The sequence below is a fragment of the Amycolatopsis sp. GM8 genome, from assembly GCF_021653975.1.
Classification (GTDB): domain Bacteria; phylum Actinomycetota; class Actinomycetes; order Mycobacteriales; family Pseudonocardiaceae; genus Amycolatopsis_E.
Genome location: NZ_JAJKFK010000002.1, coordinates 113,159 through 338,889 on the forward strand (window position 1 = coordinate 113,159; position 225,731 = coordinate 338,889).

Annotated in this window: 220 protein-coding genes, 1 tRNA gene and 1 pseudogene (2 of these 222 running past the window's edge); 78 read left to right on the forward strand and 144 right to left on the reverse strand. The window is 68.1% G+C overall.

Features of this window, described 5'->3' with window-relative positions; genetic code table 11:
* A protein-coding gene (locus LOZ83_RS07750; protein ID WP_236789566.1) for an NADP-dependent oxidoreductase crosses the window boundary here: on the reverse strand, positions 1-710 show its 5' portion. It extends 241 nt beyond the left edge of the window; only the first 710 of its 951 coding nucleotides appear in the window; the start codon lies at positions 708-710; the stop codon falls past the left edge of the window.
* An 83-nt stretch (positions 711-793) separates the two neighbouring features.
* Between LOZ83_RS07750 and LOZ83_RS07755 the strand changes: the two genes are divergently transcribed.
* On the forward strand, positions 794-1,363 hold the full coding sequence (locus tag LOZ83_RS07755; RefSeq protein WP_236789567.1) for a TetR/AcrR family transcriptional regulator: 570 nt from the start codon (positions 794-796) through the stop codon (positions 1,361-1,363).
* A gap of 10 nt (positions 1,364-1,373) precedes the next feature.
* On the opposite strand, the gene ligD is transcribed toward LOZ83_RS07755, so the two are convergent.
* Entirely contained in the window at positions 1,374-2,348 is a 975-nt protein-coding gene (gene ligD / locus LOZ83_RS07760) for a non-homologous end-joining DNA ligase (protein ID WP_236789568.1), read from the reverse strand.
* Positions 2,345-3,421: an ATP-dependent DNA ligase gene (locus tag LOZ83_RS07765; RefSeq protein ID WP_236789569.1), complete on the reverse strand. Its 1,077-nt coding sequence runs from the start codon at positions 3,419-3,421 to the stop codon at positions 2,345-2,347. The genes ligD and LOZ83_RS07765 overlap by 4 nt, the downstream gene beginning before the upstream one ends.
* A gap of 123 nt (positions 3,422-3,544) precedes the next feature.
* Here LOZ83_RS07765 and LOZ83_RS07770 point away from each other — a divergent pair, with 123 nt between their 5' ends.
* Entirely contained in the window at positions 3,545-4,333 is a 789-nt protein-coding gene (locus LOZ83_RS07770) for a hypothetical protein (RefSeq protein WP_236789570.1), read from the forward strand.
* On the opposite strand, the gene LOZ83_RS07775 is transcribed toward LOZ83_RS07770, so the two are convergent.
* A complete protein-coding gene (locus LOZ83_RS07775; protein WP_236789571.1) occupies positions 4,324-4,665 on the reverse strand; it encodes a DUF6401 family natural product biosynthesis protein in 342 nt (113 codons plus the stop codon). The genes LOZ83_RS07770 and LOZ83_RS07775 overlap by 10 nt on opposite strands.
* Positions 4,666-5,671: 1,006 nt before the next feature.
* Between LOZ83_RS07775 and LOZ83_RS07780 the strand changes: the two genes are divergently transcribed.
* Positions 5,672-6,349 (forward strand): DUF429 domain-containing protein, encoded by a 678-nt coding sequence (locus LOZ83_RS07780; protein ID WP_236789572.1) that lies wholly within the window; start codon positions 5,672-5,674, stop codon positions 6,347-6,349.
* A gap of 30 nt (positions 6,350-6,379) precedes the next feature.
* A complete protein-coding gene (locus LOZ83_RS07785; RefSeq protein WP_236789573.1) occupies positions 6,380-6,736 on the forward strand; it encodes a VOC family protein in 357 nt (118 codons plus the stop codon).
* Positions 6,737-6,738: 2 nt separating this feature from the next.
* Here the strand turns inward: LOZ83_RS07785 and LOZ83_RS07790 are convergent, their stop codons facing one another.
* Positions 6,739-7,509 (reverse strand): glucose 1-dehydrogenase, encoded by a 771-nt coding sequence (locus tag LOZ83_RS07790; protein ID WP_236789574.1) that lies wholly within the window; start codon positions 7,507-7,509, stop codon positions 6,739-6,741.
* 175 nt (positions 7,510-7,684) lie between these two features.
* On the opposite strand from LOZ83_RS07790, the gene LOZ83_RS07795 reads away from it, so the two are divergent.
* Positions 7,685-8,059, forward strand: coding sequence for a VOC family protein (locus tag LOZ83_RS07795; RefSeq protein ID WP_236790732.1), 375 nt, complete (start codon positions 7,685-7,687; stop codon positions 8,057-8,059).
* Between the two features lie 7 nt (positions 8,060-8,066).
* On the opposite strand, the gene LOZ83_RS07800 is transcribed toward LOZ83_RS07795, so the two are convergent.
* Positions 8,067-9,299 carry a pyridoxal phosphate-dependent aminotransferase family protein gene (locus tag LOZ83_RS07800; RefSeq protein WP_236789575.1) on the reverse strand — a complete coding sequence of 411 codons (1,233 nt, stop codon included), beginning with the start codon at positions 9,297-9,299 and terminating at the stop codon, positions 8,067-8,069.
* Positions 9,300-9,313: 14 nt separating this feature from the next.
* Entirely contained in the window at positions 9,314-10,441 is a 1,128-nt protein-coding gene (locus tag LOZ83_RS07805) for a sulfotransferase (protein ID WP_236789576.1), read from the reverse strand.
* Between the two features lie 179 nt (positions 10,442-10,620).
* On the opposite strand from LOZ83_RS07805, the gene car reads away from it, so the two are divergent.
* On the forward strand, positions 10,621-14,100 hold the full coding sequence (gene car, locus LOZ83_RS07810; RefSeq protein ID WP_236789577.1) for a carboxylic acid reductase: 3,480 nt from the start codon (positions 10,621-10,623) through the stop codon (positions 14,098-14,100).
* Here the strand turns inward: car and LOZ83_RS07815 are convergent.
* The gene (locus LOZ83_RS07815) at positions 14,075-14,668 is read right to left on the reverse strand and encodes a TetR/AcrR family transcriptional regulator (protein WP_236789578.1); all 594 of its coding nucleotides are present in this window, start codon (positions 14,666-14,668) and stop codon (positions 14,075-14,077) included. The two genes, car and LOZ83_RS07815, sit on opposite strands and share 26 nt — an antisense overlap.
* 61 nt (positions 14,669-14,729) lie before the next feature.
* Here LOZ83_RS07815 and LOZ83_RS07820 point away from each other — a divergent pair, with 61 nt between their 5' ends.
* From LOZ83_RS07820 to LOZ83_RS07830, 3 genes are read left to right on the forward strand one after another with little or no spacing between them, the layout of a single operon-like run.
* Positions 14,730-15,593 carry an oxidoreductase gene (locus LOZ83_RS07820; RefSeq protein WP_236789579.1) on the forward strand — a complete coding sequence of 288 codons (864 nt, stop codon included), beginning with the start codon at positions 14,730-14,732 and terminating at the stop codon, positions 15,591-15,593.
* Positions 15,594-15,653: 60 nt separating this feature from the next.
* Positions 15,654-16,337 carry a response regulator transcription factor gene (locus LOZ83_RS07825; RefSeq protein ID WP_236789580.1) on the forward strand — a complete coding sequence of 228 codons (684 nt, stop codon included), beginning with the start codon at positions 15,654-15,656 and terminating at the stop codon, positions 16,335-16,337.
* A 10-nt stretch (positions 16,338-16,347) separates the two neighbouring features.
* A complete protein-coding gene (locus LOZ83_RS07830) occupies positions 16,348-17,466 on the forward strand; it encodes a HAMP domain-containing sensor histidine kinase (protein WP_255823436.1) in 1,119 nt (372 codons plus the stop codon).
* On the opposite strand, the gene vanX is transcribed toward LOZ83_RS07830, so the two are convergent.
* The 4 genes and pseudogenes from vanX to LOZ83_RS07850 all read right to left on the reverse strand — a co-directional run bounded on the left by vanX (position 17,406) and on the right by LOZ83_RS07850 (position 20,743).
* Positions 17,406-18,038: a D-Ala-D-Ala dipeptidase VanX gene (vanX, locus tag LOZ83_RS07835; RefSeq protein ID WP_236789582.1), complete on the reverse strand. Its 633-nt coding sequence runs from the start codon at positions 18,036-18,038 to the stop codon at positions 17,406-17,408. The two genes, LOZ83_RS07830 and vanX, sit on opposite strands and share 61 nt — an antisense overlap.
* A complete protein-coding gene (gene vanA, locus LOZ83_RS07840) occupies positions 18,035-19,069 on the reverse strand; it encodes a D-alanine--(R)-lactate ligase (RefSeq protein ID WP_236790733.1) in 1,035 nt (344 codons plus the stop codon). Before vanA ends, vanX begins: the two co-directional genes overlap by 4 nt.
* 12 nt (positions 19,070-19,081) lie before the next feature.
* Positions 19,082-20,074: pseudogene (gene vanH, locus LOZ83_RS07845) on the reverse strand (D-lactate dehydrogenase VanH); the annotation flags it as partial.
* A 66-nt stretch (positions 20,075-20,140) separates the two neighbouring features.
* A complete protein-coding gene (locus LOZ83_RS07850; protein ID WP_236789583.1) occupies positions 20,141-20,743 on the reverse strand; it encodes a TetR/AcrR family transcriptional regulator in 603 nt (200 codons plus the stop codon).
* A gap of 92 nt (positions 20,744-20,835) precedes the next feature.
* On the opposite strand from LOZ83_RS07850, the gene LOZ83_RS07855 reads away from it, so the two are divergent.
* On the forward strand, positions 20,836-21,801 hold the full coding sequence (locus tag LOZ83_RS07855; RefSeq protein WP_236789584.1) for an NADP-dependent oxidoreductase: 966 nt from the start codon (positions 20,836-20,838) through the stop codon (positions 21,799-21,801).
* Positions 21,802-21,807: 6 nt separating this feature from the next.
* Here LOZ83_RS07855 and LOZ83_RS07860 read toward each other — a convergent pair whose 3' ends face one another.
* Together LOZ83_RS07860 and LOZ83_RS07865 are read right to left on the reverse strand one after the other, a co-directional pair.
* Positions 21,808-22,797 (reverse strand): amidohydrolase family protein, encoded by a 990-nt coding sequence (locus tag LOZ83_RS07860; protein WP_236789585.1) that lies wholly within the window; start codon positions 22,795-22,797, stop codon positions 21,808-21,810.
* Between the two features lie 5 nt (positions 22,798-22,802).
* On the reverse strand, positions 22,803-24,026 hold the full coding sequence (locus LOZ83_RS07865) for a multidrug effflux MFS transporter (RefSeq protein ID WP_236789586.1): 1,224 nt from the start codon (positions 24,024-24,026) through the stop codon (positions 22,803-22,805).
* A gap of 54 nt (positions 24,027-24,080) precedes the next feature.
* Here LOZ83_RS07865 and LOZ83_RS07870 point away from each other — a divergent pair, with 54 nt between their 5' ends.
* A complete protein-coding gene (locus LOZ83_RS07870) occupies positions 24,081-24,611 on the forward strand; it encodes a MarR family winged helix-turn-helix transcriptional regulator (RefSeq protein ID WP_236789587.1) in 531 nt (176 codons plus the stop codon).
* On the opposite strand, the gene LOZ83_RS07875 is transcribed toward LOZ83_RS07870, so the two are convergent.
* The 9 genes from LOZ83_RS07875 to LOZ83_RS07915 all read right to left on the reverse strand — a co-directional run bounded on the left by LOZ83_RS07875 (position 24,529) and on the right by LOZ83_RS07915 (position 33,836).
* Positions 24,529-25,773, reverse strand: coding sequence for a cytochrome P450 (locus LOZ83_RS07875; protein WP_236789588.1), 1,245 nt, complete (start codon positions 25,771-25,773; stop codon positions 24,529-24,531). The genes LOZ83_RS07870 and LOZ83_RS07875 overlap by 83 nt on opposite strands.
* A gap of 25 nt (positions 25,774-25,798) precedes the next feature.
* Entirely contained in the window at positions 25,799-26,743 is a 945-nt protein-coding gene (locus LOZ83_RS07880; protein ID WP_236789589.1) for a PDR/VanB family oxidoreductase, read from the reverse strand.
* A 56-nt stretch (positions 26,744-26,799) separates the two neighbouring features.
* Positions 26,800-28,047, reverse strand: coding sequence for an alpha/beta hydrolase (locus LOZ83_RS07885; protein WP_236789590.1), 1,248 nt, complete (start codon positions 28,045-28,047; stop codon positions 26,800-26,802).
* Positions 28,044-28,292, reverse strand: a complete 249-nt coding sequence (locus tag LOZ83_RS07890; protein WP_236789591.1) for a hypothetical protein — start codon at positions 28,290-28,292, stop codon at positions 28,044-28,046. The genes LOZ83_RS07885 and LOZ83_RS07890 overlap by 4 nt, the downstream gene beginning before the upstream one ends.
* Positions 28,289-28,939: a VOC family protein gene (locus tag LOZ83_RS07895; protein ID WP_236789592.1), complete on the reverse strand. Its 651-nt coding sequence runs from the start codon at positions 28,937-28,939 to the stop codon at positions 28,289-28,291. Before LOZ83_RS07895 ends, LOZ83_RS07890 begins: the two co-directional genes overlap by 4 nt.
* Before the next feature lie 143 nt (positions 28,940-29,082).
* On the reverse strand, positions 29,083-29,820 hold the full coding sequence (locus LOZ83_RS07900; RefSeq protein ID WP_236789593.1) for a TetR/AcrR family transcriptional regulator: 738 nt from the start codon (positions 29,818-29,820) through the stop codon (positions 29,083-29,085).
* Between the two features lie 37 nt (positions 29,821-29,857).
* Positions 29,858-30,616, reverse strand: coding sequence for a maleate cis-trans isomerase (locus tag LOZ83_RS07905; protein ID WP_236789594.1), 759 nt, complete (start codon positions 30,614-30,616; stop codon positions 29,858-29,860).
* A complete protein-coding gene (locus LOZ83_RS07910) occupies positions 30,613-32,301 on the reverse strand; it encodes a (2,3-dihydroxybenzoyl)adenylate synthase (RefSeq protein ID WP_236789595.1) in 1,689 nt (562 codons plus the stop codon). The genes LOZ83_RS07905 and LOZ83_RS07910 overlap by 4 nt, the downstream gene beginning before the upstream one ends.
* Positions 32,298-33,836: an FAD-dependent monooxygenase gene (locus tag LOZ83_RS07915; protein ID WP_236789596.1), complete on the reverse strand. Its 1,539-nt coding sequence runs from the start codon at positions 33,834-33,836 to the stop codon at positions 32,298-32,300. The genes LOZ83_RS07910 and LOZ83_RS07915 overlap by 4 nt, the downstream gene beginning before the upstream one ends.
* Positions 33,837-34,026: 190 nt before the next feature.
* Between LOZ83_RS07915 and LOZ83_RS07920 the strand changes: the two genes are divergently transcribed.
* Together LOZ83_RS07920 and LOZ83_RS07925 are read left to right on the forward strand one after the other, a co-directional pair.
* Complete coding sequence (locus tag LOZ83_RS07920) at positions 34,027-36,138, forward strand: hydantoinase/oxoprolinase family protein (protein WP_236789597.1); 2,112 nt, start codon at positions 34,027-34,029, stop codon at positions 36,136-36,138.
* Positions 36,135-38,450, forward strand: a complete 2,316-nt coding sequence (locus LOZ83_RS07925; RefSeq protein ID WP_236789598.1) for a hydantoinase B/oxoprolinase family protein — start codon at positions 36,135-36,137, stop codon at positions 38,448-38,450. The genes LOZ83_RS07920 and LOZ83_RS07925 overlap by 4 nt, the downstream gene beginning before the upstream one ends.
* Before the next feature lie 52 nt (positions 38,451-38,502).
* On the opposite strand, the gene LOZ83_RS07930 is transcribed toward LOZ83_RS07925, so the two are convergent.
* Genes LOZ83_RS07930 through LOZ83_RS07945 form a run of 4 tightly spaced genes read right to left on the reverse strand, consistent with a single transcriptional unit; the run spans position 38,503 to position 40,601 of the window.
* On the reverse strand, positions 38,503-38,988 hold the full coding sequence (locus LOZ83_RS07930) for a MarR family winged helix-turn-helix transcriptional regulator (RefSeq protein ID WP_236789599.1): 486 nt from the start codon (positions 38,986-38,988) through the stop codon (positions 38,503-38,505).
* A 50-nt stretch (positions 38,989-39,038) separates the two neighbouring features.
* Positions 39,039-39,536 (reverse strand): class I SAM-dependent methyltransferase, encoded by a 498-nt coding sequence (locus LOZ83_RS07935; protein ID WP_236789600.1) that lies wholly within the window; start codon positions 39,534-39,536, stop codon positions 39,039-39,041.
* Between the two features lie 22 nt (positions 39,537-39,558).
* Positions 39,559-39,864 carry a putative quinol monooxygenase gene (locus tag LOZ83_RS07940; RefSeq protein ID WP_236789601.1) on the reverse strand — a complete coding sequence of 102 codons (306 nt, stop codon included), beginning with the start codon at positions 39,862-39,864 and terminating at the stop codon, positions 39,559-39,561.
* A complete protein-coding gene (locus LOZ83_RS07945; RefSeq protein ID WP_236789602.1) occupies positions 39,864-40,601 on the reverse strand; it encodes a hypothetical protein in 738 nt (245 codons plus the stop codon). Before LOZ83_RS07945 ends, LOZ83_RS07940 begins: the two co-directional genes overlap by 1 nt.
* Before the next feature lie 314 nt (positions 40,602-40,915).
* Between LOZ83_RS07945 and LOZ83_RS07950 the strand changes: the two genes are divergently transcribed.
* The 4 genes from LOZ83_RS07950 (at position 40,916) to LOZ83_RS07965 (ending at position 45,244) form a co-directional block, all read left to right on the forward strand.
* Positions 40,916-41,887, forward strand: coding sequence for a helix-turn-helix domain-containing protein (locus LOZ83_RS07950; protein ID WP_236789603.1), 972 nt, complete (start codon positions 40,916-40,918; stop codon positions 41,885-41,887).
* Positions 41,880-42,542 (forward strand): HD family hydrolase, encoded by a 663-nt coding sequence (locus LOZ83_RS07955; protein ID WP_236789604.1) that lies wholly within the window; start codon positions 41,880-41,882, stop codon positions 42,540-42,542. Before LOZ83_RS07950 ends, LOZ83_RS07955 begins: the two co-directional genes overlap by 8 nt.
* 72 nt (positions 42,543-42,614) lie before the next feature.
* Positions 42,615-43,556 (forward strand): VOC family protein, encoded by a 942-nt coding sequence (locus LOZ83_RS07960; protein WP_236789605.1) that lies wholly within the window; start codon positions 42,615-42,617, stop codon positions 43,554-43,556.
* Positions 43,557-43,558: 2 nt separating this feature from the next.
* Entirely contained in the window at positions 43,559-45,244 is a 1,686-nt protein-coding gene (locus LOZ83_RS07965) for an FAD-dependent oxidoreductase (RefSeq protein WP_236789606.1), read from the forward strand.
* Positions 45,245-45,253: 9 nt separating this feature from the next.
* On the opposite strand, the gene LOZ83_RS07970 is transcribed toward LOZ83_RS07965, so the two are convergent.
* Complete coding sequence (locus LOZ83_RS07970; protein ID WP_236789607.1) at positions 45,254-45,817, reverse strand: TetR/AcrR family transcriptional regulator; 564 nt, start codon at positions 45,815-45,817, stop codon at positions 45,254-45,256.
* A complete protein-coding gene (locus LOZ83_RS07975; protein ID WP_236789608.1) occupies positions 45,814-47,013 on the reverse strand; it encodes an MFS transporter in 1,200 nt (399 codons plus the stop codon). Before LOZ83_RS07975 ends, LOZ83_RS07970 begins: the two co-directional genes overlap by 4 nt.
* An 85-nt stretch (positions 47,014-47,098) precedes the next feature.
* Between LOZ83_RS07975 and LOZ83_RS07980 the strand changes: the two genes are divergently transcribed.
* Positions 47,099-47,779 carry a nitroreductase family protein gene (locus LOZ83_RS07980; protein WP_236789609.1) on the forward strand — a complete coding sequence of 227 codons (681 nt, stop codon included), beginning with the start codon at positions 47,099-47,101 and terminating at the stop codon, positions 47,777-47,779.
* Positions 47,780-47,788: 9 nt separating this feature from the next.
* On the opposite strand, the gene LOZ83_RS07985 is transcribed toward LOZ83_RS07980, so the two are convergent.
* Together LOZ83_RS07985 and LOZ83_RS07990 are read right to left on the reverse strand one after the other, a co-directional pair.
* Positions 47,789-48,178 (reverse strand): NIPSNAP family protein, encoded by a 390-nt coding sequence (locus LOZ83_RS07985; protein WP_236789610.1) that lies wholly within the window; start codon positions 48,176-48,178, stop codon positions 47,789-47,791.
* A gap of 17 nt (positions 48,179-48,195) precedes the next feature.
* Positions 48,196-49,692, reverse strand: a complete 1,497-nt coding sequence (locus LOZ83_RS07990) for an aldehyde dehydrogenase (RefSeq protein ID WP_236789611.1) — start codon at positions 49,690-49,692, stop codon at positions 48,196-48,198.
* Between the two features lie 195 nt (positions 49,693-49,887).
* Between LOZ83_RS07990 and LOZ83_RS07995 the strand changes: the two genes are divergently transcribed.
* The 3 genes from LOZ83_RS07995 to LOZ83_RS08005 are packed head-to-tail and all read left to right on the forward strand — an operon-like array spanning position 49,888 to position 53,853.
* Positions 49,888-51,123: an amidohydrolase family protein gene (locus LOZ83_RS07995; protein ID WP_236789612.1), complete on the forward strand. Its 1,236-nt coding sequence runs from the start codon at positions 49,888-49,890 to the stop codon at positions 51,121-51,123.
* 4 nt (positions 51,124-51,127) lie between these two features.
* Complete coding sequence (locus LOZ83_RS08000) at positions 51,128-52,183, forward strand: NAD(P)-dependent alcohol dehydrogenase (protein ID WP_236789613.1); 1,056 nt, start codon at positions 51,128-51,130, stop codon at positions 52,181-52,183.
* Positions 52,180-53,853: a thiamine pyrophosphate-binding protein gene (locus LOZ83_RS08005; RefSeq protein ID WP_236789614.1), complete on the forward strand. Its 1,674-nt coding sequence runs from the start codon at positions 52,180-52,182 to the stop codon at positions 53,851-53,853. Before LOZ83_RS08000 ends, LOZ83_RS08005 begins: the two co-directional genes overlap by 4 nt.
* On the opposite strand, the gene LOZ83_RS08010 is transcribed toward LOZ83_RS08005, so the two are convergent.
* The 9 genes from LOZ83_RS08010 to LOZ83_RS08050 form a co-directional block, all read right to left on the reverse strand.
* Positions 53,844-54,656: an IclR family transcriptional regulator gene (locus tag LOZ83_RS08010; protein ID WP_236789615.1), complete on the reverse strand. Its 813-nt coding sequence runs from the start codon at positions 54,654-54,656 to the stop codon at positions 53,844-53,846. The genes LOZ83_RS08005 and LOZ83_RS08010 overlap by 10 nt on opposite strands.
* Positions 54,657-54,722: 66 nt before the next feature.
* Complete coding sequence (locus tag LOZ83_RS08015; RefSeq protein ID WP_236789616.1) at positions 54,723-55,235, reverse strand: hypothetical protein; 513 nt, start codon at positions 55,233-55,235, stop codon at positions 54,723-54,725.
* Positions 55,222-56,490 carry an aconitase family protein gene (locus LOZ83_RS08020; protein ID WP_236789617.1) on the reverse strand — a complete coding sequence of 423 codons (1,269 nt, stop codon included), beginning with the start codon at positions 56,488-56,490 and terminating at the stop codon, positions 55,222-55,224. The genes LOZ83_RS08015 and LOZ83_RS08020 overlap by 14 nt, the downstream gene beginning before the upstream one ends.
* A complete protein-coding gene (locus LOZ83_RS08025) occupies positions 56,487-57,338 on the reverse strand; it encodes an oxaloacetate decarboxylase (protein ID WP_236789618.1) in 852 nt (283 codons plus the stop codon). Before LOZ83_RS08025 ends, LOZ83_RS08020 begins: the two co-directional genes overlap by 4 nt.
* Before the next feature lie 7 nt (positions 57,339-57,345).
* The gene (locus LOZ83_RS08030; RefSeq protein ID WP_236789619.1) at positions 57,346-58,215 is read right to left on the reverse strand and encodes an alpha/beta fold hydrolase; all 870 of its coding nucleotides are present in this window, start codon (positions 58,213-58,215) and stop codon (positions 57,346-57,348) included.
* Positions 58,215-59,390 (reverse strand): acyl-CoA dehydrogenase family protein, encoded by a 1,176-nt coding sequence (locus LOZ83_RS08035; protein WP_236789620.1) that lies wholly within the window; start codon positions 59,388-59,390, stop codon positions 58,215-58,217. Before LOZ83_RS08035 ends, LOZ83_RS08030 begins: the two co-directional genes overlap by 1 nt.
* 102 nt (positions 59,391-59,492) lie before the next feature.
* The gene (locus tag LOZ83_RS08040; protein WP_236789621.1) at positions 59,493-60,218 is read right to left on the reverse strand and encodes an ABC transporter ATP-binding protein; all 726 of its coding nucleotides are present in this window, start codon (positions 60,216-60,218) and stop codon (positions 59,493-59,495) included.
* Positions 60,215-62,953 (reverse strand): branched-chain amino acid ABC transporter permease/ATP-binding protein, encoded by a 2,739-nt coding sequence (locus tag LOZ83_RS08045; RefSeq protein ID WP_236789622.1) that lies wholly within the window; start codon positions 62,951-62,953, stop codon positions 60,215-60,217. The genes LOZ83_RS08040 and LOZ83_RS08045 overlap by 4 nt, the downstream gene beginning before the upstream one ends.
* Before the next feature lie 6 nt (positions 62,954-62,959).
* Positions 62,960-64,126 (reverse strand): ABC transporter substrate-binding protein, encoded by a 1,167-nt coding sequence (locus LOZ83_RS08050; protein WP_236789623.1) that lies wholly within the window; start codon positions 64,124-64,126, stop codon positions 62,960-62,962.
* Positions 64,127-64,433: 307 nt separating this feature from the next.
* On the opposite strand from LOZ83_RS08050, the gene LOZ83_RS08055 reads away from it, so the two are divergent.
* Positions 64,434-65,165 carry a FadR/GntR family transcriptional regulator gene (locus LOZ83_RS08055; protein WP_236789624.1) on the forward strand — a complete coding sequence of 244 codons (732 nt, stop codon included), beginning with the start codon at positions 64,434-64,436 and terminating at the stop codon, positions 65,163-65,165.
* Positions 65,166-65,192: 27 nt separating this feature from the next.
* Here the strand turns inward: LOZ83_RS08055 and LOZ83_RS08060 are convergent, their stop codons facing one another.
* The 9 genes from LOZ83_RS08060 to LOZ83_RS08100 all read right to left on the reverse strand — a co-directional run bounded on the left by LOZ83_RS08060 (position 65,193) and on the right by LOZ83_RS08100 (position 73,746).
* Positions 65,193-66,104 carry a ribokinase gene (locus LOZ83_RS08060; RefSeq protein ID WP_236789625.1) on the reverse strand — a complete coding sequence of 304 codons (912 nt, stop codon included), beginning with the start codon at positions 66,102-66,104 and terminating at the stop codon, positions 65,193-65,195.
* A complete protein-coding gene (locus LOZ83_RS08065) occupies positions 66,101-67,081 on the reverse strand; it encodes a nucleoside hydrolase (RefSeq protein ID WP_236789626.1) in 981 nt (326 codons plus the stop codon). The genes LOZ83_RS08060 and LOZ83_RS08065 overlap by 4 nt, the downstream gene beginning before the upstream one ends.
* 48 nt (positions 67,082-67,129) lie before the next feature.
* The gene (locus tag LOZ83_RS08070; RefSeq protein ID WP_236789627.1) at positions 67,130-68,050 is read right to left on the reverse strand and encodes a carbohydrate ABC transporter permease; all 921 of its coding nucleotides are present in this window, start codon (positions 68,048-68,050) and stop codon (positions 67,130-67,132) included.
* A gap of 1 nt (position 68,051) precedes the next feature.
* The gene (locus tag LOZ83_RS08075; protein WP_236789628.1) at positions 68,052-68,996 is read right to left on the reverse strand and encodes a carbohydrate ABC transporter permease; all 945 of its coding nucleotides are present in this window, start codon (positions 68,994-68,996) and stop codon (positions 68,052-68,054) included.
* 17 nt (positions 68,997-69,013) lie between these two features.
* A complete protein-coding gene (locus tag LOZ83_RS08080; RefSeq protein ID WP_236789629.1) occupies positions 69,014-70,384 on the reverse strand; it encodes an ABC transporter substrate-binding protein in 1,371 nt (456 codons plus the stop codon).
* 96 nt (positions 70,385-70,480) lie between these two features.
* Positions 70,481-71,437, reverse strand: a complete 957-nt coding sequence (locus LOZ83_RS08085; RefSeq protein ID WP_236789630.1) for a nucleoside hydrolase — start codon at positions 71,435-71,437, stop codon at positions 70,481-70,483.
* A complete protein-coding gene (locus LOZ83_RS08090) occupies positions 71,434-72,174 on the reverse strand; it encodes a FadR/GntR family transcriptional regulator (RefSeq protein WP_236789631.1) in 741 nt (246 codons plus the stop codon). The genes LOZ83_RS08085 and LOZ83_RS08090 overlap by 4 nt, the downstream gene beginning before the upstream one ends.
* A 116-nt stretch (positions 72,175-72,290) precedes the next feature.
* Positions 72,291-73,019: a septum formation family protein gene (locus LOZ83_RS08095; RefSeq protein WP_236789632.1), complete on the reverse strand. Its 729-nt coding sequence runs from the start codon at positions 73,017-73,019 to the stop codon at positions 72,291-72,293.
* A 268-nt stretch (positions 73,020-73,287) separates the two neighbouring features.
* Complete coding sequence (locus LOZ83_RS08100) at positions 73,288-73,746, reverse strand: hypothetical protein (RefSeq protein WP_236789633.1); 459 nt, start codon at positions 73,744-73,746, stop codon at positions 73,288-73,290.
* 854 nt (positions 73,747-74,600) lie between these two features.
* On the opposite strand from LOZ83_RS08100, the gene LOZ83_RS08105 reads away from it, so the two are divergent.
* The 9 genes from LOZ83_RS08105 (at position 74,601) to LOZ83_RS08145 (ending at position 81,138) form a co-directional block, all read left to right on the forward strand.
* A complete protein-coding gene (locus LOZ83_RS08105; protein WP_236789634.1) occupies positions 74,601-74,804 on the forward strand; it encodes a hypothetical protein in 204 nt (67 codons plus the stop codon).
* Entirely contained in the window at positions 74,804-76,102 is a 1,299-nt protein-coding gene (locus LOZ83_RS08110; RefSeq protein WP_236789635.1) for a tyrosine-type recombinase/integrase, read from the forward strand. Before LOZ83_RS08105 ends, LOZ83_RS08110 begins: the two co-directional genes overlap by 1 nt.
* A complete protein-coding gene (locus LOZ83_RS08115; protein WP_236789636.1) occupies positions 76,095-76,277 on the forward strand; it encodes a hypothetical protein in 183 nt (60 codons plus the stop codon). The genes LOZ83_RS08110 and LOZ83_RS08115 overlap by 8 nt, the downstream gene beginning before the upstream one ends.
* A 93-nt stretch (positions 76,278-76,370) precedes the next feature.
* The gene (locus LOZ83_RS08120) at positions 76,371-76,547 is read left to right on the forward strand and encodes a hypothetical protein (protein ID WP_236789637.1); all 177 of its coding nucleotides are present in this window, start codon (positions 76,371-76,373) and stop codon (positions 76,545-76,547) included.
* A gap of 90 nt (positions 76,548-76,637) precedes the next feature.
* Complete coding sequence (locus tag LOZ83_RS08125; protein ID WP_236789638.1) at positions 76,638-77,540, forward strand: hypothetical protein; 903 nt, start codon at positions 76,638-76,640, stop codon at positions 77,538-77,540.
* A complete protein-coding gene (locus LOZ83_RS08130) occupies positions 77,540-77,782 on the forward strand; it encodes a hypothetical protein (protein WP_236789639.1) in 243 nt (80 codons plus the stop codon). Before LOZ83_RS08125 ends, LOZ83_RS08130 begins: the two co-directional genes overlap by 1 nt.
* Entirely contained in the window at positions 77,769-78,044 is a 276-nt protein-coding gene (locus LOZ83_RS08135) for a hypothetical protein (protein ID WP_236789640.1), read from the forward strand. Before LOZ83_RS08130 ends, LOZ83_RS08135 begins: the two co-directional genes overlap by 14 nt.
* On the forward strand, positions 78,041-80,200 hold the full coding sequence (locus tag LOZ83_RS08140) for an FtsK/SpoIIIE domain-containing protein (protein WP_236789641.1): 2,160 nt from the start codon (positions 78,041-78,043) through the stop codon (positions 80,198-80,200). Before LOZ83_RS08135 ends, LOZ83_RS08140 begins: the two co-directional genes overlap by 4 nt.
* 569 nt (positions 80,201-80,769) lie before the next feature.
* Complete coding sequence (locus LOZ83_RS08145) at positions 80,770-81,138, forward strand: hypothetical protein (RefSeq protein ID WP_236789642.1); 369 nt, start codon at positions 80,770-80,772, stop codon at positions 81,136-81,138.
* 52 nt (positions 81,139-81,190) lie between these two features.
* On the opposite strand, the gene LOZ83_RS08150 is transcribed toward LOZ83_RS08145, so the two are convergent.
* The 3 genes from LOZ83_RS08150 to tgmA are packed head-to-tail and all read right to left on the reverse strand — an operon-like array spanning position 81,191 to position 83,643.
* Positions 81,191-82,354 (reverse strand): methyltransferase domain-containing protein, encoded by a 1,164-nt coding sequence (locus LOZ83_RS08150; protein ID WP_236789643.1) that lies wholly within the window; start codon positions 82,352-82,354, stop codon positions 81,191-81,193.
* Positions 82,351-83,304, reverse strand: a complete 954-nt coding sequence (gene tgmB, locus LOZ83_RS08155) for an ATP-grasp ribosomal peptide maturase (protein WP_236789644.1) — start codon at positions 83,302-83,304, stop codon at positions 82,351-82,353. Before tgmB ends, LOZ83_RS08150 begins: the two co-directional genes overlap by 4 nt.
* A 6-nt stretch (positions 83,305-83,310) precedes the next feature.
* Positions 83,311-83,643, reverse strand: a complete 333-nt coding sequence (gene tgmA, locus LOZ83_RS08160) for a putative ATP-grasp-modified RiPP (RefSeq protein WP_236789645.1) — start codon at positions 83,641-83,643, stop codon at positions 83,311-83,313.
* Between the two features lie 483 nt (positions 83,644-84,126).
* On the opposite strand from tgmA, the gene LOZ83_RS08165 reads away from it, so the two are divergent.
* The 4 genes from LOZ83_RS08165 (at position 84,127) to LOZ83_RS08180 (ending at position 86,903) form a co-directional block, all read left to right on the forward strand.
* Positions 84,127-84,966, forward strand: coding sequence for a helix-turn-helix transcriptional regulator (locus LOZ83_RS08165; protein ID WP_236789646.1), 840 nt, complete (start codon positions 84,127-84,129; stop codon positions 84,964-84,966).
* A gap of 14 nt (positions 84,967-84,980) precedes the next feature.
* Entirely contained in the window at positions 84,981-85,541 is a 561-nt protein-coding gene (locus LOZ83_RS08170) for a class IV adenylate cyclase (RefSeq protein WP_236789647.1), read from the forward strand.
* Positions 85,542-86,099: 558 nt separating this feature from the next.
* On the forward strand, positions 86,100-86,543 hold the full coding sequence (locus LOZ83_RS08175; RefSeq protein WP_236789648.1) for a hypothetical protein: 444 nt from the start codon (positions 86,100-86,102) through the stop codon (positions 86,541-86,543).
* An 81-nt stretch (positions 86,544-86,624) separates the two neighbouring features.
* On the forward strand, positions 86,625-86,903 hold the full coding sequence (locus LOZ83_RS08180) for a hypothetical protein (protein ID WP_236789649.1): 279 nt from the start codon (positions 86,625-86,627) through the stop codon (positions 86,901-86,903).
* Between the two features lie 284 nt (positions 86,904-87,187).
* Here the strand turns inward: LOZ83_RS08180 and LOZ83_RS08185 are convergent, their stop codons facing one another.
* The 5 genes from LOZ83_RS08185 to LOZ83_RS08205 all read right to left on the reverse strand — a co-directional run bounded on the left by LOZ83_RS08185 (position 87,188) and on the right by LOZ83_RS08205 (position 89,296).
* Positions 87,188-87,505: a HigA family addiction module antitoxin gene (locus tag LOZ83_RS08185; RefSeq protein ID WP_236789650.1), complete on the reverse strand. Its 318-nt coding sequence runs from the start codon at positions 87,503-87,505 to the stop codon at positions 87,188-87,190.
* A gap of 8 nt (positions 87,506-87,513) precedes the next feature.
* Positions 87,514-87,834, reverse strand: coding sequence for a type II toxin-antitoxin system RelE/ParE family toxin (locus LOZ83_RS08190; RefSeq protein WP_236789651.1), 321 nt, complete (start codon positions 87,832-87,834; stop codon positions 87,514-87,516).
* Between the two features lie 156 nt (positions 87,835-87,990).
* Complete coding sequence (locus tag LOZ83_RS08195; RefSeq protein WP_236789652.1) at positions 87,991-88,305, reverse strand: hypothetical protein; 315 nt, start codon at positions 88,303-88,305, stop codon at positions 87,991-87,993.
* Positions 88,302-88,841, reverse strand: coding sequence for a hypothetical protein (locus tag LOZ83_RS08200; protein ID WP_236789653.1), 540 nt, complete (start codon positions 88,839-88,841; stop codon positions 88,302-88,304). Before LOZ83_RS08200 ends, LOZ83_RS08195 begins: the two co-directional genes overlap by 4 nt.
* Positions 88,842-88,903: 62 nt before the next feature.
* Positions 88,904-89,296 carry a hypothetical protein gene (locus LOZ83_RS08205; RefSeq protein WP_236789654.1) on the reverse strand — a complete coding sequence of 131 codons (393 nt, stop codon included), beginning with the start codon at positions 89,294-89,296 and terminating at the stop codon, positions 88,904-88,906.
* 117 nt (positions 89,297-89,413) lie between these two features.
* Here LOZ83_RS08205 and LOZ83_RS08210 point away from each other — a divergent pair, with 117 nt between their 5' ends.
* Positions 89,414-89,746 (forward strand): helix-turn-helix domain-containing protein, encoded by a 333-nt coding sequence (locus tag LOZ83_RS08210; RefSeq protein ID WP_236789655.1) that lies wholly within the window; start codon positions 89,414-89,416, stop codon positions 89,744-89,746.
* Positions 89,747-89,778: 32 nt separating this feature from the next.
* Here the strand turns inward: LOZ83_RS08210 and LOZ83_RS08215 are convergent, their stop codons facing one another.
* The 8 genes from LOZ83_RS08215 to LOZ83_RS08250 all read right to left on the reverse strand — a co-directional run bounded on the left by LOZ83_RS08215 (position 89,779) and on the right by LOZ83_RS08250 (position 97,846).
* Positions 89,779-94,179 carry a transglycosylase SLT domain-containing protein gene (locus LOZ83_RS08215; protein WP_236789656.1) on the reverse strand — a complete coding sequence of 1,467 codons (4,401 nt, stop codon included), beginning with the start codon at positions 94,177-94,179 and terminating at the stop codon, positions 89,779-89,781.
* On the reverse strand, positions 94,172-94,579 hold the full coding sequence (locus LOZ83_RS08220) for a hypothetical protein (protein ID WP_236789657.1): 408 nt from the start codon (positions 94,577-94,579) through the stop codon (positions 94,172-94,174). The genes LOZ83_RS08215 and LOZ83_RS08220 overlap by 8 nt, the downstream gene beginning before the upstream one ends.
* A 15-nt stretch (positions 94,580-94,594) precedes the next feature.
* Positions 94,595-94,918: a helix-turn-helix transcriptional regulator gene (locus LOZ83_RS08225; RefSeq protein ID WP_236789658.1), complete on the reverse strand. Its 324-nt coding sequence runs from the start codon at positions 94,916-94,918 to the stop codon at positions 94,595-94,597.
* A gap of 337 nt (positions 94,919-95,255) precedes the next feature.
* Positions 95,256-95,567 (reverse strand): hypothetical protein, encoded by a 312-nt coding sequence (locus tag LOZ83_RS08230; RefSeq protein WP_236789659.1) that lies wholly within the window; start codon positions 95,565-95,567, stop codon positions 95,256-95,258.
* 41 nt (positions 95,568-95,608) lie between these two features.
* Positions 95,609-96,484 carry a hypothetical protein gene (locus tag LOZ83_RS08235; RefSeq protein WP_236789660.1) on the reverse strand — a complete coding sequence of 292 codons (876 nt, stop codon included), beginning with the start codon at positions 96,482-96,484 and terminating at the stop codon, positions 95,609-95,611.
* A gap of 97 nt (positions 96,485-96,581) precedes the next feature.
* Positions 96,582-97,085: a hypothetical protein gene (locus LOZ83_RS08240; RefSeq protein WP_236789661.1), complete on the reverse strand. Its 504-nt coding sequence runs from the start codon at positions 97,083-97,085 to the stop codon at positions 96,582-96,584.
* A 143-nt stretch (positions 97,086-97,228) separates the two neighbouring features.
* On the reverse strand, positions 97,229-97,510 hold the full coding sequence (locus LOZ83_RS08245) for a hypothetical protein (protein ID WP_236789662.1): 282 nt from the start codon (positions 97,508-97,510) through the stop codon (positions 97,229-97,231).
* A gap of 84 nt (positions 97,511-97,594) precedes the next feature.
* Positions 97,595-97,846, reverse strand: a complete 252-nt coding sequence (locus LOZ83_RS08250) for a hypothetical protein (RefSeq protein ID WP_236789663.1) — start codon at positions 97,844-97,846, stop codon at positions 97,595-97,597.
* A gap of 185 nt (positions 97,847-98,031) precedes the next feature.
* Between LOZ83_RS08250 and LOZ83_RS08255 the strand changes: the two genes are divergently transcribed.
* Both LOZ83_RS08255 and xerC read left to right on the forward strand, forming a co-directional pair.
* Positions 98,032-98,592, forward strand: a complete 561-nt coding sequence (locus LOZ83_RS08255; RefSeq protein WP_236789664.1) for a helix-turn-helix domain-containing protein — start codon at positions 98,032-98,034, stop codon at positions 98,590-98,592.
* 32 nt (positions 98,593-98,624) lie between these two features.
* Positions 98,625-100,154: a tyrosine recombinase XerC gene (gene xerC, locus LOZ83_RS08260; RefSeq protein WP_236789665.1), complete on the forward strand. Its 1,530-nt coding sequence runs from the start codon at positions 98,625-98,627 to the stop codon at positions 100,152-100,154.
* 112 nt (positions 100,155-100,266) lie between these two features.
* Here the strand turns inward: xerC and LOZ83_RS08265 are convergent.
* Positions 100,267-100,348 (reverse strand) — tRNA-Tyr (locus LOZ83_RS08265).
* 127 nt (positions 100,349-100,475) lie between these two features.
* On the opposite strand from LOZ83_RS08265, the gene LOZ83_RS08270 reads away from it, so the two are divergent.
* Both LOZ83_RS08270 and LOZ83_RS08275 read left to right on the forward strand, forming a co-directional pair.
* Complete coding sequence (locus LOZ83_RS08270) at positions 100,476-100,967, forward strand: YajQ family cyclic di-GMP-binding protein (protein WP_236789666.1); 492 nt, start codon at positions 100,476-100,478, stop codon at positions 100,965-100,967.
* A 58-nt stretch (positions 100,968-101,025) separates the two neighbouring features.
* Positions 101,026-102,156: a sialidase family protein gene (locus tag LOZ83_RS08275; RefSeq protein ID WP_236789667.1), complete on the forward strand. Its 1,131-nt coding sequence runs from the start codon at positions 101,026-101,028 to the stop codon at positions 102,154-102,156.
* On the opposite strand, the gene LOZ83_RS08280 is transcribed toward LOZ83_RS08275, so the two are convergent.
* The 3 genes from LOZ83_RS08280 to LOZ83_RS08290 form a co-directional block, all read right to left on the reverse strand.
* Positions 102,153-102,785, reverse strand: a complete 633-nt coding sequence (locus LOZ83_RS08280; protein ID WP_236789668.1) for a DsbA family oxidoreductase — start codon at positions 102,783-102,785, stop codon at positions 102,153-102,155. The genes LOZ83_RS08275 and LOZ83_RS08280 overlap by 4 nt on opposite strands.
* A gap of 28 nt (positions 102,786-102,813) precedes the next feature.
* A complete protein-coding gene (locus LOZ83_RS08285) occupies positions 102,814-103,410 on the reverse strand; it encodes a TetR/AcrR family transcriptional regulator (RefSeq protein ID WP_236789669.1) in 597 nt (198 codons plus the stop codon).
* Between the two features lie 87 nt (positions 103,411-103,497).
* Positions 103,498-104,358, reverse strand: a complete 861-nt coding sequence (locus LOZ83_RS08290) for an alpha/beta fold hydrolase (RefSeq protein ID WP_236789670.1) — start codon at positions 104,356-104,358, stop codon at positions 103,498-103,500.
* Positions 104,359-104,445: 87 nt separating this feature from the next.
* Here LOZ83_RS08290 and rfbA (LOZ83_RS08295) point away from each other — a divergent pair, with 87 nt between their 5' ends.
* Entirely contained in the window at positions 104,446-105,327 is an 882-nt protein-coding gene (gene rfbA, locus LOZ83_RS08295) for a glucose-1-phosphate thymidylyltransferase RfbA (protein ID WP_236789671.1), read from the forward strand.
* A 233-nt stretch (positions 105,328-105,560) separates the two neighbouring features.
* Here the strand turns inward: rfbA (LOZ83_RS08295) and htpX are convergent, their stop codons facing one another.
* Positions 105,561-106,430, reverse strand: a complete 870-nt coding sequence (htpX, locus tag LOZ83_RS08300; protein ID WP_236789672.1) for a zinc metalloprotease HtpX — start codon at positions 106,428-106,430, stop codon at positions 105,561-105,563.
* A 161-nt stretch (positions 106,431-106,591) separates the two neighbouring features.
* Between htpX and LOZ83_RS08305 the strand changes: the two genes are divergently transcribed.
* The 12 genes from LOZ83_RS08305 to LOZ83_RS08360 all read left to right on the forward strand — a co-directional run bounded on the left by LOZ83_RS08305 (position 106,592) and on the right by LOZ83_RS08360 (position 123,798).
* Positions 106,592-107,494, forward strand: coding sequence for a YncE family protein (locus LOZ83_RS08305; protein ID WP_236789674.1), 903 nt, complete (start codon positions 106,592-106,594; stop codon positions 107,492-107,494).
* A gap of 46 nt (positions 107,495-107,540) precedes the next feature.
* Positions 107,541-108,413, forward strand: coding sequence for an LLM class F420-dependent oxidoreductase (locus LOZ83_RS08310; protein ID WP_236789675.1), 873 nt, complete (start codon positions 107,541-107,543; stop codon positions 108,411-108,413).
* Positions 108,414-108,515: 102 nt separating this feature from the next.
* On the forward strand, positions 108,516-109,832 hold the full coding sequence (locus tag LOZ83_RS08315; protein ID WP_236789676.1) for a nucleotide sugar dehydrogenase: 1,317 nt from the start codon (positions 108,516-108,518) through the stop codon (positions 109,830-109,832).
* Entirely contained in the window at positions 109,822-111,015 is a 1,194-nt protein-coding gene (locus tag LOZ83_RS08320; RefSeq protein ID WP_236789677.1) for a glycosyltransferase family 4 protein, read from the forward strand. Before LOZ83_RS08315 ends, LOZ83_RS08320 begins: the two co-directional genes overlap by 11 nt.
* A 122-nt stretch (positions 111,016-111,137) precedes the next feature.
* A complete protein-coding gene (locus LOZ83_RS08325; protein WP_236789678.1) occupies positions 111,138-112,463 on the forward strand; it encodes an exopolysaccharide biosynthesis protein in 1,326 nt (441 codons plus the stop codon).
* Positions 112,460-113,971, forward strand: a complete 1,512-nt coding sequence (locus LOZ83_RS08330; protein WP_236789679.1) for a Wzz/FepE/Etk N-terminal domain-containing protein — start codon at positions 112,460-112,462, stop codon at positions 113,969-113,971. Before LOZ83_RS08325 ends, LOZ83_RS08330 begins: the two co-directional genes overlap by 4 nt.
* A 5-nt stretch (positions 113,972-113,976) precedes the next feature.
* Positions 113,977-115,869, forward strand: a complete 1,893-nt coding sequence (asnB, locus tag LOZ83_RS08335) for an asparagine synthase (glutamine-hydrolyzing) (protein ID WP_236789680.1) — start codon at positions 113,977-113,979, stop codon at positions 115,867-115,869.
* The gene (locus tag LOZ83_RS08340; RefSeq protein ID WP_236789681.1) at positions 115,866-118,025 is read left to right on the forward strand and encodes a bi-domain-containing oxidoreductase; all 2,160 of its coding nucleotides are present in this window, start codon (positions 115,866-115,868) and stop codon (positions 118,023-118,025) included. The genes asnB and LOZ83_RS08340 overlap by 4 nt, the downstream gene beginning before the upstream one ends.
* A complete protein-coding gene (locus tag LOZ83_RS08345; RefSeq protein ID WP_236790734.1) occupies positions 118,025-119,944 on the forward strand; it encodes an alginate lyase family protein in 1,920 nt (639 codons plus the stop codon). The genes LOZ83_RS08340 and LOZ83_RS08345 overlap by 1 nt, the downstream gene beginning before the upstream one ends.
* Positions 119,941-121,431 carry a right-handed parallel beta-helix repeat-containing protein gene (locus LOZ83_RS08350; RefSeq protein WP_236789682.1) on the forward strand — a complete coding sequence of 497 codons (1,491 nt, stop codon included), beginning with the start codon at positions 119,941-119,943 and terminating at the stop codon, positions 121,429-121,431. The genes LOZ83_RS08345 and LOZ83_RS08350 overlap by 4 nt, the downstream gene beginning before the upstream one ends.
* Before the next feature lies 1 nt (position 121,432).
* Complete coding sequence (locus tag LOZ83_RS08355; protein WP_236789684.1) at positions 121,433-122,638, forward strand: O-antigen ligase; 1,206 nt, start codon at positions 121,433-121,435, stop codon at positions 122,636-122,638.
* Positions 122,635-123,798 (forward strand): glycosyltransferase, encoded by a 1,164-nt coding sequence (locus LOZ83_RS08360; protein ID WP_236789685.1) that lies wholly within the window; start codon positions 122,635-122,637, stop codon positions 123,796-123,798. Before LOZ83_RS08355 ends, LOZ83_RS08360 begins: the two co-directional genes overlap by 4 nt.
* 36 nt (positions 123,799-123,834) lie before the next feature.
* Here LOZ83_RS08360 and LOZ83_RS08365 read toward each other — a convergent pair whose 3' ends face one another.
* Positions 123,835-125,037 (reverse strand): hypothetical protein, encoded by a 1,203-nt coding sequence (locus LOZ83_RS08365; RefSeq protein ID WP_236789686.1) that lies wholly within the window; start codon positions 125,035-125,037, stop codon positions 123,835-123,837.
* A gap of 458 nt (positions 125,038-125,495) precedes the next feature.
* Between LOZ83_RS08365 and LOZ83_RS08370 the strand changes: the two genes are divergently transcribed.
* Together LOZ83_RS08370 and LOZ83_RS08375 are read left to right on the forward strand one after the other, a co-directional pair.
* On the forward strand, positions 125,496-127,040 hold the full coding sequence (locus LOZ83_RS08370; protein ID WP_236789687.1) for an MFS transporter: 1,545 nt from the start codon (positions 125,496-125,498) through the stop codon (positions 127,038-127,040).
* Between the two features lie 134 nt (positions 127,041-127,174).
* On the forward strand, positions 127,175-127,804 hold the full coding sequence (locus tag LOZ83_RS08375) for a phosphatase PAP2 family protein (RefSeq protein WP_236789688.1): 630 nt from the start codon (positions 127,175-127,177) through the stop codon (positions 127,802-127,804).
* Between the two features lie 22 nt (positions 127,805-127,826).
* Here the strand turns inward: LOZ83_RS08375 and LOZ83_RS08380 are convergent, their stop codons facing one another.
* The 11 genes from LOZ83_RS08380 to ddaH all read right to left on the reverse strand — a co-directional run bounded on the left by LOZ83_RS08380 (position 127,827) and on the right by ddaH (position 139,055).
* A complete protein-coding gene (locus tag LOZ83_RS08380) occupies positions 127,827-129,137 on the reverse strand; it encodes a glutamate-1-semialdehyde 2,1-aminomutase (protein ID WP_236789689.1) in 1,311 nt (436 codons plus the stop codon).
* A 5-nt stretch (positions 129,138-129,142) separates the two neighbouring features.
* Positions 129,143-129,691: a dTDP-4-dehydrorhamnose 3,5-epimerase family protein gene (locus LOZ83_RS08385; RefSeq protein ID WP_236789690.1), complete on the reverse strand. Its 549-nt coding sequence runs from the start codon at positions 129,689-129,691 to the stop codon at positions 129,143-129,145.
* Positions 129,688-130,860 carry a polysaccharide pyruvyl transferase family protein gene (locus LOZ83_RS08390; protein ID WP_236789692.1) on the reverse strand — a complete coding sequence of 391 codons (1,173 nt, stop codon included), beginning with the start codon at positions 130,858-130,860 and terminating at the stop codon, positions 129,688-129,690. Before LOZ83_RS08390 ends, LOZ83_RS08385 begins: the two co-directional genes overlap by 4 nt.
* Positions 130,857-131,795 (reverse strand): glycosyltransferase family 2 protein, encoded by a 939-nt coding sequence (locus LOZ83_RS08395; protein WP_236789694.1) that lies wholly within the window; start codon positions 131,793-131,795, stop codon positions 130,857-130,859. Before LOZ83_RS08395 ends, LOZ83_RS08390 begins: the two co-directional genes overlap by 4 nt.
* Positions 131,792-133,099, reverse strand: coding sequence for a hypothetical protein (locus LOZ83_RS08400; protein WP_236789696.1), 1,308 nt, complete (start codon positions 133,097-133,099; stop codon positions 131,792-131,794). Before LOZ83_RS08400 ends, LOZ83_RS08395 begins: the two co-directional genes overlap by 4 nt.
* A 1-nt stretch (position 133,100) precedes the next feature.
* Positions 133,101-134,360, reverse strand: a complete 1,260-nt coding sequence (locus tag LOZ83_RS08405; RefSeq protein ID WP_236789697.1) for a DUF4910 domain-containing protein — start codon at positions 134,358-134,360, stop codon at positions 133,101-133,103.
* Positions 134,357-135,370: an NAD(P)-dependent oxidoreductase gene (locus tag LOZ83_RS08410; protein ID WP_236789698.1), complete on the reverse strand. Its 1,014-nt coding sequence runs from the start codon at positions 135,368-135,370 to the stop codon at positions 134,357-134,359. The genes LOZ83_RS08405 and LOZ83_RS08410 overlap by 4 nt, the downstream gene beginning before the upstream one ends.
* 2 nt (positions 135,371-135,372) lie before the next feature.
* On the reverse strand, positions 135,373-136,020 hold the full coding sequence (locus LOZ83_RS08415) for a PIG-L deacetylase family protein (protein WP_236789699.1): 648 nt from the start codon (positions 136,018-136,020) through the stop codon (positions 135,373-135,375).
* Positions 136,017-136,802, reverse strand: coding sequence for a glucose-1-phosphate cytidylyltransferase (locus tag LOZ83_RS08420; protein WP_236789700.1), 786 nt, complete (start codon positions 136,800-136,802; stop codon positions 136,017-136,019). The genes LOZ83_RS08415 and LOZ83_RS08420 overlap by 4 nt, the downstream gene beginning before the upstream one ends.
* Positions 136,799-138,037, reverse strand: coding sequence for a class I SAM-dependent methyltransferase (locus LOZ83_RS08425; RefSeq protein ID WP_236789701.1), 1,239 nt, complete (start codon positions 138,035-138,037; stop codon positions 136,799-136,801). The genes LOZ83_RS08420 and LOZ83_RS08425 overlap by 4 nt, the downstream gene beginning before the upstream one ends.
* Before the next feature lie 187 nt (positions 138,038-138,224).
* Positions 138,225-139,055, reverse strand: a complete 831-nt coding sequence (gene ddaH, locus LOZ83_RS08430) for a dimethylargininase (RefSeq protein WP_236789703.1) — start codon at positions 139,053-139,055, stop codon at positions 138,225-138,227.
* A 73-nt stretch (positions 139,056-139,128) separates the two neighbouring features.
* Here ddaH and LOZ83_RS08435 point away from each other — a divergent pair, with 73 nt between their 5' ends.
* From LOZ83_RS08435 to LOZ83_RS08450, 4 genes are all read left to right on the forward strand, one after another.
* Positions 139,129-139,575 carry an Lrp/AsnC family transcriptional regulator gene (locus tag LOZ83_RS08435; RefSeq protein WP_236789705.1) on the forward strand — a complete coding sequence of 149 codons (447 nt, stop codon included), beginning with the start codon at positions 139,129-139,131 and terminating at the stop codon, positions 139,573-139,575.
* Positions 139,576-139,583: 8 nt separating this feature from the next.
* Positions 139,584-140,348: an enoyl-CoA hydratase gene (locus LOZ83_RS08440; RefSeq protein ID WP_236789706.1), complete on the forward strand. Its 765-nt coding sequence runs from the start codon at positions 139,584-139,586 to the stop codon at positions 140,346-140,348.
* A 151-nt stretch (positions 140,349-140,499) separates the two neighbouring features.
* Complete coding sequence (locus tag LOZ83_RS08445; protein ID WP_236789708.1) at positions 140,500-142,404, forward strand: 2-oxoacid:acceptor oxidoreductase subunit alpha; 1,905 nt, start codon at positions 140,500-140,502, stop codon at positions 142,402-142,404.
* Positions 142,401-143,468 (forward strand): 2-oxoacid:ferredoxin oxidoreductase subunit beta, encoded by a 1,068-nt coding sequence (locus LOZ83_RS08450; protein WP_236789709.1) that lies wholly within the window; start codon positions 142,401-142,403, stop codon positions 143,466-143,468. Before LOZ83_RS08445 ends, LOZ83_RS08450 begins: the two co-directional genes overlap by 4 nt.
* Before the next feature lie 49 nt (positions 143,469-143,517).
* On the opposite strand, the gene LOZ83_RS08455 is transcribed toward LOZ83_RS08450, so the two are convergent.
* The 3 genes from LOZ83_RS08455 to LOZ83_RS08465 form a co-directional block, all read right to left on the reverse strand.
* Positions 143,518-144,345, reverse strand: coding sequence for a CoA ester lyase (locus LOZ83_RS08455; protein WP_236789711.1), 828 nt, complete (start codon positions 144,343-144,345; stop codon positions 143,518-143,520).
* 169 nt (positions 144,346-144,514) lie between these two features.
* Entirely contained in the window at positions 144,515-145,651 is a 1,137-nt protein-coding gene (locus LOZ83_RS08460; protein ID WP_236789712.1) for a hypothetical protein, read from the reverse strand.
* 85 nt (positions 145,652-145,736) lie between these two features.
* Entirely contained in the window at positions 145,737-146,756 is a 1,020-nt protein-coding gene (locus LOZ83_RS08465; RefSeq protein ID WP_236789714.1) for a polyprenyl synthetase family protein, read from the reverse strand.
* Between the two features lie 211 nt (positions 146,757-146,967).
* Between LOZ83_RS08465 and LOZ83_RS08470 the strand changes: the two genes are divergently transcribed.
* From LOZ83_RS08470 to LOZ83_RS08480, 3 genes are all read left to right on the forward strand, one after another.
* Positions 146,968-148,842, forward strand: a complete 1,875-nt coding sequence (locus LOZ83_RS08470) for an MDR family MFS transporter (RefSeq protein ID WP_236790735.1) — start codon at positions 146,968-146,970, stop codon at positions 148,840-148,842.
* Between the two features lie 9 nt (positions 148,843-148,851).
* Positions 148,852-149,727, forward strand: a complete 876-nt coding sequence (locus tag LOZ83_RS08475; RefSeq protein ID WP_236789716.1) for an aminoglycoside phosphotransferase family protein — start codon at positions 148,852-148,854, stop codon at positions 149,725-149,727.
* Positions 149,728-149,856: 129 nt separating this feature from the next.
* The gene (locus tag LOZ83_RS08480) at positions 149,857-150,090 is read left to right on the forward strand and encodes a hypothetical protein (protein ID WP_236789718.1); all 234 of its coding nucleotides are present in this window, start codon (positions 149,857-149,859) and stop codon (positions 150,088-150,090) included.
* A gap of 63 nt (positions 150,091-150,153) precedes the next feature.
* On the opposite strand, the gene nuoN is transcribed toward LOZ83_RS08480, so the two are convergent.
* The 16 genes from nuoN to LOZ83_RS08560 all read right to left on the reverse strand — a co-directional run bounded on the left by nuoN (position 150,154) and on the right by LOZ83_RS08560 (position 168,118).
* Positions 150,154-151,716 (reverse strand): NADH-quinone oxidoreductase subunit NuoN, encoded by a 1,563-nt coding sequence (gene nuoN, locus LOZ83_RS08485; protein ID WP_236789719.1) that lies wholly within the window; start codon positions 151,714-151,716, stop codon positions 150,154-150,156.
* Positions 151,717-151,718: 2 nt separating this feature from the next.
* Positions 151,719-153,269, reverse strand: coding sequence for an NADH-quinone oxidoreductase subunit M (locus LOZ83_RS08490; protein ID WP_236789720.1), 1,551 nt, complete (start codon positions 153,267-153,269; stop codon positions 151,719-151,721).
* Entirely contained in the window at positions 153,266-155,161 is a 1,896-nt protein-coding gene (gene nuoL, locus LOZ83_RS08495; RefSeq protein WP_236789721.1) for an NADH-quinone oxidoreductase subunit L, read from the reverse strand. The genes LOZ83_RS08490 and nuoL overlap by 4 nt, the downstream gene beginning before the upstream one ends.
* 14 nt (positions 155,162-155,175) lie before the next feature.
* Positions 155,176-155,475, reverse strand: a complete 300-nt coding sequence (gene nuoK, locus LOZ83_RS08500; protein ID WP_236789722.1) for an NADH-quinone oxidoreductase subunit NuoK — start codon at positions 155,473-155,475, stop codon at positions 155,176-155,178.
* Complete coding sequence (locus LOZ83_RS08505) at positions 155,472-156,284, reverse strand: NADH-quinone oxidoreductase subunit J (RefSeq protein ID WP_236789723.1); 813 nt, start codon at positions 156,282-156,284, stop codon at positions 155,472-155,474. The genes nuoK and LOZ83_RS08505 overlap by 4 nt, the downstream gene beginning before the upstream one ends.
* A gap of 274 nt (positions 156,285-156,558) precedes the next feature.
* Positions 156,559-157,125, reverse strand: a complete 567-nt coding sequence (gene nuoI, locus LOZ83_RS08510) for an NADH-quinone oxidoreductase subunit NuoI (RefSeq protein ID WP_236789725.1) — start codon at positions 157,123-157,125, stop codon at positions 156,559-156,561.
* Complete coding sequence (gene nuoH / locus LOZ83_RS08515) at positions 157,112-158,434, reverse strand: NADH-quinone oxidoreductase subunit NuoH (protein WP_236789726.1); 1,323 nt, start codon at positions 158,432-158,434, stop codon at positions 157,112-157,114. The genes nuoI and nuoH overlap by 14 nt, the downstream gene beginning before the upstream one ends.
* The gene (locus tag LOZ83_RS08520; RefSeq protein ID WP_236789727.1) at positions 158,431-160,878 is read right to left on the reverse strand and encodes an NADH-quinone oxidoreductase subunit G; all 2,448 of its coding nucleotides are present in this window, start codon (positions 160,876-160,878) and stop codon (positions 158,431-158,433) included. Before LOZ83_RS08520 ends, nuoH begins: the two co-directional genes overlap by 4 nt.
* Positions 160,875-162,155: an NADH-quinone oxidoreductase subunit NuoF gene (gene nuoF / locus LOZ83_RS08525; protein WP_236789728.1), complete on the reverse strand. Its 1,281-nt coding sequence runs from the start codon at positions 162,153-162,155 to the stop codon at positions 160,875-160,877. Before nuoF ends, LOZ83_RS08520 begins: the two co-directional genes overlap by 4 nt.
* Complete coding sequence (gene nuoE / locus LOZ83_RS08530) at positions 162,152-162,868, reverse strand: NADH-quinone oxidoreductase subunit NuoE (RefSeq protein WP_236789729.1); 717 nt, start codon at positions 162,866-162,868, stop codon at positions 162,152-162,154. Before nuoE ends, nuoF begins: the two co-directional genes overlap by 4 nt.
* Positions 162,868-164,187 (reverse strand): NADH-quinone oxidoreductase subunit D, encoded by a 1,320-nt coding sequence (locus LOZ83_RS08535; protein WP_236789730.1) that lies wholly within the window; start codon positions 164,185-164,187, stop codon positions 162,868-162,870. The genes nuoE and LOZ83_RS08535 overlap by 1 nt, the downstream gene beginning before the upstream one ends.
* Positions 164,184-164,936, reverse strand: a complete 753-nt coding sequence (locus tag LOZ83_RS08540; protein WP_236789731.1) for an NADH-quinone oxidoreductase subunit C — start codon at positions 164,934-164,936, stop codon at positions 164,184-164,186. Before LOZ83_RS08540 ends, LOZ83_RS08535 begins: the two co-directional genes overlap by 4 nt.
* Before the next feature lie 6 nt (positions 164,937-164,942).
* A complete protein-coding gene (locus LOZ83_RS08545) occupies positions 164,943-165,485 on the reverse strand; it encodes an NADH-quinone oxidoreductase subunit B family protein (protein ID WP_236789732.1) in 543 nt (180 codons plus the stop codon).
* Between the two features lie 2 nt (positions 165,486-165,487).
* On the reverse strand, positions 165,488-165,844 hold the full coding sequence (locus LOZ83_RS08550; protein ID WP_236790736.1) for an NADH-quinone oxidoreductase subunit A: 357 nt from the start codon (positions 165,842-165,844) through the stop codon (positions 165,488-165,490).
* A gap of 301 nt (positions 165,845-166,145) precedes the next feature.
* On the reverse strand, positions 166,146-167,417 hold the full coding sequence (locus tag LOZ83_RS08555; protein WP_236789733.1) for an NAD(P)/FAD-dependent oxidoreductase: 1,272 nt from the start codon (positions 167,415-167,417) through the stop codon (positions 166,146-166,148).
* Positions 167,414-168,118, reverse strand: coding sequence for a class I SAM-dependent methyltransferase (locus tag LOZ83_RS08560; RefSeq protein WP_236789734.1), 705 nt, complete (start codon positions 168,116-168,118; stop codon positions 167,414-167,416). Before LOZ83_RS08560 ends, LOZ83_RS08555 begins: the two co-directional genes overlap by 4 nt.
* Positions 168,119-168,383: 265 nt before the next feature.
* Here LOZ83_RS08560 and LOZ83_RS08565 point away from each other — a divergent pair, with 265 nt between their 5' ends.
* Positions 168,384-169,163, forward strand: a complete 780-nt coding sequence (locus tag LOZ83_RS08565; protein ID WP_236789735.1) for a hypothetical protein — start codon at positions 168,384-168,386, stop codon at positions 169,161-169,163.
* A gap of 6 nt (positions 169,164-169,169) precedes the next feature.
* Here LOZ83_RS08565 and LOZ83_RS08570 read toward each other — a convergent pair whose 3' ends face one another.
* Entirely contained in the window at positions 169,170-170,276 is a 1,107-nt protein-coding gene (locus tag LOZ83_RS08570) for a glycosyltransferase (RefSeq protein ID WP_236789736.1), read from the reverse strand.
* Positions 170,277-170,278: 2 nt separating this feature from the next.
* Positions 170,279-171,352, reverse strand: coding sequence for a glycosyltransferase family 1 protein (locus tag LOZ83_RS40360; RefSeq protein ID WP_308190199.1), 1,074 nt, complete (start codon positions 171,350-171,352; stop codon positions 170,279-170,281).
* A 203-nt stretch (positions 171,353-171,555) separates the two neighbouring features.
* Here LOZ83_RS40360 and LOZ83_RS08580 point away from each other — a divergent pair, with 203 nt between their 5' ends.
* Positions 171,556-172,392, forward strand: coding sequence for an inositol monophosphatase (locus tag LOZ83_RS08580; RefSeq protein WP_236789739.1), 837 nt, complete (start codon positions 171,556-171,558; stop codon positions 172,390-172,392).
* Here LOZ83_RS08580 and LOZ83_RS08585 read toward each other — a convergent pair.
* Both LOZ83_RS08585 and LOZ83_RS08590 read right to left on the reverse strand, forming a co-directional pair.
* Complete coding sequence (locus tag LOZ83_RS08585; protein ID WP_236789740.1) at positions 172,389-172,865, reverse strand: DUF3592 domain-containing protein; 477 nt, start codon at positions 172,863-172,865, stop codon at positions 172,389-172,391. The two genes, LOZ83_RS08580 and LOZ83_RS08585, sit on opposite strands and share 4 nt — an antisense overlap.
* A 21-nt stretch (positions 172,866-172,886) precedes the next feature.
* Positions 172,887-174,401, reverse strand: a complete 1,515-nt coding sequence (locus LOZ83_RS08590) for a M1 family metallopeptidase (protein WP_236789742.1) — start codon at positions 174,399-174,401, stop codon at positions 172,887-172,889.
* Positions 174,402-174,565: 164 nt separating this feature from the next.
* On the opposite strand from LOZ83_RS08590, the gene LOZ83_RS08595 reads away from it, so the two are divergent.
* Positions 174,566-176,488 carry an MFS transporter gene (locus LOZ83_RS08595; protein WP_236789744.1) on the forward strand — a complete coding sequence of 641 codons (1,923 nt, stop codon included), beginning with the start codon at positions 174,566-174,568 and terminating at the stop codon, positions 176,486-176,488.
* On the opposite strand, the gene menD is transcribed toward LOZ83_RS08595, so the two are convergent.
* On the reverse strand, positions 176,485-178,143 hold the full coding sequence (gene menD / locus LOZ83_RS08600) for a 2-succinyl-5-enolpyruvyl-6-hydroxy-3-cyclohexene-1-carboxylic-acid synthase (RefSeq protein ID WP_236789745.1): 1,659 nt from the start codon (positions 178,141-178,143) through the stop codon (positions 176,485-176,487). The genes LOZ83_RS08595 and menD overlap by 4 nt on opposite strands.
* A 57-nt stretch (positions 178,144-178,200) precedes the next feature.
* Between menD and LOZ83_RS08605 the strand changes: the two genes are divergently transcribed.
* The 4 genes from LOZ83_RS08605 to LOZ83_RS08620 are packed head-to-tail and all read left to right on the forward strand — an operon-like array spanning position 178,201 to position 181,330.
* Positions 178,201-179,124, forward strand: a complete 924-nt coding sequence (locus LOZ83_RS08605) for a 1,4-dihydroxy-2-naphthoyl-CoA synthase (RefSeq protein ID WP_236789746.1) — start codon at positions 178,201-178,203, stop codon at positions 179,122-179,124.
* An 8-nt stretch (positions 179,125-179,132) separates the two neighbouring features.
* Positions 179,133-180,260 carry an o-succinylbenzoate--CoA ligase gene (menE, locus tag LOZ83_RS08610; protein WP_236789748.1) on the forward strand — a complete coding sequence of 376 codons (1,128 nt, stop codon included), beginning with the start codon at positions 179,133-179,135 and terminating at the stop codon, positions 180,258-180,260.
* Positions 180,261-180,292: 32 nt separating this feature from the next.
* Entirely contained in the window at positions 180,293-180,430 is a 138-nt protein-coding gene (locus LOZ83_RS08615) for a hypothetical protein (protein WP_236789749.1), read from the forward strand.
* A 27-nt stretch (positions 180,431-180,457) separates the two neighbouring features.
* Positions 180,458-181,330, forward strand: coding sequence for a 1,4-dihydroxy-2-naphthoate polyprenyltransferase (locus LOZ83_RS08620; RefSeq protein WP_236789751.1), 873 nt, complete (start codon positions 180,458-180,460; stop codon positions 181,328-181,330).
* A gap of 32 nt (positions 181,331-181,362) precedes the next feature.
* On the opposite strand, the gene LOZ83_RS08625 is transcribed toward LOZ83_RS08620, so the two are convergent.
* From LOZ83_RS08625 to LOZ83_RS08640, 4 genes are read right to left on the reverse strand one after another with little or no spacing between them, the layout of a single operon-like run.
* Entirely contained in the window at positions 181,363-182,229 is an 867-nt protein-coding gene (locus tag LOZ83_RS08625; RefSeq protein ID WP_236789752.1) for an ABC transporter ATP-binding protein, read from the reverse strand.
* A 2-nt stretch (positions 182,230-182,231) separates the two neighbouring features.
* A complete protein-coding gene (locus tag LOZ83_RS08630; RefSeq protein WP_236789754.1) occupies positions 182,232-183,203 on the reverse strand; it encodes an ABC transporter ATP-binding protein in 972 nt (323 codons plus the stop codon).
* Positions 183,200-184,084 (reverse strand): ABC transporter permease, encoded by an 885-nt coding sequence (locus tag LOZ83_RS08635; protein ID WP_236789755.1) that lies wholly within the window; start codon positions 184,082-184,084, stop codon positions 183,200-183,202. The genes LOZ83_RS08630 and LOZ83_RS08635 overlap by 4 nt, the downstream gene beginning before the upstream one ends.
* On the reverse strand, positions 184,081-184,965 hold the full coding sequence (locus tag LOZ83_RS08640) for an ABC transporter permease (protein WP_236789756.1): 885 nt from the start codon (positions 184,963-184,965) through the stop codon (positions 184,081-184,083). The genes LOZ83_RS08635 and LOZ83_RS08640 overlap by 4 nt, the downstream gene beginning before the upstream one ends.
* 768 nt (positions 184,966-185,733) lie before the next feature.
* Here LOZ83_RS08640 and LOZ83_RS08645 point away from each other — a divergent pair.
* On the forward strand, positions 185,734-187,320 hold the full coding sequence (locus LOZ83_RS08645; protein ID WP_236789757.1) for an ABC transporter substrate-binding protein: 1,587 nt from the start codon (positions 185,734-185,736) through the stop codon (positions 187,318-187,320).
* Between the two features lie 114 nt (positions 187,321-187,434).
* Here LOZ83_RS08645 and LOZ83_RS08650 read toward each other — a convergent pair whose 3' ends face one another.
* The 3 genes from LOZ83_RS08650 to LOZ83_RS08660 are packed head-to-tail and all read right to left on the reverse strand — an operon-like array spanning position 187,435 to position 189,235.
* Entirely contained in the window at positions 187,435-188,502 is a 1,068-nt protein-coding gene (locus tag LOZ83_RS08650; RefSeq protein WP_236789758.1) for a PLP-dependent cysteine synthase family protein, read from the reverse strand.
* Positions 188,499-188,765 carry a DUF4229 domain-containing protein gene (locus LOZ83_RS08655; RefSeq protein ID WP_236789759.1) on the reverse strand — a complete coding sequence of 89 codons (267 nt, stop codon included), beginning with the start codon at positions 188,763-188,765 and terminating at the stop codon, positions 188,499-188,501. The genes LOZ83_RS08650 and LOZ83_RS08655 overlap by 4 nt, the downstream gene beginning before the upstream one ends.
* Before the next feature lie 11 nt (positions 188,766-188,776).
* Complete coding sequence (locus LOZ83_RS08660) at positions 188,777-189,235, reverse strand: Lrp/AsnC family transcriptional regulator (RefSeq protein ID WP_236789761.1); 459 nt, start codon at positions 189,233-189,235, stop codon at positions 188,777-188,779.
* Between the two features lie 169 nt (positions 189,236-189,404).
* On the opposite strand from LOZ83_RS08660, the gene LOZ83_RS08665 reads away from it, so the two are divergent.
* Positions 189,405-189,614 (forward strand): BldC family transcriptional regulator, encoded by a 210-nt coding sequence (locus tag LOZ83_RS08665; protein ID WP_236789762.1) that lies wholly within the window; start codon positions 189,405-189,407, stop codon positions 189,612-189,614.
* A gap of 131 nt (positions 189,615-189,745) precedes the next feature.
* A complete protein-coding gene (locus LOZ83_RS08670; RefSeq protein ID WP_236789765.1) occupies positions 189,746-189,922 on the forward strand; it encodes a hypothetical protein in 177 nt (58 codons plus the stop codon).
* Positions 189,923-189,929: 7 nt separating this feature from the next.
* Here LOZ83_RS08670 and LOZ83_RS08675 read toward each other — a convergent pair whose 3' ends face one another.
* Genes LOZ83_RS08675 through rfbA (LOZ83_RS08730) form a run of 12 tightly spaced genes read right to left on the reverse strand, consistent with a single transcriptional unit; the run spans position 189,930 to position 200,140 of the window.
* Positions 189,930-191,012, reverse strand: coding sequence for a MinD/ParA family protein (locus tag LOZ83_RS08675; protein WP_236789766.1), 1,083 nt, complete (start codon positions 191,010-191,012; stop codon positions 189,930-189,932).
* Positions 191,012-191,986: a c-type cytochrome biogenesis protein CcsB gene (gene ccsB / locus LOZ83_RS08680; protein WP_236789767.1), complete on the reverse strand. Its 975-nt coding sequence runs from the start codon at positions 191,984-191,986 to the stop codon at positions 191,012-191,014. Before ccsB ends, LOZ83_RS08675 begins: the two co-directional genes overlap by 1 nt.
* A gap of 2 nt (positions 191,987-191,988) precedes the next feature.
* The gene (locus tag LOZ83_RS08685; RefSeq protein ID WP_236789768.1) at positions 191,989-193,599 is read right to left on the reverse strand and encodes a cytochrome c biogenesis protein ResB; all 1,611 of its coding nucleotides are present in this window, start codon (positions 193,597-193,599) and stop codon (positions 191,989-191,991) included.
* Positions 193,596-194,369: a cytochrome c biogenesis CcdA family protein gene (locus LOZ83_RS08690; protein WP_236789769.1), complete on the reverse strand. Its 774-nt coding sequence runs from the start codon at positions 194,367-194,369 to the stop codon at positions 193,596-193,598. The genes LOZ83_RS08685 and LOZ83_RS08690 overlap by 4 nt, the downstream gene beginning before the upstream one ends.
* A 47-nt stretch (positions 194,370-194,416) precedes the next feature.
* Positions 194,417-195,010: a TlpA disulfide reductase family protein gene (locus tag LOZ83_RS08695; protein ID WP_236789770.1), complete on the reverse strand. Its 594-nt coding sequence runs from the start codon at positions 195,008-195,010 to the stop codon at positions 194,417-194,419.
* A complete protein-coding gene (locus LOZ83_RS08700) occupies positions 195,007-195,633 on the reverse strand; it encodes a histidine phosphatase family protein (protein ID WP_236789771.1) in 627 nt (208 codons plus the stop codon). The genes LOZ83_RS08695 and LOZ83_RS08700 overlap by 4 nt, the downstream gene beginning before the upstream one ends.
* Positions 195,630-196,931: a glutamate-1-semialdehyde 2,1-aminomutase gene (gene hemL, locus LOZ83_RS08705; RefSeq protein ID WP_236789772.1), complete on the reverse strand. Its 1,302-nt coding sequence runs from the start codon at positions 196,929-196,931 to the stop codon at positions 195,630-195,632. The genes LOZ83_RS08700 and hemL overlap by 4 nt, the downstream gene beginning before the upstream one ends.
* A 24-nt stretch (positions 196,932-196,955) precedes the next feature.
* Positions 196,956-197,288, reverse strand: a complete 333-nt coding sequence (locus LOZ83_RS08710) for a hypothetical protein (protein ID WP_236789773.1) — start codon at positions 197,286-197,288, stop codon at positions 196,956-196,958.
* A 13-nt stretch (positions 197,289-197,301) separates the two neighbouring features.
* Entirely contained in the window at positions 197,302-197,721 is a 420-nt protein-coding gene (locus LOZ83_RS08715) for a hypothetical protein (RefSeq protein ID WP_236789774.1), read from the reverse strand.
* Positions 197,718-198,236: a hypothetical protein gene (locus LOZ83_RS08720; RefSeq protein WP_236789775.1), complete on the reverse strand. Its 519-nt coding sequence runs from the start codon at positions 198,234-198,236 to the stop codon at positions 197,718-197,720. The genes LOZ83_RS08715 and LOZ83_RS08720 overlap by 4 nt, the downstream gene beginning before the upstream one ends.
* Positions 198,237-198,257: 21 nt before the next feature.
* Complete coding sequence (hemB, locus tag LOZ83_RS08725; RefSeq protein ID WP_236789777.1) at positions 198,258-199,229, reverse strand: porphobilinogen synthase; 972 nt, start codon at positions 199,227-199,229, stop codon at positions 198,258-198,260.
* A gap of 23 nt (positions 199,230-199,252) precedes the next feature.
* Positions 199,253-200,140: a glucose-1-phosphate thymidylyltransferase RfbA gene (gene rfbA, locus LOZ83_RS08730; protein WP_236789779.1), complete on the reverse strand. Its 888-nt coding sequence runs from the start codon at positions 200,138-200,140 to the stop codon at positions 199,253-199,255.
* 150 nt (positions 200,141-200,290) lie between these two features.
* Between rfbA (LOZ83_RS08730) and LOZ83_RS08735 the strand changes: the two genes are divergently transcribed.
* A complete protein-coding gene (locus tag LOZ83_RS08735; protein ID WP_236789780.1) occupies positions 200,291-203,077 on the forward strand; it encodes a family 78 glycoside hydrolase catalytic domain in 2,787 nt (928 codons plus the stop codon).
* A 64-nt stretch (positions 203,078-203,141) separates the two neighbouring features.
* Here LOZ83_RS08735 and LOZ83_RS08740 read toward each other — a convergent pair whose 3' ends face one another.
* The 7 genes from LOZ83_RS08740 to LOZ83_RS08770 form a co-directional block, all read right to left on the reverse strand.
* Positions 203,142-204,674, reverse strand: a complete 1,533-nt coding sequence (locus LOZ83_RS08740) for a bifunctional uroporphyrinogen-III C-methyltransferase/uroporphyrinogen-III synthase (RefSeq protein ID WP_236789782.1) — start codon at positions 204,672-204,674, stop codon at positions 203,142-203,144.
* Positions 204,675-204,706: 32 nt separating this feature from the next.
* Positions 204,707-205,663, reverse strand: a complete 957-nt coding sequence (gene hemC, locus LOZ83_RS08745; protein ID WP_236789784.1) for a hydroxymethylbilane synthase — start codon at positions 205,661-205,663, stop codon at positions 204,707-204,709.
* Positions 205,660-206,979 (reverse strand): glutamyl-tRNA reductase, encoded by a 1,320-nt coding sequence (locus LOZ83_RS08750; protein ID WP_236789786.1) that lies wholly within the window; start codon positions 206,977-206,979, stop codon positions 205,660-205,662. The genes hemC and LOZ83_RS08750 overlap by 4 nt, the downstream gene beginning before the upstream one ends.
* On the reverse strand, positions 206,980-207,774 hold the full coding sequence (locus LOZ83_RS08755; RefSeq protein WP_236789787.1) for a redox-sensing transcriptional repressor Rex: 795 nt from the start codon (positions 207,772-207,774) through the stop codon (positions 206,980-206,982).
* A 172-nt stretch (positions 207,775-207,946) separates the two neighbouring features.
* Entirely contained in the window at positions 207,947-209,476 is a 1,530-nt protein-coding gene (locus tag LOZ83_RS08760) for a molybdopterin-dependent oxidoreductase (RefSeq protein WP_236789788.1), read from the reverse strand.
* A 30-nt stretch (positions 209,477-209,506) separates the two neighbouring features.
* Positions 209,507-209,752, reverse strand: coding sequence for a glutaredoxin family protein (locus tag LOZ83_RS08765; RefSeq protein ID WP_236789789.1), 246 nt, complete (start codon positions 209,750-209,752; stop codon positions 209,507-209,509).
* Positions 209,749-211,281 carry an AMP-binding protein gene (locus tag LOZ83_RS08770; RefSeq protein WP_236789790.1) on the reverse strand — a complete coding sequence of 511 codons (1,533 nt, stop codon included), beginning with the start codon at positions 211,279-211,281 and terminating at the stop codon, positions 209,749-209,751. The genes LOZ83_RS08765 and LOZ83_RS08770 overlap by 4 nt, the downstream gene beginning before the upstream one ends.
* A gap of 180 nt (positions 211,282-211,461) precedes the next feature.
* On the opposite strand from LOZ83_RS08770, the gene LOZ83_RS08775 reads away from it, so the two are divergent.
* From LOZ83_RS08775 to LOZ83_RS08790, 4 genes are read left to right on the forward strand one after another with little or no spacing between them, the layout of a single operon-like run.
* Positions 211,462-212,070, forward strand: coding sequence for a sigma-70 family RNA polymerase sigma factor (locus LOZ83_RS08775; protein ID WP_236790737.1), 609 nt, complete (start codon positions 211,462-211,464; stop codon positions 212,068-212,070).
* A gap of 39 nt (positions 212,071-212,109) precedes the next feature.
* Positions 212,110-213,117 carry a DUF5667 domain-containing protein gene (locus LOZ83_RS08780; RefSeq protein WP_236789791.1) on the forward strand — a complete coding sequence of 336 codons (1,008 nt, stop codon included), beginning with the start codon at positions 212,110-212,112 and terminating at the stop codon, positions 213,115-213,117.
* Between the two features lie 49 nt (positions 213,118-213,166).
* Positions 213,167-214,069, forward strand: a complete 903-nt coding sequence (locus tag LOZ83_RS08785; RefSeq protein ID WP_236789792.1) for an HAD family phosphatase — start codon at positions 213,167-213,169, stop codon at positions 214,067-214,069.
* A gap of 7 nt (positions 214,070-214,076) precedes the next feature.
* On the forward strand, positions 214,077-214,580 hold the full coding sequence (locus LOZ83_RS08790) for a polyketide cyclase (protein WP_236789793.1): 504 nt from the start codon (positions 214,077-214,079) through the stop codon (positions 214,578-214,580).
* Here the strand turns inward: LOZ83_RS08790 and LOZ83_RS08795 are convergent.
* From LOZ83_RS08795 to LOZ83_RS08850, 12 genes are all read right to left on the reverse strand, one after another.
* Positions 214,570-215,511 (reverse strand): lysophospholipid acyltransferase family protein, encoded by a 942-nt coding sequence (locus LOZ83_RS08795; protein WP_374202643.1) that lies wholly within the window; start codon positions 215,509-215,511, stop codon positions 214,570-214,572. The two genes, LOZ83_RS08790 and LOZ83_RS08795, sit on opposite strands and share 11 nt — an antisense overlap.
* Entirely contained in the window at positions 215,508-216,551 is a 1,044-nt protein-coding gene (locus LOZ83_RS08800) for an NAD-dependent epimerase/dehydratase family protein (RefSeq protein WP_236789794.1), read from the reverse strand. Before LOZ83_RS08800 ends, LOZ83_RS08795 begins: the two co-directional genes overlap by 4 nt.
* A gap of 175 nt (positions 216,552-216,726) precedes the next feature.
* Entirely contained in the window at positions 216,727-216,828 is a 102-nt protein-coding gene (locus tag LOZ83_RS08805) for a 30S ribosomal protein bS22 (RefSeq protein WP_017986394.1), read from the reverse strand.
* Between the two features lie 124 nt (positions 216,829-216,952).
* A complete protein-coding gene (locus tag LOZ83_RS08810) occupies positions 216,953-217,165 on the reverse strand; it encodes a helix-turn-helix domain-containing protein (protein ID WP_236789795.1) in 213 nt (70 codons plus the stop codon).
* A 190-nt stretch (positions 217,166-217,355) separates the two neighbouring features.
* The gene (gene proC / locus LOZ83_RS08815) at positions 217,356-218,153 is read right to left on the reverse strand and encodes a pyrroline-5-carboxylate reductase (RefSeq protein ID WP_236789796.1); all 798 of its coding nucleotides are present in this window, start codon (positions 218,151-218,153) and stop codon (positions 217,356-217,358) included.
* A 9-nt stretch (positions 218,154-218,162) separates the two neighbouring features.
* Positions 218,163-218,990 (reverse strand): thioesterase family protein, encoded by an 828-nt coding sequence (locus LOZ83_RS08820; RefSeq protein WP_236789797.1) that lies wholly within the window; start codon positions 218,988-218,990, stop codon positions 218,163-218,165.
* Positions 218,991-219,137: 147 nt separating this feature from the next.
* Complete coding sequence (locus LOZ83_RS08825; RefSeq protein WP_236789799.1) at positions 219,138-219,926, reverse strand: sugar phosphate isomerase/epimerase; 789 nt, start codon at positions 219,924-219,926, stop codon at positions 219,138-219,140.
* Positions 219,923-221,422 (reverse strand): hypothetical protein, encoded by a 1,500-nt coding sequence (locus tag LOZ83_RS08830; protein WP_236789800.1) that lies wholly within the window; start codon positions 221,420-221,422, stop codon positions 219,923-219,925. Before LOZ83_RS08830 ends, LOZ83_RS08825 begins: the two co-directional genes overlap by 4 nt.
* A 78-nt stretch (positions 221,423-221,500) precedes the next feature.
* Positions 221,501-222,547, reverse strand: a complete 1,047-nt coding sequence (locus LOZ83_RS08835; RefSeq protein ID WP_236789801.1) for a Ppx/GppA phosphatase family protein — start codon at positions 222,545-222,547, stop codon at positions 221,501-221,503.
* Between the two features lie 27 nt (positions 222,548-222,574).
* Positions 222,575-223,264, reverse strand: a complete 690-nt coding sequence (locus tag LOZ83_RS08840) for a response regulator transcription factor (protein WP_236789802.1) — start codon at positions 223,262-223,264, stop codon at positions 222,575-222,577.
* Positions 223,261-224,469 carry a cell wall metabolism sensor histidine kinase WalK gene (locus LOZ83_RS08845; RefSeq protein WP_236789803.1) on the reverse strand — a complete coding sequence of 403 codons (1,209 nt, stop codon included), beginning with the start codon at positions 224,467-224,469 and terminating at the stop codon, positions 223,261-223,263. Before LOZ83_RS08845 ends, LOZ83_RS08840 begins: the two co-directional genes overlap by 4 nt.
* A 141-nt stretch (positions 224,470-224,610) precedes the next feature.
* Complete coding sequence (locus LOZ83_RS08850; RefSeq protein ID WP_236789804.1) at positions 224,611-225,462, reverse strand: oxidoreductase; 852 nt, start codon at positions 225,460-225,462, stop codon at positions 224,611-224,613.
* Positions 225,463-225,528: 66 nt separating this feature from the next.
* On the opposite strand from LOZ83_RS08850, the gene LOZ83_RS08855 reads away from it, so the two are divergent.
* A protein-coding gene (locus tag LOZ83_RS08855; protein ID WP_236789805.1) for a DNA-binding response regulator crosses the window boundary here: on the forward strand, positions 225,529-225,731 show its beginning. Its footprint extends 439 nt past the window's final position; only the first 203 of its 642 coding nucleotides appear in the window; it begins with the start codon at positions 225,529-225,531; its stop codon lies beyond the right edge, outside the window.

Here is a 225,731-nt window from a genome sequence, read left to right on the forward strand (position 1 = left end):
GGATCACCATTCGCGACCTGAAGGAGGCCGGGCAGTGCGCCACTGGGCGGCGCGACGTCCAGGACCAGATCCACCGGCCCGTCGGCCACTTCCTTGACCCGCGCGGCCAATCCGTCGCCATAGGAGGTCACCGTCGCGCCCAGGGCACGCAGGCGTTCGGCGTAGGTGTCGCCGGCGGTGGCAAGCACCCGCGTGCCCCGCATCAGGGCGATCTGCACGGCGGCGAACCCGACCATGGTCCCGGCGCCGTTGACCAGCAGCCTGTGCTCCGCCGTGACGCCAAGGCTTTCGACGCTTCGGTACGCCGTCTCGACCGCCAACGGCAGCGCGGCCGCCTGGACGAGGTCGAGTCCCGAAGGAACGCGAGCCCAATGGTTCAAGATCGCGAAGTCCGCCGCGCCGGCGCTGTGCCCACCGGCGTAGTCGGCCGCGCCCAGGACGGCATCGCCGACGGCGACGCCGGTGACCCCTTCGCCGACCGCGTCGACGGTCCCGGACACGTCGAGGCCGATGCCGCGAGGCAGCTTGCCGGGGAACAAGCCACCGCACAGGGCCCAGTCGGCCGGGTTCAGCCCGCACGCGTGCACAGCCACGCGAATCCGATCGGGGCCTGGGCTCGGCACTTCGGCCCGCTCCAGCCGCAGCACGTCGGCCGGCTCGCCGTACTCGTGGAAGCGGACCGCGTTCATGGTGGAGGCGTGATCAGTCATGGTTTTCCCCGCATAATGTCAGAGTCTGTCGCTACCACCGCAGGCTAGCACGTGACGTCAGAGCCTGTCGCTACACTGGGGACATGCCCCGCGACGGAGGACCCGCCCGCCTGCGCCTTCAGCAGGCGGCGCTGGAGCTGTACCAGGAACACGGCTACGACCAGGTCACCACGGCCGAGATCGCGGCACGGGCGGGCGTCACCGAGCGCACCTTCTACCGGCATTTCGCCGACAAGCGCGAAGTCCTTTTCGACGGCGAGAAAGTCCTGCGCGACGCACTGGTCACCGTCGTGGCCGGCGCGCCCGAATCCCTTGCGCCGCTTCCGGTCCTGCTGAGGGCCTTTCGTGCGGTGATACCCATGCTGGAGCGCAACCGCCCCTTCTCCGAACCGAGGCGGCACGTCATCGCCGCCACCCCGGCTCTCCGCGAGCGGGCACAGGCGAAAACGACCATCCTGACCGAGGCCCTCGCGACCGCGTTACGCGAGCGCGGTGTCTCCCAATCCGTGGCCTCACTGGCCGCCCAGATCGGGATGGCCGCCTTCGGCCAGGCCGCCGCCGTCTGGTTCAACCATCCTGACCGAGACCCCGACAAGCTCCTGTCTGCCGCCTTCGAGGACATCCGCGCCCTCGGCGCGCCCCTGGCACCGTGAGAATGTCCTTTTAGGACTTCTTAGCCCGGCTCGGTGCGACGCGCGGTGGTTCGTTCGGCATCTTGGGGTAGACCGGCGGCCACGGCGCGTCCATCAGCCCGTTTTCCATGTCCCGGCGCGACATCTCCAGCAGCGGCTCGAGCGACTGCGGCGTCATGCCGGCCCACGGATCTCCGCGCTCGGCGACGAGTGCCGGGACGGTGACGATGGTCAATCCGGCCGGCTCGACGGCGGCCAGTTCGTCCCAGCCGATGGGTGCCGAGACCTGCGCGCCGACGCGCGGGCGCACACACCAGGCACCGAAAACCGTTTTGTGCGGGGCATTCTGGTTGAAGTCGACGAACACGCGGGCCCCGCGTTCTTCCTTCCACCACTGCGCGGTGATCAGGTCCGGATGCCGCCGTTCCAGCTCGCGGGCGAGCGCGACGGCCGCCGCGCGCACCTGGTGGCCGTCCCAGTTCGGGTGCAGCGCAACGTAAACGTGCAAGCCACGCGAGCCCGTCGTCTTGAGGTGCGCTTCGATACCCAGTTCCCGCAGCAGCGCGCGGGTGATTCCGGCGGCCTGGCGCACCTGGTCGAACACGACGCCCGGCGACGGATCGAGGTCGATGCGCAGCTCGTCGGTCACCTCCGGCGTCGCCGCGTGCACCGGCCAGACGTGGAAGCCGATGCAGCCGAGGTTGACCGCCCACAGGATGTGCGCGAGATCCGCCGCCACCAGCGCGTCGCTGGTCGTGCCGTTCGGCGTCGAGACCACCGTCGTGGTGACCCAGTCCGGTGTGGACTTCGGAACCCGCTTCTGGAACCACGATTTCCCGCTCGCCCCGTCGGGATACCGTTCGAGCAGCAACGGCCGCCCGCCCAGCCGGGCGAGCAGCGGCCCGGCCACCGCCTCGTAGTACCGGACGAGATCGAGCTTCGTCTCGCCGCGCTCGGTGAAGTACACCTTCTCCGGGTGCGAGATCTCCACGCCGCCGACGTTCACGACCGTACCTCACCGAACAAAGTGGACAGTTCCGCCGGTGCGATCTCCTCCAGCTGCCCGTAGGTGCACGACTCGGGTTCCCGGTCCCCGCGGAACCGGACGAGTCGCGTGCCGTGCCGGAACCGCCCGCCCTGCACGTGCTCGTACCGCACCTCGGCGACCAGCTCGGGCCGGATCGGCTCCCACGCGAGGTCTTTGCCTACGCTCCAACGACTTTGCGCACCTGGCATCCGCCCACCCCATTCGGACTGCGCCTCCGCCCAGCGGCGCCACGGATGCTCGTCGAGCGCGTTCTCGCGCAACGGCGCCAGCTCGTCGACGAGCTCCTTGCGCCGGGCCACGGTGAAACTGCTCGCCACACCGACGTGATGCAGCGTGCCGTCGTCGTCGAACAGTCCTAACAGGAGCGAGCCGACGCCTTTTCCGTCTTTGTGCCAGCGAAAACCAGCGACCACACAGTCGGCCGTGCGCTCGTGCTTGACCTTCCACATGACACGCTTGTCCTGCTCGTACGCCTGGTCCGCGGGTTTCGCCATCACGCCGTCGAATCCGGCGCCCTCGAACCGGTTGAACCAATCCTGTGCCACGTCGGGATCCCCGGTCATCGGCGTCAGGTGCACGCGCGCGAACTCGCGGCTGACCATGCCCTCCAGCAGCCGGCGCCGCTCCGCGAACGGCTCGGCCATCAAATCGCGGTCGTCGAGGGAAAGCAGATCGAAGACGACGAAACTCGCCGGGGTTTCCGCGGCGAGTTTGCGCACCCGGGACGCGGCGGGATGCAACCGCAGTTGGAGGGTCTCGAAATCGAGCCCGTGCTCGGTGACGATCACGATCTCGCCGTCCACCACGCAGCGTGCCGGAAGCGCTTCCTTGAGTAGCTCGACCAGTTCGGGGAAATAGCGTGTCAGCGGCCGGTCATTGCGCGACCCGAGCTCCACCTCGTCGCCGTCGCGGAACACGATGCATCGGAACCCGTCCCATTTCGGTTCGTAACACAGGCCGGATGCGCGCGGGACCTCGTGCACGGCCTTGGCCAGCATCGGCCGGACCGGCGGCATCACGGGAAGGTCCACGGGACCGATGCTAGGCCATCCGCGCCGCGCAAGCGTCCCACTCGACCGAGTGACTCAGCTTTTGCGGAACTTCGCAGGCCGACCCACTATTTCGTCATTGATTTTCCAGGAAGGAGAAACCCAGTGGCCACAAGTTATTTGGCAGCTGTCGACTTCGGACAGGGCGTGTCGAACGCCTGGAGCGCGGTTGCCACCTTCGTCCCCAAGTTAGCCGCGTTCCTGGTGATCATGCTGATCGGCTGGATCGTGGCGAAGGTGCTCGCGAAGGTCGTGAGCACGATCCTCGGCAAGGTCGGTTTTGACCGGGTGGTCGAACGTGGTGGCATCAAACAGATGCTGGCGAACAGCAAGTACGACGCCACGGGCATCATCAGCAAGCTCGTGTACTACGCGATCTTGCTGATTTTCTTGCAGATCGCACTCGGCGCGTTCGGGCCGAACCCCGTGAGCTCGATGGTGACGAGCATCGTCGCGTGGCTGCCGAAGGCGGTGGTCGCGATCATCATCGTGGTGATCGCCGGTGCCATCGCCCGGGCGGTGCGGGATCTCGTGGGCAGCGCGCTCGGCGGGTTGTCCTACGGGAAGGTGCTCGCGACCGTGGCCGCGGTGTTCATCTGGGGCCTGGGCATCATCGCCGCGCTGAACCAGATCGGCGTCGCGACGACGGTGACCACGCCGGTGCTGGTCACCGTGCTCGCCATCGTGGCCGGCGTGATCGTCGTCGGGGTGGGCGGTGGTCTGGTTCGGCCGATGCAGCAGCGGTGGGAGAACTGGCTGGGCCGGGCGGAAAGCGAGTTGCCCGCGGCCAAGGCGCATGCGGAGGCTTATCAGCGTGGCCGCGAGGATGCGGCCCGGCATGCCGAACCGGCGACCGAGGAGATACCGGCTTCCGCGCCGCAGCGTCAAGAATGAGCGTCGAACCGCCTGGCGAGCGAGCAGATCGCGAGCAGGCGGGCGGTGAACCAGTCGGCGCGGGTCCAGTCCGCGGGTGAGGTGAAGCGCCAGCCGTGCTCCTTGGCCTGGTCAAGGAGCCCGCTGGCGTACCCCGCGAGCAACACGACCCCGGCGATGGCCGCTGAGCCCTCCACGCCGTACGTCACAATGTCGCGAACCGCGGCGGCGTGCTGGTCGATCGCCGCGAGCAACCCCGGCGTCGCCGCAGCCGCCAACAGACCGGCGCTCAACTGCGTGTGCAACCGGTCCAGCGTCCTGCGCGCCGAGAACTCGGCCACCCAACCTGCCATAGCGCCCACGGTAACCCGAACGGGTGTATTCGAGGGTCGGGATTGTGACCGATCCGGCGCGGCCGATCGCGCCAAAACCACAGCTTGACGCGCTGTGGTGCTGACGTTTCAGGTGGGGTGGCAACCACCCCCGCACTGCGAGCCACCACACCCGCACGAACAGCGAACTCGCGCACGTGAGGGGCAAACTCACGCGCACAGCGAGCAAACACGCGGACGCGACGAGCAAACACGCGGACGCGACGAGCTAACACACCCGCGCGGCGGGCAAACACGGCCACGCGAACGGCAAACGAGGCGCGCGGCGGGCCTGCTCACCCCGCGAACGGCAAACTCATGCGCACAGCGAGCAAACACGCGCGCGCAGCGGGCAAACTCACGCGCGCAAGCGGCAAACACGCCCGCGCGGCGGGCAAACACGCGCGGGGCCTAGGCCCGGCAAAGAATGGTGACAACAAGGCCGGCGCCACGGGACCTGGGAACGGAAGGGAACGGAGCGGGACGGAACGGGACAGCGAGAAGCAGCCCATCCACACCTCCCCCAACCCCGATAGAAAGCCGCCCTAGCGGTTGGCACGTCGTGTCAAGGGTGACCGCGCCAGCGGTCATCGCGATAGCGACGCCGAAGGCGCCCTTGATACGACGTGCCAACCGTTAGACGATCAGGCGATCGGGGTGGGCGAAGCCCCGGACCCGGCGCGAAGCGCCGGGACCCTCGCGCGGAGCGCGAGGGAAAAGAAAAAGATGTCCTCGCCGGACGGGCAGGCTCCAGGATGAGGGGGCCCAGGGGATCTCACCTTTTCGAGGTGGCTGAGTTGGGTGGTCATCCCGTCGCCTGCGGTTTTCGAATATCACTTTTCGCCAGAGCCGCAAGCTTTGTGTTCTCGGCCGCCGGACCCAGCCAAGGTTGCGGCCCTGACGAAAAGTGATCGTTCCTGTGTCAGGCGACGGGATGACCACCCAACTCGGCCCGTGGCCTCACGCCCCGCCCTGCGAAAATCTCCCCGTGTCTCGGGTACTGGGTGTGGATGCCTGTAAAGCCGGGTGGTTCGGCGTGGCGCTCGGCGATGGGTGCGCTTACGTCGCCGGGACCATCGCGGAGTTGGTCGGGCGGGCTGAAGCCGATGGGCCCGTCGACGTCGTCGGTATCGATATCCCGATCGGGTTGCCCGACACCACGCGGCGGCAGGCCGATGTGCTGGCCCGCCAGGCTATCGGCCGACTCCGCGCCTCCGTGTTCATCACACCGGTCCGGCCCGCGCTTTCGGCGCCTGATCACCGGACCGCGAGTGAGCTGAACCGGAAGCTCGCCGGCGAGGGCATCTCCATGCAGGCCTTCCGCTTGACACCGAAGCTCTTGCAGGTCGAGGCGTGGGCGCGCGTGACACACCATCGGGTCGTCGAGGTGCATCCCGAGGTTAGCTTCGCCACGTTGGCGGGCGAGCCGCTCACCGCGAGTAAGCACACGTGGGCGGGGGCCGAACTGCGCCGTGGCCTGCTCGGCAACGCCGGAATCGACCTCCACGACCTGGGCTCGCCCGGCCGATTCGCCGGGGTCGACGACGTGCTCGACGCGGCGGTCGTCGCCTGGACCGCGCGCCGGGTCGCGGCGGGCGAGGCCCGCGCGATGCCCGATCCGCCGGAGGCGTTCAGCGACGGGTGGCCGAGCGCGATCTGGCGATGAGTTTCGCCGCCGTCGCCGGTCTCTTCGCGTATGACACAGATCAACGGGATGGCGACGGTGGCAATCCCCGTCGCCGATCAGGAACGGGCGTTCGAGTTCTACGTGGGCACGCTCGGGTTCGAGAAGCGCCGCGATCTCCCGGGCGGGGGCACGCGCTGGCTGGAGGTGGCGCCGCCGGGGTCACCGACCTCGGTCGCGCTCGTCGTGGGCGAAGGCGGGGTGGACACCGGCATCCGCTTCACCACCACGGACGCCACCGCCGATCATGAGACCCTGCGCGCCGCCGGGGTGGACGTGGACGCGGAAGTCCTTCGCTGGCAAGGAGTTCCGCCGATGTTCACGTTCCGCGACCCCGACGGGAACAGGCTCGTCATCGTGGAGGTCTGACCTCAGCCGCAGCCGACGACACCGCCGTCGACGGGGATGGTCGCGCCGGTGAGGTACGCGCCCGCGGTCGAGGACAGGAAAATCACCGTGCCCGCGATATCCGCCGGCTGCCCGAACCGTCCGAGCGGGATCCCGTTCTGGATCATCTCGTTCATGCTGGGGTCGTCCAGCATGAATTTCGTCATCTCGGTGAGGAAGAAGCCGGGCGCGATCGCGTTGACCGTGATCGCCTCGCCCGCCAGCCGCTGCGCGAGATGCCGGGTCAGCATGTGCACCGCGGCCTTGCTGGCCGAGTACGAGTAGTTCTCCGTGAACGGCACGCGCAGCCCGTCGATCGACCCGATGTTGATCACGCGGGCGGGCCGGTCCTCGGCCGCGCGCAACGCCGGCAGCAGCGCGGTGGTCAGCTCGAACAACCCGGTCACGTTGGTGGACAGCACCTTCTCCCAGCCCTTGGTCGGGAAGTCCTCCAGCGGCGAGCCCCACGCGGCGCCCGCGTTGTTCACCAGCACGTCGAGCTTGCCGCCGAAATGCTCGCCGACGGCCGCCACGAGCCGCTCGATGTCCTCGCAGGAGGTCAGGTCCGCCTGCAGCGCGTGGCATTCACCAGTCTGCGAGAGTTCGGCGGCCAGTGCCCGGGCGGCGTCGGGCTTGCGGGCACAGATGATCACGCGCGCGCCCGCGTCCACCATGCCGCGGGCGATCATCTCGCCGATACCCCGCGAGCCGCCGGTGATCAGCACGGTCTTGCCTGACACGGAGAAAAGGTTCATGGCCGTAGCCTAGAGGCTTGTCCTCGCCCGGGCTCCTGGGTTAGGTTTCGCGACGTGAATACTGGGACGGCTCACAGCCACGCACGGATTGGCGACCCGGTAGCTCCTTGAGCGCCCGCGCGGGCTCTGGCCCGCCCGCCGCGTCCCCGTTTTCACATGCCAAGGAGCAGAAACCATTTCCGCGAAATTCAATCACACCATTATCGCTTCCCATGACCGGCACGAATCGGCCCGGTTCTTCCGGGAACTGTTCGAGGCGGAGGAAGCGCCGTCTTGGGGCGTGTTCACCAATGTCCTGTTCGACGACGGGGTCCTGCTGCAGTTCGCCGAGCCACCGGTGGAAATCCAGATGCAGCACTACGCGTTCCTGGTCGACGACGAACTGTTCGACCGCGCGTACGCCCGCCTTCGCGAGCGCGGTATCGAGCACTGGGCCGATCCGTTTCGGAAACGGCCCGGTGAGACCAATACCGAGCACGGTGGCCGCGGTGTGTACTTCCTGGACCCGTCCGGGCACGGTATCGAGATGATCACCCGGCCGTACCTGTGAACCGCGCTCAGAAGCCGTACTTCTGCTTCAGCTCGGCGAGTGTGTCGACGAACCCGTCCACATGTTCGTCGGAGAGCCGGTTGTTCATCATCAACCGGATCACGGCACGGTTCTTCGGCACGGCCGGGTAGCCGAACATCGGCACCAGGTACCCGCGTTCGATGAACTCCGCGCGCACGCGCACGGCGATGTCGTTGGCGCCCACCAGAATCGACGTGATGTACGTCGGTGTGGGGTTGATGGTGCACCCGATCCGCAGCAGCCGCTCCCGCACCCGGTCGACCCGGTCGAGATAGTGCTCCATCACCGACGGGTCGCGGCGCATCCGGCGCAGCACGTGCACGATGGCGCCGGCGGTCGGCGGCTGGATGTTGGTGGTGAAAACCGTTGTGCCGGAAAGGAAACGGAACGCGTCGAGCGCGTCGGCCGGTCCCGCGAGGGCGCCGCCGCTCAGGCCGACCCCCTTGCCGAACGACACCATCTGGAAGGTCACCCGGCGCAGCGCCTCGTACTGGGCGGCGAACCGGCGCCCGCCGTTGCCGTACACCATGAAACCGTTGGCGTCGTCGACGAAGCTGACCGCGCCGAACTCCTCGCACAGGTCGAGGATTTCGCCGACCGGAGCCAGCGAGCCGTCCGCGGAGTAGACGGTCTCGAAGCCGACGACGATCTTGCGCCCTTCCAGCCTTTCCAGCTCGCTCCGGAGGCTGGTCATGTCGTTGTGGTCGAACATGATCAGGTTGCGGCCGAACTTGAATCGCTCCGCGGCCTTCCACATGCTCCAATGGCATTCGCGGTCGAGCACGAGCACCGTGTCGGTGTTGTCCACACCATCGTCGTTGTTGAACGAGAACCGGGCGCTCATCGCGTTCACGAAGCCGATGTTCGCGAGCATCCCGGTGGCGAAGGTGAGCGCCCGCTCCTTGCCGGTGATCTCGGCGACGAGCGCCTCCAGTTCCAGGTGCGGCCGGGAGACGCCCTGGATGATCCGGGAGCCGCCGACGACCAGGCCGTAGTTCGCCGCCGTCTCGGCGAACACGGTGCGCACGTCCGGATCGTGCTGCCAGCCCAGGATGCCGATACCGCAGAAGTTGACCATCTTCTTGCCGTCCATGCTGACGATCGCGTCGTTGACGTCGTCGAGCTCGGGCAGCTTGATGAATTCGCCGGTTCCTCGCGCGCCGTCGAGCCAGGTGGAGAAACCCCAGCGGGCCAGTGCCGGGTCCGCGGACCGCGTCATGATCGTTCCTCGTTTCAGAGCAGGGCGCCGAGTCGGGAGTCGACCTCGTCGGCGGTGATGCCGTAGTCGGTCAGGTCGTACTGGTGCGAGCGGAGCCGGTCGTCCTCGGCGACCACGTCGCGCATGGCGGCGCGGACGTCGTCGGTGAGGTCCAGCCCGAGGTGCTGGTAGATGCCGGCGAGGACGGCCACCGGGTCGGCGGTGAACTCGTCGAACTCGACGTCGTAGAACCTGGCCGGGTCGTGCTTGGCCCGGTCCGCGGCGTACCGCTCGAGCGTGCGGGCGCCGAATTCGAGTAGGACGGGGCCGATGGCCTCGCCGCGGAAGGTGGCGGACCGGCCCTCGGTCATCTTGCTCACCATGCTGCACGCCGATCCGAGCACCGTGCTCGCCGGCCTGCGGTGGGTCTGGATCACCAGGGCGTCCGGGAAGGTCGCGAGCAGCGCGTCCAGGCACACCAGGTGACTGGAAGACTTGAGTACCCAACGCTTTCCGGGGTCGTTGAGGCCGATCAGCTGCAGGCTGCGGCGATATCGCCGGTAGGTTTCGGTGAAGTCCTGGTCCGCCAGCCAGGACGAGTACGTCGGCAGGTTCCCGGTGAACTCGAAGTAGGCCGAGAGCATCGACTGGCGGGTCAGCAGCCAGCACTCCTCGACTTCGCCGGCCTTGCGGTTGTGGATGCCCAGGTAGCCCGGAACCTGCTCGACGAACCCGTCGATGCCGCTCTGCACCATCTGGAAGATCGGGTTGGCGGCCCAGGTCGAGCGCTCCGGCCGCGGCTGCGGCGCGTAGCCCAGCCACATCTCCAGGCCCTGGTGCGCCGGGTCGGCGGTGAGCATCCGGTGCAGCGTGGTCGTGCCGGTGCGCGGCATGCCGACGATGAAAACGGGCTTCTCGATCGGGACCTGGGCGTGTTCGGGGTACTGCTGCCACTGGGCCTCGCTGAACAGGCGGGCCATCAGGATGCCGCGCAGCTCGTCCCGGACCAGCTGGAAACCCTCGGGCGTCAGGTCGGCCTCTTCCTGGTAGGAAGCGAGCAGGACCTCGAGCCCTTTCCGGTAGTCCGGCGAACCGAAGTCGGTGAGCCCGGTGAGATCGGAGGCTGCGGTCTCCAGTTCCTCAACTGTTCCGATCTTGTCCACTGAGTATTCTCCTCTGATCCGCCGGCGGCGTTGTCCGACAATTCTCGTGACATGACGAGCATATGAAGACAATTAATTTTCCAGCCAACTGATTCCGTGGCTTTATCAAGCCATGAAGGGCCGCGATCAATGCCCTCGAAGCCGAATTCTGGGCAGTATCGCCCCCATAATGCGTAGTCATGATTGACGGAGGTTCGAAGGCCCGGCGGGCGCGCCGCGTCGCCGAGTTGCACGCCACCGACGCTCAGTTCCGCGACACCAGGCCACTCGAGTCGGTCACCGCGGCGATCCGGCAGCCAGGACTGCCGCTCGGGCGGGTCGTGGCCACCGTCATGGCGGGCTACGCCGACCGGCCCGCCCTCGGTGAACGCGCGAAGGAACTGGTCACCGATGCGGCGACCGGCCGTAGGACACTTCGCCTGCTGCCCCGGTTCGACACGATCAGCTACCGTGAACTGTGGTCACGGGCCGGCGCGATCGCGACCGAATGGCACCACGATCCGCGGTCTCCGTTGCGGGCGGGCGAGTTCGTCGCCACCTTCGGGTTCGCCAGCACCGACTACGCCACGCTCGAACTGGCCTGCGTCCGGCTCGGCGCGGTGCCGGTGCCATTGCACTCCAGCGTGTCCGCCGGCCACCTGAAGCCGATCATCGGCGAGACCGAGCCACGCATCCTCGCCACCAGCCTCGAACTGCTGGACACCGCTGTCGAGTGCGCGCTGGGCGGCACATCGTTGCGCCGCCTGGTGGTCTTCGACTACCACCCGGACGTCGACGAGCAGCGCGAGAAGTTCGAGGCCGCGCACCGGCGCCTGGCCGGCAGCCCGATCGTGCTGGACTCGCTGACCGGCGTCATCGCGCGGGGCAGGGCCCTGCCCTCGCTGCCGTTGTTCGAAGCCGACCCGGCGAGCAACCGGCTGGCGATGCTCATCTACACGTCCGGCAGCACCGGGACACCCAAGGGCGCCATGTACACCGACCGCATGGTCATCCCGGCGTGGCGCGGGTTCTGGCCCCGGGTCGACGATCTGCCGATCATCGGCGTGCACTGCATGCCGATGAGCCACGTGTCGGCGCGCGCCGCCTTTTCCGGCACGCTCGCGGCCGGTGGCATCGGGTACTTCACGGCGAAGAGCGACTTGTCCACGCTGTTCGAGGACATCGGACTGGTCCGGCCGACGGCGCTGCGGCTGGTGCCGCGCATCTGCGACATGCTTTTCCAGCGGTACCAAAGCGAACTGGACCGGCGGGCGCCCGGCGAAGGGGTCGCGGCGGCGGTGCGCAAGGAGCTGCACGAGCGGTTCCTCGGCGGCCGGGTTGTGTGGGCGGGCAGCGGGTCCGCGCCGATGACGGCCGAGATGTCCGCTTTCGTCGAGTCCTGTGTGGACGTTCCGTTGCAGGACGGCTTCGGCTCGACCGAAGCGGGCCGGATCCTGATCAACGGGAAGGTGTGCCGGCCGCCGGTGCGCGACTACAAGCTCGCCGACGTGCCGGAACTGGGCTACTTCCGCACTGATTCGCCCCATCCGCGCGGTGAGCTGCTGGTCAAGACGGACGCCATCATTCCCGGCTACTACAAGCGTCCCGACGCGACGGCGGAGATCTTCGACGCCGACGGCTACTACAAGACCGGCGACATCATGGCCGAGACCGGGCCGGACGAGCTGGCCTACGTCGACCGCCGGACGAACGTGCTGAAGCTGTCCAACGGTGAGTTCGTGGCGGTCTCACGGCTGGAGTCGGTGTTCGTCACCAGTCCCCTGGTCCGGCAGATCTTCGTCTACGGCAACAGCGAGCGCGCCTCCCTGCTCGCAGTGGTGGTGCCCACGGCCGACGCGCTCGAACGCGGTGAGGATGCGAAATCTCTGATCAGCGAGTCGCTGCGGCAGACGGCGAAGGATGCGGGCCTGCGGCTTTTCGAGCTCCCACGCGACTTCCTGGTCGAGACCGAACCGTTCAGCACCCGGAACGGCCTGCTGTCCGACGTCCGGAAACTGGTGCGCCCCAAGCTGAAGGAGCACTACGGCGAGCGCCTCGAAGGGCTGTACGCCGAGCTCGCCGAGCGGGAGGCCGACGAGCTGAGCGCGCTGCGCCGAACCGGGCGGCAGCAACCGGTGCTCGACACCGTGTTGCGGGCGGCCCAGGCGATGCTCGGGTGTGCGAGCACCGAGTTGAGCGGCGAGGCGCACTTCACCGATCTCGGCGGCGATTCCCTGTCGGCGCTGTCTTTTTCCTCCCTGCTCAAGGAAATCTTCGGGATTGACGTTCCGGTGGGCGTCATCGTCAGCCCCGCCAACGACCTGCGGCAGCTGGCGAACCACATCGAGACGGCACTGGAGCCCGGGCCGGACCGGCCGACGTACGCGAGCGTGCACCGGTCCGGGAGTGTGCGGGCCAGTGAGCTGACGCTGGAGAAGTTCATGGACGTCACCGCACTCACCAGAACGCCACCGGACAGCTCCGTCCACACTGTCCTGTTGACCGGCGCGAACGGTTACCTCGGCCGGTTCCTGTGCCTGGAATGGCTGGAACGACTGGCGCCTCGGGGTGGCCGGCTGATCTGCCTCGTCCGGGGCAGCAGCACCCCCGCCGCGCACCGGCGGCTCGCCGGCGCGTTCGACAGCGGGGACCCGGAGTTGTTGCGCCGCTTCGAGAAACTGGCCGCGGAGCAGCTGGAGGTGCTCGCGGGTGACGTCAGCGAACCTGCCCTCGGCCTCGACGAGGAGACGTGGCAGCGGCTGGCCCGCACGGTCGACCTGATCGTGCACCCGGCCGCGCTGGTCAATCACGTGCTGCCGTACGAGCAGCTGTTCGGTCCCAACGTGGTGGGCACGGCGGAGTTGATCCGGATGGCGCTGACGACGCGGATCAAACCGTTCACCTTCGTGTCGACGATGGGGGTGATCTCCGCGCAGACTTCGACCACCTACGAGGATGCCGACATCCGGCGCGCCAGCCCGGTTCGCGAACTCGACCAGAGCTACGCAAACGGTTACTCGACGAGTAAATGGGCGGGCGAGGTGCTGCTTCGGGAGGCGCACGAGCGGTTCGGCCTGCCGGTGGCGGTGTTCCGGTCGGACATGATCCTCGCGCACAGCCGGTATTCCGGACAGGTGAACGTTCCCGATGTCTTCACCCGCTTGCTGTTCAGCCTCATCGCGACCGGCGTCGCGCCGCGGTCCTTCTACCTGGGTGACAGCGAGCGCGCACACCACGGCGGGCTGCCGGTCGACTTCACCGCGGAGGCCGTCACGGTGCTCGGCGAGCAGGCCACGGAGGGCTACCGCACCTTCAATGTCATCGACCCGCGCGGCGGTGTCTCACTCGACGTGGTCGTGGACTGGCTCATCGACGCCGGCCACGCCATCGTGCGGATCGACGACTACGACGAGTGGTACGCGCGCTTCGAGACCGCGATCCGGGCGTTGCCGGAAAGGCAGCGAAGGCACTCGTTGCTGCCGCTGCTGCACGCGTTCCGCGATTCCCGCGCCGCCATCGGCCGCACCAGGTTCCCCGCCGACCGGTTCCGCGCGGCTGTCCAGGCGGCCAAAATCGGCGCAGAGCAGGATATTCCGCACGTATCGGCTTCGCTCATCCGCAAGTACGGCACAGACCTGCGAGGGCTGGGCACGCTCAGCCAGCGGCGTTCCCGCGGATGAACGTCGACACCGCGTCGGATACCAGTGAGTCCGCCACCTCGGGTTCGAGGCCGCCGCTGGCGATCAGGCTCGCGAGGCCGTGCGCCCATGAGTACAGCAGCAGCCCGTAACGCTCGGGATCGCCTGGGGCGAGCGCGCCCTCGGCCACGCCGTCGCCGAGCAGGTCGTATACCACCGCCAGGGCTTCCGCCGCCGCCGGCAGCTGCGTCTTGTCCCCGTACGGTTTCGCGGAGAACATCAGGTCCAGCAGCACGGGCCTGCTGTTCGCGAAGGCGATGACCTCGGCTATCACCGCCCGCAACCGCTCGCCGAAACCCGGACCGGCACCGTCGCGGGCCACCTTCAACTGCGCGCCCAAGCGGTCGAAACCCCGCTCCGCCAACGCGGTCAGCAACGCCTGGCGATCGGCGAAGTGCGCGCGCGGCGCCGCGTGGCTGACCCCGACGACCCGCGCCAGCTCCCGCAGCGACAGCTGCTCCATCCCGGACTTCTCGACGCTGCGCTCGGCCGCGTCGAGCAGCGCGGCGCGCAGGTTGCCGTGGTGGTACGGGCGGGCTTCAGCAGACACAAGTCGATCGTACCTCGATCTTGTCGTTGCCAAGATTCTTGTCAGTGCCTATATTGACGGCATGAGTGAATCCCCACTTCCCGATCTCTCCGGCAGAACCGCGATCGTCACCGGGGCGAGCGGCGGCCTCGGGCGCGAGACCGCGCGAGCGCTCGCCGCCGCCGGGGCCCGCGTCCTGCTCGCGGTGCGCAATGTGGACAAAGGCCGAGCCGTCGCCGCGGAGCTGCCCGGACGGACCGAGGTTCGCGCGCTCGATCTCGCCGACCTCGCTTCCGTCCGGCGCTTCGCCGACGACTGGCAGGGCGAAATCTCCTTGCTGGTCAACAATGCCGCCACCATCTACCCGCCCGAGCTGACCCGCACCAAGGACGGGTTCGAGGCGCAGTTCGGGGTCAACCACCTCGGTCACTTCGCCCTGACGCAGCTCCTGCGCGAGCACCTCACCGGCCGCGTCGTCTCGATTTCGTCCGCCTTCCAGGCGACCCGCCTCGATCTCGACGATCCGAACTGGGAACGCAGGCGCTACAACGCTTCCCGCGCCTACAACGAGTCAAAGCTCGCCGTGCTGCTGTTCACCTTCGAACTGCAGCGACGGCTTACGGCGGCAGGCTCGCCGGTCCTCGCCACCGCCGCACACCCTGGTTGGGCGGCGACCGGCGCGCTGTCGGACACCCGCGGCTTCATGCACACGCTGATGCGGCTGAGCACTCCCCTGCTCGCGTCGTCGGCGGCGGCCGGCGCGCGCCCGACCCTGTACGCCGCCACCGGCGACATCCCCGGCGGCACCTACGTGGGGCCCGGCATCCTGCAGATGTACGGCTCACCCAAACCGGTGCAGGCCTCGAAAGCGGCCCGCGACCCCGAGCTGGCGCGCCGGCTCTGGAAGGTCTCCGAGCAGCTCACCAAGGTGTCGGTGCCCGGCTGAGGCTCGCCGCGGCCCCGGCTCGATATGCCGCCGATATACCGCGGCTCATAGCATCGAAGGATGCGTGTGCTGATCGTCGAGGACGAGCCCTACCTGGCCGAAGCCATCCGCGACGGGCTCCGCCTGGAGGCGATCGCCGCCGACATCGCGGGCGACGGCGACACCGCGCTGGAGCTGCTGGGGGTCAACGCGTACGACTTCGCCGTGCTCGACCGCGACATCCCCGGGCCCTCCGGCGACGAGATCGCCAAACACATCATCGCCTCCGGCAGCGGGATGCCGATCATCATGCTCACCGCCGCCGACCGGCTCGACGACAAGGCGTCCGGGTTCGAGCTCGGCGCCGACGACTACCTCACGAAACCGTTCGAACTCCGAGAGCTGGTGCTCCGGCTCAGGGCACTCGACCGCAGGCGCGCGTACAGCAGGCCGCCGGTGCGGGAGATCGCGGGCCTGCGGCTGGATCCGTTCCGCCGCGAGGTCTACCGCGACGGGCGTTACGTCGCGCTCACCCGGAAACAGTTCGCCGTGCTCGAAGTTCTGGTCGCCGCCGAAGGCGGTGTCGTCAGCGCCGAAGAACTCCTGGAGCGGGCATGGGACGAGAACGCGGACCCGTTCACCAACGCCGTGCGCATCACCGTCTCGGCCCTGCGCAAACGGCTCGGCGAACCGTGGATCATCGCCACCGTGGCCGGCGTCGGCTACCGCATCGACACCGGACACGCGGGAGTGGACCGTGGATAGGCAGCCCGGTTTGAGCATTCGCCTCAAGCTCACCTTCAGCTACGCGGCGTTCGTCATGGTCGCCGGCGCCTTGCTCCTCGCCGCCGTGTGGGTGTTCCTGCTGCGCTACGTGCCCGAAGTGATCCGCCTGCCCGAAGGGTTCCCCATCCCCCGCGGGCCGAACGTGCCCAACCGGTCCGATCTCGTGCGCGCCTTCGTCCCGCGAGCGGGCGTAGTGCTGGCGTTCCTGCTGGTGTTCGGTCTCGTGGGCGGGTGGCTGCTCGCCGGTGGCATGCTCGCGCCGCTGACCCGCATCACCCATGCCACCCGCCTGGCCGCGAACGGGTCACTGTCGCACCGGATCCAGCTGGAAGGGCAGCAGGACGAGTTCCGCGAACTCGCCGACGCCTTCGACACCATGCTCGCCCGGCTCGAAGCGCACGTCGCCGAACAGCAGCGGTTCGCCGCCAACGCCTCCCACGAACTGCGCACCCCACTGGCGATCACGCAGGCACTGCTCGACGTCGCCCGCAACGATCCGAACCGCGACACCGGCGAACTCATCCAACGCCTCCAGTTCGTCAACACGCGCGCGATCGACCTCACCGAAGCGATGCTCCTGCTCAGCCGCGCCGACCAGCGGTCCTTCACCCCGGAACACGTCGACCTGTCCCTGATCGCCGAAGAAGCCACCGAAACGCTCCTCCCCCTCGCGGAAAAACGCGGCCTCACCATCGAGACCTCCGGCGAGATCGCCCACGCCATCGGCTCGCACGCGCTGTTGCTGCAGATGACGACGAACCTCGTGCACAACGCGATCGTGCACAACCTGCCCGAACACGGCGCGGTGTGGGTCGCGACCAGCGTTCATCCCGGAACCGTGGTGCTCACCGTCGAAAACACCGGCGAGCAGCTTTCCCAGCACGTGGTTTCCACGCTCGTCGAGCCGTTCCAGCGCGGCACCAAACGCATCCGCACCGACCACGCCGGTGTCGGCCTGGGCCTGGCGATCATCAAGAGCATCACCCAGGCCCATGACGGCACGCTCACCCTCACGCCCCGCCCCGACGGCGGGCTCCGGGTCACCGTTCACCTGCCCGCCGCTCCCTGCGATCCCGTGATGGGGAAATCGAAATACGTGTCCGGATAAGGCTCGTCCCGCAGCGTGTAATGCCACCACTCCCACGGGTATGACCGGAAGCCGCAGGCCTCCATGATGGCGCACAGGGCTTGCCGGTTCCTCGCTTCGACCTGCGTGATCCCCGCCGCGCCGTGATGAGAGATCGGATCCATCAGGTCATGGTCACCGCCCATGGGCGAAAGCTCGCCGGTGGCCAGTTGATACAGCGTCAAATCGACCGTGCCGCCCCGGCTGTGGCCCGATTTGGCGGCTACATATCCTTTCTCGAACATCGCCGATCGGTCGATATTCGGATAGTGCCGCGGCTTCGTCCGGCCGTCCTCCGGCTGTTTCGACCAGCGCAGGAAGTGGTCGACGGCGCGTTGCGGGCGGTAGCCATCCCAAAGCAGCAGGCCGAAGCCGAGGGATTCGGCCTTTTCCCGCGCCCTTTCCAAGGCCGCGCACAACGCCCTGGTACCGACGATGCGATTCGCCAGGTAGCCGTCCACCGGTTTGCCGGTGAAGTTGTCCCACGTGGTGTACTTGGCGTCCCAGCGCACTCCGGGCACGAACTCGTCCACGAAGACGAAGTCGTCTTTCATCGCATTTTTCCCATCAGCGCCAACGAAACCATCCGGTCGAGCACGTCGGCGAGCGACAGCCCCGCGGCCGCCATCATTCTGGGATAACGGCTGTACGAGGTCATCCCGGGCAACGTGTTGACCTCGTTGAGGACGACCTGACCATCCTCTTTCAGGAACATGTCCACCCGCGCCAGTCCCCGGCAGCCGAGGGCTCGGTAGATGGTCTTTGCTGTTTCCTGGACCAGCGAGCGGGACTCGGCCGAAATGTCCGCCGGAACGATCGGTGTCGAGTTCTCGGAACCGGTTTCGGGCGTACTCTCCTGATGGATTCGGAAAAAGCCATGAGACAGCGCGATCCGGTCCACCTCGCCGGCGATCAAGTCCAGATCGTTCCCCAAGATGGCGCAGCCGACCTCGCTGCCGGCGACGGCTTCCTCGATCAGCACCTTCGAGTCGTACTGCCGTGCGGTCTCCACCGCGCTCGGCAGTTCTTCTTTCCGCGACACCTTGCTGACGCCGAACGACGACCCCGAACGGGCCGGCTTGACGAAGACGGGATAGGTGAGCCGCTCGGGATCGATGTTCTCGTTCGCGGCGACGGTCCAGAAATTCGGCGTCGCGATTCCCGCGCTGCGCGCGACCAGGTAGGCGAGGGATTTGTCCATGCACAGGGCGGAACTTTGGATATCGCAGCCCGCGTAGGGGATGCCGGAGAGTTCCAGCAAACCCTGGATCGCCCCGTCCTCGCCGAGTTTGCCGTGCAGGACGGGCAGCACCAGGTCCAGCTCGATCGTTTCGTATTTTCCCTGGTCCAGCACCAGTAATCCGCGCGTGCTCCGGTCCGGCGACAGCACGACCGGACGGCCGTTTTGCCACTGGTCGTCCACGCCGTCACAGAGCTTCCACGCGCCGTCCTGCGTGATCCCGATGTAGTACGGTTCGTATTTTCCGACATCGAGGTTTTTGGCGACCTCGCGCGCGGACTTGACGGAGACAGGGTGCTCCTCGGAGCAGCCCCCGAACATGATGCCGATTTTCACCCTAGTCACACTGACCCCATTTTCGAATTTCAGGCAGTTGATGATCGAGTTCTCGACGGTGTCCCGCAGCGCGTGATCCGTGTAGTAGGCGGTGTGCGGACTGATGATCACGTTGGGCAATTCCTGCAGCCGCACCAGCGCTTTGCTTTCAATGGCCTTGTTTCCACGGTCGGCGTAGAAGATTCCTTCCTCGCCTTCGAGGACGTCCAACGCCGCACCGCCCAATCGGCCGCTTTCCAGTGCCGCAAGAAGGGCCTCGGTATCGAGAAGTGAGCCGCGCCCGGTATTGACGATGAACGCGCCGCGCTTCATCTGCTCGATACGTCGCCGATTCAGGAGATGGTGCGTGTCCGCGGTGAGCGGCGTGTGGAGCGTGACGATGTCGCTCTGCCGCAACAGTTCGTCGAGAGGAACGTAGTCGGCAGAGGTACTCGGACGGGTGTCATGGGCGACTATCCGGCAGCCGAAGCCCCGCAGCCTGTCCATGACCGCCGCGCCGATGCGTCCAGTTCCGACGACCCCGATGGTCAGATCACGCAGTTCTCTCCCGCGTACATCGTGCAATCGGTAATCATGAACATCCGCACGGCGAATGGTGGATTTCGCCTGGCGCACCGCCATCAACATCAGCATCAGCGTGTAATCGGCCACACTGTCCGGCGAATAGACGACATTCCCGACAGAAATGCCGACACTCACCGCGTACGTCACGCTGAGATGGTTATAGCCGATGCTTCTGGTGGAGATGTACCGCACACCGGCCTGGCTGAGCGCACGAAGTGTGGCGTCCGTGATCCGGGTCTTGTGCCCCACACTGATACACCGGTTTCCGGCCGCCAGTTCGGTATTGGCTTCGGAGACCGCTTCCTCGGTGATGGTCGGCAGCACGCCGAAGCGCGGCGCCATCTCCCGGAACAAAACGGCCTCGTCCTGCCCGCAGCCATAAATCGTGATCCCCGAGGACGCCAGCGACACGGCGCGGCCCGCCGTTCGCGCGGGTTCGCTGTAGGTCATGCCCCCAGTCAAGGCAGCACGGCGTTGCCGGGCCGTATCCGGTTTTCGATATGCCGGCGATACGCGTCAGGAAAACTCCGGCGCCGGCGGGCCCAGCGGATGGGCGCCCTCCGGGCGCAGCCCGTCGAAGATGAGGGCCAGGTAGCGCCGCCACAGGTCAGGCGGCGGGTCCGGCAGGTAGCTGACCACGTGGCTCGGCGCGCACATCAGGAGCACGACGTCGGCTCCGGTGACGTCCGCCCGGACGGCCCCGGCCTCGCGAGCCCGGTCGACGAGGCTGGTGATCGTCCGGTTCAGCTGCTCGCGCAAGGCGATCACCTCCGGCCCCGCGTCGACAGCGTTCAGGAGGAACGACAGGTCGCGCTGCTCCCGCCGGCCCGCCGCCTCGGTGAGGAACTCCAGCAAGGCGGCGCCGGGATCGTCCGCCTCGAGCAGGCGCTGCCCGGCGTCGTCCAGGACGCCGACGTGCTCGCGGACGATCGCGACGATCAGGTCGTCCTTCGTCGCGAAATGGCGGAACACCGTGCCCTTGCCCACCCCGGCTCGGCGCGCAATGTCCGCGACCGACGCGTCGAGGCCGCGATCGGCGAACTCCTCTTCGGCCGCGGCCAGCAGCAGTTCGCGGTTGCGGGCGGCATCGGCGCGCAGCGCCCGGGACGGCGTGGTCACCGGGCCAGTCTACAAGTTGACCGCTCGGTCCGTTTACGTGTACCGTCGCGTCCGCCAACCTGACCACTCGGTCCGTTTATTGGAGGACGCCCATGAAAGCCCTTGTCGCGACAGCGTATGGACCACCCGAGCAGCTCTCGATCGCCGAGCTCGCGGTGCCGAGGCCGGGTCCGGGACAGATCCAGGTGAAGATCGCCGCCTCCGCGATCAACCCGACCGACGTCCGCGTCGTCGCCGGGGACTACCGCGCCCTCACCGAGCTCGAATTCCCTTACGTGCCAGGCAACGAGTTCGCCGGTACGGTCACCGAGACCGGGCCCGGTGTGACGGGGTACCAGGCGGGCGACGAGGTGTTCGGCCAGGCGATGCCCCGGCAGCTGAGCTTCGTCGCCGGGACGAACCGGCCGTCGCTCAGCACCGGCGCGCTCGCCGAATACGCGGTTTTCGAAGCCGACACGCCACATCTGGCCCACCGGCCCGCGAATGTCCCCGTCGAGCAAGCCGCCGCGCTGCCCATCGCGGGCACGGCCGCGTACAAGGCCGCAGCCGTCGCCGGGATCCGGCCCGGGGAAACGGTCCTGGTCATCGGCGCCACCGGCGGGGTCGGCACCGCACTGCTCCCGCTGCTCGCCGTCACGCAGGCCAAGATCATCGCGACCGCCGCCACCGCGGCCGACGGCGAGATCCTGCGCGGGCTCGGCGCCGACGAGATCGTCGGCTACGACGACTACCCCTCGGACGTCGACGTGGTCCTCAACCTGGTCCTGCACCACGACCGCCTGCCCGTCGCGGCCCGCGCGCTACGGCCGGGCGGACGCCTGGTCACGATCATCTTCCCGGAACCGACCCAGGATCAGCTCGGCCGCGACGACGTGGAACTGCACTACTTACTGGACGCGGAGGGCAAGCTCGGCGGCATGCGCGAGATCGCCGAGGCAGCGGCGAGCGGCCGGCTGAAAGTAAGGATCACCGGCAGCTACCGCCTTGACGACGCGGTCCAGGCAGCCGTCGACTACATGCGCGAGCACACGGTGGGAAAGATCGTCGTCACCATGTGAACCGCCTTAGTCACCGCTGAGGTCGATGCCGTACAGCGCCGCCGCGTTGGCCGAGGAGAACCGCTGACGTTCCTCGTCGGAGGCGAAGTGGCCGAGGAACGCATGAATGTCCTCTTTGGACGGATGTTGAAAGGGGTAGTCGGTGGAGAAGATCAGCCGGTCGACCGTGGTCACCGACAGGGCGTGGTGCAGCAGCGCGGGATTGAGCATGCCGGACGTGGTGATGAAGAAGTTCGACCGGATGTAGTCCGACACCGATCGTGGCAGGCCGGCGACGCGGGCCAGGCCGTCGGCCCGGTCCAGCCAGAACAGCAGCATCTCGCCCCAGTGGCCGAGCACGATCTGGAGGTCCGGATGCCGGTCGAAGGTGCCGCGCAGGATCAGCCGCAGCGCCGCGGTCGCGGCGTCCAGATGCCAGCCCCAGCCGAAGGTGGCGAGGGCGAGCTCCGTCGTCGGGGCGAAGCCGCGATAGGAGGCGTCGCGCAGCGCCGGCGAGGGAATTTGTGGGTGGATGAACACAGGTTGCCCGAGTGCGGCCGCGGCGGCGAAGAAGTCGTCGTAGACCGGGTCGTCGAGAAAGGTGTCGCCGGACCGGCCGTAGACCATGGTCCCCACATGGCCGAGGCCCGCGGCGCGTTCCAGTTCGCCGGCCACGTCCTGGGGTGACGACATGGGCAGCGTCGACAGCGACCGGAACCGGGTCGGATGGCGGCGGACGGCCTCGGCGGCGAGGTCGTTCGCCGCGCGGCTGAGGCGCACCGCCTCCGCGGCGGGCAGCGGCTGGGTTCCCGGCGGGGTCAGGGCGAGCACGGACACGTCGATGCCCTGGGCGTCCATGGCCGCGATCCGGCCCGCGCCGAGGTCTTCCAGCCGCTGCCGGTGGTCGCCCATCTCGTTGAAGGCCAGACTTTCGTCGCGCAGGGGCTCCGGCATGGCGGTGAGCGCGGCAGTCAGCTCAGGCAGGATCCAGTGTTCTTCGATGGCGATGAGCGTCATGGTGGTCATCCTTCTGTGGTGTTGGCGGTCGCGAGGGTCTGGCCGCGGTGGACTGCGGGGTCGGTGGATGCGATCGCGCGGGTGAGCACCGCGAGCACGGCCAGGATGGCCATGGTGATCGCCATCGGAATCGCGGAACGGCCGTTGCCGAGGCTGACGACCGGCGTGATGAGCGCGGCGAGCCCGAACTGGGCCGCGCCGAGGACGGCCGAGCCCGCGCCGACGGCGTGCGGCACCGCGTCCAGGGCGATCGCGGTGGCTGGGCCGAGGATGAACCCCAGCGACGAGACCACGAAGAAGATCGGCACGGGCAGCCAGGCGACACTGATCGGCAGCAGTGCGACGGCGAGGACGGCGAGCGAGGCGATGACCAGCCAGGCGACGCCGATGGTGAGAATCCGCTGCGGGTCGCTGCGGCGTAGCAGCCGGGACGCGGCCGCGCTGCCGGCCACCAGGCCGAGCGCGTTGAGTGCGAACAACAGCCCGTAGCCGACGGCGCTGACGCCGATGACCGTCTGGTACAGGAACGGCGACGCCGAGATGTAGGCCATCATCACCGAGAACGAGAAGACGAAGGTGGCGGTGGCCGCCAGGTAGGTGCGGCGGCCCAGCCTGCGAAATCCGCCGCCACGAACGGTTTTCCGGCGCTCGCGCGGCAAGCTCTCCCGCACGATCCCGGCCGACCCGGCGAGCATGGCGACGGCCAGGCCGGCCAGCACGGCGAGCACCCCGCGCCACTGGATGTGATCGACCAGCAGGCTGCCCAGCAGTGGGGCGACCACCGGGGCGAGCCCGCCGACGATCATCATCAGGCTGAACGCGCGGGCGGCGGCGCGGCCGGTGAGCAGGTCGGCGATGATCGCGCGGCCGATGACCATGCCGGCCGCGGCGCTCAGCCCCTGCACGAGGCGGGCGCCCAGCAGGACGGCGATCGTGGGTGCGAACGCGGCGAGGACGCTCGCGGCGACGAAGGCCACCGCACCGACCAGTAATGGTCCGCGCCGCCCGTAGCGGTCGGACACCGGTCCGAAGACGAGCTGCCCGGCGGCGAGCCCGAGCAGGAACGTCGTGAGGGTCAACTCGATGGCCGTGTCGCTGGTGCGGAGGTCGACGGCCATCCGCGGAAAGGCCGACAGATAGAGGTCGATGCCGAACGGCGCGACGCTGGCCAGCAGGGCGAGCATGAGCAGCAGCGGAACGGCGATGGTGTCGCGGGGCGGAGCGTTCACCACATCTCCTGTCAACTGATAACTATCAATTGACAGCTACGATAGCATCGCAGGGTGGACGAAGCGCAACAGTCGGAGTTGTTCGAGCTGGCCGACCTGATCCTCGCGGTCAGCCGGCTCATCCACGCGTCCAAACAGGACGCTTCCGCCGGCGAATCGTGGACACCTCTGGAAAGCGCGGTGATGCGGTTCATCGACCGGAACCCGGGCACGTCGGCCAGCGCGGCGGCGGAGTCGACCCAGCTGATCTCCAGCAACTTCAGCCGCGCGGTGCGGGGGCTGGAGAAGAAGGGCCTGGTGCGCCGCGAGGTCGACGCCCACGACGCGCGACGGGTACGCCTCTATCCGACCGAACGGGCCCAGGAGAACCTGAACTGGCTCAAGGATGTGTGGAGCCGCTTGCTCGACGGGATCGTGACCGATCCCGAGGAGATCCAGACGATGACCTCGAACCTGCGCCGCATCGAGACCGAACTGGTCGCGCGAACCCGGCGGGGCGGTCTCAACGCAGGAGCGCGTGAAGCTCCCGCGCACCCCGGAACAGCCACCCGGCCGGGTTCGGGGGCTGTTCCGGGTCCAGCCTGATGTCGGGGAACGCCTGGAAGAGCTCATCGAGGGCGATCCGGGCCACCTGCGGCGCGTACGCGCTGCCGACGCAGCTGTGCCTGCCGATACCGAAAGCCAGGTTCGGGTGCCGCTCCCGGTCGAGGTCGTACAGACCACCGTCGTCGAATTCCGACTCGTCGACGTTCGCCGAGCCGTAGATCAGCCAGAGGTGGTCGCCGGCCTTCACATCCTGTCCACCGACCGACAGGTCGCGCGCGGCGGTCCGGGAGGCCCCGCCGTACAGCGGGCTCATCCACCGCAAGCCCTCGGCGATCGCCTTCTGGAGCAGCCCGGGATTCTCGATGACGCGCCGCATCTGCTCCGGGCGGGTGGTCAGGCCGAGGAAGGTCGTCCCGCACGCGTGTCCCGGTTCCTGCAGGCCGCCCAGGAACAGCACCAAAGTGGAAGGCAGGAGGTACTCGACGTCCCGCATCTCGCCCTCGGGCAGGCCGGCCCGGAAGAACTGACCGACGGGGCCGTCGGTCGGGTTTTCCCGTTCTCCGGCGTGCAGTTCGGTGAGGTAGGCACGAACCTCCTCGCGCACGACGTCTGCGTCGTCGAAACCGTGCGGATCGAGGAATTCCCCGTTCTCGTCGGTGATGTTGGCGGACCCGAGCGCCAGGGTGTGGAACCACCGCTGGAGCGTGTCGGCGGTCAGGTCACGGAACCCGAGCGCGTCGGCGACACTGAGCACGCTGACCGGTTCGAAGTAGTCGTGCATGAGTTCGCAGCCGCGCGCCGCGTCGAGCTTCGCGCACTGCTCGCGCGCCAACGGCCTGATCCGCTCTTCCAGCCGGTGTTTGAAGGACTTCGCCTGGAACTGCCCGCCCACCGCGAGGCGGAGGTCGGCGTGGGTGGCGCCCTCGGCCCCCAGGATGAGCGGCGTGCCGAACAGGCGTGCCTCCATCACATTGGTGCCGCCCGGGAAGTCCTCGGCATTGGTGGCGACCTCCCGGCAGAGCTCCCAGTTGCTGACGAACCACGCGCCGAGCGCCGGGACCCAGGCGACGGGCTGCTCTTTGCGGAGGCGCGTGAAGATCTCGTCGGTCTGCGCGTCGAGTTCCGGGACCGTGAGACCGCTCAGCCACTCGCCGTGCGGAGTTCCCTGGAGCCGGTGATCGTCGTTGATCTGGTGGGTCATCTGCCTGCCTTCCTAGGGGGATCGGTCAGAGATCTAGATCGAGCTGTGCGGTCGCGGCCCGCGAGACGCAGGGGAACATGACGCGCCCCTCGTCTCGCTCGGTGTCGTCGAGGATGCTGTCCTGGTGATCGGGCGTTCCCGCCAGGACATCCACTTCGCAGGTGCCGCAGATGCCGCTGCGGCAGGAGGAAAGAATGTCGATTCCGTGGTCTTCGAGGACGTCGAGGAGTGACGACTCCGGCGGGACCCGCAGCGACAGCCCACTGCGGATCAGGTTGACGGTGAACTCGGTCGCCGCGGTGCCCGGGCTCGCGCCCACGAACCTCTCCAGGTTCAGGTCGACACCCCCGGTGGTGTCCGCGAGTGACCGGAGCCGGTCCAGCATCGGGGACGGCCCGCAGGCGTAGAGCGACGCGCCGTCGGTGGCGGCGCGCTCGACGATCGCGGGAAGGGGCAAGAGGCCAGCCTCGTCCTGCGGGTACAGCACGACGCGGTCCCCGATGCCGGCCAACTCGTCCGCGAACGGCATCAGCTCCCGGGACCGCCCGCCGTAGTGGAGAACCCAGTCCGCGTCCCGTCGCCGCAGGGTACGGATCATGGCCAGGATCGGGGTGATCCCGATACCTCCCGCGAGCAGCACATAACGGGACGCGGAGTCCGCCAGGCAGAAGGTGTTGCGGAGGCCCACAAGCCGGACGCGGTCACCCTTCCGCAGGTTGTCATGCAGGTACCGTGAACCGCCCCGGCCTTCGCGCTCCCGTAGCACCGCGATGCGGTAGCTCTCCCGGTCCCCCGGGGTTCCGCACAGCGAGTACTGCCGCACCATGCCATTGCCGAGCTCGATGTCGACGTGGCTGCCCGCCGTCCAGTCCGGCAACGCGGACCCGGCCGGCTCGACCAATTCCAGTTCGACGACGCCGTCGGTCAGCCGACGGCGCGCGGAGACATCGAGATCGATGGGCAAGGACATGGCAACGTTGCCTTTCCACTCATCGTCAGTGGGTGGTTCGACCCGAGGCCGCAGGTTCAGGATCGTGGCGCGAGTTCGTACCGTTTGGTCAGCCAGGCCGCGATTTCCGCGGCGGCCAGTTCGTTGGCGGTGGGTTCGCCCTCGGCGATGGGCCCGCCGAAATGCAGACCGCGGACCTGGGTGGTGCTGAGGTCTTCCGCGCCGAGCGCGTCGATCATCCGGCGGGAATCATCGGGGAACGCGGCCTGGTCACCGGTGAGCCCCACAAACAAGGTCGGGACGGTGACGCCGGGCGCGCAGCGGACGAAATCGGCGTTGGAGCTGAGCCCGGACCAGGTCGACAGCCATGCTTCCGGGGTGGTGAGCCGCCCGAATCCGACCTGCCCGTAGTTGATCAGGTCGGGCCGCTTGCCGAACAACGATCCGTACGGGCGGTCGCTGGGATCCAGTGACAGATCGACGTTCCGGGGATCGGCGTCGGTCCGGTACACGGTGATGATCCGCGGCGCCAATGAGCGGCGCCGGTGGACCGCGTCACCGCTTTTCTTGAACGCGGCGCGAGCCTCGGCGGCGCGGGCCAGATGGTCGCGTGCGACGGCGTCAATGCGCGCGACACGATCGCGTTGCGCGGCGCGATACCGCGCCAGGAACTCAGACTCGTAGGAGGAACTCGCCGGGGGCTCGGCGAACCCGTTCGCCGGGTCGAACAGGTCGAGTTCTCCCACCACGGACATCGGGTCGCGCTCGTCGGCCACCGAGGGGTCGATGCACCCGAGCAGCAACCGCCCCTGGCCTGGATGTGGGGCGAGGAAGATCGCGCCGTCGGCGACAGGCAGGTCGGCGTCGGCAAGCGCGACGGGACGACCGCCGGGCGTGGTGCCAATGCGCTCAGCCGCAGGCAATCCCGCCTGTTCGAGATAGAAGGCGTACAGCGTGCCCCCGCCCGAATGGCCCAGGGTGACGATCGACGTGAAGCCGTTGTCCCGCAAGAACACCATGCCCGCGGCGACATCGAGCAGCGCCTGCTCGTGGACCAGCGTGAGGTCGTTGTTCACCGACCGCGTCTGCTGGGTCCACACCGCGGCGCCGGCGTCGAGGAGCAGCGGGACGAGCGGGTGATGCGTGACGTCCTGACGCGGATGCATCAGGCAGACGACCGTTGTCGCGCCGGGCACGGTGGTGAGCACACCGCGGACGGTCGCACCGTCCACAGTGGTCAGTCCGTGCACCGACGTAATGGCGTTGTCAGGGCGATCACCGGCGGCGAGGTACCGGCCGGCGCCGAGCCGTTCGGCGCTCGTCACGCTCGCTCCACGCGCAGGGCGTCCTTGTCGTGCTGGGTGATCCGGCTGTCCCTGGCGACCCCGGCGACGGCGCTGTACCAGACGGCGTGGCGGCATCCGGTGGCGCGGCGGTCGATCACGATGGGGCCCGGTGCGCTGATCTCGAAGTACGGACCGATCCGCCCGACAGTCACCGCCGGATCCTCGCCCGCGACCTTGGCGACGGGGGTGTTCTCCGGGACGTCGAGGACGTACAGGGTGGTCACCGCCCGGCCTCCTGGCGGCTGCGCGCCGACTCCCACTTCGCGGCCCGTTCCACGATCAGTTCCGCCTTGCGTGCCAAGAGCTTGCCGAACGCCGGTTCCGGCTCGGCCATGATGTCGAGCAGTGCGTCGATGGTCAGGTTCGCGTCCAGGTCCTCCTGCGGGGTGACCGGGCGCATGGCGCGGGTGATCTCGAACATGTAGCCGTTCGGGTCATGCGTGTAGATCGATTCGATGGTCTCGTGCTTGATCTGCATTTCGACCGGCCAGTCGCTGGCGTCGAGCCGGCGCCGGTACTCCAGCAGGTCGTCCTCGTTCTCGACGTGGATCGCCAGGTGGCGCGATCGCACGAAGAATTCGGGCACCTCCGCGCCGAAACGCGCGTAGACATCGCCCTTCGCCCCGTCAGCGCCACCGATCCCCTTGTCGGTGCCGAAGTAGTAGAAGAACGCGATCCGGTCACCGTTGCCGATGTCGAAGAAGAAATGGATGAAATCCGGGTGGTCCTCCGGGCCCCAGCCCGCGGCGCAGATCGAATGCACGACCGGGAAACCCAGCACGTCCCGGTAGAACCGCACCGTCGCGACCGGATCGAAGGTCGGGAACGCCACGTGGTCGACGCCCCGCACCCGATGGTCCAACTCGGTCATGGCCAACCTCCTGCAGTGCTCGTATGCGCCCGTGTCCCGAACGGTACGCGCGATCAACGATTGAGTCAACAGTTTGACGCTTGAGACGATTCAATGGGCAGCAACGACCGTTCAATGGTGCGTGCGGGAAAACCGCTGGGAGATCAGGACTTGAGGATGCGCTCGAGGTGATCGATGTCCTGGCGGAGCATCTTCAGCGCGGCCTCTGGCCCCTCGCCGTCGAGCGTGTGCTGATCGGCCCGCCGCAGCGCGGCGATCGCCATTTCGGTCAGCTGTTCGGTCACGGCCTCGACGTTGTCGCGGCCGTCGGGGTTGAACCACCAGGCCACCCAGTTGCACATGCCCAGCACGCCCAGCGCCGCCACCCGCGCGTCGACGGGACGGAACTGCCCTGCCGTGATGCCGGCCTCGATGACCTCGGCGATCGTCCGCAGCACGGCGCGGCGGCTGTCGTCGTAGGCGGAGGTCAGCTCGGCCGGCAGCTCGGCCTCCGAGCGGATGAGCAGCCGGAACCTCGCCGGCTGGGTCGCCCGGCGGTGCACGATGATCTCGACCAGGGCCCGGAGCTGCCCGACCGCGTCGAGCTCCGTCGTCGCGACCAGTTCCCGCAGCTCGTTCAGCGGGCCGTTGGTCACTTCCGTGACCAGCTTCGCGAGCAGCTCGTCCTTGCTCTTGACGTAGTAGTACAGGGCCGGGCGGGTGATCCCGATCGCGTCCGCGATGTCCTGCAGGCTGGTCCCGGCGAACCCGCGCTCCGCGAAGAGCCGGGTCGCCTGCTCGTACATCTCGTTCTCGACGAGCTCGCGGCGGGCGGTCGTGGCACGCGCCGGGGCCGATTCCGCCTTCCGCCGAGCGGGCGTGCGCCGCGAACTGGTCGTCATGTCCACCATCGTAGGGGAGTCACGGCAGGCGGCCGGTTCATCGTGCCGCCGACACCGTTCGATCGGCTGCCAGGAGGTTGCCCGCGCCGGGGAGCACCGTCGGCAGCCCGAGGTGGCGCAACAGCGCGAACGCGCCCGCCGTCGCGGCCGAGAGGACGGGGAGCCCGAACTCCGCCTCGGCCGGTGCGACCAGGTCGAGCGACGGCATCTGCACGCAGGCGGAGATGACGAGCGCGTCGGCACCGGCGAGGTCCAGACCACGCGCGGCGGTCATGACCCGGTCCCCCGGGATGCAGCCGACCTCGGCGTTGTCGCCCACTTCGAGCGCGGCCCAGTCGAGCACCTCGAAGCCCTCGGACTCGAGATAGCCGACGACCTGTTCGGCCAGCGGGCGAAGATAGGGCGTGACCAGCGCGATCCGGCGGGCACCGAGCGCGGCGAGCCCTTCGACGAGGGCGCCGGCGCTGGAGAGCACGGCGGGACGGCGGCCGGTCTTGGCGAACTGCTCGGTGACGGCGGCCTCGGTGCGCTGATGCTCGCCGGGGCCCTGTGCCATGAGTGCGACGAGGCACGCGTACAACACCGCGTCCACGTCCGCGTCGGCCAGTTCGTCGATGCACCGCTCGCGTTGGGCGTTCATCGCCCGCAGTTCCTCCGGGGACACCTTGTGCATCCGCATCCGGCTGGAATGGAAGGAAAAACGCGCGTCGGCGTGCCGGGAGAGCAGCGCCGGAATCTCCGTTTCGACAGTGACGTTCGAACTGGGGACGACGAGTCCGATCCGGTGGGTGGTCACGAAATTCCTCCTGGACTGATCGCGCCGTGTTCGGCGGCGAGCTTTTCGACGATGTCGGCCTGCAGGCGCTTCTTGTCCATCTTCCCGACGAGAGTCCGGGGAATCTCGTCGATCAACTCGATGCGTTCGGGCCATTTGAACTTCGCGACCTGCAGGGTGGCGAAGTGCTCCTGGACATCGGCCAGGGTGATCGGCTCGCCGCGCACCACGACGTACGCGCAGGAGCGCTCGCCGAGCCGCCGGTCCGGCATGGCGACGACGGCCGCGCCCACGACCCGCGGATGGCGCAGCAACAGGGATTCCACCTCTTCGGCGTTGATCTTCTCGCCGCCCCGGTTGATCAGGTCCTTGAGCCGGCCTTCGATCGAGACGTAACGCTCGCCCTCGATCTTTCGGAGCGAAGCCAGGTCCCCGGTGCGGTAGAAGCCGTCGGAAGTGAACGCGTTCGCGTTGTGCGCCGCGGCGTCGAAGTACCCGCGCAACGTGTACGGGCCGCGGCAGCAGAGTTCACCCGTGTCCCCGTCGGGTACTTCGATCTCCGTGCCCGGTTCGAGAACGCGGATTTCGTCCAAAGGAGACAGTGGGGTGCCGACGGTCGTCGCGCGGGCTTCGCGCGGGGTGCCCGGGCGGGTCGAGATGAACATGCCTTCGCCCATACCGAACAGCTGCCCGGACCACAGTCCACGACGTTCGAGTTCGTCGAAGAGCGCGCCAGGCACCTTCGTCCCGGACAGCACCACCCCGCGTGCCGAACTCGTCGCGGCTTCGAACCCCGGCAGGCCGACGGCACCGAAGTGCCCGTGGCCGAGCAGGACGTGCGTGGCACGCTCCCGCGCCATCAAGGGCAACGACTTTTCCAGGTCCACGTTCCCGAGGACCAGGCACGCGCCGGCACTGTGCGGGCCGTGCACCGCGCACACGATCCCCGCGTTGTGGATGACCGGGATCAGGTGCGCCACCCGGCTTTCGGCGGTCCAGCCCCAGGATCGTGCGTACGCCACCGCGTTGTACCAGTACTCGGCGTGCAGCCGCGGGATCACCTTCGGCACCCCGGTCGTGCCGCCCGAGAGCTGGAAGACGGCGACGTCGTCGGGATCGATGCCGCGCTGGATCTCCTCCACGGTCTTCCGCGCGGCCAGCGGGTCGAGGTCTGCGCCCAGCGACTCGATCGCGACGCCATTGGCCTCCGTGGTCGCGCCGACCACCAGCACGTGCCGCAGCGTCGGATGATCCCGTTGCTGTTCGGCCGCGAACGCGACCAGGTCGAACCCCCGCGAATCCGCCTCGACCAGGTGCGCGACGGCGCCGACCCGGCGGCTGATCTCGCCGATCTCGTGGCCACGATGGGCGGCCAGCGTGCACACCGGCACCAACCCGGCCTTGAGCACCCCGTACCAGGCCAGGATCGCGCCCAGCCGGTTCGTCACCTGGAACAGCACGGGGTCACCGGGTTCGAGGCCCAATCCGGCCAGGCCCGCCGCGATGAGGTCCGTGCGCTCGTCCAGCTCGCGGAAGATGACCCGGCCGTCGAGCGCGACGACGGCATCGCGATCCGGATGGATCGCCGACACCGCATGGAGTTCGTCGGCGATCGTGCGCGTGCCCCACAGGCCCGCCTCGCGGTAGCGGGCCGCCAGGTCACCCGGGTACGGGACGACCCGGCCGGCCCATCGAGATGTGTTCATGCCTGCTCCTCGTTGAACGACACCAAATCACAGCGTCCGCTCACCAGCCCCGCGGCGAGATCGGCACGCAGCGCGGCCGGACCGTCGACGACGACGAGTCCGCCGACCTCGATCCGGACCCGCTCGGCCAGGTCCAGCCTGCTCAGCAGCGCGGCACGGTCCGCCGGACCGGTGAAACGGAAGCCATCGGTGCCATTCTCACGGGCTTGCCGTGCCCGGTCGACGACGGCGTCCCCGGGTTCGCCCCAGGGATCGGTGACGGCGACGGCGAGCGTCGTGCAGGTCGGTCCGCCCTCCCCGGGCTCGAGAACTCGTTGGGGGAACTCGGTTTCTCCGGACCGCAAGGGTTGTGCCAGCACCCAGTCGACGACGTCCTGCGACGGGGGTTCGGCGCCGGCGTAATGCTCCAGAGCCGCCGTGACGACATCCGGGCTGGTGGCGGCGAAGCGTTCCAGGGGAACATTTCCGGCCCTCGTCATGTAGGCGACCATCAGGCGCTCGGCGGGGAGGTGAAGCCGCGACGGGAACGACTCCCACCACAACTGGCTGCGCCGGGCCAGTTCCTGCAACCGTTCCACGGCCGGGCGGCGCACGGCCTCGTACCGGGCGAAAGCGGATTGCGCATCCGGTTCCTCGGCCAGCCCCTCGACCAGGGCGATCGCGTCCTCCATCGCCAGCTTCGTACCCGACCCGATGGAGAAATGGGCGGTGTGCGCCGCGTCGCCGAGCAGCACGGTCCGGCCATCGGACCACGTCTCGCACCGCACGGTGCGGAACCGCGTCCACCGCGTCCGGTTGCCGATGAGTGAATGCCCGCGCAGGCGTTCGGCGAACGCACCCTCCAGGTAGCGCAACGAGACCTCGTCGGAAGCGTCGGGCGGCGTCGCGTCCGTCGACCGGTCGAAGCCGGCGTGCCGCCACGTCTCTTCGTCCGTTTCGATCAGGAACGTGCTGCGCCCGTCGGAATAGGGATAGGCGTGTGTCACGAACACCCCGTGCTCGGTGCCGACCGGCGCGAAAACGGCGTCCGGCAAGGCGAAATCGGCACCGCACCACACGTAGAGTCCGCGTCCGACCTCGACGCTCTCACCGAATTGACCGGCGCTCCGGGTGGCGCTGTTGACTCCGTCGGCGGCGATCACGATGTCCGCGTCGAATTCGCCGGCCGTGCGGCGAGTTCCGTATTCGATCTGGACGCCCGCCTTTTCGGCGTGCCGCTGCAGGATGGCGAGCAGTTCGGTCCGCGCGATCCCGATCAACCGGTCGTTGTGCACGCGCGCGTCGCGGCCGCCGACCGCCATCGTCATGTCGTGCCGCCAGCCGGCCGCCACGATGTCGCGAAGGGTGTCGGCGTCGGCCGCTTCGAGGTTGCGCTGGGTCCCGGCCGCCAGCCCGACGCCGAAGCCGAACGTCTTGTCCGGCTCGCCCTGCTCGTAGACGACCACCTCACACGAGGGCTGAGTCAGCTTCAGCAGACGCGCGACGTAGAGGCCGCCAGGGCCCCCGCCGAGCACCACGGCACGGCGTACTCGCATCCCGACCTCCAGGTTCGACTATTGACTGTCACGTAGACTATTCAACGATGACGACAACAGTCAAGAGTGTGGCCTACTTGACTCCAAACGCAGACGTTTAATAGTCTACGTTCCCGTAATCAATCGTCGATCCTGGGCGTGCCCGTCGTGGTGCCCCGGCGATTGCTCTCCACGCGAAGGAGCGTGAGCCATGGCGTATGTCATCGGCGTGGACGTGGGAGGCACGTTCACCGACGCCGTTCTGGACGACGATGCGGGGACCGTGCTCGCCGCGAAGTCGCCCTCGACGCCGCCGGACTATTCGAAGGGTGTGCTCGACGTCCTGGAACTCTTGGCCGAGCAATTGGGCAGGACGCTGCCGGAAATGCTGGCGGAGACCCACCACATCGCGCACGGCACCACCTCGTCGCTGAACGCCCTCGTGACCGGGAACGTGCCGCCGGTCGGGTTCCTCACCACCAAGGGGCACCGCGACTCGATCTTCATCATGAACGTGGAGGGCCGCTACCTCGGCCGTTCCCCGCACGAGCTGCAGAACGTGCTCGGCCAGGCCAAGGACCACACGCTGCTGCCGAAACGCCACGCGCTCGAGGTCACCGAGCGGATCGACCGCGACGGCCAGGTCGTGGTCACACTCGACGAAGACGAGGCGCGGGCCGCCATTCGCACACTGCTCGACGACGGCGTGCGCGCGATCGCGGTTTCGCTGTTGTGGTCGTTCCGGAACCCGCAGCACGAGCGGCGGCTGCGCGAACTGGTCGCCGAACAGGACCCGGATGTCTTCGTCGCACTGTCGAGCGAGGTCAGCCCGCGTATCCGGGAATTCGCCCGCAACGCCACCACGATCATGAGCACCCAGATCGGACCGGGCCTGCGCGACTACCTCACCACCCTGGAGAACTCGCTCCGCGAGAACCGGCTCTCCGGCCCGTTGCTGGTCATGCAGAGCAACGGCGGCGCCGTCGCGGCACCCGAGGCGCCGGCCACCGCGATCAGCACCATCGGTTCCGTCCTCACCGGTGGCGTCGTCGGATCGGTGGCGCTGGGCCGCCAACTGGGCCACCGCAACATCATCTCCACCGATGTCGGCGGCACCACGTTCCTCGCCGGGCTCGTCGTCGATGGCGAACCCGTGCGCGACACCACAACGGTGATCAACCACCATCCGATCAACGTGCCGACCTTGCGGGTCGACGCCATCGGTTCGGGCGGCGGCGCGATCGCCTGGCTCGACGCCGGCGGGAACCTGCGTATCGGGCCGCACAGCGCGCAAGCGGTTCCCGGGCCCGCGTGTTACGGCAACGGCGGCACCGAACCGACCAACACCGACGCCAATCTCGTGCTCGGCATCCTGCCGGAGCGAGGCCTGCTCGGCGGACGCAAGCCGCTGTCGCTGGAACTGGCCCGCCAGGCCATCGAAACCCGGATCGCCAAACCGATCGGCCTCAGTGTCGAAGAAGCGGCCGCCGCGATCTACACCGTCCAAAATGCACAGACCGGCGACCTGCTGCGCAAGACGGTCGTCGAAGCGGGTCACGACCCGCGCAACTTCGTGGTCTATGCCTTCGGCGGCGCGGGTCCGGCCCACTGCGCCCGCTATGCCGCCGAAGTCGGCGTCGACGAGGTCGTCGTCCCGCTCGGACCGGTTGCCTCCGCGTTCTCCGCCTACGGCCTCGCATCCTCGAACATCGCGCTGGCCGCGGAACTGTCCGACCCCACCGTCGTGCCGTTCGACCCGGCCCGCGCGGAACAGAACTTCCACGATCTCGAAAAGCAGGTCCGGGAAGGGCTCGACCGGCAGGGCGTCCGGTTCGCCACCGTCGAGCTGTACCGCGAGATCGACATGCGCTACTCCATGCAGCTCGCGGAAGTCACCACTCCGGTCGCGGACGGTCCGCTCGACATGGCTTCCATCGAGAACGCCGCCGCCGCGTTCGAGGACTCCTACGCCGCCCTCTACGGAAAGGACGCCGGTTTCCGCGAAGCCGGCATCCAGGCCATCACCTTCCGCGTCCGCGGAATCGGTGTGTTGCCGTTCAACCCCGAACTCCCGGCGATCCCGGCCGCCGCCACATCCGACCCCGTCGCAGCGCACCGCCGCCCGGTCTGCCTCGACGCCGCCACCGGCTACGTCGACACGCCTGTCTACGACTACCGCGAGCTGCGCGCCGGACACCGGCTCGAGGGCCCCGCCATCGTCGAGGTCCCGACCACCACCGTCGTGGTCCCGGGTGGCACCACCGGCACGGTCGACTCGCTCGGCAACCTGATCATCCGCACCTCCGCCAGGAGCGCCTCATGAGCATGCCCATCTTCGGTTCGGAGAACTTCTCGAGCCGCCCGATCGATCCGGACGAGCTGCGCCGGTCGCTGCCCTCGAAACTGCGCACGCACACGGTCACCCAGGACCAGATCGACACGCTCGACCCGCTCACCTACGAGGTCGTGCGCCACCGGCTGTGGTCGGTCACCGACGAGATGGGCGAAGCGCTCAAGCGGATGTCCGGCTCGCCGATCGTGACCGACGCGAACGACTTCGACTTCGCCATCTCCGACGAGCTGGGTCAGGAGGTGCAGGTCGGGCTCTACAACACCATGCTGGTCGGCGCGGTCGACCTGGCCATCTACTGGACGCTGCGCAACCGGGCCACGAACCCCGGGATCACCGAGGGGGACATGTTCCTCACCAACGACCCGTGGGTCGGCGGCGGTCTGCACCAGAACGACGTGATGGTCTACCAGCCGGTCTTCCACAACGGCGAGCTGTTCGCCTGGACCAGCGCGATCTGCCACGAGCCGGACCTCGGTGGCGTCGGGCTGGGCTCCTTCGCCCCCGCCGCCGAAGACGTGTTCTCCGAGTCCCTGCCCACGCCGCCGGTCAAGGTGGTGCGGGACTTCCAGTTGCAGGGCGACGTCTCCGACCTGTGGGTGCGGCGATCCCGGGTGCCGATGCTCGTCGCGCTCGACCTGCGCGCCAAGATCGGTGCGAACAACGTCGGCCGGGAACGGCTGCACGCGTTGATCGAGCAGTACGGGGCGGACACGGTCAAGGCCGTCATGAAGCGCATGATGTCGGACGCCGAAACGCGGCTGCGCGGCAAGCTCGCCGATCTGCCGGACGGCAGCTGGAGCGCCACCGGGTACCAGGACCAGTCCCACGAAGGCGACCGTGGCCTACACAAGATCACCGTCACCACCACCAAAACCGGCGATCACCTGACGTTCGACTTCACCGGCACCGATCCCCAATCCGGCGTCGTCAACTGCACCTACGCCGGCATGCGTGGGGGTGTCATGCTGGCGCTGCTGCCGATCCTCGCCGGTGACATCCCGTGGTCCGCGGGCGGACTCATGCGCTGCTTCGACCTGGTGTCCGAGGAAGGCACGCTCAACAACGCGACCTACCCCGCCGCCGTCGGCCGAGGCCCGATCGGGCCCGCCTGGCTGACCGGCAACCTCGTCGCCGAGTGCCTGTCGCAGATGCTCGACCGCGACCTCGAACTGGGCAAGAACGTCCAGGCAACCTGTTGCGGCACCTGGGACACCGCGGTGATCGCGGGGCTCGACGAGCGCGGAGAGCAGCCCGTACCGTTTCTCAACATCGTCATGGAGCCCATGTCCGGCGGCTACGGCGCGCGGCCGCACGCGGACGGCATCGACACCGGTGGCCTGTTCTGCATCCCGATGGGCCGCATTCCCGATGTCGAGATGACCGAGTTCCTCTACCCCGTGCTCACCCTGTGGCGGCGTGAGGTCCCGGATTCGGGCGGGCCGGGACGGCACCGTGGCGGTGTCGGGGCGTCGGTCGCGATCACTCCGCACGGCACCAGCATCCCGATGGGCCTCGTGCTCGCCTCCAACGGCAAGGCGGTCTCGCAGAACGGCGGGCTGTCCGGTGGACACCCCGGCAACACCGGACTCGACATCGTGGCCCGGCAGAGCCGGATCACGGACCTGCTCTCCGGCGGCCGGCTGCCCAGCGAACTCGCGGAGGTCAGCGACACCTTGGAGCCGGCACAGAACTACGCGTCGAGCTACCTCGCGCCCGGTGAAGTGTTCGCGATGACCTGGCAGGGCGGCGGAGGCTACGGCGACCCGCTGACCCGGGACCCGGAGGCGGTCGCCCGGGACCTCCGGGAACAGAAGATCACCGCTGCCGCCGCCCGGACGGTCTACGGCGTCGTCATCGAATCCGGTGTCGTCGACGAAACCGCGACCGCCGCCGAACGTGAACAGCAGCGGTCGGCACGCCGGCAACGCTCACGAGTCACCCAGGCGCCCGCGGGCGGAAAGACCGAACTGGCCTCGGCGAAACGCCTCGACGACAACCTAGTCACGGCGTCGGACGGGGCGCGGACGGTCGTGGTGTGCCGCCACTGCAACGAAACCCTGAGCGGCGATGGCGACGAGCTTGCCCTGGCGGTTTACGAAGGCCCGGCGACCGATGCGGGGCCGCAGATCATCGCGACCGCCGCCGACTACGTCGACGCCCCGGTGGTGTTCCGGCAGTACTGCTGCCCATCGTGCTGGACGGCGCTCTATTCGGCGGTCGTACCGGCCGACCACGTCGACGCGATGAGCACCCTCGTGCCGGCCGCCGCGGGAACCGCCTGAGACGCCCTGGGCGGGCAGTCGTGATCACTGTGCATCGCGGCTGCCCGCTCGGTCAGCTGCCGTCGCCACCGGAAATGGCGGTGAGGGCGGCGATGAAATGGGCCCGCTCTTCCGCGGGGATGTGGGCCAGGACGTGCTCGCGTGCCAGCCGGGAGTGGTGTGGTTTGGCCGTCTCGGCTTTGGTGTTTCCCTCCTCGGTCAGTACGGCGAGGGCGGCACGCCGGTCGGTGGTGTCCGGTTCGCGCCGGCACCAGCCCCGAGTCGCCAGGCTGTCGACGACCCGGCTGACCCGGCTACTCGACAGGCCCGTATTGGCGGCCACTTCGCTGATGCGGAGGGTGCGATGTTCCGCCTCCTGCAACGTGTCGAGCACCGCGAACTCGGTCATCGTCAGCCCGGTGGTCCGCATCATGGCTTCGTCGACGATCCGAGGCAGGCGCAGCACGGCCCGCCCCAGGGAACGCCAGACCAACTGTTCCTCGGCGGTGAGACGGTCCGGTGGTGTCGTGACGCCGCCACGCTCCTTCGCGGGGTCCATGCTGCCTCCCTTGTCCGCACTCGCCGCCGAGCCCAAGTATGCCGCACCTATCAGGCGCTCCGTTCAATGCTGGCCAGCCAGGCCGGGGCATCGTGCAGTTGCCCGGGACTCCGGCCGGACCACAATGATGACGCGAAGGCACTGCGCACATCGCCTTCGCTGATGGCCAGCCCGGCGACATACCTGGCGCGGGTTTCGGCATCGAAGATGTGGAAAAGCGCGCTGTCGAGCACATTGTCCACGCCATACCCGCGGTCACTTTCCTGCAGAGCGTCGCCCACCGCGAACCGCACAGCCACGCCGGCGGACAACGCGTTGTCCTGAGCGCGCCGCACCGCGGCAGGAGACACATCGATGCCGAGCACGTCATGGCCCCGGCGCGCGAGCATGATCGCGTTGGCGCCGTCACCACAGCCGATGTCGAGCACGCGGCCGGTGAACCAGCCCTCGCCTTCCGCGGCGATGATCGCGGGCTGCGGCTGCCCGATGACCCATGGCGTGGCACCGGTGAGGTACGCCTTGTCGTAATAGTCGGGCGACAGTGACATCGATGGTCTCCTGGATTCCGGCCTATTGTGCAACACCGCGCTGGATGACCACACTGTTGGTGATGGCCGGCGGACCGGTGAAGATGGTGCCGACGAGATCGGCCACCGCTTGTTTGCCCGACAGCCCGGCAATGTGTTCCTGTAAACCGTTTTCGTCGGTGAACGTGTCGAAGATGCCGTAGGTATCGGCGTCTATCTTCACCACGAAAAAGCTGGTCGTCCCAGATTCCGAATCAATGACCTTCCGGGAGTACGCGAAGAATTTCTCCGCATTCTCCTGTTGGCCGGGCAGCACCTTGATGGTCGCCCACACAGCAACTTCCGGCATCACGCCTCCTCCGCGGTGACGACGGCCACGACGTCGAAGAAATGCGGCCGGAATGTCGCCACCCCGGTCCAGTACTCGCCGCCCTGGTCGAAGCCGGGACGGGTGAACAGATTGTCGAATTCGCCGAAACCGTGCCAGAGCCCGAGATTGATCACCCGCTCGCCGTCGAGGCTGCGATGGAAGTTGATCGCCGCCAACCCCGGCGTTCCCATGGAGCCCGGCGCATAGCGGCGGGCGAGTTCGAGCATCGGCTCCTGGTTCGCCGGGTCGACGGTGAACACCCCGAAGTGGGCATGCGGAGTGGCCGAGAGCGAAGCCTCGCTCACCACGTCCGGCGCGGTGAAATCCACGACATAAGTGCGGGCGTCGACCCGGTCCAGGCCGGGCACCGCCGGAGCGAGAGACCATTCTTCAGGCGCCTTGACCGGCGCGGCCTCCTCAGACCTCCACTGGCTGTACAGCACCAATTCGCCACTCTGGCCGGCCAGGAGCAAGGCGGCGTGAAAACCGGCGGTCGCCTTCAGGTTGTCCTTCAGGTAGGCCGCGGCGCGCTCGATCTGCACCTGGAGAACACGTTCGCCGGATGACGGGCCCTTGGGCTTGCGGGTGAGGCCGGCCGCGCTCGTCCCCGGCGACCGGTCGCTCCCGGGGATGCTGAACTGCTCGATCGACGTGACAACGCCGGTTCCGACCCCGACGCGCAGGGTCGCCCTTTCCTGAGATGTCGTCGCTGACATGGAACTCCTCCTGGAGCCTTTTCCCGCGAGCCGTTCCCGCGAGATCTGACTCGAGCCTAGCTTTAAGTGCGTGCGCACGCAACTTTATCTCCGAGGTGCACGTAGGCGTAGCGCCACTCGACCGATCCGTCGTGACGCGCCCCGTGGATGTGGGCGAGCTCGAGGGCCGGTTCGTCCGGACCGATGACTCCCCAGCAACGTTCACAGACCCTGGTTTTCGACGAGTTGCCCATACCAAAACCTTATGAACGGCGCCGCGGCAGCGCCGCTGGTCAACCGTCAACGACCGTCGATATCCCGCCTATGCTGACGGGATGCTGAAGCGGGTCGCGGCGCTGGTGGTCGACCAGCTCTTCGAGTTCGAGTTCGGGATGCTCTGCGAAGTCTTCGGCCGGGACCGGCGTGCCGAAGGTCTGGACCTGATCGACTTCCGGGTGTGCGGTGTGCACGCGGACCGGCCGGTGTCGACGAACGTGGGCCAGCGCCTGCTGCCCGCGCACGGCCTCGACGCCATCGACGGGGTCGACCTGCTGGCCGTGCCGGCAACCGGCCTGCGCGAGTTCCCCGAGGCCGCCCTCGCCGCGGTGCGTGCGGCCCATGCGGCCGGGGCCACCGTGCTGACCATCTGCTCGGGGGTGTTCCTCGCCGGGGCGGCCGGGCTGCTCGACGGGCGCCGGTGCACCGCACACTGGCAGAACATCGACGAGTTGCGGCAACGACATCCGACCGCGCGGGTCGACCCGGACGTGCTGTTCGTTGACGAAGGGTCGCTGGTGACCAGTGCGGGCACCGCGGCGGGCATCGACGCGTGCCTGCACATCGTGCGCCGCGAACTCGGCGGTGAAGCCGCGAACACGTTGGCGCGCCTCATGGTCGCCGCACCACAACGCGAAGGCGGTCAGCGGCAGTTCATCAACCGCCCGCTGCCGCGCTGTGCCGACGACACACTCGCCCCGTTGCAGCAGTGGATGATCGGTCACCTCACCGAAGACATCCCGGTCGCGACCCTCGCCGCGCGGGTGCATCTCTCGGAGCGCACGTTCACCCGCCGGTTCGTCGCGGAGACCGGCACGACCCCGCACCGGTGGCTGACTCATCAGCGGGTCGCCCACGCCCAGCGGCTGCTCGAAGAGACGCGGCTGACCACCCTTGACGTGGCACTCGGCAGCGGCTTCAGCTCGGAAGCCATGTTGCGCCATCACTTCCGGCAATCCCTCGGTCTGTCCCCCAGCGCCTACCGGCGAGCGTTCCACACCGGCACCGGCCATCATCAAGACCATGGATGACGCCGACGCGCGGCTGCTGGCCGGCACGAACCCGTTCCCCGAGACCATCGACGAGCGGCTACGGCAGCAGCTCACGTTCCTCATCGAAGTCGACCGGCTCAAGACAATCCTCCGGCAGTCCCCCTTGGCGGCCGTGGACCGGCGGGAGAACGACGCCGAGCACTCGTGGCATCTGGCCTTGATGGTCACGATCCTGGCCGGGCACGCGGACGAGAAGATCGACGTCGGGCACACCGTCGAACTGGTCCTGGTGCACGACCTGGTCGAGATCTACGCCGGCGACACTCCGCTCTACGACGCCGAAATGACCCTCGACCAGGCCGAACGTGAGACGGACGCGGCCGCGGCGCTGTTCGGGCTCCTGCCGGCCGACCAGGCGAACCGGATCCGGGCGCTGTGGGACGAGTTCGAAGCGCGGCAGACCCCGGAGGCCCGCTTCGCGAAGGCCATGGACCGGCTCCAGCCGCTGCTGCTGAACTGGATGGCACGCGGCGGGACGTGGCGGACCCCGGGCGTGACCGCCGACGACATCCGGGCCCGCAAGGCCGTGATCGGGGACGCGTCGGCGTCGTTGTGGGCGGCCGGCCGGGAGCTGATCGACGAGGGCGAACGCCGGGGCTGGGCACGGCCGGGCGCGACCCGGTCAGTGGGATGACGCGGTTGGTCGCGCTCATTGCCCGGCCTAACGTTCCCGGGAAAGACAGATCCTCGGCGAAAGGCGGGTCCCGTGCTCGTTCGGTCACTCGGTTACCTCCGCTGGCGCAGCCCGGACGTCTCGGCCTGGGCGACGTTCGCGACGCAGATCCTGGGCATGATGCACGCCCGGACGGACGCCGGCGGCGGCCTGTACTTCCGCATGGACGACGAGCCCTACCGGCTGGCGGTCGTGCCGGGCGCCGAGCCCGGGATCGACGCGCTCGGTTTCCAGGTCAGTGACTCCGCGAAGCTCGACGAGATCACCGTCATGCTCGACCGCGTCGGCATCGCGTGGTCCGGTGGCACCGAGGCCGAGTGCGCGGACCGGCGGGTCGGCGAGCTGGTCCGCTGCGATGACCCGGCCGGCGTGCCGATCGAGTTCTACTGCGCGCCGATCACCGACCACACGCGGCTGGTGACGCCGTACGTCGACGGGTTCATCGCCGGCGCGCTGGGGTTCGGGCACGTCGTGCTCACCACCACCGACATGGCCGCCTCGGCCGGGTTCTACCGCGACGTCCTCGGCTTCCAGCTGCGCAACACCGCGACGCTGCCCAGCCCCAATGGCGCGCCGTCGCGCACGGTGCAGTTCTACGGGTGCAACCCGCGCCACCACAGTGTCGCACTGGTCGAATTCAAGGATCCGGGCATCCTGCGGCATTTCATGGTGGAGATGACGACGCTCGACGACGTCGGCGCCGCCATCGACCGCTGCCAGGACAACGGTGTGACGATCCGTGAAACCCTCGGCCGCCATACGAACGACCTCATGGCGTCGTTCTACGTGGCGGCCCCGGACGGCACGAACGTCGAGATCGGTTTCGGCGCCCAGCAGGTCGATTCGAGCACCTGGGCCGTGCATGAGATCACCGCGCCGAGCCTGTGGGGGCACCGGCCGGTTCCCGCGCCGCCGCCCGTCCCGGAGGTCGCCGCCGAGCCGCACCGCGACCCGGCTACCGCGGTCCGGAGCTGACCATGGCAGATGACGACATCTGGGACGTCGACGCCGACGTCGTAGTGGTCGGCTCGGGCGCGGCCGGGTTCGCCGCCGCCTTCGCGGCCCGGCACGAGGGTGCTTCGGTCGTGATGGTGGAGAAGGCCGGGTTCCTCGGCGGCACCACCGCGAAGTCCGGCGCGTACTTCTGGATCCCGAACAACCACCTGCTGCGCGAGCGTGGCCTCGTCGACGACCGGGATCAGGCGCTCCGGCTGCTGGCCCGGCTGTCCTATCCACAGTCGTACGTACCGGAAGACGAGCGGCTGGGCCTGAGCCGGCTCGAATACGACCTATTGGCCGCCTTCTTCGACAACGCGGCCCCGGCGCTGCAGGCGATGACCGACTGCGGGGCCTTCAAGCCCGGCCTCGACATGGCCATGCCGGACTACTGCGCCGACCTGCCCGAGGACACCGTCCCCTATGGCCGGCACATCTTCCCGGACGGCTGGCGGTCGCAGCAGGACATCATCGCCGGCCTCGGCGTCACCGACGGCAGCACCCGCGGCGAGTTCATGATCGCCGAATTCGAGCGCCAGGCCCGGTTGCTCGACATCGATATCCGCACCAGTCACGAGGCCGTCCGGCTGATCACCGACGACTCGGACGACTCCGACGACGGCGGCGTGCGCGTCGTCGGGCTCGAACTGCACCATCGCACGCGCACCGTGCTGGCCCGCGCCCGCAAGGCGGTGGTGTTCGCGTCCGGCGGGTTCGCGCACAACGCGGACATGCGGCGCCAGTTCCTGCGCGGGCCTGTCTTCGGTGGCTGCGCGGCCGAGTCGGCGACCGGGGACTTCGTCACGATCGCCGGAGAGGTCGGCGCGCAGCTCGGCAACATGAGCCACGCGTGGTGGTCGCAGATCGCGCTCGAGATGGCCCTGGCGCAGCCGTCCACCATCCGCGACGTCTTCATGCCCTTCGGCGACAGCATGGTGCTGGTCAACCGCTTCGGCAAGCGTGTCGTCAACGAGAAGATGGTCTACAACGAGCGCTCGCAGGTGCACTTCGAGTGGGACGCGACGCACCGCGAGTACTCGAACCTGTTGCTGTTCCAGGTTTACGACGACGCGGTCGCGAACAACGACTTCGACAACCCGTACCGCGTGCCGGTGCCGATGCCCGGCGAATCGGTGGGTTACGTGCTCTCCGGTGACACCATCGAGGAACTCGCCGCCGCTCTGGACGCCAGGCTCGCCGAGCTGTCCGATCGCACCGGCGGGGTCCGGCTCGACGACGGTTTCGCCGCGCGGCTGCGGGCGACGATCACCCGTTTCGACAGGCTCGCCGAGTCCGATGTGGACGAAGACTTCGGCCGGGGCGAGTCACCGATCCAGCGGGCGTGGATCGGGCCGCCGCGCCATCACGGCATGGCGAACCCGACGATGCACCCGTTCGCGGGCACCGGTCCGTACCACGCGATCATCCTGGGCGCCGGGATGCTCGACACCAAGGGCGGTCCGCGCATCGACGCGCAGGGCCGCGTCCTCGATGTGCGTGGCGAGCCCATTCGCGGCCTGTACGGGGCGGGCAACTGCGTCGCCTCACCGGCCGCTCAGGCCTACTGGTCGGCCGGCGCCACTCTCGGCGTCGCGCTCACGTTCGGCTACATCGCCGGACGCGGCGCGGCTGCCGAACAGGTCAGTGACTTCGACGGCGCGTTCTGAGGGGAAAAGTCAGAGCGTGAGCGCCCCGTCGAGCAGAGTGGCGGCGGCGGCCTTGGCCGCCCTCGCGCCGTGCCGGCCGCGATCCATCCGCGTCGATTGTGCGGCGCCGTCCCAGAGCAAATGCAGCTGACGTCCGAGGGTTGCCGGATCCGCGGCGCCGGCCTGCGACACGAGCGCCGTCAAGACCTCCCGCAGCCACGCCCGGTACGCGTCGGCCGCCGCGTCCGCGCTCGGGGCATGGGCCTCGGCGGTCGCGTTGGCGAACGGGCAGCCCCGGTACTCGGGATCGCCGGCGAGCTTGATCTGGATGTCGAACACCGCGAGCAGTTGGTCGCGCGGCGAGCGACGGCGGTCGATCGCCCGCTCGACGCGCTCGCGCATCTCACGGTGGCGGACCGCCAGATAGGCGGCGATCAACGCGTCCTTGGAGCCGAAGGTGCTGTAGAGGGTCGCCTTGGCGACTCCGGCCTCGGCGATGACCCGATCGATCCCGACCGTGTGCACGCCCTCCCGGTAGAAGAGCTCGGTCGCGGCGGCCAGCAGCCGTTCATGCGGGGTCGCGGGGGCGGTCACGGATGCACCCTAACGCCGGCTCGCAGCGTCGCGCCGAGAGCGATCGAGCTGAGGACGGCGAGCGCGATGGCCAGTTCGACGGTGACCGCGGTCAGCGAGGCGCCAGCGCTCAGCAGCGCTCCCGGGATGACCGCGGTCCCCAAGCCGCCGTAGGCGACCACGAACACCGCGGACAGCAGAGCCGGCCGCTCGTCGTCGGTCGCGAGCGGCGCCAGGCTGCGGATCGGCCCCTGGAACCCCGCGCCGAAGCCGATGCCGGCGACCGCGCTGGCCACCAGATAGAGCCCGGCGCTGCCGAGTTCGATCGCCACGATGGTCGCGCCGAGGCCGGCGAGCGTGCTCACCGCGCCCGTGATCGTGAGCGCGCGACCGGAGGCGCCCCGCACTACGACCGTGGTGAGCGTGCCGGACCACAGGAGGACGAAGATCGGCAGCGCCGTCGGCCAGACGGCGCCGCTGCCCGACAGGGTCGTGTACAGAGCCGGACTGAGCGCGGCATAGAAGCCCGAGAGCGCCCACACCGCGAACACGACGGGCGCGGTGGCGAGGAACACCGCACGCGCGTTGGCGGGGATCGCGACCCGAACCCTGGGCCGCAGCGCGTCCTGTGAGGCCTGCCGCGTGCCGGCGGGGATGAGCCGCAGGACGATCAGGGCCTGCCCGGCCAGGACGGCGGCGAGGATCAGGTAGATGGTGTGCGTCGGGCCGGGAAGGAACTGGACGACGAGCCCGCTCAGCAGCGCGCCCAGTCCGCTGCCCGTCCCGGGCGAGGCCGCGCTCGCGATCGCTCCCCGCTCCGCGTCGGCTTCGATCATCGTCGCCGACAGCACGCCGAATGCGGCGCCGGAGGCGAGCCCCTGCACGACCCGGCCGACCACGATGAGCGTGAACGAGCCGGCGACGGCGAACAGCAGCAGGGCGATGATCTGCGCGCAGATCGCCGTGAACAACACCGGCCGGCGCCCGAACACGTCCGGCAGTTGGCTGAGCCACAGGAGCCCGGCGAGTACGGCCACCGCGTAGGTCGCGAACGCGATCGTGCCGGTCAGCGGGCTCGTGTGCCAGGTGGCCGCATAGCGCTGGTAGAGCGGGCTGCTGGCATTGGCCGCGGCGAGGAACGCGACGACCACCGAGCTGGTGAGAGCCAGGGTGGCCAGGCGCCTGCTCGGCGCGACCATACAGACCTGTCTGTCCATTCCTCGGACATTAACAGTATCGTTGCGACCTGAACAGACAGGTCTGTCTGATCAACGCCCACTGATTCCGACGGGGAGCAAAGCAGTGCCCGACAGCAGCCCGACGTCCTCGGCTCTCGGCCTCACCGCCGACCAGGTACTCACCACCACGCGCGCGGTTCGCAGACGTCTCGACCTGACCCGGCCCGTTCCGCGTGAGCTGATCCAGGAAGCCGTGACAGTCGCCACCCAGGCTCCGTCCGGCCGTAACCAGCAGCAATGGGACTTCGTTTTCGTCGAAGACGCCGCGACGAAGGTGGAAATGGCCAACCTCTGGCGCGCCGGGCTCGCGCATGGCAGTCCCGACGAGCACCACGGCCTGCCACTCCCCACCAGGGGCAGCTTCGCCTCTGCGGAGTGGGGGAGGATCCGGGGCAGCCTCGGCTACCTGGTCGAGCATCTGCACGAGGTGCCAGTGCTGATGATCCCCGTGGTGCGGGTCGCCAGCCGCGCGGAACTCCGCACGGTGCACGGGCAGGCGCACAACTGGGGCTCGGTGCTTCCCGCGACCTGGAGCTTCATGCTCGCCGCGCGGCAACGCGGTCTCGGCACGTGCTGGACCATCGGTCACCTCGCCTATGAACGCGAGATGGCCGACCTGCTCGGCCTCCCGTTCGACACCACCGTCCAGGTGGCGCTGACCCCCGTCGCCTACACGATCGGCACCGACTTCAAACCGGCCCAGCGGGCCGACAGCAGGACGTTCACGCACTGGAACCGTTGGTAGAGGCGGTGATCAGAGCGTGAGGCGGCCGGGGTGGGCCAGCTCGGCGGTGGTGATGTGCACCCGGGCCGTGAAGCCCGGGTGCTCCCCCACCAGCGCCGTCACCTCGGCGCTGTCGGCCGGTTTGCCGGTCGTGCGAACGGCATGCGCGACCGCCCAGGTCCGGGATTCCCCGGCGAGCCGGCGACGTTCCGGATCGCCGTAGTACCGGCGTTCGAGCTCGGCGAGGTCCCCGTCGTAGCGCCATGCCGAGACGAACTCGTTCTGCTCGTGGAGCGCGAACGCACACAACAGCGCGAACCCGGTCCGTTCCCGGATGGGCACGATTTGGTGCCACCAAACGAGGAAATCGTCCATCGAGTCCGGTTTGAGTTCGTAGCGGCGGAACTGCACTCGCGGCATCCGGGGATCAGCTCCGTTCACGACAGTTCGACGACCACACTCTTCGACTCGGTGTAGGCGTCGAGCACCTCGGTGCCGTGCTCGCGCCCGATGCCGGACTGCTTGTGGCCGCCGAACGGCAGCGGGCCGGCGCTCATCTGGCTGCCGCGGTTGATCCAGACTGAGCCGGCGTCGAGGCGCGCCGCGGCGCGATGCGCCGTGCCGATGTCGCGGGTCCACACCGAGGCGGCCAGCCCGAAGATGGTGTCGTTGCCGAGTCGCACCACCTCGTCCAGCTCGGTGAACGGCATGATCATCGAGACCGGCCCGAAGATCTCCTCCTGCGCGACACGGGACTTGTTGTCCAGCCCGTCGATCAGCGTCGGCGCGACGTACAGGCCGCCGCCGTCGATCGGCTCGGCGCCGGTCACCAGCGTGCCGCCGGCGTCGGTCGCCAGCTCGATGTAGTTCGTGACGCGCTCGAAGTGCCCGCGGAAGGCGAGCGGCCCCATCTTGGTCCCGGGGTGGAACGGGTCGCCGAGACCTGCCTTGTACGGCTCGGTCGCCTGGGCCAGCAGTTCGACGAACTTGTCCCGGACCGGTTCCTGGACGAAGATTCGCGACCCGGCGACGCACGCCTGACCGGAGCCCGCGCAGAAGGCCAGCGCGCAGATCTCGGCCGCCTTCTCCAGGTCGGCGTCCGCGAACACGATGTACGGCGTCTTCCCGCCCAGTTCCAGCGTGACCCGCTTGAGGTTGCTCGCCGACGTCGCCAGGATGTGCTTGCCGGTGGCGGTCGATCCGGTGAAGGCGACCTTGTTCACGCCGTCATGGGACATCAGCCGCTCGCCGGTGACCTTGCCGTCGCCGGTGATGACGTTGACGACTCCCGCGGGCAGGTCGGTCTGGCGCAACAGGTCCGCGAAGCGCAGCGTGCTCAGCGAGGTGTGCTCGGAGGGCTTGCACACAACCGTGTTGCCGGTCGCGAGCGCGGGCGCGAGCTTGTACGACATCTGCAGCAGCGGGCCGTTCCACCCGGCGATGGCGCCGGCGACACCGAGCGGCTGGCGCAGCGTGTACTGCAGCTGCGTGCTCGGTGCCGGCGCGGTCTGGCCGTAGAGCTTCGTCGGCCAGCCGGCGTGGTTGCGGAACACCTCGACGCAGTGGTTGATCATCCACTGGGTCTGCGTGTACGCGCTGCCCATCTCGAGTGACTCGAGGGCGGCCAGCTCGTCGACGTTCGCCTCGATGATGTCCGCGACCTGCAGCAGCAGCTGGGTGCGCCGGTAGGGCGCGATACCGGCCCAAGCGGGATCCTCGAACGCGCGCCGCGCGGCGGCCACGGCGGCGTCGACGTCGTCGGCCCCGGCGAAGCTGATCGTGGCGATCGGCTGCTCGGTGACCGGGTCGATGGTCTCGAAGGTCTGCCCGCTGCGCGCGGCGACCTCGGTGCCGCCGATGTAGAGGCCCTTGGTGCCGGTGAGAAAGTCCGGTCGCGGGCGGGCGTCGGCACGGACGAGCAGCGGTTCGATCATGTGGTCCTCCATCAGGGCGCGGTCGGGTTCGACTCAACAACAGTGCTCGACCGGCGGCCATCGGGGCATACCACCTGATGGGATGGTCGTCCGCGCGTCACCCGTCCCGTTGACCGGGATCAGCGGCGATCCGGGCCGCCACGGATCACAAATAATGTGCCGAGCACACATCTCAAGGCGGAGGTTGAGTGGCCCATGGCTGACCAGGACAAATCATCCGATCGGATCGTCGTCATCTCGGCGGACACCCACGGTGGCGCCGAACTTCGCGAGTACAAGGAGTACCTGCCGAAGGCGTGGCACGAGCAGTTCGACGCCTGGGCCGAGGCCTACGAGTCGCCCTGGGACGATCTGGTCAACGACACCAAGTTCAAGAACTGGGACAGCGACCTGCGGATCAAGCATCTCGAGGCCGACGGGATCGCCGCCGAAGTGCTGATCCCGAACACCATTCCGCCGTTCTTCCCGACCATCCAGAACATCGTCAGCCTGCCCACGACGCGCGAGGAGTACGAGCGCCGGATGGCCGGGCTGCGGGCGCACAACCGGTGGGCCGAGGCGTTCTGCAAGAAGCAGCCCGGACGCCGCCGCGCGTTGTTCCAGATCTTCCCCAACGACGTCGACGACGCCATCGCCGAGGTCGAGTGGGCCGTCGGGACCGGGGTCGCCGCGGGCATCCTGATGCCGGGCATCCCGCCGAACCACCCGGCCGGGGCGCTGTACGACTCGCGGCTGGACCCGCTGTGGGAACGGTGCGCGGCGCTGGACATCCCGGTGTGCCAGCACGAGGGCACCGGCATCCCCGACTACCCGGACCACCCGGCGAGCGCCGGCATCTCGTCGTACGAGCAGAGCTACTTCGCGCAGCGCAGCCTGTGGACGCTGATCCTCGGCGGCGTTTTCGAGCGTCACCCCGGCCTGAGGTACACCTTCACCGAGCAGGGCGTGAACTGGATCCCGCAGGCGCTCAACCGGTTGGACAACACGATCACCGCCGCGAAGAAGCGGCCGTGGGCCGACATGTTCTTCCGCGGCGCGTACGAGGCGCTCAGCATGACGGCGTGGGAGTACTGGAAGCGCAACTGCTACATCGCGCACCCGCTGCGGCCGGTCGAGGTCGAGGACTTCGCCGAACTCGGTATCGACCACATCATGTGGGGCTCGGACTACCCGCACACCGACGCGACCTCGCCGTACTCGCGCGAGGCGATCCGGCTGACCCTGGCCGGGGTCGGCGAGGCGGATGCCCGCAAGCTGCTCGGCGGCAACGCGGCGAAGGTCTTCGGCTTCGACCTCGAAGCGCTGCGGCCGGTCGCCGAGCGGGTCGGGCCGACCCTCGACGAGGTTCGCAAGCCGTTGGCGCGCAAGGACTACCCGGACGCCGAGTGGTTCGAGATCCGGGCCGGGGTCCGCTCCACGATCCTCGGCTGAGCTGATGCGTCCCACGGTTGGTCTCGCCGTCCACACCGCCGGCGGCCCGGTGCTGCCCTGGTCGTTCGAGCGCCGCGACCCGCGTCCCCACGACGTCGCCGTCGCGATCACGTATTGCGGCGTCTGCTACAGCGACGTCGAAGCGGTCCGCGGCGCCCGGGAGCCGAACCTGCCGCTCGTGCCGGGCCACGAGTTCGTCGGCCGGGTCAGCGCCGTCGGCGACTTGGTCACAAGCTTCCGGGTCGGCGACTCGGTGGCGGTCGGCAACTGCGTCGACTCGTGCGGAGCGTGCGAGGAATGCCTCGCCGGCCAGCAGAACCACTGCACCGACGGCGGTCCCACGCTGACCTACCTGGGCGTGGACCGGCACGACGGGCGGCGCACCCAGGGCGGTTGGAGCACCGAGTACGTCGCCGACGAGGCCTGGGTCTACCGGCTCCCGGACGGGCTCGACCCGGCACCGGCGGCGCCGCTGCTGTGTGCCGGGATCACGTCGTGGGAAGCGTTGCGGCACTGGGAGATCGGGCCGGGATCGACCATCGGGATCGTCGGTATCGGTGGGCTCGGGCACCTCGGTGTGAAGTTCGCGAAGGCACTCGGGGCGGAGGTCGTGGCGTTCACGCTCACGCCGGAGAACGTCGCCGACATCAAGGCGCTGGGTGCCGACGACGTCGTCGTGTCGTCCGACCCCGATGCCCTCGCGGCACAGGCCCGCCGTTTCGACTTCATCCTCGACACGGCGTCCCGCGCGCACGATCTGTCGCCGTACCTGCGGGCCCTCCGGCTGCACGGCACGATGTGTCTGCTGGGCATCCCGCCGACCGTCGAGGTCGAGACCCGCGCGCTGCGGGTGGGGCGGCACAGCCTGGCCGGTTCGGGGACGGGCAGCCCGGCGCGGGTGCGGGAAATGCTCGACTTCTGCGCCGAGCACGGCATCGTCGCCGACGTCGACGTCCTGCCTTCGACTCAGCTCGCGACAGCACTGGACCGGCTGGAACGGGGCGATGTGAAGTACCGCCTCGTGCTCGATCTCGCCGACCTCACGGAGAGGGCATCATGACCGAAACCGGCGGCGAGCTGCTGGTGAACGCTCTGGTCGGACACGGCGTCGACCGGGTCTTCTGCGTACCGGGCGAGAGTTATCTCGCGGTGCTCGACGCGCTCTACGACGTGCGCGACTCCGTGCAGGTCATCACCTGCCGCCAGGAGGGCGGCGCCGCGATGATGGCCGAGGCCGACGGCAAGCTCACCGGACGGCCGGGGATCTGCTTCGTCACCCGCGGGCCCGGCGCGACCAACGCCAGCGCCGGAGTGCACATCGCCGCGCAGGACTCGACTCCGATGATCCTGTTCATCGGCCAGGTCGGCCGTGGGGACACTGAGCGGGAGGCATTCCAGGAGATCGATTACCGGCGCATGTTCGGCTCGATCGCGAAGTGGGTCGGACAGATCGACAGCGCGGACCGGGTACCCGAGTACGTGGCGCGCGCCTTCGCGGTCGCGCAGTCCGGGCGCCCGGGGCCGGTCGTGCTCGCCCTGCCCGAGGACATGCTGACGGACACCGTCGAGATGGCCGCGCCCCGTGCGCCGGTGGCGGCCCCGGTCGAGACCTACCCGTCGGCCGACCAGATGCAGGCGATCGGTGACGCGCTGGCCGCGGCGCAACGTCCGCTGGTCATTGTCGGCGGATCCCGCTGGGATGTCGGTTCTATCAAGGCGTTCGAGCGTTTCGTCGCGGCGTGGGACCTGCCGGTCGCCGCCGCGTTCCGCCAGCAGGACCGCCTGGACAACGCCCACCCCTGTTACGTCGGCAGCTTCGGCGTCGGCGGCGACCCCGCGCTGGCCGAGCGGGTCGCCACCGCCGATGTCGTGCTCGTGGCCGGTGCGCGCCTCGATGAAATGAGCACGAACGGGTACCGCCTGCTGGACGCGCCGGTGCCGCGCCAGCAACTGATCCACGTGCACGCCGGTGCGGAGGAACTCGGCAAGGTCTATGTGTCCTCGCTCGCCGTCAACGCGTCGCCCAACGGGTTCGCGAGCCTGCTGCACCTCGTCGAGCCGGACGCGCCGGTGCCGTGGTCGGCGTGGCGGGCCGAGAGCCGGGCGGACTTCGAGCGTTGGCAACAGCCGCCGGCGAGCACCGAACGCCTCGACCTGGCGCGCGTCGTGCGCTGGTTGTCCGGGCGGTTGCCCGGCGACGCCGTGATCACCAACGGCGCGGGCAACTACACCGGCTGGGTGCACCGCTTCCACACCCACCGCCTGCCCGGCACGCAGTTGGCCCCGGTCAGCGGTTCGATGGGTTACGGGCTGCCCGCGGCGGTGGCCGCCAAGCTGCGTCACCCGGAGCGGATCGTGGTGTGCTTCGCCGGCGACGGTGACTTCCTGATGCACGGTCAGGAAATCGCGACCGCCGCTCAGTACGGCGCGAACCTCGTCGTGGTCGTCGTGGACAACGCCATGTACGGCACGATCCGCATGCATCAGGAAACGCACCATCCGGGCCGGGTCATCGGGACGGATCTGAAGAGTCCCGATTTCGTCGCACTCGCCCACGCCTTCGACTGCTACGCGGAGCGCGTGGAGACCACCGAACAGTTCGAGGACGCCTTCAACCGCGCCGTCGCGGCCGGTCGCCCGGCGCTGCTGCACCTGCCCGTTTCACGCGAAGCGCTTTCGCACACCCGGACATTGAGCCAAGTGCGCGCGGCCGGGAACGCTCACCGGTAGCCGTGGTACCGCGAGATACCGAGGGCCGCGGCACGCACGGCGGCGGCGAAGTTCGGGCCGTCGAACTTCGCGCGCATCGCGGTGATCGAGATCGCCGCGATGCTCTCACCGTTCGCGTCGAGAATCGGCGCGGCGACACAACGCACGCCCACGGTTCCTTCTTCGCGGTCGAAAGCCACCCCGAGGCGGCCGATCTCGGCCAGTTGCTCACGCAGCAGCTGCGGCGACGTGATGGTGCGGCCGGTGGCCGCGGGCAGGCCGGTCGCGATGATGCGTTCGACGGTCTCCTCCGGCGCGAACGCGAGGATCGCCTTCCCGAGTGAGCACTGGTGGGCCGCGATGCGGACACCCATCTGAGAGGCCGCGCTGGCCGTCTGGTGACCGGCGAGCTTCGCCGCGCACACGATGTCGGTGCCGTCGAGCACGCCTAGGTGGATCGTCTGATGCGTGGTGCTGTACAGCTCGGCCATGTACGGCGTCGCCTCACGCCGCAGCCGGGTCTGGGCCGGTACGAGGCCACCGAGTTCGAACAGGCGCATGCCCAGCTGCAGGCCGGAGTTCGTGCGGACCAGCGCGCCGAGGTCCACGAGCGTGCGGGAGATCCGGTGGACCGTCGAGCGCGGCAGTCGCGTGCTGGCACTGAGGTCGCTGATCGTGGCCCCGGCCCGCGACGACGCGACGGCGTCCAGGATCCGGAAGGCCTTGCTGACCAGGGACGAGTCGTCGGCGGTGGAGCCATCCAGCACCAGCTGGTCTTCGCCGGGGTGAGCTGTGAGCGTCGCTTTGCTGCCGTGCACGTCCATGTGCTTTCCCGCTTCCGTCCACCCGGCAATGAGAATTCCAGTTTCGCACGCGAACGTGATCTTCGGCTATTTCGTGAGCCGGGCCAGGGTCGACGCTTCGAGCCCGCCGGCGTCGAGGATCTCGCGGACGACCTCGGCGACCGGTGACAGTTTTCGCTCTTGGCCAGTGCTGAGGTTGCGGGCGAGGCCGGTGTCCAGGTCGACGTCGAGTTCGTGGCCGGTCACGGTGAGTTCGGCCAGCGCGGAACCGTAGGCCCACGCCGGAAAGCCCTCGTTGATAGCGGTGCGCTGGAAGATGGCGTTGAAGCTGACCGCGAACACCGCGCCGACACCTCGTCGTTGCAGGGCCTTGATCGCCTGCAGGTGGTAGTGCGCGTGGCCACGCCCGAACGAGGTGCCGGCGACGAGGAGGTCACCGTCGCCGATCTCGCCGGCGAAGCTGAGACCCGACTCCTCGAACAGGTGCTCCTCGGCCGCGGCCCAGTCCGCGGTGCGACGGAAGTCGAACCGGTTCGGCACGATCTGGTGGCAGCTGAACCCGTCCCCGAGCTGCCAGACCCGGCCCCTAAGCGATGGCATCGGCGTGCTCCTGCAGGTAAGGCTCCGGATCGGTGATGCGACCCGCCAGCGCCGAAGCCGCGACGACGGCCGGGTCGGTGATGTAGATGTCGGCTTCGTCGCTGCCCATCCGTCCGCGGTTGTTCTCCACGGAAGTCGTGACGCAGCGCTCGCCGGCTTCCAGCAGCAGCGGCGACTGGTTGCCCGAGAAGCAGGCGCCGCAGCCAGGGGTGGTGACGGTGACACCCGCGGCCAGCATCGTTTCGAGGTACCCACGGCGGGCCGCCTCGGCCGCGACGAGTGACGAGATCGGGGTGACCACGAAGCGCACCGACGGATGCACTGTCCGGTCACGGACGATCCGCGCGACGAGCGCCAGGTCGTCGATGCGGGCCGAGGAGCACGACCCCACGTAGGCGGCGGTGATGCCCAGCCCGTCGAGTTCGGCGACCGGGCGTGCCGACGCGGTGTTGTCCGGGCCGCGGACCTGGCGCCGGATCTGGCCGAGGTCCACGACGACCTCCGCGGCGTACTCGGCGTCCGGCAGTGGGTGCACCGGCTCGTAGTCGTACTTCGCGCGGCCCTCGATGTAGTCGAGCAGCGCGCGATCCGGCGGGAAGATCATCGAAAGCGCGCCGATGTTGTTGGCAACATTGGCGATCCCGAGCCGGGTGTCGATCGACAGATCCTGCACGGCCGGCCCGCTGAACTCGACGATCGTGCCTTCGGCGACGCCGGCGAGCACCTGCTGCAGGTGCTCGCTCACGTCCTTGGCCACGAAGCCCGGCGGCAGCTCCCCCTCCAGCCGCACCGACACACAGTCCGGCACGATCAGCCACACGTCGCCGGTCGCGAGCGTGTTGTAGGTGCTCTCGTTGGTGGCGAGCGCCAGGCAGTTCAGCGCGCCCATGGTCGCGGCCTGCGTGTCACCGCCCGCGAACACGGCGCCCGGCAGGGCCCACCCGTGCTCGGCGGGGATCTGGTGCGAGATCCCGTGGCGCCCGATGCCGAAGAAGTTCTCCGGCGGGATTCCCTGCGCGTCGAGGAACGCGCGCTTGCCCTGGTGCAGCGCGGGCATCCGGACGCGGTCCAGGTGGTCGAAGGTCATGATGACGCGCGCCGGGTCCCAGACCTTGTACTCCCCCTCGGCGAGGAAACCCAGCGGAGTCCCGTCGGTTATACACACGACGTCGACCGGCACCCGCACCGCCTCACCGGGCGTCACTTCACGGCCACAGCGGCGGGCCAGGATCTGCCCGGCCATCGTTCCGGTCACGGCAAGTACCTCCGCCAGGCCCGGGCGTCGATCGTTTCGTCGATCTGAGCGCGAACCTCGTCCCAGTGGGCGAGCGAACGGTCGGTGCGATCGGTCTTGAGTTCGACGAGCATGCCGCGAACTGCCTCGTAGGCGACCCGGAACGCGCTGCTGGAGTGCACCACGATCTTGACCCCGTCGCGTTCAGAGGTGTCGAGCTGGTCCGGCGCCGCGCGGTCGGGGATGAACGTGTTCAGCAGTGGCCGGTCGATCGCCGCCCGGACCCGGGCGACGTCGGACGGGTGCAGGGTGGCGGCGAACACGAGGTCGGCACCGGCGTCGGCATACGCGCCGAGCCGGTCGATCGCCTCGTCCAGGCTGCCACCGGCGGACAGCGCGTCGGTCCGGCCGATCACCAGCAGGTCGTCGTCGGAGCGGGCCTCCACCGCGGCCTCGATGTTCGCGACGGCGGCTTCGATCGGGCGCAGCCGCTCGCTGGTGCCGAGATGCTTGCCGCCGCCGAGGTCCAGATCCTCGAGGTGGAAGGCCGCGACGCCGGCCTTTTCGAGCAGCCGCACATTGCGGCGGATCCGCAGCGGGATGCCGCCCCCGTCATCGAGATCCGCGATGACGGGCAGAGCGACGGCGTCGGCGATCGTGCCGGCGTGCGCGACGAGTTCGGGGATGGCGACCAGCCCGGTGTCGGGCAGCCCGTAGGCCACCGACGCGATGCCATACCCGCCCACATACACCGCTTCGAAGCCGAGCTGCTCGACCAGTTTCGCGGTGAGCACGTCCGCGGCTCCGGGCGCGATGATCAACCCGGGCTCGCCTATTCGCGCCCGGAACTTCTCCCGTATCGCGGTCATGCCGATCTCAACCCTCTCGATCGCGGGTGAGAAATTCCAGCACCACCCGCTCGAAGTCCGCCTTGCGTTCGATCATCGCCCAGTGTCCACATCGGGCGAAGACGTGCAATTCGACGTCCGGGAGGAGCCGGGTCGGCACGATCGCGTTGTCCAGCGGCAGTACCCGGTCGTCGCGTCCCCACGTGATCAGTGTCGGCGCGGCGATGCGTCCGCTCTGCGCCCACAGCGGGGTCGGCGGGTTCGCCGGTTTGCGGCGGTACAGGGCGTCGTAGGTGCGCCTGCTCCAGTCGATGGCGCCGGGCCGTTGCGACTGCTCCCAGCGCCGTTCGAGAAGCTCCTCGGTGAGGATGGACTGGTCGAAGACCATCGTCTCCAGCCACGCCTTCAACGTGTCGCGGTTGGGATTGTCGTTGAAGTCCATCAGCCGCTTGATGCCCTCACTCGGGCTCGGGGCGAACACGCTGAGCCCCACCCCGCCCGGCCCCATCAGCACCAGCCGGTCGACCCGTTCGGGAGCCAGCAGCGCCAATTGAGCGACGACCCCGGCACCCATGGAGTTACCCAGGAAGTGCGCCTTCTCGACCCCGAGCTCGTCGAGCAGCCCGAGCACAGCGGGCGCGGCGAGCGCGGGATAGGGGCGATCCAGTTCGTCCGGGATGTAACTGTCGCCGTAGCCGGGCATATCCACCACGAGGCACCGGAAACGTGCGCCGAAGATCGCCAGGTTGTCGGCGAAATTGGTCCAGCCGCTGACGCCCGGCCCCGAGCCGTGCAGCAGGACCAGGGGCGGCCCGTCGCCGAACTCGTGGAAATGCAGCCCCGCCGACGACTTCCGGCTGGTCTGCTCGAAGGTCGGGTTCTCCTGGAGCGCGGTCATCAGATCAGGGCCTCCGCTAGGGGACGATTCATGGCGTAGTTGGCGAAGCTGGCCATCGTCGGGCCCGGCACGTTGATGGCGTGCACGAGCCCGGCATGCGCGTCGCGCCACAGGCGCTGCAACGGGTTGTTGTCGGTGCGCAGCGCACCGCCGCCGGATCGGGCGAACAGTTCGTCGAGTGCCTGCACGGCACGCCAGCTGCCGCGCACCTGGTCGCGGCGCGAGCGCACCCGCAGCTCCATCGGAATCGGCTGGCCGGCCTCGATCAGCGCGCCGACCTCGGCGAGGTTACTGAACAACTGCGCCCGGCTGGCCGCGATGTCGGCCGCGGCATTTCCGATCGCGGCGTTGGAGTGCGGGTCGTCGGCGTACGGTTTGCCGCCGCGCGGCTGTGCCCGCTCACGCTGGCGGTCCAGCACGTGGCCCAGCGCGCCCTCGGAGATGCCGATGATCGAAGCCGTGATCGCGTTCGGGAACACCGACGAGAACGGGTACCGGAACGTCGGCGGCAGGTGCTCCCGCCCGCTCGGGTCGACCACCTCGGCGCTGTCCATCGCCCGGTAGGCCGGGACGAACGCGTCCCGCACCACGATGTCGTTGCTGCCGGTACCGCTCAATCCGACGACATGCCAGCTGTCCTCGATGACCTGATAATCCTTGCGCGGCAACAACATGTGCAGGATCACCGGCGGGTCGGCGCGGTTGCCCTCAGCGTCGCCGAGGAAACCGCCGAGGAAGATCCAGTCACAGTGATCGCTGCCGGAGGAGAACTGCCACCGTCCATTGAGGATGTAGCCGCCGTCGACGGGCTTGGCGATGCCGCCGGGCATGTAGGTGGAGCTGATCCAGGTGTCCGGGTCGTCGCCCCACACCTCTTCCTGCGCCTTGTCCGGCAGCAGGCCGAGCTCCCACGGGTGCACCCCGACGATGCCGCTGACCCAGCCCGAGGCGCCGCAGCAGGACGCGATCTCCATGACCGCCCGGAAGAACACCTGTGGATCGACCTCGTAGCCGCCATACCGCTTGGGCTGCAACAGCCGGATGACCCCGGTGTCCTTGAGCGCCTTCGCCGTCGCGTCGGGCAGCCGGCACAGGCGCTCGGCGTCGTCGGCCTGCTTGGTCAGCATCTCTTTGCTCGCGGCGATCCTGTCCAGCACCTCGTGCTGCTGATTCATCTGTTCTCCTTCACGACGACTGTGGTCAGGATGGCCGAGGCACACCCCCCGGCGGGGCCGCGCGTTCCGATCACTGGTATGGCGCCGACCCGTCGCGGGCGGTCACGGCACTCCGGCCGGGGATTCGCCGAAGTACCCGGCGGTGAGCCGCTCCTCGTCCACGCCCGAGGCCGGCCCCGAGTAGGTGGCCGCGCCGTGGTCGAGCAGGAACACGACGTCGGCCAGGCCGAGGACCCGGCCGACGTACTGCTCGACGATCAGCAGCGCCACATCACTGCCGGCCAGGCCGCGGACAGCGTCGTAGATCTCGTCAACGATGCGCGGCGCGAGCCCGATCGAGACCTCGTCGAGCAGGACCACCTTCCAATCGGCCATGAACGCGCGCGCCATCGCGAGCATCTGCTGCTCCCCGCCGGAGAGGCTGCCGGCCGCCTGCCGGCCACGCCTGCCCAGCACCGGGAAGGCCTTGATCGCCTTCTCGACAGCATCTGCTTCGGGCACCCACGGCGGCGCCTGGATGCGCAGGTTCTCCTGCACGCTCAGGTTCCGGAAGATGCCGCGCCCCTCCGGCACCATGCACAAACCGTGCTGGGCCCGCTTGTGTGGCGAGGCGCGGGTGACGTCCGTGCCGGCCAGCGTGACGCTGCCGGCGCTCGGCCGGAGCAGCCCCGCGATGGTGCGCATCAGCGTCGTCTTGCCGGCCCCGTTCGGACCCAGCAGCGCGGCGATCGAACCCGTTGGCACATCGAGAGTGAGGTCCCAGAGCACCGTGGCCTTGTCGTACCCGGCCCGCAGGTCCCGCAGTTCCAGCGCGTTCACGGCGGTCATGACACTCCCCAAGCGGTTGCGTCGGCGGATTGCCCGGCCGGTGCGGGCGCGGCGGGAGGGTGCCCCTCGACTTCGGCGTCGCCGAGGTACGCGGCGCGCACAGTGGACGACGTGAGGATCTCGGCCGGTGGCCCTTCGGCGATCAGACAGCCGAAGTCGAGCACATAGAGGTAGGAGCACAGCCTGCTGACCAGCGAAATGTCGTGCTCCACCAGCAAAACCGCCACCTCGCGTTCGCGGACGACCCGTTCGATGACGTCGCCGAACCGTGCCGTCTCCACCCGGTCCAGCCCGGCCGACGGCTCGTCGAGCAGCAGCACGTGGAAGGGCCCCGCCAGGCAACGGGCCAGTTCGACCAGCCGTCGCTGCCCGGTGGACAGCGACCCGACGACACGGTCCGCGATCTCACCGAGGTCGCACAACGCGATCGCGTCTTCGGCCTCGGCGGCGATGCGGGTCTTGTCGGCCCGCGTGCTCCACACATGGCGCAATGGGTTGTTCCCCGCGATGGCTCCCTCCACGCCGAGCGCGACGTTTTCGCGCACCGTGCGGGACTCGAACAGCGCCATCTGCTGGAACGTGCGGCCGAGTCCCCGACGCGCCCGGGGGCCCAGACCGGCACGGCCGAGATCGCGGCCGTCGAGCAGTACGCGCCCGGACGACGGCCGGATGATCCCGCAGGTGGCGTTGAAGGTCGTGGTCTTACCGGCGCCGTTGGGCCCGATGAGCCCGGTGATGCGATTCGCGGGAACGGCGAGCGAGACCCCGTCGACGGCCTTGAGGCCGCCGAAGCGGACGCGCACATCCACGACCTCGACGGGGGTCGCGGCCGCCGGGCCGCCGGGACGGCGTGGTCGTGCGGCCACGGGTTTGGTTGCCGCACGGGTCTTGGCGGGCCGGGCGCGCTGGAAACGCCGGACCCACTTCGGCGCTTCGCTGTGCCCTTGGCGCGCGTAGACGAGGGCGAAGGTCGCCGCCCCCAACCCGAACAACAGGTTGAGGTAGTCGGTGGTCGCGGCAGCATCCAAATAGGACGGTACGAGGCCGATCCCGGCGGCGGCGATCACCGCGTACCACGGAGAACTGCCCGGGTTGATCACGACGAGCACGAAAATCGTGAGCGACAGGAGCGGCCCATAGGACGCCGCGGTCACGGCCTGCTGCCCCGCGCCACCCAGCACACCGGCGAACGCGGCGAGGAAAGCCGACAGGCAGAACACCAGTACCCGGGCGATGTTCACCGACACGCCGGTCGCCTCGAGCCCGTGCACACTGTCGTTCAACGCGCCCAGCAACCGGCCGAGGCGGCTGCGAGTGACCGCGGTGACGAGCAGCGCGACGAGCACCACGAGCCCGAGCACGAGGTAGAAGTACCCCTCGTCCGAGGCCAGCCAGCCGTCACCCGGGCGCTCCACGAAAATCGTGGCCCCCTCGTTGCCGAACATCCACGGCAGCGGGAAGAACAGGTAGGTCACGACGACGGCGAACCCGAAAGTCGCCAGCGCCAGATACAGCCCGGAGAGCCGGATCGCCGGCACGGCCAGCAATGCGCCGACCGGTATGGCCACAATGGACGCGAGCACGAGCGTCACGCCCCACGGCAGGTGGAACAGGTTGGTGAACTGCGTGAAGGCGCACACCCCGATCGCCATGAACGTCACATGGCCCAGTGAGACCTGACCGGACAGCCGGGTGAGCAGACCCAACGCCAGGAACAGGATCACGTACGCCAGGCTCAGCGTGTAGTCGGCCAGGTGGAACCCCGCGTAGAGCGGCGCCAGCGCGACGAGCACGACAAGCGCGAGACCGCCGGTGGCCTGAACGGGACCGGGCATCCGCCAGGCGGGTGCGCGAGGCGGGACGAGCCGGGTGCGATGTCCGAGCACCCGCTTCGGCGAGAGCAGCAGGACGAGGAACAACACGACGAACGGCAACGCGCTCGGCAGGCCGCTGAGCGGCCCGTCCGGGAAGAACATCGTGCACAGTGACGACGCGACGCCGATCGCCAGGCCGCCGAGATAGGTGCGCGGCAGACTGGTGAACGAACCCACCGCGGCCGCGCCGAAGGCCTGGACGACGAGCAGGGTGAGGGTCTGGCCGTCGAGCGGGACCAGCGGTGCGATCGCGACCCCGGACGCCGCCGCGAACGTCACGCCGATGCTCCAGCCCCACCGCCGGGCCCTGGCCGGGCTGCGCCCGGCCAGGTCGAGCAGCCCCGGGTCGTCGACGACCGCCCGCATGGCGAGGCCGGTCCGGGTCAGGGTGAACAGCAGGAACAGACCGATGCTCGCGAGCAGCACGAACACCACCATGATCAGCTGCGCGGTGGTGACGACCGTCGAGCCGATGTCGATGCGCTGCTCGGGCAGGAACTGCGGCACGGTCCGGATCTCCGCGGTCCCGTAGATCAGCGAGACCGACGCCTCGACGATCAGCACGATGCCGACGGTGGTGGTGACCTGGACCGCGAGCGGCGCGCTCGGCAGGCTCCGGGTGAGCAGTTCGAGCACGTAGCCCATCACCGGTCCGGCCACCAGGATCGCCACCGCGGCCGCCAGTGGCCACGCGAGGTGGTGACTGACATGCAGCGTGTAGAAGACGAACGCGGCGACCGTGGCGAGTGAGCCGTGCGCGAAGTTGAAGACCCCGGAGGTCCGGTGCGTCAGCACCAGACCGATACCGGCCAGGCTGTAGACCGACCCGAGGACTATGCCGATGACGATGTAGGACAGCATCCGCGGCTACTTCTGCTTGGCCAGGCTCGTCACGAGGTCCTGGGGCGCGCACACCTTCAGCTGGTCACTCGGCGCCCACTTCCCGTTTTCGATCTGGGTCAGGAACGCGCAGTTGGTCACGGTCGGTTGGCCCTTCGTGATGTTCAGCGGCGGGGTGAACCCGCCGAGGTCGAAACCCTGGGGCAGCGCGTAAAGGCCGGCGAGGACCGATTCGGAGGTGACGTTGTCGGAGTTGGACGCCTCGACCGCGGCCTTGAACAACATCCCGTCGATGTAGGCGGCGGAGAAGAACGGCTGGACGTTGCCCTTCACGCTCGGGGCGAACTTCGTCACGGCGTCCTCGAAGGCTTGGCCGGCCGGTGTCCGCTGCGCGATCGCGTCGACGTACAGCGGGTACCGGTTGTCGACGTTCTTCAGGCCCTGCCCGGCCGGGCTCTGCAGCACGTCGGCGGTGACGTTGCCGCCGCCGGAGACGTAACCGATCGGCATGCCGAGGGTGCGGCACTGTTCGGCGACCGGGCGCACCGGCACCTTGATGATCATCGACTGGGCGCCCGCGTCCTTGGCCGCCTGGCACTGCGGCACGTAACTGGGCGCGGTGGACGACACCTTCTGGTTGATGACCAGATCGACCCCGACATCGTGCGCGACCTCGTCCTGCTGTGCGCTGAGTGCCGCGCAATTGGGGCTCTCGGCGCAGACATAGGACGCGACCTTCGGGCCGAAGGATTTCGCGACCTGGAGCTCGACATAGGTCTGTGCGGCGGTGCTGGCGCCGGTCGGGAAGAACATCGGGGACGTGTAGAACGGTGGCGTCAGTGAGAACCCGCCGATGACGGGGATCTGCTTCTGCTCCACGTACTGCGACCACGTCGGGCTCGGCACGCTGTTGTCCGAGACGATCGCGCTGACGTGGTCCTTTTCGACGAGTTCCTTGACCTTGGCCAGCGCGGTGGTCGCGTTGCCGGCGTCGTCCTCGATGAAGAGCTTGACCTTCTTTCCCTTGATACCGCCCGCGGCGTTCACCGAGTCCGCCCACATCTGGATGCCGTCCTTGGCCGGGCCGATCGTCGACGCGGTTCGGCCGGTGTAGCTGCCGATCGCGCCGATCACGATCTCGTCCGGGCTCGCGGACCCACTGGAGCCGCATGCCGCCGCGGCGGTCAGGGTCATCGCGGCGGCGACGGTGACGCCTGCGAATCGGCTTGCCTTTGTCAACCTCGCTGTCAACATGTTTGGCGCGCGCACCTGGTCTCCACTTCTCCGACGGTCCGATCTTGCCAACCGGCGGGCTGCCGGGGCCTTGCGTGCAGAAACCGTAAGCGCGGTGGCGCGGCCTGCCCGGGGCGTCATCCCGGTCACTGGTACGTCGCTGGTTCGCCGCTGCCGGGCGATGGCGCGGCGGGCCGGACGGTGTTCCTGCCCACTGTGGAGGTGGCCGCCGTGTGCGCCCGCACGGCAACCGGACTACCTTTTTGTTGTGAAGACAGCTGAGGGGGGTTCGGGTAGCCGTCGCCGGTATCTGGACATCGCACAGAACTTGCTCACCGCCTTCAACAACGGTGAGTACAGCCCGGGAGACCGGCTGCCGGCGCACTCCGAAATCGCGACGCAGGCCAACGTGTCACGCGCTACGGCTCGCGAGGCGTTCCTGGCCCTGGAACTCATCGGGGCGATCGAAGTACGCCATGGTGACGGCACTTTCTTACGCGGCTCCGCGGCGAAAGTGGGTGGTGCGCACAGCTCCCCGCTCGACGTCCCGCCCCGTGAGCTGATCGAGTGCCGCCTGCACATCGAGCCGATCGTGGCGGGTCTGGCCGCCGCCCGTATCCCGGACGAGCAGTTCGCTGTGCTGGAGGGCATCCTCGACGAGCAACAGGACCTGGTCGACAAGGGTGAGAAGGTCGCCCGCTTCGTCGCACTCGGCCTCGACTTCCACACCACCCTGGCGCCGGGCTGCGGCAACTCCCAACTGGCGGACATCGTCCGGCAGCTGGTCAACTTCGAGCACCACCCGCTGTGGGCTTTGGTCAATCAGCAGGGCATGCCGGACGCCCGCTCCCGCCAGTCCCAGGTCGACGAACACCGCGCCGTTTTCGACGGCCTGCGCTCGCGCCACCCGGAAACCGCGAGCGGCGCGATGAGCCGCCACCTGGGCCACCTCGAGCGAACCTTGTTCCCCAGCGCCGAAAACGCGCGTTCGGCGGAATGACCTAGCCCGTGTTTCGGCGCGGCAGGTCTACCGGCCGTCGTCGGCAATGAGGTCGTCGAGGCTCGGCATGGCGGACTGCGCACCCGGCGCCGTACAGGCCAGGGCGGCGGCGTGGTTGGCCAGCCCCAGAGCTTTGCGTGGGTCACCACCGGCAGCGAGCGCGGCGGCGAAGGCGCCGACGAAGGTGTCCCCCGCCCCCGTGGTGTCGGTGACCTCGATCGCGCGCCCGGGGACGTGACACGCCGCATCGCCGCCCGGGCCCGCCATGACCACCCCATTCGCGCCGAGGGTCGTCACGACCTCGACGTCCAGCCGGCGCGCAAGCTCAGTGGCCGTCGTCCGCGGGTCCGCCGCGGCAAGACCGTACCGGCCGGCCAGCACCTCGGCCTCCGTCTCATTGATGACCAGGATGTCGACGGCTCCGACCAGGTCCGAGACGTCAGAAATGGGCGCTGCGTTGAGGATGGTGCGCGCTCCGCGACCGCGCGCGACACGCAGCGCCGCGGCGACGACGGGCAGCGGAAGCTCCAGCTGAGCGACCAGGATGTCGCCCTGGCGCAGCAGGGAACGAAGAGCTTCCACATGGTGACCCGCCACGTCGCCATTGGCACCGGGAACGACCACGATCGAGTTCTCGCCGGAATCGGTCACGGTGACCACCGCCAGCCCGGTGCTGCGCTGCACCCGGGTCACGGCGGTGGCCTCGACACCATTGGCCTTCAGGTTTCCGATCTGGCGCGCCCCGCTGTCGTCCACGCCGACGGCGCCGACCATGGCGACCTTCGCGCCGAACCGGGCCGCCGCGACGGCCTGGTTGGCGCCCTTACCTCCGGGCAGGCGTGACGCGCTCGTTCCCAACAGCGTTTCGCCCGGTCGCGGGGTCCGGGCGACTCTCAGGACGAGGTCCTCATTGATCGAACCGAAGACCGCGACACTCAACTTTGGACACTGCTCAACTGCGACTGCTGTGCGCTGATGGTGGTGATCGCGTCGATGATCAGGTTCCAGAACGCGTCGAAGTCCAGCTTCGTCGCGACGAGGGTGTTGAACGGCTCGCCGAAGGCCCCGAGAAAATCGGTGACCGTGTCGCCGTAGGTCCACTGACCCCGCGTTTCGACGGCGACGAACGCGTCCTCGACGTGGAGGATGTCCGGGTTGATCACCCGCGCCACCGCGCAGGCGTCATGGATCGGCGGGTGCGGCAGCTTGTACACCGAGTCGTAGGTGCCGCCGAAATAGTCGAGCCACGCCACGACCGTCTGGGCCAGTGGAGAGCCGATGGCGCGGATCCGCTCCTTGATCTCGGGCGTGGCAACGGCCTGGTGCGTCAGGTCCAGGCCCACCATCGTGACCTGCCAGTCGGCCGAGAACACGGCCGAGGCGGCCTCGGGGTCGGCGTAGATGTTGAACTCCGCGGCAGGTGTCGCATTGCCCTGCGTATAGGCACCGCCCATCAGCACGACTTCCCGGACCCGCCCGATGATCTTCGGCTCCAGCCGCATCGCCAGCGCGATATTGGTCAGCGGGCCGACGGGCACGAGTGTGATCTCCTGCGGCTCGGCCGCCATGACGGTGTCCACGATCAACTGCGCGGCCGGGCGCGGGTCGAGTTCCATAGTCGGCTCGGGCAGGGCCGGACCGTCCAAACCGGACGTGCCGTGCACACTGCCCACAGTGAGTTCGCCGTCGGTGGTCTGCTTGCGCACGAGCGGGAACTCGGCGCCCCTGGCGATCGGGACGTCGGCACCGACCAGGGTGGCGACCCGCATCGCGTTGTACGTGACCTTGGGCAGGATCTGATTGCCGGCGACGGTCGTGACCGCGACGAGATCGATCTCCGGGTTGCCATGGGCGAGCAGGATCGCGATGGCGTCGTCGTGGCCGGGATCGACGTCGAGAATGATCTTGCGGGGCATGGTGGTGGATTTCCTTCCTAGGGTGGAATCTGTGCGTGGCAGGCCGGCTCACTTCATGCCGGACCGGGCCAGACCGGGGATGAGTTGCCGCTGCAGGAAGATGAACAACACCAGCAGCGGGATGGTGGCGATGGACGCGCCCGCGAAACTCAGCCCCCAATTGGGCAGCTCGCCGGGCGCGACGGATTGCGCGATGGCGACCTGGACGAGCTGTTTCTCCGGGCTCTGGATGGCGATGAGCGGCCAGAGAAAAGCGTTCCACGAGAACAGGAAAATCGTCAAGACGAAGGTCACGAGATCGGCGCGGACATTGGGCAGGACGACCGACCAGAAGATGCGGAAGTGACCGGCGCCGTCCAGCCGCGCCGCCTCGTCCAGTTCGACCGGGACGGCCTCGAACGCCTGACGGAGCAGGAACAGTCCGAACGCGTTGGCGATCCACGGAATGCCCACCCCGACCAGGGTGTCTTCGATACCGAGCTTGCCGATCAACTCGAACATCGGCAGCGCCAATGCCTCCGCGGGAAGCATGAACGTGGCCAGGATGAGCGCGAAAATGATGTTGCGCCCGGGAAACTTGATCCGGGTCAGCGCGTAGGCGGCCGGGCAGCAGACCACCAGTGCCCCGAGGACCTGTCCACCGGCGACCAGACCGGAATTGACCAGCGCCTGCCCGATATCGCGCTCGGTGAACAGCTCCACGACGTTTTCGATCGTGGCGTGCAGCGGGATGAACGTCTTCCAGCTCACCGGGAACACGTCGGTGAAGATGGAGTTCTGGGTCTTCAGGCCGGACGCGAACATCCAGATATAGGGGCCCAGGAAGGCAACGATGATCACCAGCACGATGACGATCGTGGCCAGGACGCGCCCACCGCTGCGCACGATTCGCCGCGGCTGCGTGGTTGTGGGGCGCTGCTGCCCGCCGGCCGCCCGGGTGGACGGCGGGCCGGTCGTGGTCAGAGTCATCTCAGTAGTCCCATCGTGTCCGCAGCAACCGCATCTGCACGAGACTGATCGCCAGGGCGATGACGAGCAGCAGCACCGAAATCGCCGAGGCATATCCGGGCTGTTGCAGGGTGAACGCCGTCCGGTAAATGAGATAGACGAGCGTGTTCGTGGTTCCGTTGGGCGCACCGCCGGTCATGATGTAAGCCGGGGCGAAGGACTGCAGGGCGAACACGGTGATCACCACCACGACCAGCACCGTCGTCCGGGACATCATCGGGATCGTGATGTGCACGAATCGCTGGAACCCGTTCGCCCCGTCGATCCTGGCCGCTTCCATCAGATCCTTGGGCAGCGCCTGCAATCCGCCGAGATAGAGCACGGTCGCCATGCCCAATTGCTGCCACACGGTCAGCGCGATGATCGCCGGCAGCGCCTGTGAGCCGCTGGTCAGAAACGGTTGCGGACTGATCCCCACCGCGCCGAGCGCGGAATTGACCAGACCGTTCGCGTTGAGCAGGAACGTCCACAAGGTCGCGATCACCACGGACGAGGTGATCACCGGCAGGAAGATCATCGTGCGCACAGCGCCACGGGCCGGGAGCTTTCCGTTGAGGAAAACGGCCAGCAGGAACGCGAGCGGAATCGTCACGACAACGACGCCGACGGCGAGCAGCAGCGTCACGACGAGCGACTGCACGGTCCCGCTGTCGGTGAAAATCCGCACGAAATTGTCGAAGCCGACGAAGGTGGACAGGTCGGGATTGATCAGGGTGTAGTCGAAAAAGCTGTTCCTGATCATCAGAACCAACGGCCCGTACTGGAAGATCAGGGCCAGGATGACGAAGGGCGCCAGGAAGAGGGCTGCCGCCGCGTAATCCCTCCGGGCACGGCCTCCCCCGGCCGGGGCGAACCGCTTGGCGATTCGCCCCAGCGCGGATTTCTTGTTCGCTGAAATCGTGGCCATCGTGGGTCCTGTTTCCGTCAGCGTCCGCTGCTCAGAATGGGCTGAAGCTGCGAGACCGCCTGGTTGAGTCGCTGTTGCGGGTCGGAGCCGTAGGCGATGTCCTTGAGCGCCTTGGCCACGATGTCGTTGTACTGGCTGAACGACGAGGTCACCGGTCGCGGCTGCCCCCACTGGAGCAGTTCGTTGTACTCCATGTCGAACGGCGGCTCGTGGAACATGGGCAGCGAGTTGTACACCGACTGCAGGGTGGGCATCCGGATCGCGTCCTGGTTGTACTTGGTGACCGCGGGCGCCGTGGACATGGCGGCGACGGCCTTGGCGGCGGCGTCGGCGTGCTTCGACTTGGCCATGACGCCGACCGTGAGAGCGCCGGTCTGGACGATCGGCGTCTTGATGTACGGCATCGGCGCGTTGCCCCACTTGAACGGGACGTTGGCCTTCTTCAGGTTCAGCGCCTGCTCCCCGACGTAGATGTCGAAGCACGCTTTACCGTCGATGAAGGCGTTGGGGCGCCCGGTTTTTGACGACACCGCGGTCGGGCCGTTGAACAACGACTGGTAGAACTTCGCCGCGTCCACGGCTTCAGGGGTATTGAGCCATCCGTCGGCGGACTTGCCGTCGGGGGAAAGGGCGTAGAAAGTCTTGTAGGCGCTCGAATCCTGCGGCGCCTTGGGGTCTCCGGCGCTGCGCATCATGACGAGGTCGCCGTAAACCGTGCCCGGGGTGCCGTCGCCGAGCTGGGTCGGCGCGAGCCCGTAGATGTCGGGCGTTCCCGGCGTTCCCTTCTGGCACTTGGCCATCGCGTCGCGCGCCTGGGCCCAGGTCCACGCCTTGTCGATGGTCGTCGGCACGGTGATGCCCGCCGCGTCAGTGAGGTCCTTGTTGTAGTAGATGGTGAGCACGTCCTGCTGCACGCCCATCGAATAGACCTTGCCCTGGTACGACTGTTCTTTCAGAGTGGCGGGAAGTACGTCCTCCTTCCAGCCGGCGGGCAGGTATTTGTCCAGCGGCAGCAGAATGCCCTTGGACGCGTAGTCGGTGGTGTTCGGGCTGTCATAGCCGACGATGTCGGGAGCGTTGCCGGTCGGCGCGAGCACGCTGATCTTGTCGGCCAGCTGCGAGAACGGCACGTCCTGGGTCTTGAACTTGACGCAACCCTTGACCGAGTTGGAATAGTCGTTCAACTCCGCGTCATTGGGCACGTTGTTTTCGGCACGCAGGACGCTGAGAGTGATGACACCGTCCGGGCAGTCAGCCGTCTTGGGGCCGACGTCTTCACCGCTGCTGCACCCGGCCAGAACCAGCGTTACCGCGGCGCCGAGCGCTACGCCTGAAGCCATCATCAGTTTCGGGCGCGTCCCGCGCCGGACGGTTCGGACCGTGTTCATAACTGACTCCTTCGGGAGGTGTGCTGCGGGCGCGCAGCGCGGACAACTCGGGGAGGCGACGTCGTTGTCCCTGAGGCCAATGAGCCTGAGGACTGGTTATTCGGCCTGTGCCAGCGATCTGCTCAGGATCGTGTTGAACAGTTCCGCGTCGGCGTCGAGGGCTACGAATGCGTTAGCTGTTTCGCCGCTGCGGCGGGCGGTGTCGATGATGGTCCGGCCATAGGACGCGAAGCCGGTGGTCTCGACCTGTACGTGCAGCGGGGTCAGGTCCAGCACGTCGGGGTCGAGCAGATAGGCCACACACAACGCGTCGTGTACGGGGGCGGCGTCGGGCGTTTCTTGTTGCTGTGTCTTGGTGTAGCCATCGATTCGCTGCCGGATGAGGGCGGCGGCTGCGGTAGCGGCCGGCGTGCCAATTCTCCGGATCGCATCGTTCTGAGCACCGGTGACGGTCGCGCGGTGTGTGGCGTCGAGGGGGACGAGCACCAGGCGTTCGAACCCGGCCCGGAAGACGACGTCGGCGGCGACCGGGTCGTGCCAGATGTTGGCCTCGGCCGACGGGGTGACGTTGCCCAGCGCGTGGCTGCCGCCCATGATGACGATCTCCTCGACCGCGTCGACGATCGTCGGATCGAGGGTGACGGCGGTCGCGATGTTCGTCAGCGGCGCGACCGGGACGAGGGTGATGCGCCGCGTTGTGGAGCGGAGGGTTTCGACCAGCCACTCGACAGCGTGCTGCCCGCTGGCGCCGCGCGTCGTCGCCGGCACCGGGAAGTCGGCGGGGTGGATGATCTCCCGTGCACTGTCGATGTGACCGGGGAACTGGAACGGGATCGGCGCGAACGGCTTTCCCAGTCCTTTGTGGACCGGAACGTCGGGCCGCTCGATGAGGTCGAGCACCCGTAGTGTGTTGTCGGTGCACCGGTCCACCGCGTGATTGCCCCAGACGGTGGTGCAGCCGACGAGGTCGATCTCGGTGGACAGGCCGGCGATCATGATCGCGATCGCGTCGTCCGTCCCGGTGTCCACATCGAGGATGATCGGTCTGGTCACCGCGCCCTCCGCTGCTCCGGATCGTCGAAAATGTCCAGGGTCGTCCGGTCGATCGTGTCCAGGTGCTCGTGCATGTGTGCGGCGGCCGCGCTGGCATTGCCGTTCTCGATGGCGTCCAGGATCGCGCGGTGCTCGTCGATGTGACTCTGGCGCGAGGCCGGGTTCGGTAGCCCCTGCTGATTGACCAGCGCCCACAGTGGATGCCGCTCGATGTTGACCAGCTGGGAGACGATGTCCGCCAGCAGGTGGTTCCCGCAGTAGGTCGCGAGGTCGGCGTGGAACTCCAGACCCAGCGCCACGAACCGCGCCACATGCTCGGCGTCGTTGACGAGCTCCGCCTGCTCGTCGGTGTGCCGGCGCAAGATCGCGATCTGCTCGTCACTCATCCGCGCCGCGGCCAGCGTCGCCACCACCGGCTCGATGTGCAGGCGGGTCTCGATCAGCTCCCTCGGCGGCAGGTCGAACGGTGATCCGGTGGTACCGGCCGCACGAGCCGCCGGCCCGCGCACGAACGTGCCATCGCCGTGGCGCACCTCGATGGCGCCGATCAGTTCCAGCGCCAAGAACGCCTCGCGCGCGGTAGCCCGCGACACACCGGCCCGCGCCGCGATCTCCGTATGGGCAGGTAGCCGCGCCCCCACCTCGTAGCGACCACTCGCGATCGCGGTCAGCAGATCCTGGGCGACCGCCAGATACCGGCGCCGCCCACCATTCCGCGAGTGGTCAGACTTCTGCACGGCTTGAAGTTAGACGTCCGCTCCCTGACGCGTCAAGACTCGCGTCGTCGCTGGACTGGGCCATATCTACCGCTTGGTTTGAAAATCTCTGAGCGCGCAGCAGGTGGCTTGTTCTGTCAGGCGCCTGCGTGTCGCAGCGTTCCCGTGAACGGGTTGCGTCCGCCGAGCATCACGGTGCATGCAAATGAGCGGACGAGATTCCCGGGGCCAGTGTTCTCGTACTGCCAGCTGTACCCGGACGTGTACCGGCTATCGGTGCCGCCGGTCCACGCCTGCGCGGCGGACGGGCAGAGTTGGTCGTCGAGCGCCCGAATCTGCTCGATCGTCGGCGTGGTCGCGAACAGATCCGTCAAGCCGCGCACGAGGGTGACCTCGGCCGAGTGCGGACCTGAGCACGGCACGATGATGATCGAGCGCAGATTCGGTGTCACGGCCAGGCATGTCCCGACCTTGACCGTGGCGAACACGTCGGCACTGGTGGCGTCAGGACCAGCGGATGGCAGCGTTGCGGCCGCTGCCCACGGCAGCCGCTTTACCGCCGAGGTGATCGGGGCAGGTGCGATCGGGGCAGGTGCAATCGGCCGCGGGGCGGACGTGATCGGGGGCGGTGCGGCGGGCGCGTTGCCGCCACTCGGGGGCGCGATCGGAGCGCTCGCGATGGGAGTCTTCACGTCGTTGGCGCCATCGCCCGCCGTTGAGATCTGCGGTACCAACACACGGATCGCGGTCACAGCCAAGGCAAGAATGAGAACGCCACCCAGACCCGACGCGGCCTGCGCCGCGGCGGCAGCGAATACCGGCCGGCAGCGGGTTCTTCCTGCTCCGGTGGCGCCCAGGTCCGCCACGCCGTAGGGCCATTCTCCGCCGGCGGCGTCTTGTAGCGCCGCGTGTTGCGCTCGGAGCGCTTCGCAGCCTCCACCCAAGCGTCGTCGAAGTTCGGCAACGCAGGGCCTTCGTTGTCGTCCCGCCCCGCAGATTTCCCCATACTCAAACAGTAAACACAGGCCCATCACGGACATACCCCCTCGCGACCCCCAGGACCGATCGCTAACCAGATCGTCATGCGGCGTTCAACAGCCACTCCCCCAGACCTGTCGCGGCGCCAGGCGTAAATTATGAGGGGTAGTCGCCGGGAGCCGCCAGAACGCGGTAGTGGTAGCTATCGCCTTCGTCATGGTCTTTCGTTATGGCGAACCCTGCCGTGAGCAGAATGTCGAACACGGCTTGCTTCATGACGGTCTTGATGTCGACGCGATAGCGAAGAGCGACCATTCGTCTTTCTTCGGTGGCGTCTTCAGGTATGTATGCGCTATCAAAATCGATGCCAACCGCCCAGCCGATAGTTACTCCAAACGGATTGTCTGTATTGATCATTATCAGCACGCCAGGGATGCCCCATGGCGGATCTTGAGGAGCGAGGATGCGACTGGGAATCCCTGCATTGGTTAGCGCAGAATTCACCCGGCCCGCAAGTTGGCGCCATTGGTCCACAATTTCGCCGTAACCATCCGGGAGCGGCAAATGTTGAGAAACGACGGTCCAGTATATCTTTCGGGGGTCGACAACCTTCATAGTGATCATACTACTGTGCGATCTCTACAGGATGCCGAGAGCCATTTGACCCAGAATTGGACGGCTACATCTACTCAAAGCTTGCCCCGAAGGAGAAGTTGACAGATGGCCGCCGAGCATTTCGGCGCCGAAGGTGATCCCGCGTCCGGCGGCGCTGGCTGGGCCTGCTCGCCGTGCGCTGACACTTGCGGCACGCACGCGTCTCGGCGTGGCTGCGCGGCGACGGGTGGCCAAGTGGGCGAAATGCCGGTCAGCCACGAATCGCCCCAGACAAAATCACCCCCGTGGCCTGTCTTCGCAGGTCACGGGGGCGTTTGCCCTGGTGTGGCGGGTGAGGGATTCGAACCCCCGTAGGCTGAGCCGTCTGATTTACAGTTCCACCAAGTTAGGGACGACTCAGGCTCATTCGGTACAGCCAAGTTCAAAATGGCTGGCCAGCTAGCTTCTGCACGGGTCTCGTTGGATAGCTCGGTATACCCCGGGATAGACCGGGTGGCACCGAACATGGCACCGAAGTACCCCACCCCGACGAACACCCGCGTACTCATCCGAGACGCGGGAATCAGCCGTGCCCGCATACAGGACCCGGCATAACAAGGCGGCCCTGACGCGGCGACTGCAACGCCGGCCAGGGCCTTGATCGACTGAGAAGGAGTCGACCCGATGAGCATCATTCCATCCCTGAAGGTCCGGAGAGAGGTTCGTGAGTTGCGGACCCGTGTGCGCACCCTCGAGCTGTCGCTCGACATCCTCGAGGCCGAGACACGCCCCGCCCGCGCGACCGCGGCTGCCGCGCCGTGGCCGACCCGCCCAGACGGCCGACCGGCGCTTCACGTTCTGCGGGGAGGCACCCGATGAACTCCGAGACCCGTCACAACGACCGCGCAGAAGCACGGCGGGCCCGAGCGAAGTTCGAGACGTTGCTCGAGGCGTGCTGCGCCCTGTACGGCGAGCTGAAGCGCGAGGAGATCGTCGACGGGCGCGAGGACCTCGGGGCCATCGCCGACCGTCTGCTGACAGCCATGCAGTTCGCACTCGGAGCGGAGGTCGCTGCCTGATGGGACGCCCACCGACGCCGATCGGGCACTACGGCAACATTCACACGAAGAAGGTCACGCGCGCGAAGGCGGACGACACCGAGTACGTGGTGTGGGAGGCGCGCGCGGCCTTCCGAATGAACGACGGCGCGTCGAAAGACGTGATGCGCAGCGCCGCCACGAAGACGGCTGCCGTCAACCGGCTCAAGGAGCGCCTGACGCTACTCGCGGATGAGTGCAGCGGCGGCGACATCACCGGCGACACGCGGCTCGCGCGGATCTGCGACCTGTGGCTGGCCGAGTTCACCCACGAGCACAAGCTCGCGGGGAAGTCGCCGACGACTCCCGAGACCTACGGGGGTTACGTCCGCAACTGGATCAAGCCGGCGCTCGGTGAACTGCAGGCGCGGGAGGTCAACGCGGGTGCCTGCGACCGGTTGCTGCAGAAGGCGCGCGGCAAGTCGTACGACACGGCGGCGAGCGTGCGCACGGTGCTGCTCAACGTGTGCGGCTACGCGGTGCGTATGGGGGCGATGCCGGTCAACCCGGCGAAGTCGGCGAGGCGGCTGACCCGGGACTCGCCCCGGAAGGTCAAGGGGATGACGCTGCCACAGCGTCGCGACCTGATGGCGAAGCTCGTGGTCTATGTGCGCGAGAAGCAGGTCGACACGATGGGCCGGTCGCTCGGTGCCCGCGCCCAGGTGTGGCTGCAACTGCCCGACGTCATGGAGGCCATGCTCTCGACGGGTGCGCGGCTCGGTGAACTGCTCGCGCTCACGGGTGACGACGTCGACACGGCAGGCCCGACGGTCCACATCGGACATCATCTGGTCCGTGAGAAGGGTGTTGGGCTCGTCCGGTTGGAAGGGCGCAAGGGAAACGGGAAGGGCTCGGACGAGCTGCTGCTGATCGTTCCGCAGTGGTCTGTACCGATGTGGCGTCGGAGGAAACTCGCCTCCGGTGGCGGCCCGCTCTTCCCGTCTGTCAACGGCGGGTGGTTGGACCCGTCGAACATGTTCAAGAAGATCCGGGCCGGGCTGAACGATTCCGGCTTCGAGCGGGTCACCTCGCACGTGTGGCGCAAGACCGTAGGCCAAGTGCTCGACGAGGCGGGTCTGTCCAACAACGAGATCGCCGACCAGCTCGGCAACACCCCGGATGTGGTGGAGTTCCACTACCGCGGCCGGCGGGCGTCGAACACAAAGTCGGTGAGTGCGCTGGAGGGCATGTTCGGCGGGCCGGGCGACTTCCCCGCCGGCGATCTCGTCGCGATACAGCCGCCTGGGCCCGCACAGGAGGAGGTGGCTTCCCGTGCCTGAACTCCCGCAGTGGCAGAAGGACCGGTACGCGACGCTGCTCGACGCGTGCGGCGGCCTGGCGCTGTCGGACACCGAGCGGCGGGCCCTGATGTGGCTAGCGGGCTGGGAACCGCACATCGTCGAGGCGATCGCCGACCTGATCCGGCGCAGCCGCTCCGCAGCCGACGGCACCTGACCGGCCGACCTCCGAGCACCCGGCCACCGACCCGCGTGACCGGGTGTTGGGGGAGCCGACCGGCTCGCCACACAACAAAGGAGCGGGAGCAACGTGACCAAGAAACGAGACAACAGCAAGGACCGGAACCAGGATCTCGACAAAGGCCTGGGTAAGCGCATGTTCTCCGGGATCGTGACCGCCGCACAGGATCGCGCCCGCGAGGAGCAGAGCGCCTACTACCAGGTGCGAGGCATGGAGCCGCCCAACCAGAACGACAACAACCGGTAGCTCAACCGCGCTCACAGCAACACACAGACGGCCCCCGGCTGGCGACCCTACCGCCAGCCGGGAGCCTTGATCCACCACAGGAGTGGACCCATGCAGGACCGTAGCGCCGCTGAGCGCTCACACCAGCCGACAACGCGCACCGAACCCATCGGCGGTCGGATCGTCGCGTGGCTGGGATTCATCTTCGGCAGCCTCGTCTCCGTCGACGGTAACTGGCTGGCCTCTCGCATCCCGCCGCCCGGCGCGCCAGTCGACTGGACCCCGTCGGGGTGGGCCCAGGTGTGGGCGGCCGCGTGGCCCATCGCGCTGCTGCTCGCCGTCGAGGCCCTCGCCCGCATCCAGTGGCCCAGCGGGGTTGGTTGGGTCATCGCGCGGTACGGCGGCGTCGGAGCCGTCGCCCTCTTCTCCGCGGTGATCTCCTATGGGCACATCCGGTCGATCCTGGTGTCCTGGGGCTACAGTCCGCTCGGTGCCGCTGTCGGGCCGCTGGCGATCGACGGCCTGATGGTGGTGACCGGGTTCGCCCTGCTCGCCCATGAGCGCGCCGCTCGATCATCGACGCCGCCCTCGCCGACCGCCGAACCCGGTTCACAGGAGTCCATCTCGCCCCGCCCGGACGACGCGGACTCGGCCCGCAGCGAGGGCACGGAGCGTTGGGCGGAGGAGCCGACCGCGGCTCGTCCGGACGCCCCTGTCGAGGCCCGACCGGTTGTGGCCGCGAAGCCCCGACCGCAGCGACGGACCACGACCGCCCGGTCGGGCCCGGTGAAGCCGACCGGGCAGCCCGACCGGACCGATGACGAGCTCATGTCGCAGCTGCGCGCGATGCCCGTCGCGGAGGGTGCGGACTTGCCGTCCCGGACGGCGGTGCAGAACGCGCTCGGAGTCGGCTCCGGACGGGCCAGCCGTCTGCTCGAACGGCTCGCCGGCGAGGAGCGGCGGCCGGTCACCGCGGGCAGCGCGACCGGGCCCACCGAAGGAGGAGAGCGGTGATGTCCATATTCGACGTCGTCAACCGGCTCGGCACGCTGGCGCTGATCAGGTTCGCCCTGGTCATCGGCCTGTTTCTGCTGCTGCACCTGGTGCGGATCCCGCTGGTGCTGTTGGCGCGGGTGATCGAGGTGTTCCTGCGCCGGCTCGACCGGTACGCGACCCGCCAGGCGAGTCCGCCGGCCTCGCCCGTCAACAACTTCTACGCCTCATGTGGGGAGGAGAACCACCGTGTCCACGGCTGACCGCGACGTCCCGCCGCAGGAGCCCGACCGGTACGAACAGCCTGACCGGGCGTCCGTGCCGACCGTCCGTCCGGACCGCCAGGTGGTGACCCGGACCAGCCGGGCGACCACCTGGGTCGGATGGCATCTCGCCGAAGTGGTCGGCGTGCTGGCACCCCTAGTGCTGGCGCTGACGGTCTGGGTCGGTTTCGCCAGTTTGTCCCTGCTGGTGGCCATCGTCTGGGCGGTGCACGAGTACCGGACCCGAGGCGGTGCCCGATGACCGAGGAGCGCCGTCCGGACGAGCTGGCCCGGGTGCACTATCTGCCCGCCCGGACCGACACCGAGGTCGTCGACGCCGAGGTCGTCACCGATGAGGAGTACGCGGCGCTCCAGCGGGCCAAGGCGGCGGCCCGGTTCACCGGATACCGGGCGGACGCCGTGCGGGTCTACCGCGGTGTGAAGACCGTCGCCGGCCACGACCGCACGAAGACGGCGGGTCGCGTACTGGGCCGCGAGGTGTACTACCTGGGCCGGGGCGCGGTTGTAGCGGTGAGCCGGGTGTGGCAGGCCAAGACGAACGCCGGACTCCAGCGGGACATGAGGGAGGCTCGCGCCGCCGGAGACACCGCCCTCTATCTGGAGATTCAGGCACGCGCCGAGCAGGCGCGTGAGCACCGGCACCGCCGGCGCATGGAACTGCTGACGAAAGGCCCAAAAGCCCTGGTCACGACACTGGCGGTCAGTGTCGCTGTCGTGGCCGGCCTTCTGCTCGTGCTCGGCTTGGTCCTCGCGGTGGCCCAAGGCGACGTGGACATAGTCCTGGCCCCGATCAAGGGCGCGATCGACGCGATCACCTGGACGTACTGGCTCGTGGTCACCTGGGGTTTCCTGCTGCTCACCGCCGCCGGGGTCATCTCAATCGCGGCCCTGCGGTGGCTGGGCAAGCACCACTCGACGCTCCCGGCCTGGGCGGCACCGGCCGACACCGAACCAGGCCGGGGCCGCGATGTCGTGCCGGACGAGGGCGCGATCGTGGCCGCGCTGCGGGCGCTGGGGTACGGGCCACTGAACAATGCCTTCAAGGAAGGGTGGAGTCCGCGGTGGGTGTCGGCGACAACCCGGGTGGGGCGCGGCTATCACACACAGCTGCTGCTGCCCCGTGCCGTGCCGGTGGAGGAGATCGCCAAGCGCAAGAACGTGCTCGCCCATAACCTGCTGCGCAAGCCCGTCGAAGTCTGGCCGACCGAGCCCAAGGAACAGCCCGGCGTGCTGGACCTTTGGGTCGCTGACCAGGGCATTCTCACCGAGCAGGTCGCGCCGTGGCCGTTGCTGACCGAGGGCGAGTGCGACTACTTCAAGGGCGTCCCGGTCGCGGTCGACGCGCGTGGCGACCAGATCATCGGACGGCTCATGGCCGCGAACTACCTGATCGCCGGAATCATGGGCTCGGGCAAGTCCTCTCTGGTCATCTGCTTGCTGCTGGGCGCGATGCTGGACCCGCTGGTCGACATCGCGGTGCACGTGCTGGCCTACAACGTCGACTACGACGCGATGCGGCCGCGACTGTCGAGCCTGGTCAAGGGTGACGAGGAGGAACACATCGAGGCCGCTATGGAGACGCTGCGCGGCCTGGTCAGCGAGGTGTCCGAGCGCGGCCGGATCCTCGAAGAGCTGGGCGGTGAGGAAGCCAAGCTCACCCGTGAGATCGCCGCGCGGGACCCGCGGATGCGCCCGCGCGTCGTGGTGTTCGACGAGGTGCACGAGCTGTTCACGCACAAGAAGCATGGCGAGGAAGCCAAGGAACTTGCGCTCAAGGTGACCAAGAAGGCGCGCAAGACCGGGATCACGCTGCTGTGGATCACTCCGGACGCCGACGCCGCGAGCCTGCCGCGCGGGATCTCCAAGACCGCCTCGCACCGGGTCGCGTTCGCGATCAACGACCACCAGGGCAACGACGCGATCCTGGGCACCGGGATGCACAAGCGCGGCTACTCCGCGACGACGCTGGTCGCGGGCGAGGACGTCGGCACCGCGATGGCCGCCGGGTTCGCCAAGACGCCCGGCCTGATCCGGGCGTTCTACGTGCGGAAAGAGAAGGGCGTCGACGAAATCACGCCCGTCGTCGAGCGCGCCCTCGCGCTGGGGGAAGACGCGGGCATCAGCGCCACCGCGGCACCGGCGGCGGTCACACGGGACCTACTCGCCGACGTGGCCGCGGCGCTCGGCGGCGACGACGCACCCCGAGCGACCGATGTGGCGGCCCGGCTGCGCGAGCTGGCGCCTCGCTGGCAGGGCTATCAGTCGCTCACCGGCGAGCGACTCGCCGGGCAACTGGAGGGCCTCGGCGTGAAGCGCGGGGCGAAGGACGGCTACACGGTCGTGCGCGCCGCACGAGTCCGCCACGCCCTCGCCGAGCGCGAAGTGGACGACCAGTAGGAACCCTGGAACACCGCCCGCAGATGGTGTTCCGGGGCCCGCCCGTTCGACTTGCTTGACCCACTTTCTGGTGTTTTCGCAGGTCAAACCGAGTGGATCGGACGAGTGAGCCGCCGAGTGGATTTCCACTCCCCACCCGGCGGGTCACTCGCCGAATCACTCGGCCCCAGCACGGCCAGCCGCACCCTTCCCAACCCCTGGAGCACCCCATAACCTCGCTCGTGCTCATCGCCCTGGCCGCGCTCGCGGCTTACACCGTCGCCTGCATCATGTGGCCACTCCGCTCGTGCTCGAGCTGCCGCGGCAGCGGACAGCAGGCGCTCGCCGCCGGGCGCGCGTGGCGGCGGTGCGGGCGCTGCGGCGGCACCCGTGAACGGGTCCTGTTTGGCTGTCTCCTGTAAAGCGCGATCTCCAGCGGCGCTGGCCGCGTGACGGAGTTGCAACGCAGCTCCACACGACCCGGTGATCAGCCGCCACCAGCGTTAACGGACCGCGCGTGACCTGCGACGGCGCAACTGTCCGGTGGTCGTCCAGGCCACAGTCGTCCCCCTCACTGTGGAGGTTCCGTCATGGCACTCAGTCGTCTCGCCCCGCAGTTCGCCGCCGAGATCCATCAGCACGACTGGTCGGATGCGCCCTACCGCCTCGACCGCGCGGGCCACCAGCGCGAGCACGACCTGCCCAACGATGTCCCGCAGATGTCGCCAGAGGAGACCGACAGGATTCGCACGAACGTCATGTGGGTCGTCGCGCAGGTGCTCGGCTACCAGGATCCGAACTTCGACCCGTACGAGTTCGCCGACGCTGCCGGTGTCCGGACCAAGACCCGCTCGGGCCACAAGGACGGCTACATCATGGCCGGTCTCCGGATCGCTCACGAGCCCGAACTGAAGGGACATTATGCCCGGCCGGGCACGTGGGACACCTACGACGAGTGATCGTCCGGCTGCCGCGCGCCCTACCCAGCATGGTCGCGCAGCAGCCGATCAATCAGTGCCTACCGCTACGGCTCCAGGGCCACGCATGGCCAATAGCCGGGTCGTCGAGCCACACCCGGTTGACGCCATCAGAAGCAACGGTGACGCCGAGCCGATCCCATCCCGGGCGGCCGGCGTCGACCCACCGCGCGTAGGCGGCCTCGACCGGCTCCCAGAGGGCAGTGCCTCCGGTCTCGGTCACCGTGTTGTTGGCGAGGTCGATCCGCGCCCGGGAGCCGTCCGGGGCGCTCAGCGTGGCCGCGACGGGCTGCCGGGTGCCCGGGTCCAGGATCGCGCCGTGCCGCACACCCTCGGGCAGGCCGTGCAGTTGCGCGAGGAACCACACCACCGGCTCGGTTTGCCACGGCATCGCGGGCGCGATCGTGGTGCGCTCCCGCCGAGCACCGACTACGGCCGCGGCGGCCTGCGGTGCGGCGGTCGCGTGCAGATGGCGCATGAGCATGAATGTCGCCATGCGGGGAAGGAACCGGCCCTCAAGGCCGCCGTCGGCGGTGCGATGCAGGTGCACAAGGTTGCCCGCGCTGGTCGCGAGTTTCAGGTCGACGAGCACCTCGCCACCAGGCGCGAGCTGGTCGGCCCACGCACGCGGAACCGATGGGACCGCGCACGTGGCGATGATGCGGTCGTACGGGCCATGCTCGGACAGCCCGTCCTCGCCATCGACCGCGACCACGGTGGGTGTGTAGCCGGCCTCGGCGAGCCGATCACGCGCCAGCTCAACCAGGCGGTCATCGACATCGACAGAGTAGACATTCCGGTCGCCGAGGCGGTGCGACATCAGCGCGGCGTTGTAGCCGGTGCCGGTGCCGATCTCCAGCACGCGGTGCCCGTCGCGGACGTCGAGGGTTTCGAGCATCCGCGCCATGAGTTCGGGGTTCGTGCTCGACGACACCGGTTCGGGGTAGCCGCCCCCGTCGCCGAGGGCGGTCACCAGCGTGCGCGTGGAATACACCCGCTCCCAGTCGTCTGCCGCGGCCCACTCGCGCCACACCCCGCCTGCGTCCTGCTCGAACACGGTCGGCACGAACACATGCCGCGGCACTGCGGCGAAGGCGTCGACCCACTCGGGCGAGACGAGATCGCCACGGTCGCGCAGCAGCGCTGCGAGGTCTCGTGCGTGGTGCGCCCAGCCGGGTTGCGTGGTCGTAGTGTTCACAGGACACCTTTCGCAAGAAGGTCGGCGAGTTGGTCGGTGATCGGTGCGCCGGTGGCGTCCTCGATCCAGCCGTACTGCCCGCCTGCATTGATCTCCAGGAAGGTCCACGTGCCGTCCGGGCCGACGACGAAATCCAGCGCGCCGAACGCCAGGTGCAGCTCGCCCATCAGGCGCAGCACGCCGTCGATGACCGGCGTGGGCGCGGTGATGAGGTCGTAGGAATTCGTGCCGTACCCGTGCCGCCAGTCGACGTAGGCCGCGTCGGTGTGCGCGTGGATCGCCGCGGTCGTGATCTGCCTGCCGACGACGAACATGCGCGCCTCGTATGCCTTGCTCGCCCAGTGCTGGAACTGGTGTGTCGTCATTTCGACACCGCGCAGGTCGGCCAGGTCGTCAGCGTCGACCCGCTGCGTGTGCGCGAATAGCCGCTGGCCTTCCTCGATGATGGAGATCGCGCCGAGCATTTTCGTGACCGTCGCCTGCTGCGAGGCGAATTCGCGCACCGCGGACGTTGAGTTCGTGATGAGGGTGTTGGCCACGGCGAGCCCGCAGCGCGCGGCGACCGCGAGTTGATACGGCTTGTAGGCCGACTCCGCGAGCCGGCTGGGATGGTTCACCCACAGCACCGGCAGCGACATCAGCACGCCGCCCAAGCCGTAGCGCGCTTCGACCTTCGCGTGCTCTGCCTCGGCGGCATTCAGTGCAGCAGAGAACTGGTAGGCGCGCGGCGACCGATACCACACGGAGTGGATCTCTTCGAGTTCGACCGTCCGATGTGGAGTCTCAAGGTGCCCGGCCCAGCAGTCCCCGCGCAGCTGAGCGGAGATGCTCAGCTGCGCGGGGAACCAACCGGTATCGATCCGGTGCACCTCAGCCCCGCGCTCCTCGAGCGCCACCACCATGCGATCGGCGCTCGTGTCGCGCTCGTCGGCCAAGATGAGTACGGACATGCGCCCTCAGTCGTTGTGGTAGTCCTCCGACGGATCTCCATCGGACCCGTCGGTGCTGCCGGTCGTCACGGCGGTCGGGTCGCCCATCTCGATGAGCGGCCGTCCCATCACATCGACACGCATCTGCCGCAGGTGGTCGTACTCCGCCGCGAGCGGCGCGGGAACACGGCTCGACTTCGACGGAGCCGCCATCCGGCGCAGCCCCCACGGACGCAACCCCGCCGGTGACGCGGATTCATCGGACGCCGTTGCCCCGCGGGAGAGCGGGAACTGTGCGCTCTCGCCCGCGATCGGTTCGGCGATGAACCGGTACCCCTGGTTGGCTTCTGTAGTAACCATTTCCATTCCCATCATCTCGGTGAACCCCTCTCAGTGGAACCCGGCTGACGCACGAGCTGCTGGACGGCCGCGCGTCAAACGGACGTTGGGTGGTCCTGCGCTCAGCCCCCGCGCGGTGCGGGAGGCGAGGGGCGTACGGGACCGTCCGATCCCGCGTCAGACCTGGGGGTCGCGGGCTCGGGGGCGATAGGGCTGCGGCAGACGTGGTTACCGCGGAGACATTCGTTCACCGGGCACACGAGCGCAGGCTCTCCGCCGCGTGGCCACCGGCGCGTCATGGCACTCGCCACGCCGGGCAGGACGCGCACGTGTCGTCGTGCCGGTCATGCCTCTCGATGATCTCGAACGGCGCGCCGTAGTCGTCGAAGTTCTCAGTTCGGCCGCGGTGATCGATTCGCCAACCCACGAGACTGAGCATCGGCCATGGCGGGGTGCGGGCCCATATCATCGCGGGTATCTCACCTTGAGATGTAGCCTGACCGGGTGCCCGAGACCACGGCGGTCCCGCTGCCTCTGCCGACGCGAGCGTGGCAGCGCTCTGAGGTGCGCCAGGCCCTGCAGAGCAGAGACGTCGGCGCTCTGCTGCGCGCTGCGCAGCAGCACACCGGAGCGAGCCAGAACAAGCTCGCCGTGGCGCTCGGTATGACGCAAGGCCGGGTCTCGGAGATCATGCGCGGTACGCGCACCGTGACCGCGCTGGACAGTTTCGAGCGGATCGCTGACGGGCTCGCAATGCCTGATGACGCGCGGATGTTGCTCGGCCTCGCGCCGGTGCATCCCGCCGGCCTGGACCACCTGAGCGCGTCCGGGCGCGCCGAGATTCTCGCCGTGTACCCGTCGCAGTCGGCCGCGCGGCCCGAGATCGAGCAGCTGGCGGGCGAGGCCGAACTGGTCGAGGTACTCGCGGTCCGCGGGCTGGGAATCATCGGGCTGAACGACTCGCTGCTACGTCGTCGAGTCCAGGCGAGGCAGGTACACGTGCGCGTGCTGCTGCTCGATCCCGACGGCGAGGCCGCGCGCCGGCGAGCTGTCGAGATCGGCGAGACGACCGGCGTATTTCAAGCGGGTGTCCGGCTGTCGATCGAGCTACTCGCGGACCTCGCGGCGAGCGGGGCGACGGTAGAGGGGTACCTGTACGACCTCCTGCCGACGTGGCGGCTGATCACGCTGGACTCGACGCTGTTCCTCTCGGCATTCGGTGAGCAGAACGAGGGCCACACGTCGCCGATGTACAAGCTCACCGGCTCACCGCATGGCGCGCTACACCGTGGGTTCCGTAGGTTTTCCGACGAGCTGCGGCGTACCGCACGCCGCGTGATCTGACCGGAGGAACGCCCGTGGCCGTCGAAGCTGAGCTGACCGCGACGCTGCGCGACCCCAACCATGTCCGCGCCAAGCTGGCACAGCGCGCCGATGTCCAGCGGGCGACCTACTCGGACACCTACTTCGACCGGCCCGACCACGGGATGGACGCCGACGGGTACGAACTGCGGGTACGCGTCGTGACGACCGACGACGACCGACACGTGCTCCTCACGTACAAGGAGCCGCCGGTCGACGGCGGGCAAGGCTCCAAGCCCGAGCACGAGACAACCGCAGCCGATCCCGATGTGCTGCGCACGATCTTCGAGGGCCTCGGCCTGGTCGAGCTGATCGCGTTCGAGAAGCACTGCGAGAACTACGCCTTCACCGAGCAGGGGCGCGACCTGCTCGCCACCGTCGTCGAAATCCCAGAGCTGGACGGGCAGACATTCCTCGAGCTAGAGACCCAGGCCGAGCCAGAGGACGTCGAGGCCGCGCTCCAGCTGATCCGGTTGCTGCTCGCCGAGTTCGGGGTCACGGACGACGACCTCACGAGCGAGTCCTACACCGATCGAGTCGCCGCCACCCGCCGGTAGACACGACGGCGGCCTTTCGCGCCTCAAGTGGTCGAACAGGGCTGAGCCTCCGTGAATGGCACATGCGCGCCGCCGAGGGACTTTCGCTGCCAGCAACGGTCGATGCCGTCACCAGCGGAGAGAAGGGTCACCGTTCACGGCCGCACCGGCGTGGCAGGAGCTGCAGCAGGTTCGGCGACGGGCGTCGTCCACGACGAGGCCACCAACACGCCGGCGAGCCATATACACACGGCCGACGAGGTCGCCCACTTCGATCTTGCTGCCGCAGGCGGCGCACACGCCTTCGTAGCGTGCCGGGAACTGGCCAGGCGTCGCTTGGGGTTGCGGCTCGGGTTTCTGCTTGCGCCATCTCATCATCGGGCCATCCTGCCCGACTCGGCATGCACTGGCGGCGGCCACCGAACCACACCCATCGGAGCGAACCCCACCGCCGGCCGGTAACGCGCAGCCGCACTTCGGCGACTATCGGCGAGCAATCCGCCTCCACTCCACCACCAACAGACAGGCGTCCACATGCTCTACCGACTCCAGCCCCCTGCCACCCTGACATGGTGCGACATGCCCCGCAGCATCCTGGAACCTGAAGCCCTGCAGCACGCTGATCTCGATCGGCTCCCCTGGCAGCCGACGGAGAGCCGGCAGTTCAGCAACGACCTGCTGCAGATCGCGCTCCGGTATGGCGTTGCGGCGAGTACGAGCATCGTGCTGGACGCGGTCCGCGCTGCCGATCTCGGCCGAGCAGACGAGATCCGACTTGCTCACCAAGCCTCCAATGACGCGCACGCCAAATTGCGAGCTTCGCAGGGCGACCTCATGGAGCACCTCCTTCCGGGCTCGACGGCTGCTGGCGAGGAGATCGATCGACGCGTTCGAGAGAGCACCGACCGGGCGATCGAAGAGGCTCTGCAGGACCACGCGGAGGATCTCAAGGCTCCGGTGCTACCCGAGCTCGCTGAACTCTGGACCCGTCTCGGCGGTGTCTTGCCCGTCGCTGATCGCTGACCCACGATCACTCCAGTCTGGTTGCGGGCCATGCCTCGGATGGCGGCTGAGTCACCCCCGTCGTTCGATCATGCTTGGCCAATGGCTACCCCGATCAACCCTCATCACGAGTCCGACGAGCACGCTGCCAATGCCAAGCAACTCCGGGACGAGGCAAAGGCTTCACCCGGCCTGGCTGAGTCAGCACTGTGGAGTGAAGCACTCCTGGAGGCGCTGCTGTCGATCCGCGCGGAGATCCGCATCGCGTCCGACGAGCAGGCTGCGCTTTGGCATGCGATAACGCGACACAGCAACCGATTGGAGGACGCAGTGAACGCGCTGGTCCGGGTAGCCGGCTCGGGCGGCAACCGGGGATTCTGAGGGTCGATATCGACATCGGCGTCCCAACCCCGAGTTTCAGTTGTGGCCGGATTCGGCCACGATCAGCGTCCCGTTACGTCGACCCGCTGATCGACAATCAGATGACCGGACGATCCGCGCTGGTCAGGTGGTGTTCGGTGCCGTGCCGGTGCCGTCGCACGGATCGGTACGACGAGGCCAATCAGCCCCCGGTCCACGGGGCCCGGGGGCTGATTCGTCAGCGTTCCTGATCTCCGAGGTCGTGTCGGCGCGCACGCCTCGCCTTGCACAACAACCTCCATGGCTCACGTCTTGACGAGACGGGTTTCGTCCAGCGGGTGGATGTCGGCTAGCTCGGGGCCGAGCTTGTCGCGTTCCAGTTCAAGGTCGTAGCGGGCCTGCAACGTCACCCAGAACTGATCCGAGGTGCCGAAGAACCGCGACAGACGCAAGGCGGTGTCTGCGGTAATGGCGCGCTTACCGTGCACGATCTCGTTGATCCGACGCGGCGGCACGTGGATCGATACGGCCAGTTTGTGCTGGGTGACCCGCAGCGGGTCCAGGAATTCCTCCTGAAGGATCTCCCCGGGGTGGATCGGTGCAAGCTTGTCAGTAGTGGCCATTTCCCTCCTTAGTGGTAGTCGCAGATCTCGATGTCTTCAGGTCCGGCCTCGGTCCATCGGAAGCAGATGCGGTATTGGTCGTTGATGCGGATGGAGTGCTGCCCGGTCCGGTCCCCGCGCAACAGTTCGAGTCGGTTGCCGGGTGGCACGGTCAGGTCGGTCAGGGTGGCTGCGGCGTTGATCATCTCCAGCTTGCGGCGGGCGATGCGCTCGAACGCTTGGAACTGCTTGACGCGGGTGCGGTTCCACAGCCTCTCGGTGTCTTTGTCCGCGAACGACCTGATCACCCACCCATCATAACGCGACGCGTTAATAACGTCCAGCGTCATGCAACCCGAGTGTCATCGATCTTGATCGCGCCTTGTAGCCGGCCACCCTTTCGGGAGCCTCGTTCGACAGGCGGTCAGCGGGTCCGTCGTCGTACGAGCGGTACACCCCCGTGTGCCGCGGCACCGAGCACGCACCGAACATGCCCTGAACTGGTCTTACGTGTCATCGGTCTGATGAACAATCAGACGGCGTAGGCCCAGACCAGCGAAATCGCCTGCCTTGATCCGCGCCTCGTCGGCCTGCGTCCGAGCGCGCGCCTCGGCCAGCAGCGCGGCCATCTCCTCAGGCTCCGGTAGGGGTCGGACGGCTTCCGCCTCGACCGCCTCGCTGACCGACAGCTCCCGCTCACCGCGGGCGCGGCGAATGAGATTCATCAGCGGCAGCAGAGCGGCGACACTTTCGGCCGTCATCCGCCGCGGCGGCGGCTGCAGGCGTTCGACGACGCCAGCGATCCATCGCGGTCCCGTCATGCTGGCTGTCCTCCCATCACCAGTTCGAGGTGCCGGGCCGTCGCCGAGCGGGCGCGGTGCCGGGCGATGTCGGTGACCTCCGCCGCGTCGAGACCGGCCTCGAGCGCCGCCAGCACGAGCGCGGTCTGCTGCTCGCCGATCGCGACGAGCCGGCTGTCGATGTTCAGCTTCGCAATCGCGGTCAGCACCACCGTCAGCTGCTTGACCGCGTCGGAGTAGAGCGCGACCTGGTGCCTGATCTGCTCAGTCATGCCACGGTAGCCGAGCGAAGTCAGGTCGCCGACCATGCCCTTGAGTAGTTCCTTCCACTCGCGCACCTCGCCGGCGAGCGCCGCGAGTTCCGTAAGCGGATCGTTGACGGGCGCGTGCGTCGTCGCCGCCCACACCTGGCGGGCTTCCTGCTCAAGCACCGCCCGAGCGGCGGCGTCCCGCACTTGAGGAGCGCCGCCGCCGTGGACTTTGCAGACCCGCGCACCGGCCAGGGCGTGCCGGCCACACTGCTCACCGGTCGACTTCGCGGTCGCCGTGCACTTCATCTTCGGCCGCCTTCCATGAGGTCCGGTCTAACCGGCTGGCTTCATGAGGTCCGAGTGGACGGTCAGTGCCCGCGCCGGGTGGCGGCGATGATCTCGCCGGGGGTCGCGTACGGCGAGAGGTCGCCGCGCGGGATCGCCCGCTGTCCGCCAGCGCGGCGGGCTGCGCGTTCGCCGGCACGCTGCACGAGGTGTTCGCCAGCGGTCTTGGCGCGCCCCTCCCGCTCGGGGTCGTCGCGGACCTGGTTCGACAGCCACTCCGCGATGGCGGGGTTCTCCGCACCGGCGATGACCTCGGCGAGCTTCTTCTTAGCGGCCGTCACGTTGTTGAGCGCCTCCTCCCGGCGGTCATCGGTGACGCTCGGGGCCTGCGCGGCGCGCCAGGCGAGGGTCGTGGCGTCGATGTCGCCGTGCAAACGCTCAAGCTGTGCGCGGTCGGGTTGTTGGGTCTGGGACATGGTTACTCCTGTCTGGTGGTGGTGGCCGGAGGCAATGTGCCGTTCGTGTGAGCGGCGTGTGGTGATAGTCGTCGCCCCCGTAGAAAACGGCGTCGCATGTTCATTCGACCTGGTCGAGTGTCGCGACTGGTGTCGCCGCAAGACGTTCACGTGGTGATGCTTGTGGGCGTGGAAGACGATGATCGTTTGGAACAGGAATCGTCGGGCGACGACACGGTTGAGGACCGCCCCGCTGCGGCTGCGCCGCCGGGGATTCCGCCCTTGGCGTACGACGCCGAGACTGCCGCCGAGCAGCTCGGGAACGTCCCCACGAAGGCGATCTATCGCTTGATCGAGTCCGGGCGGCTGAAGTTTATCCAGATTGGCCGCAAATACATCATCCCGCGCTGCGAACTCGTGCGCCTTCTTGAGGAGGCCGAGTTCAAGTGCCGCGCAGAGGAGGCCCGCTGAGGGCCACGTCTCAACGGGTTCGCTCGGAACGGTCACCGGTTCCGGATTGCCCACGCTAGCTCTCCGACGACCTTGTGAGCGATCTCGTATGGGTCCGACTGGGCATACACGGTGATTGGTGCCGAGACTCCACCACCCTGCTTCCCTGGCGTTGCACCGGATTGGACCATGTCGTGCAACGCCATGAGGGTTTCCGTCAAGTTCGGCGGAAGCACCATCTCCGGTTTCCCGGTGGAGTTGAGCGCCAGGTTGTCGAGCATGAACCCACCGGTGTCGTAGCCGCCCGGCTTGTTCATCGCGTACAGCACGCCACCCGCGTAGCCGCCATGCGCGGGCCCGTACCGGTTCCCGGCATAGTTGACACCCGCGTAGGTGTTGGCCATCGGGTCGACCGACACGCCGTACTTGAACGGGCCGGTGTTGCGGTACGGGCCGGCGTAGGAAGCGAACGTTGAGGCGATCGTTTGCATGAGGCCAACCGAGGGATGTCCCTGCTGCCAGTTGATGTCCCAGTCGTTGACGATCGCCGGGTTGCCACCCGATTCCTGCTGCATGCGGCGTTGCACAGCCGGCAGGAAGGCCTGCGGTAGCCCGAGTTGGGCCAGCACGGACTGGATGACCCCGGTCCACTGTGCGACACCCGCACCCGGGCGGTAGCCCGGGACTCCGCCGGCAAACCCTGCGTCGGCGGCCGGTGGCACGTACGCCGGCAGCCCGGGCGGATGCGGTAGGCCCATCACGTCGAGGGCGTTGACCTTCGCCTGGTAGGCGGCCCCGATGACCGACAGCGACGTGGTTTGGTCGACGAGACCACCGGCCGCGTACCCGGGGAGCGCTGCGCCATCCCCACCGCGGATCTTGCCGGCGTTGATGCCCTGTAGGAGCGGCATCGTGGCGGCGTTGACCTGTTCCTGGGGAACCACCCACTCGCCGCGGTGCACGACCCCTGCCGGCTCATACTTGCCACCATCGCCGGTGTAGCCGCCCGACGAGAACGACCAGCCTTTCGACTTCGCGACACTCGCGACCGCGGAACCGATCGCGGACAGGTCCACACCACCGACCGCGGTGACGTTGTAGCGGAAATCCTTCGGGATCAGCCCCAACTGCGCCAGGTAGCCCTGGGCCTGCTCTTTGGACCATCCGAACGCCGCCGCGGTGTCGTCGATCAGGGTCTTGTACTGCTGCTGGACTGGGCCGCCCTGCTTCTGGATCGCATCCCACAGGTTCAGGAGGGCACCGAGGTTTTGCCGGCCCGCGTTGCTGTTCATGTCCAGCGACCGTGATGTGGCGTCGTGGGCGTCACGCAACTGCATCTGGGCGTTGCGTAGCTGCACCGCGGCCTGGGTTTGGGACCACTGTGCGTCCCGCACACCCAACTGGGCCTGCTGCAGCGACCACGCGGCGTCCCGCACGCCCTGGTGGGCGTTGCGGAGCCCGATGTCGGCCTGCTGGAGGTTCCAGTTCGCGTCCGTCACCTGCTGCTGCGCTTGCCGCACGGCGTCGGCCGACGACGCGACCTGATCCTCCGCCGACGCCAACGCTTTCTTCGCCGCGACGACCGCCGAGGAGCCCTCCACCCCGGCCGCATCCGCGTCCGCGACCTGCTTTTGGAGTTTCGTGTTCTGGTTCTGGGCATCGTTCAACTGGTTCTGTGCCGACAGCAGGTCGAGCGCCGCCTTGATCCGGGACTCGTTCGCGGCCGTGACCTGCAGCTGCGAAACCGCCTCAGCATTGGCGAGCGTGATCCCCAGGCCCGCTGCGGTTTGCTGCTGGTCGAACAGATTCACCTGCGCCTGCCCGACCGACACAACCTGGTCCGCCAACTGCAGATGCAGATCCTTGAGATCCTGAACGGCCTGCTCGCGGGCCTGGTTGAGGCTCACTTGCGCCGTCCGCGCGTCCTCTTGGGCCTGCGTGTATGCCCGCTCCGCCGAGGTGACACCCTGCAACGCCTGCTGATACGAGCGTTGCGCCTGTTCCACCGAATGCTGGGCGTTCGCCACGGCCTCGTTCGCCGACACCACGCCCAGTTGCGCCTGCTCGACCGAGTGCTGGGCGTTGACGACACCCTGCCCGGACTGGGCCAGCGAATGCTGCGCCGACGTGACCGACTGGGCGGCTTGCACTTCCTGCTGGTGGGCCTGCGTCAACCGGTCGCAGACCGCGGCCGCGGCGTTCGATACCGCAAGCTGCGCACTGATCGCCTTCGCGCCGGTCACCGACTCAGCAGCAGCACCGATGTTCGCGGCGGAGACGCTGTTGACCGCCAACGCGAGCAGGTTCCCGTTCGCTGCCGCCTGCTGGAATGTGCCGCCCTCGGAGCCGATGATGTCGATCACCTGTTGTCCAGACAACGCGACATCGTCATACCTATAAATCACACCGTCGAGCATCTTCAGGTGGTCATCCCACGGCAGCCGGGTCGCATTCAGGATGTTCACCTGCTGCCGGTGACCATCGATGGTGTTCTGGATCATCCCGACGAGCTTCGACTGCGCGTCCGTGTTCCCCAGGTAGGCCTGGGTCAGCAACGGGACACCCTGCGGGCCGACGAGGTTGTTCACGTCGGCGAGTAGGTTCCGCTTCCCATCACCTGCGTCGAAGTCCTGCAGGCTCATGGCCGCGGTCTTCGACACATTCGCGTCGATCGCCCCGTTGGACGCCACCAGCGCCTGGGTGAGGTCCTGTACCCGCGACGTGTGCGCCGCGGCGCGGGCGGCAGCGTCCTGCTCGTGCTGGCCGAGCAGCATCATCACCGCGGACAGACCGGCCACGGCGAGTGTCGCCGGGTTCACCGCACCCTGCACGAGACCCGACACGCCGGCCCGGAACTTCGCACCAGCCCCGTCGGCTTCTTCGATCTTGGTCTTCACGCCGGAGAACGCGTTCCCCACGTCGAGCCCGAACTTGGAGGCGATAGTGGCTGTGGCGGCGAAGGAGCCTGCGAACCCGGTCACCTGGTCCGGCAGTAGTGACAGCACCCCTGCGGCGGCGCGGACCACGGTGAGCATCCCGGACACACCGGAGGTGAAGCCGGTGAAGAAGCTGTAGACCGCCGAACCGTTCGAGGTGAGCGTCAGGAGGGTCTGCTCCACCTCCGACAGTGCGCCCCGGAACGCGTTCAGGGATGGGCCGCCATTGTTGGTCAGGTTCGCGAACAACGCCCCGGCGAACGCTTCGAAGTCCCGAACGATCCCACCCGTGGTGGCCAGGACCGCCTGCGACGACTGGGCCCCCTGGGACAGGTTCAGGAAGAACTCGGTCACACCGGACCCGGCTTCCCGGGCCGCAGACCGCACACCAAGTAGTGGCGCGGTCGAGCTGGACGCGGCGATCACCATGCCGGGCAGAGCCCGGCTGGCCAGGTCATCAACCGTGTCCGTCAAGATCGCGACACCGGGGGCGGCGGCGGAGAACCCGGCTCGGATGATCGGGTCGAGTTCGCTGACTGTGGCCTGGATCTTCGACTCCGAGTCCAGGAATGGCTGGACCAGCGGAGCGGCCCACGACGCGGCTTCACTCTTGAGGTTCGCGCCAAGACCGCGCCACGATTCCGACACCTGCGCGTTCGATCGCAACGCGGTGGCGGAGATGCCGAGCAGGACCGCGTCCACACCACCCAACGCCGCGACAGTCGCCGCGGTCGCGACGACAGCGGCGGCGGGCATGCCGGCGAACATCGCCGCGAACGCGATCGCCGCGCCACGCGACATCGCATTCACCGAAGCCGACGTGCGCTGTGTCTCCTCCTCAGCGACATCGCCGAGCTCGGCGAGATTCTTCACCGCAGTCGTCGTGTCCACGTCCACCGGGATGCGGAGCTTGACGGTTTCCTCGGTGAACTTGACCAAGGCTTCGACGGTGGCCTTGAACTTGTCGGCCTCCGCCAGGTCGGCAGGGATTTCCTGCTTGAGCTGTTGCTCCAACGACGCGATCGTCGACACGATCTGGGAGCGGTACTCGGCCGTTTCCGGTGTCGTCGGGATCTTCAGCGCATCGCCGGACAACGCTTTCAGCGAAGCCTGCATCTGTGCTTTCCACGCCGCGTCGATCGGGTTTTTCGCCGTAACTGGCACGTCGACCGGTCGGGCGGCCTGGACCTGTTCCCGGATCGCGGCGAGCGGGTCCCGCGTCAGGTTCAACTGGGCGCCGATGTCGACCGCGCCGAACGCGTTGACGTCGTCCTGGATACGGGTGAAGTCCCCAGCGTTCGGGAGCTTCAGGGTCGTCGCGATCCCCAACGCCGCGCGCCCCTCGACATCCGCGCGGATCGCGTCGAAGTCCCCGTCCGCGGGACGGTCGAGGGAGGTTTTGAGCTTGACCGGAGGTTTCGCAGCGAGGGATTTCTGGATCCCCTGGTAGTCGGCGTCCGTCTGGTCGTCCAGGTTGACCGTGACGTAAGCCTTGCCAATCTCCACTCCCTCAGGCATCGGATACCCCCGCTGCGCTCCGCAACTCCTGGAGATACCGAGTCCGCTTCCGGGCGGTGTCGGTGCCGTCGCGGGTGTCCTGGAACATGCGCTCCGCGATCATTAGGTTCCGCTGGGCGGTCCCGATGTCGAGATGCCGGTTGTTGATCTTTTCGGCGAGGGCTTGGAACGCCGGGTCAGGGGTCCCAGTTCCGGTTATCCGGCGGAGGGTGCGCTCCTCATCCGCAGCCCGCTGCGCTTCTGCACGCTCCTGCGCTTCCCGCTGCTGCCACTCCTGGATCTCTTTGTCGATGCCCCTGGTGATCCGATCCGCGAGGCTGTTTTGGCCTCGGAGGGAAGCGCGATACGCGTCGGTGTGCATATCTTGGATGTATTGGGGAAGTTGCTCGAAGGGGATCATTTGGGTATTCCTGACTCAGGCGACTAGTTGGGCTGGTTGGGGTTCGTCAGCGAACAGGTCGTCGACTGAGCAGTTCAAGGCGTCCGCGAGCGCCGCGAGAACAGTGACGCTGGGGAGGAAGTAACCCTTTTCCAGCGCGTACACGCTGGCCGCAGTGCGGCCGATGCGGAGCGCGAGTTCTTCCGTCTTCAGGCTGGCGGCAGTGCGGCGTTCGCGTAGGCACTGGCTTGAGAATCGGCGAGCCACGGCCAGGTTTCCTTTCGCTGAGATGGGTCGAACAAGCACGACAAAGTCGACCCCGCGGTGGAGTGTTTTTGTTTGCTCACTCGGTACAGCCATCTCGGCGTCCCCTGTTTACCGTCCCTCACGGGTCGTGTAGCGGGGTGCCCCGTTCGCCTATGCCGCTGTTCGCGCCCTCACGGGCCCTTGATCGACAGTCTGGAATCACTCCGGATGTCGTTTCGATCAGCACAACTCGGCTAGCTCGCTCATTCAATTTTCTATCCGACATCTTACTCCGGATCGCGGCTTACCCGACACATCTCAGAACTTCGTGTCGCGAGCATCACCGTCGCCAATGACGCTGACGGGAATCTTCGCCCGCGTTACGAGGGTGCGTTACGGATTTCGTAACGCACCCTCGTAACGCACTGTCCGATGTGGATTTCGCGGTCAGCTAGGCACTGAGCTGTCGCAACTCTTCCTTCAAATTCGAATTGATCGACCTGCCGATCTCTGACCGGTCGCGGAGTGCCTTCAAAGCATCAAGGCAAACGGCTATCTCCTGGTCGTGCGTCTCCAACGCAAACTTTGCTTCGTCGGCGGCGAGTTCGGCCTTGAGCTTCCGGGACTCAACTGTTCCTTCATTACTCAGGAACGCACGGGCGTAGGCGAGCCGGCGGTCTCGGTCGAGCTGCGGCCGCTTGCGCCGCAGCTCAATCAGGTCCGTGGTCTTCTGGTCGATCTCCACACCGATCAGCCACAGCACGCGGGCTGCTTCTGCTGGGGTGAGCGGCGGCCCTGAGGTCATCATCCGTCTCCAAATCTCCCGTGGTTGGTGTAGTCGTGGTCTTCGTTGCGGAAGGGCCGATGACCGTTGCTGGGGGCGGGTTTGACGACGGCGGATTCCCAGCAGTCGCCCTTGAGCCACCGCTCGAAGTCCTTGCGGTACCGCAGTTCTGGGGTGGAGGCGACGTACGCGGGGATCGCGGTGGAGATCGTCGCGATGGTGGTTCGGCGCAGCGCGCGCTGCCACTCGGCGAACGCAGTCTTCTTCGCGCCCTTGCGACCGTACGCGACCCAAGCGGTCTCGAACTCGGGCGTGTAGTCGTGCCGACGTCGGCGTTGGCCAGACCGCGCGCCGTTCGACGCGTCAGCGTCGAACGGAAGATTTTGGGGCTGGTCTTCTTGAGGGCTGGTAGAAGGGATGGTCTTCAAGGGATGGTTGTCGGGTCCTGACCCGGTCTTAAGACTGGGTTCAGGGGGTCGTAAGACCGGGTCGACTTGGTCGTAAGACCCGGTGGACCGGGTCTTAGGTTCAGACCGCGTTGACTCGGTCTTACGCTTTTCGTAGTGGCGAGCGTTGATCTTCGACCGACGGGTGCGCTGATGCTCCGCACGCTCCTGTTCGGCCTTCTCGAGCCGTTCGATCACCGCGTCGTCGTCTACGGCCAACGCCCACACGGTGGTCATCCAGTCGGATGCCTCATCCTCCGCCCACCACAGGCCGAGTTCACGGCCGCGCTCAAGCAGGTCACGGATCGTTCGCTCGTCAACGCAGACCTCGCGCGCGAGCCGACGTTGACCGACCTTGATGTTCCTTCCAGTGTCGCCGTCAGCGTGGACGGCCATCACCATCGCCAAAAGCTTCAGCCGGTGATCGACGTGGCCCTTCTGGGTTCGCACACTCGGCAGGTCACGCGCCCACCGGATCACCCGGAATGGGTCCCGATCGACAGGCATGCTGCCGCCCTCTCCCATCCGTTGGTCCTCCAGCTTCCGCTCATGCCGCAACTCGTGGCGCGAGCGGCCGGTGACGACGCGCCCACGCGACACCCTCGGCGGTGGCCGCCCACAGGGTGTGGTCGCGGCCGCCGAACTTCCGGGTTTCGCCGGTAGCGCGGACGTGTCCTGATTCGACGAGCTCGGCGCGGCGCGATCGCGGCCCGCTTCCGTTGGACCGCAGCGCATGCGTGATCTCGCGGTCAGTTACGGGCCCGCACTCAACGATGTGGACGAGCACGGCGGCGCGAACGCTGCCGGTGGCGATGTCCGCCGCGGCGGCGTGCGACGTGAGCCGGTCGCCAGTGCGAGCACGGCCTGGGGTGTTCACGGTGACCTGCTGGTCGCGCGCCTCCTGGATGCGGCCGGCGAGCTCCCGGTAGCGGTCAAGCTCGGCAAGCGCGCGCTTGATAGCGGTCACGGGCGAGACGATGCCCTGCAGCCCCTGCTGCAGCAGTTGTTGCACGAGGTACAGCGACCCCGCGGGTTCGGGTGTCTCGGTCATATCGTTCTCCTCGCGATCAAAGGAATGGGGTTCGATCGCGCGTGCGTGCGTGAATCAGAAGAATGACGGGGCGACGTCGGGCTCGAGGTGGGGCTGGGAGACTCGAAGCCGGCGACGGCGGAAGCCGCGGTTGCGGACCCTGGCTATGGCGTGCTGTCGATGTCGAACGCGCACTCGAGAACCGCGCGCTCTGCAGCCCGCTGGGCAGTGACCGTCGCGAGGAGCTCGAGCGCTTGGGCGAAGTCGGGGCCACCTTCTGTGCGCGTGTCGACATAGAGCGCCTCGTCGAACCAGGCGCCCGCCGCGGGCCGCTCCGGGTCCGCCTTGTAGCGGTCAAGAAAACCCAGGTCCCGGACGACGATCCGGACCCCACCGAACTCGTCGGTGGCGGCTTTCAGGATTGCTGCAGCTACAATGGAGTCCATTGATCGCTCTCCTTTGTGATGGGTGTGGGGTTTTCGGAGGGCCGTCCTCGGGGCTGGGGGCGGCCTTCTCCATGTGCTGCTTGATCAAGCTGCGGCGGGCTCGTCGTTCTCCACGCCGAGTGCCCGCAGCAGCGCAGCCGTGGGAGTGACCCGCTTGCGGCCAAGCTGGAAGACCGGAAAAGGGAGCTTGTCGGCTTCCTCACGTGCTACTCGCTTCGCGGTGGCCGGACCCACGCCCATGAACGCCTGAATCGCGTCCACCGTGTTGATCCGCGGCCCCTGAGCCTTGATGTCGTCGATGGACCACTTCCGAGGATCCAACTTCGCCTGCTTCATCCGCTCTCCTGCTAGCTCGTTTTGCTCTTGCAGAAGAACATAGCGTCTGGTCTACTAGAGCACAAGCAGGGACACGCCGAACGTTTCCGGGCGGTGCCGAGGTCAACAGCGGAGGGCTTGTGAGGATTCGCCTGGTGAGATGGGGCATCGACCGATCGGCGATCGACGCTGTAGCGTGTTCTCCCATGAGCACAGAAGACACCAGCCCGGTAGGCATCATGGGCAAGCGGGTGCGCACTATGCGCAAAGAACGCGGGTTCACTGCCGAACAACTCGCGGCGGAGGTCACCAGACTAGGTGTGAAGTGGGACCGATCTGCCGTCGCGAAGCTGGAATCCGGGCGTCGCGCAACCGTGACGATCGCTGATGTCTACGTGTTCGCGTTAGCTCTGAACTGCGCGCCGCTCACCTTGCTTGTGCCTGAATCCGACGGTGACGAGGTTCTGGTGGCTCCGGGCAACACTGCCGAGGACGCGGTCATCGCCACCGGAAAAGACCTCGGGATGTGGATCGCGGGAGACAAGCAGCTCGCCCCGGCTCGGGGTGTGCCCGGTTGGTTCAAGTTCGTCGGCGCGCTCCCAGAGTGGAAGGTCACCGACGCCGCGAACTCCCTTGCTCGGGTGCGGAATGCCCTGGGTGCCGCGGACGAGCGCCTGTTCCGCGAGATGGTGGAGAACCAGCCCAACGAGGTGCAGCGGCAACTACTCAGTCTGATTAGGGCTGCCGAGGAACCAAAAGAGTCATGATCGCGGTTACTCCAGTCTAGCAAGGGGACGTGATGCGCAAAGACGACGAGATCGACAGACGAGCACTGAAGCTCGCGCCGAAAGATCCGGGGCTCTACAAGCGCTGTGGCTGCACCGAGATCGGCGCGAACGGCCGCCGTCGTGAGTTGGGGATGCGCTGCCCGAAGCTGGTCAAACTCCAGTTCGACGCCGCCGGCCAGTTGAAGATGGACGACAAGGGTCGCGCCCTGTGGGATTGGGACGGCAAGCACGGCTTGTGGGCGTTCCAGATCGACGTTGCTGCGCCCCGCGGTTCGGGTAAGGATCGGCAGCGGATCCGCAAGGGCGGCTTCGCGAGCAAGACCGAGGCGAAGAACGAGCGCGCCAAGATCGAGGCGCAAGGTTCGTCCGCGAAGACGCGGCGCGTCGGTGCCACGACGTTGACGACCGAGGACGCGTTGACCGCCTGGCTGAAGACCCGGAAGGTCCGCAAGAACACGCTCGTGTCGTACACCGGACACGTCGACAACTACCTGATTCCTCACCTCGGGAAGATCAAATGGCGCGAGTTGTCCGTGGATGACGTGGCCGAGATGTTCCGGGCGATCGAGGAACGCAACGAGGAGATCCAGGCAAGCCTGAAGATCAACCCGCGTGGCAAGCGCCACGGCAACTTGACCAAGGCGCAGAAGGCTGCCGGTGCGACTCGGGAGCTGCGGCGGATCGCGGGCGCTCCGACGTTGCAGCGCATCCGCGCCACCGCCCGCAAGGCGTACAACGATGCGATGCGGGCAGGGACCGTGCCCGGGCCGAACCCGTTCGCGCTGGTCGAACTCGCGTCGGGTGCGGCACCGCGGCCAAAGTTGTGGACCCCGGATCTCGAGGCGAAGTGGCGGAAGACCGGCGAGGTCCCGCAGAGCAACATGATCTGGCGTCCCGATCATGTTGGTGCCTACCTCGACTTTGTTGCCGAGGAAGTCGCCGGCGAGCACGAGGAACCGGTCTACTACGACATCCTCGACCTGGCCAGCTTCACCGGCCTGCGGCGTGGCGAGCTGTGCGGGTTGCGCTGGGACGAGGACGTGAACGTGGACGAGGGGTACTTGGACGTGCAGGTGCAGCTGACGTACACCCTTGGCGTAGTCGAGGAAGGCCCGGTCAAGTCCGACGCCGGCCAGCGCCGCGTACCGCTCGACCCGGAAGCCGTGGCGTCCCTGCGGCGGCTGCGGAAGCGGCAGAGCGAGGCGCGGTTGGCGTTCGGGGCTGGCTGGGTCAACAGCGGGCGCGTGTTCTGTCGGGTCGATGGGAGCTGGGTCAACCCTGATCGGTTCTATGACGCGCATGTGCGGATGGTGCGGAAGGCTGGGCTGCCGCCTGTCAGCATCCACGGCCTGCGACGTGGCGCGGGTTCGATGGCCATCGCGTCGGGCAAGTCCGTGAAGGCTGCCTCGTCGCTGCTTGGGCACGCGAACGAGAAGGTCACCGAGGACCACTACGTCGCCCTGGCGGACGAGATGCTGCGGGAAGTCACATCTGCGGTGCGCGCAACGATCCCGCGCAGGGGCACCGGACAGGTCATGTGAGCGGAGATGGCACCGAAATGGCACCGATCGGCCCCACGGACATGGATTGGACACGACTTGTCTAGACCTAGAAACGAACAAAACCCCCGGATGACCAGGGGTTTTGTTCGGGTGGCGGGTAGAGGATTCGAACCTCTGAAGGCTGAGCCGTCTGATTTACAGTCAGATCCCTTTGGCCGCTCGGGCAACCCGCCGTCGTCCGGGGTGAACCGGCCGAGGTACAGCGTACCCAAGGGGCCGGTGCCGGGGGCAACCGGGGTGAGGCGACGGCGGCTATGGTGTGGCCTAGCCAACAAACGCGAGGGTACGAGGTAGGGACACGTGGCGGATCCGTCTTTCGACGTCGTGAGCAAGGTCGATCGCCAGGAGGTGGACAACGCGCTGAACCAGGCATCGCGCGAGTTGTCCACCCGGTTCGACTTCCGGGGCGTCAACGCGAAGGTCGCCTGGTCCGGCGAAGAGGCGATCACCGTCGAGGCCGAGACCGAGGAGCGCGCGCTCGCGGCGGTCGAGGTGTTCAGGGAGAAGCTGATCAAGCGCGGTATCTCACTGAAGGCGTTCGACGCGGGTGAGCCCGCCGTGTCCGGCAAGATCTACAAGGTCAACGGCAAGATCATCCAGGGCATCGACTCCGACAAGGCCAAGCAGATCGCCAAGTTCATCCGCGACGAGGGCCCCAAGGGCGTCCAGGCCCAGATCCAGGGCGACCAGCTCCGCGTGTCCGGCAAGAAGAAGGACCACCTCCAGGACGTCATCGCGCTGCTCAAGGGCAAGGAATTCGACATCGCCCTCCAGTTCACCAACTATCGCTGACGCGCCCAGCTGATCACAGCGTGGTGTAATTCCCGCACTCAGCGTGAGAGGGGCGGGAATGCGCAAGGTCGCCGTGATGCTCGCGGCCGTGTTGCTGGTGGTGGGCCTGACGCCGCCGGCGCAGGCGGTGGAACGGCAGCGGCTCGCGGTCGGGTCGTATCCCCGGCTCGTGCGGCTCGCGCACGGTGTCTACAAAGGACATATCGTCGCCGCGGTCAGCGGGTGGGACGGCGGGGGGCCGTTCGCGCCGGTGTTCGAGAGCACCGACGAGGGTGCGAGCTTCCACCAGATCGGTGAGATCCGCGATCCCGAGGACGCGCAGGGCGAATGCTGCGGCACCCTGTTCGAACTCCCGCGCAAAGTCGGCAAGCTCCGCGCGGGCACGCTCCTCTGGGCGGCGAGCTACGGGCAGGGCGGCGGCGCGGAACGGCGCATGGCGATCAAGATCTGGGCCAGCCGCGACGGCGGGCGGCACTGGTCGTTCCTGTCGGAGGCCGCCCGCTCCCACAACCATGACGGCGTCTGGGAACCAGAGCTCAACGTCGACGCGGGCGGCACGTTGTGGCTGCACTTCGCCGACGAGACCGAAGCGCCCCGCTACGCGCAGGTGCTCAACCGCGTCGGCTCGACCGACGGGATCACCTGGGGCACCAAACAACGCACCCTCGCGATCTCGCCCGACCCGGTGCGCCCCGGGATGCCCCAAGTCCGGCAACTGCCCGACGGGAGCTACTACTTCGGTTACGAGATCTGCAACTACGGCTCGCTGTACTGCAACCCGTACTTCAAGATCTCGCCCGACGGCGCGAACTTCGGAGATCCGTCCGCACCCGGCACGCCCGTCAGCGGGCCGAACGGCGACTATTTCCAGCACGCGAACACGGTGACGCTCTTCCCCGGCGGGCCGAACGGCACGCGCGTCCTCATGGTCGGCCAGATCTACACCAGCACCAAGGGAAAACCGCTCGCAACGAACGGCCAGGTGCTGCTCGCCAACGACGATTTCGGCACCGGCCCGTGGTACGAACTTCCCGCGCCGGTGCGGGTTCCGGCCGCGTACAACAACTTCTGCCCGAACTACAGCTCGACCCTGCTGCCGGTGGACGACGGGCGGGGCGTGCTGGAGATCGCCGCCGACTACGACAACGGCGTGTGCACGACCTACTTCGCCAAAGGCCCGGCGAGCTAGCCCTCGAAGGCCTTGGCCAACGCCGTCGTGAAGGTCTCCGTCGGCTGGGCGCCCGATACGCCGTACCGGTTGTCCAGCACGAAGAACGGCACGCCGTTCGCACCCAATGCGCGCGCCTCCGCGACGTCCGCACGCACGTCGTCGGCGTAGGCGTCGTCCTTCAGCACGTTCAGGACCTCGTCCCGGGACAGGCCCGCGTCGGCGGCGACATCGGCCAGGGAGTCCTCGTCGAACAGGGAACGCTGGTCGGTGAAGTAAGCCTGGAAGAACTGCTCGGTGGCCGCCGCCTGGACGCCACGCTCCTTCGCCAGGTGCAGCACGCGATGCGCGTCGAACGTGTTGCCGATCAGACCGTCGACCAGGTGGTACTCCAGGCCGTCAGCCGCGGCGAGTTGTTCCATCTGCGCGTCCATCTCGCGCACCTCGGCTTCGCTGCGGCCGAACTTCGCGGCCAGCAGCGGTACTTTCCGCTGGGCCTCGCCGCGCGGCAACCGCGGGTCGAGTTCGAACGAGCGGTACACGACCTCGACCTCGTCCCGCCGGTCGAAGCCGGCGAGCGCGCGCTCGAAGCGCCGCTTGCCGAGGTAGCACCAGGGGCAGATCACATCGGACCAGATGTCAACGCGCACGATCAGGCGAACATGCCGTCAGGGCGAGCTATTCCCTTTTCAGCAATCCCGCGAACCACAACCCCAGTACCTGCTGGACCTCGGCGCGCGTCGGCTCGGGGTGCTCGGACGCGGCGATCATCCGGGCCGCCTCCATGATCGCGCTGAGCACGAGCTGCGCGAGCGCCCGCACGGGCTGCGCCACGATCAGGCCGTCCCGCATCGCCTGCGCCAGCATCCGCTCCATCATGCCAAGCGCGTAGTTCTCCTCCAGCGCCCGCCAGACGTTCCACCCGAGCACCGCGGGCCCGTCGGTGAGCGAAATTTGCCGCACATCCTGGCGCAGGCACGCGGTGAGGAACACGTCGAGCCCGTTCATCATGGCACTCAACGGATCCGAGGCGACCAAGAAGCCCTTCTCCTCGATCTCGCGCATGAGCTCCAGCTCCAGCTCTTCCACCACGGCTCGGAACAGGCCCTTCTTGTCCCCGTAGTGATGGTGGAGCGCGCCTCTCGTGACCCCGGCAGCGCGCACGATCTCGTCGGCGGGCACGTCCTGGTAGCCACGAGTGGCGAACAGCTCGCGCGCGGCCGCCGTCAGCGCGGCTTTGGTGCTGTTGGAGCGGTCTTCCTGGGAGCGTCGCACAGCCCTACGGTAACGATTGTTACCAATCCGACCGGCAGCCACGGCGACCGGATCAGCGTACGTCGGCCGCCGGTTGATCGGGTCGGCCTACTTTCGGTCGGATTGGTAACGTGCCATGAACTCCAGAATGTGCCGGACCAGCACTTCTGGCTGGTCTTCGGAAATGAACGTGTACGTGTCGGGCACCGTGACGAGCCGGGCGTTCGGCAGCACGTCGGCCAGCCGGCGCGCCAGATCAACCGGGAAGAGCTTCTCCTCGCTCCCCCACACCAGCAGCACCGGGCGGTCGAACGCCCGCAGCTTTTCCGCGGCTGCCAGCGTGTGCCGCGGGTGCACGTCACGCAACAGCTTCCGCAGGTCACGACGGACGCCGGCGGACCGCCCGACCGGCCACAGATACGACTCGACGATCTCGCGGGGTAACGGCCGTTTGGCCACCCAGCCGAACAGGAACGGCAGCGGCCACAATGCCGGGACCCGTAGCAGCGCTGCGAGCACGAGCATCGCACCGGGGACGCGGGCCAACGTCGGCAGTGGTTTGAAAATCGGTGGGAAGAAGTACTCGAAGCTGTCCGACGGGGTCAGCACGACCTGGGCGACCCGGTCCGGACGGCGCGAAAGCATGATCTGGGTCAGCGCGCCACCGGTGTCGTTCGCCACGAGCGTCACGTCCCGCAGGTCGAGCGCGTCGAGGAAGTCGGCGATCAGCTCGGCCTGACCGACCGGGGTGAGGTCCGCGTCGCGTTTCATCGGCAGCTCGTGCGAACCGAGCGGCCAGTCCGGGGTGATGCATCGAAAGCCCGCTTCGGCCAGGCCGGGCACGACTTTTCGCCACAGTTTCGCGTTGGTCAGCACCCCGTGCACGAAGACGACGGGCGGGCCGGCGCCCTGTTCGTAGTAGCGCAGTTCGCCCTGCGGCAGGGTGACGCGGCGTTCTGGTGTGGTCATGGCTCCGAATTTACATACAAACCGTATGTATGTAAACTGGGTCGCTAGGGTGTCCACGAAAGGCTGAAACTCGACAAGGGGGACGTGATGAAGGGCATCGTGCTGGCCGGCGGCAGTGGCACCCGGCTGCACCCGATCACCCAGGCGGTGTCCAAACAGCTGCTGCCGGTCTACGACAAGCCGATGATCTACTACCCGATCTCGGTGCTCATGCTCGCCGGCATCCGCGAGATCCTGATCATCTCGACCCCCGCGGACCTGCCGAACTTCCAGCGCCTGCTGGGCGGCGGGGACCAGTTCGGCCTGCGGCTGAGCTACGCCGAACAGGCCGCGCCCAACGGGCTCGCCGAGGCGTTCGTCATCGGCGCGGACTTCATCGGCGACGACAACGTGGCGCTCGTGCTGGGTGACAACATCTTCTACGGACGGGGTTTCTCGGGCCGCATGCAGCAGGAAGTGTCCTCATTGGACGGTTGTGTGCTGTTCGGCTACCAGGTGAAGGATCCGCGGCGCTACGGCGTCGGCGAGACCGACGAGACCGGCCGGCTGATCTCGATCGAGGAGAAGCCGAGCGAACCGAAGTCGGACAAGGCCATCACCGGGCTGTACTTCTACGACAACGACGTGGTCGAGATCTCACGCGGCCTCAAGCCGTCGGCGCGCGGCGAGCTGGAGATCACCGACGTCAACCTGACCTACCTGCGGCAGGGCCGCGCGAAACTGATCGACCTCGGGCGCGGTTTCGCGTGGCTCGACACGGGTACGCACGACTCGCTGCTCGAGGCCGGGCAGTTCGTGCAGGTGCTGGAGCACCGGACCGGGGTGCGCATCGCATGCCTGGAGGAAGTGGCGCTGCGCATGGGTTTCATCGACGCGGACGAGTGCCTGGCGCTGGGGCGGAAGCTGTCGAAGTCCGGGTACGGGGACTACGTGGTGGAGGTGGCGCGCGCCGCCGGGGGCGGGCAGTAGCTCGCGAGTGTCGGACTCGCCATCCTGGGTGTCGGACTCGGCGTCCCAAACGTCGAACTCGCAGTCCCGAGCGTCGGACTCGCAGTCGTGGGTGTCGGACTCGCCGTCTGGAGCGTCGGACTCACGGTCCTGGGTGTCGGACTCGCCGTCTGGAGTGTCCGACTCACGGTCGGGAACGTCGGACTCGGCGTCCTGAAAGTCGGACTCGGCGTCGCGAGTGTCGGACTCGCGGGTTAGAAGCGGCCTCGGCGGGCCATTTCTTCCAGGCGGGCGATGCGCTCGGCCATCGGTGGGTGGGTCGAGAACAGGCGCGAGAACGACTCGCCGGGGCGGAACGGGTTCGCGATCATCAGGTGCGACTGCGACACCAGCTGCGGCTCCGGGACGAGCGGCGCACGCCGGGTGCCCACCTCGAGTTTCCGCAGCGCCGAAGCCAGCGCCAGCGGATCCCCCGTCAGCGCGGCGCCCGACGCGTCGGCCTGGTACTCGCGCGAGCGGCTCACCGCCAGCCGGATCACCGCGGCCGCGATCGGGCCGACCAGGATCAGTAGCAGCGCGACCAGCGGATTCCCGTCCTCGCGGTCGTTGCCGCCACCGAAAACACCCGCGAACATCGCCAGGTTCGCCAGCACGCTCACCATGCTGGCCAGCGCCCCCGCCACGCACGAGATCAGGATGTCCCGGTTGTACACATGCGACAGCTCGTGCCCCAGCACGGCGCGCAACTCGCGCTCGTTCAGCAGACCGAGGATCCCCGTCGTGCAGCACACCGCGGCGTGGCGCGGGCTGCGGCCGGTCGCGAACGCGTTCGGCGCGGCCGTCGGGCTCACATACAGGCTCGGCATCGGCTGGCGCGCGGACGTCGCCAGCTCGCGCACGATCCGGTACATCGCGGGCTGCTCGGCTTCCGAGACCGGGCGCGCCCGCATGGCCCGCAGCGCCAGTTTGTCGGAGTTGAAGTAGGCGTAGGCATTCATCCCCAGCGCCAGCACGAGCCCGATGAACAACGCGGTCCGCCCGAACAACGAACTGATGCCGACGATGATGGCGCTCAGCAGGCCCAGCAACAGCGCTGTCTTCACCCCGTTCTGATGCCCGTGCACTGCCGTTCCGCCTCCTTCCGTCCGACAGATGAACGCGTGAGCGGGCTGTGAAAGTTCCACCGTAACGGTGTTCGCGCCCCCGGTCGGACCGACATCACACCGCGTTCAGGTTAAGGTCTGACAAGGGAGGGCAGGTGTTTGGCAGGCGTGCACTTTTCACCATGATCGCCGGTCTCGGTGCCGTCGCGGTCACGCCGGCCGAGGCCGCGCCGCGTGTCCGGACCATTCCGGTCGGGCCGGATCCCGCCCTGGTCGCGGTGAATTCCGGGTCGGGCGCGGTCTACGTCGGCAACGGGGACAACAGCGTGTCCATCGTCGACGGTGTCACGGTGGAAATCGGCGGCACGCCCACCGACCTGTCGATCGACGAAGCGAGCGGCCAGGTCTACGCGGCGAGTGAGCACGCGGGCACCGTCACCGTGTTCGATCCGGCGGGCCGGATCCGCGGTCTGATCGCCGCCGGGCCCGGTGCCTCCGTCATCGACCTCGACGCGGACGACAACCGCTTGTACGCGGCCGGCGGAACCGCCGGGTCGGTCGCGGTGATCGACACCGTCGCCGGGGTGATCACCGGGCTGCTGCACGGACCCGGCCACGGCTTCGGCGGCATCCGGGTCGACAGCGGGCGCCGCGTCGCCTACCTGTCCAACGTGGATGCCGGCACCGTCGAGGTGCTCGACCTCGGTTCGCGCCGGTTCACCACGACCATCCCGGTCGGCCAGGCGCCGACGAGTTTGGCGCTGCACGACGCGAGCAACACGTTGTACGTGGCCAATTCGGGAATTCACCACCTGTCGGTGGTCGACGGTGCATCGCACACGGAGCGGGCCCGGATCCTGCTGCGCAGCGAGGCTTCTTCGGTTGCCGTACACCAATCGAGCCACACCGTCTACGCCAATGGCGGACCGGACGGCATCGTCCGGATCGACGGCGCGGCGGGCAAGATCACCGGTGAACTCTCGCTGGGGATCAATCCCGGCGGAATCGCCGTCGACCAGCGCAGCGGCGCTGTCCACGTCACCGACCCGCTGCACGACCAGCTGTACGTGATCGACGGATTCTGATCCTGGAGTCACTCCGGGTATAGGTTCGGCCACGGAGGTCAATTACATGAAACTCGGACTGCACATCCCCAACTTCACCTGGCCGAACGGACCGGCCAAGCTCGGCCCCGAACTCGCCGACCTCGCGCGTGCCGCGGACGACGCCGGGTTCGAATACCTCTCGGTGATGGACCACTTCTTCCAGATCTCGATGGTGGGCCCGGCCGAGAACGACATGCTCGAGGCGTACACGACGCTGGGCTTCCTGGCCGCGCACACCAAGCGGATCAAGTTGTACACCCTGGTCACGGGCGTGATCTACCGCCAGCCCGGCGTGCTCGCCAAGGCCGTCACCACGCTGGACGTGCTCTCCGGCGGGCGGGCGATCCTCGGCCTCGGCGCCGGCTGGAACGAAGAAGAAGCCCGCGGGCTCGGTTTTCCGTTCCCGCCCACCAAGGAACGGTTCGAAATGCTCGAGGAGGCGCTGCGGTACATCCGCCAGATGTTCTCCGACGACGACGGCCCGTTCGACGGTGACTACGTCCACGCCGAGCGGCTGCTGAACCGCCCGAAGGCATTGTCCACACCGCACCCGCCGATCATGATCGGCGGTAGCGGCGAACAGAAGACCCTGCGGTTCGTCGCCAAGTACGGCGACGCCTGCAACATTTTCGACGGCCCGGAACTGGAACACAAACTCGAGGTGCTGCGCGGCCATTGCGAAAAGGAGGGCCGCGATTACAACGAGATCACCAAGACCGTCCTCACGTCGATCGACATCGGCCCCAAGGGCGAGAAGACCGAGGAATTCCTCACCAGCTTGCGCCGCCTGTCCGCGCTGGGTGTCGACGTCGCGATCGGTGCCTCCCCCACGGTTCCCGACGTCGAGCCGTTCGAGATCTTCGCCAAGGACGTCGTGCCCGAGGCGGCGAATTTCTGATCTGACCGACAGCAGGGCAGTTATTCACGAAAGCGTTGCCCTGTAACGACACTCCCGCCGCGTCCGACCATTGAGGCAGTCGGATGCGGCGGGAGTTCTTTTATGAGAATCAGTGTCTTCGGGCTCGGTTATGTCGGCTGCGTGTCCGCCGCGTGCCTCGCGAGCCGCGGCCACGAGGTGGTCGGGGTCGACGTCAACCCGGTCAAGATCGACCTCGTGCGCAGCGGTCGCGCGCCCGTGGTCGAGGAACGGATCGGCGAGCTGACCGAGGAGGTCGTGCGGTCCGGCGCGTTGCGCGCCACCGGCGATGTCGCCGATGCCATCGCGCACAGCGAGATCTCGCTGGTCTGCGTCGGCACGCCGTCGGAGCCGAACGGCAGCCTTTCCACCACCTACCTGGAACGCGTGACCGAGGAGATCGGCGCCGCGCTCAAAGCACAGACGCACCGGCACACCATCGTCTTCCGCAGCACCATGCTGCCGGGCACCTGTCTCGAACTTCTGGTGCCCATCCTGGAAAAGTCCTCCGGCCTGACCGCCGGGGTCGACTTCGGGGTCGCGGTCAACCCGGAGTTCCTGCGCGAAGGCACCAGCGTGCGGGACTTCTTCGAGCCGCCGAAGACCGTCATCGGCGAGATCGACACAGCGAGCGGCGAGGCGGTCGCGGCGCTCTACGAAGGCCTGCCCGGGGACGTCTTCCGGGTGCCGATCCCGGTCGCCGAAATGGCCAAGTACGCCGACAACGCCTTCCACGGCCTCAAGATCGGCTTCGCGAACGAGCTCGGCGCGATCTGCCGGGCGATCGGGCTGGACTCGCACCGCGTGATGGACGTGTTCCTCGCCGACCGCAAGCTCAACATCAGCCCGGCCTACCTGCGCCCCGGTTTCGCGTTCGGCGGTTCGTGCCTGCCGAAGGACCTGCGCGGGCTGGTGCACGCCGCGCACCGCGCCGATGTTTCGGTGCCGATCCTCGCGCATGTGCTGCCCTCCAACGAAGAACACCTGCGCCGGGCGTTCGATCTGGTCGCGCGCACGGGTAAGCGCAAGATCGGACTGTTCGGGCTGTCGTTCAAGCCCGGCACCGACGACCTACGCGAAAGCCCGCTCGTCGAGCTCGCGGAACGCTTGCTGGGCAAGGGATACGACCTGCGCATCTACGACGCGAACGTGAGCCTGTCCCGGCTGATGGGCGCCAACCGCGAGTACATCGAGAGCCGGCTGCCGCATCTGGGACAGCTGCTGGCCGGCTCGGTCGAGGACGTGCTCGCGCACGCCGAGGTGTGCCTCGTCGGGTCGACCGACCCGACGGTGCTGGCCGCGCTGCCGCACGGCGGGACGCACACGCTGATCGACCTGGTCCGCCTTCCGGACGCCGAGGTGCGCCGGACCGAAGAGGGATACGTTGGCCTTGCCTGGTAGAGCGCTGATCCTGGTCGAGAATCTGTCGGTGCCGTTCGACCGGCGGGTGTGGCAGGAATGCACCACGCTGCGCGACGCGGGCTGGCAGGTGCACGTCATCTGTCCACAAGGGACGAAGCGGGACACCGAGCCGGAAACGGTCATCGACGACGTGCACATCCACCGGTATCCGCTGAAGGCGGCGACCGGCGGCCCGGCTGGGTACCTGCAGGAATACGGAACCGCGCTGTGGCACACCTTCCGGATCGCGCGCCGGCTCGGCCGGTTCGACGTCGTGCACGCGTGCAATCCGCCGGACCTGCTGTTCCTGGTCGCCCGGATGCTCAAGCGCCGCGGCGCGAAGTTCGTCTTCGACCAGCACGACCTGGTGCCGGAGCTGTACCTCTCGCGCTTCGACCGCGGCGAGGACCTGTTGTACCGCGGCGTTTGCGCGCTGGAGCGGGCCACCTACCGGGCCGCGGACGTGGTGATCTCGACCAACGAGAGCTACCGGGACGTCGCGATCAGCCGGGGTGGCAAGCGCCCGCAGGACGTGTTCGTGGTGCGCAGCGCGCCCGCGGTCGAGCGGTTCCGCCAGGTGCCGCCCGAGCCGGAACTCAAGCGCGGCAAGCCGTTCCTGCTCAGCTACCTCGGTGTGATGGGCCCGCAGGACGGGGTTGACTACGCTCTGCGATCGCTCGCGCGCCTGCGGGAACAGCGGACGGACTGGCACGCGGTGTTCGTCGGTTCCGGCGACACGTTCGACGAAATGGTAGAACTTGCTCGGGAATTGAAGCTCGCGGACCGCGTGGAATTCACCGGGCGCATTCCGGACGAGGATCTGGTGCGCTATCTGTCCACGGCCGATGTCTGCCTGTCACCGGATCCGCGCAACCCGCTGAACGACGTGTCGACCATGAACAAGGTCATGGAGTACATGGCAATGGCCAAACCGATCGTCTCCTTCGAACTGAAGGAGGCCAGGGTTTCGGCCGGCGAGGCCGCGGTTTACGCGCCCGCCAACGACGAAACAGCGTTCGCGGACCTCATCGGAAAACTCCTGGACGACCCGGAAGAGCGGGCTCGGATGGGGAAACTCGGCCAGGCGAGGGTGGAGGGACCACTTGCCTGGCGCGAATCCGCGAAGGCACTCGTTGCCGCCTATGACAGTTTGAACCCGTCCACAAGTCGAACAGGTCAATAACCAACGATCGCGTTTTGAACAAGACGCGGGCGGTCCTGTAACCAACGCGGGAATCGCGGCGACGAGGTTGGTGAAAGCCCACCTCGCGACGGGCAGTAGTTCTTTCGAGGGGAGAATCCGCGTTGAGTGACGAAACAGTGCGCTTGTCCGCCGTGGGGCGGCTCCTGCGCCAACGCTGGCGGTTACTCATCGTGCTCACCGTGCTCGGCGGGCTCGTCGGCGCCGCGGCGTCGCTGGTGTTGTCCCCCGGCTACACGACCACGTCCAGCGTGCTGTTGCAGGGCCCGCGGCAGGCCGACGAGTTGCTCACCGAGGCGCAGGTTTCGACCAGCTCGGTGGTGCTCGACCGGGCCGCCGCCGGGCTGAGCTGGCAGACCACGGGCGCCGACCTGAAGAACAAGGTGACCTCCTCGGTCGCCAACGGCAACGTCGTGACGATCAGTGCGTCCGCCGACACCCCGGAGCACGCGCAGCAGCTCGCGGACAAGGTGGCGGCCGAGTTCGTCCGCTACTCCACCCAGCTGATCAGCGGCTCGACCGACGCGGCCGCGCAGATCGCGCAGGAGCAGCGGGACGCGCTGCGCCAGCAGGTCACCGTCGCCACCCAGCAGGTCAGCCAGCTCGCCCAGCAGGCGAGCAGTGGCCTGACCGTGGAGAGCGTGCAGGTGCGCACCCAGCTCGAAGGGCTGCGGACCTCGCTGCAGCAGGCGATCAACAACCTGAACCAGGCGGATGCCGCGACCAGCTCGGCGAACATGGCGGTGCTCGGCCCGTCCGAGCGGCCGACCGGGGCGGCCTCGCCCACGATGACGCAGCTGATCGCGGGCGGCGCGGTGCTGTTCCTGTTGATCGGCGTGTTCGGGCACCTGTTCGCGGCGCGCACCGACCGGCGGCTGCGGGCCGAACCGGAGATCGGCGCGGCGCTGAACTCGGAGGTGCTGGGCACCGTCGACATTCCCGAGCAGCAACCGGAAACTCGCGAGGGCTTCCTCCCGCTGCTGCGGCGGCTGGTGCGCGCCGACCGGCCGTGGGACCTGCCCGAGCTGAGCGTCTCCGCCGACGAGCTGAACCGCGAGGCCCGCTACCGCCGCGTGATCGGCCGCCTCAACACCAGCAGGCCCGTGCTCACGCTGGTGCCCGAAGGCGACGCGCCCGCGCACCGCGCCGTCACCCACCTCGTCGCGGCGGCCGGCAGCCGGACTCCCTTGCGCGTGCTGGATGTTTCGCCGGTTCGCCCGAATGTGCCCGAAGACCCGCACGTGGCCGGCGTTCTCGTCGTACTCACCGTCGGCAGCAGGACGGCCTGGGAACTCGTCGGCATCGCGGAAGCCTGTGCCGACGCCGGCCTCGAGGTGCTCGGCGTCGTGCTGACCCAGCCTGTCCGCCCCACTACGACCGAACAGACCAAGGTCGGCAGCGACCGCGACGCGATGGCAGGTTCAGCGTGACTACCACCACCTCCCCGCCCCTGGTCGATCTCCAACGGCTCGTCGTCGCGATCCGCCGCCGGCGCCGGCTGTGGTTCACCGCCGCGCTCGTCGGCCTGCTCGCGGGCCTCGCGCTCTCCGTCGTCATGCCGTCACCGCCGACCGCGGTGACCAAGCTGCTCGTGATCCACCAGAACGACTCGCCCACCGACTCCGGGACGCTGATGCGCACCGACATCGCCGTGCTGGGCACCACGAAGATCGCCGACGCCGCGCTGAAATCCTTGCACAGCACCGAGTCCACCGACGATTTCATGAAGAAGTACTCGGGCCTCGGGCTGACGAACAACGTCATGCAGATCACCGTCGAGGGCAGCAGCGCCGACGACGCGACGGCCAAGGCCAAGGCGCTCGGCGACGCGTTCATCGCGGATCACGTGCAGCGCAACCAGGCCGCGGCCGACGCCGAGGCCGCTGCCCTGGTCAACCAGCGCAACCAGGCGCAGGCCCAGCTGGCGCAGGTAGACCAGCAGATCGCGACCGAGACCGGCCGCGGCAGCAAGGCGAACGCGACGACGCTGGAGAGTCTCTACAGCCAGCGGGCGGACCTGGCCTCCAAGATTTCCGATTTCAACTCGCAGGCACAGCAGGCGGGTATCGGCTCGCCGCAGATCGCCGCGGGCACCCAGATCGTGGACGCACCACGGATAACGCCGCATTCGTTCCTGAAGACCGCCGCCACCGACGGCGGGATCGGGCTGGTGCTCGGCCTCGCCATCGGGCTCGCGCTCGCCGCGGTGACCGCCATCGTGCGGGACCGGCCGGTGCTGCGGCGAGAGGTCTCCGCGAACCTGGGCGCCTCGGTCATCGCACAGCTGCCCCGCCGGTGGCTGCGGCGCAAGAAGACGGCCAAGGCACGGGCCCGCCTCGCCGCGACGCTGGTCCGGATCGTCCGCGACGACGGCGGCACGGTGTCGCTGCTGGATCTCGGCGCACCCAAGGTCACCGCCCAGCTGGCGCTCGACATCGCCGGCACGCTCGCGGAGACCGCGCGGACCGTGGTCATCGACGACCTGCCGAAGCGCGAGCTGACGGCCGCCGCCGGGGAGCCGAACTTCCGCATCGCCGACGGCAGCGAAGTGCTCGGCGCGAAAGAACCCGGCGAGCTGCGGCTCGGCGTCGGCTCGGTGCGGCCGGGCACGGCCTGGACCGACCTTTCGTACCTGGGCAAGGAAACCGTGCTGGTCGTGCGCACGGGATACGCGAACACCGCGTGGCTGCACACGGTGGCGCGCCAGCTCGCGGACTGCCAGATCACGGTCATCGGCATCGTGCTCGTCGACCCGGATCCGAAGGACCGGACGGACGGCACGTTGTGGGACGGCCTGCACACCGCGCTGCGCGGTCGCGCCGTCGCGCCCAAGCAGTCGGACGAAACCAGGAAGCTTCAGCCGGTCAAGGTGCACACCGGCACGAACGGCGACGGGCCGACGCGACGGTTCGCGCCGGTCGGTTCGCAGGAGGACTGACGCGAATGTGCGGAATCGCAGGCGCCGTCCGGTGGCCCGACGGCGGGCCGCTGACCGACCGGCTGACCAAGACGCTGGCCCACCGCGGGCCGGACGGCGCGGGCCGGTACGACTTCGGTGATGTCCACTTGGGACATAGACGGCTCTCCATCATCGACCTGTCCGAAACCGGTGCGCAGCCCATGGTTTCGGACGGGCTCGCGCTGACCTACAACGGCGAGCTGTACAACGCGCCGGAGCTGCGGGCCGAGCTGGAGTCGTCCGGCGTGCGGTTCCGCGGTACGTCGGACACCGAGGTGCTGCTGGAGGCCTGGCGCCGCTGGGGCACCGGCTGCCTGCCGCGGCTGCGCGGCATGTTCGCGTTCGCGGTGTTCGACGAGCGCACCGGTGACCTGGTGCTCGCGCGCGACCAGCTGGGCATCAAGCCCTTGTTCCTGGTCCGCCGTGGCGAGGGCCTGGTCTTCGCGTCGGAGCTGAAAGCGCTTTCCACCGAGCTGTCCGGCTCGCTGCACGTCGACGACGCGGCGATGATCGCGTCGCTGCTCTACTACTGGGTGCCGGACGCGCGCTGCGCGTTCCGCGAGGCGGAGAAGCTGCCGCCGGGTTCGTGGCTGCGGATCCGCCGCGACGGCAGCGTGGACCGAGGCCGGTACTGGTCGATCCAGGACGTCGCGGCCGAGGCCGCCGAGGCGCCGTTCCCCGACCTCGACGCCGTCATCGAGGAATCGACGCGCAAGCACCTGCTCGCCGACGTCCCGGTGGCGACGTTCCTTTCCGGCGGGCTCGATTCCAGCTACCTGACCGCGCTCGCGGCGAAGCACCGGCCCGGGATCTCCGCCTACACCATCGGTTTCCGCGCCGAGGACGCAAAGTTCGAGGCCATGCCGGACGATCTGCGCTACGCCCGGCAGGTCGCCGCGCAATTCGGCGTGGACCTGCACGAGATCGAGATCGCGCCGCAGGTGCTCGACCTGCTGCCGCGGATGACCTACCACCTGGACGAGCCGATCGGCGATCCCGCGGCGATCAACACGTTCCTCATCTGCAGCGCCGCCCGCGAGGCCGGGGTCAAGGTGATGCTGTCCGGGATGGGCGCGGACGAGCTGTTCGCCGGGTACCGCAAGCATTTCGCGAACCTGCTCGCACTCAAGTACCAGCAGGTGCCGGGCGCGATCCGGCGGCCCGTCGAGTCCGTTGTGGACAGACTGCCGGTCGCGACGTCGAAGCGCGGGTTCCGCACGGTCCGGTTCGCGAAGCGCTTCCTGTCCTTCGCCGAGCTGCCCGAAGAAACCGCTTTCCGCCGCAGCTACACGATGTACGACCGGGCGGAGCTCGCCGCGCTGCTCAGTCCCGATCTCGCGCCGGTGGTGGACGACGTGCTGACCGAGCACGCCGACACCTACCACGACAACCGGCTGAACGACTTCGTCAACCGCATGTGCCTCGCGGACGCGCGACTCTTCCTGCCCGGGCTCAACCTCGCCTACACCGACCGCTCCAGCATGGCCGCGTCCACCGAGGTGCGGGTGCCGTTCGTGGACGTCGAGGTCGTCAAGGCCGCGTTCGCGATCCCCGGCAACCGGAAGATCGTGAAGCGGCAAGGGAAAGCGGCACTGAAGGAAGCCGCCTCCGGCATCCTGCCGCGCGAGATCGTGTACCGGCCGAAGGGCCTGTTCAGCGCACCGCTGCGGGCCTGGATGAGCCGGGACCTGGCACCGCTGATGCGTGAGGTCGTCAACGAAGGCGTGCTCGTGAAATCGGGTTTCCTGCGGCAGGACGCGCTGCGGCGGCTCGTCGAGGAGGACGCCTCCGGGCAGCAGGACCGGTCGAAACACCTGTGGCACATCTTGACCCTCGAGTACTGGTACCGGAGCGCAACCTCACAAGGAGCGTCGTGAAGCAGGTAGTGCAGAACTACAAGAGCGGGGAGCTCGCGCTCCTCGACGTCGAAACGCCCGCCTGCAAGCCCGGCGGCGTGCTGGTGCGGACGGCCTTCTCGCTGATCTCGACCGGGACCGAGCTGATGAAGGTCTCCGAGGCGAGCATGTCGATGGTCGGCAAGGCGCGCTCGCGCCCGGACCAGGTCGCGAAGGTCATGCAGAGCGTCGCCACGAACGGGGTCGCCGCGACCTACCGCAAGGTGATGAACAAGCTGGACTCCTATACCCCGCTGGGATATTCGCTCGCCGGGGTCGTCGAGGAGGTCGGCGCCGGGATCGACGACGTGGCCGTCGGCGACCTCGTCGCGTGCGCGGGCAACGAGCACGCGCTGCACTCGGAACTGAACTGGGTGCCCAAGAACCTGTACGCGAAGGTGCCCGCCGGGCTCGACCCGCGGCACGCGGCGTTCGGCACCGTCGGTTCCATTGCCATGCAAGGGGTTCGCCGTGGTGAGCCGCAGCTGGGCGAGATCGCGCTGGTGATCGGGCTGGGCCTGATCGGACAGCTCGTCGTGCAGCTGCTCACCGCGTCCGGCGTGCGCGTGCTCGGTGTCGACCCTGACCCGGGCCGCTGCGAGCTGGCCGAAAAACTCGGCGCGCTGGTGTGTGGCGCGCCGGGTTCGGACCTCGTCGACGCCGCGGTCGACGAGCTGACCGGCGGGTACGGCGTCGACCAGGTGTACCTCGCGGCGGGCGGCAGCACGAACGAGCCGGTGGAACTGGCCGCGCGGCTGTCCCGCGACCGCGGCCGGGTGATCGACATCGGCAAGTGCCGGCTCGACCTGCCGTGGAATGCCTACTACGAAAAGGAACTGGACGTCCGGTTCTCCCGCTCGTACGGGCCGGGCCGGTACGACCCATCGTACGAGCTCGAAGGCCGCGACTACCCCATCGGTTACGTGCGCTGGACCGAACGGCGGAATATCGAGTGTTTCCTCGATCTTGCCGCGCGCGGTCGGGTAGATGTCGGGCCCCTGATCTCGCACGTGGCCGATTTCTCGACCGCGGTCGAGACCTACCAGCGCCTCAACGGCGGCGAACTGAAGGCGGTCGCAGTGCTCTTCCGGTACCCCTCCGAAGTGGCGAACACGGTCGAGCCGGTGCTGGCCGCCCAGCCGATTCCCGCCCCCGCGCGGACCGCGCGCCCGATCGGCCGGGTGCGGGTCGGGTTCATCGGCGCCGGCAACTACGCGTCCTCGATGTTGTTGCCACACCTGGCCGAACGGGACGACGTCGAGCTGACGCGGGTCGCGACCACGTCCTCGCTCTCGGGTGCCAACGCGCAGCGCAAGTTCGGCTTCGCCGAAGCGACCACCGATGTCGACCGGCTGCTGGACGACGACTCGATCGACGCGATCTTCGTGGTGACCCGGCACAGCTCGCACGCCGAGCTGACCCGCCGCGCGCTGCTCGCCGGCAAGGCGGTGTTCGTCGAGAAGCCGCTCGCGCTCACCGAGGCCGAGGTCGGCAAGATCCTGGCGGCGATCGAGGAGTCCGGCAACGACCGGCTGCAGGTCGGGTTCAACCGCCGGTTCGCGCCGCTGCTGAACGAGGCGAAGACCCAGTTCGGCAAGCGCGTCGGCCCCGCGTCGGTGCGCTACCTGGTCAACGCCGGGCGGCTGGAGTCCGGCAGCTGGTACAACCAGGCCGATTCGGAAGGCACCCGGTTCGCCGGTGAGGGCGGGCATTTCATCGACACCATCAGCTGGCTGCTCGACGAGGACCCGATCGCCGTCTACGCCTGCGGCACCGGGGACCAGCAGGTGTTCCTGCGCTACCCGGACGGCTCGACGGCCACGATCTCCTACGTCACCAGCGGTTCGACCGGGTTCCAGAAGGAGACCATCGATCTGCTCGGCGACGGCAAGGTGCTCAAGTTCGACGACTTCCTGCGCGCGGCGGTGTATTCCCGCAAGAAGTGGACCAGCCCGCGCATCCCCAAGGGCCGCGACAAGGGCCAGCAGGCGGAACTCGACGCGTTCATCGAGGCCGTCGCCTCCGGCGCCGAAATGCCGGTCCCGCTGGACACATTGGTCTCGACCACACTGGCCACGCTCGCCGCGCAGACCAGCCTCGCCACGGGTGTGCCGGTGCGAATCGAGGTGCCGTCATGATGGGTCCGGGCTGGTACCTGCGGCGGCTGTCGCGGATGGGCACGCGGGAAATCCGCGGCCGGGTCGCCGATGTCGTGAACAAGCGGCGGTGGCGGCGCATCGCGGCGATGCCGAGCGAGGCCGCGTGGCTGGCCCACCGGGATTTCCGGCCGCTGCCCGCGGACGCCCTGCAGGCTGTCCCCGAGCAGGCGGCGGCCGCGGTGATCGCGAAGGCCAACCGGTTGCTCGACGGGCATGCCGTGTACTTCGGCGTGAGCCGCGACGACATGGCCGGCCCGGACTGGTCGTTCGACCCGAAGACCGGGCGCCGCGCACCGTCCGATGTGTACTCGTTCGACGTCGCCTACCGCAGCGAGGAAACGGTCGGCGACATCAAGCAGATCTGGGAACCGTCACGCCACCAGCACCTCACCGTGCTCGCCGCGGCGTACGCGCTCACCGGTGACGACTCCTACGCCGAGCGGGTCGCCGATCACCTGAAGTCGTGGTGGGCGGCCAATCCGCCGCTGCGCGGGGTGCACTGGGTCAGCGGGATCGAGCTGGGCATCCGGCTGCTGTCGTGGGTGTGGACCCGCCGCCTGCTCGACGGCTGGCCCGGCGCGCCCGGGCTGTTCGAGGACAATCCCGAGGCGCTGCACCAGATCTGGCATCACCAGCGCTGGCTCGCCGCGTTCCCCAGCCGCGGTTCCTCGGCCAACAACCACGTCATCGCCGAGTCCGCGGGCCAGCTCGCGGCCTCCTGCGCGTTCCGGTGGTTCCCCGAGTCGTCGCTGTGGCGCACCCAGGCGATGGCGTCGCTCGACGAGCAGCTGGCACGCAACACCTTCGACTCCGGTCTCAACCGCGAGCTGGCGACCGAGTACCACGGGCTCGTGCTGGAACTGGGTCTGGTGGCCGCACTCGAAGCGGAGGCGGCGGGCACGCCGGTGCCCGGCTCGACCTGGCAGCTGCTGCTGCGGATGACCGACGCACTGGCGTCCATTGTGGATGATCAGCTGCGCCCGCCGCGCCAGGGTGACGCCGACGACGGGTACGGGCTGGTCGTGGACGGCGACGAGGTGCACCGCTGGGCCTCCCTGCTGGCCACCGGCGGCGCGCTGTTCGGACGGCTGAGCTGGTGGCCCGAAGTGCCGCGCGCCGACGTGCGGACCGCGCTCTTGACCGCACTCGCCAAGCCGACGGTGACCGCGTCCCGGCCCACGGAGCGCCAGAACCATTTCGCCGACGCCGGGATGACCATCCTGCGCGACGACGAAATCTGGTGCCGCTGCGACGGCGGGCCGCACGGGTTCCTGTCCATCGCCGCGCACGCGCACGCCGACGCGCTCTCGGTCGAGGTGCGGCACAACGGCGTCGACATCCTGGCCGACCCGGGCACCTTCTGCTACCACGGCGAGCCCGAGTGGCGCTCCTACTTCCGGTCCACCCTCGGCCACAACACGCTGCAGCTCGACGACCACGACCAGTCCACGTCCGGCGGCCCGTTCATGTGGACCAAGCAGGCGCACACGAAGGTCCGCACGCACGGCCCGGAGAGCTGGTCCGCCGAGCACGACGGGTACTCCCCGGCGATTCACCGCCGCTGGGTGCAGCTCGCCGACTCCGAACTGCACATCTCCGACGAGGTCGTCAGCTCGCGGCGGCACCGCACCCGGCTCGCCTTCCACCTCGGGCCCGCGGTGTCCGTCGAACTCGAGGACAGCAAGGCGCACCTGGCGTGGGACGGCGGCTCGGCCGTGCTCGAACTCCCGCAGGAGCTGGATTGGGCGATCCACCACGGCGCGGAAAAACCGCCGCTGGGCTGGTATTCGCCCGGGTTCGGCCGCAAGGTGCCGGCCGCGACCCTGATCGGCACCGGATCCGCCAGGGTGCTGTCCACCGTGCTCCGCTTCCGCCGTGCGGAGGTGCCCGCGCTGTGAAATTGTGCTGGGTGCTCCTCGGTCTGCTCGTGCTCACCGCCTGCAGCTCATCGTCCACTGAGGACAAAGCCGCACCGGCCGACGCCGCGCCGGCCGCTTCGGCGGCCGCGGTGTGCGACAAGGAGCCCGCGGGGCCCTCGGCAGCACCGGCCGGCGCGGTGACGATCGACCCGAACATCACCGGCGATCTCCTCGCGAAGACGAAGGCCAGTCCCGCGGGCACCACGTTCTGGCTCGCGCCCGGCACCCACCGGCTCGGCAGCGGGAACTACGACCAGGTGGTGCCCAAGGACGGCGACGTGTTCCTCGGCGCGCCGGGCGCGATCCTCGACGGTGAGCACGTGAACCAGTACGCGTTCACCGGGCACGCCACGAACGTCAGCATCCAGCACCTGACCGTGCAGAACTTCACCGCCCCGCACGACGAAGGCGTGGTCAACCACGACTCCGGCGACGGCTGGATCATCGAGCACAACACGTTGCAGCGCAACGACGGCGCCGCGCTGATGGCCGGCGCCCGGCAGCAGGTGCGCGGGAACTGCCTGCGCGACAACGGCCAGTACGGCATGAACGCGTACAAGGGCGACGGCACGATCACCGGGCTGGTCGTCGAGGGCAACGAGATCGTCGGCAACAACACCGGCGACTGGGAGACCAAGGAGCCCGGCTGCGGGTGCACCGGCGGCATCAAGTTCTGGGCCGTGAACGGCGCGGACGTGCGCGGCAACTGGGTGCACGACAACCGCGGCGTCGGGCTCTGGGCGGACACCAACAACAACGACTTCCTCATCGAGGGCAACCTGATCGAGAACAACGACGGTGCCGCGATCGAGTACGAGATCAGCTACAACGCGACCATCCGGAACAACATGATCCGCAAGAACAACTGGGTGGACGGCAAGAAGTACGCCGACCGCGGCGACAACTTCCCGCTCGCGACGATCTACATCTCCGAGTCCGGCGGCGAACCGCGGGTCCCGGCCAGGACGGCGAAGATCGACATCGCGGGCAACGTGCTGCAGAACAACTGGTCCGGGATCACCCTGTGGGAGAACGCCGACCGATTCTGCAACAGCCCCGCGAACACCTCCTCCGGCGTGTGCACCCTGGTACAGCCCGACTCGGCGAAATGCGCGCGGCCCGGGATCATGACCCAGCCGCTGTACAGCGACTGCCGGTGGAAGACGAAGAACGTGGACATCCACGACAACCGGTTCGAGCTGGATCCCGCCGTCGTGGGCTGCACGGTGAGCTGCGGGCGGATGGCGGTGCTGTCGAACTTCGGCACCTACCCGGACTGGTCACCGTACAAGGGTGACGTGGTGGCCGACGCCATCACCACCGGGCAGCACAACCAGTGGCACGACAACACCTACGTCGGCCCGTGGAGCTTCGTCGTCCACGACACGAGCCAGATCCTGGATTCCTTCCAATGGCAGGGAACCCAGCAACAGGATCAGGGCAGTACGTTCACGAAGGGCGGCTGACATGGCGCTCGCGCGGCTGACTCCGCTGCACCACGCCCCTGCCACCACGCAGAGCACGCCGCGTGCCGTCGCGGTGGCGTGGGTCCTGCTGATCCTGAACACGCTCGGCTCCACCGGCGCGCAGACGATCATCCCGCTGCCCCGGTCGGTCATCCAGCTGGTCACGATGGGCGCGCTCGTGATCGCGTTCACGCTGGCGCTGGTGGTCAACATCCAGCTGCGCATCCGGCCCAGCGCGTACCTGCTGCTGCTCACCCTGCTGCTGGTGGTCAGCATCCTGTCCAGCGCGCACCTGGAATCCGGGTTCGGCGCGCTGTTCCGGTGTTTCCGGCTGTCGTTGTTCATCGGCACGCTCTGGCTGCTGACGCGCTGGTGGAACGGCAGTACGAACTTCGTGCGGTTCCATATCAAGGCCTACAGCGCGGTGCTGGTGACCGTCGCGATCGGACTCGTGATCGCGCCGGGCAAGGCGATGCCGGACATCTACGGCGGGCGGCTCTCGGGCGCGGTGTGGCCGCTGACCCCGCCGCAGATCGGCCAGTACGCGGCGGTCATCTCCGGGCTCACGCTGTTGTTGTGGCTGGGTAAGCGGGTCGACCGGCGCAGCGCGCTGCTCATCGTCATCCCGGCGCTCGGGTTGCTGCTGCTGACCCACACGCGCACGGCGACGCTCGGCCTCATCGTCGGTCTCCTCGTCGCGCTGATTTCGTTGTGGCTCACCAGTTCGCGGGCGCGCTCGGTGTTCACCTGGTTCATCGTGGTGGCGGTGTTCGCGGCGATCGCGCTGGCGTCGCTGCTGCAGGCCTGGTTCCTGCGCGGGCAGTCGGAGGACAACTTCTCGACGCTCACCGGCCGCGCGAAGGTGTGGGACGCGCTGCTGAACGCGCCGCGCTCGGTGAGCGAGAACCTGTTCGGCATCGGGCTGGGCGACAAGTCCTATGCCGGGCTGCCGATCGACAACAGCTGGCTCGCGGTGTTCCACGAGCAGGGGCTGGTCGGCTGCGCGCTGGTCGCCGCGTTCCTGCTGGCGCTGGCCGCGGCCGCCGCGCTGAAGCCGCCGTCGCTGGAGCGGGCGTGCGCGATCTTCCTGATCGTGTACTGCATTTCGGCTTCCTACACCGAGGCCGGGCTCGGCGACGCGTCACCGTACCTGCTGCACCTGTTCGTGGCCGGTTCACTGCTGGTGCCCAAGGAGGCTCGCGCGTGAAGATCCTCGTCGTGCACAACCGGTATCGGTCGGAGCAGCCGAGCGGTGAGAACAACGTCGTGGACGCCGAGGTGGCGCTGCTGCGCGACGCCGGGCACGACGTCGGGTTGTTCGAGCGGCGCAGCGACGACATCGCGTCGATGTCGTTGGTGGGCAAGGCTTCCGTACCGTTGCGGGTGCCGTGGAACCCGCAGGCCCGCGCGGATCTGACGGCGCGGCTGCACGCGGACCGGCCGGACGTCGTGCACATCCACAACACGTTCCCGTTGCTGTCGCCGTCGGTCGTCGCCGCCTGTGCCGACGCGCGCGTGCCCGCGGTGGCGACGCTGCACAACTACGGCATGGTCTGCCCGCCGGGGACGCTGTACCGCGACGGGCACGTGTGCACGTCGTGCGTCGGTGGCCGGCCCGTGCCGGCGGTGGCGCACGGGTGCTACCGCGGCTCGCGGGTCGCGACGCTGCCGATGGCGGTGTCGACGGCGGTGAACCGGCGGCGGTGGTGGTCGGGGATCTCGCGGTTCTTCTGTATTTCCGGCGCGCAGCGGGAGTTGCTGGTCTCGGCGGGCATGCCGGCCTCCCGGTTGGTGGTGAAGCACAACTTCGTCGACGAGCCGGTTGTGCGGCGTGAGCTGCCCGGTGAACACATCCTGTACCTGGGTCGGATGACGGAGGAGAAGGGCGTCCGGCTGCTGATGGACGCGTGGCCGCTCGCGGATGTCGGCATCCCGCTCGTGCTGGCGGGGACCGGTCCGCTGTCGGACGAGGTGGCTTCGTGGGCCGCCGGCCGGCGGGATGTGCAATATCTGGGCCTGCAGACGAAGGCTGAGTGCCAGGAGCTGTTGGCGCGGGCCTCGGCCGTGGTGGTCCCGTCGGTGTGGCTGGAGGCTTTCGGCCTGGTCGTCGTCGAGGCGATGGCCGCCGGGGTGCCCGCGGTCGCCCCCGCGCACGGCGCCTTCCCGGAACTGATCGACAACGAGGTCAGCGGGTTGCTGCACACCCCCGGCGATGCCACGTCGATGGCGTCGTCCTTGCGCCGGATCGTCGCCCCGGCCCGAAACCGCGAAATGGGCGAGGCGGCGCGGTTGCGGTACGAGAAGGACTTCACCCCGTCGGTCGGCCTGGACCGCCTGATCGCTGGCTACCAGGCGGCGATCGGTTGAGGTCAGGACGCCGAACGACACCGACGCGTTAGATTCCTACGAGCTCAAGAGAATTCCGCGGACAAATTCCGCAATCGCGTCGATCTGCCCGACCTGGAACAGGTCATCCTTATAGACAAATTGAATCCTGCATGCTTCACGATACGTGTATACGACATATACGACGCCAGGTGTGCCGTGCCAATTATGAGTCCACATCTGGAAATCCACAATTTTCAGATCACTGGCGGCGGTGAAGTCTTTCACCAGGCCAAGATTACTCACGATCAACTTCGTGAGATCTTGCTTCTCGCACACATCGGGTGGTTCACTGAAATTGTTGACCGTAAAGCTTTCGGCGAAGGAACTCAGGATCGATCCCTGCTCGATGGACCGCTCCAGATCGCTCTTGACGCTAGTGGCGAGCGAAGCCACGGAGCCCGCGTCACCCGTGACGGGTAGCAGGCATGCATGCGGATAGGCCATGTTGGTTGTTGCCGCAGCCGGCACCGGCGGATCCAATCGGGCGCGCAGGTCCACGGGCGAAGCGCACTCCATGACTATCGGCTCGTTTCCCCCGTCCAACTGGTTACGCTGCGCCAGAAGGACAGCTCCACAAACAAGGGCATGCACCGATGTGCCGGCAGATCGGGCACGTTCACGAATCCGGCTCGTCTCGTCGATCGTGAAGCGAAGGTAATGATGAGCGGCCGGGAATCGTGAATGTTCGGCATGAGTGTTGCTCGAGATGGCAACTGATCCGTCCAGCACGCCATGAGCTTTCAACACGTCTATCGGCGACTCCGGTAGACTCGGTCCAGAATCAGTGTCGATATCAAGATCACACACGAGTGCGGCATATATTTCCCACAACTCGTCAAGAAAAGCCTGCTTGGCGGTGCCATCGGCAATTGCATGGTCTGTGTAAAGTGCAACATGACCGCCGTCTTGCTTTTCGGCTATCACAAGCTTGGCGAGCGAGTCAGCCACGCGCCAACGTTCACCTATTTCACGTACACAGTCCCAAATATCGCCGGATACGTAGACCACGTCAGGAATTAAATCCGGAACAGCAGCAATAAATATGTTCCCCGAAGCCCGTTCGACACGTGAGCCCAGCACCGGATAGCGAAAACACAGAAGTTCGAATGCGCGGACCAAAATATCCTTGTTCAGCCGTCCTTGATACTCGACGATCAGCGCCGTCGGAAAGTTCAGCATGCCGGACTCAAACTGATCAATTTGCCGCTTTGTCGTCACGTCACTCCATTCAGATGGGACGCAAGACACCTATGCTAACTCCCAGCGACAGGACCAGGACGGTGCCTATTTACGCATCACGTGCACGGTCACAAATTCAGATAATCGGCAATTACACGTACTATAACCCGGATAATTGGAGCCGTCAATTGTTGTCTCGAGGCTACACACTCACGGAGTGCGGCTAATGCTACTGGGGATAGCCCACCTGCCCGGGAGCCGGCTGCTTGTGGGCAGACCTGGTGTCACCGCTGAGGCCAGGGTGCCACATGCGATCTGCCGCGTCCGGCCGCGCTCCCGTTCCTGATCCTCATCGTGCCCGGAGGCACGTGGCGAAATTGTTGGGAGATGCGCCGGAACTCGTCGCCATGACGACGTCGAGGTCCGCTGAGAAGATCCCTACATCAGAACCTTGGTCACACCTTGAGTCGAGCCTCGCCAGATCCGAAGGGTTTTCGATGCGCAACGACGTCGATATCGAGCACGAAACGACGTCGGGATGGCGCAGACGGGTAACGTCAACTCTTCTAGTGCTGCCGGTTTTGGCTGTGTCAATCGACAGCAGCGTCCTGCTTCTGGCCCTACCTCGGCTGAGTACGGCGTTGGGCGCCAGCGGAACCGAACAACTGTGGATCGTCGATATTTATGTCTTCATGCTGTCCGGGTTTCTCATTCCAATGGGCGGAATTGGCGACCAAATAGGTCAGCGAAAGGTCTTATTCATAGGGGCCGGAATATTTTCCGCCTCCTCGATCATGGCGGCATATGCCGATAATGTTGCAATCCTGATTGCCGCCAGAGCCCTCATGGGGATCGGCGGATCGGCTGTCATGTCATTGAGCATGGCAATCGCCAGCACGATCTTCACAGACTACAAAGATCGCGCCACGGCAATAGCTATCAGGGCAAGCACCATGATGGTCGGAGGAGTTGTCGGACCTGCGGTCGGAGGCGTAATCCTGAAGTGGTTCTGGTGGGGTTCCGTGTTTCTCGTTTCCGTGCCGCCGATGTTGCTGTTGCTCGCATTTGGACCAAGGCTGCTTCCCGGATCCAGATCACGAAATACGAATAGGACTGACTGGACGAGTGTAGCCGCACTGCTGTGCGCGGTACTACTCATAGTCTATGGGGTCAAGGCCACAACAAGGGGAGAAATCTCTCCGACGTCAATCGGAGTAACGGCCGCTGGTGCTGTCATCGGTGTCTTTTTCTGGCGACGTCAGGGGCGGATACCGAATCCATTACTAGATCCGCGTATATTTAGAAGTCGCGTGCTCACTCTCACCTTGACGGTGATGGTTATAGGTACCTTCGTTCTTGGCGGAATAGTCTTGTTCGTCCCCACATACCTGCAGACTGTACGTGGGGCTTCGCCGCTGGAGGCCGGTCTTTGGCTGATACCGCAATCGATCGCAACGATCGCGGCGACGCTGGCCGTGTCCAGACTCTCTCGGCGACTCCCACTGAGCTACCTCCTGGCCAGCGGATTGTCGGTGGCCGCGGCGGGCTGCCTTGCAATAGTTTTCTTGGCCTATGTGCAGCAAGTACCTTTTGTAGTAGTCGGATCATTTCTCGTGTCGGTGGGGATGGTCCCAGTCGCCTCACAGGGGGCCAACCATGTCATGTTTCTTTTCCCCAGAAGTAGCGCCGGAATAGCGTCGTCCGTGGTAGGCACGAACAATCAGATGGGGAGCGCGCTGGGGGTAGCTGTCCTCGGATCTGCCGTGAACGCGGTATACCGCGTCGACCTCAAGCTGCCAGACTCGCTGGGAAAGGCACCGGGAGACACAGCCAGGCAAGCTATCAATGAGGCTGCGGCTATCGCGGCACGCTTGCAAGGAACGATCGGGCAGGAACTATTGGCTGCGGCCCGGTCTGCCTTCCTCACGGGCTTGCGAATCGCCGGTCTGGTGAGCGTGATTCTGCTGACAATTTGCCTCGTCATCACCTTTGTGTTCCTCAGAGAAAGATTCCCGGCGAAAGCAAAGATCGACAAGTCGTGAGCGTTACCGATGGGTTTCGTACAGTGACGGTTCCACGCTCTGGCCGTGCCCTGGGCGAGGCGGCGACCACAAGACGGACGGAGCAATGCGGCCTTCGTCGAAACGAAGAGGTGCCCCGCCGCGACACCTTCGATGTGACCGACATTTCCGCGCCGCCGGCGTTGCCTCGCGTGCTGCGGCTGCCACTCGCCGTCGTGACGGTGGCGGCCGCGCTCGTCGTGCTGGTGCAGGCGCTGGCGTACGCGGGTGACAGCAGCGGCGAGTGGGTCGCGCCGGTGTCCGGGTTGCCCGCGCCGCTGTGGTACATCGCGCAGGCGATCGACTTCCTCGGCGAGCCGGTCGGGTCGGCGATCGTGCTGGCGGTGCTCGCCGGCGGGTGCTGGCTGGTGGGCCGGCGGCGGTCGGCGGTGCTCGTGCTGGCCGGGGCCGGGGTGGCGGTCGGCGTGACAACGCTGCTGAAACCCATCGTCGACCGCACGATTCACGGCGGTTACCTTTCGTACCCCAGCGGCCACACGGCGTTCGCGACCGCGGTGGCGTTGGTCCTGGCGATGATCGCCGCCGACCGGCTCGCCCTCCGCGCCGCGGCGGGGACAGCGTTCGTGCTGGTCATCGCACTCCTCGCGGGCGCCGTCATGGGCTGGACCGAAGTCGCCCTCAGCGCCCACTACCCCACCGACGCCCTCGGCGGCTTCTGCACCGCGCTGGCGGTGGTGCCACCGACCGCGTGGGCGGTGGACAGGTTTTTCCCCGCGAGCTTGTAGCGGCTACTCGGCGCGCTGCCCCTCAGGCGTACCGCCGGAAGGCGGGCTTCACGGCGCGGCCGCCGACCCATGTCGACGGGTCGCCGGCGTCCAAGGCCTTGCGGTACACCACACACGCCTGCGCGACGACGTCGATCGTGCGGTCGATGTCCTCTTCGGACAGTGCGCTGCTGACCACGAACGACGGGCCGAGCACGCCACCGGAGATCAGCTGCCGCATGAAGAGCGTGCGGTACTCCGGCGACGGCCGCAGGTTCTCGTCCAGGGTCGCGAACACCAGGTTGCTCGCCCGCCCGCGCACGAGTACGTGCGAACCGACGCCCATACCCGACGCGGCCGCCCGGACGCCGTCCGCAAGCCGGGTGCCCAGTGCGTGCAGCCGCGCCGAAATGCCTTCCTCGGCATAGGTTTCCATCACGGCCATCGCCGCCGCGAGCGAGTGCGTCTCGGCGCCGTGCGTGGTCGACAGCAGGAACACCCGCTCCCGCGAGTCGCGCAACCCGCCCTGCTCCATCACCTCGCGCCGCCCGGCGAGCGCCGAGACCGCGAACCCGTTGCCGAGCGCCTTGCCGAACGTCGACAGGTCCGGCTGCACGCCGTACACCCCCTGCGCCCCCGCCTCCGACCAGCGGAAACCGGTGATCATCTCGTCGAAGATCAGCAGCGAGCCGTACTTGTGCGCGAGATCCCGCAGGCCGGCGAGGTACCCGGGCGCCGGCTCGGTGTGCGTCGACGCCTCGAGGATCAGGCACGCCACATCGCCGCCGCGCAGGACTTCCTCCGTCGCGGCCAGGTCCCCGTACGGGAACTTGACGGTCATCGCCGTTGTACAGGCAGGAATCCCGGCCGACATCGGCGTCGTCCCGATGAACCAGTCGTCCGTCGAGAAGAACGGGTGGTCCTGGCAGACCGCCACCCGCTGCCGCCCGGTCGCGGCCCGCGCCAGCCGCACGGCCGCCGTCGTGACGTCCGAGCCGTTCTTCGCGAACTTGACCATCTCCGCCGTCGTGACGGTGGCGAGAAACCGTTCCGCGGCCTCGATTTCCAGGAAGCTCGGGCGCACGAAGTTCGACCCGCGCACCAGTTCCCGCCGCACCGCCTCGATCACCCGCGGATGCGCGTGCCCGAGGCTCACCGATCTCAGCCCCGAACCGTATTCGATGTACTCGTTGTCGTCGATGTCCCACACGTGCGCACCACGGCCGTGCGAGATGACCGGCGCCATGCCCTGCGGGAACTGGTCGTCACCCTTGGCATAGGTGTGGGCACCACCGGGAATGAGCTTGTGCAACCGCTGGTTCGCCTTGCGCGACCGCAACATCGGAGTGTCCATGACCTTTACCTCGAGATCTTCAGTACTTGGTCGAGCGACGGCGCCTGTTTGTCGCGCTCGGAGATCAGGGTGATCGGAATGGGCCACGGGATGGCCAGTTCGGGATCGTCGAAGGCGATCGTGACGTCCTCACTGGGATCGTGTGGCCGGTCGATCCGGTACGACACGTCGGCGGGGTCGGTCAGCGCCTGGAAACCGTGCGCGCAGCCCGCCGGGATGTAGACCGAGACCTGGGTGCTGCCGGACAGGGTGAAGTACTCCTGGTTCCGGAAGGTCGGCGAATCGGGCCGCAGGTCGACGACGACGTCGAACACCTCGCCGTACGAGCAGCGGACGAGCTTCGACTCGCCGTCGCCGGCCCGCAGGTGCATGCCGCGCAGCACGCCGATGGCCGACCGGGAAACGCTGTCCTGGGTGAACGCGTCGGGGTCGATGCCGACCGACTTCGCCACCTCGCGGTCGAACGTACGGCTGAAGAACCCGCGCTCGTCGGCGTGCGGGGTCGGGACGAACAGGTACGTACCGGCGATGGCCGGCACTGGAAACGCTTTCATCGCACCCCTTCCGGGAAAAGCGCGGACAACGCCGCGAACTGGTGCTTGATCCGCTGTTCCTCCGCCGCGTTGCGCTCGCCGAGCGTCATGGTCAGCTCCCCCGCGCGCCGCTCCAGTGACGTGAACCGCTCGACCAGTTGCGCGATCACGACGCGCCGGGCGGACAGGCAGTACTCGCCGAGCCCCATCCCGTCCATCAGTGCCTCGTTCTTCGCCGCGTACCCGACGGAGATCGTCGGCTTGCACACCTTCAGCGCACACAACACGTTGTGATACCGGGTCGCCACGACGGAGTCCACAGTAGACATTTCACGCATGATCGCGTCCAAAGAGGACGCCGAGGACGCGCTCACGAGCGGCCCGCACTCGGCGAGGATCTCGTCCACCACCGGCGCGTCCACCTGGTCGCCGGTGAACAGCCGGACCGGACGGCCGCGCTCGACGAGCCAGTGCACGAACCCCTTCATACCGTCCACATAGGACCGGTAGATCTGCTCGGCGTTCGCGCGCTCGTCGTTCCCGCCACGGAAGGCCATCACCCCGACGCCGACCGTCCCGGGCCGCCGTTCGTCCTCCGGTGCCGGTAGCGCGAACGCGAGATCGGGATAGACCTCGTCCGCGGCGGTGTCGACGCCCATCTCGGTCATCGCCGCGCGCGAATTCTCGTCGCGGTAGGACCGGTAGGCGGCCAGCCGCCCGGCCGTTTTCACGATCACCCGGGTCGCGCGATCGCCGATCACGTTCGCACCGACGCTCACCAGCGCGACCTTCGTCCCCAGCAGCCGCCCGGCCAGCGTCAGCAGCAGCAGCGAATACGGGAAACCCCAGGGCCGCAACGGAAGCGTCGCTTCGAGCACGCCCATCCCGGGCACGATCACGACGTCCTGGCGCCGCACCCAGGCCGCCGTGCGCCACACGTCGACGAACTTTCCCAGTCCCTTCAACGCGATCGCCCGCGCCCCGGACGCCGTCCGGTACTCACCGCCGAACCAGTGCAGCGGGGTCGCGTCGATGCCGTAGCGCGCGGACACCAGATCCGGCCCGCCGCAGAACGCGCTCAACCGCGCGTCCGGATGTTCCGCGCGCAGGAACCGCAGCACGGCCTCCAGCGAGCCGTCGTTGCCCAGGTTGCCCGAGCCGAGCAGGCCGAACAGGCCGACCCTGATCACCGCACTCTCCCCTCGCGTCCGGGCACCACGGCGTCGATGTCGAACTCGCTGAACTCGACCGGCGGCCGGTCCTCGATCCGCTCGCCCGAACCCGGCCGCGCCCGCGCCGTCAGCCATTCGAACAGGTGGCGGTAGCACTCCCGGCGGTCCGCCGCGCTCAGCGGCGCCCGCTGGATCGCGCCGGCGAACCCGAGCACGTACTCGCCGAGCAGCCGTACCAGCGGATGGCGCAACTTGTCGGCCCGCTTGGGATCGAGGTTCGAGCAGCGCTTGCGCAGCGTCGGATTGGCCCGCTCCGCGCGGGTCGGGTGGTCGCGCCGGAAGAACAGCAACTCGGGTACCTGGTAGAACGGCCCGTTCAGGGTGATCTCGGCGACGAACGTGCGGTCCGCGTGGTGGTAGCTGTCGTGCGGCTTGACCCGGCGCAGCACGTCCGACCGGATCACGCCGTAGAAATCGTCGCCGCCGGGCTCGAGCAGCAGGCTGCGGAACCGGGTCGGCGCGTGCGGCGAGTCGGTCGCCAGCGTGTAGTCGAACGGCTGGGTCACGCGACCGGTCTCGTCGATGATCGCGTTCCAGCAGTGCGCGAGGATCATGTCCGGCCGCTCGTCGAGCGCCTGCACACAGCGCAGCAGCAGGTCACGGCCGTAGAGATCGTCGTGCGACGCCCACTTGAACAGCTCGCCCTTGGCCTCGGCGAACACGTAGTTGTGGTTCGGCCCGGCGCCGATGTTCGTCGCCAGCCGGATGTAGCGGATGCGCGGGTCCTTCGCCAGGTAGGTGCGGCAGATCTCCTCCGTGCCGTCGGTGGACGCGTTGTCGGAGATGATCAGTTCGAAGTCCTCGAAGCTCTGTCCCAGCAAGGCATCCAGCGATTCCGCCAGATACTCCTCGCCGTTGTAGACGGGCAGGCCGATGCTCAGCCTCGGGGTCATGACGTCCTCACTTCCTGGGTTGTCAAGGCGTGCTCACGCATCCCGGCGCGCAACTGGAACCACCAGAACGCGGAACCGGTCGTGGTCGCGGTCGCGACGCCCCACGCGGAGCCGGGCGCACCGGCGATGGCGGCACCGACGAGACCACCGATCAGATAACAGGCGGAAACCGTGACCTGGCACCGCATACTGCGGCGGGCGAGCCCGAGTGCGCGCAGCCCGGAGGCCGCGCCGGTCGAGAAACTCGCGCCCATCACCGAAAGCGTCGCCGGCAGGATCAGCGTGTGCGCCGCGGGCCAGATCGAGCCGAGCAGGTGCACGCCGACGAATTCGGGCAGCAGGAACAGAAGTGCGAGACCCCAGCAGAGCGCGGCGCCGGCCTGTCCCGCGCCGAGGATCAGGCAGAACTTCGGCAACCGGTGCGGCGCGCGGCGCAGAACCCTTGCCGCTTCGGCAACCGTGACCAGGGACAGTCCCATGAGGACGGCCTGGAACGGTCCCTGCAGCAACTCGGCGCCGCGCACGGTGCCGACCGCGGCGAGCCCGGCGATCGCGCCGAGCCCGTAAGCCCGCAGTTGCGAAGCACCGCTGTTGCTGACGTTCTCGATCAGGTAGCGGGTGCCGAGGTCCCGCTGGTCCCGCAGCCAGCCGCCGACGGCGGACAGGCGCGGCAGGATGCCGGTCTGGAAGCAGCCGAAGATCGCGGCGACCCCGGCGGACATCCCCCAGGCGAGCACGAACCCGAGCACGGTGCCGTGCTTCGCGGCGAACAGCATCGCGGGCGCGAGCGCGACGGCCTGCACCACGTCGTTGAGAAACGCCCGGTGTCCCTGCCCTGCCGCGAAGAACCCGAACCGCCAGGCGTCCTGCACCATCAGGAACGGCAGCACCAGCCCGAGCCCGGCGAACGCGAGCCCGACCTGACCGCCGATCGCGATCCCGACCAGGATGCTGACCGCGCCGGTCGCGATCCCGACGACGAGTGCCGTGCCGGCCGCGCGGGCCGTGGCGGCGCGCCAGATGCCCGCGGCGACCCCGCTGAACCGGACCATCAGCGGATCCGTGCCGAGGCCGCGCGAGACGTTGATGATCACGCCGTAGGTGACCCAGGCGAGGCTGAACACGCCGAACGCCGTCGCCCCCAGCGAGCGGGCGACGTAGAGCCCGACGGCGAAGTTGGTCAGGCTGGAAACGGCCTGGTCCCCGAGCCCCCAGGACAGCCGCCCGGCCATCGCCCGCAGCGCCGAGCGCGGCCGGATGGCACGGTGTCTGCCGCGGCGCGGTCCTTCCGTTGCCGTCGACATCTCACACCTTCAGCAGCTCGGCATCGTGCAGCGCGGAGGCCGCGGCGACGACGGAGTCGAAGGGCAGACCGGACCGTTCGGCGACGTCGAGCAGCGAGTGCTCGCCGTCCGACAGGTTGAGCACCCACAGCATCGCCAGCTGCGCGTCCTTGGCGTCACTGCGCCCGCCGAGCGAGTCGTACAGGCCGCGCTTGCCCAGCTGTGGTTCGCCGTACGGGCTCAGGTTCACGTAGGTGCGGTTGCGGTCGAGCAGGGAAAGCGCTTCCCGGCAGACGGCCAGGGTGTCCTCCAGCGCCCACGGCACCACGAAATCCGGGTTGTCACCGGAGGTGTGGTACTCGGGGTAACGCGCATACGGGGTCCGGGAAAGCGATCCGACGCCGAGGTCGAAACCGGGCGAGCAGAACTGGCGCTCGTCATAACCGTAGGGCGAGAAGTCGACGATCTCGTGCTTGCGCTCCCGCAACACGAGCTGGAGCACGCGATCGATCTCCGCGTCCCCGCGGCGGCTCTTCTTGTACGTCAGGTGCCCGGCGTCGCCGGCGCACGCGAGCACGAGCCCGTGCTTGACCTTGTCGATCCGCTCGGCGTTGCGCGACAGCCAGGTGATCGCGCCGATCGTGCCCGGCATGAACAGGAAACGGTAGGTGTACCAAGGGTTTTTCAGCGAGCGCGCGAGGTACGCGGCCACCGCGATCGATGCCAGGTTGTCGTTGGCCAGCGACGGGTGACACGTGTGGCACGAGACGATGACCTCGTCGGTCACCTGCCCCGGCACGACATGCTCGGCGTAGGTCAGGTGTCCATCGTCCAAAGTGGAATCGATGCGCACGTGGTACTCGCCATCGGGCATCCGGTCCAGCACGTCCTGCGCGAGGCAGAAACCCCAGTCCGGCGAGTAGTAGCTGGTCCGGTACGGCACGAGGGAGGGCTGCTCCGGCAACGTGTGCAGGTGCGGGCGCAGCTCCGCCAGAGTCATCCGCGCGTCGATCGGCGTGCTGTAGCTGACGACGTGCAGGTTCGACTCGCGGAAGTCCACGATCCGCCTGCCGGTCGTGTCCGCGATGAAGGCGTCGCGGATGTTCCACTCCTGCGGCACGGTCCAGTCGAACGCCCGCGCGCCGGTGGGCACCTCGAAGACCGCGAGCGGGAGGTACTCGTTGAGGATGTCCAGCGTCTCCCGGACGCCGTCGCCGGTGATGCTGCGGCACAACGGGTACAGCCGCTCGACCAGAGCGTGCATCTGTTCGCCGGTGCTCATCGGCGTCTCAGGGTGTCGTCGACGCTGATGCCGTTCTTGAGCCACGCGAGCCGGGTGAACCGCTGCTCGAAATCGTGCGCCGTCATGCCGTACTTCTGGTACGCGTCGACGAGTTCCAGCGCGCCGTCCTTGACCGACCACTCGCAGTCGAAACCGGGGATGGCCTCACGGAAGCGGGCGAAGTCGACGCGATAGGAGCGTGGGTCGGCGCCGGCCTCGCCGGTGATCACCAGCCGCGAGCCGGGCACCGCCTCGGCCACCTCACCGGCGATCTCCGCGACGGTCACGTTGTTGCGCTCGGTGCCGATGTTGAAAGCCTTGTCGTGCACCGCTTCCTTGGGCCCGACGAGCGCTGCGGCGAACGCACTGGCGATGTCCCTGGCGTGCACCAGCGGCCGCCACGGCGTGCCGTCGGAGAGCACCCGGACCTCGCCGGAGAGCACGGCGTGGCCGACCAGGTTGTTCAGCACGATGTCCGCCCGCAGCCGCGGCGAGAAGCCGAAAGCCGTGGCATTGCGCAGGAAGACCGGCGTGAAGTCCTCGTCCGCGAGTTCGTGCACGTCGTCCTCTACCCGGACCTTCGACTCCGCGTACGGCGTGACCGGGCGTAGCGGCGCGTCCTCGGCGACCAGTGCGTCACCGCCGGAAGCGCCGTAGACCGAGCAGGTCGAGGCGTAGAGAAAGCGCTTCACCCCGGCATCCCGGGCCAGTCGCGCGAGCCGGACCGAGGCCCGGTGGTTGATGTCGTAGGTCAGGTCCGGCGCGAGCGCGCCGAGCGGGTCGTTCGACAGCGCGGCCAGGTGGATCACCGCGTCCACATCGGACACATGCTCGTGCGTGACGTCGCGCAGGTCGACCTCGAAGCCGGGCGGAGTCTCCGGGCGCGGCCCGAGCAGGCAGTCCGCGAACAGTCCCGAATCCAGCCCGATCACCTCGTGCCCGGCCTCGGCCAGCACCGGCGCCATCACCGTGCCGAGGTAGCCCTTGTGGCCCGTGAGCAGCACTCGCATGATCAGCCCTCCAGATCGACAGTCAGTTTGGAAACGTGGAAGGCCTCCGCGTACCGCGCATTGCACTCGATACCGCGAATCCTTGCCAGACCGAGGAAAGCCTCGCGGTCGTACCACGGCCGGTGCCGCTGCGAACCGTAATGTTCTTGCAGCAGCGCGACCTTCTGCTCGGCCCGTTCCGGGGTGAGCGGCTGATAGCTGTTCGGACGGCCGAGATCGGCGTCCCACTTGACGATCTCGTAGCCGAGCACCAGGTGATCGCGGAACGCGGTCGGCACCAGCTTCGCCAGCCCGCGGTGGTCCTGGTGCAGATCATCGGTCCTGGGCGCGAACAGCACGTCCGGGTTGCTCCGCCCGCGCAGTTCCTCCAGCGCGGACTTCGCCTCGTCCCAGTGCGCCGGCAGCCGCCCGTCGGGCAGTTTCAGCACCGTCACCGACAGCGTTGCATCCGGGCAGAAGGCAGCGAGCGCGGCGCGTTCCTCGTCTTCCCGCTCGCTGCCACCGCCCGAGAGCACGAGCGCGTCCACCCGGATCCCGGGCCGCGCCGAGCAGATGGTCAGCAGGGTGCCGCCCGCGCCGATCGCGATGTCGTCGCAGTGCGCCCCGAGTACGGCCACGCTTCCGAGCGGCCCGGCACCCAGCCTGATCACGCGGCTCTACCGTTCTCCCACAGGGCCCACGGCCGCTGGCCACGCGTGTAGCCCTCGTCCAGCGCGGCACGTTCCTTCACGGTGTCCGTCGGCTTCCAGAAGCCGCGGTACTGGTAGGCCAGCAGGCGCCCGCGCTTGGCCAGTTCCGCGCAGCCGTCCGCGACGAGGTCGCCGTTCTCCGGGATGTGGTCGAAGATTTCCTGGCGCAGCACGAAATACCCGCCGTTCTCCCACAGCGGCATCTCGCTCACCGCGGTGATGGAGCCGACCTTGCCGTCCTCACCCATGTCGATGCAGTGGAACGAGGACTGCGGTGGCACGACCATCATCTGCGCACCCGCGTCGGTGTTCGAGAAGCGCTCGATCATGTCCGCCAGCGGCGCGTCGGTGAGCACGTCCGCGTAGTTGGCGAGGAACATCTCGTCGCCGTCCAGGTGCTCGCGCACCCGCCGCAGCCGCTCCCCGATCGCCGACTCGATCCCGGTCTGCACGAACGAGATCGACCAGTCGGAGATGTCCGTCGACAGCAACTCGGCCTTGCCCCCGCGCAGCACGAAGTCGTTGGACGTGGTCTCCTCGTAGTTGAGGAAGAAATCCTTGATGTGGTGGGCACCGTAGCCCAGGCACAGAATGAATTCCGTGTGGCCGAAGTGCGCGTAGTACCGCATCACGTGCCAGATCAGCGGCCTCGGCCCGACCATGGCCATCGGCTTGGGCACATCGGACGGGCTACCGCTGCGCATTCGCATGCCGTATCCGCCGCAGAACAGGACGACCTTCACGACGACTTCCCCTCGACGATCTCCAGGTGCGGGATGGGAAAAACGAGTTTCCCGCCCCACTGCTCCACATAGGACAGTTGTTCGGTCAGTTCGGCCCTGAGGTTCCAGGGCAGCACCAGCACGTAGTCGGGCTTCTCGGCCTCGATGCGTTCCGGTGCCAGCACCGGGATCCGCGTGCCGGGCGTGAACCGGCCGTGCTTGTACGGGTTGCGGTCGACCGTGTAGGCGAGCAGGTCCGGCCGGATACCACAGTGGTTGAGCAGCGTGTTGCCCTTGCCGGGCGCGCCGTAGCCGACGACGGTCTTGCCTTCCTCGGCCGCGGTGACCAGGAACTTCAACAGGTCGCGCCGGACCCGGTCGACCCGCGCGGCGAACTCGGTGTAGCCGGACAGTTCGTGCAGCCCGGCCGCCTTCTCGGCGCTCAGCACGTCGGTCATCCGCCGGCTCGGCTCGCCCGCGACCTCGGCGGGCCGCGCCCACAGCCGGATCGAGCCGCCGTGGGTCGGCAGCAGCTCGACGTCCACAAGGGACAGCCCGCCCGACGCCAGCGCGCGACGAGCCGATTCCACTGTGTAGTACTGGAAATGCTCGTGGTAGATGGTGTCGTACTGGGTCTTCTCGATCAGCGTCAGCAGATGCTGCACCTCGATCGACACCCAGCCGTCGTCGGCGACCATCGCCCGAAGGCCCTTGGTGAACCCGATCACGTCCGGAATGTGCGCGTAGACGTTGTTGGCGACGACGAGATCGGCCGGACCGCGCTCGGCGCGGACGGCGGCGCCGGTCTCCGGGCTCAGGAACGCCGTCAGCGTCGGCACCCCGGCGTCCCGCGCGGCTTGTCCGACGTTCACCGACGGCTCCACCCCGAGGCACGGGATCCCTTGCGCCACAACGTGCTTGAGCAGGTACCCGTCGTTACTGGCGACCTCGACGACGAACGAGTCCGGGCCCAGCCCGAGCCGGTCCACGGCACCGTCGACGAACCGGCGGGCATGCTCGACCCAGGATTCCGAATAGGACGAGAAGTACGCGTACTCGGTGAAGGTGTCCTCGGGCGTGATCAACGGCGGCAGCTGCGCCAGCCAGCAGCTGGTGCACACTCGCAAATGCAACGGATACGTGATCTCCGCTTCGTCGAGCTGGTCTACCGTGAGAAACCGCTCGCAGGGGGGAGTCGCACCCAGATCGACGACGCTTTCCATGCTCGTCGAACCACAGAGGCGGCACCTGGTCATCGTCAATTGGCTCCTCGGCTCACGAACGCGGTGTGCGTACACCCCTGATTCGGGGAGCCCAAGAGTCTTGTTACAAAGCGGGAGTGGACCACGCGGGTCCGAGTTCGAACTGAGACATCGCCATGCGCTTGCCCGAAAACCCTTGTGCCAGGAGGGAAATTATTCGACCAGACCGGCGCGCACTGTGTTACTTACGAATCTCCAGTGTGCAGCATTTCGGTCCGCCACCGGCTTTGCGCAGTTCGGAGATGTCCACCAGGACGGGGTCGTAACCACGCGCGGCGAGCCGGTCCGCCAGCGCGGTCGCCTCGATCGGTAACACCACATTGCGCCCGTCGGACACACCGTTGAGGCCGAAGCACTCGGCGTCCGCGGCGCCGGCGAGCACGGCGTCCGGGAACAGTCGTGCCAGAACCCGTTGCGAACCCTGGGAAAACGCCTCCGGGTAGTACGCGATCTGGGCCGGGGCGGACTCGGTCGCCTCGCTCAGCACGAACAGCGCGGTGTCCAGGTGGTAGTACCGCGGGTCCACCAGGCTCAGTGACAGCACGGGCACGCCGAGTATCTCCTGCGCCTCGGCGTGCGCCTCGGGATCGGTCCGGAAGCCGGTGCCGGCCAGGATCATCCGGCCGGTCCAGGCGAAGTCACCCTCGGCCTCGTTGATCCGTGACGGCATGACCACGTCGCGGTACCCGTGCTCGAGGAACCAGCGCCGGTAGTGGTCCGCCTCGGGCACCCGCTGCGGCGCGCGGAACCGTGAGCCGAGCACCCGCCCGTCGATCACGGTGCCGGAGTTCGCTGCGAAGACCATGTCGGGCAGGCCGGGCTGCGGCTCGATCTCCTCCACGGTGTGCCCCAGCCGGCGGTAGGTGTCCCGGAGCTCGGTCCACTGGGCGAGCGCGAGCGGCACGTCCACCGGTCGCGACGGGTCCATCCAGGGGTTGATCGAGTACTCGACGGCGAAGAAGCGCGGGGGGCACATGAGGTAGCGGCGGGTCAGCGGCACCCGAGTGGTCATGATCCAACGGTATGGCTCGATTCAGCGACAATCAATCGCAGCTTCTTGCGCATATACCTGCTAAACATTGCGTGTGAACCAGTTGGATCAGCGAATCGTTTCGTGCCTGGTGACCAACGCGCGGTCGAGCTACGCCGAGATCGGCAAGGTGGTCGGCCTGTCCGCGCCCGCGGTGAAACGCCGGGTCGACCGCCTGCTCGAGACCGGGGTCCTGCGCGGGTTCACCGCGGTGGTCGACCCGGAGGCGCTCGGCTGGGGCACCGAGGCCTTCGTCGAGGTGCACTGCCGCGGCAACGTGTCGCCTGCGCGCATCCGCTCGCGGCTGGAGCCGTTGCCCGAGGTCGTCGCCGCGTACACGGTGACCGGTGCGGCGGACGCGATCGTGCACCTGCGCGCGGCCAACATCCACCAGCTGGAAACGGCGCTGGAACGGCTGCGCGGGCTGGAGATCATCGACCGGACCGTGTCCACCGTGGTGCTGTCGAGGCTGCTGGAGCGCCCGCCGACGCCGGGGACATGATGGTCGGCATGACCGAACGGATTCTCGCCGAGCGCACCGGCAAGGTCGCCGTCCTCACCGTCGACGCCCCCGAGCGGCGCAACTCGCTGACCCTCGCGCTGTCCGCCCAACTGGCCGAGGCGGTCGCCGACGCCGAGCGTGACACCGGCGTGCACGCGGTGATCGTGACCGGCACGCCGCCGGCGTTCTGCGCGGGCGCGGACCTGACCGCGCTCGGCGAGGCAACGGAAGACGGGCTGCGAGCGGTCTACGCCGGCTTCCTCGCGGTGGCTCGGTGCACGCTGCCGACCATCGCCGCGGTGGGTGGCGCGGCCGTCGGCGCAGGTCTGAACCTCGCGCTCGCCGCCGATGTCCGGCTGGCCGGGCCGCGCGCGAAGTTCATCCCGCGGTTCCTCGAACTCGGGGTGCACCCGGGCGGCGGGATGACGTGGATGCTGCAGCGCGCGATCGGCGTTCAACGGGCCCGCGCGATGGCCTTGTTCGGCCAGTCGCTCGACGCGCCCGAAGCGGAGCGCGCCGGTCTCACTATGCGGACAGTCGATGGTACTCACGAAGAGTTACTGGCGGCGGCGCTGGAGCTCGCCGCGCCCGCCACCGAAGCGCCGCGGGATCTGGTGCTAGCGACGAAGCGGTCGATGCGGCTGACCTTGCCTCTTACCGACCATGCGGACGCGGTGGACACTGAACTGGAGCCCCAGTTGGAGTCGTTGGCGTCCCCCGAGTTCGGCCGCCGGCTCAGTGCGATGCTGGCTGCCATCAGCAGCAGAAAGTGACCGTTCCATCCAGTAACGGGTAAGGCGGGTCACACCGCGAGACGGCCACCGGAAAGGCAAAGTAAGGTGGAGGTATCGGCGGCTGTGCGCCCGGCGCAGCAGAGGTGTCATCGCTGACACGGCAAGTCGGGAGAGAGGGATTCCCTGACCTATGAGCACGAGTGCCAATGGCAACGGCGCGTTGTCGGCAACCCGTCAGACCGAGATCTCGAAGCTCGACCGGGTGGTGATTCGGTTCGCCGGCGACTCCGGTGACGGCATGCAGCTGACCGGAGACCGGTTCACCTCGGAGGCGGCGGCCTTCGGCAACGACCTGGCGACCCTGCCGAACTTCCCCGCGGAGATCCGCGCCCCTCAGGGCACGATCCCCGGTGTCTCCTCGTTCCAGGTCCACTTCGCCGACTACGACATCCTGACCCCGGGCGACCGGCCGGACGTGCTGGTGGCGATGAACCCCGCGGCGCTCAAGGCGAATCTCGCCGACCTGCCCGCCGGCGGCACGCTGATCGTCAACACCGACGAGTTCACCAAGCGGAACCTGACCAAGGTCGGCTACGACGCGAATCCGCTCGAAGACGAGTCGCTGTCGGCATTCCAGGTGCACCGGGTCGCCATGTCGACGCTGACGCAGGGTGCTCTCGCGGACACTGGTCTGGGCAAGAAGGACGCCGAGCGGTGCAAGAACATGTTCTCGCTCGGGCTGCTGTCGTGGATGTACCACCGGCCCACCGAGGGCACCGAGCGGTTCCTGCGGGAGAAGTTCGCGAAGAAGCCGGACATCGCCGAGGCGAACATCCTGGCGTTCCACGCGGGCTGGAACTACGGCGAGACGACGGAGTCGTTCGCGACGACGTTCGAGGTGGCCCCCGCGAAGCTGGCGCCGGGCACGTACCGGCAGATCACCGGGAACACCGCGCTGGCCTACGGAATCGTCGCGGCCGGCCAGCAGGCCGGGCTGAAGGTGCTGCTGGGCACGTACCCGATCACCCCGGCCTCGGACATCCTGCACGAGCTGTCCAAGCACAAGAACTACGGCGTGCTCACGTTCCAGGCCGAGGACGAGATCGCCGGGATCGGCGCGGCGCTCGGCGCTTCCTACGGCGGCGCGCTCGGCGTCACCTCGACGTCCGGCCCGGGTATCGCGTTGAAGTCGGAGACGATCGGGCTCGGCGTGATGCTGGAACTGCCGCTGATCGTGATCGACGTGCAGCGTGGTGGCCCGTCCACCGGGTTGCCGACCAAGACCGAGCAGGCGGACCTGCTGCAGGCGATGTTCGGGCGCAACAGCGAATCACCGGTGGCGATCATCGCGCCACAGTCGCCCGCGGACTGCTTCGCCGCGGCGCTCGAAGCCACCGCGATCGCGCTGAAGTACCGCACCCCGGTGCTGATCCTGTCCGACGGCGCGAACGCCAACGGCTCCGAGCCGTGGCTGATCCCGGACGTCTCGACGCTGCCCGACCTGCGGGTCGAGTTCGCGTCCAAGACCAACGCGCAGGATGGTTCGGACGAGTTCTGGCCGTATGTACGGGATCCCGAAACGCTGGCGCGGGAGTGGGCCATCCCGGGTACCGCGGGCCTGCAGCACCGGATCGGCGGGCTGGAAAAGGCCGACGGCAAGGGCAACATCTCCTACGACCCGGACAACCACGAGTACATGGTCCGGTTGCGGCAGCGCAAGATCGACGGCATCGAGGTGCCGGACCTGGTCGTCGACGATCCCTCCGGCGGTCAGGCGCGGGTGCTGGCGCTGGGCTGGGGTTCGTCCTACGGGCCGATCGGCGCCGCGTGCCGCCGGGTGCGCAATGCCGGAATGCCTATCGCTCAGGCGCATCTCCGTAATCTGAATCCCTTCCCGGCCAACCTCGGCGCGATACTGGCGTCGTACGACAAGGTCGTCGTCCCGGAGATGAACCTCGGCCAGCTCGCGTTGCTGTTGCGGGCGAGGTACCTGGTCGACGTGCACTCGTACACGAAGGTCGCCGGCCTGCCGTTCAAGGCCGAAGAGCTGCAGCACGTCTTCACCGATCTCATCGAAGGAGCGCTGGCCCGATGACCGCCACGGATCTCGGTCTGCCCCAGCTCGGTGGTCTGGACCTCATCCCGACCGCCGAGGAACCCCAGAAGGCGAAGGACTACAAGTCCGACCAGGAAGTGCGCTGGTGTCCCGGCTGCGGTGACTACGTCGTGCTCAACACGGTGCAGTCGTTCCTGCCCACGCTCGGGCTCAAGCGCGAGAACATCGTGTTCATCTCGGGGATCGGCTGCTCGTCACGGTTTCCGTACTACCTGAACACGTACGGCATGCACTCGATCCACGGCCGGGCGCCCGCGATCGCCACCGGCCTCGCCACCACGCGCCCTGATCTGAGCGTCTGGGTCGTCACCGGGGACGGGGACGCGCTGTCCATCGGCGGGAACCACCTGATCCATGCCTTGCGGCGCAACGTGAACCTCAAGATCCTGCTGTTCAACAACCGGATCTACGGCCTGACCAAGGGCCAGTACTCGCCGACCAGCGAGCCCGGCAAGGTCACCAAGTCCACCCCGATGGGTTCGGTGGACACCCCGTTCAACCCGATTTCCCTTGCCCTGGGCGCGGAAGCCACGTTCGTCGGGCGCGCGCTGGACTCGGACAAGGCGGGGCTGACGGAGGTCCTGACCGCGGCCGCACAACACCGCGGCTCGGCGGTCGTCGAGATCTACCAGAACTGCCCGATCTTCAACGACGGCGCCTTCGATGTGCTGAAGGACAAGGACGAAGCCGCGCAGCGGTTGATCCCGCTGCGCGCGGGCGAGCCGATCCGCTTCGGCCCCGACGCCGAGTACGGCGTGACCGCCACCGGCTGGGGCGGCTTCGAGATCGGCAAGGTCACGGAGATCGGTGAGGAGAACCTGGTCACCCACGACCCCGCGATCGCCGACACCGCCTACGCGTTCGCGCTGTCGCGGCTGGGCGACCAGAACCTCACCCACACCCCGACCGGCATCTTCCGCCAGGTCCAGCGGCCCACGTACGACGACCAGGCCCGCGCCCAAGTCGAAGACGCCCGCGCCGCGAAGGCACCGAACCTGCAGTCCCTCCTCACCGGCAAGGACACCTGGACCGTCGTCGCCTGACGAATCAGCCGGGGTCCTCACACCTGAGGGACCCGGCTGTTTTCGTGTCTTAGGACATGAATCCTTCCGCCCTGGACAGCAGCCGCTGCGCTCGCTCCACGATCGGTTTGCCGACAACGTGTCCGTCCTTAGCAGCGACCGAAGATCCATTGACGGCCGTAATCACACCGCGCGCCCATTCCAGATCTTCCGCGGACGGCGTGAACGTTTCGTTGACCACAGCGACTTGCCGGGGATGCAAACACAGTTTCCCGGTGAAACCGAGCGAAGCCGCGTGCTCAGCATCGATAACCAGTTTTTTCTCGTCGGCCAAGGCGGTTGTTACCCCATCGACAGGCGGAGGCAATTCGCTCGCCGCCGAGGCGAAGACCACGACAGATCGAGCGTAGGTCAAAGCGTAGATGTCAGCGTGATCAATGCCGAGCTCTCGGCCGAGATCGGCGTTGCCGAAAACAGCACGGACAACTCCCGGAACGGCGCAGATCTCCTGCGCTCGCAGTACTCCTGAGGCTGTCTCGATCAGAGGCAACACACAGGAGTCAGCGGTAAGTCCCTGCTGCAAGCGAGTGATCTGCTCAGGAGCGATCACCTTGGGCAACAGCACTGCACACGAAATGTCTGAAAGAGCTTCAACATCGTCTTCGTACCAAGGAGTATCTTCAGAGTTAATCCGGACGATACCTGTTCCGCCGCCCAACAACCAGCGTCGGATATTCTGTCGAGCAGTCGGCTTGACCTCTGGCCCCACCGCGTCTTCGATGTCGAGCACTATGCCGTCCGCGCCGCTCATCGCCGCCTTTTCGAAACGCTCCGGCCGGTGACCAGGAACAAAAAGCAATGAGCGCGCCCTGACTATCGGGGCTTGCAAGCTCACCATGTTGAAAACCTCCGCTGATCTTCGTCTTTCGACGGAAGCCGCTACAGCTTGAGGAAATCAACGATGACCTGCGACCCTGACAGCTAGCTAGGGGACGAGTTTCCCCCGGCTGCCATCAGGACCAAACGCTCAACGCGGTCCCCCGCGAAGTCGCCGGATGGTCGTCGTCTCAGGACGAGAGCGGGCGGAAGCCGACGCGCTCGGCGTCCTCCACCGAGCGGAACCACACCTCGGCCACCATCCGGCCGTACTGCGGGGAATGCGCGGTGCAGTACCGCAAAGCCGTCACGCTCGCCTTGACGGTGTAGTCCTCCGACGGCCGGCCACCGCCGGGCCGCGGCATCGCCGAGCCCGGGCCGAACGGTCCGGGCGGGGTGCCGTCGTCGGACGCGTGTGTCCGCGCGGGTGGCGGGGCCGACGACTCGGGCGCGGCATGGGCACCGCCGGAGTTCGGGCGGACGGACGGTTCGAACAGCGAGCCGCTGCGACCGCCTTCGTCCGCCACCGGTTCCCGCCGCTCGATCGAGCGCACCGACGGGCGCGGCGGTTCGAAGCTGCTGGGCGGCGTCGCCCGCGGCTGGCGCTTCGGCAGGATCGCGGTGGTCTCAGTGGCCTCGACCGGCGGCTCGGGCTCCCCGCCGAACGCGTAGGCCGGCGGCTCCTCCTCGACCGCCGCGTGCGAGCCGTAGCTCGGCTCGGGTTCCGGCTCGTACCGGTGCTCCGGTTCCGGCTCCGGCTCGAACAGGGAGCCCGGCAGCGAACCATGTTCGGGTTCGGGATCCGACAGGAACAGCGAGCCCCGCTGCTCGGCGTCGGTGTCCCCCGCGAACAGCGAGCCGTGCTCGGGTTCGGGATCCGCGGTGAACGGCGAAGCGGCGTCCGGCTCCAGCTTCTGGAACGACGCGAAGATCGACGTCTTCTCGGCGTCCGACTCCTCTGCCGGCTCCGGCTCCGGCTCCGGCGCCTGCTCCTCGACCTCGGGCGTCCGGTCACCGAAGCTGTCGCGGTCGAGCCAGGCCGGCCCGGGCTGGTGCTCGTCGAGCGGCTGCACGTGCTCGGTCATCGGGGCGAAGTCCGGCGCGAAATCCGGCTCGGGAGCACGCGCGGGCTCCGGCTCGGTGATCCGCGTCGCCGCCGGGTTCATCATCGACTGCCGCTCCGACGCCGCGGCCTGCGCCGCCTGGAGCCGCCGTTCGAGCGCCCGGCTTCTGGCCTGCGCGGGACGAACGAGCAGTACCCAGGTCAGCAGCACACCGACCAGAAAGGCGGCCACGCTCCACAGCCACACCTGCCCGAAGATGGACATCCGAGCTGTCCTTTCTTTCGAACCGCACCATCTACCACTGTCAGTGACAGGAATGCAGTGAGTTCATGACGCCGGCGGAGCCGGATCAGCGCGTTCGCGCGACCAGATAGTCCGCGACGGACTCACACGCGTCGCGCGCGGCCGAAGCGGGCAGCCCGGACAACTCCGCCCTCGCCCGGCGAGCGTAGTCGGACAAGGTGCCCATGGCCTGGTCGAGCCCGCTGGACGCGCGCAGCAGGTCGAGCGCCTCCTCGACCAGCGCGTCGTCGGCGATCGGGCCGGCCAGCAGCTCGAGCAGTCTCGGGTCGGTCCCCGGGTCGGCCAGCGCGAACAGCATGGGCAGCGTGCGCACACCCTCGCGCAGGTCGGTGCCCGGCGTCTTCCCCGACTCGTCCGAGGGAGAAGCGATGTCGATGATGTCGTCGGAGATCTGGAACGCGGTGCCGATGATCTCGCCGAACCGGGTCAGCGCCGTGACCTGCCCGGAGTCGGCGCCCGACACCATGCCGCCGAACCGGCCGGCGGTGGCGATGAGCGAGCCGGTCTTCTGCGCGATCACGCTCAGATAGTGCTCGACGGGGTCTTCGCCGTCGGTCGGCCCGACCGTCTCCCGCATCTGGCCGGTGACGAGCTCACCGAACGTCTCGGCGATGATCCGGGCCGCGTCCGTACCGAGGTACGACACGAGCCGGGAGGCGTGCGCGAACAGGAAGTCCCCGGTCAGGATCGCGACCGTGTTGTCCCAGCGGGCGTTCACGCTCTGCGCGCCGCGGCGCATCGTGGCCTCGTCCATGACGTCGTCGTGGTAGAGCGTCGCGAGGTGAACCAGCTCGACGGCCGCGGCGGCGGTCACGACCCCGTCGTGGTTCTTCCCGCCGAACTCGGCGGCCAGCAGCGTGAACATCGGACGAAAGCGTTTGCCACCCGCCTCGACCAGGTGCGACGCGGCGTCGTGCACGGCCTTCACATCGCTGCGGGCGGTCTCGCGGAGGAGGTTCTCGACGTCCGCGAGCCCGGCGGCCAGGGTGCGCAGCAGTTGCTCATCGGCGATCCGGAGGCCCACGCTCGCGCGCAGGTCCTCGATGGTGCCACTGTGAACCGACACGTTCCCCTGCCTTCTCGCACTCCGCTCCGGTCCTCACCAGCGTAATGGCAAGCCAATAAGCGCCGGTGAGCCGCTCAGCATGGCGGTAGGTGACGAACACGACAACAGCGGTGCCCACATTCGGGTGACGAATCGGCCACGACGCCCGCACGGCATTAGCCTTCCGGCTGTGACCAGCAGGAACAGGCAGAACACCATCGTCGCGGCGATCATGCTCGGGATTCTCCTGGCGGCACTCGACCAGACCATCGTGTCGACCGCGCTACCGACGATCGTCGCGGATCTCGGCGGTGCGAACCACCTGTCCTGGGTGGTCACGTCGTACCTGCTCGCCGAGACGATCATGACGGTGCTGATCGGCAAGTTCGGCGATCTGTTCGGCCGCAAGAAGGCGTTCCTGGTGAGCGTCGGGCTGTTCCTGGTCGGTTCGTTCTTCTCCGGCTGGGCCGACTCGATGCTCTGGCTGATCGCGTTCCGCGCCGTGCAGGGCCTGGGCGGCGGCGGTCTGATGGTCACGGCGTCCGCGGTGATCGCCGACGTGGTGCCGCTGCGGGAGCGCGGCAAGTACCAGGGCGCGATCGGCGCGATGTTCGGGGTGGCCACGGTGGCCGGGCCGCTGCTGGGCGGGCTGTTCGTCGACCAGCTGAGCTGGCGGTGGGCGTTCTACGTGAACATCCCGCTCGGCGTGGCGGTCATCCTGATCGCCGCGTTCGCGCTGCCGTCGGTGCGCAGCGCCGCCCGGCCCCGCATCGACTACCTGGGCATTCTGCTGATCGCGCTGGCGGCGACGGGGCTGACGCTGGTCACGAGCTGGGGCGGCACCCAGTACCCGTGGGCTTCGCCGACGATCATCGGGATGGCGATCGGTTCGATCGTGCTGCTGGTGCTGTTCGTGATCGTCGAGCGGCGCGCCGCGGAGCCGATGCTGCCCATGCGCCTGTTCTCGAGCCGCGTGTTCACGGTGGCGAGCGTGCTGAGTTTCATCGTGGGCTTCGCGATGCTCGGCGGGATCACTTACCTGCCAACGTATCTGCAGCGCGTTCAGGGGGCGAGCGCGACGGAGTCGGGGTTGCGGATGCTGCCGCTCGTGGTCGGGCTGCTGATCACGGCTTTGCTGAGCGGCAACGTCATCAGCCGCACCGGGCGGTACAAGATCTTCCCGGTGGTGGGCTCGCTGATCATGGCGCTCGGCCTGTTCCTGATGTCCAATTTGGACGTCCACACGAGCTTCTGGGTCACTTCGGGCTACATGATCGTGCTCGGTCTCGGGCTCGGTTGCTGTATGCAGGTGCCGACGATCGTCGTGCAGAACACCAGCGTGTACGAGGATCTCGGCGTCGCGACGTCCGGCGTGAGCTTCCTCCGCACACTGGGAAGTTCCTTCGGGGTAGCGGTTTTCGGCACGATCTTCACGAGCCGCTTGCCCGCGGTGCCGACCATCCCGTCCTATGTGGACGCGATCCAGACCATGTTCCTGGTGGCGGCGCCGATCGGCATCCTGTCGTTCGTGGTGGCCTTGTTCCTGAAGGAAGTGCCGTTGCGCGACGCGACCAAGGCGGTTGCCTCGCGCAGCAGCGGTTTCCCGGAACCCGGTTCGGGCGATTCGCGTCAGGAGCTGGAAAAGGTCGTCGCGAGTGTGTGGCGGCGGCGCAAGGGCGATCCGGGCCCGGCGATCCTGGCCCGCTCGGGGGTTCCGCTGACGTTCGCGCAGGCCTGGCTGCTCGTGCAGGTGTATCGCCACAGCGTCGACGACGGCGACGCCACCCTGCAGGAACTGTCGGTGGAAACATCGGTGCCCGCAGGCATTTTCGAGCCCACCGCGGCGCGCCTCGTCGACGACGGCTACCTCGCCGAGGCCGATGGGCACTACCGTTTCAGCGCCCTCGGCACCGACACTTTCACCCGCTTGGTCGGCGCGTGGCGGGTATGGATCCTGGACGCCCTGGCCGACTGGGAAGAGACGAAGGACCAGGATTTCAGTGCACGCGTGGACGAGATCGCGGCCGAACTGATCAGCAACAGCCGCGAGTTGTCCACGGGCCGCCACGCCGCGAGCGATGACGGCGCTCACGTCCTGACGGGGTAGAAGTGGATTGTGCACGATGTCACCGTCTGGCTGATCGGTCGTTTCGGTCCCGGGATCAGTGATTGGATCGCCGAGGTTCCCGCGGTCGCCGCGCGATTGGCCGCACGGTGGGGAATGCGGCTGGGTGAGCTGTTCGCCGGCGGAGCCTCGTCGCTGGTGTTGCGGTGCGAGTGGCCGGACGGCACCCCCGCGGTGCTGAAACTCAGCCCGGACGGCGCGCTGATCGGCAGGCAGGTCGAGATGCTGCGCGTGTTCGCCGGCTCGGGCCGGGTCCCCGCCGTCTTGGCCGCGGATCCGGCGCTGGGGGCGATGGTCCTGGAAGAGATCGTCCCCGGCACGGTGGCCGAAGAATTGCCGCCCGATTCGTTGCCGATGCGGTGGGGCGCCTTGCTTTCCGCGTTGCACGGCGTCGTTCCGCCGGAATCGTGGCCATGGGATCTGCGCGGCCGGTGCGCTGAATCCTTCGCCCGGGTGGGCCGGCGCCTTGCCGAGCCGTTGATCGGCCGGCGTGTCGGCCATGACGTGTGGCAGCGTGCGACGAGACGATGCCACACGCTCCTGGATACCCAGACTCGTCGTGTGCTGTTGCACGGTGACCTGCACCTGGGCAACGTCCTCGACGGTGGCACCGCGCGCGGTCTGGTGGCCATCGATCCCAAGGCCTGTCTGGGTGATCCGTGTTTCGACGCCGTGGATTATGTGGTGTCCGACGCCGGGCACGAAGGTATCGAGAGCCGCTGTGCACGGGTCGCGGGCGCCTGCGGACTGGATGGCGACAGGCTGTACGCCTGGAGCCAGGTCATCGCACCATTCTTCGCCATCGCTCGCCTGTCCGAGGACGATTCGCACCCGGTCGTCGACGAACTACTGGCATGCGCCCGCTGACCCTGGACGACGCACTTATCCACAACCCCGGTCGTTATCCACAGAATTCAATTCTCCCTCCCCACCCCCGCCACCACCCAGGCATGATCGAGGCAACCCCCACCAGCAGAAAAACGAGAGGACAGAGAAATGACCGAGCCGAGCACTCTGGGCCGCCGCGCGCAGAACCGTCTCATCCGCCGTGAGTTCGAGGAGGCACGCGCGTACGGCCTCAAACAACGGCACGCCAGGAAGCTCCAGTATCTCGCCGACACCGCCGCGCACCAGGACTGTCAGTGCGAAGACGAGTCAGTGCACCGACATCGCTGCTCCTACGACGACGTGATCAGTCTGCTCAGCGCATCCGTACGCGAAAACCCTTGATATGCAACGAAAACGGGTGCCCATCCGGCGGCACCGGCATGGACACCCGTTGGCGTCGAAACATCAGAAGGCGAAGGTACCCGCCCCGGCCCAGCCGAGCGCGAACGACGGGACCACGCCGAGCAGCAGGGTGATGACCACGCCGAGGGTGATCGCGGCCGTCGTGAACGCGCCCGGCACGCTCACGGTCGGGCCTTCGGCGGCCGGCTGCGAGAAGTACATCAGCACGACCACCCGCAGGTAGAAGAACGCCGCCACCGCGCTGAAGACCAGCGCGATCACCACCAGCGGCGCCATTCCGTCCCGCAGCGCGGCCGAGAACACCACGAACTTGCCGATGAACCCACTGGTCAAGGGAATCCCGGCGAGAGCCAGCAACAGGAACGTGAACACGCCCGCCAGCACCGGTGAGCGTTTCGCCAGCCCGGCCCAGGCCGAAAGGTGCGTGGCTTCACCGGACGAGTCGCGCACCAGCGAAACCACACCGAACGCGGCCAAGGTCGTGAACCCGTAAGCGAGGAGGTAGAACAAGGTCCCCGAAAGGCCCTGGTCGGTCATCGCGATCGTGCCGACGAGCAGGAACCCGGCATGTGCGACCGAAGAGTACGCGATCATGCGCTTCACATCGGTCTGCGTCAGGCCGAGGATCGCGCCGATCGCCATCGAGACGATCGCGACCGCCCACAGCACCCCACGCCATTCCCAGCTCGTCGACTCGAAGCCGACGGTGAGCACGCGCAGGATCCCGCCGAACGCGGCGACCTTCGTGCAGGCCGCCATGAACGCGGTCACCGGAGTCGGCGCGCCCTGGTAGACGTCCGGGGTCCAGGTGTGGAAGGGACCGACCGAACCCTTGAACAGCAGGCCCACCACGAGCAGGCCCATGCCGGCGAACAACAAGATGTCCGATCGATCGGAGCCGGCCGCGGCCTTGGCGATGTCGGCCAGCTTCACCGAGTTCGCGTAGCCGTACAGCAGGGCGACGCCGTACAGGAAGAACGCGGAGGAGAACGCACCGAGCAGGAAGTACTTGACGGCCGATTCCTGGGAAAGGAGGCGACGACGCCGAGCGAGACCACACATCAGGTACAGCGGCAGGCTCAGCACCTCGAGCGCGATGAACATCGTCAGCAGATCGTTCGCCGCGCAGAAGGTCATCATGCCGGCGAGGGCGAACAGCGTCAGCGGGAAGACCTCGGTCTGCATCCCGGTGGACCCGACCTGGGCACGGTCCTGGAACGTGCCGGGCCGAATCGACGCCTGGGCCACGAAGGCACCACCGGGCTCGACGGAACGGTCGGCGATGAGCAGCACCGCGCCGAGCGCCAGCGCGAGCAGCGTGCCCCACAGGAACAGGGCCGGCTTGTCGATGGAGATCGCACCCAGGAATGTGGTCAGCCCCAGTTTGGGCGAGGTGCTGACGTAGACGGCGAGCGAGATGCCCGCGGCGACGAGCGCCAGCAGGCACAGCACCACCTGTCCGGGCCAGCGCATGTGCCGCGGCAGGAACGCCTCGAACAGGACGCTGACGCATCCCGCGCCGAGCACGATCAGCACCGGCAGGACCGCCGCGTACTCGATCTGTGGCGTCGCGATCAGCCCTTGCTGGGCCAGCACGTGGATCACTTTCAGTGCCCTCCTTGCACGGCCGAAAGCGTGGCCTGTACCGACGGTCCGACCGTGTCGAGCACGGGCTTCGGATAGAACCCGAGTCCGATGATCAGGACGACCAGGGGAACCAGCATCGCGAGTTCCTTGGCGCCGAGATCCTTGATGGTCTTCTTGGCGCCGAGTTCGGGCGCGATGGCGGTGCCGGGTCCGCCGCCGGCGCCGACCAGGGCGTCGCCGCGGACCGGACCGGTCATGAGGCGCTGGTAGAGCCACAGCACGTAGACCGCGGCGAGCACCATGCCGACCGAGGCCAGGATCGCGTACACCGGCTCGGTCTCGAACGAGCCCAGCAGCACCAGGAACTCACTGACGAAGGAGTTGGTCCCCGGCAAGGACAAAGTGGACAGACCCGCGATGAGCAGCATCCCGCCCAGCAGAGGAGTCACCTTGTACATCCCGCCGTAGTCCGAGATCCGCGTCGACCCGCCACGCGCCATCACGAACCCGAGCACGACGATCAGCATCCCGGTCGCGAGGCTGTGGTTGAGCATGTAGGTCACCGAGCCGACGGTGGCTTGCTGGGTGAACGCGAAGATGCCGAGTGCGATGAACCCGAAGTGCGCGATGGACACGTAGGCCACGAAACGCTTCAGATCCTGCTGTCCCGCCGCGAGAATCGAGCCGTAGAGCACGCCGATCACCGCCAGGATCAGCACCAGCGGCGCGAGTGTCTTGCTGGCTGCGGGGAACATCGGCAGGCAGTAGCGCAGGAACCCGAACGTGCCGACCTTGTCCAGCACACCCACGATCAGCACCGCGACGCCGATCGGGGCCTCCTTGGCCGCGTCCGGCAGCCAGGTGTGGAACGGCACGAGCGGCGCCTTGATCGCGAACGCGAGGAAGAAACCGAGGAACAGCCAGATCTGGGTGCCCGTCGGCGCGTCCCGGACGACCGTGACCAGTGTGGCCCAGTCGAACGTGCCCTTGCCCAGCTTGTCCGCGGCGATCGAGTACGCGCCGATCGCCGACGCCAGCATGATCAGACCGCCGAGGAAGGAGTACAGGAAGAACTTGACCGCCGCGTACTGCCGGTTCGCGCCGCCGTAGCCGCCGATGAGGAAGTACATCGGGATCAGCATGATCTCGAACAGCACGTAGAACAGGAACACGTCGGTGGCCGCGAACACCGCGATCGTCAGCGCCTGCTGCACCAGGATCAACGCGAGATAGCCACCCGCGCTGCGTCCTTCGGGCAGCTTGTCGGCGGTGCCGAGCGCACCGATCACGATCGGCACCAGGAACGTGATCACCGCGATCATGATCAGCGCGATGCCGTCGATGCCGAAGGAGATGTGCACGCCGAAGGTGGGGATCCAGTCGACCGAGCTCGTCTGCTGCAGGCGGTCGCCGCTGGGGTGGTAGCTCGCCCACATCGGGATCATCAGCAGGAACTCGACGATGGAGAACGTCAGCGCGACGATCATCGCCGTGCGGTCGTTCTTCCGCAGGCCGCACAGGACCAGCGCGCCGACCAGCGGCAACAGGATCAGCGCCAGTACCCAGGTCATGAGAACCTCACCAACAGCAGGGCCAGGACCAGCACGAACGAACCGGCCAGCATCGAAAGTGCGTACGAGCGGACGAAACCGTTCTGCAGCCGCCTGAGCCGCCCGGACCCACCGCCGAGTGCGGCGGCCAGGCCGTTGACCGCGCCGTCCACGCCGCGGCTGTCCAGGTAGACCGAGAACCGGGTGAGCCACATCCCGGGCGTCGCGACGAGGGCTTCGTTCAGCGCGTTCCCGTACAGGTCCTTGCGCGCGGCACGGACCACGGCGGACACGTTCTGCGGCCGCTCGACCGGGGTCTCACGCCGCCCGAACAACAACCACGCGACCAGCACGCCGAGTGCGGAAAGGAGAACGGTGATCCACGGGATCAGCGCGTGCGGGATCGCGCTGTGCTCGGCCTCGCTCAGCTCACCGAGCGATGGGGTGAGCCAACTGGAAAGCCGGCCGCCGAGGGAGAAGAACGCGCCGGCGCCGACCGACCCGATGGCCAGGATGATCATCGGCACGGTCATCACCGACGGCGACTCGTGCGGGTGGAAGTCCCGGCCGTCGCTGGACTTGATGTCCTTCCACCGCTCCTTGCCGAAGAAGGTCATCAGCACCAGGCGAGTCATGTAGAAGGCGGTGAGCGCCGCGCCGAGCATGGCGGCGAGGCCGAGCGCCCAGCCGCGCCAGCCCTCCTGCCCGAACGCGGCCTCGATGATCGCGTCTTTGGAGAAGTAGCCCGAAAGGAAGGGGAACCCGATGAGCGCCAGGTAGCCGAGCCCGAAGGTGGCGAAGGTGATCGGCATCCGTTTGTAGAGCCCGCCGAACTTCCGCATGTCGACCTCGTCGTTCATGGCGTGCATGACCGACCCGGCGCCGAGGAACAGCCCGGCCTTGAAGAAACCGTGCGTCAGCAGGTGCATGATGCCCAGCGCGTAGCCGAACGGGCCGAGCCCGACGGCCAGCATCATGTAGCCGATCTGGCTCACCGTCGAATAGGCGAGCACTTTCTTGATGTCGTCGTAGGCGCAGCCGATGATCGACCCGAGTAACAAGGTGAAAGCGCCGACGAGCGCGACGATCAGCCTGCCGTCCGAGGTCTCGTTGAAGATCGGGTTCGACCTGGCCACCAGGTACACCCCGGCGGTGACCATCGTCGCGGCGTGGATCAGGGCCGACACCGGGGTCGGGCCTTCCATCGCGTCCGGCAGCCATGCCTGCAACGGGAACTGGCCGGACTTACCGCACGCGCCGAGCAGGAGCAGGATCGCGATCGCGGTGATCACGCCCGGCGGCGCGCTGCCGATGTGTTCGAACACCCCGGCGTAGGTGACCGTGCCGAGGTACTTGAACATCAGGAAGATCGCGATGGCCAGGCCGACGTCGCCGACCCGGTTCATCAGGAACGCCTTCTTCGCGGCGGTCGCGGCCGACGGCCGGTCGGTATACCACCCGATCAGCAGGTAGGACGCGAGGCCGACGCCTTCCCAGCCGAGGTAGAGGCTGATGAAGTTGTTGCCCAGCACCAGAACCAGCATCGAGGCGACGAACAGGTTCAGGTACCCGAAGAACTTCCGCCGCCCGGGGTCGTCGGCCATGTAGCCGATCGAGTAGACGTGGATCAGCGAGCCGACCCCGGTGATCAGCAGTACGAACACCAGCGACAGCGCGTCGATCCGGAAGCCGAGGTCGACCGACAGGTTGCCGACCGGGAACCAGGAGTAGATCGTCGTGTCGACAGGCTTGCCGTCGCTGCCGAAGAACAGCACCAGCCCGTACACGAAGGACGCGATGACGGTGGCACAGCCGAGCAGGTGCCCCCACGCATCGGTCCGCCTGCCCCCGGCCAGCAGGATCAGCGCGCCCAGAGCCGGGAACGCGACCAGCAGCCACGATGATGCAGTCACTTACTTGGGCCCTCTCAGTACTTGAGCAGGTTGGTGTCGTCGACCGAGGCCGAGCGGCGGGTCCGGAAGATCGCCATGATGATCGCCAGCCCGACCACGACCTCGGCGGCGGCCACGACCATCACGAAGAACGCCATCACCTGGCCGTCGAGGCTCCCGTTGATGCGGGAGAACGTCACCAGCGACAGGTTCACCGCGTTCAGCATCAGCTCGATGCACATGAACACGACGATCGCGTTGCGCCGCACCAGCACGCCGATGGCCCCGATGGAGAACAGCAAGGCCGACAACAGCAGGTAGTAGGTGGGAGTCATTCCTTCTCCTCCGAACCGGTCAGCGCGTGCGCGTCCGGCTGCGGGTCCTTGCCCTCGACGCGCTTGCGCTCGGCGTCGAGCTGGGCGGCCGGGGTGGACTCGATGATCGCGGAGAGCGAGTCCTGCGCGACCGTGCCGTCCGGCAGCAGCGCCGGGGTCATCACCGAGTGCGAGGTCGCGAAGACACCGGGGCCGGGCTTCGGCGAGATGCGCTCGTACTCGCCGCGGAAGCGCGCCTCGACGAGCTCCTTCTGCGTGCGGCGGTTGCGCCTGTCGTTGAACGCCAGCACCATCGCGCCGAGCGCGGCGGTGATCAGCAGGGCCGAGGTGAGCTCGAACGCGAACAGGTAGTTGGTGAAGATCAGCCGCCCGAGCCCGCTCGGCGTGCCGTTCGGGGCGGGTGCCGGGGTGACGTTGGACAGCGCGTTGAGCAGCCCGGTGACGATCAGCCCGGCGATGCCGATGCCGAGGATGCCGGCCCAGAGTCGTTGCCCGCGAAGGACTTCGACCACCGAGTCGGAACTTTCCCGGCCGACGAGCATCAGCACGAACAGGAACAGCATCATGATCGCGCCGGTGTAGACGATGATCTGGGTGAAGCCCAGGAACGGTGCCTGCTGCACCATGTACAGCACACCGAGCGAGAACATCGTCATCGCGAGGAACAACGCCGAGTGCACAGCGCTGCGGGCGAAGATCAACCCGAGCGCGCCGAGCAACGCGATCGGCCCGAGGATCCAGAACGCGACCGCCTCGCCGACGGAGGTGCTCTGGTCAATGCCCTGCGCGAGCACGAGTGACGTCAGCATCCGGCCACCTCCCGCACGCCGCGCCTGGCGAAAGCGCTTTCCGGACCGGCCACGCTCGCGCCTCGGAGGGCAGGAGCGACGAGGCCCACACGCGGCACGGCGGCGGAACCGCTTTTCACCACCGGGCTCGACGTCGGGGCGGAAGCGCCTTGCGGACCCGACGCGCTCGCGTCGCGGGGGGCGGGAGCAGCGAGGTCCACACGCGGCCTCGCGGCGAAAGCGCCGTCGGCCACCGGACTCGCCACCGCGGCGAGCACGAGTGTCGTCGCGGGGGTCATCCGATGACCTCCTCGTGTGCGGTTTCCACCGTCTCGCCGGAGGGGACGCCGCGGCCGCGGGCCAGTTCTGGGCCGTTGACGTAGTAGTCCTGCTCGTCATCGCCCAGGCGCATCGGGTGCGGCGGCTGTTCCATCCCCGGCAGCAGCGGCGCCAGCAGGTCTTCCTTCGTGTAGATCAGCCGCTGCCGGTCGTCGTCCGCGAGCTCGTAGAAGTTGATCATCGTCAGGGACCGGGTCGGGCAGGCTTCGATGCACAGGCCGCAGCCGATGCACCGCAGGTAGTTGATCTGGTAGTCCGCGCCGTACCGCTCGCCCGGCGAGTACCGGGCTTCCTCGGTGTTGTTCCCGCCCTCGACGAAGATCGCGTCCGCCGGGCAGGCCCACGCGCACAGCTCACAGCCGACGCACTTCTCCAGCCCGTCCGGATGCCGGTTGAGCTGGTGCCGGCCGTGGTAGCGCGGCGCGGCCGGCGCCCCGATCTCCGGGTACTCCTCCGTCGCCACCTTCTTGAACATCATCGAGAAGGTGACCCCGAAACCCTTGAGGGGATCAAGCATTCCCATCGGAACTCCCAACCTGCGCGGGTTCTGCCGCTTCGACGGACCGGCGGCGCCTCCGCTTGGCGGCGGCACCACGGTCCGGCACCTGCGGCACCTTCAAGTCCAGTGGCGGCAGCGGGTAGCCACCGCCGGTGATCGGCACGTTGTCGTCCTCGGGCGGGCGCCGGTCCGGCACGAGCAGCGCGATCGCGATCGCGACGACCGCCACGATGACCACGCCGATCACGATCTGCGCCGTGGACAACCCGCCGTTCTGCCGGATCGCGCGGAACGCGACGACCACGATGATCCACACCAGGTTCGCCGGCACCAGCACCTTCCAGCCCAGCTTCATGAACTGGTCGTACCGGAACCGCGGCAGCGTCCCGCGCAGCCAGATGAAGCAGAACAGCAGCGCGAACAGCTTGATACCGAACCAGATCAGCGGCAGCCAGCCCTTGTTCAGCGGCGAGTCGAGCCCGACGAACGGGAACATCCAGCCACCGAGGAACAGCGTCGTGCAGAACGCCGAGACGATCACCATGTTGACGTACTCGGCGAGGAAGAACATCGCGAACTTCATCGACGAGTACTCGGTGTGGAACCCGCCGACCAGCTCCGACTCCGCCTCCGGCAGATCGAACGGCGCCCGGTTGGTCTCACCGACCATGGAGATCAGGTAGATCACGAAACTCGGGATCGTCAGGTAGAAGTACCAGCCGTGCGCCTGCGCGTTCACGATGTCCCCTGTGGACAGTGACCCCGCGTAGAGCACCACCGCCACGATCGACAGGCCCATCGCGATCTCGTAGGAAATCACCTGTGCCGCCGAACGCAACCCGCCGAGCAGCGGGTACGGCGAGCCGGACGACCAGCCGGCCAGCACGATCCCGTAGACCCCGACCGACGAGCAGGCGAGGATCACCAGCACGCCGACCGGCAGATCCACCAGCTGCAGCACCGTCTGCTGGCCGAAGATCGACACCTGCGGCCCGAACGGGATCGCGGCCAGCGCTATCAACGCCGGGACCACCCCGATGACCGGCGCCAGGAAGTACACCTTCCGGTCGGCCGTGTCCGGGATGATCTGTTCCTTGAACGGCAGCTTCAGCGCGTCCGCGAGGGACTGCAGGTACCCGCCGGGGCCGACCCGGTTGGGGCCGGGCCGGTTCTGCATCCGGCCGACCGCCTTGCGCTCCCAGACGATCAGGAAGATCGTCAAGATCGGCCCGATCAGCAGGATCACCACGGCCTTGAACAGGATCAGCCACCACGGGTCGTCGGCCAGTAGCTCCGCCCTGGTCAGCTGTTCCTGCACCAACAACGGGGTCATCGCGCGCCTCCCGCCTCGATGGACACCACCGCGCCGTGCCCGGCGCCGAGTTCGGCCCGCACCCGCGAGTCGCCGGAGTTGGCCGGCAGCCACACGACACCCTCGGGCAAGTCCGCCACTTCGACCGGCAGCGTGATCGCGCCGCGGTCGGTGGACACCGTCACCGTGTCGCCGCCCAGCTCGGCCGCCGCCTTCGCGGAAACCCGCGCCACCGCGGGCCGGGCGGTGCCGGCCAAGTGCGGTTCGCCGGCCTGCAGCGATCCGTTGTCGATCAGCTGCCGCCAGGTCGCCAGCCGGACCCCGGGCTCGGTGCCATCGGCCGCAACCGCCGCGAAAGCCGGGCGGGCGGCGAAAGCCGGGAGCCGGGACAGGTCGCCGAACGCGGCGGCCGGGGTCTGCGTGAACAGGTCCGCGTCCATCTCCACCGCGAGGGTGTCGAGCACCCGGCAGTCCGGCAGGGCGCCGGTGTTTTCGAGCGTGATGTCGAACGGGCGGCGGCGGCCTTCCCAGTTGAAGTAGCTGCCGGCCTTCTCGACGTCCGGCGCGACCGGGAGCACGACGTCGGCCCACTTCGTGACGCCGCTCGGCCGCATCTCCAGGCTCACCACGAACTCGGCCCGCTCCAGCGCGCGGTGCGCCAACTCGGGATCGGGCAGGTCGTCCGGGTCGACCCCGCCGATCACCGCACCGCTCAGCGAACCGTCCGCCAGCGCCGCGACGATCGCGCTGGTGTCGCGGCCGGGCGACTCGGGAATCGAGACGCCCCAAGCGGTTTCGACCTCCGCGCGGGCAGCCGCGTCGGTGACCGGGCGGCCACCGGGCAGCAGCGTCGGCAGCGCACCCGCCTCCAGCGCGCCGCGTTCACCGGCGCGCCGCGGGATCCAGGCGACCTGAGCGCCCGTGCGGGCGGACAGCTCGTGCACCGCGGAGAACAGGCCGGGCACCTCGGCGGCGCGCTCGCCGACCAGGATCACCGCGCCGTCCTGCGCGAGCGCCGCGTCCAGGTCCGGCGCGTGCGAAGCGAGACCGGCCAGCGCGGCCGGTTCCGCACCGGGCGCGCAGGCGAGCAGCTCGCCGAACGTCTTGCGCACCGACGACGTCGTCCACTGTCCCAAGTGGACGATCTTCGCGTGGCGCTTGCGGGCCGCCTTGCGCAGGCGCAGGAACACGATCGGCGCTTCGTCCTCGGGCTCGAAGGCCACGCACAGCACCGTCGGCGCCTTCTCCAGCGCCCCGAAGGTGACGCCTTCGGTGCCGACGACCTGCGACGTCAGGAACGACAGCTCCTCGTCGGAGTGCGCCCGGGCGCGGAAGTCGATGTCGTTGGTACGCAAGGCAACCCGCGCGAACTTCGCGTACGCGTAGGCGTCTTCGAGCGTCAGGCGGCCACCGGCGAGCACACCCACACCCTGCGCGTCACGTGCGGCGGCCAGCCCCTCGGCGGCCACGCGCATCGCCTCGGTCCAGGAGGTTTCCTGGAGCTTGCCCGACGCGTCGCGCACGAGCGGCCGCCGGATCCGGTCCTCGGCCTGCGCGTACCGGAACGCGAACCGTCCCTTGTCGCACAGCCATTCCTCGTTGACTTCCGGGTCGTTGCCGGCGAGCTTGCGCATCACCTGGCCGCGGCGGAAGTCCGTGCGCTCGGCGCAGCCCGACGAGCAGTGCTCGCACACGCTCGGCGAGGACACCAGGTCGAACGGCCGCGAGCGGAACCGGTACTGCGCGCTCGTCAAAGCACCGACCGGGCAGATCTGGATCGTGTTGCCGGAGAAGTACGACTGGAACGGCTGCCCCGACGTGGTCTTCGACGCCATGTCCAGGACATCGGCGGTCTCGGCGGTGCCGATCTGCTGGTGGGCGCCGCGTTCGAGCAGATCGATGAACGGGTCGCCGGCGACCTGCGCCGAGAACCGGGTGCAGCGCTGGCACAGCACGCAGCGCTCGCGGTCGAGCAGCACCTGCGTCGAGATCGGCAGCGGTTTCGGGAACGTCCGCTTCTTGTCGACGAAGCGGGACTCCGCGCGGCCGTGCGCCATCGCCTGGTTCTGCAGCGGGCACTCGCCGCCCTTGTCGCAGATGGGGCAGTCCAGCGGGTGGTTGATGAGCAGCAGCTCCATCACGCCCTGCTGCGCCTTGTCCGCGACGGCCGAGGTCAGCTGCGTCTTGACGACCATCCCGTCGGCGACCGTCATCGTGCACGAGGCCTGCGGTTTCGGCATCGGCCGTCCGCCCATCTCGACCTCGACGAGGCACTGGCGGCAGGCGCCGGCCGGGTCGAGCAGCGGGTGGTCGCAGAACCGCGGGATGACCGTGCCGAGCCGTTCCGCGGTGCGGATCAGCAGCTCGCCCTTGGGCGCGATGACCTCTTCGCCGTCGATGGTCAGCTTGACGTGCCCCTCGGGGACCGGGGTCTCCGTCTTCGGTTCTTCTGGCGCCATCGTCATGCCTGCGCTCCCACCAGCTCGCGCTTGTTGCTCTCGCACAAGGCCAGGAACTCGTCCCGGAAGTACTTGATGCCGCTCTGGATCGGCGAGACCGCACCGTCGCCGAGCGCGCAGAACGACCGGCCGAGCACGTTGTCGCACACGTCGAGGAGGGTGTCGATGTCCTCCGCGGTGCCGTGGCCGTCGACCATCCGCTCCAGGATCTGCGCGAGCCAGTACGTGCCCTCGCGACACGGCGTGCACTTGCCGCACGACTCGTGCTCGTAGAACTGGGTCCACTTCATCACGGCCCACGGCACGGACACGGTCTCGTTGAAGACCTGCACCGCGGTGGTGCCGAGCATCGAGCCCGCTTCCGCGGCGCCCTCGAAGTCCAGCGGGATGTCGAGGTGCTCGGCGGTGAACATCGGCGTGGACGAACCGCCGGGCGTCCAGAACTTCAGCGGGACCTTGTCCTTCATCCCGCCGCACAGTTCCAGCAGCTGCCGCAGCGTGGTGCCCAGCGGCGCTTCGTACTGGCCGGGCTGCTCGACGTGCCCCGAGATCGAGTAGATCTTCGGGCCCGGCGACTTCTCACGGCCCATCTTGCGGAACCAGTCGGACCCGGCGTTCACGATGAACGGCGCGCTCGCGATCGTCTCGACGTTGTTCACCGTCGTCGGCGCGGCGTAGAGCCCGGCCGCCGCGGGAAACGGCGGCTTGAGCCGCGGCTGGCCGCGCCGGCCTTCGAGCGAGTCCAGCAACGCCGTTTCCTCGCCGCAGATGTAAGCGCCGGCGCCCGCGTGCACGGTGATGTCGAGGTCGAAACCCGAGCCGAGGATGTTCTCGCCGAGGTACCCGGCGCCGTACGCCTCGCGCACCGCCGCGTTGAGCCGGCGGATGCAGTGCAGCGCCTCGCCGCGCACGTAGATGAAGCAGCGGTGCGAGCGCATCGCGTACGAGGCGATGATGCAGCCCTCGATGAGCGAGTGCGGGTCCGCCATCATCAGCGGGATGTCCTTACAGGTCCCCGGTTCGCCCTCGTCGGCGTTGATCACCAGGTAGTGCGGCTTGTCCTCGTTGGGCGGCATGAACGACCACTTCACGCCGGCCGGGAAGCCTGCGCCGCCGCGGCCGCGCAGGCCCGCGTCCTTGACCACCTGCACGAGCTGCTCGGGTGTGCCCGCAAGCGCTTTCCGGATCGCCGTGTAACCTTCGAGCGCCTCGTACGTCGCCAGCCGCCACGAGTTGGGCGAGAGCCAGCGCTTCGTCAGTACCGGGGTCAGCGGGTCGGTCATTTCTTCTCCACCTCCGGCAGCGGAACGTCCTCCATCACGGGCGCCGTCCAGCCGCGATCAGCGGCCAGCCGAGCGCCCCGCAGCGTTTCCGCCGTCTGCGACGGACCGTCCACATCGGACCAGTACGCCTCGTCGTCCTCCGGGAAGAAACCCGCGAGTTGCAGCTCCGCGCCCTTGAAGTCGGTCAGCGGCGCGCCTCGCGTGGGCGCGGGCTTTTCCCCGCGCTGCAACGCTTCCACCAGCTCGGTCGCCGACTCGGGGGTCTGCTTGTCGTAGTACTCGTAGTTGACCTGCAGCACCGGCGCGAGGTCACAGGCGGCGAGGCACTCGGCGTGTTCGAGCATGATCGAGCCCGGCGCACCGGGCTCCCCGGCCACCTCCTCGTGTCCCACCCCGAGGTGCTCGCCCAGCTGCCGGTAGATGGCCTCACCGCCGAGCGCCGCACACAACGTGTTGGTGCAGACGCTCACCAGGTGCTCGCCGCACGGCCGCCGCTTGTACATCGTGTAGAACGTGGCGACCGCGCTGACTTCGGCCTCGGACAGGTCGAGCTGCCGCGCGCAGAAGTCGATGCCCTCCTGGCTCACGAACCCCTGCACCGACTGCACGAGGTGCAGCATCGGCAGCAGCGCCGACCGCGACTGCGGGTACCGGCCGATCAGGTCCTGCGCCTTCGCCACGGTGTCCTGGTCGAAGATCTCGGTTGATGTCATCAGCGGTCCACTCCCCCCATCACGGGGTCGATCGAGGCGACGGCGGCGATGACGTCCGCCACCAGGCCGCCCTCGGACATCGCGGGCATCGACTGCAGGTTCACGAAGCTCGGTTCCCTTACGTGCACCCGCATCGGCCGGGTGCCGCCGTCGGACACGACGTGGAAGCCCAGCTCGCCGCGCGGCGACTCGACCGGCGAGTACACCTGGCCCGGCGGCACCTTGAAGCCCTCGGTGACCAGCTTGAAGTGGTGGATCAGCGATTCCATCGACTGGCCCATGATCTTCTTGACATGTTCGAGCGAGTTGCCCATGCCGTCGCTGGAGATCGACAGCTGCGCCGGCCACGCGATCTTCTTGTCCTCGACCATCACCGGGCCCGGCTCCTCGAGCCGCTTGAGCACCTGCTTGATGATCCGCAGCGACTGGTGCATCTCCTCGACGCGGCACAGGTAGCGTGCCCAGCAGTCCGCCTCGTTCGAGGTGGGCACGTCGAACTCGAACTCCTCGTAGGACGAGTACGGCTCGACCTTGCGCAGGTCCCACGGCAGCCCGGCCGAGCGCAGTACCGGACCGGTGACGCCGAGCGCGAGGCACGCGTCGACCGGCAGGTAGCCGACGCCCTTGAGCCGGTTGCGCCAGATCGGCTGACCGGTGAACAGCTTGTCGTACAAGGGAAGCCGCTTGTCCATCACCTTGACGAAGTCGGCGATCTTCTCGTGCGCGTCGGCCGGCAGGTCCTGCGCGACCCCGCCCGGCCGGATGAACGCGTGGTTCATCCGCAGCCCGGTCAGGAACTCCAGCAGATGCAGAACCTCTTCGCGCTCACGGAAACCGAGCGTCATCGCGGTGGTCGCGCCCAGCTCCATCCCGCCGGTCGCGATGTAGACCAGGTGTGAGCCGATGCGGTTGATCTCGCACAGCAGCACCCGGATCAGCTGCGCCCGCTTCGGCACCTCGACACCCAGCAGCTTCTCCACGGCCAGGCAGTAGCCCAGCTCGTTGAACAGCGGCGCGAGGTAGTCCATCCGGGTCACGAACGTGACGCCCTGGGTCCACGTGCGGTACTCGGTGTTCTTCTCGATACCGGTGTGCAGGTAGCCGATGACCGACCGCAGCTGCGTGACGGTCTCGCCTTCGAGCTCCAGCACGAGCCGGAGCACGCCGTGCGTCGACGGGTGCTGCGGGCCCATGTTGATGACCATGCGCTCGTCGTGCTCGGCGTCGGACAGCACGTCGTCCCAGTCGCCGCCACTGACGTGGTACACGCGGCCTTCGGTGGTCTCGCGCGACTCCGCGTATTCCTCGGTGTTGGTCATGAGTACGACCTCCGCTGATCCGGCGGCGGGATCTCCGCGCCCTTGTACTCCACCGGAATCCCGCCCAGCGGGTAGTCCTTGCGCTGCGGGAAACCGTCCCAGTCGTCGGGCATCAGGATGCGGGTGAGTGCCGGGTGCCCGTCGTAGACGATGCCGAACATGTCGTAGGTCTCCCGCTCCTGCCAGTCGGCGGTCGGGTACACCGCCACGACCGACGGCACGTGCGGGTCCTCGATGTCGAGCGTGACCTCGAGCCGGATCCGGCGCCGGTAGGTCATCGAGGTCAGGTGGTACACCGAGTGCAGCCGCTGCGGCACTTCCGGCCCGTAGTCCACTCCGGACACCGAGCTGCACAGCTCGAACCGCAGCCCGGCGTCGTCGCGCAGGATCTGGCAGGCCTGCACGAGATGCTGCTTGTCGACGTACAGCGTGATCTCGCCGCGGTCGACGGTGATCTGCTGGACCGTCTCCGCCGGCAGGTTGTTTTCGCTCAGTGCGGCGAAGAACTGGTCGGCGAACTCGTCGAACCAGCCGCCGTACGGCCGTTCCGCCGGCGCCGGCGTGTAGGCCGGCAGCCGCAGCCCGCCGTAGCCGGAGGTGTCGCCGCTGTCGGACACGCCGAACATGCCCTTGCGCGCGCGGCCCGCCACCACGGGCTCGGCCGGGCGCACACCCTGTGGCTCGAGCCCGGTTTCCGCGCGCTCGGCGCTGGACTGTTCGCCGCCGGTCTCTGGTTTCTGTTCAGGCACCCGGGATCACTTCTTCGCGTACTTGATCGACGACGGGATCAGCTCGGTGCGGTGCCCCGCCTTGAGCGCGGCACGGCGCGGGCCCATCGGCTCGTCCTGGATCTTGGCGTGCAGCTTGAGGATCGCGTCGAGCAGCATCTCCGGGCGCGGCGGGCAGCCGGGCAGGTACATGTCGACCGGCACGATGTGGTCGACGCCCTGCACCACCGCGTAGTTGTTGAACATGCCGCCCGAGGAGGCGCAGACGCCCATCGCGAGCACCCAGCGCGGCTCGGCCATCTGGTCGTAGATCTGCCGCAGCACCGGCGCCATCTTCTGGGTCACCCGGCCCGCGACGATCATCAGGTCCGCCTGGCGCGGGGTCGCGCTGAACCGCTCCATGCCGAACCGGGCGATGTCGTAGCGTGAGCCGCCGGTGGTCATCATCTCGATGGCGCAGCAGGCCAGCCCGAAAGTGGCCGGCCACAACGAGTTCTTGCGGGCCCAGTTGACCAGGCCTTCGAGGCTGGCCAGCAGGATCCCGTTGGGGAGCTTCTCTTCGAGACCCATCTTCAGTTCCAATCCAGCCCGCCGCGCCGCCACACGTATGCGAAGGCGAAGCCGACCGTGGCGATGAACAACACGATCTCCACCAGCCCGAACAGGCCGAGCGAGTCCGCGGTGACCGCGAACGGGTAGAGGAAGACCATCTCGATGTCGAACAGGATGAACAGCATCGCGGTGATGTAGTAGGCCACCGGCATCCGGCCGCCGCCGACCAGCGGCTGGGGCGACGGTTCGATCCCGCACTCGTAGGCCTGCAGCTTCGCCTTGTTGTAGCGGCTCGGGCCGACCAGCGGCCCGAGGAGCACCGACAGCACGGCGAACGCGGCGGCAAGCGCGAACAAGATCACCAGCGGCACGTACATCGCCGGGCTGGCGGACGCACCCTGTGCTAACCCCACGTGTGACACCCCTTCCGCAGCGTCGCGGCGATTGTGAATTTGTTCACAAGCCTTCCGTCGAAGTTGTGAACGGGTTCACAAAGCATGGGGGCAGTGTAGGACGTGCCTCACAGCGTTGTCGCGGGGTCCTTGGTTTAAGGCAGACCTAACTCGTGACAGGCCCGAAAAAGGACCTCAGGCCCTAGACCTGGGACAAGCGGACCAAGATCGTCTTGGACGCCGGTTTTCACACAGCGTCAATGTGACAGAACCCACGCGACCCGGCTCACACGCTCGGCGTAAGCCGGGCCGCCAGAGAGATCATCCGGTCCACCGCGTCGCCCCCGCGCGCGTCGTAGCACCCCGAAAGTCCCTTGTAGATCAGCGGGATCAGCGGGTTGACACGGAGGCCGTACTTGGTCGCGACGCGCATGATCTTCGGCCGCCCGATGGCCTTCGCGAACAGGTTGCCGAGCCGGTAGTACCCGCCCATGAGTTCCTTCAGCGCCAATGAGTAACCGTGCAGCGCGCGCTCGCGCGAGGGTCCCTCGGGGCGCGCGAGCGCCTGCACGACGAACTCGGCGGCGAGCTGCGCCGACTCCATCGCCGACGAGATGCCCTCGCCGTTGAACGGGCTGACCATGCCGCCCGCGTCGCCGAGCAGCAGCAGCCCGTCTCGGTAGTGCGGGGTGCGGTTGAAGCCCATCGGCAGCCCGGCGCCACCGATCCGGCCGACCGCGTTTTCCTCGCGGTAGCCCCATTCCTCCGGCGTCGAGTCGAGCCAGGAGCGCAGCAGCGCGCGATAGTCGGTGTTGCGGAAGGCCTTCGTGGTCGACAACATGCCGAGCCCGACGTTGACCGTGCCGTCGCCGAGCGGGAAGGCCCAGCCGTAGCCGGGCAGCAGCTTCGGGTTCCGCGGGTCACTGCGGTCCCACAGTTCCAGGTGGCCCTCGATGAACGGGTCGTCGTGGCGCGGGCTCTTGTAGTACCGGCGCACCGCGACGCCCATCGGCCGCCGGTCATCGGTCTCGATGCCGACCGACCGGGCGAGCCGCGCGGACACCCCGTCGCACGCGAGGACGAGCGGGGCGTGGTAGCTGACCGGGGTCTTGTCCGGGCCGGTCCTGGCCTCGACGCCGATGACGCGGCCGGTGCGCTCGTCGGTGATCGCGCTGGTCACCGTCGTCCGCTCGTGCAACCGCGCGCCGGCCTTGACCGCGACCTTCGCCAGGATGTCGTCGAAATCGTGGCGGGTGCGGGAAATCCCGTACGGCGGGTAGCTCGTCAGGTCCGGCCAGTCCATCTCCAGCGTCAGGTCGCCGGTCAGGATGCGCAGGCCGCGGCTGTGCACCCAGCCCGCCTCCTGGCTCGTGTCGATGCCCAGGTCGATGAGTTGCTTGACGCCGCGCGGGGTCAGGCCGTCGCCGCACACCTTCTCGCGCGGGAACGTCGTCTTCTCCAGCAGCAGGACGTCGACCCCGGCACGCGCCAGGTAAGTGGCGGCGGTGGCTCCGGCCGGACCGGCGCCGACAACGATCACCTGGGCGTCTTGAGTCATGCGACCGAGTTTACGGAGGGCTTTCGGGCGCGATGGATGGCGACGGCGCCGAAGGTGAGGTTGAGCCATTCCACCTTCTCCCAGCCCGCGGCGGCCATCGTCTCGGCGAGGGCGCGCTGGTCGAGCCAGGTCACCATCGACTCGGCGAGATACGAGTAGGCCTCGGGGTTGCTGGAGGTGAACCGGCCGAGCAGGGTCATCGCCCGGACCAGGAACTTGCGGTAGACGAAGCGAATCGGCGCGAACGTGGGGGTCGACGCCTCGAGGATCACCAGCCGCCCGCCGGGCTTCACCACCCGTGCGATCTCGACCAGCGCCGCCTTGGTGTCGACGAAGTTGCGGATGCCGAAGCTGATCGTCGCGGCGTCGAAGCGCTCGTCGGCGAACGGCAGCTGCAGCGCGTCCGCCGCGACCATCGGCACCCCGCGGTGCCGGCCGCGGCGAAGCATGCCGAGCGAGAAGTCGGCGGCAAGGCACCACGCGCCGCCGCGGGCATACTCCGCTGTGGACACCCCTGTGCCGGCGGCCAGGTCGAGCACCTTCTCCCCGCGCTTCGCGTCGAGCACGCGGGAAGTGGTGGTCCGCCAGCGCCGGTCGAAGCCGAAGGTCATGAACGAGTTCGCGCGGTCGTATCCGCCGGCGACATCGTCGAACATGGCTGCGACCTCGTGCGGGTCCTTGTCGAGGTTCGCTCGGGACATGCCTAGAAATTAGCCTGTAGCCGCGCCATGTCACAAATTCACGACAGGATGACACCCATCGGTTTGAAATTCTCGCCAGCGGGCTACTTCGAGTATCGGTCGGCAGACGGTGACGAAGGGGGCACGATCCGTGGGTGCAGAGGAGACCGGTCGTCGGAGTTTCCTTCTCTTGTCACTGATGGGCCTTACCGCCGCGTGCGGCAGCGCGGCCGGACCGGCGGCTGCCCCACCGCCTCCGTCACCACCGCCCCCGTCCACCACATCGGTGACGCCGCGTATCGAGCCGCCGCCACCGCCGCCGTTGCGGATCGGCTTCTGCGGCGGGCCGAACGCGCCCGCGCTCGGGCGGATGACCGGCAACCTCGACGCGGCGGGCGACCAGCTGCGACACCAGGTCTCCGCCTACCCACCGGCCCAGCCGGTGGTCGAGCTGATCGCCACCCGGGTGCACGGGTCCCCCGGCCCCGACGGGCTCTACCGCACCCGCGAGTCCGACGCGACGATCCAGTCCTACTTGGACCAGGCGCGGCGGCTCGGCGGTCCGCTGCTGCTGAACATCCAGCCGGGGCGGGCCGAGTTCCCGACCGAAGTCCGTGCCTACGAACGCTGGCTGACCGAGCCGGACGTCGGGCTCGCGCTCGACCCGGAGTGGGCCGTGGATCCCGGGGTGGTGCCGGGCCGGAAGTTCGGGCACGTCGAGGGCGCCGTGCTGGACCAGGTTTCGGCGTATGTCGCCACGATCGTCCAGCAGCACGCCCTGCCGCCGAAACTGCTGATATACCACCAGGTCGCGGCGTCGGTGGTGCGCGACGAGAACGCCCTGCTGCCGCACGACGGCGTCATCCCGGTCAAGGTCGTCGACGGGATCGGCTCACCCGCGCTGAAACTCGCGACGTGGAACGTGGTCATGAAGACCAAGCCCGCACACGTCCAGGCCGGGTTCAAGCTGTTCTACGACGAGGACACCCGCCGGGGCGGCCGCCTGATGACACCGGGCGAAGTCATGGCGCTGCAACCGAAACCGGCGTATGTCGTGTACGAGTAAGCGCTTTCAGTACGGCATGACCGAGAGCATGCCGCGCACCGACTCCGGCCACGCGAACTCCTCGGCGCGCGCCCGCGCGGCGGCCCGGCGCATCTCCTCCGGACTCTCCAGCAGGCCGGTCACCGCGCTCGCGAACGCGACCGGGAGATCCGGCACAGCCGCACCGCAGCCGGGATGCACGATCTCGCGCAACGCCGAACGTTCGGACACCACCACCGGGGTGCCCGAGGCCAGCGCTTCGAGCGCGGCCAGCCCGAACGTCTCGTGCGGCCCGGGCGCGAGCGACACATCGGCGCTCGCGAGCAGCCTGGCCACGTCGGTCCGGTTGTCCACGAATCCCAGGAAGGTGATCGGCAGCCCGCGCGCCCGTTTCTCCAGCGCCTGCCGGCGGGGGCCGTCGCCCGCGATCACCAGCCGCACCCGGTCTCCCGACTCGGTCAGCTCGGCGATCGTGTCGACGCTCTGCTCGACATGCTTCTCCGACGAGAGCCGTCCACAGTGGACGATCAAGGCATCGGCGCCGCCGGCGAGTTCGGCGCGCCACGCGGTGTCCCGGTTGTTCGGCGCGAAGGCGGCCAGGTCGACCCCGAGCGGCACCTGCTGCACGTTCGGCGCGCCGATCCGGTCGAACTCCTCGCGGGCGAACAACGTGGTACAGACCACCTTGTCGTAGCTGTCGGCCATCCGGCGGTTCGCGAAGTCCGCGAGGCGCCGCGCCAGCGGTTTCGGCACCAGGATGTGCTCCAGCAGCCGGTCCAGCCGCTCGTGCGAGATCACCACGCTCGGCACGCCGTGCCGCCGGGCCCAGGCCCCCATCCCGCGCAGGGTCAGCCGGTCGGACACCTCCAGCCGGTCGGGTCTCAGCTCGCGCAGCAGCGCCTGCACACGGAACGGGTCGACCGCGCGATAGCCGCTGGTGCCGGGAAACTTGAGCGCGGGCAGGCAGATCCGCCGCACGCCGGTGGGCAACCACTCGTCCGCGTAAGCGGCGCCCGGCACGACCAGCGTCACCTGATGCCCGCTCGCGACATAGCCCGCACCGAGATGGTGCAGCGCGGTGCGCAACCCACCCGATCTCGGCCCGTAGAAGTTCGCCAGCTGGACTATGTGCATGGTTACGCCGCGCGCGCGATGCGGCCGGTCACCGCCTCGTAGTGCCCGACCAGCTCCTCGCAGACCGCCGGCCAGGACCGGCCCAGCACGACCTTCCGCGCCTTCTGTCCCAGCCGCTCGCGCAGCGCCGGATCCCGCAGATCGTTCACCTTGGCCACCAGTTCACGCTCGAACCCTAGCCGGTCCGCGGCCAGCAGGTAGCCGGTACGACCAGGTAGCACGAGATCCTTCGGTCCGCCGGCGTCGGGCGCGAGGACCGGCAACCCGGACGCCATCGCCTCCTGGACCGCCTGGCAGAACGTTTCATGAGGTCCGGTGTGGACGAAAACGTCGAGGCTCGCGTACGCCTGGGACAGGTCCTTTCCGTACTTCGCGCCGAGGAAAGCGGCGCCGGGGATGCGTTCGCGCAGCGGCTCCAGCTCGGGCCCGTCGCCGACCACGACGACCCGGATCCCGTCGATCCCGCCGAGCGCGACCAGCCGGTCGACCTCCTTTTCGGGCGCGAGCCTGCCGACGAACCCGACCAGCAGCTCACCGTTGGGGGCCAGCTCGGCGCGCAACGCCGGATCGGCGTGCTCGGGCGCGAACCGCTCGATGTCGACGCCGCGGCCCCATTTGTAGACACGCGGGATGCCGTGCTCACGCAGGCTCTGCACCGAATCGCTCGAGGGCGCCAGCGTCCGGTCGGCCTTGCAGTGCAGCCGGCGCACCCAGCTCCACGCGGCGCGCGCGCCGAGGCGCAGGCCGTACGCGGTGGCGAAACCGGCGATGTCGGTCTGGTACACCGCGACCGAGGGCACCCGCAGTCGCCGGGCCGCGGCCAGGCCGCGGGCGCCGACCACGAACGGCGAGGCCAGGTGCACCACGTCCGGCTGGAACGCGGCCAGCGCGGTCAGCACCGTTCTGGTCGGCAGGCCGATCGGCAGCGAGTTGACCACGGGCAGGTCCACCGCGGGGATCCGGACGACCGGGGCACCGTGGTACTCCGCCGGGCCGGTCAGGCCAGGGGCGACCACAAGTACTTCATCTCCGCGATCGCGTAGGTGCTCGACCACGCGCAGTACGGAATTGGTCACGCCGTTCACCTGCGGGAGGAAACTTTCGGTGACGATGGCGACTCGCACGATGTCAAACTCTCATGATGCCCGGTTCGTCCGGGGAAGCTCGTGTAACTGGCGAGGAAACGGTGCCGGAACTTCTCGAAGACTGCGCCCTCCGGAGTAGACACTTCATCTCTTCGTAGCGTCTTGGACACTCGGTGCGGCCACACTAGACCGGCGTGACCCTCCTTTCCGCCCGCCCGTCCCAGCCGGTCGAACCGGGCCTGCTGTCACGAGCGCTCGAGGTCGCCGGACGGCTCGCCAACGACGCCACCGACGTGATCACCGCGACCGCGGGCCGGGGCGCCCACCCCGACACCCGGGACTCGCCGTTCGACTGGGTCACCGACACCGACCGCATCCTGGAACGGCACACGCGCCGCGTGCTCACCGCCGAGTTCCCTGGAATCCCCGTCGTGGGCGAGGAATTCGGCGCGGACCACGGCGCCGAGGATGCCCCGTACCGCTGGGTGGTCGATCCGGTCGACGGGACCGCGAACTACGTCGCTGGAGTGCCATGGTGCGCTTACAGCCTCGCCTTGATCGACGCGTCCGGACCGGTCGTCGGCGTGGTCGCCGACCCTTACCGGGCCCAAATCTACGCCGCCGCGCGGGGTCGCGGTGCCCGCGCGAACGGCAAACCGGTACGGCTGATCGACCGGAAGATCACCGAAGGCGCCATCGTGTGCACCGAACTTGCCCGGCGCGGCCCGTGGCCGGGCATGGGCGAGTTCATCGAACGCGCCGCCGCCGCGCACGCCGGGGTCCGGGTGCTCGGGTCGGCCGCGCTGTCGATCGCGCAGGTCGCGCTCGGCCACGCGTCGGCCGCGGTGCTGCACAGCTACCACGAATGGGATGTCGCGGGCTCGGTCGCACTGGCCATCGAAGCGGGCGCCGCCGTGCTCGACCGGCGGGGCGCGGGCACAGCGCTGCCAGCCGACGGGCTGCTGGTCGCGGCACCGAGCGCCGCGGAGGAAGTCCTCGCCTGGTGGCAGGAAACCGCCGCGGTCGGCTAATCCTGGCTGCTCAATGCCGGTTCGGGCGCCGCTGGTGGGTGGTCGGCCGGGGGCTTCGCGCGGCGGTCGCGGGAGCGGATCCACCACAGCAACCCCATCGCCACCGCCCAGGTGACCAGGGTCGTCGTGCCCAGTGGCAGCAGGGTCAGCGTCGCCGAGCGGCCCGCGACCCGGGCCAGTTCGGGGTTGGTCGTGTCGTACTCGACACGCACCAGGTCACCGGCGACCAGGCCGCCGGGATACAGCACGCCGTTGGCCGGGATGTGCACGATGCCGTCCGGGGTCTCGAACCGGATGATCGTCCGGTCCCACGACACCGAGTCCACCTCGGCGTTCGCGGCGCCGAGGTGGCTCGTGATGGCCTCGTCGTTGCGGATGGCGGCGAGGAGCAGGCCGACGCACAGCACCGTGATCAGGATCGCGACACCGAGCACGACACGACGCAGGATGCGCGGCCGGCCTTCGCTCTTCACCCCCTCAGCGTAGCCAGAACGCTAGTACCGGTGGGCGGCCGCCAGCAGTTCGTGCGTCCGCTTGATCTCCGGGTAGGACTTCGGCTCGCCCTTCGCCACGGCCGTGCTGAACGTGCTCGCGCCGTTCGGGCCGACCGCCGGTTTGCCCGCGGTGAACAGCCAGGTCGTGAACAGGTCCTGCAGCGGTTTGCCGGAGATCCGCTCGGCCAGCGCGATGAACTGCTGGATGCGCGCGTCACCGCCCTTGTGCTCGGCGACCCAGGTCTGCAGGATCTTGAAGAACGAGTCGTCACCGACCGCCGTGCGCAGCGCCTGCAGGGTGAGCGCGCCGCGGTCGTACACGGCGTCGTCGAACTGGTTCGCCGCGCCCGGGTCGCCCGGCAGCACCTTCCACAGGTCGCCGTCGGCCGGGTTCGAGTCGTAGACGTACTGCGCCAGTTCCGCCGGCGTGCCTTCGCCTTCGTGCTCGGACCACAAATACTCGGCGTAGGCCGCGAATCCTTCGTTGAGCCAGATGTCGCTCCAGCGGCCGAGCGAAACCGCGTCGCCGAACCACTGGTGCGCGTTCTCGTGCGCCACAACGGAAGTGTTGCTGCCGGAACGGAAGAACGCCGCGCCGTAGACGGGCCGGGTCTGCGCTTCGAGCGCGAAGTTGAGCCCGGTCGAGACCACGCCGCCCTGCGCTTCGAACGGGTACGGGCCGAACTGGGTCGCGAGGAACTGGTCGATCTCGGGCGTCCGCTCGACGCTCGCCTTCGCCGCGTCGAGCGATTCACCGGCGGCGGGGTCGTAGCCGGTGATGAACGGCTTGCCGTCCGGGGTGGTCGACTGGTGGACCTCGAACGCGCCGACCTCCAGCGTCGCCAGGTACGTCGCCTGCGGCTGGGTGCTGCGCCAGTTCCAGCGGGTCCAGCCGGCGCGCTGCTTCGTCGTGCGGACGAGGTTGCCGTTGGACAGGGCGACGACGTTGTCCGGCACCTCGACCGAGATGTCGTAGGTCGCCTTGTCGGTCGGATGGTCGTTGGCCGGGTACCACCACTGGGAGTTCTGCGGCTCGTCCACGGCGATCGCGCCGTCGGGCGTCTTCTTCCAGGCGGTGTAGCCGTCGATCACCACCTTCGACGGGGTGTCGGCGTAGTTGACGACGACGGTCAGGGTCTGGTTGGCGGCCAGCGGCTTGGCCGGGGTGACGACGAGTTCGCCGTTTTCGTTCGGGTGCGGGTGGAAGCCCGCCGGAATGTTGTTGACCAGCACGGAGTTGACGTGCAGCCCGAAGTCGAGGTCGAAGCTGGACAGGTCCTGCGTGGCCTTGGCGAGGATCGTCGTCGTACCGGCCAGCTGGTCGGTGGCGGGCTGGTACGTCAGCCGGATGTCGTAGTGCGCGACGTCGTAGCCGCCGTTGCCCGCGTACGGGTAATACGGGTCGCCGACGCTCGGCGCACCGGGCGCCGGGGTGGCACTGGCAGTTGCGGTGAGCATGGTGGTCGCGACGCCGAAGGCAACAGCCCCCAGGCCCGCTCTGGTTCGCAGACGCATGAGGGCGAAATCTAGTAGGAAAACGGGCAACCGAGTACGGCCGTAAGGAGGGTCCCGCTTTCCGGGAGCAAGCCGCCGGATGTGATATCTCGGACAGCCCGCTGTGGTGCGGCGCCGGAACCACGAAGATGAGGCAGCCGAGTCCTCAAGGAGGCTGCACTTTCATGACCGCCGTCGCGCGCGCCGGAACCAGCCGAACGAGCGGTGGGGTCACCCCGGTACTCGCCTTCACCGGCATCGTCGTCTCGATCACGCAGACCCTGGTGGTGCCGCTGCTCGCCACACTCCCGGCGCTGCTGCGCACCTCCGCCTCCAACGCGACCTGGGTCATCACCATCACGCTGCTGACCGGCGCCGTGGCGACCCCGGTGCTCGGGCGTCTCGGCGACATGTTCGGCAAGCGGCGGATGCTGCTGGTCGCGCTGGCCACGCTCGTCGCCGGTTCGCTGCTGTGTGCCTTCTCCTCGTCGCTGCTGCCGATGATGATCGGCCGGGCGCTGCAGGGCTGCTCGATCGGCGCCATCCCGCTGGGTATCAGCATCATGCGCGACGAGCTACCGGCGGACCGGCTCGGCTCGGCCATGGGGCTGATGAGCTCGTCGCTGGGCATCGGCGCGGCGCTCGGGCTGCCCGCGGCGGCGCTGGTCGCCGAACACCTCGACTGGCACACCCTGTTCTTCGGCGCCGCCGGCCTCGGCGTGGTCGCGCTGGTACTGGTCGTGGCCGTCGTGCCGGAATCCTCGGTGCGCTCGCCTGGCCGGTTCGACATACCCGGCGCGATCGGGCTGTCGGTGGGGCTGGTCGCCCTGCTGGTCGCCATCTCCAAGGGCAGCGACTGGGGCTGGGGCAGCACCACCACACTGGGCTTCCTCGCCGCGGCGGTGCTCGTCTTCCTGCTCTGGGGCGTACTGGAACTGCGCACGGCGGAGCCGCTGGTCGATCTCCGCGCGACCGCGCGCCGGCAGGTCCTGCTCACCAACCTGGCCTCGATCCTGGTCGGCTTCGCCCTCTACTCCACCCAGCTGGTGCCACCGCAGCTGCTGCAGCTGCCCGCGGCGACTGGGTACGGACTCGGCCAGTCGATGCTCGTGGCCGGGCTGTGCGTCGCCCCGACCGGGTTCCTCATGATGGCGGTCTCGCCGGTGGCCGCCCGCGTGATCAAGCGCTCCGGACCCAAGACGTCACTGATGCTCGGCGTGGCCGTGCTCGGCGCCGCCTACCTCGCCGGGCTGTGGATGCTGGGCGAGGCCTGGCAGGTCGCGGTGTTCGCCGCGATCGCGGGCGCCGGCGTCGGATTGGCCTACTCCTCGATGCCCGCGCTGATCATCGACGCCGTGCCGGTGTCGGAGACGGCGGCGGCCAACGGCCTCAACACCCTGATGCGGTCCATCGGCACCTCGTCGTCCAGCGCGGTCGTCGGCATGGTGCTGTCGCACATGACCACCCGCTTCGGGTCGTCTTCGGTGCCCAGTCTCGCGGGTTTCCGCACGGCGCTGCTGATCGCGGCCGGCGGATGCGTGGTCGCGCTGGTCGTCGCGGCGTTCGTACCGGGCCGCCGTCGCGCACAACCGGTCACCACCACCGTCAGCACAGGCGTCACCGGTGTCGTCTCCGGCCCGGGAGGCGCCGTCGCGGCGGCCGTGGTCGTGGCGACCGACGCCCATGGCGACGTGGCCGGCCGCGTCGAAGCCGGCCGGGACGGCACGTTCGAACTGGCCGGCCTGCCGCCCGGCCGCTACACCCTCGCCGCCAGTGCGGCCGGACACCGGCCCGCCGCGCACACGGTCGACGTCGCCGACGGTCCGCCGGCGCGACAGGACGTCGTGCTGGGCGGTGGCGGCACGGTGCGTGTCGCGGTGCGGGCGACCGACGACTCGGCCCTGGCCGGGGCCAAGGTCACGCTGCTCGATCGGGCCGGGAACGCGGTCGCCGCTGGCGTCACCGGCGGGGATGGCCAGTACCGCTTCGCCGACCTGGCCGACAACCGGTACACCGTCGTCGCCAGTGGCTACGCGCCGGTGGCGACCAAGGTGTCACTGTCCGCCGGCGACCGGTTCGACTGCGACTTCACGCTGACGCACGACTAGCGGCCCAGCACCGCCGAAACCGCCTGGCGCACGCGAGCGTGCAACTCGCGATGGCGCGACCTGTCCACTCGCACCTCCACGACTCGCAGACCGGGCGCCGGGCGCAGCGCGGCGCGGAACTCCTCGGCGTTCGAGACCAGCTGGTGCGGCACTCGGAAGCCCGCGCACAGCGACCCCAGATCGGCCCCGTGCGGGGTGCCGAAGACGCGCTCGAACGAATCCTGGTGCTCGGGCGCGCCCTGCTCCAGCAGCGAGAAGATGCCGCCGCCGTCGTCATTGAGGACCACGATCGTCAAGTCGGGCCGGTCGTCCGCCAGCAGGCCGTTGACATCGTGCAGGAACGTCAGATCGCCGAGCAGTGCGTACGAGTGCCCGCGATGCACGGTCGCCGCGCCGATCGCCGTGGACACCGTCCCATCGATGCCCGCCACCCCACGGTTGCGGTGCACCAGCACGTCCGGCCGCATCCGGTCCGCCAGCGCAACGTCCCGCGCCGGGTTCGACGAGCCCACCACCAGCAGCGCGTCCGGCGGCAGCGCGTCGATCAGGTCCGTCGCGATGCGCAACCCGCTGGGCCACGGCTCGCGCGCCAACGCCTCGCGGATCGCCGAGGCCGCGGCCCGGTCCGCCCGCTGCCAGCTCGCCAGCCACTCCGGGTCCGCGGGCTTCGTCGGCTCGTCGAACCACTGGCCGACCTGCCGGACGTTGTGCGCGGGCGCGGGCCAGTCCGAGTCGGGCCGCACCAGCAGCACCTCGACATCCGCGTCCGACAGCAGCGCCTGCACCTGCCGGAACACCGTCGGCCGCCCGATGCACAGCACCTGCTCGGGCTTGTGCTCGGCGATGAAACTCTCGGTCCCCAGCAACCAGACGCCGCTCGCGATACCGGTCGCGCCGGACAGGCCGAGCCCGCCGGTCTCCGACACCACCGGCCAGCCGTGCTGCTCCGCCCATTCGCTCGCCGCGCGCACCCCGCTGTCGCAGGCGATCACGAGGCCGTACCGCGCCGAGGGCACCACGAACGACGGCAGCGCACCGAAATCCGGCAGTTCCGTCCACCGCGCGCCGCCCGGCCGCCCGTCCAGCGACTCGTACCACTCGGTCGAGCCGTCCGGGACCAGCGGCTCGCGGAACGGGACGTTGAGATGCACCGGCCCGCATCGCCACTCGCCGTAGGCGGCGTTCCACGCCCGGCAGATCTGGCTGCGCCAGTACGCGTTCTGGCCCGCGCGGCGCTCGGCGACGGCCAGCTCGTCGTAGTACCGCACCGCGTCGCCGTAGAGCCGCTGCTGGTCGATGACCTGGTTCGCGCCGGCGGCCCGCAGCTCCGGCGGCCGGTCGGCGGTCAGCACGATCAGCGGCACCCCGGCGCGGTCGGCCTCGAGCACCGCCGGGTGGAAGTTCGCGGCCGCCGTGCCCGAGGTACAGACCACCGCGACCGGGCGCCCGGTCCGCGCCGCGATGCCGAGCGCGAGGAACGCGGCGCCCCGCTCGTCGATGCGGACGTGCAGCGCCAGCCGGCCGGCGCTCGCCGCGTCGTGCAGCGCCAGCGACAGCGGCGCGTTGCGCGAACCGGGGCAAAGCACCACGTGGGAAACGGTGTTGCGGACGAGTTCGTCCACCAGGACCCTGGCCTGTGCGGTCGACGGGTTCACCGGGGCACCCCTGGTGCGTCGTCCTTCATCGCGGCCACACGTCCTATTCTCCCAAACGTGCATGACGCCCAGGTTTCCGAGCTGTTCGACCCCGCCGCGTGGACCGAGGCCGAGGGTTTCGGCTTCACCGACATCACTTACCACCGCTCCGCCGAAGCACGCTCCGGAAAGCGTGTCGTGCGCATCGCGTTCGACCGTCCCGAGGTCCGCAACGCCTTCCGGCCCCACACCGTGGACGAGCTCTACCGCGCGCTCGACCACGCGCGGATGAGCCCGGACGTCGGGTGTGTCCTGCTCACCGGGAACGGCCCGTCGCCCAAGGACGGCGGGTGGGCTTTCTGTTCCGGCGGAGACCAGCGTATTCGCGGGCGGTCCGGGTATCAGTACGCGAGTGGCGAGACCTCGGACACGGTCGACCCCGCGCGCGCCGGTCGCCTGCACATTCTCGAGGTCCAGCGGCTGATCCGGTTCATGCCGAAGGTGGTCGTCTGCGTGGTGCCGGGCTGGGCGGCCGGCGGCGGTCACTCGCTGCACGCGGTGTGCGATCTCACGCTCGCGTCCGCCGAGCATGCCCGGTTCAAGCAGACCGACGCGGACGTGGGCTCGTTCGACGGCGGCTTCGGCTCGGCGTATCTGGCCCGGCAGGTCGGGCAGAAGTTCGCGCGGGAGATCTTCTTCCTCGGGCGCGAGTACACCGCCGAGCAGATGCACGCGATGGGCGCGGTGAACGCGGCGGTGCCCCACGCTTCGCTCGAGGTCGAGGCGTTGCAGTGGGCGTGGGAGATCAACGGCAAGTCGCCGACGGCGCAGCGAATGCTCAAGTACGCGTTCAACCTGATCGACGACGGCCTGGTCGGCCAGCAACTGTTCGCGGGCGAGACGACGCGCCTGGCGTACATGCAGGACGAAGCGGTCGAAGGGCGCGACGCGTTCCTCGAGAAGCGTTCCCCCGACTGGTCCAACTTTCCTTACTACTACTGAGGTTTCTCGTGCGTGAGGTGTGGATCGGCGAGCCCGGGGAGCTTCGGGAGGCGCTGGCGGACGCCCTCGACGGCGGCCCGGCGGTGCTGCCGCTGGCGCCCGGCTCGGAGTCGTTGCTGGCGGCGATGGCGCCGTCGGAGCCGGTCGAGCCCGGCACCGCGGTGATCATCGCGACCTCCGGTTCGACCGGTGAGCCGAAGGGTGTGCTGCTTTCGGCGGACGCGTTGCGTGCCTCGGCGACGGCGACGCACGAACGTCTGGGCGGTCCCGGGCACTGGCTGCTGGCGACCCCGGCGAACTACATCGGAGGCCTGCAGGTCATCGTGCGGTCGCTGGTGGCGGGAACCAGGTGCGCCGCTTTACCGGCGGGCCATTTCACCGGCGAGCTGTTCGCTGAAGCCGCTTCGCCCGTGTTGCGCGAGGACGGGCCGCGCTACACCGCGCTGGTCCCGACTCAGCTCACCCGCATCCTCGACGCGGGCGGCGCGGGCTTGGCCGCGGCCCGCGCGTTCGACGCGATCATCATCGGCGCCGCCGCGACGTCCGCGGCGCTGCGTGCCCGGGCCGCGGCGGCGGGGGTGTCGATCGTGCCCGCGTACGGCATGAGCGAGACGGCCAGCGGATGCGTGTACGACGGCGTGCCGCTCGACGGGGTCGAGGTGCGGATCGGCGCGGACGAACGGGTGCTGATCTCGGGCCCCGTGCTGACGCACGGTTACCGGTTGCGCCCGGACCTGACCGCGGACGCGCTGGTCGACGGCTGGTTCCTGACCGGTGACCGCGGGCGGCTGGTGGACGGGCGGCTGGAGGTCCTCGGCCGGCTCGACGACGTGATCAACACCGGCGGGGTCAAGGTGTCCGCGGCGGCGGTGGAGCGGGCGCTGAGCGCGTTTCCCGGGGTGCGGGACGCGTGCGTCGTAGGCCTGCCGGACGAGCAGTGGGGCCAGGCGGTAGCCGCCGCTGTCGTGGCGGACGGCCCGGTCGAGGTCGCCGAGTTGCGGGCCGCGGTGCGCGCTGCCGCGGGTGCTGCGGCGGTGCCGAAGCGGTTCGAGTTCGTCGAGGCCCTGCCGCTGCGGGGACCTGGGAAGATCGACCGGTCCGCCGTGTTGTCGATAGTTTTCGATGCGGTTGGTTGACATCTCACGGTTACCCCCTTTCACTCGTTCGCATGAAACGCTTCGTCCTCGCCGTCCTGGCCTTCGTCGCCGTGGCGATCGCCGTGAGCCCGGCCACCACGGCGGTGGCCGCTGCCCAGGAGGAACCCGGCAGCGGCACCCTCACCTGGGCGGTCCCGACCATCGTGTAGTGACCGCCGTGCACCACAATGGGTGACATGGCGACAGTCGCGGAGTGGATCGAGGGGGCCCGCCCCAGGACGCTGCCGAACGCGGTGGCCCCGGTCGTGGCGGGTGTAGGCGCGACGCTACAGCTGGGCGTGTTCTCGTGGTGGCAGTCGCTGCTGGCGCTGCTCGTGGCGCTGTCGCTGATCATCGGGGTGAACTTCGCCAACGACTACTCGGATGGTGTCCGCGGCACGGACGAGAACCGGGTCGGCCCCCTGCGCCTGGTCGGCTCCGGCGTCGCCGCACCCCGGTTGGTCCTGACCGCCGCGCTGGGTTGTCTTGGTTTGGCCGGGCTTGTGGGTCTGGCGCTGGTGATCGCCACCGGCCGGTGGTGGCTGCTGGTCCTGGGCGCGGTGTGCATCCTCGGCGCGTGGTTCTACACGGGCGGCAAGAAGCCGTACGGCTACGCGGGCCTGGGCGAGATCGCGGTCTTCGTGTTCTTCGGCCTGGCAGCCGTCCTCGGCACGGTTTACGTTCAGGTCGGTGAGATTTCGTGGGTCGCCCTCGCCGTCGCCGTCGCCGTCGGTTGCTTCTCCACGGCTGTGCTGACCGCGAACAACCTGCGCGACATCCCCACCGACCGCGAGCACGGCAAGAACACCCTCGCGGTCCGCCTGGGCGACACCGGCACCCGTCGGCTGTACCTCGCGCTGGTCGCGATCCCTTACGTCATCACGATCCTGATCGGGATCTTCCACCCGCTGGCTTTGATCGCCCTCGTCACCGCGATCATGTTCCGCACCCCAGTGAAAGCCATCACCACCGGCGGCACGGGTCCGGGCCTGATCCCGGTGCTCCGAGACACCGGCCTGGCGATGCTGGCCTGGTCCGTCCTCAGTGGAATCGCGCTGGCACTGTCCTAATCGGACCACCCCTGGACGCCCGCGACATAACGCTACGACGCGACCTCCTGCCAGGCGCCGTCGTCGGACGCCGGCCTGAAGCCACCGGCCTCAACGCTCCCCACCGGCAGCTCACTCTCTCGCGCTGTTCTCACCAAGCCCGACACGTAGGGGTCGAGTTCAGTAGCTGGATCGACCAACTGCTCAAAGGATCCGTGGAACAGTACTCTTCCGGCACGCAGGAACAGCACGTCCTCGGCGAGCGTCCGGGCGACCGCCAGATCATGGGTGACAACTATCCCGGCGAAGCGTTCTTGTTCTTGCACACTGAGGAGCAGATTCAGGATTTGCGCCTGGACTGAAACATCGAGCGCGGACGTTGGTTCGTCACAAAGAAGAACGCTCGGCGACGGTGCCAATGCCCGTGCGATGACGATCCGCTGGAGCTGGCCGCCGGAAAATTCATTGGGCCTGCGGCCAGCGCGGCGCGGATCGATACCGACGAGCGACAGCAGGGTGGTCACGCGTTTCCGCCGCTCCGCTCGCGACCATTTCCGTAGCGGTTCACCGACACTCGATCCTATGCCCCGCATAGGATCGAGTGCGTCCCTCGGGTTCTGGAAGACCATCTGCACATGACCTGTCCGACCATGCCGGAGCTGCAGTTCCCGCCCGTTGACAAGCACTTGCCCTGACGACGGCCGTTCGAGTCCGGCGACACATCGAATCAACGTGGTCTTTCCCGCGCCGCTTTCGCCCACGATGGCCAATGTCCGTCCCCTGCCGACTGCGAACGACACGTCGCTGAGCGCCGTGTGATCTCCTCCACGGCCCAGGAACCGCTTGGTCAAACCTTTGATCTCAATCGCCCACGGCGTTTCGGATGTCTCTGCGCGACGTTCAAGAGCACGTTTCTTCATCGTCAGTGCACCTCCTGCCGGATGCGGTGACAAGCAGCTCCATGGTCAGGGCCACTACACTCCTCGAACACCGGAAGTCGACCGCTGCATATATCCAGAACTTCCGGACATCGTGGATGAAAATGGCATCCGGTCGGCCACTCTCCCGGCAACGGCGGCTCACCGCCTATCGTCGGCAGAACAGACCGTGAACTCCTGTCAAAACGCACCGTACACGCGGTCAGCGAACGCGTATAGGGATGCGCCGAATGGGATAGGACCGCCTCCGTAGGCCCAGCCTCGACAACACGCCCGGCGTACATGACCACAATTTCGTCACAGAACCTGCTCACGAGGCCGAGGTCGTGTGAAATCAGCACAACAGACGTACCTGAATCTAGTACCAGCGATCGCAACAATCGAAGCGCTTCAATTCTCAGGTTCGCATCGAGCGCAGACGTCGGCTCGTCAACAACCAACAGCTGTGGTCTAGGCATCAAAGTCAGGGCCAAAGCCACCCGCTGACTCATACCGCCAGACAGTTGGTGTGGATACTTCGCGAAGATGGAGTCCGCGTCGGGTAGTCCCAACTGGTCCAGCAATGAACCGGCGCGAGCCAAGGCAACGCGTTTCGACATAATTCGATTTCGTACCACCGACTCAATCATTTGACTCCCAATCTTCTGCAAGGGATCAAATGAGCCGGCCGGATTCTGCAACATAAGGCCCGAGTAGCCTCCGAGATGTTGCGTAAGGGCCTTGGAATCGGCAGCGTCGGCCCAATCGCCACCCCCAAGTCGTATCTGACCCCGTGCCCGCAGGCCGCGCGGAAGCATACCCAGCGCCGCACGAGCCGTCACTGTTTTCCCGGCGCCCGTTTCACCAAGAATCCCGACCACACGTCCGGTCTCGACTGAGAACGACACTGATTCGACAATCGACAAATTGCGGGCCGTAGTAATGGAGAGGTCCTGAACGCACAGAGCCTTCGTCATTTTTCACCAACACTGTCCATACGGAAACTGTCCCGCAATCCGTCGCCGATAAGATTTGTCGCAAGTATCAGCACCACAACGAACACGCCCGGACTAGTCGCGATCCACCATGCGCTACCCAGCTGGTCACGCCCCTGGGCAATCATATAGCCCAAGCTCGCCACAGGTGGCTCCAGACCCAAACCCAGAAACGACAATCCCGCCTCTACAAGCATCACAAAACCTACCTGGAGCGACGCGAAGACAACAATGGGCGTGGCACTCGCCGGCAGTAGGTGTCTGAAAACAATGCCAAGACGGGTGGACCCGGCAAGACGAGCTGCGGCGATGTAACCACGTTCACGCTCAGACAAGACCGTCGCCCGAACCAGGCGCGCATATGGCACCCATCCGACCGACGCGAGCAGCAAGACCATACTGACAATATTCCGGTCTATCACCATCGATGCCGCGAGGAAAATAAGCAATGGCGGCACAGCGAGCTGCAGGTCGACCAGACGCATCAGTACGGAATCCACCCAACCGCCAAGATACCCGGCGGTGGCGCCGATCAGTGCGCCTGCCAACGCGCAAAGCAGCGCTACGGCGACCCCGATCGCGAGCGAGGTCAGAACACCTCGCGCACACCAGGACAGGATGTCGCGACCCAACGTGTCCGTACCGAGCGGATGCCCCGGAGAGAATGGGGACAGATCTGCCTGAGACAGGTCTTGTGCATTTGGGTCGACGCCGAAAGCCCACATCCAAATGGCAAGAGCGATGAGCAGGCAGATGAGAGTTGCGCCAACCTGAGCAGCGCCGAAGCTGACGCGGCGCTTCGAGCGCACGACAACAGGCGGTTCATCGAGAGACGGTTCGTCCAGAAGCGAGACTTCGGTCATCGTGCACCTACTCGGATACGCGGATCGGCAATCAGTACCACAACGTCGGCGCACAGATTCAAGATCACATAGAAAGTTGCCACGACAATAATTATCGATTGCACGACTGCGAAGTCGCGGGCTTGCACCGACGATACCGCAAGATTTCCTATTCCCGGCCAGGAGAATATCGTTTCCACAACCATGCTGCCACCGATCAAATAACCCAGTTGCAAGGCGGTGAAAGTAACACTGGGTCCGAGAAAGTTTCTCAAGACATGGGAGTAGACTATTATGGCCTCGCTTACGCCACGGGCCCGCATCGACTCCACGAACTCCTGCCCGAGGACATCCAACAGATGTCCACGAAAAACGCGGAAAAGCGTGGGCACTGCGGGTATCGCTATGGATATCACAGGCAAAACCAGCGACGACGCATCATAGAACCCGAAGCTGGGGAACAGCGGAAAACGAACCGAGAGCAGGAGGATGACCATCAGAGCGAGCCAGAACTCCGGCATCCCCTGCAGGATTCCAATCGTCCGTCGAATAAAATTATCCGCTCGACTGGCCCGGTGTCGCACGGAGAAAATCGCCATCGGCAGCGCGAGTGCCACCGCGACAGCCAACGCGAGAAGCACCAGGATCAAGGTATTTGGCAAAGCATTGAGAACCTGACCAAGAGCACCCTGGTTCGTTCGGTACGAAACTCCGAAGTCACCATGGAACAGCCCGCCAACATAGCCTATGAAGCGTTCCGCAACAGGTTTGCCATAGCCGAATTGCGCATTCAGCGCCTGGCGCTGATCCGGCGTCATAGAAGGCCCGCCAATCACATCGGCCGGGCTACCGATCAAATTCGTCAAAACGAAGCTGATTACGACCGCACCGAAGACGACCACTACGCCTTGCCAGGTTCGAGCCAGGACATATCGTCCTATCATGTGGCGCCGCCCTCAATCTGATCGTTGTCACATGGAGCCTGCGTTCAGGGCATCTACATCGACTTGACATCCGGCTTCGAGGGGAACCCCGCGCTTGCCGGCCGGTCGGCCGCAACTTCGGCGCGCCAGCACGACGGCCGTCTTCGGACTGGTCGTCAAGTGTCCATCGCCTGTCACCAGGTCGTCACCAGGCCGTATGATAAAATTTTATAGGATGATACGTCAGTTTCAAAACCGGAGGCAAGCGGCGGCCTCCCAGGAGCTCCTGCCGACGCACGTCGAGTCACCTACAGCGCTCGGCCTGCGTCCGTGGGCCGCACAAGAACCTCGCGTGGCGGAACCAACGGACGGACCGTTGGCGATCTGTGACCGAATGTCGACAACCCTTTGACCACGAGGGGTTCGAGTAAACTTTGCATAACTATCCGAGCTATTTGAGACTCAACATGCTAGGACTTGCGACCAACAGTCAAGTTGTCATAAAGACGCAATATCGGCTCAGACTCAACGAAGCAGCTCACAGTCATGCTGCCCGTCTCAATGTCAGCCGCCACGAAAGGTCATGAAGTCAATTTTTTGATTTTTGAATATTTTTCGATTTCGTCACTCATTTCGTTCAGCCCGAAATAGTTGGCTGCAACGATTGATCACGCCGTCCTTAGGTGAGCTTTGTCGAGCAAACGAGGAGAAGGTGCGGTGACACTGTCAAGAGCTGGAGGACGCATAGTGCTCAGTAGTTCTTCATTTGACCGAAGGTCCTTCATCCGCGCCGCGGCCGCAGCGGGGCTGGTTGTTGGCGTGCCCACGCTCGCAAGCTGCGCAGGCGACACAGGCAGCGCCTACTTGGCCGACGCGAAACCGCCGGTGAAACCAACAGGTGTCCTGCGAGTAGCGAACAACGCCGAGCCACAGGGACTGGATCCAGTCATTTCGTCGGGCGTCGCGGACGCAGGCATCTTCTACAACAACGTGTACGAAACCCTACTCATGTTCAAGCCCGGCGTTGCCGACGTCGAGCCGTTGCTCGCCGAGAGCTACCAAATGTCGCCCGACGCCCGCGAATGGACTTTCCGACTCAAGTCGGGCATAAAGTTTCACGACGGCGAACCGTTTACTTCGTCGGCGATGAAGAAATCATACGAACATTACGTTGCCAGCGCATCGTATTCGGCGTTGCCGTTCGGCAAGGCCCAGTTCGACGATTCCGATCCGTTGACTTTTCGTATAACGAGCGCCCAGCCGATTCCGGATATGGCTCGTTTCGCCGCGAACGTCGCGGCGATTTCTCCAAAGTTGCTCCAAGCCGGGTCGGACGCTGTCAAAAAAAATCCGGTAGGCACCGGACCTTTCCGCTTCGTCAGTTACGTCCCTGCCCAAAAAGTCATTCTTGAGGCGAACCCCGACTACCGCGGACCTGGTCCATACCTGGAACGGATCGAGTTCCCGATCATTCCCGACGCCGACGCGCGGACGGCTGCGCTTCGGTCGAAGAGCGTCGACCTGGTCATGGCGGCATCGGCCTCGAGTTCTCAGCCGCTGCGCAACGACCGCAGTCTCGTCGTCTCGGAGAACCAGATCTGGAAATCCAGCAAGTTACTGATGTTCAACGACGCCGCACCTTTGGACAACCCCAAGGTGAGACAGGCTCTTGCTTTCTCCATCGACCGTCAAGCAATAGTGAAAACGATTCTCGGTGGCGCCGCCTCGGTCGACGACGGCTGGACGGTACCCGGAATTTATGGATTCCAAAACCCCAAGATGGTTTATCCCTACGACCCGAATCGCGCGAAATCGTTGTTGGCGGAAAGCGGACTGCCCACCCCGGTATCGTTCACACTTGCCTGGTTCCCTGAAATATTGGGCCCGGAGTACGGGCGGGCGGCGCAGGCCATCGCGGCAATGGCGGAAAAGGTTGGTATCAACATTACGGTGAAGACCGTGCCGACCGGTGATCTCAGCCGTGTCATTGCAACGCCCGCAGGCGCGCCGAGGCCGTGGCAGGCTTACCTCAGCTACCTCGGTTTCAACTTCGGCACCGCCGCACATCTGCTGGCCACAAAGACGCTTGAAAAAGCGTGGCGTTACCTGGATCCGACGTTCCTGCAGTTGGAGACGCAAGTTCTCGGCACTCCGGACGGGCCCGAGCGTCTCGCGCAATTCGCTCAGATTGAAGAGAACATAGCGCAGAATGTTCCACTGATCAGCCTGTGGACGCACAAACAAATCGACGCGACGAGCGCGCGCGTTCACGGCTATCAGACTTCCAATACGGGAGAACGCCCCCGGTACGGTGAAGTCTTCTTAGCTGACTAGGAACCCGGAAGACGGTCGAAGCATAGGCTGTCGTGTCTCAGCACTTCAGCCTATGCTCGACATCGCCTGGCTTTGCACCGGAATTCGTGGAACACGCTGTGCCACAAGTCATTCTCATAGAGTCGACCACCGGCCGGTGAGGAGGAACTCTTCCATCACCGCCAGGGGCGGGTCGATGTCCAGGCCCTGCTCCGCCAGCCAGGTGTCGTTGTAGTAGGTGTGCGCGTAGCGTTCCCCGCTGTCGCAGAGGAGGGTTACGACCGAGCCCGTCTGGCCGGCGGTCAGCATGCGCGCGATCAGCTGGAAAGCGCCATACAAACTCGTCCCCGTCGAGCCGCCTGCCCAGTGGCCTGTGCGCTCGCGCAGCAGGCGAATCGCGGCCATTGACGCCGCATCGGGGACCTCGATCATCTCGTCGATCACGTTCGGCACGAACGACGGCTCCACCCGCGGCCGGCCGATACCCTCGATCCGCGACGGCATCCCCGTCGTGTAATCCGGGGTGCGCGTCTGCCACGCACCATAGAACGACGAGTTCTCCGGGTCGACCACACAGATTTTGGTGGTGTGCCGCCGATAGCGCACATACCGCCCGAACGTCGCGCTCGTCCCACCCGTGCCCGCACCGACCACGATCCACGCCGGCACCGGATGCCGCTCCAGGCGCATCTGCGCGAACACCGACTCGGCGATGTTGTTGTTACCCCGCCAGTCCGTCGCCCGCTCGGCATACGTGAACTGGTCCAGGTAATGCCCGCCACACTCGGCGGCCAGGCGCTCCGCCTCGCCGTACACCGCCGACGGGATGTCGACGAAGTGACACCGGCCGCCGTAGAACTCGATCAGCTGGACCTTCTCCTGGCTCGTCTTGCGCGGCATCACCGCGACGAAGTCCAGCCCCAGCATCCGCGCGAAGTACGCCTCCGACACCGCTGTCGACCCGCTGGACGCCTCGATCAGCGTCGTGTCCGGCCCGATCTCGCCGTTGACCAGCGCATAAAGCATCAAGGACCTAGCGAGCCGATGCTTCAACGAGCCCGTCGGATGCACAGACTCGTCCTTCAGGTAAAGATCGATGCCCCACTCAGCGGGCAACGGAAAAACATGCAGGTGGGTGTCCGCACTGCGGTTCGCGTCGGCCTCGATCAGCCGCACGGCCTCTCGCACCCAGGCTCGGCTCATTCCGCCTCGCGAAGCTCGGCCCGCAGCTTCGCCCGCTCCTGTGCCCGCCGCTCGTTGCGCGCCGCCAGACCAGCGGTGACCCGGGCGTTGAGCCCGCGGAACGCGAGCAGGCCGACCGGCAACCCGACGACGATGCCGACCGCGACCGCGACCAGCAGCGGCACCTGGGCCCACACCAGCACGGCGGCCACGACGGCGATCAGACCGAAGCGCGCCAGAATGTAAAGAGCCAGGTCACGGCCCAAAGTCTGTCGTTCGCTCACGGCCACCAAGGCTACGCGCCGTCCAGCTCACTGTTGTTGGGTCGCCCCTCGAACCGCGTGGACAGCACGACCGTCGTCCGCGTCCGCGCCACGCCCGCGATGCGCCGCAGCCGCCCCAGCGAGCGCTCCAGGTCGTCCACCGTGGACACCCGCACCTTCACCACGAAGGCCTCGTCCCCGGCCACCGCGTAACAGCTCTCGACTTCGGGGAGACCGGCCAGTTCGTCCGCGAGCTCGTCGTTCTCCGCGGTGTCCGTGGGCTGGATACCGACCAGCGCGGTCACACCGAGGCCGACCGTGCTGGGGTTCACGACCGCGTGATAGCCCGTGATCACACCCGCCGCTTCGAGCTTGCCGACGCGTTCGTGGACCGACGAAGCAGACAGCCCGATCGTCCGGCCGAGCTCCGCATAAGTCGCCCTCCCGTTCTCCCGGAGAGCGGCGATGATCTTGCGGTCCAGTGCATCCACACAGGTCACCATAGCCCTGTCCACACTGGGCGATTTGTCCCTTACTACCTCTTTACTCTTCGACAACCGTTCGAGTACCTGCCGGGTGAAGTGCAACGATTGCCGCGTTAGCGAACGAGGATGTCCAGACGTCTTCGGTATAGCAGTGCAGGCGTTAAGGAGGCGGAAAATGACCGCGACCGTAAGTGGGCGGCTGCTCACTCCCGGCGAAGTCGCCGCGTTGTTCCGGGTCGACCCCAAGACCGTGACGCGCTGGGCGACGGCGGGCCGGATCGGCTCGATCCGCACCCCCGGTGGTCACCGGCGGTTCCGGGAGTCCGAGGTCAACGAGTTGCTCGCCGAGCTCACCACGGACGCCAGCGAGCCCACTCGCGGCTGATCCCAGCCAGACCCGCGGCCCGGCGGAAAGTACCGCCGGAAGCCGCGGGCCAACGGTATGGGCAGCCGGATCGCCCCCGAAGGGACTACCCTCGTTCCGGTACGCACCACGGGTTCCGGAAGGGAGCGAGCATGATCTACCTGCTCGCAGTGATCGGGGCACTCACGATCGCCGTCCTGTTGTGGCGGGCGTTCGGTCCCGAGCGGGTCGGCGTGTCCGCCCGGCAGACACCGGTCGCGCCGGACGACGACCCCGACTTCCTGCGCAAGCTCGGCGAGCAGCAGCGCCGCACGGACGACGAGAACTAGACGAGCACTAGACGCCCTTCAGCGGAAACGCGTCGGCCATCGCGGCGGCGAGTTCCAGCAGCGCCAGCCGGGTCCCCGGCTGCAGGCGGTCGAGTTCGATCTCGGCGCCTTCCTCCAGATGCGGATCGAACGGGATCTGGCACACCGCGCGCGCACGGGCACTGAAATGCGCGGCCAGCTTGTCCAGGTCGACCGAACCCGCCTTCGGACGCACCGAGTTGATCGCCACGATCGAGCGTTTGACCAGGTCACCGTAGCCGTGCGCCTCGAGCCAGTCGATCGTCGCCGAGGCGCTCGTGGCCCCGTCCACGGAACCCGAGGACACCACGACGAGCGCGTCGGCCGAATCCAGGACACCCTTCATCGCCGAGTGCATCAGGCCGGTGCCGCAGTCGGTGAGCACGATGTTGTAGTAGTGCTCCAGCAGGCTCACCGCGCGCAGGTAGTCCGTCTCCGAGAACGCCTCCGAAACGGCCGGATCCTGTTCGCTGGCAAGGATTTCCAGCCGTGACGCACCCTGCGACGTGTAGGCCCGCACGTCGCTGTAGCGGGTGATCTTGTCGGCGTCCCGCAGCAGGTGCCGGACGGTCGCGGTGGTCTCGATCGGGATCTTCTGCGACAGCGTGCCGCGGTCCGGGTTCGCGTCCACCGCGATCACCCTGTCCCCGCGCAGCGACGCGAACGTCGACCCCAGGGTGGTGGTGATAGTGGTCTTGCCCACACCGCCCTTGAGGCTCATCATCGCGATCTTGAAGCAGCCCCGCAGCGGCTGGTTCACCCGCGCGACCAGTTCGCGCTGCCGCCGCTCCGCGGGGCTCTCCCCCGGGTTGATCAGCTTGCCGGTGCCCACGAAAACGGCCTTGCGCCAGCCCGATCTCGGCGTCCGCTTCGGCGGCCGCACGACCGGCGCGCCCGGCATCTCCGGCCGCGGCCGGGACGGCTGTGGCAGCGGGGGGTAGTTCGACTGTGGTGGCTGCAGCGGCGGCAGGTTCGGGTCGTAACCCTGGGGGGCAGCCTGCCACTGTGGTGGCTGCCCAGGGTGTGACGTGGAGTCGGTGCGCTCCTCGGAGAACTCGCGAGGATCCGTCATCAGCCGACCCCGGCGTAGGAATGCAAGCCCGTCGTGACCAGGTTGACGAAGAACAGGTTGAACACCGTGACCGCGAAGCCCAGCGTGTTGATCACCGCGGCGCGGCTGCCACGCCAGCCGGCCGTCGCCCGCGAGTGCAGGTACGCGGCGTAGACCACCCAGGCGACGAACGCAGTGGTCTCCTTCGGGTCCCAGCCCCAGAACCGGCCCCAGGCCGACTCCGCCCAGATCGCGCCGCACAGCACGCCGAAGGTGAACAGCGGGAACGCGAGCACCGTGGTGCGGTAGGCGACGCGGTCGAGCACGTCCGCAGCGGGCAGCTTGGTGGCGAACCGGGCGAATTTGCCGTTGCGTTCGTACGCCGAGCGGAACAGGTAGAAGATGCTCGCCACGCCCGGCACCAGGAAGATGCCCGAGGACGTCGCGGCCGCGGACACGTGGATCACGAGCCAGTACGACTGCAGCGCGGGCACCACCGGGGCCGCGACGGTGTACAGCAGCGTGCCGCCGATGAACATCAGGATCACGACGGGCAGCAGCATGAACCCGGACAGGTGGCGCACCGGGAACTTGCGGATCACGTACAGCCAGGTCACCACGGCGATGAACGTCACCGCCATGATGTATTCGTACATGTTGCCCCACGGCACGCGATGTGTCGCGAGCCCTCGCAGCACCAGCGCGGTCAGGTGCAGCAGCGCACCGAGCACCAGCAGCGACGCGCCCATCCGGCCGATCCGCTCGACGCGGCCACGCGGCGCGGCGGGCGCCGGCGTGTCGGTCGTGGTTTCGGTGGCCGAGGTCGGGGCGCCGGCGCCGACCAGCTGGCGCTCCCGGGACCGCTCGGCGGCGAGGCGGCCCTTGGCGCCGAACGACTGCTCGATGAGGAAGAAGACCAGTGCCAGGACGTAGATCGCCGTCGCGGTGGTGTACGACCAGTCGCTGTACTGGGACAACGTCTCGTTGACAGGCACTTCTACTTCCTCTTTCCACCCGTGAGCAGCTCATCCGCGATCCGGGTGAACTCCTCGCCATAGCCCGCCTGATCAGTACGGGCCAGTCCGCCCACCTGCACCACGGTACCGTTTCCGGCCCCGTCCGCAGGCCGTACCCGCAGCCACACCCGCCGCCGCTTGACCAGCAGCGACGCACCCAGCCCGAGCAGCATCGCGACCGCGAAGACCAGCACGTAGTCCTGCGTCGGGTCGTGCGAGACCTGCAGCGAAACCCACTGCTGGACCCCGTCGAAGCTGACCTTCGTGCCGTCGTCGAGGGTCAGCGACTGGCCCACGGCGAGGTTCTGCCGGGCGACCTGCTTCAGCCGCCCGTCGTCCACCATGGACTGATCGATCTCGAAGATCGACTGCCCCTGGCCGGAGTCGAGGCCGAGATCGCCGCGCATCACGTCGATCGCCACCATCGGGTTGTTCAGGCCGGGCGCGCTCGAGGTCAGCACGCCGGCGTGCACGAACGACGTGGGCGCGAACAGGCCGGTGATCGCCAGCTGCTTGGTGCGCCGCTCGGCCGCGTCGGTGATGCCCGGCGGGTCGAACTTCGTCGCGCCGTCGGACAGGTACGTCACCTGGTTCTCGGGCCGCCACTGGGTGGCCTGCGTGCGCTTGTCGCCGTTCGGGTAGGTGACGGTGAAGATCGGCGTGTAACCGTGGCCGAGCAGGTAGACGCGGTCGCCCGCGGTCCGCAGCGGTGAGTTGACTTCGAGCAGGTACGGCTTCCAGGTGCCGGTCTGCAGGTCCGCGCCGGACTGGTAGTCGATGTTCGACGAGTAGTGCGTCGGCTCGCCGGATTCCGTGTACTGGGCGGCGAAGTCGTTGATCTTCACGCAGAACGGCTCGAGATCCGTGCCGTCGACGCGCAGGCCCGGGTTGAACGAGTCGTAGGCGTAGATGCCGGAGTTGCAGAACACCGAGTCCGGGCCGCCGGTGGCCTGGACGATCACCTGGCCGTCGTAGGTGAACAGCTTGCCCAGCGCGAAGAAGACGATCAGCCCGAGCATCCCGAAGTGGAACACCAGGTTGCCGGTCTCGCGCAGGTAGCCGCGCTCGGCGCTGATGCTGCGCGCGCCGTCCTCCTCGTCGCGCTCCACGGTCCGCCAGCCCTTGAACCGGGCCCGCGCGGCGGCGAGGACGTCGGCGGCATCGCGCTCGACGGTCGCCTCGCGGAAATGCGGCATCCGCGACAGGTTCCGCGGGGTCAGCACCGGCTTGGCGCGCATCGACCGGACGTAGTCGAAGCTGCGCGGCAGCAGGCAGCCGACCAGCGAAACCAGCAGCAGCAGGTAGATCGCCGAGAACCAGACGCTCGAGTAGACGCTGAAGAACTGCAGCCGGTCGAGCAGCGTGCCCCACCAGCCGTGGTCGGTGATGTACTGGTCGGTCTTCGGCGGGTTCAGCGCGCGCTGCGGCAGCAACGCGCCGGGCAGCGCGGCGAGCGCGAGCAGGAACAGCAGGATCAGCGCGGTGCGCATCGCGGTCAGCCCGCGCCAGGTGTTGCGGAGGAACCCGAGCACGCGCTTCGCCACGGTCGGCCGGTATTGCGGCGGCTTCGGCGGGATCTCGGTGGTGGTCACAGCGGTAACACCGTGTCCGTGACGAACGCGTCGCGCAGCCAGCTCACCAGGTCGCCCCACAGTCCGGTGACCAGCAGGACACCGACCGCGATCAGCAGCGCGCCGCCGAAGATCTGCACGCGGCGGCCGTTGCGGCGCAACCAGTCCGTCGCGCGGACCGCCCACCGGGCGCCGAGCGCGATCAGCAGGAACGGCAGCCCGAGGCCGAGGCAGTAGATCAGCACCAGCAGGAACCCGCGGGCACCCTGGCTGCCGGTCGCGGTGGCGATCGCGAGCACGCCGGACAGCGTCGGGCCGATACACGGCGTCCAGCCGAGGCCGAACACCGCGCCCAGCAGCGGCGCGCCGAGCAGCCCGCCGCGGGGCACCCGATGCGAGCGGATGTCCTTCTGCAGAGCCGGAATCAGGCCGAGGAAGACGAGCCCCATCGCGATCGTGACGACGCCGCCGATGCGTTGCAGGAGGTCCTGGTTGCCGAGCACGGCGTCGGCGAGCCACACGAGCGTGCCGAGTCCGGCGACGAAGACGACGGTGAACCCGAGGACGAACAGTGCCGCCGCGCCGACGACCGCGTAGCGGCCCTTCTTGCGCTCCTCGTCCGCGCTGACCGCGGGCGCGTCGGCGCCGACGAGGGCCGCGAGGTACGCCAGATACCCCGGCACCAGCGGCACGACGCACGGCGACGCGAAGGAAAGCGCGCCGGCGACGAGGGCGACTCCGGCGGCGAGGAGCAGCGGCCCGGAGGTCGCCAGCTCAGTCACGGAGTTCACCCTGCTGAGGGTAAGCAGTGTGTTCGGTGTGAGTTCCGCGGGCCCCGCTACTCGCCCGGGGCGCCGAGTTGCTCGGCGGCGAGCTTCTGCACCAGCGGCTGGATGTCGGTCGCCAACAAACTCCGCAGGTAGACGGCCGCGACCCGCTGCTGCTTGTCGATGACGATCGTCGACGGGACGACGTTCACCGGGTACCCGGACAGCTTCAGCAGCCCCCGCCCCGGCGGGTCGTAGATCGACGGGTACGTCAGGCCGCGGTCACGCACGAAGTCCTGCGGGGCCGACCGGTCGTAGTCACGCACGTCGAAGCCCACCACCTGCACGCCCTTGGCCTGCTCGGCCTGGTACAGCTTCTCCATCTCGGGCGATTCGGTGCGGCACGGCGCGCACCACTGGCCCCAGATGTTCAGCACGACGACCTTGCCCGCGAACTCGGCGAGCGAGAGCTGCTTGCCCTCGTTCATCAGATCGTCGCCGGACAGGTTCGGGATCGGCTTGCGGTCCGCGGTGTCGTACGTGATGTCCGTCTGGCCGCCGGGCGCGACGAACTGGAAACTGCTGCCCTGCGAAACCGCGTCCTTGCCGGTCGAACAGCCAGCCGCGAGGACGAGTGTCAGCAGGACGAGGACGATGCGTTTCACGCTCCGGTCACCTTCGGATCAGTCGCTCCGGCCGGCTCGCTGTAGACGATGTCGACCAGTTCTTCGCCATTGAAGACCAGGCTGGTCAGCGACGCCAGCGAGCACTGCCGTTTGCGTGGGTCGTGCCACAGCGGCTTCGCCTCCAGGAACCGCCGCAGCGTCCAGACCGGCAACTGGTGCGAAACACACAGCGCCTCGTGGCCGTCGGCGGCCGCGCGCGCCCGGTACACCGCGCCGAGCATCCGGCGCGCGATGTCGAGGTACGGCTCGCCCCACGACGGACGGAACGGGTTGCTCAGCTGCGGCCAGTACTTCGGGTTGCGCAGCGCGCCGTCGCCGACGGCGACCCGCTTGCCCTCGAAGAAGTTGCCGGCCTCGATGAGCCGCTCGTCGGTGTGCACGTCGAGCCGGTGCGCCCCGGCGATCGGCGCGGCCGTCTCCTGCGCGCGCTGCAACGGCGACGCGACCACGTGCACGATGTCGTGCGCGGCAACGGCTTCCGCGACGGTGATCGCCTGGCGCTGGCCGCGTTCGGACAGCCCGAAGCCGGGGAGACGACCGTAAAGAATGTGGTCCGGGTTGTGCACTTCGCCATGCCGCAACAGATGCACGATCGTCGTCACTGGCGTGCCTCCGCCGCTGCCTCGGCCGCGGCGGGCAGCGCGGCTTCGATGATCTCGAACGCCGCGTCGTCCATCGCCGCGTTCACGAACCACGCCTCGTACGGGCTCGGTGGACCGTAGACGCCGCGGTCGAGCAGCGCGTGGAAGAACGCGGGGAAACGCCAGGTCTCGGCGCTACTCGCGGCGTCGTAGTTGTGTACGGGCTGCTCGGTGAAGAACACGCTGACCAGGTTGCCCGCGTACGCGATGTGATGCGGCACACCGGTTTTCGTGAGCGCCTCGGTGAACAGGCCGCCGAGGCGATGGGAGTTGGCGTCGAGCGCCCGGTACACGCCGGCGTCGGCCGCGCGCAGCGTCGCGAGCCCCGCGGCCACCGCGACCGGGTTCCCGGACAGCGTGCCGGCCTGGTAGACGGGACCGCCGGGGGCGAGCCTGGCCATCACGTCCGCGCGACCGCCGAACGCCGCCGCGGGCAGGCCGCCGGACATGACCTTGCCGAAGGTGTAGAGGTCGCCGGGCACCGCTTCGAGGCCGTACCAGCCGGCGCGCGAGACGCGGAAGCCGGTCATCACCTCGTCCATGATCAGCAGCGCGCCGTGCTCGTGGGCGATTTCGAGCAGCCCCGCGTTGAAGCCGTCCACCGGGGCGACCGCGCCCATGTTGCCGGCGGCGGCCTCGGTGATGATCGCGGCGATCTCACCGCTGTTGTCCACAAAGGACTTTCGAACGGCCTCGATGTCGTTGTACGGCAGGACGATCGTGTCGGCGGCCTGCGCGCCGGTGACCCCGGGCGAGGTCGGCAGCCCGAGCGTGGCGACGCCGGAGCCCGCCTGCGCGAGCAGCGCGTCCACATGCCCGTGGTAGCAGCCGGCGAACTTGATGATCTTGCCGCGGCCGGTGAAACCGCGGGCGAGCCGGATCGCGCTCATCGTGGCCTCGGTGCCGGAGTTGACCAGCCGCACCTGCTGGACCGGGTCGACGCGGGCGATGATCTCCTCGGCCAGCTCGACCTCACCGGTTGTCGGCGTGCCGAACGACAGGCCTGACGACGCGGCCGTCTGGGCGGCTTGCACCACCGCGGGATGCGCGTGCCCGAGGATCATGGGCCCCCACGAAGAAACCAGGTCGACGTAGCGGTTCCCGTCGACGTCCCACAGGTAGGGGCCCTCGCCGCGGGCCATGAACCGTGGGGTGCCGCCGACCGAGTTGAACGCGCGCACCGGCGAGTTCACACCGCCCGGTGTCGCGGCGGTTGCTCGTTCGAACCATGCCTTGGACTGATCGACTCCGTGAACCACAAGGACAGTCTCGCAAAGGGCCTGTCAGGCCTGGTTCAGGTGGCCCTCGAAGAAGCCTTCGGGGTCCGCTTCGCGCTCTTTGCGGCGGTGCCTGGCGCGGATCGCGAGCAGCAGTTCGCGGACGGCGTCGGTGAGCAGCAGCGCCGCGACCAGGCCGAGCCCGATCGACGCGGCCATCCAGCTGCCGACGTTGCGGGTGGAGGTGAGCACGACGCCGTCGCTGAGGTGCACGGTAAGCGTTTTCACGCCCAGGTCCCATACCGGGAAGGCGAGCCAGATGGCGACGGCCGCGAGGATCACCTCGGCGAGCGCGACCCAGGCGCGCCATGGCCGGTGCAGCTTCGGCTGAGTGTTCACGGTGGCAAGGCTCTCATGTCCGGTCGAGGGCGGCACGCAGAGCTTGCACATCCTTCGCCCAGGCGAGGACCACCATGCCGTCGTTCAGGCGAATCGGCAGCTCTTCGTACTTACGCGGGGTGCTCCAGCCGCCACCCAGGACACGTGCCCCGGTCGGCGCGCCGACGTCCGTCGTCTCCGCGATTTCGCTCAGCGGCAAGGATTCGCGGCCTTCCCACAGCTCGGTGCCGGTCACCCGGACGGTGAGGAACCGGCGGCGTGCGTGGATCCACGGTGCGGTGATCGCCGCGAGCCCCAGCCCGACGAGCACCCAGGCGACGGTGTGCGGTGTGCCGGTGGCGAGCTCCACCAGGTAGCCGAGGAGGGCGAACAGCGGGCCGTAGAGCAGCGCCGCCCATTTCGCCCCGGGCTCGAGGTACCGCGTCTCACTCACGCCCGGCGGGACACCTTCGGGAAGTACGGCGCGACGTTCGGCAGGTACATCAGGACCAGTGCGATCAGGCCGACCAGCGTCGCGGCGAGCGTGACGACACTCGCGAACTGCAGGACCAGCTGGAACACCACGGTGATCGCCATCAGGACGGTCAGCACGGTGCGAGCCGAGCGAGTGCCCTGGCGGGCCTTGTACGCGAAGAGGACGTACAGGGCCGCGAAGGAGACCGCACCGACGAGGAGAACCGCGAGCAGCACGGTGGTGCCGGACCGGATCTGGTCGGGGTGCACCGCTGTGTTGGTGTTCGCCTTGATCAGCTGGTCGACGATCCGGCCGCGGGCGAAGAAGATGATCGCGTAACCGACGATGAACACGACCCCGGACACGGCCCACAGCCAGAACGACGCCTGGACCGGTTTGGGCGGGTCCACACGCTCGGGCGCGTCACCAGGCTGCTGAGGCTCGGGCGGCAGGCCCTTGGCGCGGCGCTCGTCATCCGATTCGGGTGCGGTCACCCGACTAGAGTACTTCGGTACTCAGTCGAGCCAGGCCGCGGCTTCGGCCGCCCAGTAGGTCAGGATCATGTCCGCGCCGGCGCGGCGGATCGAGGTCAGGACTTCGACGATGGTGCGCTCGCGGTCGAGCCAGCCGTTGGCCGCGGCGGCCTCGACCATCGCGTACTCACCGGAGATGTTGTACGCGGCGACCGGCACCGGCGAGACCTCGGCGGCAGCGCGGAGGACGTCGAGGTACGCGAGCGCGGGCTTGATCATGACGGCGTCCGCGCCCTCGTTGACGTCCAGCTCGATTTCGCGCAACGCCTCACGCGCGTTGCCCGGATCCTGCTGGTACGTCTTGCGGTCGCCCTTGAGCTGGGAGTCGACCGCCTCGCGGAAGGGGCCGTAGAACGCGCTCGCGTACTTGGCGGAGTAGGCGAGGATGGCCGTGTCCTGGTGGCCGGCGTCGTCGAGCGCCTCGCGGATCGCGCCGACCTGGCCGTCCATCATGCCGCTGGGCCCGAGCATGTGCGCCCCGGCCTCGGCCTGCGCGACGCCCATCTCGGCGTACACCTTGAGGGTCGCGTCGTTGTCCACGCCGCCGTCCGCGTCGAGGACGCCGCAGTGGCCGTGGTCGGTGAACTCGTCGAGGCAGGTGTCGGCCATCAGGACGGTGTCGTCGCCGAGCTCGGCCCGCAGGTCGCGGAGGGCGACGTTGAGGATGCCGTTCTCGTCGGTCGCCCCGGACCCGACGGCGTCACGCGTCTGTGGCACGCCGAAGATCATCAGCCCGCCGACCCCTGCGCGCACCGCGTCGACGGCGGCCTTGCGCAGCGACTCGCGCGTGTGCTGCACGACCCCCGGCATACTCGCGATCGGCCGCGGCTGGGTGGCCCCCTCCGCGACGAACATGGGCAAAATCAACTGGCGGGGGCGCAGCGTGGTCTCGCTGACCAACCGCCGCATGGCGGCAGTCCCACGCAACCGACGAGGACGATGCTCGGGAAACACGAGAGCGACGGTACTCCGGCACGTCAGGCGGTGGTCAGGTCGGCCTTTGCCCGCGCGATCTCCATGACGTACTTGCCGTAACCGGATTTCGCGACCCGTTCCCCGAGCCGGTAACACTGATCCGAGTCGATGAAGCCCATCCGGAAGGCGACCTCCTCGAGACAGCCGATCCGGACTCCCTGACGTTCCTCCAGCATCTGCACGTACTGGCCGGCGTCGAGCAACGATTGGTGTGTGCCCGTGTCGAGCCAGGCGAAGCCGCGTCCTAGGTCCACGACCTTGGCGCGCCCGCGATCGAGGTACGCCTGGTTCACGTCGGTGATCTCGAGCTCGCCCCTGGGCGACGGCTCGAGCCCTTTGGCGATCCCCACCACGTCGTTGTCGTAGAAGTACAGCCCCGTGATCGCGCGGTTGGAACGCGGGTGCTCCGGCTTTTCCTCGATGGAAAGGAGATTGCCGTCGTCGTCGAACTCGCCGATCCCGTACCTGTTCGGATCGCCCACCGGGTACGCGAAAAGCAGGCAGCCTTTGAGGTCGTCGGTTTTGCTCTGCAGAAGGCGGGAGAATCCGGGGCCGTGGAAGATGTTGTCGCCGAGAATGAGCGCGACCGAGTCCTGGCCCACGTGTTGCTCACCGATGATGAACGCCTCCGCGAGCCCGTTGGGCTCCGGCTGTTCCGCGTACTCGAGCCGGATGCCGAGCCATGAGCCGTCGCCGAGCAGCCGCTGGAACGCGGGCTTGTCGCCGGGCGTCGTGATGATCAGGATGTCGGTGATCCCGGCCAGCATCAGCACTGACAGGGAGTAGTAGATCATCGGCTTGTTGTAGACCGGAACGAGCTGTTTCGAGACGGCGAAGGTGACCGGATGCAACCGGCTACCGCTCCCACCGGCGAGAACGATTCCTTTCATGGGATGTCTCCTCGAGCAGGGGACTGCGGGTATCCGAATCATCACCGCTGTGCTCGCGTCGCCCCAGGGGCTCACCTCCACTGCCTTCCTCTGCCGATCGTTTCAATGTACGGTTTTACTGTTTCACTGATCGAGCGAGCTGGAGACTCCATGACCGCACAAGAAGCGATCGGCCTGCCTCCCGCCCGGACGACGGGCACGGTCGTCAGCCCTGTCCGATTCGAGCACCTCGACTCCCCTCTGGGCATCGGCACGCCCACGCCGCGACTGTCCTGGCAGATCACCACCGATGACCCCGATTGGGCCCAGACCGCGTACGAGGTCGAATCCGGTGCCGCAGTGGTCCGCGTCGAGTCCAACGAGCAGATACTCGTGCGCTGGCCCTTCGAGCCGTTGCAGTCCCGCGAGCGGGCGTCCGTGCGCGTCCGCGTCGCCTCCGGCGATATGTGGTCCGCCTGGAGCCAGCCGTCGACCGTCGAGATCGGACTGCTGAACCCCGAAGACTGGACAGCGCGATTCATCAGTCCTGCAACAATCGGATCTATCGATTCACCCGCACCGATTCTTTCGCGAACCGCGAGTCTCCGACGAAAAGTCACCAGGGCACGTCTTTACGCGAGCGCGCACGGCGTATACCAAGCGAAAATCAACGGGGCCAGTGTTGGTCATGACTTGTTGACACCTGGCTGGACCGCCTATGCCCAACGTCTCCGCTACCAGACGTACGACGTCACAGCTCTCCTGCGTCCCGGCGAGAACAGTCTTCATTTCCTTCTGGGGAACGGATGGTACCGCGGACGGATAAAATGGCGCGCCGACCATGACGACCACCTCGCCCTGCTGGCCCAGCTGGAGATCTCATACGATGACGGTTCGGTTGAAGTCATCGGTACAGACGAAACCTGGCGAGCGTCGGAAAGCGGAATCATACTGAATGACCTTTACGATGGCCAAGTCACGGATCTACGCCCACAAACCTTGGTGGCGGACAACGTCAGAACGCTCAAAGCGGACTTTCGCCGACTGGTAGCAGCAGAAGGACCTCCGGTAAGAGTCAGCGAAATACTCCATGCCAAGCAGATAAAAAGACTCGCTTCTGGCCGAATTTTGATCGACTTCGGACAAAATCTTGTCGGCTGGGTCCGACTGAAGATCCGCGACGCAACGAACGGGCAGCGGGTAACCATCCGACATGCAGAGGTACTGGAAAAGGGCGAACTCGGCGTGCGGCCACTCGACGGAGCCAAGGCCACCGACAGTTATTTGCTCCCCGATGCAAAAGAAATAACACTGGAGCCCAGCCTTACCTTCCACGGCTTCCGCTACGCGGAAGTCGAGGGCCTCGCCACGCTGATTCCAGATGATGTCGAAGCAATGGTAGTGGGAACCGACTTGCGTCGAACCGGTTGGTTTGAATGTTCGGTTCCCGAACTGAACCAGTTCCATGAGAATGTCGTTTGGGGCATGCGGGGAAATTTCCTGGACGTTCCCACTGACTGCCCACAACGAAGCGAGCGGCTCGGTTGGACGGGGGACATCCAGGTTTTTTCGCCCACCGCGACCTTCCTTTTCGATGTCGCGGGTTTCCTGACGTCGTGGCTTGGCGACCTTCGTGCCGAACAGCTACCGGATGGAGCAATCCCATACGTAATACCAGACGTCCTGCGGACGCATTCCGCCGCCGCAGCCGGCTGGGGAGACGCGGCCACCTTCGTACCCTGGGTACTGTACGAGAGGTTCGCCGACAGGGGAATTCTCGCCCGACAATTCGCGAGCATGTGCGGCTGGGTCGACAAGGTTGCATCCTTGACCATCGATGGTCTGTGGGCGGGCGGTTACCAGTTCGGCGACTGGCTCGACCCGACGGCTCCCCCAGATGATCCCTTCGCCGCGAAGGCCGACTCCGATGTATTGGCGACCGCGTATCTCGCCCGCTCGGCTGACATCGTCAGTGCGGCGGCGGGACTACTGGAGCGAACGGAGGAGGAAAAAAGGTACAGTGCGCTGGCAGCGGCTACTCGCAAGGCATTTGTTCAAGAGTACGTCACAGGCGGGGGACGAATCCTCAGCGACACTCCGACCGTCTATGCTTTGGCGATAGTGTGGAACCTTCTTGCAACGAGGTCACAAAAAGAGGGAGCCGGCCGGCGGCTGGCAGATTTGGTTAAGCAGAACGGGTTCCGAATCACGACCGGTTTCCTGGGAACACCATTAATCACAGACGCCCTCTGTGCCGCCGGACGAAGCGATCTCGCTTACCGGCTCCTATTGGAAAGAAGCTGCCCGTCATGGCTGTATCCCGTGACAATGGGCGCGACCACCATCTGGGAACGGTGGGACAGCATGCTTCCCGATGGATCGATCAACCCCGGGAGGATGACCTCCTTCAACCACTATGCACTGGGAGCCGTCGCGGATTGGATACATCGCACAGTCGCCGGGCTCGCGCCATCGGCTCCTGGTTACCGTGAGATGACCATCAAACCCCAGCCGGATCCGCACCTAACGTTTGCCTCGGCGAAGCATCTGACACCTTACGGCGAGGCATCTGTCCGGTGGCAGCGGGAAAATAACGAATTCACGTTAGAAGTAGCGATACCGGTTGGGGTGGTAGCGACAGTCCACGTGCCTGGCTCCGCGCCGATGTCCGTACAGCATGGAAAGCACATCTGGACAACCGCCGACCCTTGCGCGGACGAGAAGTCGCCCCCGACCACAGTCAGAGAACTGATGGACCGGCCGGCACTATGGTCAAAGGCCGTATCCGTTTTGATCGCGCACGAACTCGGAACCGATCCAGCGGACATCGCTTCATCGGCTGCCCCGTACCTCGACGCGCCGCCATCCGACCTTCCCCTGCTTCTCGCACAGAAGAAGAGCCTCCTCACCGGCGACGGGCAGGAGGCCCGCCAAGAGCTCGAGTCGTTGCTGATCTGACGTGGCGGTTGAGGAGGCGGGCGTCAGGCGGCACCCGAAACCCGGCCTCCTCAGCCGCTTCACATCACGAACGCCGGGTGCGCTTTGCCTTTCGTGGCGGGGGGAGGGCTCCTTCGGCGCGGAGCTTGGCGGCGTAGGCGGCCAGGGCGTCCACGAGATGCGGGATATCCGCCTTCTCCGGCTGGACGTCCACCCGCAGGCCGAACTCGACCGCGGTCTCCGCGGTCTTCGGGCCGATGCAGGCCACCAGGGTGCGCGTGTGCGGCTTGCCCGCGATCCCGACCAGGTTCCGGACCGTCGACGACGACGTGAAGCACACCGCGTCGAAACCGCCCGTTTTGATCATTTCGCGGGTTTCCGCGGGCGGCGGGGCGGCGCGGACGGTCCGGTACGCCGTCACATCGTCGACCTCCCAGCCGCGGTCGGCGAGGCCCGCCGAGAGGGTCTCCGTGGCGATGTCGGCCCGCGGCAGCAGCACGCGGTTCACCGGATCCAAAATATCGTCGTAGGGCGGGAACTCCGTCAACAGGCCATCGCTGGACTGCTCGCTCTTCGGGACCAGCTCCGGATTCACCCCGAACGCACGGACCCGCTCGGCCGTCGACTCGCCGACGCAGGCGATCTTCACGCCCGAGAAAGCCCGCGCGTCCAGCCCAAACTCCTCGAACTTCTCCCACACGGCACGCACCGCGTTCGCCGACGTGAACACGATCCACTGGTACCGGCCGTCGACGAGCCCCTTCACCGAACGCTCCATCTGCGCCGGGCTCCGCGGCGGCTCCACCGAAATCGTGGGCACCTCGTGCGACGTCGCGCCATGGCTGCGCAGCCGCTCGGCCATCTCGCCGGCCTGCTCCTTCGTCCGCGGCACCAGCACCTTCCAGCCGTACAGCGCCCGCGACTCCCACCACGACAGCTTCGAGCGCTGCCCCGCCGCCTCACCGATGGTCACCACCAGCGGGCCGACCAGCTCCCCCGCGTCCTGCGCCAGGGTGGCGAGCGTGCTGTCGAACGTGCGCTGCGTGTTGATCGTGCCGTTCGACGTCACCGCGACCGGCGTGGACGCCGAAACGCCGTGCTCGACCAGCGCGCCCGCGGCCTCGGCCAGGTGCGACGACGTCGCGTGCAGCACGATCGGCCCCTTGGCACCGGCCAGCCCGGCCCAGTCGACCTCACCCCGGGTGTCGACCTCGGTGTACGTGCCGCCCAGCGCGATCCCGGCGTACGCGGGCACCGCGACACCCGGCGAGACACCGGGCACGACCTCGAACACGGCGCTGGTCTTCGCCACCGCCTGCACCTCGGCCACCACGGCCGGCAGGGTCAGCGGGTCACCGCCGACCAGCCTCAGCACGAGACGGCCGGCCTTCGCCTCACCGGCCAGGTCCTTGGCCACATCACCCGGCTCGCCGACAGCCGGCCGCACTTCGGCGTCCGCGCTGGCCACGGCGAGCACACCGGTCGGCACATCGGGGTCGGTCACCACGACCTCGGCCTTCGCCAGCAGCTCCTGGGCACGAACGGTCAACAATCCGGCGTCGCCGGGGCCCGAGCCCACGAAAGCGACGCGCCCAGCGGTGTTCCGCGCGGGGGTCATTGTCTTTCTTTCTCCAGTACCGAATATCTCTGTCAACGTTGGTTGCGGCCGGGGCCGGACAACGCGCCGGCGCCCAGGTCGAGCAGCTCCGCGGCCAGGTCCCGGCCGAGTCGCTCCGCATCGCTCTTGTCCGCGACGGCCGAAGCGCGGAGCAGTTCCACGGACTCCCCGTCGAGTCCGGCGGCGGCCACCCCGCGCAGCGAAACGCGCTCGACGACCGAGCCGTCCGCGTCGAGGTCCTCCACCACTTCGGCCAGCGCACCGACGGGCGCGCTGCAGCCGGCCTCGAGCGCCGCGAGCATCGCGCGCTCGGCCGTCACCGCGGCCCGTGTCGCCTCGTCGTCCACAGTGGACCGAAGCAGGTGCTCGATGTCCACGTCGTCGACGCGGCACTCCACCGCCAGCGCACCCTGGGCGGGCGCGGGCAGCATCTGGATCGGGTCGAGGGTCTCGGTGATCTCCCCGGCCCGGCCCAGCCGGACGAGACCGGCCCGCGCGAGAACGACGGCATCCAGCTCACCGTCGGTCACCTTGCGGAGCCGGGTGTCTATGTTGCCCCGGATCGGCACGATCTCCAAACCGAGACCGAGCGCGCGCAGCTGCGCCAGCCGCCTGGTCGCCCCGGTGCCGACGGTCGAACCCGGCGGCAGCTCGCCGAGGGTCAGCCCGTCCCGCGCGATCAGCGCGTCCCGTGGGTCCTCGCGCAGCGGCACGGCGGCCAGCACGATGCCGGCCTCCGGCGCGGTCGGCAGATCCTTGTACGAGTGGATCGCGACGTCGACCTGCTTGTGCTGCAAGGCTTCCCGCAGCGCGGAGGTGAACACGCCGACCCCGATCTCGGCGATCGGGGCGTGCGAGCGGTCACCGGGTGTGGAGACCTTGACGACCTCTACGTTCTCGCCGGCCTTGCGCAGGGCGTCGGCGATGGTTTCGGTCTGGGCGAGCGCGAGGGCGCTGCCTCTGGTACCGATTCTGATCGTTCTTGTCACTGGGTTTCACCGTCTGTACTGGGTTGGGGAGAGGGGCTCGCGACCACGGCGGGCGACGCGGGATCCAGCTCGAAGAGTTCCCGCAGCGCGCTCGCGTAATCGGTGCCCTGTGCGTCGGCCGCGAGCTGCTTGACCCGCACGGTCGGCGCGTGCAGCAGCTTGTCGACGACGCGGCGCACCGTGCGCGCGAACTCGTCACGCACGCCCGGCTCGAGCTCGGGCAGCCGGTGGTCGAGCCGGAGCAGCTCCGCGTCGACGACCTCGGCGGCCCGCTTGCGCAGCGCTGTCACGGTCGGGGTGACCGCCGCACTACGTTGTCCGGCCAGGTATTCGCGCACCTCGTCGAGCACGATGCCGGTGGCGCGGGCGATCTGCTTCGCCGACGACGTGCCGCCGAGCGAGTCCATCCGGCGGCGCACCGTCTCCAGGTCGACCACGCGGACACCTGGCACGTCCGCGACCGACGGGTGGACGTCGCGCGGCAGGCCGAGGTCGCAGATCACCAGGTCACGCCCGTCGCGCGGCAGGATGTGCTCCGCCTGCAGCACCACGTCCTGGGCGCCGGTGCAGCTCACCGCGATGTCGGCTTCGGCGAGGCGATCGGCCAGCTCGGGCAACCCGGCGGCCGTCGTGGGCACGCCCAGCTCGGTGACGTTCGCCGCCAGCCGCCGCGCGTTCTCGAGGGTGCGGTTCACCACCGTGATCCGGCCGATCCCGGCCTTGCGCAGCTGGCTCGCGGTCAGCGCGCCCATCGAACCCGCGCCGACGATCACGGCGTGCTTGCCTTCGAGCTCCGCAGCCTCCCCCAGCGCCTCGGACACGACCGACGCACCCAGCGTGTCGAGCCCGGTCTCGCTGTGCACCCGCTTGCCGACCCGCAGCGTCGTCTGGATCAGCTCGTGCAGGGCGCGGCCGACGGTGCCGGCTTCCCGTGCGGCGGCGTAGGAGTTGCGGACCTGGCCGAGGATCTGGGTCTCGCCGACGACCATCGAGTCAAGGCCCGAGGCGACCGAGAAGATGTGCTCGACCGCGGCGCCCGCGTAGTGCACGTACAGGTTGTCGTAGAGGCCTGCGGCGGCACACCCGGACTGCCGCGCCAGTACGTCGGACACGTCCGCGAGACCACCGTGGAACGTCTCGACGACCGCGTAGACCTCGACCCGGTTGCAGGTCGACACGAGCATCGCCTCGTGCACGTTCTCGGCCTGCTGGAGCTCGTGCAGCACCTTGCCCAGCTCGTCCGTGGCGACCGCGGCGCGCTCGAGAGTGCGCAGATCCGCGGTGCGATAGGAAAGCCCGACGGCCAACACAGACACTTACCGCACCACCATTCCGTTGCCCACCGGGTGGGAGCCGTTCTTCTCGTCCGCGCGCCGGGCGACGTGGAAGGACAGGATCTGCAGCTCGACGGCGAGGTCCACCTTGCGGACCTCGACGTGCTCCGGTACCTGCAGCACGACGGGCGCGAAGTTCAGGATGCACTGCACGCCGCCCGAGACCAAGCGGTCGCAGACGGACTGCGCCGCCGTCGGTGGCGTCGCGATCACGCCGATGGAGATGCCACGTTCGGCACACACCTTCGCGATGTCGTCCAGATGCGTCACCGGAATCCCGCCCACCGGAATGCCGATCAGGTCGGCGTCCACGTCGAACAGCGCTTCGACGGGAAAGCCCCGGCCGGGGAACCCGCCGTAGTTCGCCAACGCGTGGCCCAGGTTTCCGATTCCCACCACGGCGACCTTGTGCTGGCGGGTCAGCCCGAGCGTGCGCTCGATCTGCCCGACGAGCACCTGCACGTCGTAGCCGACGCCGCGGGTGCCGTACGACCCCAGGTACGACAAATCCTTGCGCAGCTTGGCGGAGTTGACCCCGGCCGCGGCGGAGAGCTCCTCGCTCGCGACGGTGGTCGCGCCCTGCTCGGCCATCGCGGACAGCACCCGCAGGTACACGGCGAGGCGGGCGACGGCGGCTTCGGGGATGGACCGCACGCGGACCGGGTCGGCGTTGTTGTCGGTGACGGCCGGCATCTCGGCGGTGGGTGCGTTGTCGGCGTTGACGTCGGCGCTGACCTCGGCCTTGGCGCCGTTCCGCCGGCCACGCCGTGCCACCACGCCGGCCTCCTAGACACCGTCGACAACGCTGAGAAAACTTTTCCTTGACCCGGCGTGCCAAGTCCGGTTTGATGCCGGTGCCGCCCGGGCGGGGTAAGCCATACGGTAGCCACTTGTGAACGCAGGCACAAAGTCGCTGGTCGGAGGCATGACCAGAGACACACGTTTCAGCTCAGTGTGCGGTGAACGTGATCGTGTGCCAGCCGGTGGCGCCGTCGGGCACCACGTCGGCGAGGCGGTCGGTCTGCGTGTAGCCGGAGCGGTCGGTGGCCCGGACGGACGCGCTGTGACTGCCCTTCGACGCGTCGAGTTCGACCCACCACATCCGCCACGCGTCGGCCGTGACCTCCGTCGACAGCACAGCCTGCTGCCACGGCCCGCTGTCCAGCTGCACCTCGACCTTGTCGATCCCGGTGTGCTGCGCCCACGCGACCCCGGCGACCCGGACCTTGCCCGCGCTCACCCCGCCCTGCGGCGCGTCGATGCGGGACTCGGTCTTGATCGGCCCCAGCTGGGACCAGCCGCGTTCCAGCCAGTACGCCTGCCTGGCGTCCCACGTCGTCAGCTCCAGGTCGGTGACCCACTTCGTCGCGGACACGTAGCCGTACAAGCCCGGCACCACGAGCCGGGCGGGGAAGCCGTGCTCGATCGGCAGCGGCTCGCCGTTCATGCCGATCGCGAGCATCGCGCCGCGGCCCGGTTCCATGATCGTCGACACCGGGGTGCCCGCCGTGAAACCGTCGGTGCTGGTCGAGTACAGCTGCTGGGCGCCCTGCTGGACACCGGCCTCGTTGAGCAGTTCCGCCAGGTCGACGCCGAGGAACCGGGAGGTGGAGATGTACGGGCCGCCGACCGGGTTGGACACGCAGCACAGCGTGACGACGCGCTCGATCAGCGGCCGGTTGCGGATCTCGTCGTAAGTGAAGGTCAGCTCGCGGTCGACCATGCCGTGGATGCGCAACTGCCAGTCCTGCGCGGGCAGCTGCGGCACGACGAGCGCGGTGTCGATGCGGTAGAAGTCACTGTTCGCGGTGATGAAGGTCGGGGTGCCCAGCTTCGCGAAATCGGCGTCGGCGGGGACGGGCGGCGCGGGCTGCGCCGGCGCCAGCGGCCCGACCGCCGCACGCGAACCCGTGGCGTCCTTGCGTGAACCGGCCCACTGTCCGAGCAGGCCCGCGACACCCGCGCCGATGGCGACGAACAGGAACTGCCGGCGGCTCGCGGAGACCCCGCGGGTCAGCGCCGCGCGATGCAGCCAGCGGAACACGAGCAACCCGGCGACCAGACTCGCGACAGGGGCGAGCAGCGCGGCCTGGCCCAGGTCCGGGCGGCCCCACACGGCGGCGATCCCGACCACGCCGAACACCGCGATCACGATCTGCCCCGGCAACGGGCGGGTCCGCGAGATCAACCCGGCGACGATCGCCAGCAGCACCATCACCACGGCCATGCCGCCGAGCAGCACGGGCTTGTCGTTCGTACCGAACGTGCTGACGGCGAAATCCTTCAGCCAGGTCGGCGTGAGGTCGATCGCCGCGTTGCCCACAGCGAGATACGGCGAGGCACCCGGGCCGACGAACGCGGCCAGCAGGTGCCCGGCGGCCAGCGCCGCGGCGAGCGACAGCACCCCGATCAGTCCAGCGACGGCGGCGGGCAGCCTCGGCGGCGCGGGGGCGGGTGCTTCTCTCAGTTCCGTACTCACGTAGTCATTCTTCGCGCGAGCACCGCGAAATCACCGTTCGGCGACGGTTACGAGAGCCTTACGGAACCGGTCTTCCTCCACTCGGTGGTACCCGTGCTGCTTGCCGTCGATGAGGATCACCGGAACGTAGTCGCCGTACTCGGCGCGCCACTCAGGATCCGAGTCGACGTCGGCCGTCTCCCAGGCGACGCCCAGCTCGCCACAGATCCGCTCGACGTCCTGCTCGGCCTGCTCACAGAAGTGACAGCCCTGCCGGGTCATCACGGTCACAATCATGACTTGAATCTAGACCGGGCGCGAAGCGTCTCCGTTGAGGGCGGTGGTGGGGAAGCGGCTGGCGGTACTCGCCGCAGCTTTCCCGTCGCCGAATGCGGCAGGGCGTCGGCGAACTCGACCGTGCGCGGCACCTTGTACCCGGCGAGCCCCGCGGCACAGTGCTCGACGACCTGCTGTTCGGACAGCGAAACCCCGGGCGCCGGTACGACGACCGCCTTGACCGACTCGCCGCTGCGCTCGTCGAGCACACCCACCACCGCGACCTCGGCGACCTCGGGCATCGCGATGATGACCTCCTCGACCTCGTGCGGGAACACGTTGAAGCCGTTGACGATGATCAGGTCGTTGGCCCGGTCGACCAGGTGCAGGTCGCCGTCGGTGTCGAGGTAGCCGACATCGCCGGTGCGGAACCAGCCGTCCTCGTCGGGCCCGTGCGCGCCGTCGGGCCAGTAGCCGGAAAACAGGTTCGCGCCGCGCACGGACACCAGGCCCGCGCCCGCGTCGTCCTCGACGAACGCGTCGTCGAGGTCGTCCGGGTCCAGCGGCACGGGTTCGCTGAGCCCGTCCGACTCGACCAGCCGCAGCTCGACCCCGGGCAGCGGCCGGCCCACCGAGCCGGGCTTCGCATAGCCCGTGACCAGCGTCGACGTCACCACAGGCGCGGCCTCGGTGAGCCCGTAGCCCTCGAAGATCGCGAGCCCGGTCTTCTCACGGATGGTCGCGAGCACCTTCGGATGCAGCGGCGCGGCACCGGAGCTGAGCAGGCGGATCGACGCGAGGCCCGCACCCAGCTCGTCGGCGGACATCCGGGCGAACTCCGCGTACATCGCGGGCACCCCGCCGATCACCGTGATCCGGTGCGCCGCACACACTTCCAGCGCCTTGACCACGTCGAACCGTTCGGCCAGCACGACGGTCGCACCGGCGGACACCGAGTGCAGCAGGCCGGGACCGAGTCCGTAGACGTGGAACAGCGGGATCGCGACGAACACCCGGTCGCCGTGGCGGACCGTGCCCGGCACGGCGCCCAGCTGGTCGAGGTTGGCCAGCAGCGCCCGGTGGGACAGCATCACGCCGCGGGACGGGCCGGTCGTGCCGGAGGTGTAGGACAGCACGGCGATGTTCTCGTCGCCGCCGGCCGCCGCGACCGGCTCACCCGGCTCCGTCGACGGCGTGAGCACCTCGGGCCCGCCGCCGTCGGAGTCCCGGCTGATGACGAACCGGGCGCCGCTGTGCCCGGTGAGCCGGGCGAACTCAGCTTCCGGGGCCAGCGGGGATACCGGCACGGCGATCGCACCCGCACGCGCGACGGCGAACAGGGCGGTGGCGAAATCAACCGAGGTCGGCAGCCGCAGGATGACCCGGTCACCGGCGCGCAATCCGTGCCCGATCAGCTTCCCGGCTTGCCCGTTGACCGCGGAATCAAGCTGCGACCAGGTGAAAGTCTGTTCCGCGGTGGTGTCGGTGAGCGCCACGACATCCGGCCACCGCGCGGCGGCCCCGGTGAGCAGATCGGCGATGTTGGCCATGCCCCAGTACCTCCTCCGCCTCCCGTCATGGGAAAGCCCGCGGATCGTCGCATTTCCACGACCGGGACCACTACCTACTTCCGGGTAACTACACGTATGCTGCTCTAGCGCCGGAGTGGTGCTGATCACTCCGGCCGGGACAGAGGAGTCGCTGTGACGAACTGGCTTGCCGCACGCCCCCTGGGGCTGCACGCCGGCACGTTCGCGCGCCCCGACGAGGAGACCGGCTCCTGGGATCTCGTCCGCGCCGCGCAGAACGGCGACAGCACGGCCTTCGGCACGCTCTACGACCGCTATGTCGACGTCGTCTACCGGTACGTGTACTTCCGCCTCGGTGACCGGGAGCTGGCCGAGGACATCACGAGCGAGACCTTCCTGCGCGCGCTGCGGCGGATCACGTCGGTGAGCTACCAGGGCCGCGACGTCGGTGCGTGGTTCGTCACCATCGCCCGCAACATCATGTTCGACCATGTGAAGTCGAGCCGGTACAAGCTCGAGGTCGTCACCGACGAGGTGTCCGAATCCGGCGCGGCCCCGTTCGCGGGGCAGACCGCCGCCGGCGACGGGCCCGAGCAGGAGGCGCTGACCAGCGCCACCAGGGAAGCGCTGCTGAAATGCATCGCCGCGCTGGGCGACGACCAGCGTGAGTGCGTCGTGCTCCGGTTCGTCCAAGGCCTGTCGCTGACCGAGACCGCGCGGATCATGAAGCGCAACGAGGGCGCCATCAAGGCACTGCAGCACCGCGCCGTCCGGAAGCTTGCCCAGCTCCTGGCACCCACTTGGCGGTGAGGCGCGTAACGTACGCGGGTCATCGGTCGTTCACAGGACGTGGACGTACCCGGGTGGTCAGGGCGCGATCTGGAGATCATCTCCGGGCTGCGTCAGCTCGGTGACGCCGAGAAGCCCGACGCCGCGACCCGCGACCGCATCCGGCGCGGCATTCTCCGGCGGCTCGATCACGACGGCCGCCCGAGCCGGCGGCGACGCGTCATCGCCGAGGTCCTCGCCGCCGCCGTGGCAGTGGCGATCGCGCTCGGCGGGCTCAGCCTCCTGCTGTCCAAGGACGCGCTGCCCGGCGACGCGCTGTACGGCGTCAAGCGCGCCGGCGAGTCCGCCGAGCTGGGGTTGGCGTTCGGTGACTCGGCCAAGGCCCAGAAGCACCTCGAGTTCGCGTCGAAACGGCTCGACGAGTTGAAGGACCTCGGCCCGGCGGCGGCAGCCAGGTACGAGGCGACGCTCGCGGATTTCCAGCGCGAAGCGGCGGCCGGGACCGCGGACCTGACCCGGCTGGCGACGCAGGGCAGCGGTGAGCAGCTCTTCCAGCTCCGCATGTGGTCCCTCGATCAGCGCCCGAAGCTGCTGGCGGCCCGGCCCGCGATCCCCGAGGCGGCGCTCGGCCAGTTCGGCTCTTCGACGAGGCTGCTGTCCCGGATCGAGGCTCGCGCGCAGATCTTGATGGCCCGGCTCGACTGTTTCCAGATCACCACCGGCCAGACCGACGAGCTCGGCGCGATCCCGGAATCCGGCTCGTGCCAGCCCCCGTCGGACGCGATCACCAAAGAGCCCCCGCAGGTACCGGCGCCGCCCCCGCCGCCGGTCGCGCCGAGCAGCGAACCGTTGTCCGCTCGGCAGATGTCGACCTCCACGGCGCCGCCGTCCTCCTCATCACAGGTTCCGACCACCTCGCCAACCGCCGTGTATCCGCCGTCGGCGGTCGACGCGCCGGTGCTCTCGCCGACCAGCCCGCGCCTGCCCCCTGCCACGTCGAGTCCGCCACCGCCACTGCTCTCGATTCCACCGCTGTTCCCGGGCCTTCCCGGGGTAGGGATCGGCTGAGGTCAATCGCTAGGCTTGGCTGAGACACCCGACTCAGGAGGCGGTCTGCGTGTGGCGCGGCAAGGGCAAGGGCCCGGAACTCGAACGACTCGCCACGCTGGCCGGCGAAGCGTCGGCCGAGGCGGCCGTGGCGATGGAGTCCGCGCAGTTCGACGGTGCCGAACCGCCGTCGCCGCCGGCGCCCCCGGACCTGACCGCGGCCGCGTTCTTCGACGTCGACAACACGATGATGATGGGTGCCTCGATCTTCCACTTCGCCCGCGGGCTCGCCGCGCGCAAGTACTTCAGCACCTCGGATCTGGCCGGGTTCGCCTGGCGCCAGGTGAAGTTCCGCATCGGCGGGCGCGAGACGCAGGACACCGTCCAATCCAGCCGCGAGCAGGCACTGTCCTTTGTGGCCGGTAAGACGGTGCGGGAGATGACGGAGGTCGGCGAGGAGATCTACGACGAGCTGATGGCCGACAAGATCTGGTCGGGCACGCGCGCGCTCGCGCAGATGCATCTCGACGCGGGACAGCGGGTGTGGCTGGTCACCGCGACCCCGGTCGAGCTGGCGGCGATCATCTCGCGGCGGCTCGGGCTGACCGGCGCGCTCGGCACTGTCGCCGAGCACGTCGACGGTGTCTACACAGGACGGCTCGTCGGAGACCTCTTGCACGGCAGGGCGAAGGCGCACGCGGTGCGCGCGCTCGCGTCGCGGGAAGGTCTGAACCTCCGGCGTTGTACGGCGTATTCCGACTCCTCCAACGACGTGCCGATGCTGTCGGTGGTCGGGACCGCGGTGGCGGTCAACCCGGACGCGGGCCTGCGGGAGATCGCGCGGGCGCGCGGCTGGGAGATCAGGGATTTCCGCACCGGCCGCAAGGCGGCGAAGATCGGGGTCCCCTCGGTGCTCGGCGCCGGCGCGGTGGCCGGCGCGGTCGCCGCGGGAATGGCCTACCGGCGGCGCTGAAATCGCCATGATCGGTGACCGGTGGGGTATGCGCGAGAACGAGATCTCGCGCGGCTATCCGTGCGACGACTTCGTCACGTCACCCACACTGGTGGCCTGGCGTGGTGTCGGCGTGGACGCGCCAGCCGAAGCGGTGTGGCCGTGGATCGGACAAGTGCGGCTCGCGCCGTACTCGTACGACTGGATCGACAACCGTGGCCGCCGCTCACCCCGCGAACTGGTGGACCTGCCCGAACCTCGCGTCGGCGAACGGTTCACCAACGCGGGTGGGCGCGAACTGGGCCGGATCGTCTCGGTCGATCCGGGGCGACAGCTGACGGCCACCATCATGGGTGCCTTCATGTCCTACGTCCTCGTCCCCGAAGATGCCGGCACGACCCGGCTGCTGCTGAAGGTCGTCATGCGGACCCGGCGCTGGCTGGCCCCGTGGGTGTCGGTCGGCGATCTGATCATGGCTCGACGGCAGCTGCTGAACCTCAAGCAGCTCGCCGAGGGCGACGCTAGCCCTTGAAAACGCTTTCTCGTTCCGCCAGGCGGCGGTAGAGCGACTGCTGGATCGACTCGCGGATCTGGTCCGTCAGGCTGAAGATCAGCATCGGATCGTCCACGTCGTCCGGGTCGACCGAGTCCGTGGCAATGGGCGCGCCGAATTCGATCGTCCACTTCGTGGGCAGCGGGATCGCGCCGAGCGGACCCAGCAGCGGGAAGAACGGCGTCACCGGGAAGTACGGCAGGCCCAGCAACCGCGCCAGCGGCTTGAGGTCGGCGATCTTCGGATAGATCTCCTCCGCGCCGACGATGGCACACGGGATGATCGGCACCCCGGTCCGCAGCGCCGCCGAGACGAACCCGCCCCGCCCGAAACGCTGCAGCTTGTACCGCGCCGAGAACGGCTTCCCGATCCCCTTGAAGCCCTCCGGCCACACGCCGACCAGCTCACCCGAGGACAGCAACCGCTCGGCGTCGGCGGCGCAAGCCAGCGTCTGCCCCGTCTTGCGGGCCAGCGTCCCCAGCAGCGGGGTCCGGAACAGCAGGTCCGCACCCAGCATCCGCAGGTGCCGCCGCGCCGGATGTTCGTCGTGCACGGCGACCGCGGTCATCACGGCGTCCAGCGGCAGCGTGCCCGAGTGGTTGCAGACGATCAGCGCGCCGCCGTCCTTGGGCACGTTGTCGATGCCGGTCACGCTGACCCGGAACCACTTCTCGTACAGCAACCGCAGCGGCGGCAGCAGCACCTTCTCGGTCAGCTCGGGGTCGAAGCCGAACTCGTCCACGGCGTACTCGCCGGTCAGCCGGTTGCGCAGGAACGTCACCGCGCTGCTCACCGGATCGGCTTCGGCCGGCAGTTCGACCTCCGGAGCCTTGGCGACTCGCGGCCGCAACGGGATGACTCGAGCTTCCACACTGGTGGTCACTGGCCTGCTCCTGGGTTCCGGGTTCATCGGACCTGTCCGGTCGCCGCCGCGGTGACGACCCGGCCCGCCATCGCGGCGAGTTGCTCGCCGTCGACGACGGGACGCAGCCCGCGCCCGCGCACGTAGTCGTCGAACGCCGCCGCCGTGGTCCACCGCGGGCGGTAGCCGAACACCTCCTTCAGCCGCGTGGTGTCGACCACCCGGCCGTAGTTGAGCAGCCGCACCTGGTCCTGCGAGAAGTCGACCAGCCGCGCGCCGCGCAGCATCTTCGCCACGGACGGGATCAACGCCCGCGGCACCGGCAGCTCGATCCGCCCCGCCCGGCGGACCGCCTGCGACAACGTGAGTACCCCGTCCGAGCCGACGTTGAACACGCCGGGCTTGTCTTCGAGCGTCGCCATCTCCAGCACCGTGAGCGCGTCCGAAGAGTGCAGCAACTGCAGGCGCGCGTCGTAGCCGAGCACGGTCGGCACCACCGGCAGCGCGAAGTAGCGCGCCAGCACGGTGTCCACCTCCGGCCCGATCACGTTCGCGAAGCGCGCCAAGGTGATCGTGAGATCGGGGCGGCGGCGGGCGAGGCCGCGCACGTAGCCCTCCATCTCGACGGCGTCCTTCGCGTGGCCGTCCCAGGAGTCAGGGATCAGGTCGGAGTCCTCGGTGAACACGGCGGGCGAGCGCGGACCGGCACCGTAGACCGCGGCCGTGGACTTGACGACGAGCTTGCGCACCGACTCTGAGCGCTGGCAGGCGGCGAGCAGCCGCATCGTGCCGATGACGTTGACTTCCTTCAGCGTGCCCCGGCGCGCCGGGGCGGCCGGATGACAGGTGGTCGCCGCGTGCACCACCGTGTCGACGCCCGCGTCCTCGAGGATCCTGGCGATCAGCGGGTTGCGGATGTCGGCGCGCACGAACTCGGCCCGGCCGAGGCGGCGCAGCACCCGCTCGGCGGGCGGCGTGGTGTCCACCCCGAGCACCCGCTCGAACTCCGGGTTGGTGCCGAGGCGGGCGAGCAGCCGGCCACCGAGCTCACCGCCGACTCCGGTGACCAGCACGACACTGGACGGCATGAAACCCCCCGCGAAAGGGTCGGGATACGAGCGGCGCAGGCGATGCTACTCCCGCCGCGGCACCCGCGTCAGGGTCTCTTACATGCTATTAACCCAGGTCAGCGTGGTCACCCGAATGGGTGCGACCCGCCCGGGTAACCGGACGGGTCGCGGAAAGACGTCGTACGCGCGGGCGTTACTTGCCCTGCTTCCGACGCTGCATCCGCGTGCGGCGCAGCAGCTTGCGGTGCTTCTTCTTGGACATGCGCTTGCGGCGCTTCTTGATCACTGAGCCCACGGGTGCTCCTCCAACATTTCCGTCTACCGACGCTGCCCTCGCGCAGCGTCCAGCGAAATGGAGCGCATCAGGCGCGAGCGATTTACCAGGTTACCCGCGTGCTCACCGCACAACCGCACGACCCCTAGCCGACGTCGAAATACGCACCCTGCAGGTATTCGTGCACAGCCTTCTCCGGCACCCGGAACGACTTGCCGACCCGTACGGCCGGCAGCTCGCCCGAGTGCACGAGGCGATAGACGGTCATCTTGGAGACGCGCATCAGCGCGGCCACCTCGGCGACCGTCAGGAATTGGACCTGCCCGACAGCGGGCACGTCCTTCTTGTCCGACGGCATACGTCACCGTGCCCTTCGACGCGCGTCGAGCCGTTCGGCTTCCCCACCGGCGGTTCGACGCGCACGTGCTTGTCTCCTGAGGGTAGCGGGACTCGTGGGACCAGTGCGACGTCTGACCGCAGATTTGGTCCAACCGGGCTCGTGGACCAGCGGATTGTCGCCATTTGTGGCCGTCATTGCCGACGGACAGTCACCGCCCGAGTTCGGCCGACCGGTCGCGCGCCGCTTCGATCGCGTCCAGCAGTGCCGCCCGGACGCCGTGCTTCTCCAGTTCGCGGATCGCATTGATGGTGGTCCCCGCAGGTGAGGTGACGGCCTCGCGCAGGATCACCGGGTGCTCGGTGCTCTCGGCGAGCATCTTCGCGGCGCCCACGGCCGACTGGACGATGAGCTTCTCCGCTACCGCGCGTGGCAGGCCGAGCAGGATCCCCGCGTCGATCATGGCCTCGACCAGGTAGAAGAAGTACGCCGGGCCGGATCCGGACAGCGCGGTGACCGCGTCCTGCTGCGTCTCCGGCACCTCGATGACCTGCCCGACGGCGGACAGCAGCTCCGTGACGAGCGCCACGTGCTCGCGCGTCGCGTGGGTCCCCGGCGAGACCGCGCTCATCGCCTCGCCCACCACCATCGGGGTGTTCGGCATCACCCGGACGACGGGCACCCCCTCGGGCAGGCGCCGCTCGTACAACGCCGTCGGCAGGCCCGCACACAGCGAGACGACCAGCGAGGACGGGCTGACGACGGGTTCCAGCTCGGTCAGCACCGGATCGATGTCCTGCGGTTTGACCGCGACCACCAGGACGTCGGCCCGCTTGGCGGCCTCGTCCACCTCGACCCCGGCGATGCCGTACCGGGCGGTCAGCTCCGCCGCGCGCTCCGGGTGCCGCTCGGTGAACAGCAGGTCCTCCGCGCTGCGACCGGCCTGCAGCAGGCCCGCCAGCAGCGCTTCCCCGATCTTTCCGGCACCCAGTACGGCAATGGTCGTCATGCCCAGAGCCTAAGGCGCGGGGGCCAGCGCCAGCTGCCGGGACTGGCCGACCAGCCGGCCCGCGGAGTCGATGACCGTAGCGTCGGAGTCGAACCACGCGTCGTACACCGAACGGCATTCGACCTGCACCCGCAGCCAGCCGGTGGCCGGCCGGGCGCGCAGCAAGGCAGTCAGCTGGACGGTCGGCGACCAGCCGAACCGGCCGAGGTTGAACACCACCGGCGGGTTGACGTCGCCGGCCAGCAGCACGAAGTACGGGTCCGGCACGGTATGCCGCGGGCGTGCCCACAGCCGCAGCCGCGGCGGGTCGCCGGTGCGGCCGGTCAGGTAGCCGGCGGTCGCCGGGTCGAGCCGGATGTCGCAGCCCTTCGCCAGGTTGAACACACCCTCGGCGGTGTCGCCACCCAGCGGGATCGCGCGCGGTGGCGGTTCCGCGGGCATCGGGCTCAGATCGCTCCAGTCCGGGCGGCGGACCGGCAGCCTGCCCACGGTCACCGTCGCCTCGACACAGCTGCGGCCGCGCTGCTCCAGCTGCACCGCGACGACCGTGGCCCGGCGGCCGAGCTTGCGCACGTCGGTCCGTAGCAGCACCGGGCCGATCGCCGGCGCGCGCAGGAACTCGGCGCTCACGACCAGCGGTTCCCCCGCGGGGTCGCCGTGCTCGGCCAGCACCGCGACCGCGGCCTTCGCGATGAGCGAGAGCAGGAAACCACCGTGCGGGTGGTGCCCGATCGACCACTCCTGGCGCAGGTCCGCGGTCAGCGTGCCGTCTCCCAGGGACCGGACGGCGCACGCCACGTCGAAGGACGCCGGGTCCTGGGCCTCCGCTGTGCTCACGAAGAGCTGGCCAGTGCGCGCGGGACGAGGGCGGCGGCGAATTTCAACGAGAGCAGCGGGTTCACGACGGAAACTTTACGTGTTCACATATCGGAAGCCCATGCTCCGGCCATGCACGACAAGAGTGAAGTTGATCTTGTTGACGATTCACTGCCCGAGGTGGAAACGGGCGAACAGCAACGCGTCCGCGAGGTCCTTCATCCGGTGCGCGGAACTCGCCGCGCGACGGGTGTTCACCTCCAGCACGAGCTGCCCGTCGAAGCGCTCCGTGGCGAGCCGTCCGAGTAGTTCCGCGCAGGGCTGGCCGCCCCGGCCGGGCACGAGGTGCTCGTCCTTCGGCACCCCGGAGCCATCGGCGAGGTGCACGTGGCTGAGCCCGGCGCCCATCCGGTCTGCCAGCGCCAGCGCGTCCATCTGGGCGGCGGCCGAGTGCGACAGGTCGAGGGTGTAGTGCGCGTAGCCGACGTCGGTCGGGTCGATCGAGGGCCGGAACGCCGACATCCGCGCGTCCCGCCGACCGCCGGGCGGCCGCACCTTGAACATGTTCTCGACCGCGATCTCGATCCCGCTCTCGTCCTCCAGCCCGGCGATGAGATCGGCGAACCCGTCGCCGTAGCGCCGCTGCCACCGGAACGGCGGGTGCACGACGACGGTCCGGGCCTCCAGGTCCAGCGCGGCCTCGACGCTGCGCCGCAGCCGCACCTCCGGATCCGGCGACCAGACCCGCTGGGTGATCAGCAGCGACGGCGAGTGCACCGACAGCACCGGCATCCCGGTCCGCCGCGACCACCGGCGCAGCTCAGGCACGTGCTGGCTGACCGGGTCCACCCAGATCATCACCTCGACCCCGTCGTAGCCGAGGTCCGCGGCCAGCTCGAAGCCGGTGCCGGCGCGCAGCGGCCACACCGAAGCGGTCGACAGGCCGACCGGGATCAACGCGAGAGCAGCAGCAGGGCCGCCGGTGACACGGTGACCACGAGCCCGACCAGCACCGCCAGCACCATCGTCTGGATGTCGTCCGCGCGGCGGATCTTCCGCACGATGAACACCAGCCCGACGATCACGACGAGGGCGACGATGAGCGCGGCGGCCGGGATCTTGCCCCACAGCCAGTTGAAGCCGAGCCACACCGCGGCCCCGCCGATGACACCCAGCGCCAGCTGGGCCGCCATGGACAGCCACTGCTTCGCCGGGGACGCCTCGGCGGCCTCGGGCTCCTCGTCTTCCTCGTACTCGACGGGCTGCCCGGCTTCGTCCTCGTAGTCGTAGCCGGTGCCGAGCCGCTCGGGTTCGGCCTCGCCGAAGTCACCGAACTCGTCGACCTCGGCGTCGTCGTCGGCGAACGGGTCGTGGAAGCCGGTGGCCTCCATCTGCTCGTCCGGCACCGCCCGGTTGAACCCGGACGGGTGCACCGGCCGCGCGCCGATCTCGGTCTCCTCCGCGGCGGACGGCTGCGGGCGCTGGCGGCGCCAGCGGGACAGCCCGGCGGGCGGCGCGTCCGGTGGGACGACCGCTTCGGGCGGCTGCTTGCCGTTGACCGCCTGGAACTGCTCGGTGTGCGGCTCGGGCTCGGCCGGGGGCCGGCCCCGGCGCAGCGGGCGGCGCGGCGGAGCCTGGAAGGCGCCACTCGGCATGCCGCCGGGCGGCGGGCCGGGGTCCGCGACGTCTTCGGGCGCCGGGGCGTCGAGCCCGTCGAGGCGGGCGGAGAGCGCACCGGGCTGGGGCCGGCGCAACGGCGGCACCTGCCGGGTCTCCTCCGCCGGGCGGACCGGGGGCCGGCGCTCGTCCTGCGGCTCCGGCAGCGGCATCGGGGCCGACTCCTGCGGCGGCCGGCGCAGCGGCCCCGAGTCGTTCGGCGGCCGGCGGCGTGACGGCAGCGGGAACGCGCCCGACTCCGGGGGCGGCGGCGCGGCGGGACGCGGGAAACCGCCCGACTCCGGTGCCTGCGGACGTGGGTAGGTCCCGGATTCCTGCGGCGGACGCGGGAAGGTGCCGGACTCCGGTGGCGCGACGTTCGGCTTCGGGAACGTGCCTGACGGGGGCGGCGGGACCGGTCTCGGGAACGCGCCCGACGGCGGCTGCGGCGGGGCGCCGTTCGGCCGGGGCATCGCGGCGGAGTCCTGCGGGGGCCGGGGCGGGAGCGGCGGCGCGGGCGGCGCGTCGTCTTCGGGCAGCGCACGGCGGCCGCCGTTGCGACGGCCGTTGGGCGGCGGCGGGTTGTCCCCGCGGACCCGGTCGATGATCGCCTGCGGACCGGTCTCGGTGGCGTGGCCACCACCGCGCCGCGGCGGCTCGTTGCCGTTCGGCTGCTGCTCGTCTTCGTCATCCGCGGCACGGCGGTGCCGCCGGCGGCCCTCGGTGTTGCCACCGTGCAGCGCGAGCAGCTCCGCGACCGTCTTCTGCGAGCGGTCCTGACCGCTTTCCCGACTCATCAGCGTTTCACCCCAACCACGCCCAGGTCATCGCGTAGCCTGCGAGCACGGCTTCGGACGTGACAAAGCGACACCGCCTCACGCATCCCTTCCACCTCTCCACCGTGCACTGACCGCAGCGGTCCCGTCTACCGGGGTGCTGTCATCGGTCCATCGGCGCGACGAATCGCACCATGTTCCCGGTGCAGTGTCGTCCTCACCGTTCGTACGGTCCAGTCGCCGCAAGATCAGGCCCTCTCGCAGCGCCCATGGACAGATCTCCAGTTCGTGCAGCGACATCACCCGCATGGCGGCCTGCGCCACCAGCGCACCACCGACCAGCTGGTGCGCACGGCTCGCGCTGACCCCCTCCAGCTCGGCCAGGTCGGCCGCTGTCATCCGGGAGATGAACGCGATGAGCTGCCGCAACGCGGTGGCGGACAGGATACGGGGTACCCGCGGCCCGTCGGCGGACGGCGCCGCGCCGGCCAGCCTGGCCAGCGACCGGAAGGTCTTCGACGTGGCCACCACCCGGTCCGGTTTGCCCGATCGAGCGACTTCCCGGGCGAGTGGCGCGAGTTGCTCCTCGAGCCAGTCCGAAGTCTCCTCGAGCTCGCCCCGGCTCGGCGGATCGTGCGAGAACCGGGTGCGGGTGATCCGCCCCGCGCCGAGCGGCAGCGACTCGGCGAGCGTCGGCTCCTCGTCCATGCCCATCGCCACTTCGAGCGACCCACCGCCGATGTCGAGCACCAGCAGGTTCCCGGCCGACCAGCCGAACCAGCGGCGCACGGCGAGGAACGTCATCCGCGCCTCGTCGGGCCCGGAAAGCGCTTTCAGGTCGATCCCCGTCTCGTCCACGACCCGGCGCAGCACCTGGGCGGAGTTCGTGGCCTCGCGCACGGCCGAGGTCGCGAAGGCCATGACCTCCTCGCAGTTGAGCGCGGCGGCCGACTTCTTGGCGGTCGTCACCGCGTCGACCAGCGCCTTCTCGCCCGCCCTGCTCAGCTCACCGCGCTTGGTGATCTGCTCGGCGAGGCGCAGCACCGTCTTCTCCGAATGCATCGGCGTCGGGTGGGCACCACGATGGGCGTCCACCACCAGCAGGTGAACGGTGTTGGACCCCACGTCGAGAACCCCTAGGCGCACAAAGCCCTACGGTACCTGGCCGGCCGGCTATGTCTCGAACTTGTAACCAAGACCGCGCACCGTGACCAGATGCCGCGGCGAACCCGGGTCCGGCTCGATCTTCGACCGCAGCCGTTTGACGTGCACGTCCAGGGTTTTCGTGTCCCCGACGTAGTCCGCGCCCCACACCCGGTCGATCAGCTGGCCGCGGGTGAGCACCCGGCCCACATTGCGCAGCAGGTACTCCAAAAGGTCGAATTCCTTGAGCGGTAAGGAGACCTCGCCGCCGTCGACCGTCACCACATGCCGCTCGACGTCCATCCGCACCGGTCCCGCGGCCAGCACCAGCGGCGCCAGCTCACCCTCGGCGCCGTTCTCGCCGCCACGCCGCAGCACCGCACGCACGCGCGCGATCAGCTCGCGCGCCGAGTACGGCTTGGTCACGTAGTCGTCGGCGCCGAGCTCCAGCCCGACCACCTTGTCGATCTCGCTGTCCCGCGCGGTCACCATGATCACCGGAACGGCCGAGCGCTGACGCAGCTGCTTGCAGACGTCCGTGCCGCTCATGCCGGGCAGCATCAGGTCCAGCAGTACGATGTCGGCGCCGTTGCGGTCGAACTCCTCCAGCGCCTGCTGGCCGTTGCCGGCCACGGCGGCGGTGAAGCCCTCCTTGCGCAGAAGGAAGGCCAACGGGTCGGCGAACGACTCCTCGTCCTCGACGATGAGCACCCTCGTCACTGTTTTCCTCCCTGTTCGTGACTGGTCACCACGAGCCGGGGTATCCGCTCGGGGGATTCTGGGGCAGGACCGTGGGCGCTGCCGTTCGTGCTCGCGCCTCGGTACACCGGCAACCGCAGGGTGAAGGTCGAACCGGTGCCCTGCATACTCCACAGCTTCACCTCGCCGCCGTGGTTGGCGGCGACGTGCTTGACGATCGCCAGGCCGAGCCCGGTGCCGCCGGTCGCGCGCGAGCGCGCCTTGTCCGCGCGGTAGAAGCGTTCGAAGACGCGCTGCTGGTCCTCTTCGGCGATACCGATCCCGCGGTCGGTCACCGAGATCTCGACGACGTCGTCCACCTGGCGCCTGCTGACCGAGACCGGGCTGCCGGCCGACGAGTAGGCGATCGCGTTCTCGAGCAGGTTGGACAGCGCGGTGACCAGCAGCGTCCGGTCGCCCTCGATGAGCAGACCGCTCGGCGCGTCCGCGGTGACCTGGATGTCGGCCGACTCGGCGGAGAGTTTCGTGCGACCCAGCGCTTCCCGGACCACGGCGTCCACTTCGACCACGTTCAGATCGGGCAGCCGCTCGGCGCCCTGCAGCCGGGACAGCGCGATGAGCTCGGTGACGAGCGTGCCCAGCCGGGTCGACTCGTGCAGGATCTTGGTGCCGAACCGGCGCACCTCGTCTACGTCGTCGGCGGCGTCCAGCACGGCCTCGGTGAGCAGCGCGATCGCGCCCACCGGGGTCTTCAGCTCGTGGCTGACATTGGCGACGAAGTCGCGGCGGACCGCCTCCAGCCGGGCGGCCTCGGAGTGGTCGACCGCCTCGATGACGGTGAACCCGTCACCGAGCGGACGGACGTGCCCGACGACCGCTTCCGGCTGGCGGCCGCGGGCTTCCAGCGGCGACAGGTCCACCTCGAGGTCCTCGTCGGTCTCGACGACCTGCTCGGCGGCCTTGCGGGCGCGGGAGTCGGCCCGGTTGTCCCGGACCAGCCCGAGCACCTCGGCGCGGTTGTTGTGCAGCACCATGTCGCCGAAACGATTGAGGACGAGGACACCGTTGTTGGAGGAGCGCACCAGCCGGAGCAACAACTCCGCCACCGTCGGCCCGGTCGGGCGGGTGACCTCCCGGCGCCGCCGGGCCCGCGTGATCAGGGAACCAGCGACCGAGCCGACGAGCAGGCAGCCGACGGCCAGGGCGAGTGAAGCACTCACGCTCACGGCTGAATCGTAAGCATGAAGATGTCCATTTGACCTAGTCTTGACGGGCTTGTCGTGACGCCTGCGACACCTTCACGGAAACTGTTGGCCGCTGGTTAAGGACTCGTTCACGTGCCCGCCGCTGGACCGTGACACCACCGTTCACCGGATCGGGTCGAGTTGCCCAAGCTCCTCTTCGGACAGTCGCAGCCCGCTGACCGCGATGTTCTCCTCCAGATGGGCCGGATTCCCGGTTCCCGGAATGGCGAGCACGTGCTTCCCCTGGTGCAAGGTCCAGACCAACCGAATTTGCGCGGCGGTAACCCCGTGGGCGTCGGCGACGGCCTGCACGGCGTCGCTTTCGTGCCCGTGCGCCACGGCGAAGAACGGCACGAACGCAACCCCGCGTTCACCGCACAGCCGCAGCAGTTCGTCGTCCTCGCGGCGGGCGCCGAGACCGTACTGGTTCTGCACGCACACGACGGGCGCGATCGCCTGTGCCTCGTCGAGATGCTCCGGGGACACATTCGAAATCCCCAAATGCCGGATGAGTCCCTTCTCGCGAAGATCGGCCAGCGCCCCGAAATCCTCGGCGAGCGAACCGGAGCCGCGGTCGAGTCCCTCCCCGATCCGGAGGTTGACCACGTCGAGGTGCTCGCGGCCGAGCTGGCGCAGGTTCTCCTCGACCTGCCCGCGCAGCTGGTCCGGGCGAGCACGCACCCATTCGCCCGACGGGTCGCGGCCGGGGCCGACCTTTGTGGTGATCACCAGGTCGTCGGAGTACGGGCGCAGCGCGGTGTTGATCAGCTCGTTGGACGAGAGCAGGGGCGTGAAGTAGAAGGCGGCCGTGTCGATGTGGTTCACGCCGAGTTCGACGGCGCGGCGCAGCACCGCGATGGCGCTGTCCCGGTCGGTCGTCGGCAGCCGCATGGCACCGAAGCCCATCCGGTTCACGGTGAGGTCGCCCAGCTGCCAGGTGCCCGCCACGGTGGCGGTGATCGTTTCTGTCGTCATGTGTCCAGCCTGCTGCCGCGGTCCGCACCGCGCCCGTGGTTGGCAGCTTGCTGCCACACTGGAGGTATGGAGATCGTCGGGGACGTCCCCGTGGTGCGTGGCGAGGCCGAGTTGTTCGCGCGCACCGGGCATCTGTTCGCGCAGGCGACGTCGGTCGCGTGCGCGGCGCACGACATGCACACCTGGGCGGTTTCGCAGCAGCACGTCGTCCATCCGCAGGATGTCCGCGAGCGGCACGTGCGGAAGCTGTACCGGCCGGGTGTGCTCCT

What these genes read in the sequence shown, in the direction of transcription:
- LOZ83_RS07755 (WP_236789567.1), top strand. Translation starts at nt 794, where the DNA reads ATGCCCCGCGACGGAGGACCCGCCCGCCTGCGCCTTCAGCAGGCGGCG.
- LOZ83_RS07775 (WP_236789571.1), bottom strand. Translation starts at nt 4,665, where the DNA reads ATGGCAGGTTGGGTGGCCGAGTTCTCGGCGCGCAGGACGCTGGACCGG.
- LOZ83_RS07785 (WP_236789573.1), top strand. Translation starts at nt 6,380, where the DNA reads ATGACACAGATCAACGGGATGGCGACGGTGGCAATCCCCGTCGCCGAT.
- LOZ83_RS07790 (WP_236789574.1), bottom strand. Translation starts at nt 7,509, where the DNA reads ATGAACCTTTTCTCCGTGTCAGGCAAGACCGTGCTGATCACCGGCGGC.
- LOZ83_RS07800 (WP_236789575.1), bottom strand. Translation starts at nt 9,299, where the DNA reads ATGACGCGGTCCGCGGACCCGGCACTGGCCCGCTGGGGTTTCTCCACC.
- car (WP_236789577.1), top strand. Translation starts at nt 10,621, where the DNA reads ATGATTGACGGAGGTTCGAAGGCCCGGCGGGCGCGCCGCGTCGCCGAG.
- LOZ83_RS07820 (WP_236789579.1), top strand. Translation starts at nt 14,730, where the DNA reads ATGAGTGAATCCCCACTTCCCGATCTCTCCGGCAGAACCGCGATCGTC.
- LOZ83_RS07825 (WP_236789580.1), top strand. Translation starts at nt 15,654, where the DNA reads ATGCGTGTGCTGATCGTCGAGGACGAGCCCTACCTGGCCGAAGCCATC.
- vanX (WP_236789582.1), bottom strand. Translation starts at nt 18,038, where the DNA reads ATGAAAGACGACTTCGTCTTCGTGGACGAGTTCGTGCCCGGAGTGCGC.
- LOZ83_RS07855 (WP_236789584.1), top strand. Translation starts at nt 20,836, where the DNA reads ATGAAAGCCCTTGTCGCGACAGCGTATGGACCACCCGAGCAGCTCTCG.
- LOZ83_RS07860 (WP_236789585.1), bottom strand. Translation starts at nt 22,797, where the DNA reads ATGACGCTCATCGCCATCGAAGAACACTGGATCCTGCCTGAGCTGACT.
- LOZ83_RS07875 (WP_236789588.1), bottom strand. Translation starts at nt 25,773, where the DNA reads ATGACCCACCAGATCAACGACGATCACCGGCTCCAGGGAACTCCGCAC.
- LOZ83_RS07880 (WP_236789589.1), bottom strand. Translation starts at nt 26,743, where the DNA reads ATGTCCTTGCCCATCGATCTCGATGTCTCCGCGCGCCGTCGGCTGACC.
- LOZ83_RS07895 (WP_236789592.1), bottom strand. Translation starts at nt 28,939, where the DNA reads ATGACCGAGTTGGACCATCGGGTGCGGGGCGTCGACCACGTGGCGTTC.
- LOZ83_RS07900 (WP_236789593.1), bottom strand. Translation starts at nt 29,820, where the DNA reads ATGACGACCAGTTCGCGGCGCACGCCCGCTCGGCGGAAGGCGGAATCG.
- LOZ83_RS07910 (WP_236789595.1), bottom strand. Translation starts at nt 32,301, where the DNA reads ATGAACACATCTCGATGGGCCGGCCGGGTCGTCCCGTACCCGGGTGAC.
- LOZ83_RS07915 (WP_236789596.1), bottom strand. Translation starts at nt 33,836, where the DNA reads ATGCGAGTACGCCGTGCCGTGGTGCTCGGCGGGGGCCCTGGCGGCCTC.
- LOZ83_RS07920 (WP_236789597.1), top strand. Translation starts at nt 34,027, where the DNA reads ATGGCGTATGTCATCGGCGTGGACGTGGGAGGCACGTTCACCGACGCC.
- LOZ83_RS07925 (WP_236789598.1), top strand. Translation starts at nt 36,135, where the DNA reads ATGAGCATGCCCATCTTCGGTTCGGAGAACTTCTCGAGCCGCCCGATC.
- LOZ83_RS07930 (WP_236789599.1), bottom strand. Translation starts at nt 38,988, where the DNA reads ATGGACCCCGCGAAGGAGCGTGGCGGCGTCACGACACCACCGGACCGT.
- LOZ83_RS07935 (WP_236789600.1), bottom strand. Translation starts at nt 39,536, where the DNA reads ATGTCACTGTCGCCCGACTATTACGACAAGGCGTACCTCACCGGTGCC.
- LOZ83_RS07940 (WP_236789601.1), bottom strand. Translation starts at nt 39,864, where the DNA reads ATGCCGGAAGTTGCTGTGTGGGCGACCATCAAGGTGCTGCCCGGCCAA.
- LOZ83_RS07945 (WP_236789602.1), bottom strand. Translation starts at nt 40,601, where the DNA reads ATGTCAGCGACGACATCTCAGGAAAGGGCGACCCTGCGCGTCGGGGTC.
- LOZ83_RS07950 (WP_236789603.1), top strand. Translation starts at nt 40,916, where the DNA reads ATGCTGAAGCGGGTCGCGGCGCTGGTGGTCGACCAGCTCTTCGAGTTC.
- LOZ83_RS07955 (WP_236789604.1), top strand. Translation starts at nt 41,880, where the DNA reads ATGGATGACGCCGACGCGCGGCTGCTGGCCGGCACGAACCCGTTCCCC.
- LOZ83_RS07965 (WP_236789606.1), top strand. Translation starts at nt 43,559, where the DNA reads ATGGCAGATGACGACATCTGGGACGTCGACGCCGACGTCGTAGTGGTC.
- LOZ83_RS07975 (WP_236789608.1), bottom strand. Translation starts at nt 47,013, where the DNA reads ATGGACAGACAGGTCTGTATGGTCGCGCCGAGCAGGCGCCTGGCCACC.
- LOZ83_RS07985 (WP_236789610.1), bottom strand. Translation starts at nt 48,178, where the DNA reads ATGCCGCGAGTGCAGTTCCGCCGCTACGAACTCAAACCGGACTCGATG.
- LOZ83_RS07990 (WP_236789611.1), bottom strand. Translation starts at nt 49,692, where the DNA reads ATGATCGAACCGCTGCTCGTCCGTGCCGACGCCCGCCCGCGACCGGAC.
- LOZ83_RS07995 (WP_236789612.1), top strand. Translation starts at nt 49,888, where the DNA reads ATGGCTGACCAGGACAAATCATCCGATCGGATCGTCGTCATCTCGGCG.
- LOZ83_RS08000 (WP_236789613.1), top strand. Translation starts at nt 51,128, where the DNA reads ATGCGTCCCACGGTTGGTCTCGCCGTCCACACCGCCGGCGGCCCGGTG.
- LOZ83_RS08005 (WP_236789614.1), top strand. Translation starts at nt 52,180, where the DNA reads ATGACCGAAACCGGCGGCGAGCTGCTGGTGAACGCTCTGGTCGGACAC.
- LOZ83_RS08010 (WP_236789615.1), bottom strand. Translation starts at nt 54,656, where the DNA reads ATGGACGTGCACGGCAGCAAAGCGACGCTCACAGCTCACCCCGGCGAA.
- LOZ83_RS08015 (WP_236789616.1), bottom strand. Translation starts at nt 55,235, where the DNA reads ATGCCATCGCTTAGGGGCCGGGTCTGGCAGCTCGGGGACGGGTTCAGC.
- LOZ83_RS08025 (WP_236789618.1), bottom strand. Translation starts at nt 57,338, where the DNA reads ATGACCGCGATACGGGAGAAGTTCCGGGCGCGAATAGGCGAGCCCGGG.
- LOZ83_RS08030 (WP_236789619.1), bottom strand. Translation starts at nt 58,215, where the DNA reads ATGACCGCGCTCCAGGAGAACCCGACCTTCGAGCAGACCAGCCGGAAG.
- LOZ83_RS08035 (WP_236789620.1), bottom strand. Translation starts at nt 59,390, where the DNA reads ATGAATCAGCAGCACGAGGTGCTGGACAGGATCGCCGCGAGCAAAGAG.
- LOZ83_RS08040 (WP_236789621.1), bottom strand. Translation starts at nt 60,218, where the DNA reads ATGACCGCCGTGAACGCGCTGGAACTGCGGGACCTGCGGGCCGGGTAC.
- LOZ83_RS08045 (WP_236789622.1), bottom strand. Translation starts at nt 62,953, where the DNA reads ATGCTGTCCTACATCGTCATCGGCATAGTCCTCGGGTCGGTCTACAGC.
- LOZ83_RS08050 (WP_236789623.1), bottom strand. Translation starts at nt 64,126, where the DNA reads ATGACCCTGACCGCCGCGGCGGCATGCGGCTCCAGTGGGTCCGCGAGC.
- LOZ83_RS08065 (WP_236789626.1), bottom strand. Translation starts at nt 67,081, where the DNA reads ATGCCCCGCAAGATCATTCTCGACGTCGATCCCGGCCACGACGACGCC.
- LOZ83_RS08070 (WP_236789627.1), bottom strand. Translation starts at nt 68,050, where the DNA reads ATGACTCTGACCACGACCGGCCCGCCGTCCACCCGGGCGGCCGGCGGG.
- LOZ83_RS08075 (WP_236789628.1), bottom strand. Translation starts at nt 68,996, where the DNA reads ATGGCCACGATTTCAGCGAACAAGAAATCCGCGCTGGGGCGAATCGCC.
- LOZ83_RS08080 (WP_236789629.1), bottom strand. Translation starts at nt 70,384, where the DNA reads ATGAACACGGTCCGAACCGTCCGGCGCGGGACGCGCCCGAAACTGATG.
- LOZ83_RS08100 (WP_236789633.1), bottom strand. Translation starts at nt 73,746, where the DNA reads ATGAAGGTTGTCGACCCCCGAAAGATATACTGGACCGTCGTTTCTCAA.
- LOZ83_RS08105 (WP_236789634.1), top strand. Translation starts at nt 74,601, where the DNA reads ATGAACTCCGAGACCCGTCACAACGACCGCGCAGAAGCACGGCGGGCC.
- LOZ83_RS08110 (WP_236789635.1), top strand. Translation starts at nt 74,804, where the DNA reads ATGGGACGCCCACCGACGCCGATCGGGCACTACGGCAACATTCACACG.
- LOZ83_RS08125 (WP_236789638.1), top strand. Translation starts at nt 76,638, where the DNA reads ATGCAGGACCGTAGCGCCGCTGAGCGCTCACACCAGCCGACAACGCGC.
- LOZ83_RS08130 (WP_236789639.1), top strand. Translation starts at nt 77,540, where the DNA reads ATGTCCATATTCGACGTCGTCAACCGGCTCGGCACGCTGGCGCTGATC.
- LOZ83_RS08140 (WP_236789641.1), top strand. Translation starts at nt 78,041, where the DNA reads ATGACCGAGGAGCGCCGTCCGGACGAGCTGGCCCGGGTGCACTATCTG.
- LOZ83_RS08145 (WP_236789642.1), top strand. Translation starts at nt 80,770, where the DNA reads ATGGCACTCAGTCGTCTCGCCCCGCAGTTCGCCGCCGAGATCCATCAG.
- tgmB (WP_236789644.1), bottom strand. Translation starts at nt 83,304, where the DNA reads ATGTCCGTACTCATCTTGGCCGACGAGCGCGACACGAGCGCCGATCGC.
- tgmA (WP_236789645.1), bottom strand. Translation starts at nt 83,643, where the DNA reads ATGGTTACTACAGAAGCCAACCAGGGGTACCGGTTCATCGCCGAACCG.
- LOZ83_RS08175 (WP_236789648.1), top strand. Translation starts at nt 86,100, where the DNA reads ATGCCCCGCAGCATCCTGGAACCTGAAGCCCTGCAGCACGCTGATCTC.
- LOZ83_RS08180 (WP_236789649.1), top strand. Translation starts at nt 86,625, where the DNA reads ATGGCTACCCCGATCAACCCTCATCACGAGTCCGACGAGCACGCTGCC.
- LOZ83_RS08185 (WP_236789650.1), bottom strand. Translation starts at nt 87,505, where the DNA reads ATGGCCACTACTGACAAGCTTGCACCGATCCACCCCGGGGAGATCCTT.
- LOZ83_RS08190 (WP_236789651.1), bottom strand. Translation starts at nt 87,834, where the DNA reads ATGACGCTGGACGTTATTAACGCGTCGCGTTATGATGGGTGGGTGATC.
- LOZ83_RS08195 (WP_236789652.1), bottom strand. Translation starts at nt 88,305, where the DNA reads ATGACGGGACCGCGATGGATCGCTGGCGTCGTCGAACGCCTGCAGCCG.
- LOZ83_RS08200 (WP_236789653.1), bottom strand. Translation starts at nt 88,841, where the DNA reads ATGAAGTGCACGGCGACCGCGAAGTCGACCGGTGAGCAGTGTGGCCGG.
- LOZ83_RS08205 (WP_236789654.1), bottom strand. Translation starts at nt 89,296, where the DNA reads ATGTCCCAGACCCAACAACCCGACCGCGCACAGCTTGAGCGTTTGCAC.
- LOZ83_RS08215 (WP_236789656.1), bottom strand. Translation starts at nt 94,179, where the DNA reads ATGCCTGAGGGAGTGGAGATTGGCAAGGCTTACGTCACGGTCAACCTG.
- LOZ83_RS08220 (WP_236789657.1), bottom strand. Translation starts at nt 94,579, where the DNA reads ATGATCCCCTTCGAGCAACTTCCCCAATACATCCAAGATATGCACACC.
- LOZ83_RS08225 (WP_236789658.1), bottom strand. Translation starts at nt 94,918, where the DNA reads ATGGCTGTACCGAGTGAGCAAACAAAAACACTCCACCGCGGGGTCGAC.
- LOZ83_RS08240 (WP_236789661.1), bottom strand. Translation starts at nt 97,085, where the DNA reads ATGACCGAGACACCCGAACCCGCGGGGTCGCTGTACCTCGTGCAACAA.
- LOZ83_RS08245 (WP_236789662.1), bottom strand. Translation starts at nt 97,510, where the DNA reads ATGGACTCCATTGTAGCTGCAGCAATCCTGAAAGCCGCCACCGACGAG.
- LOZ83_RS08250 (WP_236789663.1), bottom strand. Translation starts at nt 97,846, where the DNA reads ATGAAGCAGGCGAAGTTGGATCCTCGGAAGTGGTCCATCGACGACATC.
- LOZ83_RS08255 (WP_236789664.1), top strand. Translation starts at nt 98,032, where the DNA reads ATGAGCACAGAAGACACCAGCCCGGTAGGCATCATGGGCAAGCGGGTG.
- xerC (WP_236789665.1), top strand. Translation starts at nt 98,625, where the DNA reads ATGCGCAAAGACGACGAGATCGACAGACGAGCACTGAAGCTCGCGCCG.
- LOZ83_RS08275 (WP_236789667.1), top strand. Translation starts at nt 101,026, where the DNA reads ATGCGCAAGGTCGCCGTGATGCTCGCGGCCGTGTTGCTGGTGGTGGGC.
- LOZ83_RS08290 (WP_236789670.1), bottom strand. Translation starts at nt 104,358, where the DNA reads ATGACCACACCAGAACGCCGCGTCACCCTGCCGCAGGGCGAACTGCGC.
- rfbA (WP_236789671.1), top strand. Translation starts at nt 104,446, where the DNA reads ATGAAGGGCATCGTGCTGGCCGGCGGCAGTGGCACCCGGCTGCACCCG.
- LOZ83_RS08305 (WP_236789674.1), top strand. Translation starts at nt 106,592, where the DNA reads ATGATCGCCGGTCTCGGTGCCGTCGCGGTCACGCCGGCCGAGGCCGCG.
- LOZ83_RS08310 (WP_236789675.1), top strand. Translation starts at nt 107,541, where the DNA reads ATGAAACTCGGACTGCACATCCCCAACTTCACCTGGCCGAACGGACCG.
- LOZ83_RS08315 (WP_236789676.1), top strand. Translation starts at nt 108,516, where the DNA reads ATGAGAATCAGTGTCTTCGGGCTCGGTTATGTCGGCTGCGTGTCCGCC.
- asnB (WP_236789680.1), top strand. Translation starts at nt 113,977, where the DNA reads ATGTGCGGAATCGCAGGCGCCGTCCGGTGGCCCGACGGCGGGCCGCTG.
- LOZ83_RS08345 (WP_236790734.1), top strand. Translation starts at nt 118,025, where the DNA reads ATGGGTCCGGGCTGGTACCTGCGGCGGCTGTCGCGGATGGGCACGCGG.
- LOZ83_RS08355 (WP_236789684.1), top strand. Translation starts at nt 121,433, where the DNA reads ATGGCGCTCGCGCGGCTGACTCCGCTGCACCACGCCCCTGCCACCACG.
- LOZ83_RS08370 (WP_236789687.1), top strand. Translation starts at nt 125,496, where the DNA reads ATGCGCAACGACGTCGATATCGAGCACGAAACGACGTCGGGATGGCGC.
- LOZ83_RS08380 (WP_236789689.1), bottom strand. Translation starts at nt 129,137, where the DNA reads ATGGACACTCCGATGTTGCGGTCGCGCAAGGCGAACCAGCGGTTGCAC.
- LOZ83_RS08385 (WP_236789690.1), bottom strand. Translation starts at nt 129,691, where the DNA reads ATGAAAGCGTTTCCAGTGCCGGCCATCGCCGGTACGTACCTGTTCGTC.
- LOZ83_RS08395 (WP_236789694.1), bottom strand. Translation starts at nt 131,795, where the DNA reads ATGACCCCGAGGCTGAGCATCGGCCTGCCCGTCTACAACGGCGAGGAG.
- LOZ83_RS08400 (WP_236789696.1), bottom strand. Translation starts at nt 133,099, where the DNA reads ATGTCGACGGCAACGGAAGGACCGCGCCGCGGCAGACACCGTGCCATC.
- LOZ83_RS08405 (WP_236789697.1), bottom strand. Translation starts at nt 134,360, where the DNA reads ATGAGCACCGGCGAACAGATGCACGCTCTGGTCGAGCGGCTGTACCCG.
- LOZ83_RS08410 (WP_236789698.1), bottom strand. Translation starts at nt 135,370, where the DNA reads ATGCGAGTGCTGCTCACGGGCCACAAGGGCTACCTCGGCACGGTGATG.
- LOZ83_RS08425 (WP_236789701.1), bottom strand. Translation starts at nt 138,037, where the DNA reads ATGACCAGGTGCCGCCTCTGTGGTTCGACGAGCATGGAAAGCGTCGTC.
- ddaH (WP_236789703.1), bottom strand. Translation starts at nt 139,055, where the DNA reads ATGACCACTCGGGTGCCGCTGACCCGCCGCTACCTCATGTGCCCCCCG.
- LOZ83_RS08440 (WP_236789706.1), top strand. Translation starts at nt 139,584, where the DNA reads ATGACCGAACGGATTCTCGCCGAGCGCACCGGCAAGGTCGCCGTCCTC.
- LOZ83_RS08445 (WP_236789708.1), top strand. Translation starts at nt 140,500, where the DNA reads ATGAGCACGAGTGCCAATGGCAACGGCGCGTTGTCGGCAACCCGTCAG.
- LOZ83_RS08450 (WP_236789709.1), top strand. Translation starts at nt 142,401, where the DNA reads ATGACCGCCACGGATCTCGGTCTGCCCCAGCTCGGTGGTCTGGACCTC.
- LOZ83_RS08455 (WP_236789711.1), bottom strand. Translation starts at nt 144,345, where the DNA reads ATGGTGAGCTTGCAAGCCCCGATAGTCAGGGCGCGCTCATTGCTTTTT.
- LOZ83_RS08460 (WP_236789712.1), bottom strand. Translation starts at nt 145,651, where the DNA reads ATGTCCATCTTCGGGCAGGTGTGGCTGTGGAGCGTGGCCGCCTTTCTG.
- LOZ83_RS08470 (WP_236790735.1), top strand. Translation starts at nt 146,968, where the DNA reads ATGCTCGGGATTCTCCTGGCGGCACTCGACCAGACCATCGTGTCGACC.
- LOZ83_RS08480 (WP_236789718.1), top strand. Translation starts at nt 149,857, where the DNA reads ATGACCGAGCCGAGCACTCTGGGCCGCCGCGCGCAGAACCGTCTCATC.
- LOZ83_RS08490 (WP_236789720.1), bottom strand. Translation starts at nt 153,269, where the DNA reads ATGACCTGGGTACTGGCGCTGATCCTGTTGCCGCTGGTCGGCGCGCTG.
- nuoK (WP_236789722.1), bottom strand. Translation starts at nt 155,475, where the DNA reads ATGACTCCCACCTACTACCTGCTGTTGTCGGCCTTGCTGTTCTCCATC.
- LOZ83_RS08505 (WP_236789723.1), bottom strand. Translation starts at nt 156,284, where the DNA reads ATGCTGACGTCACTCGTGCTCGCGCAGGGCATTGACCAGAGCACCTCC.
- nuoI (WP_236789725.1), bottom strand. Translation starts at nt 157,125, where the DNA reads ATGGGAATGCTTGATCCCCTCAAGGGTTTCGGGGTCACCTTCTCGATG.
- nuoH (WP_236789726.1), bottom strand. Translation starts at nt 158,434, where the DNA reads ATGACCCCGTTGTTGGTGCAGGAACAGCTGACCAGGGCGGAGCTACTG.
- LOZ83_RS08520 (WP_236789727.1), bottom strand. Translation starts at nt 160,878, where the DNA reads ATGACGATGGCGCCAGAAGAACCGAAGACGGAGACCCCGGTCCCCGAG.
- nuoF (WP_236789728.1), bottom strand. Translation starts at nt 162,155, where the DNA reads ATGACCGACCCGCTGACCCCGGTACTGACGAAGCGCTGGCTCTCGCCC.
- nuoE (WP_236789729.1), bottom strand. Translation starts at nt 162,868, where the DNA reads ATGACATCAACCGAGATCTTCGACCAGGACACCGTGGCGAAGGCGCAG.
- LOZ83_RS08535 (WP_236789730.1), bottom strand. Translation starts at nt 164,187, where the DNA reads ATGACCAACACCGAGGAATACGCGGAGTCGCGCGAGACCACCGAAGGC.
- LOZ83_RS08545 (WP_236789732.1), bottom strand. Translation starts at nt 165,485, where the DNA reads ATGGGTCTCGAAGAGAAGCTCCCCAACGGGATCCTGCTGGCCAGCCTC.
- LOZ83_RS08550 (WP_236790736.1), bottom strand. Translation starts at nt 165,844, where the DNA reads ATGTACGTGCCGCTGGTGATCTTGTTCGCGCTTGCCGCCGCGTTCGCC.
- LOZ83_RS08555 (WP_236789733.1), bottom strand. Translation starts at nt 167,417, where the DNA reads ATGACTCAAGACGCCCAGGTGATCGTTGTCGGCGCCGGTCCGGCCGGA.
- LOZ83_RS08560 (WP_236789734.1), bottom strand. Translation starts at nt 168,118, where the DNA reads ATGTCCCGAGCGAACCTCGACAAGGACCCGCACGAGGTCGCAGCCATG.
- LOZ83_RS08570 (WP_236789736.1), bottom strand. Translation starts at nt 170,276, where the DNA reads ATGCACATAGTCCAGCTGGCGAACTTCTACGGGCCGAGATCGGGTGGG.
- LOZ83_RS08590 (WP_236789742.1), bottom strand. Translation starts at nt 174,401, where the DNA reads ATGCGTCTGCGAACCAGAGCGGGCCTGGGGGCTGTTGCCTTCGGCGTC.
- LOZ83_RS08595 (WP_236789744.1), top strand. Translation starts at nt 174,566, where the DNA reads ATGACCGCCGTCGCGCGCGCCGGAACCAGCCGAACGAGCGGTGGGGTC.
- LOZ83_RS08615 (WP_236789749.1), top strand. Translation starts at nt 180,293, where the DNA reads ATGAAACGCTTCGTCCTCGCCGTCCTGGCCTTCGTCGCCGTGGCGATC.
- LOZ83_RS08620 (WP_236789751.1), top strand. Translation starts at nt 180,458, where the DNA reads ATGGCGACAGTCGCGGAGTGGATCGAGGGGGCCCGCCCCAGGACGCTG.
- LOZ83_RS08625 (WP_236789752.1), bottom strand. Translation starts at nt 182,229, where the DNA reads ATGAAGAAACGTGCTCTTGAACGTCGCGCAGAGACATCCGAAACGCCG.
- LOZ83_RS08630 (WP_236789754.1), bottom strand. Translation starts at nt 183,203, where the DNA reads ATGACGAAGGCTCTGTGCGTTCAGGACCTCTCCATTACTACGGCCCGC.
- LOZ83_RS08635 (WP_236789755.1), bottom strand. Translation starts at nt 184,084, where the DNA reads ATGACCGAAGTCTCGCTTCTGGACGAACCGTCTCTCGATGAACCGCCT.
- LOZ83_RS08650 (WP_236789758.1), bottom strand. Translation starts at nt 188,502, where the DNA reads ATGAGCCGAGCCTGGGTGCGAGAGGCCGTGCGGCTGATCGAGGCCGAC.
- LOZ83_RS08665 (WP_236789762.1), top strand. Translation starts at nt 189,405, where the DNA reads ATGACCGCGACCGTAAGTGGGCGGCTGCTCACTCCCGGCGAAGTCGCC.
- LOZ83_RS08670 (WP_236789765.1), top strand. Translation starts at nt 189,746, where the DNA reads ATGATCTACCTGCTCGCAGTGATCGGGGCACTCACGATCGCCGTCCTG.
- LOZ83_RS08675 (WP_236789766.1), bottom strand. Translation starts at nt 191,012, where the DNA reads ATGACGGATCCTCGCGAGTTCTCCGAGGAGCGCACCGACTCCACGTCA.
- rfbA (WP_236789779.1), bottom strand. Translation starts at nt 200,140, where the DNA reads ATGAAAGGAATCGTTCTCGCCGGTGGGAGCGGTAGCCGGTTGCATCCG.
- LOZ83_RS08735 (WP_236789780.1), top strand. Translation starts at nt 200,291, where the DNA reads ATGACCGCACAAGAAGCGATCGGCCTGCCTCCCGCCCGGACGACGGGC.
- LOZ83_RS08740 (WP_236789782.1), bottom strand. Translation starts at nt 204,674, where the DNA reads ATGACCCCCGCGCGGAACACCGCTGGGCGCGTCGCTTTCGTGGGCTCG.
- LOZ83_RS08765 (WP_236789789.1), bottom strand. Translation starts at nt 209,752, where the DNA reads ATGATTGTGACCGTGATGACCCGGCAGGGCTGTCACTTCTGTGAGCAG.
- LOZ83_RS08770 (WP_236789790.1), bottom strand. Translation starts at nt 211,281, where the DNA reads ATGGCCAACATCGCCGATCTGCTCACCGGGGCCGCCGCGCGGTGGCCG.
- LOZ83_RS08790 (WP_236789793.1), top strand. Translation starts at nt 214,077, where the DNA reads ATGATCGGTGACCGGTGGGGTATGCGCGAGAACGAGATCTCGCGCGGC.
- LOZ83_RS08795 (WP_374202643.1), bottom strand. Translation starts at nt 215,511, where the DNA reads ATGAACCCGGAACCCAGGAGCAGGCCAGTGACCACCAGTGTGGAAGCT.
- LOZ83_RS08800 (WP_236789794.1), bottom strand. Translation starts at nt 216,551, where the DNA reads ATGCCGTCCAGTGTCGTGCTGGTCACCGGAGTCGGCGGTGAGCTCGGT.
- LOZ83_RS08810 (WP_236789795.1), bottom strand. Translation starts at nt 217,165, where the DNA reads ATGCCGTCGGACAAGAAGGACGTGCCCGCTGTCGGGCAGGTCCAATTC.
- proC (WP_236789796.1), bottom strand. Translation starts at nt 218,153, where the DNA reads ATGACGACCATTGCCGTACTGGGTGCCGGAAAGATCGGGGAAGCGCTG.
- LOZ83_RS08830 (WP_236789800.1), bottom strand. Translation starts at nt 221,422, where the DNA reads ATGAGTCGGGAAAGCGGTCAGGACCGCTCGCAGAAGACGGTCGCGGAG.
- LOZ83_RS08850 (WP_236789804.1), bottom strand. Translation starts at nt 225,462, where the DNA reads ATGACGACAGAAACGATCACCGCCACCGTGGCGGGCACCTGGCAGCTG.